At 46.6% G+C, this 209,973-nt stretch carries 201 protein-coding genes, 1 other RNA gene and 8 pseudogenes (1 of these 210 only partly in view); 79 read left to right on the forward strand and 131 right to left on the reverse strand.

What is annotated here, in order from left to right; translation table 11 throughout:
• From AR383_RS08430 to tkt, 5 genes are all read right to left on the reverse strand, one after another.
• Positions 1-5,066, reverse strand: the 5' portion of a protein-coding gene (locus tag AR383_RS08430) for a retention module-containing protein (RefSeq protein WP_055732728.1). It extends 1,189 nt beyond the left edge of the window; the window shows 5,066 of its 6,255 coding nt (coding positions 1-5,066); it begins with the start codon at positions 5,064-5,066; the stop codon falls past the left edge of the window.
• Between the two features lie 427 nt (positions 5,067-5,493).
• Positions 5,494-6,570 carry a class II fructose-bisphosphate aldolase gene (gene fbaA, locus AR383_RS08435; RefSeq protein WP_055732729.1) on the reverse strand — a complete coding sequence of 359 codons (1,077 nt, stop codon included), beginning with the start codon at positions 6,568-6,570 and terminating at the stop codon, positions 5,494-5,496.
• Positions 6,571-6,731: 161 nt separating this feature from the next.
• Entirely contained in the window at positions 6,732-7,895 is a 1,164-nt protein-coding gene (locus tag AR383_RS08440) for a phosphoglycerate kinase (RefSeq protein WP_055732730.1), read from the reverse strand.
• A 57-nt stretch (positions 7,896-7,952) separates the two neighbouring features.
• On the reverse strand, positions 7,953-8,978 hold the full coding sequence (gene epd / locus AR383_RS08445) for an erythrose-4-phosphate dehydrogenase (protein ID WP_055732731.1): 1,026 nt from the start codon (positions 8,976-8,978) through the stop codon (positions 7,953-7,955).
• Positions 8,979-9,064: 86 nt separating this feature from the next.
• Positions 9,065-11,059, reverse strand: a complete 1,995-nt coding sequence (gene tkt / locus AR383_RS08450) for a transketolase (RefSeq protein WP_055732732.1) — start codon at positions 11,057-11,059, stop codon at positions 9,065-9,067.
• A 616-nt stretch (positions 11,060-11,675) separates the two neighbouring features.
• Here tkt and clcA point away from each other — a divergent pair.
• The 7 genes and pseudogenes from clcA (at position 11,676) to ruvX (ending at position 17,773) form a co-directional block, all read left to right on the forward strand.
• Positions 11,676-13,097 (forward strand): H(+)/Cl(-) exchange transporter ClcA, encoded by a 1,422-nt coding sequence (clcA, locus tag AR383_RS08455; RefSeq protein WP_055732733.1) that lies wholly within the window; start codon positions 11,676-11,678, stop codon positions 13,095-13,097.
• A gap of 151 nt (positions 13,098-13,248) precedes the next feature.
• Positions 13,249-14,400 carry a methionine adenosyltransferase gene (gene metK / locus AR383_RS08460; protein ID WP_055732734.1) on the forward strand — a complete coding sequence of 384 codons (1,152 nt, stop codon included), beginning with the start codon at positions 13,249-13,251 and terminating at the stop codon, positions 14,398-14,400.
• 80 nt (positions 14,401-14,480) lie between these two features.
• A complete protein-coding gene (locus tag AR383_RS08465; RefSeq protein WP_055732735.1) occupies positions 14,481-14,957 on the forward strand; it encodes a SprT family zinc-dependent metalloprotease in 477 nt (158 codons plus the stop codon).
• 103 nt (positions 14,958-15,060) lie between these two features.
• On the forward strand, positions 15,061-15,792 hold the full coding sequence (gene rsmE / locus AR383_RS08470) for a 16S rRNA (uracil(1498)-N(3))-methyltransferase (RefSeq protein WP_055732736.1): 732 nt from the start codon (positions 15,061-15,063) through the stop codon (positions 15,790-15,792).
• Positions 15,793-16,751 (forward strand): annotated as a pseudogene (gene gshB / locus AR383_RS08475) (glutathione synthase). It begins immediately after the preceding gene.
• Between the two features lie 27 nt (positions 16,752-16,778).
• Positions 16,779-17,342, forward strand: a complete 564-nt coding sequence (locus tag AR383_RS08480) for a YqgE/AlgH family protein (protein WP_055734997.1) — start codon at positions 16,779-16,781, stop codon at positions 17,340-17,342.
• Positions 17,342-17,773: a Holliday junction resolvase RuvX gene (ruvX, locus tag AR383_RS08485; protein ID WP_055732737.1), complete on the forward strand. Its 432-nt coding sequence runs from the start codon at positions 17,342-17,344 to the stop codon at positions 17,771-17,773. Before AR383_RS08480 ends, ruvX begins: the two co-directional genes overlap by 1 nt.
• 64 nt (positions 17,774-17,837) lie before the next feature.
• On the opposite strand, the gene AR383_RS08490 is transcribed toward ruvX, so the two are convergent.
• The gene (locus AR383_RS08490) at positions 17,838-19,250 is read right to left on the reverse strand and encodes an alanine/glycine:cation symporter family protein (protein WP_055732738.1); all 1,413 of its coding nucleotides are present in this window, start codon (positions 19,248-19,250) and stop codon (positions 17,838-17,840) included.
• Positions 19,251-19,557: 307 nt separating this feature from the next.
• On the opposite strand from AR383_RS08490, the gene AR383_RS21250 reads away from it, so the two are divergent.
• Positions 19,558-19,725, forward strand: a complete 168-nt coding sequence (locus AR383_RS21250) for a DUF3545 family protein (RefSeq protein WP_083481553.1) — start codon at positions 19,558-19,560, stop codon at positions 19,723-19,725.
• 49 nt (positions 19,726-19,774) lie between these two features.
• On the opposite strand, the gene AR383_RS08495 is transcribed toward AR383_RS21250, so the two are convergent.
• On the reverse strand, positions 19,775-20,329 hold the full coding sequence (locus tag AR383_RS08495) for a hemerythrin domain-containing protein (protein WP_055732739.1): 555 nt from the start codon (positions 20,327-20,329) through the stop codon (positions 19,775-19,777).
• 427 nt (positions 20,330-20,756) lie between these two features.
• Between AR383_RS08495 and grcA the strand changes: the two genes are divergently transcribed.
• Positions 20,757-21,137: an autonomous glycyl radical cofactor GrcA gene (gene grcA, locus AR383_RS08500; protein WP_055732740.1), complete on the forward strand. Its 381-nt coding sequence runs from the start codon at positions 20,757-20,759 to the stop codon at positions 21,135-21,137.
• Between the two features lie 57 nt (positions 21,138-21,194).
• Here grcA and tesB read toward each other — a convergent pair whose 3' ends face one another.
• The 4 genes from tesB to thrA form a co-directional block, all read right to left on the reverse strand.
• Positions 21,195-22,061 carry an acyl-CoA thioesterase II gene (gene tesB, locus AR383_RS08505; protein ID WP_055732741.1) on the reverse strand — a complete coding sequence of 289 codons (867 nt, stop codon included), beginning with the start codon at positions 22,059-22,061 and terminating at the stop codon, positions 21,195-21,197.
• A 229-nt stretch (positions 22,062-22,290) separates the two neighbouring features.
• Positions 22,291-23,568: a threonine synthase gene (gene thrC / locus AR383_RS08510; RefSeq protein ID WP_055732742.1), complete on the reverse strand. Its 1,278-nt coding sequence runs from the start codon at positions 23,566-23,568 to the stop codon at positions 22,291-22,293.
• Complete coding sequence (gene thrB, locus AR383_RS08515) at positions 23,565-24,533, reverse strand: homoserine kinase (RefSeq protein WP_055732743.1); 969 nt, start codon at positions 24,531-24,533, stop codon at positions 23,565-23,567. The genes thrC and thrB overlap by 4 nt, the downstream gene beginning before the upstream one ends.
• A 1-nt stretch (position 24,534) precedes the next feature.
• A complete protein-coding gene (thrA, locus tag AR383_RS08520) occupies positions 24,535-27,006 on the reverse strand; it encodes a bifunctional aspartate kinase/homoserine dehydrogenase I (RefSeq protein ID WP_055732744.1) in 2,472 nt (823 codons plus the stop codon).
• 486 nt (positions 27,007-27,492) lie between these two features.
• On the opposite strand from thrA, the gene aceK reads away from it, so the two are divergent.
• The gene (gene aceK, locus AR383_RS08525) at positions 27,493-29,199 is read left to right on the forward strand and encodes a bifunctional isocitrate dehydrogenase kinase/phosphatase (RefSeq protein ID WP_055732745.1); all 1,707 of its coding nucleotides are present in this window, start codon (positions 27,493-27,495) and stop codon (positions 29,197-29,199) included.
• 133 nt (positions 29,200-29,332) lie between these two features.
• Positions 29,333-29,887 carry a DUF481 domain-containing protein gene (locus AR383_RS08530; RefSeq protein ID WP_055732746.1) on the forward strand — a complete coding sequence of 185 codons (555 nt, stop codon included), beginning with the start codon at positions 29,333-29,335 and terminating at the stop codon, positions 29,885-29,887.
• Here AR383_RS08530 and AR383_RS08535 read toward each other — a convergent pair.
• Both AR383_RS08535 and AR383_RS22645 read right to left on the reverse strand, forming a co-directional pair.
• Complete coding sequence (locus AR383_RS08535; RefSeq protein WP_055732747.1) at positions 29,884-30,381, reverse strand: putative 4-hydroxy-4-methyl-2-oxoglutarate aldolase; 498 nt, start codon at positions 30,379-30,381, stop codon at positions 29,884-29,886. The genes AR383_RS08530 and AR383_RS08535 overlap by 4 nt on opposite strands.
• Positions 30,353-30,733, reverse strand: coding sequence for a DUF3293 domain-containing protein (locus tag AR383_RS22645; protein WP_417858473.1), 381 nt, complete (start codon positions 30,731-30,733; stop codon positions 30,353-30,355). Before AR383_RS22645 ends, AR383_RS08535 begins: the two co-directional genes overlap by 29 nt.
• A gap of 410 nt (positions 30,734-31,143) precedes the next feature.
• On the opposite strand from AR383_RS22645, the gene arcA reads away from it, so the two are divergent.
• Both arcA and pykF read left to right on the forward strand, forming a co-directional pair.
• Complete coding sequence (gene arcA / locus AR383_RS08540; protein ID WP_055732748.1) at positions 31,144-31,854, forward strand: two-component system response regulator ArcA; 711 nt, start codon at positions 31,144-31,146, stop codon at positions 31,852-31,854.
• A 252-nt stretch (positions 31,855-32,106) separates the two neighbouring features.
• Positions 32,107-33,519 carry a pyruvate kinase PykF gene (gene pykF / locus AR383_RS08545; protein ID WP_055732749.1) on the forward strand — a complete coding sequence of 471 codons (1,413 nt, stop codon included), beginning with the start codon at positions 32,107-32,109 and terminating at the stop codon, positions 33,517-33,519.
• A gap of 49 nt (positions 33,520-33,568) precedes the next feature.
• On the opposite strand, the gene AR383_RS08550 is transcribed toward pykF, so the two are convergent.
• Positions 33,569-34,156: a gamma-glutamylcyclotransferase family protein gene (locus tag AR383_RS08550; protein WP_055732750.1), complete on the reverse strand. Its 588-nt coding sequence runs from the start codon at positions 34,154-34,156 to the stop codon at positions 33,569-33,571.
• 276 nt (positions 34,157-34,432) lie between these two features.
• On the opposite strand from AR383_RS08550, the gene AR383_RS08555 reads away from it, so the two are divergent.
• A complete protein-coding gene (locus tag AR383_RS08555; RefSeq protein ID WP_055732751.1) occupies positions 34,433-34,888 on the forward strand; it encodes a methylglyoxal synthase in 456 nt (151 codons plus the stop codon).
• A gap of 2 nt (positions 34,889-34,890) precedes the next feature.
• On the opposite strand, the gene AR383_RS08560 is transcribed toward AR383_RS08555, so the two are convergent.
• Positions 34,891-35,529, reverse strand: coding sequence for a super-infection exclusion protein B (locus AR383_RS08560; protein WP_055732752.1), 639 nt, complete (start codon positions 35,527-35,529; stop codon positions 34,891-34,893).
• Between the two features lie 103 nt (positions 35,530-35,632).
• A pseudogene (dusA, locus tag AR383_RS08565) lies at positions 35,633-36,608 on the reverse strand (tRNA dihydrouridine(20/20a) synthase DusA).
• 480 nt (positions 36,609-37,088) lie between these two features.
• On the opposite strand from dusA, the gene AR383_RS08570 reads away from it, so the two are divergent.
• Positions 37,089-37,556: a chemotaxis protein CheX gene (locus AR383_RS08570; protein ID WP_055732753.1), complete on the forward strand. Its 468-nt coding sequence runs from the start codon at positions 37,089-37,091 to the stop codon at positions 37,554-37,556.
• 69 nt (positions 37,557-37,625) lie between these two features.
• Here AR383_RS08570 and AR383_RS08575 read toward each other — a convergent pair whose 3' ends face one another.
• The 16 genes from AR383_RS08575 to AR383_RS08650 all read right to left on the reverse strand — a co-directional run bounded on the left by AR383_RS08575 (position 37,626) and on the right by AR383_RS08650 (position 52,755).
• Positions 37,626-38,231: a peroxiredoxin gene (locus tag AR383_RS08575; protein WP_055732754.1), complete on the reverse strand. Its 606-nt coding sequence runs from the start codon at positions 38,229-38,231 to the stop codon at positions 37,626-37,628.
• Positions 38,232-38,404: 173 nt separating this feature from the next.
• Positions 38,405-39,484, reverse strand: a complete 1,080-nt coding sequence (gene alr / locus AR383_RS08580; RefSeq protein ID WP_055732755.1) for an alanine racemase — start codon at positions 39,482-39,484, stop codon at positions 38,405-38,407.
• Between the two features lie 6 nt (positions 39,485-39,490).
• Positions 39,491-40,891 carry a replicative DNA helicase gene (gene dnaB, locus AR383_RS08585; protein ID WP_198150242.1) on the reverse strand — a complete coding sequence of 467 codons (1,401 nt, stop codon included), beginning with the start codon at positions 40,889-40,891 and terminating at the stop codon, positions 39,491-39,493.
• Positions 40,892-41,035: 144 nt separating this feature from the next.
• Positions 41,036-41,329 (reverse strand): c-type cytochrome, encoded by a 294-nt coding sequence (locus tag AR383_RS08590; protein ID WP_055732757.1) that lies wholly within the window; start codon positions 41,327-41,329, stop codon positions 41,036-41,038.
• Positions 41,330-41,469: 140 nt separating this feature from the next.
• A complete protein-coding gene (locus AR383_RS08595) occupies positions 41,470-42,087 on the reverse strand; it encodes an ATP-binding cassette domain-containing protein (RefSeq protein WP_055732758.1) in 618 nt (205 codons plus the stop codon).
• Positions 42,087-43,775 (reverse strand): ABC transporter permease, encoded by a 1,689-nt coding sequence (locus AR383_RS08600; RefSeq protein WP_055732759.1) that lies wholly within the window; start codon positions 43,773-43,775, stop codon positions 42,087-42,089. The genes AR383_RS08595 and AR383_RS08600 overlap by 1 nt, the downstream gene beginning before the upstream one ends.
• Positions 43,772-44,953 (reverse strand): ABC transporter substrate-binding protein, encoded by a 1,182-nt coding sequence (locus tag AR383_RS08605; RefSeq protein ID WP_055732760.1) that lies wholly within the window; start codon positions 44,951-44,953, stop codon positions 43,772-43,774. Before AR383_RS08605 ends, AR383_RS08600 begins: the two co-directional genes overlap by 4 nt.
• 158 nt (positions 44,954-45,111) lie before the next feature.
• On the reverse strand, positions 45,112-45,564 hold the full coding sequence (gene rplI, locus AR383_RS08610) for a 50S ribosomal protein L9 (RefSeq protein WP_055732761.1): 453 nt from the start codon (positions 45,562-45,564) through the stop codon (positions 45,112-45,114).
• A 49-nt stretch (positions 45,565-45,613) separates the two neighbouring features.
• On the reverse strand, positions 45,614-45,841 hold the full coding sequence (gene rpsR / locus AR383_RS08615) for a 30S ribosomal protein S18 (RefSeq protein ID WP_016400825.1): 228 nt from the start codon (positions 45,839-45,841) through the stop codon (positions 45,614-45,616).
• A gap of 10 nt (positions 45,842-45,851) precedes the next feature.
• Complete coding sequence (gene priB / locus AR383_RS08620; protein WP_055732762.1) at positions 45,852-46,160, reverse strand: primosomal replication protein N; 309 nt, start codon at positions 46,158-46,160, stop codon at positions 45,852-45,854.
• Between the two features lie 5 nt (positions 46,161-46,165).
• Positions 46,166-46,594, reverse strand: a complete 429-nt coding sequence (rpsF, locus tag AR383_RS08625; RefSeq protein WP_055732763.1) for a 30S ribosomal protein S6 — start codon at positions 46,592-46,594, stop codon at positions 46,166-46,168.
• Between the two features lie 198 nt (positions 46,595-46,792).
• On the reverse strand, positions 46,793-47,527 hold the full coding sequence (gene rlmB, locus AR383_RS08630; RefSeq protein ID WP_055732764.1) for a 23S rRNA (guanosine(2251)-2'-O)-methyltransferase RlmB: 735 nt from the start codon (positions 47,525-47,527) through the stop codon (positions 46,793-46,795).
• A 2-nt stretch (positions 47,528-47,529) separates the two neighbouring features.
• Positions 47,530-50,040, reverse strand: coding sequence for a ribonuclease R (gene rnr, locus AR383_RS08635; RefSeq protein ID WP_055732765.1), 2,511 nt, complete (start codon positions 50,038-50,040; stop codon positions 47,530-47,532).
• Positions 50,041-50,115: 75 nt separating this feature from the next.
• Positions 50,116-50,715 carry a tetratricopeptide repeat protein gene (locus AR383_RS08640; RefSeq protein WP_229711093.1) on the reverse strand — a complete coding sequence of 200 codons (600 nt, stop codon included), beginning with the start codon at positions 50,713-50,715 and terminating at the stop codon, positions 50,116-50,118.
• A 221-nt stretch (positions 50,716-50,936) separates the two neighbouring features.
• Positions 50,937-51,866 carry a malate dehydrogenase gene (mdh, locus tag AR383_RS08645; protein ID WP_055732767.1) on the reverse strand — a complete coding sequence of 310 codons (930 nt, stop codon included), beginning with the start codon at positions 51,864-51,866 and terminating at the stop codon, positions 50,937-50,939.
• 178 nt (positions 51,867-52,044) lie between these two features.
• Positions 52,045-52,755, reverse strand: coding sequence for a transporter substrate-binding domain-containing protein (locus tag AR383_RS08650; protein ID WP_055732768.1), 711 nt, complete (start codon positions 52,753-52,755; stop codon positions 52,045-52,047).
• A 189-nt stretch (positions 52,756-52,944) separates the two neighbouring features.
• Between AR383_RS08650 and argR the strand changes: the two genes are divergently transcribed.
• The gene (gene argR / locus AR383_RS08655; RefSeq protein WP_055732769.1) at positions 52,945-53,412 is read left to right on the forward strand and encodes a transcriptional regulator ArgR; all 468 of its coding nucleotides are present in this window, start codon (positions 52,945-52,947) and stop codon (positions 53,410-53,412) included.
• 147 nt (positions 53,413-53,559) lie between these two features.
• Here argR and AR383_RS08660 read toward each other — a convergent pair whose 3' ends face one another.
• The 15 genes and pseudogenes from AR383_RS08660 to ampD all read right to left on the reverse strand — a co-directional run bounded on the left by AR383_RS08660 (position 53,560) and on the right by ampD (position 74,744).
• Positions 53,560-54,612, reverse strand: coding sequence for an ABC transporter ATP-binding protein (locus AR383_RS08660; protein WP_055732770.1), 1,053 nt, complete (start codon positions 54,610-54,612; stop codon positions 53,560-53,562).
• A 15-nt stretch (positions 54,613-54,627) separates the two neighbouring features.
• The gene (locus AR383_RS08665; protein ID WP_055732771.1) at positions 54,628-56,304 is read right to left on the reverse strand and encodes an ABC transporter permease; all 1,677 of its coding nucleotides are present in this window, start codon (positions 56,302-56,304) and stop codon (positions 54,628-54,630) included.
• A 95-nt stretch (positions 56,305-56,399) separates the two neighbouring features.
• Positions 56,400-57,434 carry an extracellular solute-binding protein gene (locus AR383_RS08670; RefSeq protein WP_055732772.1) on the reverse strand — a complete coding sequence of 345 codons (1,035 nt, stop codon included), beginning with the start codon at positions 57,432-57,434 and terminating at the stop codon, positions 56,400-56,402.
• A 140-nt stretch (positions 57,435-57,574) separates the two neighbouring features.
• Positions 57,575-58,837 (reverse strand): ammonium transporter, encoded by a 1,263-nt coding sequence (locus tag AR383_RS08675; RefSeq protein ID WP_055732773.1) that lies wholly within the window; start codon positions 58,835-58,837, stop codon positions 57,575-57,577.
• A gap of 45 nt (positions 58,838-58,882) precedes the next feature.
• Positions 58,883-59,221: a P-II family nitrogen regulator gene (locus AR383_RS08680; RefSeq protein ID WP_055732774.1), complete on the reverse strand. Its 339-nt coding sequence runs from the start codon at positions 59,219-59,221 to the stop codon at positions 58,883-58,885.
• A 348-nt stretch (positions 59,222-59,569) separates the two neighbouring features.
• Positions 59,570-59,917, reverse strand: a complete 348-nt coding sequence (locus tag AR383_RS08685; protein ID WP_055732775.1) for a YacL family protein — start codon at positions 59,915-59,917, stop codon at positions 59,570-59,572.
• Between the two features lie 9 nt (positions 59,918-59,926).
• Positions 59,927-60,745: a winged helix-turn-helix domain-containing protein gene (locus tag AR383_RS08690; protein WP_055732776.1), complete on the reverse strand. Its 819-nt coding sequence runs from the start codon at positions 60,743-60,745 to the stop codon at positions 59,927-59,929.
• 238 nt (positions 60,746-60,983) lie between these two features.
• On the reverse strand, positions 60,984-63,581 hold the full coding sequence (gene acnB / locus AR383_RS08695; protein WP_055732777.1) for a bifunctional aconitate hydratase 2/2-methylisocitrate dehydratase: 2,598 nt from the start codon (positions 63,579-63,581) through the stop codon (positions 60,984-60,986).
• A 234-nt stretch (positions 63,582-63,815) separates the two neighbouring features.
• Complete coding sequence (locus tag AR383_RS08700) at positions 63,816-66,035, reverse strand: patatin-like phospholipase family protein (protein ID WP_055732778.1); 2,220 nt, start codon at positions 66,033-66,035, stop codon at positions 63,816-63,818.
• Between the two features lie 78 nt (positions 66,036-66,113).
• A pseudogene (lpdA, locus tag AR383_RS08705) lies at positions 66,114-67,543 on the reverse strand (dihydrolipoyl dehydrogenase).
• Positions 67,544-67,674: 131 nt separating this feature from the next.
• Entirely contained in the window at positions 67,675-69,543 is a 1,869-nt protein-coding gene (gene aceF / locus AR383_RS08710) for a pyruvate dehydrogenase complex dihydrolipoyllysine-residue acetyltransferase (RefSeq protein WP_055732779.1), read from the reverse strand.
• A gap of 12 nt (positions 69,544-69,555) precedes the next feature.
• A complete protein-coding gene (gene aceE / locus AR383_RS08715; RefSeq protein WP_055732780.1) occupies positions 69,556-72,213 on the reverse strand; it encodes a pyruvate dehydrogenase (acetyl-transferring), homodimeric type in 2,658 nt (885 codons plus the stop codon).
• Between the two features lie 52 nt (positions 72,214-72,265).
• Positions 72,266-73,030: a pyruvate dehydrogenase complex transcriptional repressor PdhR gene (gene pdhR, locus AR383_RS08720; protein ID WP_055732781.1), complete on the reverse strand. Its 765-nt coding sequence runs from the start codon at positions 73,028-73,030 to the stop codon at positions 72,266-72,268.
• A gap of 242 nt (positions 73,031-73,272) precedes the next feature.
• On the reverse strand, positions 73,273-74,127 hold the full coding sequence (gene ampE, locus AR383_RS08725) for a regulatory signaling modulator protein AmpE (RefSeq protein ID WP_055732782.1): 855 nt from the start codon (positions 74,125-74,127) through the stop codon (positions 73,273-73,275).
• A gap of 77 nt (positions 74,128-74,204) precedes the next feature.
• Positions 74,205-74,744, reverse strand: a complete 540-nt coding sequence (gene ampD / locus AR383_RS08730; RefSeq protein WP_083481554.1) for a 1,6-anhydro-N-acetylmuramyl-L-alanine amidase AmpD — start codon at positions 74,742-74,744, stop codon at positions 74,205-74,207.
• Positions 74,745-74,920: 176 nt separating this feature from the next.
• Here ampD and nadC point away from each other — a divergent pair, with 176 nt between their 5' ends.
• The 8 genes from nadC to yacG all read left to right on the forward strand — a co-directional run bounded on the left by nadC (position 74,921) and on the right by yacG (position 81,989).
• Positions 74,921-75,763, forward strand: coding sequence for a carboxylating nicotinate-nucleotide diphosphorylase (gene nadC, locus AR383_RS08735; RefSeq protein WP_055732783.1), 843 nt, complete (start codon positions 74,921-74,923; stop codon positions 75,761-75,763).
• Between the two features lie 240 nt (positions 75,764-76,003).
• A complete protein-coding gene (locus tag AR383_RS22010) occupies positions 76,004-76,456 on the forward strand; it encodes a pilin (RefSeq protein ID WP_055732784.1) in 453 nt (150 codons plus the stop codon).
• 7 nt (positions 76,457-76,463) lie between these two features.
• Positions 76,464-78,170, forward strand: coding sequence for a type IV-A pilus assembly ATPase PilB (gene pilB, locus AR383_RS08745; RefSeq protein WP_055732785.1), 1,707 nt, complete (start codon positions 76,464-76,466; stop codon positions 78,168-78,170).
• 86 nt (positions 78,171-78,256) lie between these two features.
• Entirely contained in the window at positions 78,257-79,507 is a 1,251-nt protein-coding gene (locus tag AR383_RS08750; RefSeq protein ID WP_055732786.1) for a type II secretion system F family protein, read from the forward strand.
• A gap of 2 nt (positions 79,508-79,509) precedes the next feature.
• The gene (locus AR383_RS08755; RefSeq protein ID WP_055732787.1) at positions 79,510-80,388 is read left to right on the forward strand and encodes a prepilin peptidase; all 879 of its coding nucleotides are present in this window, start codon (positions 79,510-79,512) and stop codon (positions 80,386-80,388) included.
• Complete coding sequence (gene coaE / locus AR383_RS08760; RefSeq protein WP_055732788.1) at positions 80,388-80,990, forward strand: dephospho-CoA kinase; 603 nt, start codon at positions 80,388-80,390, stop codon at positions 80,988-80,990. The genes AR383_RS08755 and coaE overlap by 1 nt, the downstream gene beginning before the upstream one ends.
• Before the next feature lie 58 nt (positions 80,991-81,048).
• The gene (gene zapD, locus AR383_RS08765; RefSeq protein WP_055732789.1) at positions 81,049-81,789 is read left to right on the forward strand and encodes a cell division protein ZapD; all 741 of its coding nucleotides are present in this window, start codon (positions 81,049-81,051) and stop codon (positions 81,787-81,789) included.
• The gene (gene yacG / locus AR383_RS08770; protein WP_055732790.1) at positions 81,789-81,989 is read left to right on the forward strand and encodes a DNA gyrase inhibitor YacG; all 201 of its coding nucleotides are present in this window, start codon (positions 81,789-81,791) and stop codon (positions 81,987-81,989) included. The genes zapD and yacG overlap by 1 nt, the downstream gene beginning before the upstream one ends.
• On the opposite strand, the gene mutT is transcribed toward yacG, so the two are convergent.
• The 3 genes from mutT to AR383_RS08785 form a co-directional block, all read right to left on the reverse strand.
• On the reverse strand, positions 81,986-82,396 hold the full coding sequence (gene mutT, locus AR383_RS08775; RefSeq protein WP_055732791.1) for an 8-oxo-dGTP diphosphatase MutT: 411 nt from the start codon (positions 82,394-82,396) through the stop codon (positions 81,986-81,988). The two genes, yacG and mutT, sit on opposite strands and share 4 nt — an antisense overlap.
• 64 nt (positions 82,397-82,460) lie before the next feature.
• Positions 82,461-85,178 (reverse strand): preprotein translocase subunit SecA, encoded by a 2,718-nt coding sequence (gene secA / locus AR383_RS08780; protein WP_055732792.1) that lies wholly within the window; start codon positions 85,176-85,178, stop codon positions 82,461-82,463.
• 35 nt (positions 85,179-85,213) lie between these two features.
• Positions 85,214-86,134: a peptidoglycan DD-metalloendopeptidase family protein gene (locus tag AR383_RS08785; RefSeq protein WP_083481555.1), complete on the reverse strand. Its 921-nt coding sequence runs from the start codon at positions 86,132-86,134 to the stop codon at positions 85,214-85,216.
• A gap of 17 nt (positions 86,135-86,151) precedes the next feature.
• Here AR383_RS08785 and AR383_RS08790 point away from each other — a divergent pair, with 17 nt between their 5' ends.
• Entirely contained in the window at positions 86,152-86,607 is a 456-nt protein-coding gene (locus AR383_RS08790; RefSeq protein ID WP_055732794.1) for a DUF721 domain-containing protein, read from the forward strand.
• 23 nt (positions 86,608-86,630) lie between these two features.
• Here AR383_RS08790 and lpxC read toward each other — a convergent pair whose 3' ends face one another.
• The 18 genes and pseudogenes from lpxC to rsmI form a co-directional block, all read right to left on the reverse strand.
• Positions 86,631-87,548, reverse strand: a complete 918-nt coding sequence (lpxC, locus tag AR383_RS08795; RefSeq protein ID WP_055732795.1) for a UDP-3-O-acyl-N-acetylglucosamine deacetylase — start codon at positions 87,546-87,548, stop codon at positions 86,631-86,633.
• Positions 87,549-87,656: 108 nt separating this feature from the next.
• On the reverse strand, positions 87,657-88,805 hold the full coding sequence (ftsZ, locus tag AR383_RS08800) for a cell division protein FtsZ (RefSeq protein WP_055732796.1): 1,149 nt from the start codon (positions 88,803-88,805) through the stop codon (positions 87,657-87,659).
• A 38-nt stretch (positions 88,806-88,843) separates the two neighbouring features.
• Positions 88,844-90,099, reverse strand: a pseudogene (gene ftsA, locus AR383_RS08805) (cell division protein FtsA).
• Entirely contained in the window at positions 90,080-90,844 is a 765-nt protein-coding gene (locus tag AR383_RS08810; RefSeq protein WP_083481556.1) for a cell division protein FtsQ/DivIB, read from the reverse strand. The pseudogene ftsA and the gene AR383_RS08810 overlap by 20 nt, the downstream one beginning before the upstream one ends.
• Complete coding sequence (locus tag AR383_RS08815) at positions 90,845-91,768, reverse strand: D-alanine--D-alanine ligase (protein WP_055732797.1); 924 nt, start codon at positions 91,766-91,768, stop codon at positions 90,845-90,847.
• Complete coding sequence (gene murC / locus AR383_RS08820) at positions 91,768-93,222, reverse strand: UDP-N-acetylmuramate--L-alanine ligase (protein WP_055732798.1); 1,455 nt, start codon at positions 93,220-93,222, stop codon at positions 91,768-91,770. The genes AR383_RS08815 and murC overlap by 1 nt, the downstream gene beginning before the upstream one ends.
• Before the next feature lie 4 nt (positions 93,223-93,226).
• The gene (gene murG / locus AR383_RS08825; protein WP_055732799.1) at positions 93,227-94,309 is read right to left on the reverse strand and encodes an undecaprenyldiphospho-muramoylpentapeptide beta-N-acetylglucosaminyltransferase; all 1,083 of its coding nucleotides are present in this window, start codon (positions 94,307-94,309) and stop codon (positions 93,227-93,229) included.
• A complete protein-coding gene (gene ftsW, locus AR383_RS08830) occupies positions 94,302-95,507 on the reverse strand; it encodes a cell division protein FtsW (protein WP_157051684.1) in 1,206 nt (401 codons plus the stop codon). The genes murG and ftsW overlap by 8 nt, the downstream gene beginning before the upstream one ends.
• Positions 95,504-96,808: a UDP-N-acetylmuramoyl-L-alanine--D-glutamate ligase gene (gene murD, locus AR383_RS08835; protein ID WP_055732800.1), complete on the reverse strand. Its 1,305-nt coding sequence runs from the start codon at positions 96,806-96,808 to the stop codon at positions 95,504-95,506. Before murD ends, ftsW begins: the two co-directional genes overlap by 4 nt.
• 29 nt (positions 96,809-96,837) lie before the next feature.
• Positions 96,838-97,920: a phospho-N-acetylmuramoyl-pentapeptide-transferase gene (gene mraY / locus AR383_RS08840; RefSeq protein ID WP_055732801.1), complete on the reverse strand. Its 1,083-nt coding sequence runs from the start codon at positions 97,918-97,920 to the stop codon at positions 96,838-96,840.
• A complete protein-coding gene (locus tag AR383_RS08845) occupies positions 97,914-99,293 on the reverse strand; it encodes a UDP-N-acetylmuramoyl-tripeptide--D-alanyl-D-alanine ligase (RefSeq protein WP_055732802.1) in 1,380 nt (459 codons plus the stop codon). Before AR383_RS08845 ends, mraY begins: the two co-directional genes overlap by 7 nt.
• Positions 99,290-100,765 carry a UDP-N-acetylmuramoyl-L-alanyl-D-glutamate--2,6-diaminopimelate ligase gene (gene murE, locus AR383_RS08850; protein ID WP_055732803.1) on the reverse strand — a complete coding sequence of 492 codons (1,476 nt, stop codon included), beginning with the start codon at positions 100,763-100,765 and terminating at the stop codon, positions 99,290-99,292. Before murE ends, AR383_RS08845 begins: the two co-directional genes overlap by 4 nt.
• Positions 100,752-102,482 carry a penicillin-binding transpeptidase domain-containing protein gene (locus tag AR383_RS08855; protein WP_055732804.1) on the reverse strand — a complete coding sequence of 577 codons (1,731 nt, stop codon included), beginning with the start codon at positions 102,480-102,482 and terminating at the stop codon, positions 100,752-100,754. The genes murE and AR383_RS08855 overlap by 14 nt, the downstream gene beginning before the upstream one ends.
• Positions 102,482-102,799, reverse strand: coding sequence for a cell division protein FtsL (ftsL, locus tag AR383_RS08860; RefSeq protein ID WP_055732805.1), 318 nt, complete (start codon positions 102,797-102,799; stop codon positions 102,482-102,484). The genes AR383_RS08855 and ftsL overlap by 1 nt, the downstream gene beginning before the upstream one ends.
• Positions 102,799-103,734 carry a 16S rRNA (cytosine(1402)-N(4))-methyltransferase RsmH gene (rsmH, locus tag AR383_RS08865; RefSeq protein WP_055732806.1) on the reverse strand — a complete coding sequence of 312 codons (936 nt, stop codon included), beginning with the start codon at positions 103,732-103,734 and terminating at the stop codon, positions 102,799-102,801. Before rsmH ends, ftsL begins: the two co-directional genes overlap by 1 nt.
• A 1-nt stretch (position 103,735) precedes the next feature.
• Complete coding sequence (gene mraZ / locus AR383_RS08870; protein WP_055732807.1) at positions 103,736-104,191, reverse strand: division/cell wall cluster transcriptional repressor MraZ; 456 nt, start codon at positions 104,189-104,191, stop codon at positions 103,736-103,738.
• Positions 104,192-104,535: 344 nt separating this feature from the next.
• An RNA gene (rnpB, locus tag AR383_RS21125) (RNase P RNA component class A) lies at positions 104,536-104,916 on the reverse strand.
• A gap of 41 nt (positions 104,917-104,957) precedes the next feature.
• Positions 104,958-105,797: a 16S rRNA (cytidine(1402)-2'-O)-methyltransferase gene (gene rsmI, locus AR383_RS08880; protein WP_055732809.1), complete on the reverse strand. Its 840-nt coding sequence runs from the start codon at positions 105,795-105,797 to the stop codon at positions 104,958-104,960.
• A 139-nt stretch (positions 105,798-105,936) separates the two neighbouring features.
• Here rsmI and AR383_RS08885 point away from each other — a divergent pair, with 139 nt between their 5' ends.
• From AR383_RS08885 to dolP, 4 genes and pseudogenes are all read left to right on the forward strand, one after another.
• Positions 105,937-107,793 (forward strand): penicillin-binding protein activator, encoded by a 1,857-nt coding sequence (locus AR383_RS08885; RefSeq protein ID WP_188407280.1) that lies wholly within the window; start codon positions 105,937-105,939, stop codon positions 107,791-107,793.
• Positions 107,783-108,133 carry a YraN family protein gene (locus tag AR383_RS08890; protein WP_055732811.1) on the forward strand — a complete coding sequence of 117 codons (351 nt, stop codon included), beginning with the start codon at positions 107,783-107,785 and terminating at the stop codon, positions 108,131-108,133. The genes AR383_RS08885 and AR383_RS08890 overlap by 11 nt, the downstream gene beginning before the upstream one ends.
• A gap of 1 nt (position 108,134) precedes the next feature.
• Positions 108,135-108,724 (forward strand): annotated as a pseudogene (locus AR383_RS08895) (SIS domain-containing protein).
• Positions 108,725-108,729: 5 nt separating this feature from the next.
• Positions 108,730-109,302: a division/outer membrane stress-associated lipid-binding lipoprotein gene (dolP, locus tag AR383_RS08900; protein ID WP_055732813.1), complete on the forward strand. Its 573-nt coding sequence runs from the start codon at positions 108,730-108,732 to the stop codon at positions 109,300-109,302.
• A gap of 56 nt (positions 109,303-109,358) precedes the next feature.
• Here dolP and AR383_RS08905 read toward each other — a convergent pair whose 3' ends face one another.
• The 8 genes and pseudogenes from AR383_RS08905 to zapE all read right to left on the reverse strand — a co-directional run bounded on the left by AR383_RS08905 (position 109,359) and on the right by zapE (position 115,442).
• Positions 109,359-109,781, reverse strand: coding sequence for a ClpXP protease specificity-enhancing factor (locus AR383_RS08905; protein ID WP_055735001.1), 423 nt, complete (start codon positions 109,779-109,781; stop codon positions 109,359-109,361).
• A gap of 14 nt (positions 109,782-109,795) precedes the next feature.
• Positions 109,796-110,431, reverse strand: coding sequence for a stringent starvation protein SspA (gene sspA / locus AR383_RS08910; protein ID WP_055732814.1), 636 nt, complete (start codon positions 110,429-110,431; stop codon positions 109,796-109,798).
• A gap of 87 nt (positions 110,432-110,518) precedes the next feature.
• Positions 110,519-111,253: a cytochrome c1 gene (locus AR383_RS08915; RefSeq protein WP_055735002.1), complete on the reverse strand. Its 735-nt coding sequence runs from the start codon at positions 111,251-111,253 to the stop codon at positions 110,519-110,521.
• Positions 111,253-112,466: pseudogene (locus AR383_RS08920) on the reverse strand (cytochrome b). The gene AR383_RS08915 and the pseudogene AR383_RS08920 overlap by 1 nt, the downstream one beginning before the upstream one ends.
• A complete protein-coding gene (gene petA, locus AR383_RS08925; RefSeq protein WP_055732815.1) occupies positions 112,466-113,056 on the reverse strand; it encodes a ubiquinol-cytochrome c reductase iron-sulfur subunit in 591 nt (196 codons plus the stop codon). The pseudogene AR383_RS08920 and the gene petA overlap by 1 nt, the downstream one beginning before the upstream one ends.
• A 239-nt stretch (positions 113,057-113,295) precedes the next feature.
• Entirely contained in the window at positions 113,296-113,688 is a 393-nt protein-coding gene (rpsI, locus tag AR383_RS08930) for a 30S ribosomal protein S9 (protein WP_055732816.1), read from the reverse strand.
• A 17-nt stretch (positions 113,689-113,705) separates the two neighbouring features.
• Positions 113,706-114,134, reverse strand: a complete 429-nt coding sequence (gene rplM / locus AR383_RS08935; protein WP_055735003.1) for a 50S ribosomal protein L13 — start codon at positions 114,132-114,134, stop codon at positions 113,706-113,708.
• A gap of 192 nt (positions 114,135-114,326) precedes the next feature.
• Entirely contained in the window at positions 114,327-115,442 is a 1,116-nt protein-coding gene (gene zapE, locus AR383_RS08940; RefSeq protein WP_055732817.1) for a cell division protein ZapE, read from the reverse strand.
• A gap of 108 nt (positions 115,443-115,550) precedes the next feature.
• On the opposite strand from zapE, the gene AR383_RS08945 reads away from it, so the two are divergent.
• From AR383_RS08945 to degS, 3 genes are all read left to right on the forward strand, one after another.
• Positions 115,551-115,955: a Z-ring associated ZapG family protein gene (locus AR383_RS08945; RefSeq protein WP_055732818.1), complete on the forward strand. Its 405-nt coding sequence runs from the start codon at positions 115,551-115,553 to the stop codon at positions 115,953-115,955.
• Positions 115,956-116,033: 78 nt separating this feature from the next.
• A complete protein-coding gene (locus AR383_RS08950; RefSeq protein WP_055732819.1) occupies positions 116,034-117,401 on the forward strand; it encodes a Do family serine endopeptidase in 1,368 nt (455 codons plus the stop codon).
• Between the two features lie 97 nt (positions 117,402-117,498).
• The gene (gene degS, locus AR383_RS08955) at positions 117,499-118,593 is read left to right on the forward strand and encodes an outer membrane-stress sensor serine endopeptidase DegS (RefSeq protein ID WP_083481750.1); all 1,095 of its coding nucleotides are present in this window, start codon (positions 117,499-117,501) and stop codon (positions 118,591-118,593) included.
• Here the strand turns inward: degS and murA are convergent.
• Genes murA through AR383_RS08990 form a run of 7 tightly spaced genes read right to left on the reverse strand, consistent with a single transcriptional unit; the run spans position 118,577 to position 123,125 of the window.
• Positions 118,577-119,842 (reverse strand): UDP-N-acetylglucosamine 1-carboxyvinyltransferase, encoded by a 1,266-nt coding sequence (gene murA / locus AR383_RS08960; protein WP_055732820.1) that lies wholly within the window; start codon positions 119,840-119,842, stop codon positions 118,577-118,579. The genes degS and murA overlap by 17 nt on opposite strands.
• 15 nt (positions 119,843-119,857) lie before the next feature.
• Positions 119,858-120,112, reverse strand: coding sequence for a BolA family protein (locus AR383_RS08965; protein ID WP_055732821.1), 255 nt, complete (start codon positions 120,110-120,112; stop codon positions 119,858-119,860).
• A gap of 22 nt (positions 120,113-120,134) precedes the next feature.
• A complete protein-coding gene (locus AR383_RS08970; protein WP_055732822.1) occupies positions 120,135-120,413 on the reverse strand; it encodes an STAS domain-containing protein in 279 nt (92 codons plus the stop codon).
• 3 nt (positions 120,414-120,416) lie between these two features.
• On the reverse strand, positions 120,417-121,049 hold the full coding sequence (locus AR383_RS08975; protein WP_055732823.1) for an MlaC/ttg2D family ABC transporter substrate-binding protein: 633 nt from the start codon (positions 121,047-121,049) through the stop codon (positions 120,417-120,419).
• Positions 121,050-121,051: 2 nt separating this feature from the next.
• The gene (gene mlaD, locus AR383_RS08980) at positions 121,052-121,519 is read right to left on the reverse strand and encodes an outer membrane lipid asymmetry maintenance protein MlaD (RefSeq protein ID WP_055732824.1); all 468 of its coding nucleotides are present in this window, start codon (positions 121,517-121,519) and stop codon (positions 121,052-121,054) included.
• A gap of 14 nt (positions 121,520-121,533) precedes the next feature.
• Entirely contained in the window at positions 121,534-122,310 is a 777-nt protein-coding gene (gene mlaE, locus AR383_RS08985; RefSeq protein WP_055732825.1) for a lipid asymmetry maintenance ABC transporter permease subunit MlaE, read from the reverse strand.
• Positions 122,304-123,125, reverse strand: a complete 822-nt coding sequence (locus tag AR383_RS08990; protein ID WP_157051685.1) for an ATP-binding cassette domain-containing protein — start codon at positions 123,123-123,125, stop codon at positions 122,304-122,306. The genes mlaE and AR383_RS08990 overlap by 7 nt, the downstream gene beginning before the upstream one ends.
• Positions 123,126-123,255: 130 nt before the next feature.
• Here AR383_RS08990 and AR383_RS08995 point away from each other — a divergent pair, with 130 nt between their 5' ends.
• The 12 genes from AR383_RS08995 (at position 123,256) to mgtE (ending at position 132,457) form a co-directional block, all read left to right on the forward strand.
• Positions 123,256-124,224 (forward strand): calcium/sodium antiporter, encoded by a 969-nt coding sequence (locus AR383_RS08995; RefSeq protein WP_055732826.1) that lies wholly within the window; start codon positions 123,256-123,258, stop codon positions 124,222-124,224.
• A 40-nt stretch (positions 124,225-124,264) separates the two neighbouring features.
• Positions 124,265-125,230 carry a KpsF/GutQ family sugar-phosphate isomerase gene (locus AR383_RS09000; protein WP_055732827.1) on the forward strand — a complete coding sequence of 322 codons (966 nt, stop codon included), beginning with the start codon at positions 124,265-124,267 and terminating at the stop codon, positions 125,228-125,230.
• On the forward strand, positions 125,230-125,781 hold the full coding sequence (gene kdsC, locus AR383_RS09005) for a 3-deoxy-manno-octulosonate-8-phosphatase KdsC (protein ID WP_055732828.1): 552 nt from the start codon (positions 125,230-125,232) through the stop codon (positions 125,779-125,781). The genes AR383_RS09000 and kdsC overlap by 1 nt, the downstream gene beginning before the upstream one ends.
• Positions 125,778-126,335 (forward strand): LPS export ABC transporter periplasmic protein LptC, encoded by a 558-nt coding sequence (lptC, locus tag AR383_RS09010; RefSeq protein WP_055732829.1) that lies wholly within the window; start codon positions 125,778-125,780, stop codon positions 126,333-126,335. Before kdsC ends, lptC begins: the two co-directional genes overlap by 4 nt.
• Entirely contained in the window at positions 126,298-126,837 is a 540-nt protein-coding gene (lptA, locus tag AR383_RS09015; RefSeq protein ID WP_055732830.1) for a lipopolysaccharide transport periplasmic protein LptA, read from the forward strand. Before lptC ends, lptA begins: the two co-directional genes overlap by 38 nt.
• Positions 126,838-126,839: 2 nt before the next feature.
• Positions 126,840-127,565 (forward strand): LPS export ABC transporter ATP-binding protein, encoded by a 726-nt coding sequence (lptB, locus tag AR383_RS09020; RefSeq protein ID WP_055732831.1) that lies wholly within the window; start codon positions 126,840-126,842, stop codon positions 127,563-127,565.
• Between the two features lie 55 nt (positions 127,566-127,620).
• A complete protein-coding gene (locus AR383_RS09025) occupies positions 127,621-129,123 on the forward strand; it encodes an RNA polymerase factor sigma-54 (protein WP_055732832.1) in 1,503 nt (500 codons plus the stop codon).
• A 24-nt stretch (positions 129,124-129,147) separates the two neighbouring features.
• Positions 129,148-129,435 carry a ribosome hibernation promoting factor gene (gene hpf / locus AR383_RS09030; protein WP_055732833.1) on the forward strand — a complete coding sequence of 96 codons (288 nt, stop codon included), beginning with the start codon at positions 129,148-129,150 and terminating at the stop codon, positions 129,433-129,435.
• Positions 129,436-129,443: 8 nt separating this feature from the next.
• Positions 129,444-129,887, forward strand: coding sequence for a PTS IIA-like nitrogen regulatory protein PtsN (ptsN, locus tag AR383_RS09035; RefSeq protein WP_055732834.1), 444 nt, complete (start codon positions 129,444-129,446; stop codon positions 129,885-129,887).
• 26 nt (positions 129,888-129,913) lie between these two features.
• Positions 129,914-130,771, forward strand: coding sequence for an RNase adapter RapZ (gene rapZ, locus AR383_RS09040; RefSeq protein ID WP_055732835.1), 858 nt, complete (start codon positions 129,914-129,916; stop codon positions 130,769-130,771).
• Positions 130,758-131,027 (forward strand): HPr family phosphocarrier protein, encoded by a 270-nt coding sequence (locus AR383_RS09045; RefSeq protein ID WP_157051686.1) that lies wholly within the window; start codon positions 130,758-130,760, stop codon positions 131,025-131,027. The genes rapZ and AR383_RS09045 overlap by 14 nt, the downstream gene beginning before the upstream one ends.
• A gap of 68 nt (positions 131,028-131,095) precedes the next feature.
• Complete coding sequence (mgtE, locus tag AR383_RS09050) at positions 131,096-132,457, forward strand: magnesium transporter (protein ID WP_055732836.1); 1,362 nt, start codon at positions 131,096-131,098, stop codon at positions 132,455-132,457.
• A 25-nt stretch (positions 132,458-132,482) separates the two neighbouring features.
• Here mgtE and pmbA read toward each other — a convergent pair whose 3' ends face one another.
• The gene (gene pmbA, locus AR383_RS09055; protein ID WP_055732837.1) at positions 132,483-133,823 is read right to left on the reverse strand and encodes a metalloprotease PmbA; all 1,341 of its coding nucleotides are present in this window, start codon (positions 133,821-133,823) and stop codon (positions 132,483-132,485) included.
• A 102-nt stretch (positions 133,824-133,925) separates the two neighbouring features.
• Here pmbA and yjgA point away from each other — a divergent pair, with 102 nt between their 5' ends.
• The gene (gene yjgA, locus AR383_RS09060) at positions 133,926-134,432 is read left to right on the forward strand and encodes a ribosome biogenesis factor YjgA (RefSeq protein ID WP_055732838.1); all 507 of its coding nucleotides are present in this window, start codon (positions 133,926-133,928) and stop codon (positions 134,430-134,432) included.
• Between the two features lie 27 nt (positions 134,433-134,459).
• Here the strand turns inward: yjgA and tldD are convergent.
• The 33 genes and pseudogenes from tldD to AR383_RS09215 all read right to left on the reverse strand — a co-directional run bounded on the left by tldD (position 134,460) and on the right by AR383_RS09215 (position 169,640).
• Positions 134,460-135,904 (reverse strand): annotated as a pseudogene (gene tldD / locus AR383_RS09065) (metalloprotease TldD).
• Between the two features lie 5 nt (positions 135,905-135,909).
• A complete protein-coding gene (locus AR383_RS09070) occupies positions 135,910-136,734 on the reverse strand; it encodes a carbon-nitrogen hydrolase family protein (RefSeq protein ID WP_055732839.1) in 825 nt (274 codons plus the stop codon).
• 10 nt (positions 136,735-136,744) lie between these two features.
• Positions 136,745-140,587, reverse strand: a complete 3,843-nt coding sequence (locus tag AR383_RS09075) for a YhdP family protein (RefSeq protein WP_055732840.1) — start codon at positions 140,585-140,587, stop codon at positions 136,745-136,747.
• 4 nt (positions 140,588-140,591) lie between these two features.
• Positions 140,592-142,061, reverse strand: a complete 1,470-nt coding sequence (gene rng / locus AR383_RS09080; RefSeq protein ID WP_055732841.1) for a ribonuclease G — start codon at positions 142,059-142,061, stop codon at positions 140,592-140,594.
• Positions 142,062-142,067: 6 nt separating this feature from the next.
• Positions 142,068-142,639: pseudogene (locus AR383_RS09085) on the reverse strand (Maf family protein).
• Entirely contained in the window at positions 142,639-143,124 is a 486-nt protein-coding gene (mreD, locus tag AR383_RS09090; RefSeq protein WP_055732842.1) for a rod shape-determining protein MreD, read from the reverse strand. Before mreD ends, AR383_RS09085 begins: the two are co-directional and overlap by 1 nt.
• Before the next feature lie 14 nt (positions 143,125-143,138).
• On the reverse strand, positions 143,139-143,963 hold the full coding sequence (mreC, locus tag AR383_RS09095) for a rod shape-determining protein MreC (RefSeq protein WP_055732843.1): 825 nt from the start codon (positions 143,961-143,963) through the stop codon (positions 143,139-143,141).
• Between the two features lie 76 nt (positions 143,964-144,039).
• Entirely contained in the window at positions 144,040-145,083 is a 1,044-nt protein-coding gene (locus AR383_RS09100; RefSeq protein WP_055732844.1) for a rod shape-determining protein, read from the reverse strand.
• Positions 145,084-145,262: 179 nt separating this feature from the next.
• Positions 145,263-145,490 (reverse strand): DUF6701 domain-containing protein, encoded by a 228-nt coding sequence (locus tag AR383_RS21515; RefSeq protein WP_335338401.1) that lies wholly within the window; start codon positions 145,488-145,490, stop codon positions 145,263-145,265.
• A 17-nt stretch (positions 145,491-145,507) separates the two neighbouring features.
• Entirely contained in the window at positions 145,508-149,176 is a 3,669-nt protein-coding gene (locus AR383_RS09105; protein WP_055732845.1) for a DUF6701 domain-containing protein, read from the reverse strand.
• Entirely contained in the window at positions 149,173-149,610 is a 438-nt protein-coding gene (locus AR383_RS09110; RefSeq protein ID WP_157051688.1) for an MSHA biogenesis protein MshP, read from the reverse strand. The genes AR383_RS09105 and AR383_RS09110 overlap by 4 nt, the downstream gene beginning before the upstream one ends.
• Positions 149,582-150,388 carry a PilW family protein gene (locus tag AR383_RS09115; RefSeq protein WP_055732847.1) on the reverse strand — a complete coding sequence of 269 codons (807 nt, stop codon included), beginning with the start codon at positions 150,386-150,388 and terminating at the stop codon, positions 149,582-149,584. Before AR383_RS09115 ends, AR383_RS09110 begins: the two co-directional genes overlap by 29 nt.
• A complete protein-coding gene (locus tag AR383_RS09120; protein ID WP_055732848.1) occupies positions 150,388-150,924 on the reverse strand; it encodes a prepilin-type N-terminal cleavage/methylation domain-containing protein in 537 nt (178 codons plus the stop codon). Before AR383_RS09120 ends, AR383_RS09115 begins: the two co-directional genes overlap by 1 nt.
• The gene (locus tag AR383_RS09125; RefSeq protein ID WP_055732849.1) at positions 150,914-151,384 is read right to left on the reverse strand and encodes a type II secretion system protein; all 471 of its coding nucleotides are present in this window, start codon (positions 151,382-151,384) and stop codon (positions 150,914-150,916) included. The genes AR383_RS09120 and AR383_RS09125 overlap by 11 nt, the downstream gene beginning before the upstream one ends.
• 48 nt (positions 151,385-151,432) lie before the next feature.
• Positions 151,433-151,900: a prepilin-type N-terminal cleavage/methylation domain-containing protein gene (locus tag AR383_RS22525; RefSeq protein ID WP_055732850.1), complete on the reverse strand. Its 468-nt coding sequence runs from the start codon at positions 151,898-151,900 to the stop codon at positions 151,433-151,435.
• Between the two features lie 32 nt (positions 151,901-151,932).
• Positions 151,933-152,583: a type II secretion system protein gene (locus AR383_RS09135; RefSeq protein WP_269465146.1), complete on the reverse strand. Its 651-nt coding sequence runs from the start codon at positions 152,581-152,583 to the stop codon at positions 151,933-151,935.
• A 24-nt stretch (positions 152,584-152,607) separates the two neighbouring features.
• Entirely contained in the window at positions 152,608-153,099 is a 492-nt protein-coding gene (locus AR383_RS09140; protein ID WP_055732852.1) for a hypothetical protein, read from the reverse strand.
• On the reverse strand, positions 153,100-154,329 hold the full coding sequence (locus tag AR383_RS09145) for a type II secretion system F family protein (protein WP_055732853.1): 1,230 nt from the start codon (positions 154,327-154,329) through the stop codon (positions 153,100-153,102). It abuts the gene before it with no gap.
• Positions 154,329-156,077, reverse strand: a complete 1,749-nt coding sequence (locus tag AR383_RS09150; protein WP_055732854.1) for a GspE/PulE family protein — start codon at positions 156,075-156,077, stop codon at positions 154,329-154,331. The genes AR383_RS09145 and AR383_RS09150 overlap by 1 nt, the downstream gene beginning before the upstream one ends.
• 1 nt (position 156,078) lies before the next feature.
• The gene (locus AR383_RS09155) at positions 156,079-157,290 is read right to left on the reverse strand and encodes a tetratricopeptide repeat protein (RefSeq protein ID WP_055732855.1); all 1,212 of its coding nucleotides are present in this window, start codon (positions 157,288-157,290) and stop codon (positions 156,079-156,081) included.
• Positions 157,287-158,192 (reverse strand): ExeA family protein, encoded by a 906-nt coding sequence (locus AR383_RS09160; RefSeq protein WP_055732856.1) that lies wholly within the window; start codon positions 158,190-158,192, stop codon positions 157,287-157,289. Before AR383_RS09160 ends, AR383_RS09155 begins: the two co-directional genes overlap by 4 nt.
• A gap of 11 nt (positions 158,193-158,203) precedes the next feature.
• Positions 158,204-159,904: a pilus (MSHA type) biogenesis protein MshL gene (gene mshL / locus AR383_RS09165; RefSeq protein WP_055732857.1), complete on the reverse strand. Its 1,701-nt coding sequence runs from the start codon at positions 159,902-159,904 to the stop codon at positions 158,204-158,206.
• Positions 159,905-159,907: 3 nt separating this feature from the next.
• Complete coding sequence (locus tag AR383_RS09170) at positions 159,908-160,237, reverse strand: hypothetical protein (protein WP_055732858.1); 330 nt, start codon at positions 160,235-160,237, stop codon at positions 159,908-159,910.
• Positions 160,230-160,883, reverse strand: coding sequence for a type II secretion system protein GspM (gspM, locus tag AR383_RS09175; RefSeq protein WP_055732859.1), 654 nt, complete (start codon positions 160,881-160,883; stop codon positions 160,230-160,232). The genes AR383_RS09170 and gspM overlap by 8 nt, the downstream gene beginning before the upstream one ends.
• Positions 160,876-161,481, reverse strand: a complete 606-nt coding sequence (locus tag AR383_RS09180; protein ID WP_055732860.1) for a hypothetical protein — start codon at positions 161,479-161,481, stop codon at positions 160,876-160,878. Before AR383_RS09180 ends, gspM begins: the two co-directional genes overlap by 8 nt.
• Positions 161,478-162,359 carry a hypothetical protein gene (locus AR383_RS09185; protein WP_055732861.1) on the reverse strand — a complete coding sequence of 294 codons (882 nt, stop codon included), beginning with the start codon at positions 162,357-162,359 and terminating at the stop codon, positions 161,478-161,480. The genes AR383_RS09180 and AR383_RS09185 overlap by 4 nt, the downstream gene beginning before the upstream one ends.
• A gap of 183 nt (positions 162,360-162,542) precedes the next feature.
• Positions 162,543-164,435, reverse strand: coding sequence for an EAL domain-containing protein (locus AR383_RS09190; protein WP_055732862.1), 1,893 nt, complete (start codon positions 164,433-164,435; stop codon positions 162,543-162,545).
• Between the two features lie 144 nt (positions 164,436-164,579).
• On the reverse strand, positions 164,580-165,074 hold the full coding sequence (gene ilvN / locus AR383_RS09195; RefSeq protein ID WP_055732863.1) for an acetolactate synthase small subunit: 495 nt from the start codon (positions 165,072-165,074) through the stop codon (positions 164,580-164,582).
• Positions 165,074-166,792 carry an acetolactate synthase 3 large subunit gene (locus AR383_RS09200; protein ID WP_055732864.1) on the reverse strand — a complete coding sequence of 573 codons (1,719 nt, stop codon included), beginning with the start codon at positions 166,790-166,792 and terminating at the stop codon, positions 165,074-165,076. The genes ilvN and AR383_RS09200 overlap by 1 nt, the downstream gene beginning before the upstream one ends.
• Positions 166,793-167,074: 282 nt before the next feature.
• Positions 167,075-167,230: a hypothetical protein gene (locus AR383_RS21740; protein ID WP_188407275.1), complete on the reverse strand. Its 156-nt coding sequence runs from the start codon at positions 167,228-167,230 to the stop codon at positions 167,075-167,077.
• Positions 167,231-167,246: 16 nt separating this feature from the next.
• A complete protein-coding gene (locus AR383_RS09205; protein WP_055732865.1) occupies positions 167,247-168,353 on the reverse strand; it encodes an MJ1255/VC2487 family glycosyltransferase in 1,107 nt (368 codons plus the stop codon).
• A gap of 11 nt (positions 168,354-168,364) precedes the next feature.
• Positions 168,365-168,853: a phosphatase PAP2 family protein gene (locus tag AR383_RS09210; protein ID WP_055732866.1), complete on the reverse strand. Its 489-nt coding sequence runs from the start codon at positions 168,851-168,853 to the stop codon at positions 168,365-168,367.
• Positions 168,854-168,974: 121 nt separating this feature from the next.
• A complete protein-coding gene (locus tag AR383_RS09215) occupies positions 168,975-169,640 on the reverse strand; it encodes an NAD(P)H-binding protein (RefSeq protein WP_055732867.1) in 666 nt (221 codons plus the stop codon).
• Between the two features lie 168 nt (positions 169,641-169,808).
• Between AR383_RS09215 and leuA the strand changes: the two genes are divergently transcribed.
• A complete protein-coding gene (leuA, locus tag AR383_RS09220; RefSeq protein WP_055732868.1) occupies positions 169,809-171,383 on the forward strand; it encodes a 2-isopropylmalate synthase in 1,575 nt (524 codons plus the stop codon).
• A 25-nt stretch (positions 171,384-171,408) separates the two neighbouring features.
• On the forward strand, positions 171,409-172,374 hold the full coding sequence (locus tag AR383_RS09225; protein WP_055732869.1) for a hypothetical protein: 966 nt from the start codon (positions 171,409-171,411) through the stop codon (positions 172,372-172,374).
• Here the strand turns inward: AR383_RS09225 and AR383_RS09230 are convergent.
• Both AR383_RS09230 and AR383_RS09235 read right to left on the reverse strand, forming a co-directional pair.
• Entirely contained in the window at positions 172,358-172,636 is a 279-nt protein-coding gene (locus AR383_RS09230) for a PilZ domain-containing protein (RefSeq protein WP_055732870.1), read from the reverse strand. The genes AR383_RS09225 and AR383_RS09230 overlap by 17 nt on opposite strands.
• A gap of 10 nt (positions 172,637-172,646) precedes the next feature.
• Positions 172,647-174,032 (reverse strand): PhoH family protein, encoded by a 1,386-nt coding sequence (locus AR383_RS09235; protein ID WP_055732871.1) that lies wholly within the window; start codon positions 174,030-174,032, stop codon positions 172,647-172,649.
• A 492-nt stretch (positions 174,033-174,524) separates the two neighbouring features.
• On the opposite strand from AR383_RS09235, the gene AR383_RS09240 reads away from it, so the two are divergent.
• The gene (locus AR383_RS09240; RefSeq protein WP_055732872.1) at positions 174,525-174,923 is read left to right on the forward strand and encodes a hypothetical protein; all 399 of its coding nucleotides are present in this window, start codon (positions 174,525-174,527) and stop codon (positions 174,921-174,923) included.
• Between the two features lie 262 nt (positions 174,924-175,185).
• Here the strand turns inward: AR383_RS09240 and AR383_RS09250 are convergent, their stop codons facing one another.
• The 12 genes from AR383_RS09250 to AR383_RS09305 all read right to left on the reverse strand — a co-directional run bounded on the left by AR383_RS09250 (position 175,186) and on the right by AR383_RS09305 (position 182,274).
• Positions 175,186-175,557: a Mor transcription activator family protein gene (locus AR383_RS09250; RefSeq protein WP_055732874.1), complete on the reverse strand. Its 372-nt coding sequence runs from the start codon at positions 175,555-175,557 to the stop codon at positions 175,186-175,188.
• Positions 175,557-176,183, reverse strand: a complete 627-nt coding sequence (locus tag AR383_RS09255) for a gp16 family protein (RefSeq protein WP_055732875.1) — start codon at positions 176,181-176,183, stop codon at positions 175,557-175,559. Before AR383_RS09255 ends, AR383_RS09250 begins: the two co-directional genes overlap by 1 nt.
• A gap of 8 nt (positions 176,184-176,191) precedes the next feature.
• Positions 176,192-176,809, reverse strand: a complete 618-nt coding sequence (locus tag AR383_RS09260) for a DUF3164 family protein (protein WP_055732876.1) — start codon at positions 176,807-176,809, stop codon at positions 176,192-176,194.
• Positions 176,799-177,071, reverse strand: a complete 273-nt coding sequence (locus AR383_RS09265; RefSeq protein ID WP_055732877.1) for a hypothetical protein — start codon at positions 177,069-177,071, stop codon at positions 176,799-176,801. Before AR383_RS09265 ends, AR383_RS09260 begins: the two co-directional genes overlap by 11 nt.
• A 52-nt stretch (positions 177,072-177,123) precedes the next feature.
• Entirely contained in the window at positions 177,124-177,312 is a 189-nt protein-coding gene (locus AR383_RS09270) for a hypothetical protein (RefSeq protein WP_055732878.1), read from the reverse strand.
• Position 177,313: 1 nt separating this feature from the next.
• Positions 177,314-178,450, reverse strand: a complete 1,137-nt coding sequence (locus AR383_RS09275) for an ExeA family protein (RefSeq protein WP_055732879.1) — start codon at positions 178,448-178,450, stop codon at positions 177,314-177,316.
• Between the two features lie 12 nt (positions 178,451-178,462).
• Complete coding sequence (locus tag AR383_RS09280) at positions 178,463-179,170, reverse strand: hypothetical protein (RefSeq protein WP_055732880.1); 708 nt, start codon at positions 179,168-179,170, stop codon at positions 178,463-178,465.
• Positions 179,113-180,210: a hypothetical protein gene (locus tag AR383_RS09285; RefSeq protein ID WP_055732881.1), complete on the reverse strand. Its 1,098-nt coding sequence runs from the start codon at positions 180,208-180,210 to the stop codon at positions 179,113-179,115. Before AR383_RS09285 ends, AR383_RS09280 begins: the two co-directional genes overlap by 58 nt.
• Positions 180,203-181,120 carry a hypothetical protein gene (locus AR383_RS09290; RefSeq protein ID WP_055732882.1) on the reverse strand — a complete coding sequence of 306 codons (918 nt, stop codon included), beginning with the start codon at positions 181,118-181,120 and terminating at the stop codon, positions 180,203-180,205. Before AR383_RS09290 ends, AR383_RS09285 begins: the two co-directional genes overlap by 8 nt.
• A gap of 7 nt (positions 181,121-181,127) precedes the next feature.
• Positions 181,128-181,433, reverse strand: a complete 306-nt coding sequence (locus AR383_RS09295) for a helix-turn-helix domain-containing protein (RefSeq protein ID WP_055732883.1) — start codon at positions 181,431-181,433, stop codon at positions 181,128-181,130.
• Positions 181,430-181,924 (reverse strand): hypothetical protein, encoded by a 495-nt coding sequence (locus tag AR383_RS09300; RefSeq protein ID WP_055732884.1) that lies wholly within the window; start codon positions 181,922-181,924, stop codon positions 181,430-181,432. Before AR383_RS09300 ends, AR383_RS09295 begins: the two co-directional genes overlap by 4 nt.
• A 68-nt stretch (positions 181,925-181,992) precedes the next feature.
• On the reverse strand, positions 181,993-182,274 hold the full coding sequence (locus AR383_RS09305) for a helix-turn-helix domain-containing protein (protein WP_055732885.1): 282 nt from the start codon (positions 182,272-182,274) through the stop codon (positions 181,993-181,995).
• A gap of 114 nt (positions 182,275-182,388) precedes the next feature.
• On the opposite strand from AR383_RS09305, the gene AR383_RS09310 reads away from it, so the two are divergent.
• From AR383_RS09310 to AR383_RS09465, 31 genes are all read left to right on the forward strand, one after another.
• A complete protein-coding gene (locus AR383_RS09310) occupies positions 182,389-182,802 on the forward strand; it encodes a helix-turn-helix domain-containing protein (RefSeq protein WP_157051690.1) in 414 nt (137 codons plus the stop codon).
• Between the two features lie 133 nt (positions 182,803-182,935).
• Positions 182,936-183,376: a hypothetical protein gene (locus tag AR383_RS09315; protein WP_055732887.1), complete on the forward strand. Its 441-nt coding sequence runs from the start codon at positions 182,936-182,938 to the stop codon at positions 183,374-183,376.
• The gene (locus AR383_RS09320; RefSeq protein WP_055732888.1) at positions 183,373-183,777 is read left to right on the forward strand and encodes a hypothetical protein; all 405 of its coding nucleotides are present in this window, start codon (positions 183,373-183,375) and stop codon (positions 183,775-183,777) included. The genes AR383_RS09315 and AR383_RS09320 overlap by 4 nt, the downstream gene beginning before the upstream one ends.
• A 142-nt stretch (positions 183,778-183,919) precedes the next feature.
• Entirely contained in the window at positions 183,920-186,151 is a 2,232-nt protein-coding gene (locus tag AR383_RS09325) for a tetratricopeptide repeat protein (protein WP_055732889.1), read from the forward strand.
• Between the two features lie 293 nt (positions 186,152-186,444).
• Positions 186,445-186,738, forward strand: coding sequence for a DUF5675 family protein (locus AR383_RS21520; RefSeq protein ID WP_257720941.1), 294 nt, complete (start codon positions 186,445-186,447; stop codon positions 186,736-186,738).
• Positions 186,735-187,043: a hypothetical protein gene (locus AR383_RS09335; protein ID WP_055732890.1), complete on the forward strand. Its 309-nt coding sequence runs from the start codon at positions 186,735-186,737 to the stop codon at positions 187,041-187,043. Before AR383_RS21520 ends, AR383_RS09335 begins: the two co-directional genes overlap by 4 nt.
• Positions 187,044-187,116: 73 nt before the next feature.
• Positions 187,117-187,284, forward strand: a complete 168-nt coding sequence (locus tag AR383_RS09340; protein ID WP_157051692.1) for a hypothetical protein — start codon at positions 187,117-187,119, stop codon at positions 187,282-187,284.
• A gap of 2 nt (positions 187,285-187,286) precedes the next feature.
• Positions 187,287-187,508 carry a TraR/DksA C4-type zinc finger protein gene (locus AR383_RS09345; RefSeq protein WP_229711087.1) on the forward strand — a complete coding sequence of 74 codons (222 nt, stop codon included), beginning with the start codon at positions 187,287-187,289 and terminating at the stop codon, positions 187,506-187,508.
• A complete protein-coding gene (locus AR383_RS09350) occupies positions 187,495-187,830 on the forward strand; it encodes a DUF2730 family protein (protein WP_055732892.1) in 336 nt (111 codons plus the stop codon). Before AR383_RS09345 ends, AR383_RS09350 begins: the two co-directional genes overlap by 14 nt.
• Complete coding sequence (locus AR383_RS09355; RefSeq protein ID WP_055732893.1) at positions 187,827-188,114, forward strand: VpaChn25_0724 family phage protein; 288 nt, start codon at positions 187,827-187,829, stop codon at positions 188,112-188,114. The genes AR383_RS09350 and AR383_RS09355 overlap by 4 nt, the downstream gene beginning before the upstream one ends.
• 186 nt (positions 188,115-188,300) lie before the next feature.
• The gene (locus AR383_RS09365) at positions 188,301-188,873 is read left to right on the forward strand and encodes a DUF3486 family protein (RefSeq protein ID WP_055732895.1); all 573 of its coding nucleotides are present in this window, start codon (positions 188,301-188,303) and stop codon (positions 188,871-188,873) included.
• The gene (locus tag AR383_RS09370; RefSeq protein WP_055732896.1) at positions 188,873-190,402 is read left to right on the forward strand and encodes a terminase large subunit domain-containing protein; all 1,530 of its coding nucleotides are present in this window, start codon (positions 188,873-188,875) and stop codon (positions 190,400-190,402) included. Before AR383_RS09365 ends, AR383_RS09370 begins: the two co-directional genes overlap by 1 nt.
• Before the next feature lie 109 nt (positions 190,403-190,511).
• Positions 190,512-192,065 (forward strand): DUF935 domain-containing protein, encoded by a 1,554-nt coding sequence (locus AR383_RS09375; RefSeq protein WP_055732897.1) that lies wholly within the window; start codon positions 190,512-190,514, stop codon positions 192,063-192,065.
• Complete coding sequence (locus tag AR383_RS09380) at positions 192,065-193,537, forward strand: phage minor head protein (RefSeq protein WP_055732898.1); 1,473 nt, start codon at positions 192,065-192,067, stop codon at positions 193,535-193,537. The genes AR383_RS09375 and AR383_RS09380 overlap by 1 nt, the downstream gene beginning before the upstream one ends.
• A gap of 2 nt (positions 193,538-193,539) precedes the next feature.
• A complete protein-coding gene (locus AR383_RS09385) occupies positions 193,540-193,737 on the forward strand; it encodes a hypothetical protein (RefSeq protein ID WP_055732899.1) in 198 nt (65 codons plus the stop codon).
• On the forward strand, positions 193,737-194,207 hold the full coding sequence (locus AR383_RS09390) for a phage virion morphogenesis protein (RefSeq protein ID WP_055732900.1): 471 nt from the start codon (positions 193,737-193,739) through the stop codon (positions 194,205-194,207). The genes AR383_RS09385 and AR383_RS09390 overlap by 1 nt, the downstream gene beginning before the upstream one ends.
• 96 nt (positions 194,208-194,303) lie before the next feature.
• Positions 194,304-195,464, forward strand: coding sequence for a DUF2971 domain-containing protein (locus AR383_RS09395; protein WP_055732901.1), 1,161 nt, complete (start codon positions 194,304-194,306; stop codon positions 195,462-195,464).
• 42 nt (positions 195,465-195,506) lie between these two features.
• On the forward strand, positions 195,507-196,289 hold the full coding sequence (locus AR383_RS09400) for a hypothetical protein (RefSeq protein WP_055732902.1): 783 nt from the start codon (positions 195,507-195,509) through the stop codon (positions 196,287-196,289).
• A 57-nt stretch (positions 196,290-196,346) separates the two neighbouring features.
• On the forward strand, positions 196,347-197,492 hold the full coding sequence (locus AR383_RS09405) for a phage protease (RefSeq protein WP_055732903.1): 1,146 nt from the start codon (positions 196,347-196,349) through the stop codon (positions 197,490-197,492).
• Positions 197,493-197,540: 48 nt separating this feature from the next.
• Positions 197,541-198,461, forward strand: coding sequence for a Mu-like prophage major head subunit gpT family protein (locus AR383_RS09410; protein ID WP_055732904.1), 921 nt, complete (start codon positions 197,541-197,543; stop codon positions 198,459-198,461).
• 77 nt (positions 198,462-198,538) lie between these two features.
• Positions 198,539-198,979, forward strand: coding sequence for an HI1506-related protein (locus AR383_RS09415; protein WP_055732905.1), 441 nt, complete (start codon positions 198,539-198,541; stop codon positions 198,977-198,979).
• A complete protein-coding gene (locus tag AR383_RS09420; protein ID WP_083481561.1) occupies positions 198,979-199,398 on the forward strand; it encodes a gp436 family protein in 420 nt (139 codons plus the stop codon). Before AR383_RS09415 ends, AR383_RS09420 begins: the two co-directional genes overlap by 1 nt.
• Positions 199,398-199,811 (forward strand): phage tail terminator protein, encoded by a 414-nt coding sequence (locus AR383_RS09425; protein WP_055732906.1) that lies wholly within the window; start codon positions 199,398-199,400, stop codon positions 199,809-199,811. Before AR383_RS09420 ends, AR383_RS09425 begins: the two co-directional genes overlap by 1 nt.
• Complete coding sequence (locus AR383_RS09430; protein ID WP_055732907.1) at positions 199,808-200,563, forward strand: phage tail tube protein; 756 nt, start codon at positions 199,808-199,810, stop codon at positions 200,561-200,563. The genes AR383_RS09425 and AR383_RS09430 overlap by 4 nt, the downstream gene beginning before the upstream one ends.
• A 64-nt stretch (positions 200,564-200,627) precedes the next feature.
• On the forward strand, positions 200,628-203,540 hold the full coding sequence (locus AR383_RS09435) for a tape measure protein (protein WP_055732908.1): 2,913 nt from the start codon (positions 200,628-200,630) through the stop codon (positions 203,538-203,540).
• Positions 203,537-203,902: a hypothetical protein gene (locus AR383_RS09440; RefSeq protein WP_055732909.1), complete on the forward strand. Its 366-nt coding sequence runs from the start codon at positions 203,537-203,539 to the stop codon at positions 203,900-203,902. Before AR383_RS09435 ends, AR383_RS09440 begins: the two co-directional genes overlap by 4 nt.
• Positions 203,903-203,911: 9 nt before the next feature.
• Entirely contained in the window at positions 203,912-206,350 is a 2,439-nt protein-coding gene (locus AR383_RS09445) for a hypothetical protein (RefSeq protein ID WP_055732910.1), read from the forward strand.
• A 13-nt stretch (positions 206,351-206,363) separates the two neighbouring features.
• Complete coding sequence (locus AR383_RS09450; protein ID WP_055732911.1) at positions 206,364-207,326, forward strand: hypothetical protein; 963 nt, start codon at positions 206,364-206,366, stop codon at positions 207,324-207,326.
• Positions 207,319-207,612 (forward strand): hypothetical protein, encoded by a 294-nt coding sequence (locus tag AR383_RS09455; protein ID WP_055732912.1) that lies wholly within the window; start codon positions 207,319-207,321, stop codon positions 207,610-207,612. The genes AR383_RS09450 and AR383_RS09455 overlap by 8 nt, the downstream gene beginning before the upstream one ends.
• Positions 207,613-207,615: 3 nt before the next feature.
• Complete coding sequence (locus tag AR383_RS09460; protein WP_229711085.1) at positions 207,616-209,544, forward strand: hypothetical protein; 1,929 nt, start codon at positions 207,616-207,618, stop codon at positions 209,542-209,544.
• Positions 209,541-209,762: a hypothetical protein gene (locus tag AR383_RS09465; RefSeq protein ID WP_055732913.1), complete on the forward strand. Its 222-nt coding sequence runs from the start codon at positions 209,541-209,543 to the stop codon at positions 209,760-209,762. Before AR383_RS09460 ends, AR383_RS09465 begins: the two co-directional genes overlap by 4 nt.
• Positions 209,763-209,973: the final 211 nt, after the last annotated feature.

A 209,973-nucleotide genomic window follows, 5' to 3' on the forward strand; every position in this document is an offset into this window, starting at 1 on the left:
ACGCTACCGCCCACGGGGTTATCTACCCCATCAAAACTGATGTTATGACCAGTATCGTTCCACAATAAGGCTAAACTTGGCACAGTGATGGTGGAATGACCATCTTGGTTGGTTAGTATCATGTCACGGTTGGCATCAAGCACAGCTTCAAATTGAGTATTAATAACTAAATCGATAGAGTTCGCATCACCATCGAAGTCGGTGACCGTAACGGCGAAGCTTTCTTGCTGCCCCCACCCATCGGCGGCTAAATCAAGCTCATAAGAGTAAGCTCCGGTGACGAAGTTCAGCATCAACAAGCCACCCAAGGCCGTAGTCAAGTTCAGAGTTTTAGCCTGCTCAGGATCGGCATAGGGATCGTAACTATAGCGAACGCCATCAACCACGATTTCACTGACAAAACCATCATCGGCGCCCACCATAAAGCCATCGGTAGAAGCGGTGCGGAGTAAGCCTAAGGAGGCTTCAACTTGCCCATCCAAATAGGTTTCTAGAACCGTAATGGCTAAGTCATTAGGATCGTCCACAATGAAGGCGTATTCATCAGTGGCAGACTCCGAGGCCACATCCTTAAGCACCTCTAAATCAGCCTTACCAATGCCTATCCCATAACTGGTATCAATGTTATCGCGAACAAAGTTATCCCAGGCGGTTAAACCACTTCCCCCTTGATATTGAACAGTATCGTCAATGCCATAACCTAGGTTAGGCTCACCGTCGGAAATAAAGTAAAGCAGGGAATTGTCGGCACTTGGTTGCTGGTCTGAGCCGCTACTGGCAATGACTTCATTTAACGCCGCGTCATAGTGAGTGCCGCCACCTGAGCTGAGATCGTTTAAGAATTCAATCGCATCGGCAACGTTGTCGCTAATCCAGCCGCTGCTTTTTACATTGTCTGAAAAACCGATAATCTGAATATTTACATTACCTCGTTCATCGGCTTGTTCAATCAAGGCCGTTAGCGCTTCCACCGCAATATTCAAGTAATTTAATCCATCGCCGTGCTCGCCATTGGTCATACTGGCAGAAGTATCCAAAACCAAGACTAAATTGGTGGTGGCAGGCTCAGGGCTAGAGGTAAAGCTGTGAACAATATCGCTACCAATCGGTTGGTCATCTAAAATGCTCACCTTGAGCTGACTCTCACTTACAAAGCCGCTACTTGGTTGACTGACGATGTAAGTAAAGTTCTCACTCACATCATCACCAGCTAGATTCGCTTGAGTAAGTTGGTATTGATAATCACCAGCAGAGTGGCCGTTATAATCGGCGGTATAAACACTCAATTCACCATAAGCACTGGAAATACTGATCACCCCATTTGCATCTGGCGTATAGGGCTGGCCTTGATAAGTCACACTAGTAAGAACCAATCCATCCTGCAGGCCCTGATCATTACTAAGCAGGTTCCCCTCGGCTAAGGTGTCGGATTCGTTAGGCTGAGAACCGATAGCTAAACCTGATTCAGCGACTTGTGCCACATCGCTAGTCAAATTCAGCACATTACCGGTAACTTGGGCTGAGCTCTGATTGCCATAACTGTCTTGCACAACATAGGAGAATGCCACACCACCGCTAGCATCAGTATTGGCGGTGAAAGATAACTCTCCCGCTTCATTCACATGCACTACACCTTGAGCCAATACAATATCTTGAGCAAAGCCTGGTCTGAGAGCATGCCCGTCGATGGATTGAATGCTTAGGCCATCCCCTTCGGGATCCGAATCGTTAGCCAATAAATCTAAGTCTACCGTTTGTCCGGCTTCTAGATGAGAGAAGTCATCATTCTGGGCATCTGGCGCTTCATTTACTCTTATCACATTGGCAATGTCGCTATCGCTGGCGCTCTTGCCATTGGCGGTGACTTCCACGCTGATGTTCAGCTCGCTTAAGTTTAAGCTGTCATCATTCACCGCAGTCACACCCGCAGCGGTTAGCTTCACTTGTTGGCCATCGAGGACGAAGTAACCATTGTCGTTGTTAAGCAATTGGTAAGTCTGGGCGTCGCCTTCTGGATCGCTGGATGTGAAGTTGGCCACCACCGTATCGGTACCCACCGCTTCTTCGGTGACATCCTGAGCGACCACTTCAATCGATGGACCTTCATCCACCCGCAGAATATTCGCCACATCACTGTCGCTGGCACTCTTGCCATTGGCGGTGACTTCTACGCTGATGTTCAGTTCACTCAAGTTTAAGCTATCATCATTGACTGCCGCCACACCGGCTGCGGTTAACTTCACTTGCTGGCCATCGAGAACAAAGTAACCATCATCGTTATTTAATAACTGGTAAGTCTGGGCGTCGCCTTCTGGATCACTAGATGTGAAGTTCGCCACCACCGTATCGGTGCTAACAGACTCTTCGGTAACATCCTGGGCTACTACGTCAATCGATGGGCCTTCATCCACACGGATGACGTTAGCAGTGTCACTGTCGCTGGCACTCTTGCCGTTGGCGGTGACTTCCACGCTGATGTTCAGCTCGCTCAAATTCAAGCTGTCGTCATTCACTGCCGCCACACCGGCTGCGGTTAACTTCACTTGCTGGCCATCGAGAACAAAGTAACCGTTGTCGTTGTTAAGCAATTGGTAAGTCTGAACATCGCCTTCCGGATCACTGGATGTGAAATTCGCTACCACCGTATCGGTATCCACCGCTTCTTCGGTAACATCCTGCGCCACCACCTCAATGCTTGGGCCTTCGTCCACTCGAAGCACATTCGCCACATCGCTATCACTGGCAGTCTTGCCGTTGGCGGTGACTTCTACGCTGATGTTCAGCTCGCTAAGATTCAGGCTGTCGTCATTCACTGCCGTCACACCGGCTGCGGTGAGTTTGACTTGCTGGCCATCGAGGACAAAGTAACCGTTGTCGTTATTTAATAAGCTGTAAGTCTGGGCATCGCCTTCCGGATCACTAGAGCTGAAGTTGGCCACCACCGTATCGGTGCTTACCGCTTCTTCGGTGACATCCTGGGCTACTACGTCAATCGATGGGCCTTCATCCACACGGATGACGTTAGCAGTGTCACTGTCGCTGGCACTCTTGCCGTTGGCAGTCACCTCTACACTGATGTTCAGTTCACTCAAGTTTAAGCTATCATCATTGACTGCCGCCACACCGGCTGCGGTTAACTTCACTTGCTGGCCATCGAGAACAAAGTAACCATCATCGTTATTTAATAACTGGTAAGTCTGAACATCGCCTTCAGGGTCACTAGATGTGAAGTTGGCCACCACCGTATCGGTGCTAACAGACTCTTCGGTAACATCCTGGGCTACTACGTCAATTGAAGGGCCTTCATCCACTCGAAGCACATTGGCGATGTCACTATCGCTGGCGCTCTTGCCGTTGGCGGTGACTTCCACGCTGATGTTCAGCTCACTCAAGTTTAAGCTGTCGTCATTGACCGCCGCGACGCCGGCTGCGGTGAGTTTCACTTGCTGGCCGTCGAGAACAAAGTAACCGTTGTCGTTATTTAATAATTGGTAGGTCTGAACATCGCCTTCCGGATCACTGGAGCTGAAGTTGGCCACCACCGTATCGGTATCCACCGCTTCTTCGGTAACATCCTGCGCCACCACCTCAATCGATGGGCCTTCATCCACTCGAAGCACATTAGCAATGTCGCTGTCGCTGGCACTCTTGCCGTTGGCGTTGACCTCTACGCTGATATTCAGCTCGCTGAGGTTGAGGCTGTCATCATTCACCGCCGCCACGCCGGCTGCGGTGAGTTTGACTTGCTGGCCATCGAGAACAAAGTAACCATCATCATTATTTAATAACTGGTAAGTCTGAACATCGCCTTCAGGGTCACTAGATGTGAAGTTGGCCACCACCGTGTCGGTGCTTACCGCTTCTTCGGTGACATCCTGCGCCACCACCTCAATCGATGGGCCTTCATCCACTCGAAGCACATTAGCAATGTCGCTATCACTGGCAGTCTTGCCATTGGCGGTGACTTCCACGCTGATGTTCAGCTCACTGAGATTGAGGCTGTCATCATTCACCGCCGCCACACCGGCTGCGGTGAGTTTCACTTGCTGGCCATCGAGGACAAAGTAACCGTTGTCGTTATTTAATAAGCTGTAAGTCTGGGCATCGCCTTCGGGATCGCTAGATGTGAAGTTCGCCACCACTGTGTCGGTATCCACCGCTTCTTCGGTAATATCCTGAGCAACGACCTCAATGCTAGGGGCTTCATCAACTGGTGGAGGGCTGCCATCATCAATACGCGAAATGTTCAGCTCACCGCTATCTACTGCGGTCAAACCATTGGCTTCCGCTTGAATAGTAATATTTATTGAGCTGAGGTTTAATTGCTGGTCATTGACTGCAGCCACGCCGGCTTCTGTTAGTTTGATCTCATTGCCATCAATAACAAACCACCCTTGGCTATCATTAAGTAAGCTGTGGGTGATAGCGTCACCATCTGGATCACTGGAAGTAAAACTGGCCACCACTGTACTGGTGTCCACCTCGCCTTCAGTTACCGACTCAACCAACAAACTAATAGTCGGTGGCTGGTCAGGGCTAGGTGCAGGAGGCTCAGCGGCATTGGGAGAAACTGCGGCAAACAGCTCAGAATCAACCTCTCTTGGAGGAAGCTGATCTGGTACAAGAGGATTAAGGCTATCAAACCCTGTTTCAGCTATAGTTTCATCCCCGGTACGCTGAATTGCGATAAAACCACCGTTGCCAGAACTTGCTCCAGTCGTAGCTCCACCAGCAGCCGTCGCTTCAAACAATTCAGTTGGATCAGCGCCTTGCAAAATAGCTTGTTGTAAGGCATCAACATCAAGCTCATTGCTGGCAGTAAGCTGTGGAATAGCGGCTTGCTCATCCACAAGGGGAAGTTGAGTAGCGCTATTATCGCCCAGCAAATACTGTTGTTCACCATAATAAAAGCCCAGCTCAGCGCCTTCTGAGGTAATAATCAATTCTCCAGGCAAGACCATAGCTCCGGGTTGCAGCGTCCGAATACTACCTTGCGCATCAACCGCAAATGCCTGACCCTGAAGTGAAACTATGGTTGCACTGACTTTAGCAATGCTCTGTTCCATTTGATTATTCCTTTCAATCTGTAATAACGTTGGCTAGCGATAGCAATAAAATCACTATCGAACAAGCTTGGAGTATAAATTTTAGCCAAGCCTGTCGATTTGAACGAATGACATTTTCTAATCTCACATAAGCATGAGTCTTAAGAGTTTGAATCAACTATAAAAAAATAAATGACAAAAATATAAATAAATAAAATTCATAAACTCATGAAGATAAACTAAAGTAATCATGAACTAAAATCCCAAAAAAGGAAATAGTTCCTATAGTGAACAAATCGTCGCTAGAGCCTAGCTAAATCTGTAAATTCTGGTTTACAAACGGCTAGAAAATAGAGGAAGGGAAAGGATCTAGGGGCTTTACTCATAGAGTAAAAACAATTAAGGCCCGCTAGAGCGAGCCTTAATAAATACAGTCTAAGTGACTAAATTACAGTACGTCTACTGCATTTAGGTCAGCAAAAGCTTTCTCAAGGCGAGCAACCATAGAAGCTTGACCAGCACGTAACCATACACGTGGGTCGTAGTATTTCTTGTTAGGAGCAGACTCACCAGTTGGGTTACCGATTTGACCTTGTAGGTAATCGTGGTTTTCAGCTTCGTATTGACGAATACCATCCCAAGTTGCCCACTGAGTATCAGTATCGATGTTCATTTTGATAACACCGTAAGAGATAGACTCTTTGATTTCTGCTTCAGAAGAACCAGAACCACCGTGGAATACGAAGTTTAGAGAGTTAGCAGGTAGACCAAACTTCTCTGAAACGTACGCTTGTGAATCACGTAGGATGGTTGGAGTTAGTACCACGTTACCCGCTTGGTATACGCCATGTACGTTACCGAAAGAAGCAGCAATAGTGAAACGGTGGCTAACAGCACTTAGTTTCTCGTAAGCGTAGGCAACATCTTCAGGTGAAGTGTAAAGCTCAGAAGCGTCCATATCTGAGTTATCAACGCCATCTTCTTCACCACCAGTACAACCCAATTCGATCTCGATGGTCATGTTCATTTTAGCCATGCGCTCTAGGTATTTAGCACAGGTTTCAACGTTCTCTTCTAGAGACTCTTCACTTAGGTCAAGCATGTGAGAAGAGAATAGAGGCTTACCAGTTTGAGCGAAGAATTCTTCACCAGCGTCTAGTAGACCGTCGATCCAAGGTAGTAATTTCTTAGCAGCGTGGTCAGTGTGAAGAATTACAGGAACACCGTAAGTTTCAGCTACAGCGTGTACGTATTTCGCACCAGCAACCGCACCAAGGATTTGTGCACCTTGACCTTCCAATTTAACGCCTTTACCACAGAAGAAAGCAGCGCCGCCATTAGAAAACTGAATAATAACAGGAGCTTTAACTTTAGCTGCAGCTTCTAGTACGCCGTTTACAGAGTCAGTGTTTACACAGTTAACTGCTGGAAGAGCGAAGTTGTTTTCTTTGGCAACGGCAAATACTTTTTGTACGTCATCACCAGAGATAACACCAGGTTTTACGAAATCGAAGATCTTAGACATGGATTTAATCCTATTTTCTGTCGTTTTAAAAAATAAAAACGGTAAGTTTAAATTCTTGTAGACGTTTACTCACAACCCCTGCAGTTTAACAGAAGCAAGTTAGCTGCGCAGCAAACAATAAAGCGGAAAAACCTTTCCGCTTTATTTATCAGTGTAACTAATTAGCCTTTAGCACGCTCTTCAAGCATGGCTACAGCAGGCAATACTTTACCTTCTACAAACTCTAGGAAGGCACCGCCACCAGTAGAGATGTAAGAAACGTCAGCTTTGATACCGAACTTGTCGATAGCGGCTAGCGTGTCACCACCGCCCGCTACAGAGAAACCTGCAGATTTAGCGATAGCTTCTGAAATACCTTTTGTACCCGCTTCGAAGTTTTTGAATTCGAATACGCCAACAGGGCCATTCCAAAGAATTGTTTTAGCGTTACCAATAATTTCAGCAAGAGCGGCAGTTGAATCAGGACCTAAGTCAAAGATCATGTCGTCATCTTGTACATCAGCAACATTCTTGATTTCAGCTTCAGCGTTTTCATCAAAAGCTTTAGCACAAGCCACATCAGTAGCCACTGGAATTGAACACTCTTTCATCAATTTTTGTGCAGTTTCAACTAGGTCTGCTTCGTAAAGAGATTTACCTACGTTGTTGCCAGCAGCTGCGATGAAGGTATTAGCAATACCGCCGCCCACTACAAGTTGGTCAGCAACTTTAGATAGAGACTCTAGAACAGTAAGTTTAGTTGATACTTTAGAACCACCAACGATAGCTACAAGTGGACGCTCTGGGTTGTCCATTGCTTTACCTAGAGCTTCTAGCTCAGCAGCAAGAAGAGGACCAGCACACGCAACAGGAGCGTAAGTACCTACACCGTGAGTTGACGCTTGAGCACGGTGAGCCGTACCAAATGCATCCATAACGAAGATGTCACAAAGAGCAGCGTATTGCTTAGAAAGCGCTTCTTCGTTTTTCTTCTCACCCTTGTTGAAACGAACGTTTTCAAGAACAACCAACTCACCAGCGTTAAGCTCTAAACCGTCTAGGTAATCTTTGGCTAGTTTAACTTCGCAATCTAAAGCGTCGTTTAAGTAATTAACTACAGGAGCTAGAGAGAACTCTTCTGCGTATTCGCCTTCAGTTGGACGACCTAGGTGAGATGTCACCATAACCTTCGCGCCAGCTTCTAAGCAAAGCTTGATAGTTGGAAGAGATGCTAGAATACGTGCATCAGAAGTAACTTTACCGTTTTTTACTGGAACGTTTAGATCAGCACGAATAAAAATACGTTTGCCTGCAAGATCTAAGTCGGTCATTTTGATAATTGACATTATCTGTCCTCTACATAGTTTCAAATTAAACTTACAGTTTAGCCCGCTTGGCTAAACCTACAATTCCGTTTTACCCATTAATTCCGCGGTGTCTAACATACGATTGGCAAAGCCCCATTCGTTGTCACACCATGCCAGTACCTTCACTAGGTGCTGACCACTTACCCGCGTTTGCGAACCATCAATAATGCTTGAACGACTATCGTGATTAAAATCGATAGACACCAAGGGTTCTTCGGTATAGCCCAAGATACCGCTTAATTTACCGCAAACTGCTTGTTGAATGGCTTGATTTATATCAGAAACTGTAACTTTTTTACACAATGTTACACTCAAATCCATCGCCGTAACATTTTGCGTCGGCACCCTTACTGCAATCGCCTCAAACTTACCGGCAAATTTAGGTAAAATTCGTTCTACCCCTTTTGCCAGCTTGGTATCAACGGGAATAATTGATTGCCCCGCGGCACGCGTTCTACGCAGATCACTATGGTAAGCATCGATGACTTGTTGATCGTTCATAGCCGAGTGAATTGTAGTAATAGTACCACATTCTACCCCAAAGGCTTCATCTAAGACCTTAATCACTGGCACGATACAATTGGTAGTACAAGAGCCATTCGATACCACTTTGTCATGCGAACTTAAATATTCATCATTCACACCATAGACAATGGTTTGGTCTACGCAAGGATCGGCAGGATGGGAAAACAAAACTTTTTTCGCACCGGCGTCAAGATGCATTTGCGCATCGGCTACTGAGCTGAAACGCCCGGTACACTCCAGCACAATATCAACATCTAGTTGTTGCCAAGGAAGTGCCAAGGGTGAGCTTTGATGACAGAGTTGAATACGCTGCCCTTCAACCAACAGGTGATCCTCTTGCAGCAGCACATCTCCGGCAAAAGTACCATGGGTAGAATCGTATTTGAGTAAGTGGGCGATTGCATCAGGGTTGGCCAATTCATTGATGGCTACCACCTTAATCTTGTGCTGACGTTCAGACTCAAATAAGGCGCGCAATACACTGCGACCAATTCGACCAAAGCCGTTAATTGCCACACGAAGCACTTGCTTAGACATAAAAATCCATCTTTTATCACTAGCTAAAACAAAGAACCCTCTTGGCAGAGGGCTCTGTTTTTTTACTTAACTAACTTCAACTTGGCTTAGAGTAACTCGTTAGCCATGTTCACTAAGTTTTCTTTAGTGAAGCCAAATAGTTTGAATAGCTCATCGGCAGGAGCCGATTCGCCGAAGCTAGTCATACCTAGCACTTTGCCATCAAAGCCAACGTACTTGTACCAGAAGTCGGCAATACCCGCCTCTACGGCAATACGCTTACGTACTGCATTAGGCAATACTGACTCACGGTATTCAGCAGACTGAGCATCAAACACGTCGGTAGCAGGCATAGACACTACTCGCACCGCCTTACCGGCTGCGCTCAACTCTTCATAAGCAGCAACGGCAAGTTCAACTTCTGAGCCAGTCGCGATTAGAATCAGTTCCGGTGTACCAGCACAATCTTTCAGCACATAACCACCACGCGCTACATCAGCTAACTGCTGAGCATCACGCGCTTGAGGAGCCAAACCTTGGCGCGAGAAAATCAATGACGTAGGGCCGTCCGTACGTTCTACTGCATGGCGCCAGGCAACCGCAGATTCCACAGAGTCACAAGGGCGCCAAGTGCTCATGTTCGGCGTCATGCGCAAGCTAGCAGTTTGCTCTACAGCTTGGTGAGTTGGGCCGTCTTCACCCAAACCGATAGAGTCGTGAGTGTAAACAAAAATAGCCGGCTGCTTCATTAAAGCGGCCATACGTAGCGCATTACGGGCGTACTCCATGAACATTAAGAAAGTCGCGCCGTAAGGTTTAAAGCCACCATGCAGGGTGATACCGTTCATAATGGCAGACATACCAAACTCACGAACACCGTAGTGTAGGTAGTTACCTGATGCATCTTCAGGGCTTACTGCAGTAGAGCCAGACCACATGGTTAGGTTAGATGGCGCTAAGTCGGCACTGCCACCCAATAGTTCTGGTAGTTTAGGACCGAAGGCTTCTAAGGTTTTTTGTGAAGACTGACGAGTCGCAATCTTAGTTTGGCTAGCTTGTAATTCACTGATGTAGTTATCGGCGAATTCTTGCCAATCGCTAGGTAATTGACCTTCAACGCGACGCTTGAACTCAGCCGCTAATGCTGGGTGAGCAGCTTCGTAACCAGCAAACAGTTGATTCCACTCAGACTGAGATTTCTCGCCACTTGGCTTAGCATCCCAAGCTTGGTATACCTCTTGAGGGATCTCAAAGGCAGCATGTGGCCAGTTTAAAAACTCGCGTGCCGCAGCAATTTCGTCAGCACCTAGTGGAGCGCCGTGACAGTCATGAGAACCTGACTTATTTGGTGAACCAAAACCGATAATGGTTTTACAGCAAATTAAGCTAGGCTTGCTGGTTTCAGCTTTGGCCGCTTTAATCGCTGCCGCAATCGCTTCGCTATCATGACCATCAACACCGGCAACCACATGCCAGCCGTAAGCTTCAAAACGCTTCACTGTATCGTCGGTAAACCAACCTTCAACTTCACCGTCAATGGAGATGCCGTTGTCATCCCAGAAAGCCACTAATTTGCCAAGGCCTTGAGTACCGGCAAAAGAACAGGCTTCGTGAGAAATCCCTTCCATCAAACAACCGTCACCCATGAACGCGTAAGTGTAATGGTCTACCACAGGGAAACCTTCACGGTTAAACTGAGCAGCTAACACTTTCTCTGCTAATGCCATACCTACCGCATTGGTAATACCTTGACCCAAAGGACCAGTGGTAGTTTCCACGCCTGGAGCGTAACCATACTCTGGGTGACCTGGCGTTTTAGAATGTAATTGGCGGAAGTTTTTCAGCTCTTCAATAGGTAGCTGATATCCAGAAAGGTGCAACAAAGAATAAAGCAACATTGAGCCATGGCCATTAGATAAAATGAAACGGTCACGGTCAGCCCAATTTGGGTCGTTGGGGTTATGCTTTAAAAAGTCACGCCATAACACTTCAGCAATATCCGCCATTCCCATAGGTGCTCCTGGGTGGCCAGAATTAGCCTGTTGAACGGCGTCCATGCTTAATGCGCGAATCGCATTAGCCAGCTCTTGACGAGAAGACATGTGTTGCTCCTGAATAATCGTTGTTGAAGGGGGTCTAAAAATAATCGGCACATTGTCACAAAGAGAGGACTAAAACTGCAACCCATTCTTGAGGCTTTTTCACGGAAAAGCTAAAAAAACAATGAAAATGACCAAATAAGTCAGCTTTATTCTGAGCAAAACCGCCAAAACCCAAAAGCTCACCACAAATTCTGTGTATAAGCGAGAGCTGCCGAACAGGCGCAGAATTTTTACCCAAGGACAACGCCAGTTACAAAACAATTAACTGTAAAAATATTAATCAAATGAATTGATTGACAGCGATCACATTTCTTTGATTACAATCATGTGTGTAGAATGAAAAATTCCGTACCCTACTGGCGCCTCTCGAGCTAGGTGTAAAGTAAGCAATAACAGCGCTCACGATTAAAGGATTAGCTTAATTCTCGGTAAGCCACAGGCAAGCAACTTACCTCCCCATTACCACTGCTATTCTTTTTCTTGCTAGTTAACGCTCCACCCGGCTCAGCGCATATGCAATGTGTAGCCAGAGGACACAAAGGCGATGAGTAGGACTTCAGCTCATCGACAATCGAACATCGAATCGCGCTAAACATATTAAGGTTTTAAAGAATAAATGCCTAAATCACCCAATTTTCGGTTTTTTCAAGGTGGATTACTGAAACACCGCGCCACACCTCTGTTTTACACCACACGCTATGACTACATGATTCTAATTGGGCTATCGGGAATTATTGGTGGTGTGGTTGGCTTGGTGATTTCCTTATTTGAGCAAGCGATTCAATTAATAGGTGCATTTCGATTAGATTTATTCGCAGGCAGCGAGCTAAACCCCGTCTTAGTCATTGCAGGAGCGGCTTTAGTAGGCGCAGCGATGACCGCCTTTGGCTTTTGGCTCACCGCCCGTTTTGCTCCAGAGGCTGCTGGAAGCGGTATTCCCCACCTAGAAGGCGCGCTAGATGGCCTGCACCATATTCGCTGGAGACGAGTGCTCCCGATTAAATTTATTGCCGGCGCATTTACCATTAGCTCAGGCATGATCTTAGGTCGCGAAGGCCCTTCTATTCAAATTGGCGGCTCAGTGGGAAATATGTTTGCCGGCAGTGCTAAACGTTACCAGCATGCCACTCATATTCTTACCGCCTCAGGCGCGGCCGCAGGTTTAGCCGCAGCCTTTAACGCTCCCTTAGCTGGAATACTGTTTGTTATTGAGGAAATGCGCCCGCAGTTTCGTTACAACATTACCTCTTTTAAATGCGTCACCGTGGCCAGTGCTGTGGCCACTATCGTAATGCGAGCCTTACATGGCCAAGACGCCGTCATGGATGTCCCCCACTTTGACGTTCCCTCTTTAGTATCTTTGAGTTTTTTCCTGTTTCTCGGGATTATCTTTGGCATCGTGGGGGTGTATTTCAATAAATGGATTTTATATACCACCGATAAAGTCAGCCAAATGCAGGCGAGCAAGGTAAGCCGAGTGGTCATCACCGGCGCGCTGTTTGGTGCAGTGTTCGCTATGCTGCAACAGTTTAGCCCTTCACTGACTGGCGGCGGCATTGAGTTAATTACCGAGCTATTTTTACACCCTACTACTTGGGGCATCTTGCTGCTTATTTTTGCCCTGCGTTTATTTGCTACCATCGCCTGTTTCGCTTCAGCAGCTCCTGGTGGCGTATTTGCGCCCATGTTAGCCTTGGGCACCTTATTGGGATTAGCCTACGGCAACTTCATGGCAATATATTTCCCAGATTTAATTCCCCAACCAGGAATTTTCGCCATAGCGGGCATGGGGGCCTTATTTGCCGCAACGGTAAGAGCACCGGTAACGGGGATTATTTTGGTGGTAGAAATGACCGACAACTACCAGCTTATTTTGCCGCTGTTAGTCACCTGTATGGGCGCCACCTTGATTGCTCAGATCCTCAAAGGTAAACCACTGTATTCTGAGCTACTTAAACAATCCCTTAGAAATAATCCCGAAATTAAACGCCAAGCCAACGAAGCAAAAGAAGCCAAAGAAGCCAAAGAAGAGAGCTGAGCCTAGCTCCCCGCCCCGTTCCATTTTCGCACTACCAGATTAAACACCCTGGTAGTGCAAATAAATTTGATAAATTTAATTTGCGAACTAAAATAGACGTCCAGATGGTAATACATCCATACGTTTAAAATTTAATTGACGAGATCGAAACATGGCTACTCATTTATTTACTTCAGAATCTGTTTCTGAAGGACATCCCGACAAAATTGCTGACCAAATTTCAGATGCAGTGCTGGACGCAATTTTAACGCAGGATCCCAAGGCCCGTGTAGCCTGTGAGACCTACGTCAAAACCGGCATGGTAATGGTGGGCGGAGAAATCACCACCTCTGCTTGGGTTGATATTGAAGAATTAGCTCGCAGCACCGTGCGCGAAATTGGTTATACCCATTCAGATATGGGCTTCGACGCCGACTCTTGTGCAGTCCTTAACGTAGTAGGTAAGCAAAGCCCCGATATTAATCAAGGTGTTGACCGCTCCCGCCCAGAAGACCAAGGTGCTGGCGACCAAGGTTTAATGTTTGGTTACGCCACCAACGAAACCGAAGTATTAATGCCTGCGCCAATTACTTACTCACACCTATTGGTAAAACGCCAAGCTGAAGTACGTAAGAATGGCACCCTTGACTGGTTACGCCCCGATGCTAAATCACAGGTCACCTTTGCCTATGAGAATGGCATTATTACCGGTGTAGACGCTGTGGTTCTATCTACCCAACACTGTGACAGCATTTCAACTGCCGATTTACGTGAAGCAGTAATGGAAGAAATCATCAAACCAGTATTACCAGAGCAATGGCTTACCAAAGACACTCAATTCCACATTAACCCAACTGGTCGCTTCGTAATTGGCGGGCCAATGGGCGACTGTGGTCTAACCGGTCGTAAAATCATTGTAGACACCTACGGTGGTATGGCGCGTCATGGCGGCGGTGCCTTCTCCGGTAAAGATCCATCAAAAGTAGACCGCAGCGCCGCTTATGCTGGTCGTTATGTAGCGAAAAACATTGTTGCTGCTGGGCTTGCCGACCGCTGTGAAATCCAAGTGTCTTACGCGATTGGTGTAGCAGAACCCACTTCCATTAGCATCGAAACCTTTGGCACTGGCAAACTGTCAGAAGACAAATTGATTGCCCTAGTACGCAAGCACTTCGATCTTCGCCCTTACGGCATTCTAAAAATGCTTGATTTAGAACGTCCAATTTATCAAGCCACCGCGGCCTACGGTCACTTTGGCCGTGAAGAATTCCCTTGGGAAAAAACCGATAAAGCAGAGCAGCTAAAGAGTGAAGCCGGCCTTTAAGCCCGCTGTTCACTAGCTAAAATAAGCCGAAAGGGTATAGTTCCTTTCGGCTTTTTATTTTCCAAACCGTAGGCCGGCTAATGCAGCAACTTCAGCACCGCGTCGAGCAATGTTTCTTACTCTCAGAGCAGTATTTTAAGCAGCCTTTTGCCCGACCGGAAATAGTCCTTTCACAACGCCTGAGTAAAGTGGCAGGCAGTGCCAACCTCAGCCAATGGCGCTTGCGCTTTAATGCTCACTTTTATGCGCAAGATTGTGAAGATTTTTTACGCCATACCGTGCCCCATGAAGTGGCGCATTTAATCTGTCATGCACTCTACGGCCGAGTTAAGCCTCACGGCAAAGAATGGCAAAGCATAATGCTTAAGGTCTTCAATTGCCCTCCACACACCACCCATCGCTATTCCCTTTCTGAGATGCCGATGAAAAGCTTTACTTATCAATGTGCCTGTCAGCAGCATCAACTTGGCATACGCCGCCATAACAAGGTGTTACAAGGAGCCCAATATTGTTGTAAGCAATGCCGTCAGCGGCTGATTTTTCAACACAATAGTTAAGGGCTTAATAGGCTACGCTCTAGGAATCTGCAGACAATAGGTTTATTCTTTGCCAGTCAAGTAGCTAGCTCTCGCAGTCTCAAAATGGAGTCGACTTTCCACCATGCGAATTCCCCGTATTTATCATTCTCAAGCTCTGTCACTGGAGCAATTAGTTGAACTTGAAGCCGATGCAGCCAACCATGTCGGTCGAGTGCTTCGAATGGAAGCAGGCCAAATGCTTGAACTGTTTAATAACGATGGTAACAACTACGCAGCCAGCATTGAGCAAGCCAATAAAAAACAAGTCACGGTAAAAATTACCGCGGTGACTAGCAACCCCAGCGAATCACCGCTGCGCATCCATCTTGGTCAAGTCATCTCACGCGGTGACCGTATGGAATTTACCATTCAAAAGTCAGTAGAACTGGGGGTGAATAAAATCACCCCGCTCACCAGTGAACGTTGTGGCGTGAAATTAAACCAAGAGCGTTTCGAGAAGAAGCGCCAACAGTGGCAAAAAATTGCGATAGCCGCCTGTGAACAATCTGGTCGCAGCGTAGTACCAGAAATCGCTCCGCTGCAGAGCTTAGAGCAATGGGCCAGTGAAAACAGCAAAGCCTTAAAGTTGAATTTACATCCAAAGGCCCCATATAGCATTAAGACCCTGCCAACACCGCAGCATGGTGTTCGGCTATTAATTGGACCCGAAGGTGGTTTGAGCGAACAAGAAATTGATTTATGTAATCAGCATCAGTTTCAAGAAACGCTGTTAGGCCCCCGCGTATTACGCACCGAAACCGCCGCATTAACGGCCATCGCCGCGTTGCAATGTCAATTTGGAGACTTAGCATAAATGAGTATAAAACTTGGTATCGTGATGGACCCCATCGCCAATATTAACATCAAAAAAGACTCGAGCTTCGCGATGTTGCTGGAAGCTCAACGACGCGGCTATGAGCTCTACTACATGGAAATGCAGGATCTGTACTTAGATGGTGGTAGAGCGGCAGCCAATATGCGCCCCTTTAGCGTACAAAACGATGCGCAAAACTGGTATCAACTCGGTGACACCGTCGACCAAAGCCTGAGTGAACTCGACGTGATACTGATGCGTAAAGATCCTCCATTTGATACCGAATTTATCTACGCCACCTATATGTTAGAGCGAGCGGAAGCAGAAGGCTGTTTAATCATCAATAAACCGCAAAGTCTGCGTGATGCTAACGAAAAATTGTTCACCGCGTGGTTCTCTGAGTTTACTCCTACCACACTGGTGAGCCGTGATATGAAGCGTTTAAAAGCTTTCCACCAGCAACATCAAGACGTGATCATGAAGCCTCTAGATGGTATGGGGGAGCCTCAATTTTCCGCTTAAAACAAGACGACCCTAACGTTGGCGTAGTCTTAGAAACCCTAAGCAAACACGGCCAAGAATACTGCATGGCGCAAAAGTTCATTCCCGAGATCGTTGCTGGCGATAAGCGCATTCTGATCGTCGACGGTGAGCCCATGCCCTACTGCTTAGCCCGTATTCCCTCACAAGGGGAAACTCGAGGTAATCTCGCCGCAGGTGGCCGCGGCGTAGCGCAGCCTCTATCCGATAGCGACTGGAAAATAGCCCGAGCTATAGGGCCAGTACTAAAAGAAAAAGGCTTAGTATTTGTAGGCTTAGACGTAATTGGTGACAAAGTTACTGAAATCAATGTGACTAGCCCCACCTGTATCAAAGAAATTGAAGCCGCTTTCGATATTTCCATTACCGGCAAATTAATGGACGCAATTGAAGCTAGACTAAAAGAAACGGCAGTTTAACGAGTAAGAAGGGTTATTTTGGACGCAATCAATACTTTGCAAAATCAGTTTTTAATCGCCATGCCAAGCTTGAACGACCCTTTCTTCAAGCGCTCGGTGGTTTATCTTTGCGAGCATAATGAAGACGGCGCCATGGGCTTGGTAATCAATGTGCCGGTCGACTTGTCTGTAGAATCCTTATTGCAACAAGTTGAGTTACACGAAAACAGCGAAATGATCCGTGAAGATCTGAACCGCCCAGTTTATCAAGGTGGTCCGGTGGCGCAGGAACGCGGTTTTGTGCTGCATTCACCGATGAAAGGTTTTAATAGTAGCCTAAAAGTGAGTGACGAATTAATGGTGACTACGTCTAAGGATGTATTAGATACCTTAGGCACCGACGCCCAACCTCACGATTACATTGTCACCTTGGGCTATGCAAGTTGGGAAGCAGGCCAGTTGGAGCAAGAAATTGCCGATAACTCTTGGCTGACCCTACCGGCTAGCACCGAGATTATCTTTGATACGCCCAGCCATAAACGCTGGGAAGCGGCAGCTAAAAGCTTAGGCATTGATATATGGCAACTATCTAGCGAAGTAGGTCACGCCTGATGGCGCGGCCTAGAGAGCGTTCTGCGCTGGCTTTCGATTTTGGCACTAAAAGCATTGGGGTAGCGATTGGCCAAGAGTTAACGGGCTGCGCCAAACCCTTAGCTGCAATTAAAGCTCAAGATGGCATACCACAATGGTCACTAATAGAAACTCTGCTACAACAATGGCAGCCCGATCTCTTAATCATCGGTTTACCACTAAACATGGACGGCAGTGAGCAAGAGCTGACCCAACGCGCAAAGAAGTTTGCCAATCGGCTACATGGCCGCTTTGGTTACCCCATAGAGATGCAAGATGAACGGCTAACTACGGTTGACGCTAAAGAGAAACTATTCGAGCTAGGCGGCTATAAGGCCCTAGAAAAAGGCGCGGTAGATAGCCTGGCAGCCGCACTGATTTTTGAAAGCTGGTGCGCAGAACAGCAGCAGTAAATAAAATACAGAAAATAAAAGGCCTCGATAAATTCGAGGCCTTTTTATATTTAGGCTGAAATCACTATTTCTGCTTAGCGCCAGACCAAATCTCGGTATCAATCTGTGATTTTAATTCAGGGTAATCATCGCTGTTAAAGGTGGGCACTTTACCCGCTTCCAGCTGACGATTGTAATCAAGCGCTAACTTAACCACCACACCAGACAGCATTAAAATAGCCGCCAGATTTACCAAGGCCATTAAACCCATCGATACATCGGCCAAATTCCAGATGATGTCGATTTTCACTACCGCTCCAAACATCACCATCGCCAGCACTAGAATACGGAAAATCCACAAACCCGCCTTATGATTATGCTCAAGGAAAATCAAGTTGGTCTCGGCATAAGAATAGTTACCCACGATGGAAGTGAAGGCAAAAAAGATAATCGCCACACCAACAAAATAACTACCCCACGCCCCTACTTGGCCGCTAAGCGCCTGTTGAGTTAGAGCAATGCCATCACCCGTTAGGTTTTCATTGTGACTAAGCAAAATAATCGCAGCGGTAGCGGTACAGATAACTACAGTATCGATGAATACCCCGAGCATCTGCACATAACCCTGTGAGGCCGGATGAGGTGGATAAGGGCTAGCCGTAGCCGCAGCATTAGGGGCACTGCCCATACCCGCTTCATTAGAAAATAGGCCCCGCTTGATACCGTTCATCATGGCGGCACCTAATGCCCCCGCACCTGCTTCTTCAAAGCCAAAAGCGGAACGGAAAATCAAGCCGAATACCTCTGGCATTTGCTGAATATTCATCAGAACTACCACAATGGCCACCAATACATAAGCCAAGGCCATAACTGGAACCACCAGCTCGGCAAAACGGGCAATACTACGGATCCCACCAAAGATAATCAGTGCAGCAGCGGCTACTAATAAAGTCCCAACGACTATCTTGTTAAAGCCAAATGCTTCATGCATCGCTGAAGCGATAGAATTCGCTTGTACCGCGTTGAATACCAAACCAAAGGCAATTATCAAACAAATGGCGAAAACAACTCCCATCCAGCGCTTACCCAAGCCCTTTTCCATATAGTAGGAAGGACCACCGCGGAAGTTACCGTCATCATCTTTTACCTTGTATAACTGTGCCAAGCTGCTTTCAGCAAAACTGGTCGCCATCCCCAACAAGGCAATCAACCACATCCAGAAGACCGCACCTGGGCCACCTAAAGTGACGGCCACCGCAACCCCGGCAAGGTTCCCCGTGCCCACTCGAGCGGCTAAGCTAGTGCATAAAGCTTGAAAAGAAGAAATACCACTCGCATCGCCTTTACGGCTCGACCTCATGACTAAAAACATGTGCCCGAAATGACGCACCTGAATAAAGCGAGTACGCAAAGTAAATACAATGCCAGTCCCTAATAATAAGTAGATCAGCAGGTTGCCCCAAAGCACGCCATTTAACCAGTTTACAATTTCGTTCATAGTGTAGTGTTGCCCTATATCTATGGTTATTCGGAAACCTAGTCTCGGTTATAATTTGGCGAGAGTTTAGGCGGCGACCAATTAGCATGCTTTGATACATAACAAATACGACATAAAAAGTTACCTATAAATAAAAAACAAGAATAAATATCCAAATCAAAATCAAAGCTAATCCATTTCTAGTGACAAAATATCGCAAAAAAATGCTCAAAACCGGGTTGTTGGTAACTTTTTTGCAACAATAGTATTTTACTTTTTGTAAACGTGTGGTACTTATTAAATTGCAACAACATACAAGGAGATAACCATGGATAGGCTGGACTTGGATACTGTTGAAACCAACAAATCTTCTCGCGGTTCTAATAAGAAACGCAAATGGCGTGAAATAGAAGCAATTAAGGACAGAATGCGCTTACAAAAGGAGCTACAGTCAATCGACCATAGCTTTGACTTGCAACCAGAATTTGAATACTAAATAAAAAAACCCGGCGCTAAGCCGGGTTTTTTAATATCTGCTAAAACAACTAGTCTTCATGTGGCTCAGAAAGCTTAATCCGCTCAGATAGCGCTTTATATTGTTCTTGTACTCGATGGCCAAACAAGGGGTCTTCATAGTTGCCGTGCTGCCAACTTTGCTCTATCGCTCGCCAATCATCCTCGGTTAAATGACGTTTTAAAGCCGGGAATACCACATCCTCTTCATAGTTGAGGTGATCCCACTGAGCCTTAATAAAGGTTTCTAACTTGTCACTAAACTGATCCAAAGGTACCACCGCATCTAACAAAATGATGTCGAGAATATCGCTAAGCTCGTCGGTCATTTCTAGCAAACGTTGATGCTGCTTCTTAAGTTGGTCGGATAAATCGTCCTCAACTACCCGATACTTAACATAGTAATCATAAATTAAATCTTCTTTCGGGTGGTGAAAGCGATCGGCATACTCTTGCATGTAGCTAATAATGTGGGCGATTAACTTATACTTCACCGCTTTCTCATTGCGAATATGAGCCAACTTCTGCTCTAAAACCTTAAGCAATTTAGCGATATTTTTATGATCTTCTTGAAGACTTTGTAACATTGCTTCTCCTTGGCTATTCAGCACTTTTTAATCAGTATAAAGGACTCAAGCTCTTACTATTATTGCGCTAGATCGTTTATTAGACATATTTACTCCAGTCCCAGTTCACACTTTTTAGCTAAGCCAACATTCTTCAGTGCAAGTCTGATCACTAAAGTATTTGCATATAAAAAACAGATGTTTGAGTGATATTTAGTAGATTTTAGTTTATTTATTATTCAAGCACAGCCCCGCGGACTAACACAAGGCCTATTATGTCACCTTGCGATTAAACAACAAAATAAACAATAAAATTCAAAAAAAACCCTTTTTTGACTAAGGTCAATTGTAGTATAGTTACACTTAGTGGCGACGATGATTCAATAAGTGGCTCAAAGCTCGCTATATTGTGTAATAAAATTACAATTTTTAGCTAATGAGGTATGTTATGACCACAGGTATACAAATTACTAAAGCAGACAACGACGCACTATTGGGTTCTTTTTGGCTTCTAGATAATGAGCAAAACCAAGCTCGCTGTCTTTGTGTTAAAGATGAGCTATATGCCGAAGATGAAGTTGTTTCTATCGATACATTAGGCCAAATTGAGTACCGTGAAGTACCACTTAAAGCTCAGCCTATCGAAGAAGGCGGCCAGCACTTAAACGTAAACGTTCTACGTCGCGAAACTTTGGAAGATGCCGTTAAGCATCCTGAAAAATACCCTCAGTTAACTATTCGTGTTTCTGGTTATGCAGTGCGCTTTAACTCGCTAACAACTGAGCAGCAACAAGACGTAATTACTCGTACTTTCACTGAATCTCTATAATCTTCAGTGCAATAAAAAAGCATGCCTTGGCATGCTTTTTTAATTTCTAAAGGCGGCTTAACGCAGCTCTCGCTCACGAATTAAACCTTCTTGAATAGTCGATGCCACCAACTTGCCTTCACGGGTAAAGAACTGACCTCGAACCAAGCCCCGCCCCTGCGATGCCGAAGGGCTATCAATCACGTACAGCAACCAATCATCGATACGAAAATCATGATGAAACCACATACTATGATCAATGGTGGCGGTTTGAATAGTGGGCTCAATGAACGAGCGCCCATGCGGCAATAAAGCAGTAGGTAAAAAATTAAAGTCTGAAGCATAGGCAAGCAAATAGCGATGCACTCGCGCATCATCTGGCATTTGCCCATTAGCCTTAAACCAAACACAACGCTTAGGCGCGGCAACTTCTGGCTGCAATGGATTAATAAACTCAACCGGGCGCATCTCTAAGGGTTTATCGCTAATAAACTTATCACGTACTGCATCTGGCAATAATTCCCGTAATTGGAAGGCATATTCTTGCTCAGACTGTAACTCTTCAGGTGGCGGAACATCAGGCATTTCATCTTGATGCTCAAAACCAGGAGCTGGTTCTTGGAACGACGCCGTCATATAAAAGATAGGCTTACCAAATTGAATAGCTTTTACTCGGCGAGTTGAAACACTTTTACCATCACGAATACTTTCTATATCGTAAACAATGCGATGATTAGTATCGCCAGGGCGAAGAAAGTAGGAGTGAAAGGAGTGCACCTGACGGTTTTCACTTACCGTTTCTTTGGCCGCGGATAAAGCCTGCCCCATCACTTGGCCACCAAATACAGCACCAAAACCTAAGTCTTGGCTGTGACCACGAAACAAGCCTTCTTCAATACGCTCTAAGCTCAGTAGCTCGAGCAGATCTTTTAATACTTTACTCATAATAACTATTTGTTTGTATGCCAATCATTCCAATATGCGTGACTTAAGCTCAAAGATCAACTTACGCTCCGCCGCCGCAGTAACAACTTAGGCGAGTGTAAAACAGCCTAAAACACGCCACGGCCAAGCTCTAAAAGCTCACCAGAAATTGCATAAAAATGATGGTATTAGAGTTAAAAATAAAACAGCGCCCAAGTGGGCGCTGTTATGAAGAAACAATCAGTGAGCATTATAAGCCCATTAATAACTCACGTAATTGAGCAAAATCAGCTGGCATCTCTTTGGATAACAAAGCCAAGTCTGCGCGGTCGGCAAGAGCTTTAGGCAGATCAATTTCGCGCCCTAAGATCTCTTCAACACTTTCTTTAAACTTAGCCGGGTGAGCAGTACATAAGAATAAACCTTGTTCGTCTTCAGCTAATTGCTCGGCTAGTTGTTGGTAGGCAATCGCACCATGAGGCTCACATAGGTAACCCTGTTTATCCAAGGCTTTTACTGCATCAGCCGTTTGCTGGTCATCCATCACCCCTTTACCTAAATCACTTAAAGGCCAGCCTTGAGTTTTGAACAACTCTTCTACGCGCGGCCAGTTATTTGGCTGACTCACATCCATCGCATTAGATAGAGTGGCCTGAGTTGGCTTAGGCTGCCACTCGCCGCTGGCAAGGTAACGAGGCACCGTATCATTAACATTAGTGGCAGCGATGAAACGTTTAATTGGCAAGCCCATCGCTTTAGCGATTAAGCCAGCAGTAAGATTACCAAAATTGCCAGAAGGCACGGCAACCACCAACTGTTGACGTTGAGCCTTAGACATTTGTGCAGCGGCTTCAAAGTAATAACACACTTGTGCCACTAAACGGCTAATGTTGATAGAGTTAGCCGAATTAAGACCAATCGCTTGTTTCAGCTCTTGATCATCAAAGGCTTGCTTAACCATGGCTTGGCAAGCATCAAAGTCAGACTCCACAGCAACGGTAGTAATATTGCCACCTAGAGTACAAAACAGTTTTTCCTGCAGTGGGCTAATTTTACCTTTAGGGTACAGCACCACTACGTTGATATTGTCCATGCCATAAAACGCATGTGCCACCGCTGCACCGGTATCGCCCGATGTAGCAGTAAGAATGGTGGTTTTATTGCCATTGGAAAATTTAGCTAAGCACTGCGCCATAAAACGCCCGCCAAAATCTTTAAAAGCTAAGGTAGGGCCATGAAATAGTTCTAAAGCACTAATCTGTTCAGTGACTTTTTCAACTGGTGCGCCAAAGGTAAAGGCTTGGCTCACCATGTCCAACAGCTCGGCTTCGGAAAGTTCATTATCCAGTAGCGCCGCCAGTAACTTGGCACTACGCGGGTGAAAATCTAGATCCAATAGCGCGTCAATGTCTTCAAACTGCGGAATGTTATCGGGAAAAAATAAGCCCTGTTGTTTACCTAAACCCTGTTTAACAGCCTGAGTAAAACTCACCTGCTCTTCGTTGTGTTTTAAATTATATAAGTTCATAGTGACTTTCCTGTTACTCTGGTGCCCTGCTCGTCAATTTTACAAACATGGCAAAATCCGTCTTCATTTTGAATAAAGTGCTGCTCTAACCAAGCTTTAGTTCGCTCGGCTTGTTCTAATACTGGGGTCACAATATAGACCGTTGGCCCAGAACCTGAAATGCCACTGGCTAAGGCGCCGCTCTGTGCCGCGTAGCTGCGCACCTGCTCAAAACCGGGAATAAGCTTAGCGCGGTATGGTTCAGCGATAACATTGTCTTTTAATAGCGCGGCAGCAAGCTCTGGCTGCTTACTATAACTAGCGTGAACAAAACCTGCCAAATTCCGTCCAAATTCTAGGGTATCTTGACGACGGTACTGAGCCGGTAATATAGAGCGAGCTTCAGCGGTAGAAATATTGATACCAGGATAAGCGACCACCCAATACCAGTCTTCGAAATGTGGAATGGCTTGGCTAGTCACATTGGCTTCTTGCAACATCAATTGCATGCCACCAAGATAACATGGCGCAACATTGTCGTAATGCACGCTACCGCTAATTTGTCCTTCTAATTCCCCCATCATCAACAGCATTTGCTGCTTGTCGAAGGGAAAATCCACAAAGGCATTCAAGCCTTCCAGCGCCGCCACCACTGAACAAGCACTGGAGCCCATACCACTGCCAATTGGCAAATTCTTCTCCAAGGTCATTAACACCTTTGGAAATACTTTAGCCTGTTGCTCAAAATACTGTTTAGCAAAATAGTGGTAGCAATCGTAGAGAATATTTTTCTTAGGATCTGCTGGCAACTTATGGGCATAGGGTCCTACCGTTTCTATGCGCAGTGCTGCGCCCTCGGCCGCGGCTTCAACCATTACTCGGTCGCCAAGTAGCTCACCACTAATGGGCGATAAGGCCGCACCTAAACAATCAAAGCCCACGCTAATATTCGCAGTAGAAGCTGGGGCATAAACAACAACGCTCATATTAAACCTCTTGAGTCCAATTCAGGGTTCGAAGTACATCGGCAAATACCCCTGCAGCGGTTACTGCTGTACCAGCACCATAGCCACGTAATACTAAAGGAATCGGCTGATAATAGCGGCTATAAAATGCCAAGGCATTTTCGCCATCTTTTACTCGGTGTAAAGGATCGTCCGCCGCCACTGCGCATAAAGACACTTTACATACACCTTGGTCAATGCTGCCCAAATAGCGCAATACCTTGCCTTCACTGGCCGCTTGTTGTTGTAGCTTAGCGAAATACTCATCTGCTTCAACGAGGCGTTGCATAAAGGCTTCGGTATCACCACTGGCATCAAAGTTAGGTGGTAGAGCCTGTTCAATTTCGATGTCATCGATACTCAACGGCAGCCCCGCTTCTCGAGCTAGAATTAGCAATTTACGCGCAACGTCCATGCCAGATAAGTCATCCCGGGGATCTGGCTCGGTAAAGCCATTTTCACGGGCGATAGTAGTGGCTTGTGAGAAGCTCATGCCTTCATCTAACTTGCCAAAAATAAACGACAGTGAACCCGACAATATGCCGTTGAAACGCTCTAACTTATCACCCGCTTTCAGCAAGTTTTGTAGGTTTTCGATTACCGGCAAGCCTGCACCAACGTTAGTGTCGTAAAGGAATTTTCGACGCATCGCCAAGGCGGTTTTACGTAACTGTTGGTAGTATTCCATGCTAGAGGTATTGGCTTTTTTATTGGCAGTCACCACATGGAAGCCTTTGGCTAAAAACTCTGCATACTTGGCAGCAATATCATCGTTACTGGTACAGTCAACAATCACCGGGTTAATAAGATGGTTTTGATCCACCAAATCCCCTACGTTGCTCAAACTAAATCCGCCATTCTCAGCGCTATCTTGTAGTCGCTGCTGCCAACCGTCTAAGTCTAAACCTTTTGGATCCAGCAATAACTTACGGCTGTTTGCTACACCACATACCCGAATACCAATTTGTTGCTCTTTAAGGTGTTTTTGTTGGGCATGTATTTGCTCTAATAAGGCGCCACCGACACCGCCAATACCAATCAGGAACAAATCAATGTAGTGCATGCTGTCGAAGAAGTTTTGATGGCAAGCCCGGATCGCTTCATTCACTTTCTCTTGTGATACCACCGCTGAAATTGAACGCTCTGAAGAGCCCTGAGCGATGGCCACAATATTGATGGCCACTTCAGCTAGCGAGGTAAAGAAACGTGCCGCAACGCCCTTACTACGACGCATGCCATCACCCACCAGCGAGATAATCGCCAATTGGTTAATCGCCTCGATTGGCTCCAATAATTGGTTAGCCAGCTCTAGCTCAAACTCTTCATTTAAAGCCTCTAACGCGCGTACGGCATCAATACTATGAATACAAAAACTGATGCTGTATTCACAGCTAGATTGAGTAATCAGTGCCACAGAGATCTGGCGACGAGAAATACTCTCAAAGATACGCCCCGCCATTCCCACCATGCCCTTCATACCAGGCCCTGACACAGTAAGCATGGTCAATTCTGATAAGCTAGATAAGGCTTTAACGGGTAAATCATCTTGCGCCACACTTTGCTCACCAATTAAGGTACCTTCCCCTTGAGGATTGAAGGTATTTTTGATCAAGCAAGGAATATGATATTGGGCAATTGGCGCGATAGTTTTTGGGTGTAGTACCTTGGCACCAAAATAACTCAGTTCCATGGCTTCAGAATAACTCAAGCTGCGCAGCAATCTGGCGTCTTCTACAATTCGAGGGTCACAGTTGTATACACCATCAACGTCTGTCCATATCTCACAACATTCAGCATCTAAACAAGCCGCTAATACCGCAGCGCTGTAATCTGAACCATTGCGTCCTAAGACGACAGTTTCACCCTGCTCATTACCAGCCGTAAAGCCAGGCATTAAATAGATCACACCTTGCTGAATAGTGGCTCGATTTAAGCGCTGTTTACTGGCCTGAATATCGACCACCGCTTCTAAATAACCACCGGAACTGGCCACTAGCTTTTGTTGCGGCACAATAATTTCAGAATTTTGTCCGCGAGCCGCTAGCAACAAACTCATACTGTGAATACTGAGCTTTTCACCTGTGGAAAGGACTCGAGCACGAATATTGTCGGGGCATTGTCGCAGCAACGCCACCCCTTTAAGTAGCTGACGCAACTCGCCTAGCTCTTGATGCACCATCAACTGCATTTGCTCGATGGCAAAGTCTGAATATTGATTTTTCAGCTGGCTAAGCAACTGCTGGAAGGTTGTATCAATACGCTGAAGTTCTTCTTCGCCATCGTTTCCGTGGCTCACCTTGTCAACCACCGCAACTAAGTCGTTGGTAACACCAGCAGGCGCTGAAAGCACGACCGCCATTTGCGACTGATGCTGATTGCTCAACACGATATCAGCCGCGCGATTAAAACGCTCAGCATCCGCTAGCGATGATCCACCAAATTTTAAAACTCGCATTGTTCCTCCCAAAAAAAAACCCGTATCGAGTGTGATACGGGCTTTCTTCGATGTAGCGTACAACTACAACCAGCCCGACCCGCATGTGGTGGTGCGGGTAATCGTTCCGGTAATGGTGTAAGCAATACGTACTAACATCGTTATAAAATAAATTCCTGTTTATGCTCATACCATAACCAGCTGACATTGATAGTCAAGCTTTATTTGTATACAGCAACTGAGGAAAACCAAGGATAAAAGCAAATAAGCGGCTAAAAGCCCATTTTTAAACAACTATCCTAAGCATATTCGGCCATATATGAAGACTATGTTTGAGTAATGGGTGATCTTTTGAACACTATCAATTCACTAACAGCACGACTCACAACAGCAAACCATTGCCAGAAACGAATCCTTCACAATAAGCAAAATTTTGTAACAATTAGATTTGAACAGGTGTTTAAATCCTGCCATAGTGAATAAAAAAACAACAACAAGATAAGCCCTATGACGCAACCAATGGAACAGCAAGCAGCCAGCGTGATGCTGCAACGCTTCAACAGTTTCTACCAGTGTTTCTTAAAAGTGACTCGTGGTGCCCAAAAACGCTTTGAAGACGCAGATTGGATCTCTGTGCAATTAGCTTCACGCGAACGCATAAGACTCTATGACCACCATGTCACCGAAGCCCGAGCAGCGATTAAAGAGCTGACTGGCCATATGCAACGCAGCGACGAATTTAGCGCCGCGGTAAAACAACATTACTCAGAGTTATTAAAACAACATGAAAACTTTGAGGTTGCCGAATCATTTTTTAACTCGGTTTATCAGCGCCTATTTCACCATCGCTATATAGAAGAAAGCCAACTTTTCATTAAACCAAGTCGTTGTAGCAAGTTATTTGACTACCAATTACTGACTCACCGCTATCAAGACACCGAGCTAAACCGCTTATTTACTCAGCTATTTGAAGATTATCGTTTCAACATCGACTATGAAGACTTAAATCGCGACATAGGTTTTATCACTCAACGCTTGCAGCAAGTGCCGCAGCTAAACCAACAACCGCTGCATAAAATTACCATCCTAAAACCGGTGTTTTATCGCAATAAAGGGGCTTATTTGATTGGCCAATATAGTAGTGAGCAATTGAACTTTCCCTTGGTGCTGCCATTACTCAACCAGCAAGGCAAGGTCGCGGTAGATAGTGTGCTGATCGACAGCAATGAAGTGAGCATCATTTTTGGTTTTGCTCGCTCCTACTTTATGGTTGATGCACCAGCACCGCGGCGAATTGTTAACTTTCTTAAGCAATTGCTTCCCAACAAAACCGATTACGAGTTATTTACCGCCATTGGCTGTCAAAAACACGGAAAAACCGAGCTTTACCGTCACTACCTCAACCACCTGCAACACTCCAACGACTTATTTGAATTAGCACCGGGAATCAAAGGCATGGTGATGACGGTATTTACTCTACCTTCTTATGATGTGGTATTTAAGATCATTAAAGATCGTTTCACTCCACCTAAAGACGTTAGCCACGCACTGGTAAAAGAAAAATACCGCTTGGTAAAGCAGCATGATCGCGTCGGTCGCATGGCCGATACTCAAGAGTTTTCCAATGTAGAGTTTCCCTTGCACCGATTCAGCCAAAGCTTAATCGACGAGTTAAAGGCAGTCGCCCCCTCCATGCTGCAAATTGAAGGCGACTGCCTCACCATTAAACATTTATATATCGAGCGAAAAATGGTGCCGCTAAATATGTACTTAGAGCAAGCAAATGAAGCGCAAACTCGACAAGTTATCGATGAATATGGCAATGCTATTAAGCAGTTGGCTGCAGCCAATATCTTTCCTGGTGATATGCTATTTAAAAACTTCGGCGTAACCCGGCATGGTCGTGTGGTGTTTTATGACTATGACGAGATATCCTACATGACCGAATGTAACTTTAGAGAGTTCCCCAAATCTCCCTATCCAGAGGATCAATGGGCTGCCCATCCGAGCTACTCGGTTGGCCCCAATGATATTTTCCCTGAAGAATTTGCCACATTCTTATTAGGAAAACCCATTGTAAAACAGATTTTTAAAGAGCTGCATGCCGAACTTTTCCAAGCCAGTTTCTGGCAGCAGCTACAACAAAACATCAAAAATGGTCAATTTGAAGATGTCTATCCCTATCGCCGACGACATCGCTTCATTAATCGCTAGAAGATTATCCTAAAAATTGTCATTTACCGCTGATATCATCGGCTTTATATAATTATTTGAAGATCCCCGGTGATCTTATTAGCCTGATCAACCATACTAATGCTGAAATTAAAAATAATAATAAGGAGGAGCAGTGGCAAAGTTTCATTATCAGCACTATGTTGCTGCACTGCTTATTGGATGCTCAAGCTCGCTGCTTGCAGCCCCGGTAGAAAACGAAGTGAGTTTAAGCTACGGCGATGGTGAACACTTACAGTTATCTTCGCGTAGCCAACTTAGTCGCAACTGGTACATTACTGGTTACAACAATAGCCAATTCGTTAATGATGGTAGTGAAGAAACCACCGACAGCTGGTTTTTTAATGGTGGTTATCAACATCAATTACGTAATGAGTTGTCTTTGTTTGTGGAAGCAGGGGTAAACAATCAGTATGACGACATCGCTACCCGCAAGGGCTTCAATCTGTCGACCGGGGTAAACTACCAACCCATAAAAAGCCTTTCTATTCAAAGCAAGTTGGTACAAATCCACCAACCCAAATACGACAATACCGAACATAGCTTGGAAGTATCTAGCACCTACCATATTCTCGATAATATCGATGTAAAAGCGGTATACCAACTCGACGCCCAAGCAGACAAACAAACTCAACAACAAGTTCAATTTGGCTTAGGCTATCGCTTTTAGACAAAGCCTTCTGGCAAGGTTAATGCGTTATCGCTAAGCAAAATACCGTTATCATCCGCATACAAATACATACCGGGCTTAATAATCTGACCAGCAAATTGAATCACTGCGTCGACTTCACCCAAACCTTTGCGTTCAGTTTTCATGGGGCAAGGCGCTAAAGCACGTACCCCTATATCCATGGTATTAATGGTGGCCACATCGCGAATTGCGCCATTGATCACCACCCCCGCCCAGCCGTTTACATAGGCCGAATCAGCAATCAGGTCACCCATTAAGGCACGTTCAATACTTCCGCCACCATCAACTACGAGAACCTTGGCTTCGCCCGGCTTAGCCAACAGCTCTTTGACCCGACTGTTATCCTGAAAGCACTTTACCGTGACGACTTCACCAAAAAAAACCGCTTTAGCACCATAAGATTGAAAAATAGGGCTCAATAGCTTTACCTGTTCGGGGTAAAGATCACAGAGTTCGGGAAGTAAATCTTGCATAGTGGTAATCCTTTATCATGTAGTCATAAGCTGCAGTATTGTTATACCAACGCTGCTCAATATTACCTAAACAGGAGTAAGGCAAAGCCAAGTTATTGGTGTCGTATAAGTCGCATTGCCGACTATGCCAATAGAAGGCACGTTGCCTGAAAAGCCTTGCAATATGTTGAGCCTCATTTAACGAGCAGTCAACAATTGCACTAAATTCGTAATGATTTAGATCAATTGACCCAGCAAACACCCAGTGATGGGCAAATCCATGTAAATGCAGATATGAAATAAAATGACAGTCTAACCAATGGTTAAATGCTGCAGTTCTTTTCATTCCATTAGGATTATTGGCGGTGATAATCGCAAACTATTGATATTTAAGGTCAGTATTTGCTACAAACAAGGTACTTTTATACAAATCCATCATGTAGTTTATTTTCATTATTGTTTACCGAAATTCGTATAAATGGCCAAATTCGATTGATTTGAATCAAAAGCACCGCAGAAAACGTAAGCTTTTTTCATACTCAAGTTGTTATATCACTGTTAAGCCAATAGAATATGTTTACTGCTTGTAACGAACAATGCATATGGAAGGTCTGGTTCGCTGATTTATCACGCGTTTTTGACAAACTATTAGTCTATTTTTTTGCCATTCAACGAGTTTTAACACAAACTCAACATGGAGGAATAAGTAGCCACTTTTCACCCTTTCCATATACCGCTACCTGTTCGCAAGCCAACTTATTTTAAACAGCATTGGGGAAGACCATGACACCAAATATTTTAATTGTCGAGGACGAACTGGTCACTCGTAATACGCTAAAAAGCACTTTCGAAGCTGAAGGCTATAATGTGTTTGAAGCGACAGACGGCAATGAAATGAACAGCGTGTTAGAAGCACACTCTGTCCACCTTATTATCATGGATATTAATCTACCTGGTAAAAATGGCCTATTACTAGCTCGCGAGCTTCGAGATCGTGAACAAATTGCCTTGATGTTCTTAACCGGCAGAGATAACGAAGTTGATAAAATTTTAGGCCTAGAAATTGGTGCCGATGATTACATTACCAAGCCGTTTAATCCTAGAGAATTGACTATTCGTGCTCGCAACTTGCTTAACCGCACCGTCAACGGACAAACCACCAGCGAAGAAAAAGGTTCGGTGGAAGAATACCGCTTTAACGGCTGGACTTTAGACATTAATAGCCGCTCTTTAGTTAGCCCTAACCAAGAGACCTACAAATTACCGCGCAGTGAGTTCCGCGCCATGCTGCACTTTGTAGAGAATCCAGGGCAAATTCAGACCCGTGCCGATCTGTTAAAGAAAATGACTGGCCGCGAGTTGAAGCCACATGACCGTACAGTTGATGTCACCATTCGTCGTATCAGAAAACATTTTGAATCGATACCCGAAACTCCGGAAATCATCGCGACCATCCACGGTGAAGGTTACCGCTTTTGTGGTGAAATCGAATAATTATTAGCTGACTTAAAAAACCTCGCTGTTTAGCGAGGTTTTTTTATACTTACTTAGAGCTCAGATACAGAACATTGCAAAGACTTTCATAAATTTGATTAAATATACAGCCATTTTTTTCAAGGTATAAATCACTTTTGTTTTTGATCAACATTCGGATTTGTAGTTATTTTTCTACATATCCTTTTGAGTTCTATCTTGTATAATGTGCGCAGATTTTTTTACTAGCATCCTCAACGGAGAATTATCTCAATGAAGAAAACCAAAATCGTTTGTACCATTGGTCCAAAAACTGAATCGGTAGAAATGCTCACTAAATTAGTTGAGTCAGGCATGAACGTAATGCGTCTTAACTTTTCTCACGGTGACTTTGCCGAGCACGGTGCTCGCATCGCTAACCTACGTGAAGTGATTAAAAACACTGGCAAGTCTGCTGCCGTTCTTTTGGATACCAAAGGTCCAGAAATCCGTACCATTAAACTTGCTGGCGGTGAAGATGTTAGCTTAGTTGCTGGTCAAGAATTCACTTTCACTACCGACCAAACAGTTATCGGTGATGCTACTCGCGTTGCAGTAACTTACCCAGGTTTTGCTGCTGACTTGAAAGTGGGCAACATGATCCTTGTTGATGACGGCCTAATCGAAATGGAAGTTATCGCTGTTTCTGACGACGAAGTGAAATGTACCGTACTTAACAACGGTGACCTAGGTGAAAACAAAGGTGTTAACCTTCCTGGTGTAATCGTTCAGCTTCCAGCACTATCTGCAAAAGATAAAGGCGATTTAGTTTTTGGTTGTGAGCAAGGTGTAGACTTCATTGCCGCTTCATTCATTCGTAAGAAAGAAGACGTACTAGAAATTCGCCAACTGCTAAAAGAAAATGGCGGCGAGAAGATCCAAATCATCTCTAAAATCGAAAACCAAGAAGGTGTAGATAACTTTGATGAGATCTTAGAAGTATCTGACGGGATCATGGTTGCTCGTGGTGACTTAGGTGTGGAAATTCCTGTTGAAGAAGTAATCTTCGCTCAGAAAATGATGATTGAGAAGTGTAACCGTGCTCGTAAATTGGTTATCACTGCAACTCAAATGCTTGATTCTATGATCAAAAACCCACGTCCTACTCGCGCAGAAGCGGGTGACGTAGCGAACGCTATCTTAGATGGTACTGACGCAGTAATGCTTTCTGGTGAATCAGCTAAAGGTAAATACCCAATTGAAGCGGTATCTATCATGGCAACTATCTGTGAGCGTACTGACGCAGTAATGCCTTCTAACTTAGATCCAGCTCGTGACAGCGGTAAGCTACGCATCACTGAAGCAGTATGTAAAGGTGCTGTAGAAACTTCAGAAAAATTGAGCGCACCACTTATTGTTGTTGCTACTGAAGGCGGTAAATCAGCGAAGTCTGTTCGTAAATACTTCCCACAAGCTAACATTCTAGCTATCACCACCAATACAAAAACTGCGGCTCAACTTTGCTTAAGCAAAGGTGTTGTTCCTCACGTTGTTGACGCTATCGAAAGCACAGATTCTTTCTATGCTCTAGGTAAAGAACTAGCCATCGAATCTGGTTTGGCTAACAAAGGTGATATCGTAGTAATGGTATCTGGTGCCTTAGTTCCATCTGGCACCACAAACACTTCTTCTGTACACGTACTATAAGTTACCGCTACAGAAAGACAAAAGGCGCCTTAGGCGCCTTTTTTATTGGCTAAGAATTTGGCTTTAGCTCGGCCAAATGCGCCATATCATTCAAGATCGAATCAATTTGCTCTAAAGCTAAGGCGTCAATATTTTCCGCTCGAGGATAAAGCGGCTGCTGGCGGTCATCTAACCAATGGCTGACCCAATAGTTGGTTGATAACAAAAATTCTCGCGCATATTGCTCGCTAATGGCTAAACAACCGCGTAAACAGACATCTAAATAGGACTGTAAAATAGGGCTATCGCTTTGTGGATGCCAATACTCTTGCGCCACATACACATAAATTTTTGCCGCAGGCTTGGGTAACTCGCTCAGCAACTCCACTTGCTCGGCTTGCAGTAATACTCGGTCATAGCCGGCTTCTCGTTGATCAAGTTGGGCTAAAAAAGTCTCGTCGAAAGGGATTAATACACCATTTACACTAGCTTTAGCTTCAGGACTAATTACCACTGCTGAGCGATCATGGCTGCCTTTTAATCCACTCCAATAACGTTGGTAACCATGCAAACGCGCAGCATAAGCTTTTTCACCGGGAAAAGTACGTTGCCGACAATCGGCATCAATTAAGCTGCCATAACCAAATATATAAACCACTTATCTCTCCTTTGAATTGTTTTAGCAGCTGCTATAAGTAAGGCTGAAATGAGCTGGAGCGGGAAATGACGTGGTGCCTTGCCACACCCGCCTCGATGAACGAGTATCAACATAATTCAAGCTTTGATGAAACAGCTGGGTACTCAGCTAAATTAGCAGCACTCATTTTTATCATTCGGCACGCAGAATTATCTCGCCGCAACTAGCTAATGACATGGACAAACATTAACATACTTGGCAGCACAGCATTCAATCTAATCATATTTAAGAGGTAACATGGATACAACGACACGCACAATGGATGTGGTAAAACGCATTGCTTTGGTCGCTCACGATCATAAAAAAACCGCATTAATTAACTGGGCTAAACAACATAGCGAGGCCTTAATGCAGCATCAACTTTATGGCACAGGTACTACAGGAACCTTATTGGCCCAACAAGGCTTTGAAGTTGAAGCACTATTAAGCGGCCCTATGGGTGGCGACCAGCAGTTAGGCGCCATGATAGCCGAAGGGAAAATCGATTTGATGATCTTCTTTTGGGATCCACTAGACGCGGTTCCTCATGATCCAGATGTAAAAGCCCTATTGCGTTTGGCGGCAGTGTGGAACATTCCAATGGCAACCAATCAAGCAACGGCTGACTTTATTCTAGCCAGCCGTCATTTTAATCAGCAGTTTTCAGTCGATGTGCCTGATTACGCAGGCTATTTGAAGAAACGAACCCAGTGATACTAAGCCGCGCTCTGACTCTCGGAGCCGCCCGCTCGGATCCTAAATAGCTTTCCAGAATGAGTGCGGTTAGCTTTATAGTCGGGTTGTAAGAAGCGAGGGCGAATTGATTTTAAATGCTCAATTTGCTCTTCGTTTAACTTACCCACTGGCAAGCCCAAAGCCTTGTAACTTAACAGCGGTCGAGCGGCTAAATTAATCATCATATCAACGTTGCTGCGTTGCTCCTGAACATGTTGCTCATTCATCGGCTTTAGCACCCCGTTATTCAACAGGTTCAGCACTGCTGGCTCATTCAGTGGCAGACTTAACACACTACGACGGGTAATAATAAATTCGCGAAGGATCGCGCGTTCTGAATGATCCAAACAAGCTATCATTGCCGAAAGGCGCTGTAATTCACGGCGCTGCTGAACGCCTGCACTTACATTCGCCACTAGCACTAACAGGCAACGGCTAAGAAAAAATGCTAAACCCGAGATACAGCTAAATACTAGGGCTATATTAAGCTCGGCACTTAAGCCTCCCTCTGGTAACCACTGCTGAGGAAGCATCAGCACCATCGCACTGGCTATCAATAGCCACGCCATAAAAATGTCTAAGATGCCCCAGCGGGCAAATAAACGACTTAAAAACTCCATTGTTCTACACTCCTGACAAAAAGCTGACTCTTCCTTACGGAGATAGCAAAGCTTATGCCAAGTAATGGTAGTCGTTTATTCTAATTTTCTGATAGCTACGCCACTAGGCAGTCTGGGCTAAAGGAACTTTTGCTAGAGCCTCTTGCATTAATTCAATACCCGCCCCGGCTTATGAGCGTTTTCGCTAAGGTGACGTCGCCACGCTCGCGCGCCCACGCAACCTTGGAACAGCCCCAACATGTGTCGGCTAATATGTTGCAGCCGCCCACCGTTAGCTAAGTGCTGTTCAATATACGGCAGCATCAACTCAACTACTTGATGGCGACTAAGCGGCTCATTCGCCGCGTCAAAGATCCGTTGATCTACTTGCGCCAAAATATACGGATTTTGATAGGCTTCTCTACCAACCATCACGCCATCCACATGCCGCAGATGCGTTTCTGCTTGCTCTAGGTCAGTAATACCGCCGTTAATACTAATATTAAGCTGCGGATAATCCTGCTTTACTTGGTAAGCGCGTTGATAGTTTAAAGGGGGATATCGCGGTTTTGCTTAGGGCTAAGACCAGACAACCATGCTTTACGCGCATGAATAATGAAGGTTTCACAGCCGGCCTCGGCCACCGTCTCAATGAAATCTTGTAAAAACGGGTAACTGTCTTGCTCATCTATGCCAATGCGTGTTTTTACTGTGACTGGAATGCTCACTTGCTGCTGCATCTTAGCCACGCACTCCGCCACTAACTTGGGTTCAGCCATCAAACAAGCCCCGAAGCGACCATTTTGCACTCGATCAGAAGGACATCCCACATTAAGGTTAACTTCGTCATAAGCCAAATCTTCTGCCCGCTTAGCGCATTCAGCTAAAGCCTGAGGGTCTGAACCGCCCAGCTGCAAAGCAATTGGATGCTCCTGCTCGGAATAACCAAGGTAATCGCCCTTGCCATGTAAGATAGCGCCCGTGGTCACCATCTCTGTATACAACAGGGTGTTTTTACTCATCAAACGATGAAAATAACGGCAGTGACGATCAGTCCAATCGAGCATGGGCGCGATCGAAAAGCGCAAAGGTGGATGCATAGTTAAAGCCTCTGTTGATTGATAATTTTAGCCATACATTCCATGACGGCACAACGCGATAAACTGACAGCACCCCTTCTACAAACAGGCAGCGCTTACAGTGCTAGCACAATGCTAGAGCTTTGGGCTGGCGATTATACAGACTGCAACTAAGCGCTTCAATTAAGCACTGCATAATTCATTACCGACCGCTCTAATGCTGGCTAACAATATACCGATGCCCGTCAGTATTCACGCAACTCCACGAGCCTGGGCTAAAACACAGACCACAATAGGCTAGATATTTACTCGAGTATTAATAATTGTTCTCTTTTTCAGTGAAATAGTTCGTAAAAAAAAGACTTAGAGTTGCAGCTCATCGGATCTCGTGCGATTCTTAATAGCACTATCAAAAAAATTTGTGAGCACAGCTAAGCGCTACCAACAATAACTCTCAAAGCGTAAGCTTCATTCACCCTAAGCTGGAAGTAATCTGTCACTATGGATGTAAATTTTGTAAACCCCTTTTTAAAGTCGTTATTAAACGTACTCAGCACAATGGCCCAACTTGAGCTCAAACCAGGTAAGCCAGGCCTTAAAAAAGACGAAATCGCCCGTGGTGATGTTTCAGGCTTAATCGGTATGGTTGGCCCGCAAACCAAAGGCTCACTCTCGATTAGCTTCGACAAAGGGCTTGCCATCGAAATTATGCGCCGTATGTTGGGGGAAGCTCCCGACTCAATTAATGAAGAAGTCACCGACATGGTGGGCGAGATTACCAACATGGTCACAGGGGGTGCTAAGCGTTTATTGGCCGATGATGGCTACGATTTTGATATGGCCACGCCTGTGGTCGTTTCGGGCCCTTCTCACACCATCACGCATAAAACAGAAGGCCCTAAGGTATTAATTCCGTTTAGTTCTTTGCATGGCAATGCCACCATAGAAATTTGCTTTGAAAATACCTAATAAAACGCTCATAAAGAAAAAGCCCGCATTAGCGGGCTTTTTTGCTTTGTTAAGGAGGCTTTAAAGCAATTATAGGCCTTCAGCGTTAGCTGATAGGTACTTAGCTACGCCTTCTGGGCTCGCGTCCATACCTTCTTTACCTTCTTCCCATTGAGCAGGACAAACTTCACCGTTTTTCTCATGGAAGTTTAGTGCGTCAACCATACGTAGCATTTCATCGATGTTACGGCCTAGAGGTAGGTCGTTAACTACTTGGTGACGAACTACACCTTCTTTGTCGATAAGGAAAGAACCACGGAAAGCCACGCCAGCTTCTGGATGCTCAACATCGTAAGCTTTACAGATTTCGTGTTTAACATCAGCTACTAATGGGTATTGAACTTGACCAATACCGCCGTCTTCAGTAGAAGTGTTACGCCATGCGTTGTGAGTGAATTGAGAATCAATAGATACGCCAACAACTTCAACGCCTTTGGCTTGGAAATCTTTGAAGCGGTGGTCAAAGGCAATCAACTCAGAAGGACAAACAAAAGTAAAATCTAGTGGGTAAAAGAACACAACCGCTGTTTTACCTTTGATGTGCTCACTTAGAGTAAAGCTATCAACAATCTCACCGTTACCTAGAACAGCTGCAGCAGTAAAATCTGGAGCGGGACGACCAACTAATACACTCATTTCGAATTCCTTTAGTTAATTAAGTAGGTTATTAATCTCGCTAATAATGATGCGCGAATCGGCACCATTATACGAATTGTTCTAATCAATTAATTTGATAGCTTTAACCTATCAAATATAAGATTAATAATTCAAGTTCCAATTAATAGCTCATAATCAGCAAATTGTAAATACTACTTTGTATAAGTTAATCTAACTCGAGACGTAAGCTTAGTTACCAATTCGTAAGCGATGGTGCCCACGGCTTTAGCCACCTGTTCTACTGGCAACTCAGGCCCCCACAATACCACTCTGTCGCCAACCTTATCTTGGCTATTGGGACCCAAATCAACACACAGCATATCCATTGAAACTCGACCGACAATAGGCACCATACGGCCATTAAGCCATACTGGCGTACCATTAGGCGCACTGCGCGGGTAACCGTCACCGTAGCCCATTGCGACTACACCTAAACGGGTATCTTGAGTGGCTTGCCACGTTGCACCGTAGCCTACGCTTTCACCCTTGGAGTGCTGGCGTACCGCAATCAAGTTTGATTGCAGAGTCATCGCTGGGACAAGGCCAAAATCGGCTCCGCAATTATCTACTTGAGGCGAAATTCCATATAGGGAAATCCCAGGGCGGTTCCAATCAAAATGGGATTGAGGCCACAACAATACTCCGGCCGAATTGGCTAAGGAACACTCGCCGCCCAAGCCACTACTCAACGAAGTAAACAAATCAATTTGTTGTAATGTTAATGGGTGGTCTAGCTCATCGGCACAAGCAAAGTGGCTAATTAACTTAAGCGGCTGCTGAATATTTGGATGGTGCTTAATGCCGGGGAATAAAGCATGAAACTGCTCGGCTAAAAAACCCAAGCGGTGCATGCCGGTATCAAGTTTCAGCCACGTATCCAGCGGCTGAGCAAAAGACAAACTTTCGAGCAGTGCCAATTGCTGCTCACTGTGCACCACTGCAGCCACTTGATGCTGCACTAAAGCTTGAGCTTCGCCGGCGTCAAAGAAGCCTTCCAAAGCCAGTATATAAGATTGGATCCCCGCTTGGCGCAGCGCCAGCGCTTCAGGGGTACGAGCCACTGCAAAGCCATCGGCAAGGTCAGCTAAAGCTTCTGCCACCTCTAACATGCCGTGACCATAAGCGTTGGCTTTAATCACCACCAAGGTTTTACTGTTCGGCGCAGCTTGCTTTAATAAGCGTAGATTATGTCTTAAGGCAGCCAGTGAAACCTGTGCATTTGCTATGTCCATTCGAGCCTATTCGTCGTCGTAGAACTCTCCGGCCCAATTATCGAACCGTGAAAAGTGGCCTTGGAAAGTCAAGGGGACTCGACCAATGGGACCATTACGCTGCTTACCAATAATAATTTCCGCCAAACCTTTGTTATCCGTCCCTTCGTTATAAACTTCATCACGATAAATGAACATGATTAAGTCGGCATCCTGCTCAATCGAGCCCGATTCACGTAAGTCCGAGTTAACCGGACGTTTATCGGCGCGCTGCTCCAAACTACGGTTTAACTGTGATAAGGCCACCACGGGTACGTTCAACTCTTTGGCTAATGATTTGAGCGAGCGAGAAATTTCGGCAATTTCCAAAGTTCGGTTTTCGCTTAAGCCTGGCACCTGCATCAACTGTAGGTAATCGATCATAATCATGCTTAAGCCCCCCTCCTCACGTGCCACTCGGCGTGCTCGAGAGCGCACTTCTGTGGGTGTTAAGCCGGAAGAATCATCCACATACATTTTCGATTTTTCAGCCATTAGGCCCATAGTTGAAGATAAACGCGCCCAGTCATCATCATCCAAACTACCGGTACGAATTTTGGTTTGGTCAATTCGTCCTAATGAGGCCAGCATACGCATCATAATTTGCTCAGAAGGCATCTCTAAACTAAAAATAAGCACCGGCTTATCTTGAGTCATCGCTGCATATTCACAAAGGTTCATGGCAAAGGTGGTTTTACCCATCGACGGACGCGCCGCCACAATAATCAAGTCTGAGCCCTGTAAGCCACTGGTCTTCTTATCTAAGTCAGCAAAACCGGTTGATACCCCAGTTACCCCGTCGTTCGGGGCCTTATATAACTCTTCAATTTTATCGATGGTTTGCGCCAATAAACCTTTTACTTCTTTAGGGCCTTCGTTGGCATTAGCGCGCGATTCGGCGATTTTAAATACTTTACTTTCGGCGAAATCAAGTAGGTCACTACTCTTACGTCCCGCTGGTTCATAGCAGCTATCGGCGATTTCATTGGCCACTGAAATCAGCTCACGTGTTACCGCCCGCTCTCGCACAATTTCTGCGTAGGCGCGAATGTTCGCCGCACTGGGCGTATTCTTAGCAATCTCACCGAGATAAGCAAAACCACCAATATCGTCCAGCTGTTCTTGGCGCTCTAGCTCTTCAGATACCGTCACCAAGTCAATCGGTTGGCCACCTTCGGCTAGGCGATGCATTGCGGCAAAAGCATATTGGTGAGCGCGCTGATAGAAATCTTGCTCAACCACCAGCTCTGAGACATTGTCCCAAGCGTTGTTATCTAACATCAAGCCACCCAACACGGCTTGCTCTGCTTCGAGCGAATGCGGAGGCACTTTCAGTTGATCGATTTGAGAATCTTTAGGCTTTTTATCTTTAAAATCACGAGAGGGCATGCGGGCTGCCATAATCTGTCATTGCGGTTGTTCAATACTGCTGTCTATTATGCGGGAATATTATAACGACACCAAGTACCATTTAACCAAAGCGAGCAAACAAAAAAGCCAGCTCATGGCTGGCTTCAACTTAAAACACAGCCATTACATAGCGGCAAAATAAGCCGCTAGTTCTGCAATCTCTTCGTTAGTTAAGCTGGCAGCTTGGGCCTGCATAACCATGGCTAGACCGCCGCTACGTTGCTTGGCACGATAAGCCTCTAATGCTTTCACCAAGTATGCTTCTTTTTGCCCTGCTAAATTAGGGTAATCAGCGGTAGTACCTATGCCGTCAGCTCCATGACACGCGGCACATATTGGGGCCTTAGCTGGTGCCGCGTTGGCCGTTGCTGTGACAAATGGAAGCGATAATGCTAGCGCAAGGATTATTTTATTCATCTTCATTCTCTTGATTTATATTAGGATGACAAAGTAATTGCCCTGAGGCCGTTACTCCACACAAGCTAGCTTCAGGTTAATTTGAGCATAGCAAAGAAAACATAAGAGCAACAGCATCAACAGCTTAGAACATGAGCCCTTTAAAATATTGAGATGGCAGGGGCTTGTAGGCAGTCCTCAGCGTCATGTGTGACCAAAATAGCCGGAATAGCTAAGGTTTCGATTTTAGCCTTAACAAAGGCCCTAAACTGCTTACGCAGCGGTTTATCAAGTTTACTAAAGGGTTCATCCAGTAGTAATAATTTAGGTTCAGCCAATAAACTGCGTAATACACTCACTCTGGCTCGCTGCCCTCCCGATAGGCTGGCGATATCACGCAGCTGATAACCGGCCATACCCGCTTCTTGCAAGGCCTGCGCGATGATTACATCGGCTTGCGGGTGTTGATTTGCCGCTAAGCCATAACGTAAGTTTTGTGCAACATTAAAGTGTGGGAATAGCAGATCATCTTGAAATAACATCCCCACCTCACGCTCTGCTTGAGGCAAACTTAATAAGGATTTACCAGCCAATTCAACCAAGCCAGAACAGCTGAACTGGCTATCTAAAGTACCTGCTAAGGCCGCTAAAAAAGTGGATTTACCACAGCCGCTAGGTCCCATAATGGTGACAATCTCACCACCAGCCACCTGCAAATTAAAATCTTTCAATAAGCTCTGATGATTCAAACTTAAACAGAATTTTTCGATAGTTAACATTAGTTTTGCATTTCCCGGCGCTGACGATAACGCCATTTCGGCCAAATAATCACCATGCTATATACCAACAATGGCAGTAAAGTTTGCCAAATTACCATTACTGCAGTAATCCGCCTGTCTCCTCCCGAGGCCAAGGCTACCGCCTCGGTGGTAAGGGTGCTTAAACGGCCTGCTCCAGCAAACAGTGTGGGCAAGTATTGCGCAATGCTCACCGCAAAGCCGATGGCAAAAGCAAAGCCCAAAGGCCGCGTCAGCATTGGTAGTTTCACTTTAAATAAACTTCGCCAATAACTATGAGACAAGCTAATCGCCGCCTGCATGTAACGCTGGTCAAAGCCGCGATAACTATCAACTAAAGATAGGTAAACATAGGGCAAAACAAAGATAAGGTGAGCCCAAATCACGCTAATCAGCAAACCATCCAAGCGATAACGAAACAGTTCCACCTGCATCCCAAATAAAAATGCGACTTGCGGCAATAACAGCGGCAGATAAATCACTAAGGACCACCAGCCGCCGCTTATTTGGCGTTTTACTTGATACTCTAAACAAGCAATCACCAACACCAAGCTCAACGCAGCAGACGCCACGGCAATGATTAAACTGTTTAACAAGGGTTCGATTAAATAACTGCCAGCTTGTTGCCAATAACGTAAACTCCATTCGCTGGGTAGGGCCTCGGGGAAACGCCATCGCCAAGCAAATGACCATATCAGCATTAGCGCCAGGCTTAAAATTAGGCAAAGCATAACCACCGCCACTAAGCACATGGCCCATCTAGATTGCCCTTCCACTTTGCGCAGCCCCCGCATAGCGCAGACTAAGTTCGCTGCTAAATAAATTTTTTCTAACCACAACGCCAAGGCTAGGCTCAAGCCAACCGACAAGAGTAGCAATATCGCCCCGGCAGCACCTAACAAACGATGCTCAAGGTAGCTATCACTAAACCACTGCCAAACCAACAAGCCCAAGGTCACAGGTCGACTAGGACCAATAATTTGAGCCACGTCTACCACCGTTAAAGAAAACGCCAAAACACAAAAAAATGCCAAGCGAATTCGACGCAACAATTGCGGGAATAGGATTTGTTTCCACACTTGAGCCCGTGAATACCCCAAGCTTTGTCCCACCATCAAGCTACGCTTAATCGGCAACTGAGAACAAGCGGCCAATAATACGAAGAGTAAAAAAGGCAGTTCTTTCAGCCATAAGGCCAAAATAAGACTCAAGCCCCAAGGGTCTTGGGTGGTTTGCCACAAAGGAGGGTAGTTAAAACCACTTAACCAAGGCGACACCCAGCGCATTAACCAGCCACTGGGTGCCAGTAAAAACAATAAGGCAATTGCCATAGCCACATGGGGAATAGCTAGAAACGGTGCGAGAGACTTTTCCAGCCAAGACCAATAGCGCGAGTGATAACAATGCATCAATAACCACAGCGCGCATACCAGAGAAAGCAATGCCGCGCTCCAACCGGTCAATAAGCTTAAACCTAAAGAGCGCCACAAAGAGGGATAAGTAAGCAATTGCTGCCAAGCCGCTAGGCTAAGCTCGGTTTTTCCAGCAAGCGGAAAATAGCCAAAGGCTGGCAATAAGGTAGCCAGCAAACCCAAAACCACGGGAAGCAGCAATAACAATAAGCTAATCGCCGGGAAAACAATCCCTGCCCTATCGTATAAGCGCCTCATCGGCTATAACGGCGCAACCATTCTGCTTCCAATAAAGTCACCCAGCTAGCATGCGGCTCGGCAAGCACATTGGCTCGGTCTTGCGCACTTAAACTGGCTGGGCTTAACTGTTGCTGAAATAGCTGTCGTTGTTCGGCATTAAGCTTATCCATACTCAAAACACTAGGATCCCCCCAATAACTAAGATCCGATTTACGCGCCTGGGCTTCGGGCGATAACAAGAAATTGGCCACGACCATCGCCGCGGCCGTCGCATCACTATTAAAAGGAATAGCCAAGAAATGGGTATTGGCAATGCTGCCAGCTTGATGTACATAACTGCGCACAGACTCAGGTAACAAGCCTTGAATAATGCCCGCTGCAGGCTCATTAGGATTAAAAGTAAAGGCAATGCTTAATTCGCCATCATTGAGTAGCTGTTGCATCTGCCCACTGCCACTAGGGAAACTTAAGCCACGGCGCCACATTAAGGGATGCAGTTTATCTAAAAAACGCCATAACTCGGCAGTAAGCTGCTCAAACTGTTGTTTGTCTACCGCTTGATAGAGCACGCTTTGGTCGTCAATAAACTCCAGCAATGCTTGCTTAATAAAGGTTGTGCCATAGAAACTAGGCGGAGCAGGATAAGTAAATAAGCCCGGATGTTGCTCAAGGTAACGCAATAAATCTAGCATTGACTTGGGAGGTTGAGCTAAGCGAGCACTATCATAATAGAAAGTCAGCTGTGCGCCGCCCCACGGTGACTCATAGCCCTCAACAGGAAGAGTAAAATCATAAAGCAAAGCGGGACTTTGTTGATCGGTTAGCGCTAAGTTAGGTAAACGCTGACTAAATGGACCAAACAGTAAATCAGCCTCCTTCAGCGCGCGAAAGTTTTCACCATTCACCCACACTAAATCAACGCTGCCACCTTCGCTTCGACCACTCACCTTCTCAGCCAGAATACGACTCACCACATTGGCGGTTTCGCTTACCTTTACATGTTCTAAATTAACGTGGTAACGCTGTTTGACTTGTTCAGCAGCCCAATCAATATAAGCGTTAATATTATCGTCACCGGCCCAGGCATTGAAGTAAACAGTTTGCCCTTTCGCTTGTTGCTCAAGCGCTTGCCAGTTCTGCTCAGCTTGCACCGCAAGGCTAATGAAAGTACTCAGCACTATAAAAAATAAACGCACACTCGCTCTCCTTGTATAAGTGACATGAACAGCCACATTACGCTTCCTTTAATTAAACCGGCTTCAAACCCAGTCTCTTTCAATAATGCCTAAAATCATACCCCATATACAAAAAAACCGCGCCAAGGCGCGGTTTTTTTCAAGCGATGAAACTGAAATTATTCAGCAGCAACAACTTGTAGCGTAACAGTAGCACTTACGTCAGAATGAACTTGGATAACAACATCCACTTCACCAGTAGTACGTAATACACCGTTTGGTAGGCGAACTTCAGATTTAACTACGTTAACACCGGCAGCAGTTACCACATCAGCGATGTCGCGAGTACCGATAGAACCGAATAGTTTACCTTCTTCACCAGCTTTAGCTTCAATAACAATCGCTTCTAGAGCGTTTAGTTTTTCAGCGCGAGCTTCAGCGTCTTTCAAAGTATCTGCAAGTTTAGCTTCTAATTCTGCACGACGAGCTTCGAAAACCTCAACGTTAGCTTTAGTTGCTGGTACTGCTTTACCTTGTGGGATCAAGAAGTTACGTGCGTAACCTGCTTTAACATTAACTTGATCACCTAAACCGCCTAAGTTAGCGATTTTGTCTAATAGAATAATTTCCATTACCTTTCCTCGAAAATGTAAGTTGAGTTAGGCCAGTTGCAACGCCGACTTACTTATGTAAATCAGTGTATGGCAATAGAGCCAGGTAACGAGCACGTTTAATAGCGCGTGCAAGTTGACGTTGGTATTTAGCGCTTGTACCAGTAATACGGCTAGGTACAATTTTACCACTTTCAGTGATGTAGTTTTTCAATGTTGCAGTATCTTTGTAATCGATCTCTACAACACCTTCCGCTGAGAAGCGGCAGAATTTACGACGACGGAAAAAACGTGCCATAACATTATCCTCATGATAACAATTCAATTTCCGAAGCATGAAGTACCAAGCGATAATTACCGTTGGCGGCCTTGTGGCTATGGATAAAACCACTGACCCTAACTTCACACCCCATACTTATATGCGATGAATCTTGCTTTAAAATATCGCCACTTGCGACTACCGCCATTTGGCAATAGGCTTGGCGAGAAAATCCAGCTTCTTGCTGCTGCGAACGATGCTCTAACCAAAACTGGCAGTGAGCAACTCCCGCCGGACTGATTGTGCGTTTTGGCGCGCGTAATACCCGCCCTTGCAAAATCAATCTATTTTCAGACATCAGTCTTATTCTTCGCTAGTTGACTCTTCTTCAGCTTCTACTTTAGGAGCTTCTTCTGTTGCCGCTTCTTCACGACGAGCTGGACGCTCTTCGTCACGACGAGCTGGACGCTCATCTTTAGCTTTAGCAATAGCTGATGCTTCAGTGATAGCAGACTTAGTGCGCATGATCATGTTACGGATAACAGCATCGTTGAAACGGAAAGCAGTTTCCAATTCATCAACAACTTCTGCGCTAGCTTCGATGTTCATAAGAACATAGTGGGCTTTGTGCAATTTTTCGATTGGGTAAGCCAATTGACGGCGGCCCCAGTCTTCCAAGCGATGGATGCTACCGCCGTTATCGTTGATAACTGCTGAGTAACGCTCGATCATACCTGGAACTTGTTCGCTCTGGTCTGGGTGGACCATGAATACGATTTCGTAATGACGCATGATTGCTCCCTACGGGTTATAGCCTCGTTCATGGTACAGTCAAACCGAAGAGGCAAGGAACTAAAAATAAAATGACTGTTTTAGGGGCGCAAATTCTATGTGAAGGTGAGATTTTAATCAAGTTAAATTAACGCCCCTGTACAAATAAAAAAGGAGGCGTAAATACGGCCTCCTTTTAGACATAAACAGAGCTCACATTTAACGGCGTTGACGCACCGCCTCAAACAAACAAATCCCTGCTGCTACCGACACATTTAAGCTGGAAACAGCGCCTAACATCGGTAATTTGACTAACTCGTCACAGGTCTCGCGCGTTAAGCGCCGCATCCCGGTTCCCTCTGCGCCCATCACGATGGCCATCGGCCCCTGTAATTTACTGTCGTAAATGAACTGTTCGGCCTCACCAGCCGTGCCGACAACCCACACCCCTAACTGTTGTAAATCACGTAAGGTTCTCGCAAGGTTTGTCACCACCACTAAAGGCACTGTTTCGGCGGCACCACAGGCCACCTTTCGTACCGTAGCATTCAATTGCACCGATTTATCTTTAGGCACAATCACTCCCGCCACTCCAGCGGCGTCGGCATTGCGTAAACACGCACCTAAATTATGCGGATCGGTCACGCCGTCCAAGACTAAAAACAGCGGTGCAGTAGTAGCTTCAACTAACTGCTTTAAATCGTGTTCATTATAGCCACGCCCCGCCTTAACCCGAGCAACGATCCCCTGATGTTGGGTACTCTCTGCTTTATCGTCTAGCGCCTTACGCGGCATAAACTGAACCGATGCGCCTAAACGACGTAACTCATTCAACAAAGGTAATAAGCGCTCATCTTGACGGCCTTTAAGGGCGAAGACTTCTATAATTCGCTCGGGGCTACGTTCGAGTAAAGCCTGCACCGCATGCAGACCATAAATAACTTGTTGGCTCATATTTAATTCTTCTGTTGTTTAGCGACGCTGCGCTCTTTTTTACCCGGCCGTTGCTTGCGTTTTTTACTGGGTTTCTTACGCTGCTTCGGCTGGCTATCACTGTTGGATTTGGCTTTTTTAGCTGCAGGATCACGTTGCTGCCACGGGCTAAAGCCACCTTTATTTTCTCCCGCCGAGCTACTCTCTGACTTAGCTGCGCGACGCTTACCCTTATTTTTACTATCACGGTGGCGCTGTTTATTGCGCCCTTTGTTACGTCCTTCTTCGGTTGGCTCAGGTTTAATAAACCGTTGCCCCCGCCCACCGTCTTTACCGCTGCGCGCTGGACGCTCAAACTCATCGGCTTGACCGTCTTTATTGACCACCACAAATTCCATCTTACGGTCGGCCATGTTCACCGCAGCAACCTTAACCCGTAAGGCATCGCCAATCCTAAAGCGCTTACCGGTATTTTCCCCCACCAGCAGCTGACGAGCGGCATCATAATGATAATAATCACCACGTAAAGAGTTGATGTGCACTAAACCATCGATATGAAACTCATCCAAGCGAGCAAAAAAACCAAAACCGGTGACCGCAGCAATGGTGGCGGGTAAGACTTCACCTACATGATCCTGCATATACTCACACTTAAGACTGTCCGCCACTTCACGCGTGGCATCATCGGCACGACGTTCAGTCATCGAGCACTGCTCGCCAAACTTATCCATCTCTTCATCTTGGTAGGCAAAGCCACCGGTGCTCGTCCACTTATTGCTTAAGTTTTTACCGGCCGTTTCGGCCTCAAGCTTGGCCACCAAGTATTTAATCACGCGATGCAATAATAAGTCGGGATAACGGCGAATTGGCGAAGTAAAGTGAGCATAAGACTTAAGCGCTAAACCAAAGTGACCAATGTTGTCGGGCTGATAGACGGCCTGCATCATGGAGCGCAATAACATGGTTTGAATCAGCTCAATATCGGGGCGCTGTTGGATAGACTCAACTAGGTGAAAATAGTCACTGGGCTGTGGCTCTTCGCCTCCACCCAAGGGTAAGCCCAGCTCATTGAGAAAGCTTCTAAAATTAGTGAGCCGCTCCTTGCCAGGGCGATCGTGTACTCGGAACAAAATCGGCTGGCGATGTTTCTCTACAAATTTGGCCGCCGCCACATTCGCTTGAATCATGCACTCTTCAATCATCTTGTGCGCGTCATTGCGGGTAAGCGGAATAATCTGCTCAATTTTTCGCTGAGCATTAAAAATGAAACGCGTTTCTTGAGTTTCTAGCTCAATACCACCGCGTTCAGAACGGGCTTGTTTTAAAGCTAAGTACAGACGATGTAACTCTTGCAGGTGCGGAACTTGCTCTGCATAACGCTGGCTTAAGGCTTCATCTCCCTCCAAAATTGCCGCTACTTTATTGTAGGTAAAGCGAGCATGAGAATGCATCACGGCTTCGTAGAATTTATACCCCGATAAGCGTCCCGCGGCCGAAATCGTCATTTCGGCCACCATACACAAACGGTCAACATTAGGGTTTAACGAACACAAACCATTAGACAGTTGTTCCGGTAACATGGGAACAACTTGGTCGGGAAAATATACCGAATTACCGCGATTTAAGGCTTCTTTATCTAAGGCCGAATCGGGACGCACATAGTAGGACACATCGGCAATCGCCACCCATAAACGCCAGCCGCCAGACTTTTTAGCTTCGCAGTAAACCGCATCATCAAAGTCGCGGGCATCTTCACCATCAATAGTAACTAGAGGTAAATCGCGTAAATCAACGCGATTGACTTTAGCCTCGTCATCCACCTCTTCGGCGAGTTTCTCTACCGCTTTGCTTACCGCCTTAGGCCATTCGTGAGGGATATCGTGATTGCGTAAGGCCACTTGCACTTCCATGCCAGGCGCCATTTTTTCGCCCAGAATATCAATTACCTTACCTACGGCCAATTTGGGCGCAGAAGGACGGCTCAGTACTTCCACCACCACCACTTGCCCTTGGCGGGCACCAGCGGTATCGTTTTTGCCAATGATAATATCTTGGTTAATACGGGTATCATCAGGCACCACATAACGGTGATTACCTTCCACAAAAAAGCGCCCCACCAATTCTATAGTGCGTTCTTTAAGTACACGTATCACTTGGCCTTCACGACGTCCCCGCTTATCCATACTTGAAGGAGCGGCCAATACAAAGTCATTATGAAAAACCTTGCGCATTTCCTTTGCGGGAAGGAATAGATCACTACCTTCTTGAGTGGTTTTGAGAAAACCAAAGCCATCACGGTGACCAATAATAGTCCCCGTCACTAAGCCTAAACGCTCTGGTAAGGTATAAGCGCCAATACGTGTAGTCACTAACAAACCTTCTTCGAGCATTTCAGCCAAAGTCGCGGAAAACTGGGCCTGTTGCTCGGCATTACACAGCGCTTGCAGCCAATCCTTAGAAACTGGCGCCATTTCCTCGCTAACAGCAGCAAGAATGTGGGATTTGAGAGTGGCTGATACAGCCTGATTTTGCATTAACTCACCTATAAGCTAGAACCATTAAGGGGCTCCTTAATAGAATAGCTCTATGTTAATGCTTTGCGCCTAGCTTTAGTAGGGTTGGTTGCTCGCTTTAGCCTTAACTACCACATATTCAGGCATTTTTTGGGCTAATTTAGCCAATAGTTGGCTTGCCTGCCTATGGGTTTGCTTGTCAGCAATAATCGAATGATGCAACCAGCGGTAGGCATCTTCATAATCATAAGGGCTACCGTTACCGTCAACATACAGCTGCACCAAACGCAGCTGTGCGGCCAAAAAGCCACGCCCCGCAGCTTCTCTTAATAATGGAATCGCCTTTGCGTAGTCTTGCTGCACCAAGGTTCCGGTAGCGTAATAACGGCCTAATTGTTCCATTGCAGCGGCTAAACCTTGGTTAGCGGCTCGCCACATGTACATCAAGCCCAACTCTGGATCGGCATCAACGCACACTCCCCAGGCCAACATATCTCCCCACAGAAATTGATAGCTAGGAATAGCAACGATTTCTGCACGAGCTTCAATATCTTCGACCAACTGGCAGTCATCGGCCTTCACCCGAGCAAGATGCTGGTTATTATTGATCCATGCAATCAATTCATCTTGTTGGTACAATTGCACCGCTTCAATAGCAGGAGGGCTAGTATATTCTGTAGGATCAGTATTCACCATTTCGGAACTAGCCGGCTCCGCTTCATCGTCGACCGACAAAGCATCAATCGATTCAGCATGGGCAAGGCCTAACACGGCCCACAAAAGTAATGAAATAACGTGCTTATTCATATCCAATCCTCTTAACAATTAAGCTATCGGCAGGCATAGAAAAAGCTGTAGTCGCTTTAGCATAAAAAAAAGGAGTGCTGAGCACTCCTTTCATTTAGCTTCGCGAGCTCTTACACAAATTCAATACCTTTTTCGATATCGCCATGTAAGGTATCTAACATGCCATCAATGGCCTGTTTTTCAAACTCACTCACTTCACCGTAAGGTAAGATTTCAACTACACCTTGCGCACCAAGACGCACTGGCTGAGCAAAAAACTGTGCGTGCTCACTACCGCCATCGACGTAGGCGCATTCAACAACCTCTTCGCCCTGAGCCGCTTTAACCAAAGACAAACAAAAACGCGCTGCTGCTTGGCCCATAGAAAGCGTGGCACTGCCGCCACCGGCTTTAGCTTCAACCACTTCAGTACCCGCATTTTGAATACGTGTGGTCATCGCAGCGATTTCTTCATCGGTAAAAGAAATGCCTTCTAGCTGAGACAATAAAGGCAGAATGGTCACGCCACTGTGGCCGCCAATCACGTTCAGTTTAATGTCGGCTGGGTTTAAGCCTTTCGCTTCAGCAATAAAGGTCTCAGAGCGAATCACATCAAGCGTGGTCACACCAAATAATTTAGCGGGATCATAAACGCCAGCTTTTTTCAGTACCTCTGCGGCGATTGGCACAGTGGTATTCACTGGGTTGGTAATAATACCTATGCAAGCTTTAGGGCAGGTTGCAGCCACTTTTTCAATTAGGTTTTTAACAATACCAGCATTGATGTTGAACAGATCCGAACGATCCATTCCTGGCTTACGCGCCACACCAGCTGAGATTAATACGATGTCTGCTCCTTCTAAGGCTGGGCTAGGGTCTTCACCAGCAAATCCTTTAATCGCCACTTGTGTAGGAATGTGGCTCAAGTCAACAGCAACACCTGGGGTTACTGGAGCAATATCATATAGCGAAAGTTCAGAACCAGCGGGTAACTGGGTTTTTAATAGTAATGAAAGGGCTTGGCCAATTCCGCCTGCAGCTCCTAATACGGCAACTTTCATCCAACTTCTCCATGCTTTTTTTGTAGTGGTAGAGGGGACGTCTATAAAGACTCTGACAAGATAACGGAATACACCTAAAAATACAATTTGGTAACATTTTTAAAGCAAGTTAAAAACAGTAAAACCTTGCCTCTATCACACTTTAACAACACTGTATAAGACCTTGGTCTAACAGACTTTACTGTTTAAAATAGTGCTTGTATAGGCTTAGGTAGCGACCATTGTTTTTTAACACAGTAAGGGCGTGATTGATTTGTTGTAACAAACTTGGATTTTGTTTAGATACGGCAATGCCCAAGCCCCCTACCGGATATTTTGGCTCAACTTGAGTAACAAAACCTGTATGACTAGCAAGCCAATACTGCGCAGCAGCCGCATCTAAAAAAACCGCATCAATTTTACCTTGGCTTAAATTAGCCAGTGCTAGCTGATAACTCGGATAGGAAATTGACAATAATTCGGGGCGTTGACTGCGCAGAAAATGCTGAAAACTAGAGCCACTTTGTACCGCAATAACCGAAAAGTCAGCCAACTCAAACCCAGCATGACTAATGTATACCGCGGTATTTTCGAAATAAGGCTGGCTAAAGCTCACTTGCTCTAAGCGAGCATTGGTAATATCTAAGGCCGATATGGCTAAGTCATAATTACCCTCGGCCACGCTGTCCAATAAACTATCAAAAGGCTGATGGTAAAACTCACAGCGTCGCTTAATTTGCTGGCATAGCGCCTTGGTCAGGGCTATATCAAAACCCACAATCTGTTTATGTTCATTAAAGCTCTCGAAAGGGGGGTAAGAGGCTTCGGTTACCACTCGCAATGGCACCTCTTCGGCGACTAGCCAATTGCTAAATAGGAGGGTAATAAAAAACAAAAACTTAAGCCACATCGTTCGCTACTCGTTTAGGATGAACTGCTTATATTAATCTAGCTTAGCAAAGCCTCCCAACTAATTAAAAGTTCGCCATTGTTCAAATTTGTGCCCAAGCATGCATTTATATGCACAAATGTCGAATAAAGTTGATATAAGCCATAAACTTGGCGACAATAAGCACGGATTTATAAGCTCGGATCACCGATGAAATATAGCGATAAACAAGAACAATTAATTAAAGCCTTCAAGTCACTGTTGAAAGAAGAACGGTTTGGCTCACAAGCTGAAATTGTTACCGCCTTGCAAGAGCAGGGCTTCGAAAACATTAACCAATCCAAAGTATCCCGCATGCTGAGTAAATTTGGCGCGGTGCGTACCCGCAATGCGAAAATGGAAATGGTTTATTGCCTACCAGCAGAACTGGGGGTGCCCACCGTTTCCAGCCAATTAAAAATATTGGTATTAGAAATGGACTATAACGATGCATTGATCGTTATTCATACCAGTCCAGGGGCGGCGCAATTAATCGCCAGGCTACTTGACTCACTGGGTAAAGCCGAAGGCATTTTAGGTACCATCGCCGGCGATGACACCATCTTTATCACGCCAACCCGTGATGTTGCTATTGCCGACGTTTACCAGTCAGTAAAAGAACTATTTGAAGCTGGATAACTCACCTCAACGCTGTTCTAAGGCTCTTATTCAAGGCAAGTTGCGCAGTAATAGTGGGCTATTGTACGCAAACTTAACGCCGAGGATGGCTTTAAGGGCGGTACTAACCTAATCCAAGTTATGATTAACTCCCTATCTTCGCTAAAGCTAGGCTTTAGCGAAGATATATGCCGCCTCTGTCGCTACCGACAACCACACCTTGGTTCCGGTACTCGCCTGCCAATGATCACGCATACGCGCATGTATTACTCGCTCAGGCATACTAGGTAACTGTAATCTAAAGTGCGTTTCATCACCCATGGCATGAACCGAAATCACCCTCGCTTCAACGTACTGACTGTTTTCTAGTTGGTGCACCACGATATCTTTTGCCCGTACAATTACGTCTACAGCCTGAGCTTCGGCTATCTGCTCGGTCAAAAAACACCCCAAAGGCGTATCAACTCTGCCTTGCTTCACATAACTTTCAAAACGGTTGCTCGGCCCAAACAAAGCAGCCACAAAAGCATTTGTTGGTCGTTGGTAAATCTCTTGAGGGCTATCATTTTGCACAATTCTCCCCTGCTCCATCACCACAATTCTATCAGCAATAAACATCGCCTCTAAGGGATCGTGGGTAACCATCACCGCAGGAGTATTGCTTTTTTTCAAGACATCGAGGGTTTCTTCACGTACTTGTTGACGTAAGTGTTCATCTAAGGCAGAAAAGGGCTCGTCGAGTAACAAAGTGCTCGGTTCTGGCGCTAGCGCGCGAATTAAGGCCACCCGTTGCTGCTGGCCACCAGACAAGGTGTGAGGGAAACGTTCCAACAAACCCTGCATGCCCATGGAGGTCAAACTGTCTTCAATCCACTGCTTTCGCTGTGGAATATTTTGCTGTTTACGTAAGCCGTACTCTATATTCTTACGCACGCTCATGTGTGGAAACAAGGCATAGTCTTGAAACATCATGCCAATACTGCGCTGCTCTGGTGCCATATGGATCGCTTGCTCTGGCGCGGCAACTAGCTGTTGCTGCAAATATAACTCACCACTTTGTAGGCGCTCTAAACCCGCAATTAAACGTAACAGCGTGGTTTTACCGCAACCAGAAGGCCCCAATAAGGCTACGATTTGATTGCTTTCCACCTCAAAATTAATATCCCTTAAGGCCTGTTGCTTTCCGTAAAAGTGATTAACTTGTCGTAAAACAATACTCATTATGTTGTTACATCCTTAAGTGCGGCTCTGCGAAGAACTAATATTTCGGCTCATAATAATGACCGGAATAATCCCCGCTAACAATATGGTTAGTGCCGCTAGCGAACTCTGTTCCAATTGCTCCAATGAAGCCAATTCCCAGACTTGAGTAGACAGCGTATTAAAATTAAATGGGCGCAATATTAAAGTAATCGGCAACTCTTTCATGGTATCGACGAAGACCAGCAATATTGCCGTCAATAAACTAGGCCGAATTAACGGCAGATGGATCCGCCAAAGTGTTTTACCTGAACGGCTACCTAGTATTCTTGATGCATCGTCCATCTCTGGGGTAATTTTGCTAAGGCTGGCGTCGAGAGTACGGTAGCTTAAGGCAATAAAACGCAAGGAATAAGCCAGCACTAAGGCGCCTCCGGTACCGGTTAATAGCAAGCCGGTAGGGTAAGCAAACCAAGCCTGCATGAGTTGGTCAACCCAGTTATCAAATAAGCCTAAGGGATACAAAATACCCACGGCTAATACCGCCCCCGGTAAGGCATAACCTAAGGTAGCCGCTTCCGCAATGCTACGCATTTGACTACTTTTAGACAAACGTACGCCGTACGCCAAGAGCAGCCCTAAAGCACAGGTTAACAGCGCCGCCATCACCGCTAAAGAAAAACTATTCCAAGCACTAGCTAGGTATTGTTCTAGGCCCGCATCGAGACTGCGAAAGGCATAATGGCTTAATACCCCGACAGGCAATAAAAACCCAAGACAAATCGGCAATAGGCACAATAAACAAGCAACATAAGCTTTCACGCCAGTGAGCGGTTCGGCAAACATGGCAGGGGATTGGCCAGTTAACTTGTAAAATTTACCAGCGTGGCGACTATAACGCTCTAAGCCTAACAACAAAATGGAAAAGCTGACTAGCATCAATGCTATCTGCGCTGCCGCCGATAAGCTGCTCATGTTTAGCCATACATCAAAGATCCCTGCGGTTAAAGTGGGTACCGCAAAAAACTCCACCGTGCCATATTCGTTAATGGTCTCCATTAACGCCAAGGTGACCCCTACCACTATCGCAGGCCTCGCCAATGGCAAGGCTACTTTAAAAAAACTTTGAGTTTGGCTTTTTCCCAAACAGCGGCTCATTTCAAACAGCTGAGCGGCTTGCTCAACAAAGGCAGCTCTAGCCAGCAAATAAACATAGGGATAGAGCACTAAACTAAGAACAGCGATGGCCCCCTGAATGGAGCGAATTTCGGGAAACCAGTAATCTCTTGCCGTTTGCCAGCCAAAGATAGCCCGCAAGCTTTTTTGCACAAAACCGGCATATTCCAGTTGGTCGGTAATCACAAAAGCTAGAATATAACTGGGTACCGCCAAGGGCAGCAGTAAGGCCCACACTAACAAGGACTTTAGCGGGAAGTTAAAGCGTGTCACCAGCCAAGCAGCGCCGGTACCTATCAAGGTAGTGAATAACGCAACGCCAATACAAAGCGCTAAGGTATTCTTTACATATACCCAGAATACGGTGCTGAGAAGATGTTGCCAAATCTCCGCATTATTCGACCAAGAAAGCTTGAACACCGTAAACACCGGGATAAACGCGAATATTGCAATGGCTAAGGCAAGCCATACCCAGATATCTAATCCTCGCGGCACAAGAGAAAAACGATTGGCAGTTTGTTTGGCAGTGATGCTCATAGTTTCCAAATAAAGGGTCTTTACTAACGAAAAGAGCTGACCCCTAGGCCAGCCCTTGTAGTTCAGCTTGCAGTGAAAATTGAGTTTAACAACCTTTATAAATCAAAGCCAACTCGGTCGACTAAGCGTGCTGCGGCGGCACGTTGCTCAGCCACTTCTTGCAAGGAAATACGGTCAGCTTTAAAACTTCCTAAACTTTCGATGAATTCGTCAGTTTCGATGCCTTCTCGAACCGGTTCTTCAAAGTTCGCGGTAGCATACAAGCCTTGGGCAGTTTCACCGACTAAAAATTCTAATAGTTTGATGGCGTTATCTTTATTCTTGGCAGTATTTAATAAACCCGCACCAGAAATGTTGATGTGCTGACCGCGGCCACCCACTTGCTGGTCTAAATAGACCACGCGGATCTGTTCCGCCCACTGCTGCTGCTCTGGGCTCTTAGTATTGTAAAACATCTTGCCCATGTAGTAACGGTTGGCAATGGCAATATCACACTGCCCTTCAAAAATAGCTTTAGCTTGAGCGCGGTCATTACCTTGAGGTTTACGCGCTAGGTTAGCCTTAACCCCACGTAGCCAAGTCTCTGCCACAGCTTCACCGTCTTCAGCGATTACCGAGGCGATCAGACCAATGTTATACACATGTTTACCTGAACGAGTACAAATGCGCCCTTTCCATTTAGGGTCGGCCAAATCGTTTAGCGACTTAAGTTCGCCTTCTTTAACTCGATCTTTATCTGCATAAATAACCCGTGCGCGAGTGGTTAAAGCAAACCAAAGGTTATCCGGATGACGCAGGTGAGAAGGAACAACCTCATTCAGTACTGGTGAATTAACCGGTGCAAGTAAACCTGCAGCGCGCACTTCTTCCAAGCGACCAATGTCTACGGTTAACACCAAATCAGCTGGGTTATTGGCGCCAGCGGCTTTAATCTTTTCAGCTAAACCTTTTTCCGCATGAACCACATTCACCTTAATGCCCGTTTCAGCAGTAAATGCATCCGTTAAAGGCTGTAACAAGCTTTGTTGACGGTAGGAGTAAAGGTTAACCTCTTCACCCGCATAACTTGGCCCAGCAACTAACAAGCTAGCTAACAATGGTAAGGTAGAAAAAAAACCAAATTTTTTCACAGACAGATCCCCAAAAAAGTTAAACACTAATCGTTATCATTTGGCTTAAGGTTAACATGGCTAACTAAAATTGACTACCAGTAAAACATGAAAAAGGCCTGCAAAGCAGGCCTTTAAATCAAGGTTTTGTTAACTAAATATTAGCTAGAAGATTTTACTGTTACGAACTCAGGGTAGGCATCGATGCCACAATCTGAAAGGTCCATACCGTTCATTTCTTCTTCTTCTGAAACTCGGATACCCATTACGGCTTTCAAGATGCTCCACACGATGAAGCTTGAAACAAATACCCAACCAAAGATAGTTAGAGCACCAACAATTTGGCCACCGAAGCTAGCGTCACCGTTAGTAATTGGCACAATCAATAGACCGAACAAGCCAACCACACCGTGCACAGAGATAGCACCTACTGGATCGTCAATCTTAATTTTGTCGAAGAATACGATAGAAGCAACTACCAATACGCCAGCTACAGCACCAAATAAGGTGGCTTGAAGCGCAGTTGGAGTAGAAGGTTCAGCAGTAATGGCCACTAGACCGGCTAACGCGCCATTCAATAGCATGGTTAGGTCAGCTTTACCCCAAGTTAACTTACATACGATAAGTGCAGTAAGTGAACCGGCAGCCGCAGCAGCGTTAGTGTTTAGGAATACCATTGCAACAGAGTGAGCGTTAGCAGCATCGGCTAGTTTCAATACAGAGCCACCGTTGAAGCCGAACCAACCCATCCATAAGATGAAGGTACCTACGGTCGCTAGCGGCATGTTAGAACCAGGGATTGGGTTAATAGAACCGTTTTTACCGTATTTACCTTTACGAGCACCTAGTAGTAATACACCGGCTAGTGCAGCTGAAGCACCGGCTAAGTGAACAATACCTGAACCCGCGAAGTCAAAGAAGTTAAGTTCGTACAGACCAAACACAGATTGACCACCCCAAGTCCAGCTACCTTCTAGAGGGTAGATGAAACCAGTAAGCACTACGGCGAAAATCAAGAAGGCCCAAAGCTTCATACGCTCAGCTACGGCACCAGATACAATTGACATAGCGGTAGCAACGAATACTACTTGGAAGAAGAAGTCTGAAGCACCAGAGTAAACACTTCCGCCCTCAAAGCCTTCTTCGGCTTTAGACGCTAAGATGCCGCCTAGGTCAAAGGCTTCAATGCCAGATAAGAATGCTGTTCCGTCGTACATGATGGCGTAACCGCAAATCAAGTACATCACACAAGCAATAGAATAAAGAGCGATGTTTTTAGTTAAAATTTCTGTGGTGTTTTTAGCGCGAACTAAACCAGCTTCCAACATTGAGAAACCAGCAGCCATCCACATAACTAAGGCGCCACACACCAAAAAGTAAAAGGTGTCGATGGCGTATTGCAGTTGATAAATTTCGTTTTCCATAATTACTTCCCCGTAATCCCTATTATTAGCTAGCTAAGCTCAAGCTTAGATAGCCTCTCCATCCATTTCGCCAGTACGAATACGAACAACATTGCTTAAGTCATAAACAAAAATTTTGCCGTCACCAATTTTGCCGGTGTAAGCTGCACTTGAAATCGCTTCAATAATGCGGTCTACATTTTCTGAGCTAGTGGCAATTTCTAGCTTCACTTTTGGCAAAAAATCGACTTGGTATTCAGCACCACGATAAAGTTCTGTGTGACCTTTTTGACGGCCAAACCCCTTTACCTCTGACACAGTCAAACCATCTACGCCTACTTCAGCAATGGCTTCACGCACGTCATCCAATTTGAATGGCTTAATTATCGCGCTAATTAGTTTCATTTGAGCTCCTCCAAAGAGTCATCGTTAACTTTTCCCTCTTAAGCAAATACAAAGCTTATGCCAAAAGGAATAAAAACTTTTATTTCAATAACTTAACTCAGCGATAAAAAATTAAAGCATCAAGGTAAGCACCAACTTGGTGCGCTTTTTTTGTGAACTGCGCCATATAGGTTCAAACAACTAACAAGCATAAAAAAGCAGCACTAATAGTGTGCAAAGTCAGTTATAAAGGGAGTGAGCGTTTGAAGAAAAGGAAGGGCTAAAAATTTAACTAAATGATAACAAGAGGTTTTTTTAAATGAATCTACATTAAAGGCCAAACGCGAGCCAAGCTAAGTTTGCACCAGCTTAATAAGAAGCAATTGCATTTAACAGCTCAATGAAATCATCAAAGCCACAGCTGCTCTCGCTGGCATCCAAGCTCATTGGCTGGTCGATGAGAAAGCTAGGCTGCTCTAGGGAGTCTTCCGATACAGAAATCAGGATTTCATCTCGATTAGCGATGAAACGAAACTCATCGCTATCCAATCGTAATTCAGCGAGCTCATGTAATGCCATTAACCGGGCCACGAGCTGCTGTGGAAATTGACGATTTTTATTGATTTCTCGTTCTAACCACATCGCTAAACAACGATGTTCATCACCACAATCAATCAGTAAGTCACCGTCTAAAGAACGGCGTATCATCAATTCCATAATTACACTTTAGTTACTCGCACAGGCTGCTGCTAAGTTTACGCTAACCTTAGTCTCAAGCCTAGTGGGAACCAAATCATAAGCCGCATTCGGTTTAAGCTTAAAGCGAGCCGCTACCGCAGCCTTGAGTTTAGTATCTAAAGTTTCAAGGTTAAGTGGTTTTATCACCAAGCCCTGCACATCTAACAATACGTTAAAACCAAGCAAGGGTTTACTGGCTTCAGAGCTTAGCGACACTATCGCAACGTCTGAACTGGCCAATGTATTACCGGTACGAATTTCTTTAATCAACTCAAGACCTTGGTAATCTTCTAGCTCGGCATCAACAACCACAGCCTGAAACTCGTGACTCATGAGTCGCTGATGTAGCTCGTCTACATCAGAAAATACCTCAAGGTATTTCAGTTCACCTTCAGCTTTAGCAGATTGGATCTGCTCACAAGTATCTGGGTCACTAAATAAAACAGCCTTGGGGTGCTCGAGCTTAGCTTCAGGCTTGAGCAGGTTTAACTCGGTCACCGATTCACATCTCGCGATATAACCCTTTTTAGGAATAGTAGCAATAGTGAGCTCAGTATTGTTAACGGTGGTGAGAACTTTGCGCAACTGGGAGATGTGCTGATTGATGGTATGATCGGAGACACTGCGTCCCCAAACAGCCTCAGACAAGTCGTCTCTTCCTACAACTTGATTAACATGTTTGCACAAATACCCCAGCAAATGGGTTCTTAACGGACCTAAATAGGCAGTTCTATCCTTAAACGTAATACTATTTTGGCTCATATCAACGGCCAAGGGGCCAACTACAACAACATCATTAAAGGACATATCGTCTTCCAACAGCAAGCGAATAAACTAGTAATTCTAGCGCTCCCCTTTATACAGTAAAAACTGAAATCTTCCAAGTTGGACAGTATATAATAGGGAGTTTTATGTTTATTTTGTAATATTGAGCGAAAAAATTGATATTTTTTAGTCTTAAATATAATAACAGCTCAGCTTGGGGTTTGGCTAGCAGATATAAAAAAACGCGGCATAGGCCGCGTTTTGTTTTTCAAACTAGCAATTAAACTGCTTTTTGAATGATTACATCATCAGCTTTATCAGTGTAATCACTAATTTGATCGAAGTTCAGATAACGATAAGTATCGGCTGCAGTCGCATTGATCTGCGCTGCATATTCTAAGTACTCTTCCGGCGTAGGAAGCTTACCTAAAATCGCCGCTACCGCAGCTAACTCTGCTGAAGCTAAGAACACATTGGCTCCAGTACCTAAACGGTTAGGGAAGTTACGTGTTGAGGTAGATACAACGGTAGAATTATCGGCGACTCGCGCTTGGTTACCCATACACAAAGAACAACCAGGGATCTCGGTACGAGCGCCCACACGACCATAAATGCCGTAATAGCCCTCTTTAGTTAACTGTTTCTGATCCATACGTGTTGGAGGGGCTACCCACATCCGCGTTGGCAAGGCGCCTTTATGTTGATCAAGCAACTTACCGGCCGCGCGGAAGTGACCAATATTGGTCATACAGGATCCCAAGAACACTTCATCGATTGGCTGACCAGCCACTTCTGACAGCAAACGAGCATCGTCTGGGTCATTCGGTGCACACAGCACCGGTTCGCGGATCTCCGCCAAGTCGATTTCAATCACTTCAGCGTATTCTGCGTCGGCATCGGCTTCCATCAACTCTGGATTAGCAATCCACTCTTCCATTGCAGTGATTCGACGCTCAATAGTACGTCTGTCACCATAGCCTTCAGCAATCATCCACTTCAACATCACAATGTTTGAATTGAGGTATTCAATGATCGGCTCTTTACCTAATTTAATAGTACAACCAGCAGCGCTGCGCTCAGCTGAGGCATCCGACAACTCAAAAGCCTGCTCCACTTTTAGAGATTCAAGACCTTCAATTTCTAAGATTCGACCAGAGAAAATGTTTTTCTTACCTTTCTTCTCTACGGTTAATAAACCGCGTTGAATAGCCGCATAAGGAATGGCATGTACTAAGTCACGCAGGGTCACACCGGGTTGCATTTCCCCTTTAAAGCGAACCAAAACTGACTCAGGCATATCCAAAGGCATAACACCAGTGGCAGCAGCAAAAGCCACTAAGCCAGAACCCGCAGGGAAAGAAATACCAATTGGGAAACGGGTATGTGAGTCACCACCGGTTCCTACGGTATCGGGCAACAACATACGGTTTAACCAAGAGTGAATAATGCCGTCACCAGGGCGCAGCGACACACCACCACGGTTCATGATGAAGTCAGGCAGTGTATGGTGAGTATTAACATCTACCGGCTTAGGATAAGCGGCGGTATGACAGAAAGACTGCATGGTTAAGTCGGCTGAGAAGCCCAAACAAGCTAAGTCTTTTAACTCATCGCGCGTCATTGGGCCGGTGGTATCTTGTGAACCCACGGTGGTCATTTTCGGCTCACAATATTGGCCAGCGCGAATACCCGCTACGCCACATGCTTTACCTACCATTTTCTGCGCTAGGGTGAAGCCTTTAGTTGAAGCTGCCACATCTTGTGGGCGCTTAAATACCGTTGAAGGCTCTAAGCCTAAAGAAGCGCGAGCTCGGTCAGTCAAGCCACGGCCAATAATTAATGGAATACGACCACCCGCACGAACTTCATCAAGTAAGACTTCTGTTTTCAACTTAAACGTAGAGATAACTTCGTCAGTACCGGCCTTTTTCACTTCACCAGCAAATGGGTAGATATCAATAACATCTCCCATAGCAAGCGCTTCTACGTCTAGCTCAATTGGCAAAGCTCCGGCATCTTCCATGGTATTGAAGAAGATTGGAGCAATTTTACCGCCCAAGCAGAAACCACCAGCGCGTTTGTTAGGTACGTAAGGAATATCATCGCCCATAAGCCAAAGAACAGAGTTGGTCGCCGATTTACGTGAAGAACCGGTTCCCACTACATCACCCACATACACCAATGGGTGACCTTTTTCTTTTAGCGCTTCAATTTGTTGCATCGGACCAACCACACCGGGCTGATCAGGTTCGATACCTTCGCGCGCGTTTTTCAGCATGGCTAACGCGTGTAAAGGAATGTCTGGACGAGACCAAGCATCTGGCGCTGGCGATAAATCGTCGGTATTGGTTTCGCCAGTCACTTTAAATACCGTGAGTGTCGACTTCTCTGCCACTTCAGGACGGCTTAAAAACCACTCTGCATCGGCCCAGCTTTGCATGATTTGTTGTGCAAACTGATTACCCGCTTTGGCTTTCTCTTCTACATCGTGAAAAGCATCAAACATTAGCAGGGTATGCGATAAGGCTTTAGCAGCAATTGGAGCCAGCTGCTCATTCTCTAGCAAGGAAATTAGCGGCTCAATGTTATAACCACCCTGCATGGTACCAAGTAACTCTGTGGCATAAGCAGGAGACACTAAGGGAGAATTCACTTCACCTGCAGCTACTGCGGCCAAAAAACCAGCCTTTACATAGGCCGCTTCATCAACACCGGGGGGAATTCGATTCGCGAGTAAGTCGAGTAGAAAGTCTTCTTCACCGGCTGGGGGCGCTTTAAGTAACTCAACTAATCCTGCAGTTTGTTCAGCATCAAGGGGTTTAGGTACAATACCTTCAACAGCACGCTCTTCGACGTGTTTGCGGTAGCTCTCTAGCACGGCTCGCTCCTTATTGTAATAATGCCCGTAGGGGGATATCCATATGTTGGGCCTGCACTATAACTGGCCTCATGGGGTGGTGATTATAGCTGTTTTAACTATAAATTAAAATATAGATGTTTTAGCAAAAACTCAAAAACAAACACAAAAACATTATATAACAACAAGTTAAACACTTAGTTATACTTTAGCCACAGAGCCTTAAGTTACATTTAATTCACATTTCAGCAATATTTAGAAGTCGTTACCAATAAACAGATATAAAGTTTGTTCTTCTTGATTGTGGCCATAAGCTAATACAATCGGCCCTAAAAGGCTGCTATCTAAGGCAGTAAACAGGCTAGCAGCCCATATTGATGAACTAAGTGAAATATCAGAAGCACTATTCCAAACCCCGCCGTTTTCAATTGAGCCACCGATAAACACCGGGGCTTGAAATAGCGGGCTGTTATAGTGATGTAGTTGATAAAAGTACATTAATCCACTTAAGGCTTTATAGCGCCCCGATAGCTGCTCATAACTAAAGCCAGACAGGCGCAAGAATCCGCCTAAATCTTGCGCGTCAGTGGGAACAATAAAATCACTTCCCGTACTGCCATATTCACCAAACCAATTTAAATGGTGTTTGTCCCAAGAAAAGGGATATTTCCAGCGGCCTTCAAAAGTCGGTGAATAAGCGCTCGACTCATCGCTAACATTCTCGTGATAGAGGCTTAAGGTCAACTCCAGTAGCTTTCCTTCAGTAGGAAAAGCCCAACTATTTAGCGTGTCATAATCAAAAGTTAAATAAGGTCCATAAAGCCAATAATTAGCCTCACCATCTAAGCCAGATACATCCAAAGCACCGTGTTTAGCCGCTAGCCCTAGCCCCCACTCCTGCCAAGGACGATAATTCCAAGCAAGATGAGTACGCAGGCCTATATCTTCAAAATCAACCGCGAGGTACTCAACTCCGTCTCCAACATCATAAACTCGCCGCTGGCGTTTATCGTACTCAGCAGCGACAGACCAAGCGTAGCGAAGGTGGTCGGTAAACGGCGTATAAAACTCGGTATATAAACGCTTCACCGTGCCCACTTCCACCTCATTACGCCATTCAGCACCATAGCTGTTGAGGTTAGATAAGGTAAAACCTAAACCAAAGTTCACTTCAGTTTGATCTTGGAAGTTTTCCTGAAGGCCAAACTTCATATCAAAATAACCCGGCCCCCAGCTTTTTTCATAAATATCAAGATGAATAACATTTTCGCCTTGTTCAGTGGCAATACGGTAATCCACTCGCTCAAATGTGCCTAAGGCATAAAGCTGGCGGATCCGCTGTTCTAGCTCTTCCTTAGATAACAATTCACCTTGGTTCAATTGCAAGCGAGACAACACCACCTCATCGCCTAGCCTTGAGTTATTGTTAAGTTCAATTTGCCCCACCACGAATTGCTCATGCAAGGCCAAGTCGGCACGTCGCTGATTAACTTGCTGGCGGTAAGCTAAATACTGCTGAGGGTCATCGCCCAAGGCTAAACGCTGAGCCAGTGCGGCAAGCGGCGCACGCCCCGCCTCTAATCCTCGAGTTACCGCAAGAGGCATCTGCGCAAAGTCGCTAGTTTCAATGCCATCCATATTGGGGCTAATTAATAAATCGTCCTCATCGAGTAAGGCGATTTGCCGCTCTGTTCCTGAGCGGGTTAAAAAAATCGATAACTGGTCAAGCGTATCAACGGCACTATTTAATTGCTCCTGAGGTTTAAGTCGCGCGCCAATATCCACCGCAATAATCAGCTCAGCCCCCATCTCTTTAAGCACATCAACAGGCAAGTTATTCACCACCCCACCATCGGCCAGTTGGCGGCCGTCAATTTGCACTGGGCGTAAGGCTCCCGGAACCGACATGCTGGCCTGCATGGCGGTAGCCAAATCACCATGGTCAAGAATGACCGGCTTCATCAAGGCCATGTCGGTGGCTACCGCTCTATATGGAATGGCTAACTGATCAAAGCTGCTTAGCGCTTCTAGGTTACTGGTGGCATAACGTAATATTTTAGCCATGGTTTGGCCTTGTACCGCCCCTTTAGGCAGTACCAAGTTTTGGCCATTCCAGCCCATCGGTAAATCAATTTGATATTGATCGCGTAACTTCTTGCGGCGTAATGACATTTCTCCGCGAGTCACGTCATCTTCATATCCGCCTTCCCAAAAAATGGAAAAAGTAACGTCTTCGATCTCTTGTGCGTCATAGCCCATTGCCAACATGGCGCCAAAATAAGCGCCCATGCTAGTACCTGCGACGTAATCAACTGGGATTTGATATTCTTCGAGTAATTGGATAATCGCCAGATGAGCGGCGCCTTTCGCGCCTCCGCCACTAAGCGCTAAGCCAATTTTGGGTCGAGCAAAAGAGTTGAAGGTAAACAGACAGCAAGCCACTAGCAGCAAGCCTTTGGCCAATAAACGAGACAAGTTTCATTCCTTTGAAAGCAATACTATAAAGGCAGCCGAGGCTGCCTTTATCACTTTAGTTTTTTAGACGCTTAGAGTCTATTTTTTCTTTTTCTTGGCCTTTGCATTAGGCAAGTCGGTAATGCTACCTTCAAAAATTTCTGAAGCTAAACCTACTGATTCATGCAAGGTTGGGTGAGCGTGAATAGTTAGCGCGATGTCTTCAGCATCACAGCCCATTTCAATGGCCAAACCAATCTCACCTAATAGCTCACCGCCATTAGTGCCCACAACCGCACCACCAATAACACGACCAGATTCTTTATCAAAAATCATCTTAGTCATACCATCAGGACAGTCTGAGGCAATAGCGCGACCCGAAGCAGCCCACGGGAATACCGATGCTTCGTAGTTAATACCTTGAGCCTTGGCTTCTTTCTCGGTTAAGCCCACCCATGCCATCTCTGGCTCGGTATAAGCAATAGAAGGAATCACTTTAGGATCGAAGAAATGTTTCTTACCGGCAATCACTTCTGCAGCAACGTGGCCTTCATGCACGCCTTTGTGCGCCAACATGGGCTGACCCACGATGTCACCAATCGCATGAATGTGTGGCACATTGGTACGAAGCTGTTTATCAACTTCAATGAAACCACGTTCGGTCACTTCAATACCGGCTTTTTCTGCGTCTAAGCCTAAACCATTAGGTACACGACCCACCGCCACCAATACCGCGTCGTAACGTACTGGCTCATGCGGCGCTTGCTTACCTTCGTAAGTCACATATAAGCCATCAGTTTTTGACTCAACCGCTACCACTTTGGTTTCTAGCATAATGTTGAACTTGTCTTTCACCTTCTTGGTGTAAGCGCGTACTACATCTTTATCTGCCGCTGGTACTAGTTGGTCAGCAAACTCAACCACATCAATTTGGCTACCTAGGGCACCATAAACAGTACCCATTTCCAAACCAATAATACCCCCCCCACAACCAGTAATTTACCGGGAACTTCTTTTAGCTCAAGGGCGTCAGTTGAATCCCAAACACGCGGGTCATTATGCGGAATGAAAGGTAATTTAACCGGGCGAGAGCCCGCTGCGATAATGGCGTTGTCGAAATTGATGGTAGTCACACCGTCTTCGCCTTCTACTTGCAAAGAGTTCGCACCGGTGAATTTACCAAGGCCTTGAACAACCTTAACCTTACGCATTTTAGCCATACCGTCGAGGCCACCGGTCAATTGACCAATCACTTTCTCTTTCCAGGTACGGATCTTATTAATGTCAGTTTGTGGTTCACCAAAAACAATGCCGTGCTCTGCTAGTGATTTAGCTTCTTCAATCACTTTGGCTACGTGCAATAACGCTTTTGATGGAATACAACCCACGTTCAAACAAACGCCGCCAAGGGTTGCGTAACGTTCGACAATCACTGTTTCCAAACCTAAATCGGCAGCACGAAAAGCAGCTGAATAGCCTGCAGGGCCTGCGCCCAGTACTACCACCTGGGTCTTGATTTCCTTACTCATTGATGACCTCTTGGTTTTGTTATCTTATTGAGCTGCCGTAGGGTATCGGTATCAAACATGCAGCTCAATTGAGTTTACGGTTAATCGTGATAAAAAAGAAGAGCCGGATGCCAAACATCCAGCCCTTATGACTAAAGTACTAAGCGGCGAATGTCGCCCAACAAGCCACTTAAGGTGGAGATGAAACGAGCACCATCGGCGCCGTCAATCACCCGGTGGTCGTAAGACAGAGCCAAAGGTAACATCAACTTAGGCTCAAATTCTTTACCATTCCATTTAGGCTTAATTTCGCTACGCGACACACCCAAAATGGCCACCTCTGGGGCATTCACAATCGGCGTAAACTGGGTGCCGCCAATGCCGCCTAGGCTTGAAATAGTGAAACAACCACCCTGCATGTCTGAAGCAGTGAGTTTGCCTGCACGCGCTTTCTTAGAAATTTCTACCAGCTCTTCAGACAACTGATAAATACCTTTCTTATTTACGTCGCGAACCACCGGCACAACCAAACCGTTTGGTGTATCTACCGCCACACCAATATGGATGTACTTCTTCATGATCAGGCTATTGCCGTCATCTGACAGAGCAGAATTAAACTTCGGCATGCTTTCCAAAGTTTTCGCTGCAGCTTTTAGCATGAATACCAATGGAGTGATCTTAAAGCCAAGCTGCTGCTTTTCTGCAATCACATTTTGTTCTTTACGGAAAGCTTCCATTTCTGAAATATCCGCTTCGTCAAATTGAGTAACATGAGGGATTTTCACCCAGTTACGGTGCAGAGCCGGACCAGAGATTTTCTGAATACGTGATAGTGGAACTTCTTCCACTTCACCAAATTTAGAGTAATCAATGCTTGGCCACGGTGCGACCGCCATGCCTGAACCACCAGCAGCAGCGCCAGACTCCAACGCTTTAACCGCTTGTTTCACGTAGGCTTGTACGTCTTCTTTAACGATACGTCCCTTACGACCAGAGCCTTTAACTTTGGCAAGGTCAACACCAAACTCACGCGCTAAGCGGCGAATCACTGGAGAGGCATGCACATAAGCACTGTTCTCAACAAAACCGCTTGGTTTGTCTGTATTACTTGCTGGCGCAGCTTTAGCCGCTGGAGCTTCACTAGCAGCAGGCTTAGCCGGTTCCGCTTTGGCAGGTGCAGGCGCCGATGCCCCCGCTTCTGCTTCCACTTCAAATAGCATAATCAGTGAACCAGTTTTCACCTTATCACCCACCGCCACTTTAAGGGCTTTAACCACACCGGCAAACGGTGCGGGTACTTCCATGGCGGCTTTATCTCCTTCAACAGAGATCAAGGTTTGCTCAAGCTCTACCTTGTCACCTACCGCCACTGCCACTTCGGTCACTTCTACTTCATCGTCGCCAATGTCAGGAATATTCACTTCTTTTTCCTGAGAGGCAGCTGGCGCAGCTGAACTAGCAGCAGGCTCTGACGCTTCTTCCGGCGCACTGGCTTGAATTTCAAACTCCATAATAGGGGTACCGGTAGATACCTTATCACCAACCGCAATGGTGATATATTTTACCGTACCAGCGAAAGGTGCGGGAACTTCCATCGCCGCCTTATCACCCTCTACAGAGATTAAGGTTTGCTCGGCTTCAACCACATCGCCAACACTAACGGCCACTTCGGTTACTTCAACTTCATCATCACCGATGTCAGGCACTTTAACGGTTTCAACCGCACTTGCCGTTGCGGCTGGCGCAGCAGGCTCGCTCGATGCTGGCTCAGCGGCACTTGATTCCGCGCCCTGTTCTTCAAAAATCATAATTAAGCTGTTGGTAGCGACACTGTCGCCCACCGAAACTTTAATTTCTTTCACTACACCCGCTTGTGAAGCAGGTACTTCCATCGCCGCTTTATCTCCTTCAACAGAGATCAACGATTGCTCTAGCTCTACGCTATCACCCACTTCAACCAGGATTTCGGTCACTTCAACTTCATCTGCGCCGATATCAGGTACAAAAATTTCAATACTCATAGCCATTCGCCCTTACGCGTAGAGAGGGTTAGTTTTGTTGGTGTCGATGCCATATTTTTCAATCGCTTCGCTCACAACTTTCTTGTCTACTGTGCCAGCTTTAGCTAGCTCAGCCAGAGCCGCTACCACGATGTAGTCGGCATTAACTTCAAAGTGACGACGTAGATTTTCACGGCTGTCACTGCGACCGAAACCATCGGTACCTAGTACCTTGTAGCTACCTGGAACATAAGCACGTACTTGTTCAGCGTACTGCTTCATGTAGTCAGTTGCAGCAATGGTTGGCGCATCGCTCAATACTTGAGAAATGTAAGCTTGTTGCGCTTCAGCTTCTGGGTTTAGCATGTTTAAGCGCTCTACCGCTTGGCCTTCACGAGTTAGCTCGTTGAAAGAAGTCACACTAAATACATCAGAAGCAATGTTGTATTCTTCGCTAAGCACTTTAGCCGCTTTCAATACTTGTTGCATGATGGTACCAGAGCCCAATAACTGAACTTTAGCTTTACTACCTTGGTTAGCTTGGAACTGATAAATACCCTTACGAATACCTTCTTCAGCACCTTCAGGCATCGCTGGTTGGTGGTAGTTCTCGTTCATTAGCGTTAAGTAGTAGTAAACATTTTCTTGTTCACCATACATACGGCGTAAACCGTCTTGCAAAATAACCGCTACTTCAAAGGCAAAGCTTGGATCGTAAGAAATACAGTTAGGAATGGTGTTCGCCAAGATTAAGCTGTGACCATCTTCGTGCTGTAAGCCTTCACCGTTTAGCGTAGTTCTACCGGCAGTTGCGCCTAATAGGAAACCGCGAGCTTGTTGGTCGCCAGCCATCCAGCACATATCACCAACACGTTGGAAACCAAACATCGAGTAATAGATGTAGAATGGAATCATTGGCACGTCGTTGGTGCTGTAAGAAGTTGCAGCGGCTACCCACGAACTCATGGCGCCTAGCTCGTTAATCCCTTCTTGCAGAACCTGGCCACTCGTATCTTCTTTGTAGTAAGACACTTGCTCACGGTCTTGTGGAGTGTAAGTTTGGCCACTTGGGTTGTAGATACCAATTTGGCGGAACAAACCTTCCATACCGAAGGTACGTGCTTCATCGGCAATAATAGGCACTACGTTTTTGCCAATGCCTTTGTGTTTCAACATTACATTTAAGGCACGCACGTAAGCCATAGTGGTAGAAATATCACGCTTCTGTTCACCCAATAGTGCATCAAATTCGCTCAACTCAGGGATCTCTAAGGCTTGAGTAAATTTAGCCAAGCGAGAAGGAGTATAACCCGCCAACTCTTTACGACGCGCATGTAGGTAGTCGTACTCTGGGCTGCCTTCTTTTAATTCAATGTAAGGGAGATTCGGTAGCTCTTCGTCACTTACCTCTACACCCAAGCGATCACGGAATTGTTGAACATGAGTCATGTCCATTTTCTTCACTTGGTGGGCAATGTTTTTACCTTGAGCCGCTTCACCCATGCCGTAACCTTTTACGGTTTTAGCTAAAATCACAGTCGGTGCGCCAGTGGTTTTACGCGCTTTATCAAAGGCGGCATAAAGTTTCACAGGGTCATGACCACCACGACGTAGTGCGAAGATCTCATCGTCGCTCATGTCCTTCACTAGCTCAGCCGTTTCGCTGTACTTGCCAAAGAAATGTTCACGCACATAAGCGCCGTATTTAGATTTAAAGGTTTGGTAGTCGCCATCAACTGTTTCGTTCATTAGCTGTAGTAACTTACCAGAGCTATCTTTGCTTAGTAGGCTATCCCACTCGCTGCCCCACACCACTTTAATCACATTCCAGCCAGCGCCTTTAAATAGGCCTTCTAGCTCTTGAATGATTTTACCGTTACCCATTACCGGGCCATCTAAGCGCTGTAAGTTACAGTTAATTAGGAAGCAAAGGTTGTCTAGCTTCTCACGAGCGGCAAAAGAAATAGCGCCGCGTGATTCTGGCTCATCCATTTCGCCATCACCGAGGAAGGCATAAACACGCTGACCAGAACAATCTTTTAAGCCACGACCGGTTAAGTACTTAAGGAAACGCGCTTGGTAAATTGCCGAGATAGGACCTAGGCCCATAGATACGGTAGGGAATTGCCAGAATTCAGGCATCAATTTGGGATGCGGGTAAGAGCTTAAGCCCTTGCCGTCTACTTCCTGACGGAAGCTATCTAGTTGCTCGGCAGTTAAACGACCTTCAACAAAGGCACGCGCATAGATACCAGGAGAAATATGCCCTTGGTAGTACACCAAGTCGCCACCGTCTTTTTCGTTACGCGCTTTAAAGAAATGGTTGAAACAAACTTCGTAGAACGCAGCTGAAGACTGGTAAGAAGCCATGTGACCGCCTAGGTCTAGGTCCTTTTTAGAAGCGCGCAACACGATCATGATAGCGTTCCAACGAATGATTGAACGAATTCGACGTTCAATCGCGCTATCTCCTGGGTATTCAGGTTGCTCTGCCACTGAAATAGTATTGATGTAGTCGCTGGTGATGGCTCCGCCGGAGCCTGCTAAACCGTCGATTTTAGCACTAGCGATGACCTGCTCTAACAAGAACTGGGCACGCTCAACGCCTTCTTCACGGATCACAGATTCAATGGCGTCTATCCACTCACTCGTCTCTAGTGAGTCAACATCATGCTTCAGTACCTCTGACATGGCTGTTTCCTTATCAGTTATTAATAATGTCCAAAAACCCAAGGTTCTCGGCTTATACTTTCAATTGTTTTAAACGACGGTTAGAACGCTCAACACGACTAACTTCTCGTTCGATTTGTAATAGCGTTTCTTCAATAAACGCCAAATGCTTGTGCGAGGCTTCTCTAGCATCATCAGGCTTACCATCCAAAATGGCTTGCAGCATTAACACCCGATGATGACGAATTTTTTCGGCAACGCTGGGGCGCGAATACAAGACCTGAAAATTGTCCATAATGTTTTTTTCCAACAATGGACTCAAACCTCTAATCAGATGAAACAACACCAAGTTGTGTGACGCTTCGGTAATCGCCTCGTAAAAGCGTAATACCGCTTTGGCCTCTGCTTGGGTATCTCCATCTTGTTGCGCTTGCTCAATCACTTGATAACAAGCTTGGATCTTGTCTAAATCGGCTTCGGTTCCCCGAAGCGCAGCATAATAAGCAGAAATCCCTTCCACCGCGTGACGAAACTCCAACAAGTCTAGTTGGCTTTCATCATGGTTGGACAACAAATTGAACAGCGGATCGGTTAAGGCTTCGCGTAATTTTTGCTGAACGTAAGTACCGCCACCTTGTTTTCTTACCACCAAACCTTTGGCCTCAAGCTTTTGTATTGCTTCACGTAACGAAGGACGTGAAACGTCAAATTGCTTGGCCAACTCGCGCTCCGCAGGCAAACGCTCACCCGGCGGTAAACTCCCTTCTAGAATCATTCGCTCCAATTGTTTGGCAATTACGTCGGCGAGTTTGGGTGGTTTTATTTGCTGATAGCTCATCAATGTCCGGTCTTAATATTGGTAATACCAATTTACACGCAGCAAATTAACAAATCAGAAACACGCTGTCCAGAAAAATTGACCCATATCAATTTAGATAAGGAGATTAAGTTAGAAGAAAGCAATAAATCACCCGCCCCGCAAAGTGGTCAGACCAATTTAGCGAGAATTCGACTAAAAATGTAAACAAGCGAGGGAGAATAGCTAATAGATGTTAATAACTAGTGAGGGGGGAATAAACACTAAATTAGCCAACCGGCAATGGTCAGCAGCGCTATGATGGTAATGGCAAACATGATGGAACGTTTGGCCAAGCTGACAAAGCGACTGGTGGTACTAATACACAGCGCTTGATGCTCTAAATCAGCCTCTGACAACTCAGAAGCTACTGCCACTTTAGCTAACCAATAACCGTTGCTGTGCGCTCGGTCGCGCAATGACTGTAGCCAAATCGGCAAGGCCGCTGCGGTATGCCCCACCGCTAGATAACAAAGACTAGCGATACGCGAAGGCAGCCAATCTAAGTAATGCATAAACTGATTAATGGTCGGTGATAAGGCTTGAACTTCAGTACTCTTATGAAGATAGAGACTGCGGCTACAAGCATAAAACAGCGCCCCTGCTGGGCCTGCCAATACATAAAACAAAATCACCGCAAAATAGTAGCGGTAATTTAACCACATTAGCTGAGTACCGGTAGATAAAGCGATGGATTGTTCAGGATCTGACTGATGCAAAGGGTGCATTTGTTTTAGCAACTGTTGATTAAAAAGCTGACAAGCTTGCTCATCGCCACTGGCCGCTGCGCGCAGGTAATCACGATAACTTTGCTGGATGGGCGGGCAACCCAAAGTAAACAAGGGCACTAAAATCCACAGCAGCAGGTTAGCTAAACCAAACAGCCAGCCACTCAGGCTCATTTGCAGCCATAACATTAATGCACTGGGTAAAAAAACCGTCATCAGTAACTGCCAAGCCGCCGAACGTAAGTCAAAGCGCTGCAGCCACCAATGAAAGACCTGCTGCCACCACCAACGAGCGCCAATCCGGCGAGCCCGCTCCAAACTAAGTGCTAACAACAGAGAAATAAGAGACATCTAACTGAATTTACTCCATAAAAAGCCACGTCATCATGAATAGTAGGTGAATTAGCTCAGCAAACCAAGTGACTTATTTATAAGGCCGCTAAATAGCGAGGCCAATCAAAAAAAGGTCCCGGATCGGTTTTACGCGAAGGGGCTATATCACTGTGAGCCACAATACGTTGTTTATTCAGCAAGGGATAGCGTTTTAACAGGACTTGGCTTACCTCTACTAGGGCTTGATATTGCGCCTCACTATAGCCCTGACTGTCGCAGCCTTCCAACTCTATGCCGATGGAAAAATCATTACAGCCCTCACGACCGGCAAAACTAGAGACCCCTGCATGCCAAGCCCGCAGATTAAAAGGCACATATTGAGTGACTTCGCCCAAGCGATTAATCAACAGATGTGCCGATACTTGCAAGCCCTGCAACTCGGCAAAACTAGCATCAGCCTGACAATCTAAGCAGCCAGTAAACAAGTCATCGATATAAGACAGGCCAAACTGCCCTTCTGGTAAACTAATGCAGTGAATCACCAACAAGCTAATTTCTTCACTGGGCCGCTGATTATAAAAGGGGCTATTCAAGGCTCTCACAGGCTCTAGCCAATGCTGTTGATTAATTTGCAAAACCACTCCCTAAGCTAAAAATGCAACATGCTTATCTCAGATACAAGCCAGACTCATAATATAGTCTGCATTTGACCATGCAAGCGATTCGCATCTAGGTTAAAATGTGCCAGCAAAAATCAGCAGATACATGATAAGTTGCCATTAGTAACCCCAACCCTCAGAGAAACAATGCAATGAATGCAGAGCAATTGCGCGCTAATGTCAGCGCCGCCCTAAGCGAAGACTTAGGCGAATTAAATCCCGCACTGGATATTTCCGCCGCCCTTATTCCGGAACAACAAGTAAGCAAGGCTAAAATCATTAGCCGCGAACCGGCTATTTTTGCTGGCAAAGCCTACGCCGATGAAGTGTTTAAGCAATTAGGCGGCGAAGTCAGCATAGAGTGGTTGGTGGAAGACGGCGACAAAGTAGTCAGCGATCAAGTGCTCTGTTATTTAACAGGACCTGCCAGAATATTGCTTACTGGCGAGCGCTCTGCTTTAAATTTCATTCAAACCCTATCGGGCATAGCCAGCCAAGTGGCCGAATACACGCAGCTATTAGCAGGTACCCACTGCCAGTTATTGGATACGCGTAAAACCTTACCGGGCTTACGTTATGCTTCTAAATACGCGGTAAGCTGTGGCGGCGGTACTAATCATCGCTTTGGTCTTTACGACGCCTTTTTAATTAAAGAAAACCACATTATGGCCTGCGGCAGTATTCAAGCGGCAGTGGAAAAAGCCCGTAAAATCGCCCCCGGCAAAAAAGTAGAAGTAGAAGTAGAAAACCTCGATGAACTAGAACAAGCCCTTGTTGCGGGCTGCGATGTAGTAATGTTAGACAACTTCACGGTAGAGTTGATGAAACAAGCGGTAGCGCAGAACCAAGGCCGCGCTAAATTAGAAGCCTCGGGTAACATGACCTTAGCGACCATTCGTCAGTATGCCGAGACCGGTGTCGACTTTATTTCGGTAGGCGCTTTAACTAAACATGTCAAGGCGCTAGACCTAAGTATGAGATTTGTCGCGGAATAATTTTCAATCATCTAGGACTGCTGTACACAAGGATATACAGCAGCTCTTTTGATAAAACGCTTAAGATCACGATTTGATTGCCTTTTTACAATAATAACTATACTTATATGACGCGTATGCTTTAATAAATTCACGTTTAAGGCATCGCAATGTCAAATATGTGACTGAAATACAAAAAATTTCGCAGCATTTTTGATAAAAAAAACGGTAAATAAATAACTTGTGTAAAGGAAAGACGCAATGAAAACCATCCAGAACCTTCAAACCAAGGCTGCGAATAAGCAAGCAGGTTTCACCCTAATCGAATTGATGATCGTAGTAGCAATTGTGGCCATTCTGGCGGCAGTAGCGCTACCGGCTTATAATGAGTATGTGAAAAAATCCAAATTTGCATCAGTAGCCACTGCGGTGCAAGGTTACAAGGTCAAAGTTGAATTATGTCACGCGATGGAAGGGGGCTTTGACGAGTGTGATGCCAACTCTCATGACATCCCTGCAAATATAGCCACAGGCACTGACACCAATGGTCTAGTAGATACTGTTGAGGTTGAAAATGGTGTTATTACCGGTACAGCGACAGCGGCGGCTGACAGCCATACTATAATATTGACACCTTCGGTTGAAAACAACAGAGTTATATGGGAGGTGACCGGCTCTTGTATTGGTGCGAATCTATGTAAAGGTAACGAATAGTAGCTTAATGCAACAATCAGCCTCACTAAACGGCCTAGCTTCTAGCTTGGCCGTTTCTTTTCCAGAAAAAGAGCAACAGCTGCTGGAGCTGTACAAGCGCAGCCAGCAAGAGCAGAGTGCCTTTACTACGGTATTGGTAGAAAACGAGTTGTTTACCAGTAAGGCGCTCGCTGATTATTGCGAGGCCCAGTTCGGCATTCCGCTGCTGGATCTCGATGCCATCGAGATCAACGAAATTCCCCAGAGTTTTCTCAACGAAAAGCTGATTTTTAAACACCACGTGCTGCCGGTGTATAGTCAAAACCAAACCCTATATGTGGCCATGGCTGACCCAAGTAATGTAAGCGCGCTAGAAGACTTTGGTTTTAGCTTTGGCCTACACGTAGAAGCACTGTTGGTTGAGGAAAATAAACTCAGCAAAGCGATTCAGTCACTGGTGGATGATAGCGCCAACCTCGACTTGGGTGATATTTCCGATGAGGACATCAACGACCTAGAAGTTAGCGAAGAAAACTCTCGGCTCGACGAAAAACAAAATAATAAAGAAGACGATGCGCCCATCGTTGTTTATATTAATAAAATTTTAATGGACTCGATCCGCCGTGGCGCATCGGATTTGCATTTCGAGCCCTACGAGCATAAATACCGAATTCGTTTTCGCATCGACGGCATATTGCACGAAATCGCCAGCCCGCCAATCAATTTGGCCAACCGCTTCTCGGCTCGCCTCAAAGTAATGGCGCGTATGGACATCGCCGAGCGACGCTTACCGCAAGATGGCCGTATTAAGCTTAAAACCGGCCGCAACAAAGCCATCGACATGCGGGTTAACTCCTTGCCCACCATGTGGGGCGAGAAAATTGTGATTCGTATTTTGGACTCCTCGGCCGCCAACCTGAATATCGATATATTGGGTTACGACGATAAACAAAAGCAGCTTTACCTAAACGCGCTGTCTCGCCCGCAGGGGATGATACTAGTCACCGGCCCCACCGGCTCAGGTAAAACCGTATCGCTGTATACTGGCCTAAATATTTTGAATACCGTGGAAACCAATATTTCTACCGCAGAAGATCCGGTGGAAATTAACTTACCTGGGGTTAACCAAGTTCAAATTAATAACAAGGCCGGATTAACTTTTGCCGCCGCGCTGCGCGCCTTTCTTCGTCAAGATCCCGACATTGTAATGGTGGGAGAAATCCGTGACTTAGAAACCGCCGAAATTTCGATTAAGGCGGCGCAAACTGGTCACTTAGTCTTATCCACCCTGCATACCAATTCAGCCGCCGAAACCTTGACCCGTTTACTGAATATGGGAGTGCCGGCCTTTAACATTGCTTCTTCGGTGAGTTTGATTATTGCTCAGCGCTTGGCACGCCGCCTCTGCGAGCATTGTAAAAAACCAAAAATGCTAGAAGCTGAATTGCTGCCTAAGATTGGCTTTAGCGCAGAGCAAATAGCCCAAGGCATTAAACTCTACGAACCCGTGGGCTGTGATAAATGCACCGGTGGCTTTAAGGGCCGCGTGGGTATTTACGAAGTGATGCCCATGAGTAGTGAAATCGCTAAACTGATTATGGCCGAAGGCAACTCTATACAAATTGCCGAACAAGCCATTAACGAAGGCATGTATTCACTGCGTATGTCAGCCTTAGAGAAGGCGCGTATAGGAGTCACCTCTTTATCGGAAGTGGAGCGGGTCACAAATGTTTAAGTGCTTTTCCACTCTGGGCTAAATCTCTGATAGATTTAATTTATTCATTAATCTCACTTTTAGCGTGAACGCTTAGCAAGGATGTTATGGCTACCGCAAGCAACAGCAGCAAACGCAAGGTCGTAGTAAAAAAAATTAACGCCTACACTTGGAGCGGAGTAAACCGCAAAGGCGGCAAGGTGAGCGGCGAATACCAAGCCGAAAACCCCAATCAGGTGAAAGGCGAGCTACGCCGCCAGGGCATTACCGTTACCAAGATTAAAAAGAAAAGCGAAAGCTTTCTTAGCAAGATGGGTAACAAGATTAAACCCATGGACATCGCGGTGGCCTCGCGACAAATTGCCACCATGCTACAAGCCGGCGTGCCCTTAGTACAAAGCTTCAACATCATCTCTAAAAGTGTAGAAAAACCAGCGATGCGTGAGCTGATAGGTGAAGTAGCCGCCGAAGTAGAATCAGGTACTGCGCTTTCTGAGAGCCTACGCAAGCATCCACGCTATTTCGATGCTCTATATTGCGACTTAATTGAAGCCGGTGAGCAAAGTGGTGCTCTTGAAACCATCTATGATCGCGTCGCCATCTATAAAGAAAAGGCCGAAGCACTAAAATCGAAAATTAAGAAAGCCATGTTTTACCCAGTTTCGGTGATTATTGTAGCGATCATTGTCACCACCATTCTGTTACTATTTGTCATTCCCCAATTTGAAGAAATCTTTGCCAGCTTTGGCGCCGAACTGCCTGCCTTTACTCAGTTTGTTATCGGCATTTCCCGCTTCTTGCAAGACTACTGGCCGTTTATTTTTGGCGGTATATTTGCCTTGGGTTTTGGTTATGTGCAAGCCTTTAGGCGCTCGCAGGGGGTGAAAGATGCCACCGACCGCTTCATTCTTAGGATTCCGGTGATTAACCCAATTCTGCACAAGGCGGCAATGGCCCGTTTTGCGCGCACCCTCTCCACCACCTTTGCCGCCGGTATTCCACTGATTGATGCGCTAAAATCGGCCTCTGGCGCATCTGGCAACGTAGTCTACCGCAACGCCATCGATGCGATTCGCATTGAGGTAACCGGTGGTATGCAAATGAACGTAGCCATGCGCACAGTAAATTTGTTTCCCGACATGGTCACCCAAATGGTCATGATTGGTGAAGAATCCGGCTCTTTAGACAGTATGTTGGATAAAGTGGCCAATATTTACGAACAACAAGTCGACGATGCGGTTGACGGTTTAACCAGCCTAATTGAACCGCTGATTATGGCCGTGCTTGGCGTGCTGGTTGGTGGTATGGTGGTGGCCATGTACTTACCTATCTTTAAACTCGGCTCTGTTGTGGGTTAATCATGCACAGTTTTATCGAACTCTACCCAGCCACTGCGCTGGGTTTCTGCTTATTAGTGGCGCTCTGTATCGGCTCTTTTCTTAATGTAGTGATTCACCGCTTACCCATAATGTTACAGCGCCAGTGGCGTGATGAATGCCGAGTGTTTTTGGCCGATGAGTTAAAAGCCAGCGAAAGCACCGAGCCAGGCGTTTATAACTTAATGCTGCCTCGCTCGGCCTGCCCCCACTGCGGCAGCTTGATCAAAGCTTGGCAAAACATTCCGGTAATCAGCTGGTTAGCGCTGCGCGGTAAGTGCGCCAATTGCAAAAGCCCCATCAGCATTCGTTATCCTTTAGTGGAGATGGCAACCGCCTTATTGACCTTGGCGTGTTGGTGGCAGTTTGGCTTTACCCTTAGCTTTATATTTAGCAACCTATTTTGCATCATTTTACTGTGCTTAAGTTTAATCGACTTAGACAGTATGTTATTGCCCGACCAACTCACCCTACCCACGCTGTGGCTCGGTTTACTGCTCAATATTAATGCCAGCTTTGTTCCGCTCAGCGATGCGGTCATCGGTGCGGCGCTGGGTTATAGCCTATTATGGGCTCTCTATTGGCTGTTTAAGCTACTAACCGGCAAAGAAGGCATGGGTTATGGCGACTTCAAGTTGCTGGCCATGATCGGCGCATGGTTTGGCTGGCAAGCCTTACCGCTTACTATTTTGCTCTCTTCTTTCGCTGGCGCCTTAATCGGCATTAGTCTTATCGCTCTGGGTAAGCGCCAACAAAGTCAAGCCATACCCTTTGGCCCCTATTTAGCTCTAGGCGGTGTAGTCTATCTATTTTTTGGTGCGCAGCTACATAGCTGGTATTTCTCCTACCTAGGGCTTAGTTAATGCTAGTGGGTTTAACCGGCGGAATTGCCAGCGGTAAAAGCCAAGCCTGCCACTATTTTGCAGAGCTCGGCATTCCCATTGTGGATGCCGATATTGTGGCGCGTCAGGTGGTCGAACCCGGTCAGCCTGCACTAGCCAAAATCACTGACTATTTTGGCCCAGAGATACTGTTAGACGATGGCAGCTTAAACCGCCGGCTACTGCGCCAGCTAATCTTTAATGATCAGCAAAAAAAGCATTGGCTTAACCAATTACTTCACCCACTTATCCGCGAACAGATGCTGTTGCAACTTAAGCAAGCCAGAGGGCCTTATAAAATTTTGGTCGCCCCGCTGCTGTTTGAAAATCACTTAGATAAGCTTACCGATCGCAGTCTATTAATCGACGTGCCCGTTGCGCTGCAAGTACAGCGCACCACGGCGCGTGACGGTGTTGATGCCCAGCAGGCACAGCAAATTATCGATGCGCAAATGAGTCGAGACGATAAACGCGCCGCCGCCGATGACATCATCGACAACAACCAAGGGCTAGACGAGCTCAAGCAAAAAGTCTTAGCCCAACACCGAATCTACCTAGAACTGGCCAAAAGCCATGACAGTTGAACGCTCAGTAGTTACACTAGGCTAGATAAACCAATCATACCTTGTTTTCTGAGTCCCTATGGCCGCATTGATATTTGAGCATCCTTTAAACGAAAAAGTAAGAAACTACTTACGCTTAGAGCAGTTGTTTGAGCAATTGATGTTATCTAAAGCCTTACAACATCCGCTGCAACAGCAGCAGTTTTTTCGCGCTCTATTCGAGGTAGCAGAGGTACTAGAACGCTGTGAATGGCGTTCCGACTTACTTAAAGACTTAGCCAAACAGGCCGATAAATTAGAACAATGGGCCGCTATGCCCAAAGTGGATATCAGTAAAATTGAGCAGCTGTTATTGCAAGTAAAAACGCTGATTGCGGCGATTAGTAAGCATGCTCGCGTTTCTGACCATCTTAAAAATGACCGATTACTATCCAGTATTCGTCAACGCTTAAGCCTGCCCGGTGGCAACTGCAGCTTTGATTTACCTCAGTTGCACTATTGGTTACATCAACAGCCTGAACTAATTCAAGGCCAAGTTGAACAGTGGCTACAACCTTTCCTATTAGTAGCCGATGCGATCAACCACCTACTAAAGTTACTCAGAGAACAGCATAGCGATAGTGAAGTCATCGCCAGTAAGGGCTTCTATCAAGGGGTGGCAGCGGAATGTGGTTTATTGCGTATTGAGGTAGATTCTCAGCTGCAGTGTTACCCCACCGTTAGCGGCCACAAGCACCGCTTCGCCATTAAATTTATTAGTGCAGTGAATCAAGAACTTGAAGATATTCCCTGCCGTTTATATTGTTGTAAAATTGCCTGATGAACAAATCCAATCCAACCAAAGTAAAATGCCCCACTTGTGATGCCGAAGTCGTTTGGCAGGCCAGTAGTGAATTTCGTCCTTTTTGTTCTGAGCGTTGTAAATTAATTGACCTAGGTGAGTGGGCCAATGAAGAAAAGTACATTGCCGGACAGCACCTTCAAGAAGACGAAGATAAGCCCGACAGTTGGGAGTTCTAACTAAATTCAGCCCAAGGCTTGGCTAACAGGGTTTCAAGAATCGCATGATTCGCTTCAGGGAAACGGTAGTTAACTAACTCTTGCTTGGCGACCCAACGAATATCTTGCTGTTCAGCCCCCTCAGGCTCCCCAGCGAAGCGACTAACGGTATAGACATGCAAACATACCTGCTTATCGCCATAGTCGTGCTCAATGCGGATCAGAGGCTTACAGCTAGCCAGCTCAATCACTATCGATAGTTCTTCCTGTAATTCGCGCGCCAAGGCTTCGATGACGGACTCATCGGCTTCAATTTTGCCGCCGGGAAACTCCCATTTCCCCCCTTGATGCTGTTGCTGATGGCGAAAGCTCAACAGCACCTTATCACCTTGAAGTATCACTCCAACAGCAACATTAACCTGCTTCATCTAAGCTCCTTAAATTTATAAAAAAGGAGAGCCGAAGCTCTCCTCTGTATAGGCTAAGCCAAACTTAAGACAGTTTGCCATGGCATTGTTTATATTTCTTACCTGAACCACAAGGGCAAGGATCGTTTCGGCCAACTTTTTGCCCTTCACGAACCACCGGCTGGCCAGCTTCTTGTTGGGCCTCCTGAGCCTGCTCTTGAGCTTGCTGCTGACGCATTAAGGCTGCTCTTTGTTCGGCTTCACGACGCTTTGCTTCCATGGCTTCGACTTCTTCAGGATCTTGAACGCGAACTCGGCTTAAGATGCTAATCACGTCCAATTTCAGGGCTTCTAACATTTGGGTAAACAACTCAAAAGATTCCCGCTTGTATTCTTGCTTTGGATTCTTCTGAGCATAACCACGTAGGTGAATACCCTGACGTAGGTGATCCATGGCAGCTAGATGCTCTTTCCAAAGTTGGTCGAGAGTTTGCAGCATTACCGATTTTTCAAACTGCTTAATTGGATCGGCACCAACTTTATCAATCTTAGATTGGTAGTCAGCAACGGCCTCAGCAAGAATTTTCTCACGCAATTTATCTTCGTGTAACTTATCGTCTTCATCCAACCATTTTTGTACGGGCAGATCTAAACCAAAATCACTTTTCAGGCGCTGCTCTAACTCGCTCACTTGCCACATTTCTTCCAAAGACTGCGGCGGAATGTATTCATCAATAACCGAGTTGAACACATCTTCACGAATCACTTCGATGGTGTCGGAAATGCTTTCGCTATCCATCAGGTCATTACGTTGCTCGTAAACCACTTTCCGTTGGTCGTTAGCCACGTCATCAAATTCTAACAAAGACTTACGTACATCGAAGTTACGGCCTTCCACTTTACGTTGGGCATTTTCAATGGCTCGTGTCACCCATGGATGCTCGATTGCTTCGCCTTCTTCCATGCCAAGCTTTTTCATCATGCCGGTAACGCGGTCGGAAGCGAAGATGCGCATTAAGCTATCTTCCATAGACAGATAAAAACGGGTTGAGCCAGGGTCGCCTTGACGACCAGCACGGCCACGCAACTGGTTATCGATACGACGAGATTCGTGACGTTCGGTACCAATAATGTGCAAACCACCAGAAGCCAATACGGCATCGTGACGCTCTTGCCAGCGCTGCTTCACTTCAGCAATTTGCTGTTCGCTAGCATCTTCGCCTAGGGCACTAAGTTCAACTTGCAGGTTGCCACCCAATACGATATCGGTACCACGGCCGGCCATGTTGGTGGCAATGGTTACCGCACCAGCAACACCCGCTTCCGCCACAATGTCGGCTTCTTTCTCGTGGAATTTGGCGTTCAATACATTGTGCTTAATTTTCTCTTTCTTCAGGATGTTGGATAACAACTCTGAATTTTCGATAGAAACCGTACCCACCAACACAGGGCGCTGAGCCTTCACACATTCGCGAATATCATCCACAATCGCCTTGTATTTCTCTTCGGCTGTGAGGTAAACCAAATCACCTTGGTCATCACGAATCATTGGTTTATTGGTTGGAACCACTACCGTGTCTAGGCCATAAATAGACTGGAATTCAAAGGCTTCGGTATCGGCAGTACCGGTCATACCGGCGAGTTTTTCGTAAAGACGGAAGTAGTTTTGGAAGGTAATTGAGGCCAAAGTTTGGTTTTCATTCTGAATAGGTACACCTTCTTTGGCTTCTACCGCCTGATGCAAACCTTCTGACCAACGACGCCCCGGCATAGTACGACCAGTGTGTTCATCTACGATAACAATTTCGTTGTTGTCGCTTACGATGTAGTCAACATTACGCTCAAACAGGGTGTGTGCTCGTAGCCCGGCATTCACGTGGTGCAATAGGCTAATATTGGCCGCATTGTACAGAGAATCACCCTGCTCTAACAAACCTCGTTGCTGCAGGGTCTCTTCTACGAAAATTTGCCCAGTCTCGGTCAAGTGAACTTGTTTGTTTTTCTCATCAAGGGTGTAGTGACCGTCACCAATCACTTCCTCGGTGTCCTCTTCCTCTTGGCGCACCAATAGCGGAATGATGTCGTTAATTTTCTTATATAGCTCAGAGCTATCTTCTGCAGGCCCAGAAATAATCAGTGGGGTACGCGCTTCATCGATTAAGATCGAATCCACTTCATCGACAATCGCATAATTCAGTGGGCGCTGAACCCGCTGCTCAGGGGCGAAGGCCATGTTATCGCGCAGATAGTCGAAACCAAACTCGTTGTTCGTACCGTAGGTAATATCTGCAGCATAAGCGGCCTTCTTAGCTTCATGGTCCATGCCTGCGATATTAACCGCTACGCTTAGGCCCAAATATTCAAATAAGGGACGATTCCAATCTGCGTCACGCTGGGCCAAATAATCATTCACGGTAATAACGTGTACACCCTTACCGGTCACACCGTTAAGGTAAGCGGGCAAAGTGGCGGTAAGGGTTTTACCTTCACCGGTGCGCATTTCGGCAATTTTGTTGTCGTTAAGCACCATGCCGCCAATCATCTGCACGTCGAAGTGACGCATTTCAAAGACGCGCTTAGAGGCTTCACGAACCACGGCAAAAGCTTCCGGAAGAATTTGCTCTAAGCTTTCGCCCTGCTCTAGACGCTGTCTGAACTCACCGGCCTTCGCCTTTATTTGCTCGGCAGATAACTTTTCGTATTCTGGCTCTAAAGCGTTAATAGCATTAACTATTTTACGCATCTTTTTGATGGTACGGTCATTTCGGGTACCAACGATTTTTGTTACTAATTTACTAATCATGAAACACTACTTTTGCTAAGACGAAATCCAATTTTCTAGGCATTGGTTTTGCGGTAAATAAACTGGCTGGGGTTCAACTGACGACCATGCTTAAGCACTTCAAAGTGCACATGAGAACCTGTAGAGCGGCCAGTGCTGCCCATTAAGGCTATTTCATCCCCTTTATTTACCACATCACCTTCTTTTACTAATACTGCTTTAGCATGCGCGTAACGCGTTACCATTCCGTTACCATGTTCAACTTCAACTAAGTTGCCGTAACCCAAACGCTCGCCAGCCCACACAACCACTCCAGCCCCTACTGAACGGATCGGGGTGCCTTCTTTACCGGCAATATCTACCCCTTTGTGACGCGCCTTACGTTTAGTAAAGGGATCAACCCGAGTACCAAACGGCGACGAAATCCAAACTCCTGGACCTCGAGCTGGCCAACCAGAAATATAACTGCTAGTAGCTAGATGGTGACTTTGTTGCCAAGATTCAAGCAAGGAGAGGGATTTTTTATGTAAACCGAGCTGTTGCTCTAATTCATTTAAATCAAAAAATAAATTTTCGGGCTGCGAACTACCAGCAAACTCAAGCATAGGTCCGCCCATTGGAGGGCTGTTGGAGAAATCAAACTCTGCGGCCAACTCGTTATCTTCCACTAAACGAGCGCCTAAAGCATTTAAGCGAGTCATTTCCGCCTGCATCTGGCCAACTTTACTCGCCAACTGGGAGTAACGCTGACGCAATTGCGTCTCAAACTGCTGCAACTTAGGCTCTGCTCGTAGCTGGTCGAGCTGAGCCAGCAACTGAACCTGCTTGGTCGCTAAATTTTGGTATTGCTGAACACCCCATAAAGCGACACTGCATAAAAACGCCACCAACAAGAAAGCAAACCATGCCAGCCTAAGCGGATTTAATCGAATAGTTCTTGTCTCGCCTTTATGCGCGTATACTAAACTTAATCTCATACCTAACTAATAAACTTATGTCCAAACGACAACATCAACCGCTTCCCATTGAGCGCATCTTTCACCAAAAGCAATTTGCCCAAATTGAGCAACCGCTGCAACAACGAGCTCGCCTACAGCAATTATCGAGTGAGGTGCTGACACGCTATAAACTACAGCAATGCCGTATCGTTAATATGCGTCAGGGAGTCGCCATTATCGAAGCACCTAGTTCTGCATGGTTAACTCGGCTAAAACAGTTTCGTTTTGAATTGCTTAGCGAGCTACGTAAAGCCTTACCAGGTGTTGTCAGTTTGGAACTAAAAATAAATCCCGAATTGAAGAACATTAAACCAGAAGCTGAACAAAAAAGCACTGGAAAACGCCAGCTAAGCCCTCAAGCAGCTAAACATATCACAGAATTGGCACAACACGTACCGGATGAACTAAGAGAGAAGCTAGAGAAATTAGCGGCGCTGAGCGGAGAGAGTTAGCCAGCGCCGACCAATTTGAGGTATTAGAAACTAAAAACAGTTTGCTGATAGGCAGCAGGTGCTTCGGACTTGTCTTCAAAGGTGACAATTTCCCAAGCATGTTGTTGTTCTAATAAAGCTCGAACTAAATTGTTATTTAATGCATGTCCCGATTTATGGGCACGTAAATGACCTAGTATAGGCAAACCTGCCATATATAAATCACCCACTGCATCTAACAGCTTGTGCTTAACAAATTCATCTTCATAACGAAGGCCATCTTCGTTAAGAATGCGATATTCATCTAACACTACGGCATTTTCTAAACTACCGCCAAGGGCTAAGTTCTTCGATTGAAGATACTCAATGTCACGCATAAAACCAAAGGTTCTAGCACGACTAATATCTTTTACAAAACTATCCGCAGAGAAGTTCATTGAAATCTGCTGATTACGCCCTTCCATCGCTGGGTGATCAAAATCAATAGAAAAATCAATGGTGAAGCCGTCATTGCTTGGCAATAATTCGGCCCACTTATCTTCGTGTTCAACACGGATAGCTTGCTTAATACGAATAAACTTCTTCGCCGCAGCTTGTTCTTCAATGCCTGCCGACTGTAATAAAAATACAAACGGGCTTGAGCTGCCATCCATCACCGGCAGTTCTGGGGCATCAACATCAATAATTAAGTTATCCAAGCCTAACGCAGCAATCGCAGCCATCAAATGCTCAACCGTAGAAATACGGTTACCAGCATCATCAATTAAACAGGTACATAACATAGTGTCACGTACCAATTCTGCTTTTGCAGGGATCGTTACAACCGGATCGAGATCGGTACGATTGAACAGGATACCTGTATTTGCAGGCGCTGGACGCAAGACCATAGTGACCTTATGTCCTGAGTGCAAACCGATCCCTGTCGCTTGTACTGACTTTTCAAGAGTCCGTTGTTTAAGCATAAATTTTCCTCTGCTTCTACGACCAATAAACTAGATGGTCCGACATCTTAACACAAGTTTGAATCTGATCACAAACATATGTCTAAAACTTGACCATTTAATAACAGATTAATCTGCTTGGCGACGCAAGAATGCTGGAATGTCTAAATAGTCACCATCACTTGAGCTAGTGCGCGGCTCAGCGTTTACCACCGCAGCTTTTTCTTCGGCAACAGGAGCTGAATCCATAGTCATTGAGTGTGAAACAGGCTCAGCATTTACTGCTTGTTGCGTCTTAACTATTGAAATATCTGGGCGACGTTCGGCACCAATACCTGTGGCAACCACAGTGACTCGCAATTCATCGCTCATTTCTGGGTCGATAACCGCACCCACCACAACCGTGGCATTCTCAGAAGCAAAGCCTTTAACCGCATTACCCACGGTTTCAAACTCTTCAATGCTCATATCAAAGCCAGCAGTAATGTTTACCAAAATACCACGTGCACCAGCTAGGTCGACATCTTCTAATAAGGGGCTAGAAATCGCCAACTCGGCGGCTTCTTCAGCACGGTCTTCACCAGAGGCAATACCGGTACCCATCATGGCGGTACCCATTTCACGCATTACCGTACGAACGTCGGCGAAATCCACGTTGATTAAACCAGGACGAGTAATTAACTCGGCAATCCCCTGTACTGCACCTAGCAATACGTTGTTAGCCGCTTTAAAGGCATCCAACAAAGAGACACCGCGACCTAATACTTTTAACAACTTGTCGTTAGGAATGGTGATTAATGAATCGACATTTTTACTCAGTTGCTCAATCCCTTGTTGGGCATAGCTACTGCGCTTTTTACCTTCGAAACCAAAAGGTTTGGTCACCACTGCTACGGTAAGAATACCCAGCTCTTTAGCTACTTCGGCTACCACTGGCGCTGCACCAGTACCGGTACCACCACCCATGCCGGCAGCAATAAATACCATATCGGCGCCCTGCAATTGGCTCATGATGGCATCACGATCTTCCATCGCCGCTTCGCGACCCACCTCTGGGTTAGCACCAGCACCTAAACCCTTGGTGATGGCCCCACCAATTTGTAAGGTATTGTCTGCACCAGAGTTACGTAAGGCTTGGGCATCGGTATTGATGGTGATGAATTCAACACCCTCAATTGACTGAGCCACCATGTGTTCAACAGCATTACCGCCGCCGCCACCAACGCCAACAACTTTAATTACCGCTTCATCGGTATGACTATCCATAATCTCAAACATAGTTCTCTCTCCGCTTGATTTTCGCTACTTAGCAAAAACTAAAATTCACCTTTAAACCAGCTATGCAAACGCTTAGCAATGTTGCTCACCCCACTGATGTTTTTCACTTCAATCGGTTTTTCGCTCTGGTTTTCCATGCCGTAATGCAACAACCCCACTGCTGTTGAGTAAGTTGGTGCCTGTACGTATTCAGTCAGGCCGGCAACTTTGTTGGCTGAGCCAACCCGTACCTGACACTGCAAAATGTTTTCGGCGCATTCCACTACACCTTCTATCTGTGCTGCTCCACCGGTAAGCACCACACCTGCTCCTAGTTGCAACTTACAACCTTGAGTCTGTAAATCATCTGCCAACTCATCTAGCTTGGCTTTAATCATGCCAAATAACTCGCTGTAGCGAGGCTCAATCACCTCTGCCAAAGTTTGGCGTTGTAAGCTACGCGAAGGCCTGCCACCCACACTGGGTACTTCAATGGTATCATCACGCCCCACCATGCTGCCCAAGGCGCAACCGTAACGCACCTTTACCGCTTCTGCATCGTTGAGCGGAGTCCCAAATACCGTAGCAATATCGCGAGTCACCGAATTACCAGCAAAAGGGATCACCGAGGTATGACGCAAAGCGCCACTGGTATACACCGCAATATCCATGGTGCCTGAACCAATGTCGACCACGCAAACACCCAGCTCTTTTTCATCTTCAGTTAATACCGCGTAGCTAGAAGCCAAAGCAGAAAAAATTAACTGATCCACTTTTAAATCGCAGCGCTCAACACACTTAACGATGTTCTTCACCATGTCATTGTGACAGGCAATTAAGTGGACTTTGGCTTCCATTCTCACCCCGACAAACCAATCGGGTTTTTAATCCCCTCTTGGAAATCGATGGCAAATTCCTGCGGCAATACGTGCAAGATACGGTGCTCGTCGGGCAGTTTAATTGACTTAGCAGTATGAATAGCATTATCTACATCATCCTGAGTCACTTCCTCATCACTAATTGGCACCATGCCTTTTTCGTTTAAGCAACGAATATGGCGACCCGACACCCCAAGGTAAACAGAGCTAATCTTACAATCGGCCATCAACTCAGCTTCTTGCAGGGCGCGCTGCACGGTCTTCACTACCGAGTCGAGATCGTTTACGCCGCCTTTATCCATACCCTTGGCCGGATGACTACCCACACCGATGATACTCATCTCATTACCCGGCAATACTTCACCGATTAACGCGGTAATTTTGGCGCTGCCGATGTCTAGGCCAACGATTAGCTTTCTATCCGTTACTTTGGTCATTACTTACCAAACCTTCCCGTTTCTTCCATCCCACTGCAAAACCAGTGTCATAGCGTAAATCTACATATTCCACGTTATCCGCTTGAAGCTGCGGATAAACCGATACAAAACGCTCAATTCGATTGAGCTTATCTTCCTTACCCAACTTGAGTAAGATGCCGCCGGTTAATTCCACTTGCCAAGCATGCCGCTCATTCAAGGCCAAGCTACTAATGCTTAACTGGCGACCTTGTAATACTCGCTGCAGCTGACGAAAAGTAGTGAGCACTCGCTCCGCTTGTTCGTCTGGTCCAGCTAACGAAGCCAACTCAACACTGATGCGTTGCTGCGGCGCTTCAAATATTTCACCTTGCTGATTAAGCAAGGCTGCATTGTTCCAGCGTGCCACTACTTGTTGCTCTTGCAAGGCAATCGATAGCTTATCAGGCCATTGCTTACGCACCGTGACCTGTTTCACCCAAGGCAAGCGCTCTAATTGCTGCTTTACCTCAGACACTTCCAAACTAAAAAAATTACCCGCCTCGGGCAGTGCCGCCAAACTTTGTTGTAACTCTTCATCTAGCACATAGTCGCGCTTACCCGATACCAACAAACGCTGCATCGGGCTCAAGTGCTTATCACTAACACTGCGATAAACCGAGTTAACCGCATAGGCCAAACTAAACAACACAACAACAAAAAAAACCACTCCGGCCCAGTAGCCAAGGCGTTGTTTTTGTTGTTCATTTAGCTGCCATTGCATCATTTAGTGCGCCAAATCCAATATGCTCACAACCAATTGGTCGAAGCTTAATCCATGCTGTTTGGCTGCCATTGGCACCAAACTCTTTTCAGTCATCCCCGGCGAAGTGTTCACTTCCAAGAGATACCAGTTGCCCTGCGCATCGGCCATAAAATCAACCCGTCCCCAGCCTTCACAGTCCACCGCTTTAAAGGCTTGCATGGCAATTTCGGCCAACTCTTGCTCTTGTTGTTCGCTCAGTCCACTAGGGCAAAAATACTCGGTAGAATTACTCTGATACTTAGCGTCGTAATCATAAAAAGCATGTGGTGTTTGCATTCTAATTGAAGGCAAGACTTGATCACCCAGTATCGATACCGTGTACTCCGCACCGCTAATCCACTGCTCTACCAATACTCGCGAGTCATAAGCAAAAGCATCGTTAATCGCTTGCTCAAGCTGCTTCGCTGTACTTGCCTTAGCCATTCCAATACTGGAGCCTTCTAGCGCCGGTTTTACAATCACGTCCCCGCCCAGTTGCTGCAACATAGCCTCAGCCTGCTCGGCTTGGTAAGTTTGTTTTTCAACAATCGCGTAAGCCGCAGTGGGCAAGCCCAGGTTTTGCCAAATCTGTTTACAGCGGATCTTATCCATCGCCAAAGCAGAACCCAAGACCCGACTGCCGGTATAAGGCAAATTCAAATACTCTAAAGCCCCTTGTAAAGTGCCGTCTTCTCCACCACGCCCATGTAAGGCAATAAACACATGGCTGTATTTTTTTTGTTTCAGCAAGCTCAAATCGACATCACGTGTATCTATACCCTCGGCATTGATGCCCGCGCGCAACAAACCAGCCAGCACCGCTTTGCCTGATCTTAAAGACACTTCACGCTCGGCTGAATCACCGCCATACAACACGGCTACTCGCTTCATTCGTACACTCGCCATTAACTATTACTACCTTTCAACTTACTAATATTGAGCTGCAACTCGCCCAATTGACGGGCCAATACGCCAATATTTCCCGCGCCCTGGGTCAGCAGCACGTCGCCATCTTGCAATACATCAGCAAGCAAAGCATTCAACTCATCGGGTTGTTTTACATAAATCGGCTCTAAACCGCGCTGCCGTAAGCTACGACACAAGGCGCGACTATCGGCACCAGCAATCACGTCTTCACCGGCCGAGTACACCTCTAGCAGCAACAAACTGTCTACCTGCGCCAATACATCCACAAAATCTTCGTAGAGATCGCGGGTACGTGAATAACGGTGAGGCTGAAATGCCATTACTAGGCGGCGTTCAGGCCAAGCCGCTCTAGCTGCTTTAAGCGTGGCCTGTACTTCAGTAGGGTGATGACCGTAATCATCCACCAGCAATACCGAGCCCTTACCAGTGTCAAATTCACCGTATTGCTGAAAACGACGACCGATACCGGCAAAGCGATTCAGCGCTTCTACAATAGCGCTATCAGCAATACCGTCTTCACTGGCTACCGCTATCGCCGCGGCAGCGTTTAAAGCGTTGTGCTCGCCCGGCATATTCAAACAAATATCTAATTGCTCACAGCCATGACGGTGCACACTAAAGCAGCAGCGATCCCCCTGCTGTACAAAATCTTTAATTTGAACATCGGCGCCCTCAGAAAAACCGTAGGTGATGATCTGACGTCCAATCTTCGGTAATAAGTCTCTAACCCCGGCATCGTCAATACACATTACCGCAACACCATAAAACGGCAAATTATGCAGAAAATCGATGAAAGTAGCATGCAGCTGAGCTTCATCGCCACCATAGGTTTCCATGTGATCTGGTTCCACATTAGTGACCACCGCTACCATCGGTTGCAAATGCAAAAACGAGGCATCGCTTTCGTCGGCCTCAGCAATCAAATAACGACTACTGCCTAGGCGGGCATTGGTGCCAGCGCTGTTAAGTAGACCGCCGATAACAAAGGTCGGGTCTAACTCAGCTTGACCATAGATGCTGGCAATTAGGCTAGTAGTCGTGGTTTTACCATGAGTCCCTGCTACCGCTACGCCATGGCGATAACGCATTAATTCGGCCAACATTTCAGCGCGGCGAACCACTGGAATACGCGCAGCGCGCGCCGCTTCAACCTCTGGGTTATCTTCTTTAATAGCCGTTGATACCACTACCACATGAGCGCCCGCTATGTTGCTTGGCTGATGCCCCAAAAACACTTCTGCCCCTACCGCTTGTAAACGCTCTGTCATCGGACTATAGGCCTGATCCGAGCCAGAAATCTGATAGCCTTCATTAGCTAATACTTCAGCAATGCCGCCCATGCCTGCCCCGCCAATGCCAACAAAGTGAATACGTTTCACCTTGCGCATTTCAGGGATCATGGTACGTAATTTAGCTAACTCAACTTTACTCATCTATTTACTCTTTTATTAAGCTTTGGCATACCGCCGCTACCTGTTCAGTAGCGTCATAGCTTGCCTGCTTCCTAGCATTATTCGCGCAAGTTAAGCGCAAGCTAGGATCTGCAAATTCATTTAACACTGCCGCGATTTGTTGCGGCGAAAAATCAGCTTGTTTAATTAAGCGTGCCGCCTTGGCTTCTACTAAAAACGCCGCATTTTTTGTTTGGTGATCATCCACGGCATAGGGCAGAGGCACAAATATTGCCGGAACCCCTGCCGCAGCGACTTCTGATACCGTTAAAGCGCCAGCGCGACAGAGTATCACATCAGCCCACTGATATGCTGCTGCCATATCATCAATAAACTCAACAATTTTAGGGGCTTCACTTAAATTCTCATCAAGTTGCTGCTGTTGGTAGGCAGCCTCAGCACTGGCTTGCTTATCGGCCCCCGCCTGATGCCAAACTTTAAGATCTAGGCCACTTTGTTTGATGCCTGCCGCCAAGTGCTGATTAAACACCTGGGCACCGAGGCTGCCACCAATTACCAATAGCTTATAACCACCAGCCTCACCGGCTGTTTTAGGCGGTAAACTCAACACCGATTGACGCAAAGGATTTCCCACCACTTGAGCATTTGCTAGGGCTCCAGGAAAGGCGCTCAAACATTTTCTAGCAATTTTACTCAGTACTTTATTAGTTAAGCCGGCGGCTGCATTTTGCTCATGCAAAACTAAAGGCTTGCCTAATAACCAGGCAGCAATACCACCGGGGCCACTGGCAAAGCCGCCCATGCCCAATACCACGTCGGGCTGATAGGCTTTGATTACTGCCCTAGCTTGACGAATGGCATTAAGCAATTTGAAAGGCGCGGCCAGCTTACGCATAACACCATTACCTCTCACCCCTTTAATGCTAATAAAGTTAATCGGGTAACCATATTGGGGAACCAAGCGAGCTTCCATACGCTCGGCGGTGCCTAACCAAGATACATCCCAGCCTTGTTGGCGCAGAAGATCGGCCACTGCGAGACCGGGGAACACATGCCCACCAGTGCCGCCCGCCATCACTAGTAATTTGTGTTGTTTAACTTCAACCATGAGCACCTCGCTTATAGGCCTGACACTTGGCCAAGCGCAGCTCATGGTCAATGCGCAGCAACACTGCCACCGCAACAGACATAGCTAATAAACTAGAACCACCGTAACTGATCAAAGGAAGCGTCAAACCTTTAGTTGGCACTAAGCCCGATGCCGCGCCCACATTCACCATGGTTTGAAAACTAAACCAAATACCAATGCCACAAGCTAAATAGCCGGCAAAAGCCTGTTCCGCTAACAAGGCTTGTTTGCCAATACGCAAGGCCCTACTCACCAGCAATACCTGTAATAGCAATACCGTGCATACCCCGATAAAGCCCAGTTCCTCGGCCAAAACCGCCACCACGAAATCGGTATGAGCTTCAGGCAAGTACTCCAATTTTTGAATCGAGTTACCTAAACCTTCACCAAACCAATCGCCTCGGCCAAAGGCCATTAGTGACTGAGTTAGCTGATAACCACTACCAAAAGGATCTTGCCAGGGGTCGAGGAAGGAAGACACTCGGCGCATTCGATAAGGTTCAGCAATCACCAAGGTCACCACTGCTACCACCCCGGTAAAGATTAATCCAAAGAACTGAATCAGTTTTGCGCCGGCCAGAAACAACATGCCAACGGTGGTTACAAACATCACCACCACACTGCCTAAATCGGGTTGCGCAAGCAGCAATACCGCTAAAAAGAAGAACACGATAAGTGGCTTCAAAAAGCCTTTTAAGTTCTCTCGAACTTGTTCATGCCGGCGCACTAAATACCCAGCCAAATAAGTGAACAAGGCTAACTTGGCAAATTCGGCGGGCTGAATATTAAGCGGACCAAGACCAATCCAACGACTACTGCCGTTAATATTGCGCCCCACCACCAATACAAGCACTAAGGCCACCACCGCCGCCAATAACAATTTAGCATTATGACTCTGCCACCAAGCCACTGGAATTTGCACCACAAAGGCAATGGCGCATAAGCACAACAGCAAATACACGCCGTGGCGCTTAGCAAAACGGAAGGGGTCATTATTCATCGCGATCCCTTCGGGGATAGATGAAGAAGCGACCATGACTAAGCCCAGCAACATCAAACACAGAGCCAACCACAACAAGTGACGGTCAAACAATAAGGGCTCTTGAACAGCGCCTTGTGGCCCGCTCAAACGTGCAGCAATATTTTCAAACCACTGTGGTTTCGCCATTATTCTCATAAGGCCTCCACCAGCTGGCAGAAGTGCTGACCACGCGCTTCAAAGTTTTTGTACATATCAAGGCTGGCGCAAGCTGGCGATAACAATACGGTATCGCCCGACTCAGCTTGCTCCGCGCACCACGCAAAAGCAGACTCTAAATCGTCACGCAAATAAACGTTATTTGCTAGTTCAACAAAACGTTGCTTATCTTTGCCAAACGCCACCACACCGGCCAATTTGGCAAAGGCCGCTTTAAGCTCGCTTAAATCCCCTTCTTTACTGTCACCACCAGCAATTAACCACAAGCGGCCCGAGTTACCAGACAAGCCTTGCAAGGCCGCTAAGGTAGCGCCCACATTGGTGGCTTTAGAGTCATTAATCCAAGCAATGCCGTTTTTACGCGCTACCAGCTGACAACGGTGCGCTAAGCCTGCAAATTTTTTGGCGGCGCAAAGGCTGGCGTCTAAGTCGATACCGACTGCTTCAGCTAAGGCTAAGGAAGCCAGAATATTGGCGTAATTGTGAGTGCCCACTAAGGCCAGAGCGCTGGTTTCCAATAAGGTTTTTTCGCCACGCAGTAAATAAGCCTGATCGTGACTTAACGAGAAATCAGCCGTTTGCTGTATAGAGAAGGTGATTCGGCTAGCAGGGCTATCATCAACCCACGATTGCGGATCGTCCAAGTTCACTATTAACTGCTCGGCCTGATGAGCAATTTTATGCTTAGCCGCAATGTATTCGTTCAGACCGGCGTAACGGTCCATATGGTCTTCGCTAATATTTAATACCGTTGCCGCCTTGGCGCGTAAGCTATGGGTCGTTTCTAATTGAAAACTGGATAATTCCAAAACATACAGCTGAACCTGAGGGTCGAGTAAGTCGAGCGCCGGCACACCAATGTTGCCGCCCACCGCCACATTTAAACCGGCCTGTTTGGCCATTTCACCCACCAAACTGGTAACAGTACTCTTACCATTGGAACCGGTAATCGCCACTATTGGCGCCTTGGCGTAGTGACAAAACAGCTCGACGTCGCCAATCAGCTGCACGCCAGCTTTGGCCAAAGCTTGTAACTCGGGCGTAGCCAAAGCCACGCCGGGGCTCACCAACACCACATCACAATCCAACAAGGCCTGCTGCGGTAAGCCGCCGGTAACAACTTCAAGCTCGGCTGGCAGAGCATCAAGACCCGCAGGATGCTCACGAGTATCACAGACTAAAGGCTTAATATTGTGCTGCAGTAAAAAGCGCACACAACTCAAGCCGCTGGCTCCAAGGCCAACGACTGCATAACGTTGTTGTGGCTGCAATTTACTCACTTTTCCCTCTCATTCTTTGCTAGTTCGCTCTAGCGCACCTTCAAGGTGGCTAAACCGATTAATACTAAAATCAACGATATAATCCAAAACCGCACAATCACTCGCGGCTCTGGCCAACCTTTTAATTCATAGTGATGATGGATTGGCGCCATGCGAAAAATGCGTTGGCCGCGCAACTTGTAAGAGCCCACTTGTAAGATCACCGAAACGGTTTCCATCACAAATACGCCGCCCATGATCACCAAGAGCAATTCTTGACGCACCAACACCGCTACCACACCTAAGGCGGCCCCCAAGGCTAAAGAACCCACATCGCCCATGAAAACTTGCGCTGGATAAGTGTTAAACCATAAAAAGGCTAAACCAGCGCCTACCATGGCGGTACATACCACCACTAACTCGCTAGCAGCGGGTATATAAGGAATGAATAAATAGCTGGAGAAGTTAACGTGCCCTGTCAGATAAGCGATTAGCGCAAACGCAGAAGCCACCATCACACTGGGCATAATGGCTAAGCCATCTAAACCGTCAGTTAAGTTAACGGCATTACTGCTGCCCACTATCACCAAATACGTCAGCGGAATAAACAACCAGCCCAGTTGTGGCATGATGTCTTTAATGAACGGTAATACCAATTGGGTTTGAGCGGCAGAGTCGGCACTCCAATACAAATATAGCGCTACCACTAGCGCTACTACCGATTGCCAAAAGTACTTCCAACGGGCAATTAAACCGGCCGAATCTTTGCGGATCACCTTGCGATAATCGTCAACAAAACCAATCGCACCATAGCTGCCGAAGACGAATAGCATCACCCAAACATAGGGATTATCTAAACGCGCCCATAACAAGGTGGATAAAAATACCGAAGCGATGATCAGCACCCCACCCATGGTCGGAGTACCAGACTTACTGAGATGAGACTCGGGACCGTCATTGCGAACGGTTTGACCGATCTGTAACAACTGTAGGCGACGGATTAGCTTTGGTCCCATCCATAAACCAAACACTAAAGCCGTTAAAATGCTGACAATTGCTCGAAAAGTTAAATAAGCAAATAGCGAAAATCCACTAAAATACTGCTGCAGATACTCCGCCAACCAAACTAACATGGCAAACCCTTTTTAAAATGTTGCTGTAACTGTTGAACGACTTTTTCCATGTGGGTCGAACGAGACCCTTTCACCAAGACTAAGCAGGCTTGTTCGCCTTGCTGCTCTAAAGCGGCAATCAACTGCTTGGTGAGTGTGTCATGGTTGTCGTACGCTAACGAAGTAAGGCTCATTTCAGCCAACACCTCATCAAAAGACGCGCCATAAGAATACAAGCTGATGTCACTGTCAAGTGCCAGATGAATTAAGTCTTGATGCGCCTGTTTCGTTTGTTTGCCCATCTCTCCCATGGCCCCGGCGATTAGGAAGCGCTTACCTTCAAAACCCGCCAAAATACTAATCGCGGCTTTAAAAGATGCCGGGTTGGCGTTGTAACTATCATCAATTAAATCAATGCTAGAAGTTAAAGGCTGAAGGTTTAAACGACCGGGAACCGCAGCCATAGAAGCTAAACCCTGCTGTACCTGGGTTAGGCTGGCGCCCATGTTCAATGCTAAAGCACTTGCCGCTACCGCATTCTTCACATTATGCAAACCGGCTAAGTTAATCTGCAGCTCAATTTGCCCCATGGGAGTATGTAAGTTGAAGCGACTGCCTTGCAGCCCCAAAGCTTGAATAGCACTAGCGTAATAATCCGCTGCCGCATCATCTAAAGAGAAGTGCTGAACTTGAGCGGGCTTCGCCGCCTGATCGAGATAATCTTGATAGTCACTGGCATATTCGCATAAGGCCAGTTGCTCTTTGCCTAAACCAGCAAACAGTTCCGACTTAGCTTTAAGCACCCCTTGCTGCGAGCCAAAACCTTCAATGTGCGCCGCCGAGACATTGTTAATCAGTGCCACTTTAGGCTGTACTAACTTAACGGTATAGGCGATTTCACCGATATGATTGGCACCAAGCTCTAATACGCCTAATTGATGCTGTTCGGTGGCTCTTAATAGGGATAAAGGTACTCCAATATCGTTATTAAAATTGCCTTGGGTAGCCAAGACATTAAACGCTTGCCCCAAAATGGCCGAACTCATCTCTTTAACCGTGGTCTTGCCATTACTGCCTGTTATCGCACAGCAAGCTAAGTTCAATTTTTCACGCACATAACTGGCGAGCTGGCCTAAAGCGATCCGTGTATCTTCTACCACCAGTTGCGGCACAGCCTGGGTTAGCGGACGTTCAACCAGTAAGGCCGCAGCGCCCTGCTCTACAGCTTTATCGGCAAAATCGTGGGCATCGAAACGCTCTCCCGAGAGGGCGATAAATAAAGCCCCAGACATCGCCTTGCGAGTATCGGTACTAATGGCGTCGATGACACAATCATCACCATGTAAACGGGCATTTAGCACTTGAGTCAACTCTGCAAGGTGCAGCGATATCATGACGACACCTCCACAAAAGATTGAACCAAAGCTCGCTCATCGTAGTGACGCACCTCTGCACCAATAATCTGGTAGGTTTCATGGCCTTTGCCAGCCACCAAAATAATATCTTGGGGCTGAGAATGCTCAATAGCGTAAGCAATCGCTTCGCGACGCTGGTGAATCACCGACACATTGTGCTCTTGTTCAAAGCCCAACAGAATATCGTCCACTATCGCTTTAGGGTCTTCGAAACGCGGATTGTCATCAGTCACAATAACGCGATCGGCCTTCTGTTCCGCGACCTTCGCCATCAGTGGGCGCTTGCCTTTATCGCGGTCACCACCACAGCCAAAGATACAAATCAACTCACCGCGACAATGCAGACGCAGCGCAGTTAAGGCCTTATCCAAGGCATCCGGCGTGTGTGCGTAATCCACCACTACCGAACGCTTGCCGGTAAATAATTCCATTCGTCCAGGGACAGCGTTTAACTTAGCCAACTGTCCAACCATGTTATGCAAGTCGAGGCCAAGATGATTCAAACAGGCGATGGCGGCGAGCAAGTTGTCGGCATTAAAACGCCCTAGTAAGGGGCTATGAAAGGCCAGTTTTTCATGCTGAGCCTGAGGGCTAACCAAGTAGCCGCTAGCGCCTAGCTCACTAAACTGTAAATCGATGATTTGCCAATCGGCGGCGCTATCTTCTAAAGACAGTGAACGCGCCGACGGATAATGCTGTAATAATTGCTTACCAAAGCCATCATCGGCGTTAATCAGGCGGCAATCCAAGCTAGGCCAATTAAACAAAGCCTGCTTAGCCCGACCATATTCAGCCATACTGCCGTGGTAATCGAGGTGGTCACGACTCAAATTAGTAAAAATGGCCACGGTAAAGGGTACCGCTGCGACTCGCTGCTGCACCAAGCCATGGGAGGAAATTTCCATAGCCACTAAATCAAAGCCTTGCTGATGCATGGCGCGCAATTGCCGCTGAATAGTGATGGCATCGGCGGTGGTATTAACCGAAGCTTGCAACTCTCCAGGTTTACCATTTCCCAACGTGCCCATGACTGCTGCAGAGCGACCACTAAGGTTGGCTAAATTGGCAATTAGATGGGTGACAGTACTTTTTCCATTGGTGCCAGTAACGCCGATTAGCGTCAGCGGATTGCCATCAGGAAAATAAGCCGCCGCAGCTAACTGTGATAACTGTTGGCTCAAGCGCCAAAATGCAATGCATGGCACCTCACCTTTATAATCGACTCTTCCGTGGCTCTTTTCATCATCGGCTTCGGCAATCACCGCCACCGCACCCGCAGTCAAAGCTGAATCGATATAAGCTCGCCCATCAACCTGGTGACCATTAATCGCAACGAACACATCTCCAGCATTGATCTCACGGCTATTCAAAGACAAATCCTTGAACTCAATGTCTGGTGCGCCACTAATGGCAAACTTAGCCAACAAGGCTGATAGCTTAGGTATTGCCATGCTCAGCTCCTTGCAACTGTACCACCTGACTGCCTTGTTCATCGGGGGCGACGTTCAAATATTGTAAGCCCCCTTGCATCACCTTAGAAAACACCGGTGCGGCTACGTCGCCACCGTAGTAATGATCGGTTTTGGGTTCATTCACAAATACCACTATCGCTAGCTTGGGTTTGCTCACCGGTGCCACACCAGCAAAGATCGCAACATAGTCATCCCCATATCCGCCACGCACTGCTTTACGACTGGTACCGGTTTTACCTGCCACACGGTAACCAGGCACGGCGGCCTTTTTGCCAGTACCACCGTCTTGAATCACTGACTCCATCATTTCTAGTACGGCTCTAGCCTTAGCTTCTTCAAATACCCGTTCACCAGCAGCAGGCTTTTCTAACTTAATCACCGACACTGGGCGATAAATGCCACCAGAGCCCATGGTGGCGTAGGCCTGGGCCAATTGTAATGGCGTCACCATTAAGCCATAACCAAAGGATAAGGTGGCCAGCTCGAAGTCAGACCAACGGCGTCGTTGTGGCATTTGCCCACCAGACTCACCCACCAAACCTAAACCAGCATCGTTACCGAAGCCCACGTTATAGAAGGTATCTAACATGCCTTCTACTCCTACCTTTAAAGCCAATTGACTGGTGGCCACATTACTGGATTTCTGAATTACTTTAGTGAGGCTGATTTCGCCATAATTACGCGAATCGCGCACTCGGCGCCCACCGATTTGCATCCAGCCGGGGTTGGTATCAATAGTACTATTTACCGCTATTTGATCTCGCTCCAAAGCAGCAATCACCGACAAAGGTTTCACTGTAGAACCGGGCTCGTAACTATCGGTAATAGCGCGATTACGATAACGGTAACTTTGGAACTGCTTACGATCGTTGGGATTAAATGAAGGGCTATTGGCCATGGCCAAGACTTCGCCAGTGTCGATATCTAATACCACCACACTGCCTGAGGTAGCTTTAGTTTCGGCCACCGCTTTTTTTAATTCACGATAGGCGATAGCTTGGATCCGCTGGTCGATACTCAAGGCAATATTTTGCGCTTGCTTAGCCTGATGAATCACCGCTAAATCTTCTACCACTCGGCCTAGACGATCTTTACGCACCTGGCGTTTACCCGGTTCGCCAGTTAACCAATCATCATAACTACGCTCTATGCCTTCCAAACCATGATCATCAATATTGGTAAAGCCAACAAGGTGAGCACTCACCTCCCCTGTCGGATAGAATCGACGAGACTCAGGCTTAAGATAAACCCCTTTGATTTTGAGTTTTTCAACATAATCGGCTACCGCCGCACTCACCTGACGCTGCAGATAAACAAACCGGCGCTTAGGATTATTCACCCGAGCCTGCAAACTCTCAAGGTCACTGTCTAGTACTTTGGCTAAGGCCGCCCACGCTTCTTTATTTTCAAAGCTATGTTGCTCAACCACGTGTTTAGGGTCGGCCCAAATCGCCCTAACGGGCACACTTACGGCTAACTCATGGCCCAAGCGATCAGTAATGATACCGCGCTCGGTGTAAGCGATTTTAGTGCGAATGGAGCGTAAATCGCCTTGTTCAATAAGCTTATCCGGCGCGATGACTTGAATAAAAGCCGCACGGCTAACCAAGGCAGTAAACACCAGACAAACCACCGCCATCACTAGCACAAAGCGCCAATGAATAAACAGTGTTTGTTTGCTTCCTTTACTGCTCATTAGTTTGTTATTACCACTTGTTCTTCAATTTTGGGTCGATGCATGCCTAAACGCTTCTTGGCGATGCTCTCTACTCGGCTATGTTCCGCCAAAGCATTTTGTTCAATTAACAGATGCCGCCACTCTACATTTAAATCATCGCGGCTCATCATTAAGCTTTCGCGCTGCTCCACAAACATGCGCGTATGATGGGTTGTCCACACCACGCAAAAAGCCGAAATCACGGCAAATAACATCAACAGCACATGTTGTTTATTACGCCATAGGTCTTTCGCTATTGCCCGCAATAGATTGGGCTGGCGGCTTAACTCTTCCATTACAAACGCTTGGCCACTCGCAATACTGAACTACGCGCACGCGGGTTGCGGCTGATCTCTTCTGCACTCGGTTTAATCGCTCGGCCAAGACTTTTTAAATAACGACCACTAGCGAGCTGAGCTTCGGTTAAGGGTAAGCCTCGCGGAAATTGCTGCCCTTGCTCCTGTTTGCGAATAAAGCGTTTCACCATGCGGTCTTCTAAAGAATGAAAACTAATCACCGCTAAACGTCCGTCGGTGGCCAGACAGTTCATCGCACCTAATAAAGCCTTGTCGATTTCATCCAGCTCGCTATTAATATAAATACGAATCGCCTGAAAACTGCGGGTTGCTGGGTGCTTATGCTTGTCTTTCACTGGGCAAGCTTGGTCAATAATTTTGGCTAACTGTAAGGTACTGGTAAGCGCTTGTTCCTGTCTTGCATTGACAATGCCGTGGGCAATTCGCTTGCCGAACTTTTCTTCACCAAAGGTTTTAATCACCCACGCAATATCTTCCTCGGCCGCCTCACTAAGCCACTGCGCCGCAGTTTGCCCCTGTGAAGTGTCCATCCGCATATCCAGAGGACCATCACGTAAAAAACTGAAACCGCGCTCGGCATCATCTAACTGCGGAGAAGACACGCCTAAATCTAACAACACTCCGTCAATTTTTTTCGCTAGGCCAAGCTCGGTGATGTATTGTTCTATGCCCGAGAATGGACCATGAACAATTTGAAAACGCGGGTCGTCGGCAAACTGCTTGGCGGCCTCGATGGCTCGAGGATCTCTATCGATAGCAATTAAGCGCCCCTGCGGGCCAAGCTCTTGTAATATCGCACGGCTATGTCCCCCTCTACCGAAGGTTCCGTCTACATAAATACCATCTTCTTTAATGGCCAAGCCGTCGATACACTCTTGCAACAGTACCGAGGTGTGTACAAATTCAGTACTCATACTAAAGTGAAAAACCTTTTAGGTTGTCAGTTAACATATCAACGTCCTCTTCTAGGGCTATATCGGCGGCAATTTGTCGCTGCCACTGTGCTTCTGACCACAGCTCAAACTTATTAAGTTGGCCAACCAGCATTATTTTTTTCTCCAAACTCGCATGTTGGCGTAATGGAGGTGGAATTAATAAACGTCCGTTCTTGTCCATTTCACAATCATCGGCATAACCCAATAGCAAACGCTGCAGACGACGCTCCGCTGGATTCATACTGGATAAGCGCTTCAATTTACGTTCTATTTCTTCCCACTCAGCTAAGGGGTAGAGCAATAAGCAGCGATGATTAATATCAATGGTGCACACCATATGTCCGTTGCACTCGTCCATCAGCCACTCGCGATAGCGGGTCGGCATAGTTAGCCGCCCTTTCGCATCGAGGTTGATTGAACTGGCACCGCGTAACATCAGTGTTAATTCCCCATTTATCCCTAAATATTCAGTTGCTAGTTAAGTAGATCCACTATGATCCACTTTATCCCACAATTCACTAAGTTTAAGGACGAGTCCAAGCCTTTGCAAGCGACCTTGAGCAAGAAAATGAACAAAAATCCAACAGCACTTATATAGAGGGGGCTAAAGACTTGATATTCCAAGCTACAAGCGGTGTTAAGCTAAAAAAATAATTCCCAAAAATTATTAATTTTGAGGCCCACTCAGCCTGAAAAAGAGAAAAATAGAGGAAGGTTTTTCCTGAATTACTGATGTAAAGAACAAAAAAGCCCTGTTGCAAAGCAGCAGGGCTTAAAAATTGAGGGAGTTGGCCGATAAGCCGGGTTTTGTCGTGAACAATCATTCGTCTAGGCCATTAATCGCTCAATGGCTCAAGCAGCCTACCCGCCCCCAACGCGGGTCGCGCCTTAAGGGGCCTATTTGGCCTTGCTCCGGGTGGAGTTTACCTCGCCGTAAACTGTTACCAGTTACGCGGTGCGCTCTTACCGCACCCTTTCAGCCTTACCTGTTCCCACAAGGGGTCATCGGCGGTCTTCTCTCTGCTGCACTTGTCGTAGGCTCGCGCCCCCAGGCGTTACCTGGCACCCTACCCTATGGAGCCCGGACTTTCCTCCCCTTCGCCCGTTTGCCACCCTCGAAAGAGCACACAACGACGAAGCAGCGATTGTCTGGCCAACTCCGGTGGCGGACTATAGCAAACTATGAGACGCAAGAGTAGCGCTTATTCGCCCTGTTTTAAGCCGTAATCATAAAGCGCATTTTTCTTCAGACCGTAAATCTTTGCGGTTAATGCGGCAGCCTTTTTTAAAGGTAATTCAACTTGTAACAACTTTAAGGTATCTAAGGCCTCCACAGGCAGCTGTTGCTGAGCTTTTTGATAACCCGCTACCATTAATACCATCTCCCCTTTTTGCTGATTAGGGTCGGCCTTAACCCAGTCGAGCAGCTGCTGTGCCGGCAATGACTGAATGGTTTCAAAGGTTTTGGTTAGCTCTCTAGCCAGCACCAGTTCTCGCTCTGCCCCAAGGCAAGTTACGATATCCACCAAACTGTCTAAGATACGATGAGGAGATTCATAGAAGACCACTGTACGCGGCTCTTGACGCAGTTCGTTTAAACGCTCTTGGCGGGCCTTGGTTTTAGCCGGTAGAAAACCTTCATAGAGAAATCTATCGGTGGCTAAACCCGCTACCGATAAGGCCGTAATAGCGGCACAGGCACCGGGGATAGGAACTACCGAATACCCTTTAGCGCGAAAGGCGCTAACTAGGTGATAGCCAGGATCATTAATCAACGGGGTTCCCGCATCCGATACCAAGGCGATATTTTTACCATCCAACAGCTGCTGTTCCAACCATGCAATTTTTTGCTGCTCATTATGATCGTGTACAGCCACGCAACGCGTGCCAATTTCATAATGGCTTAACAGTCGACCAGTATTGCGGGTATCTTCAGCTGCGATCAGATCAACGCTTTTTAATACCTCAAGCGCACGCAGAGTGATATCAGCCAAATTACCGATTGGAGTAGCGACAATATACAGGGAGCCAGTAGCTGACATAAACAGACCTCAAATGAAAACGGCCTCTACTTTAATCAAAAGCGTCATGTGCCTCAATCTTTCACCGCCTTGATTGTGGATTATTTAGCGTTTGGCTCTTAATATAGGCACTAACTAAACAATACTAGTGGTGTTAACCTTGAAACATAACCTGAACTCAGCGCTACGTTATCTCTGTTTGAGCTTGGTGCTTATTCTAGCCGCCTGTTCCAGCGGTCCAACTAAGCCTCCAATTGTGGCAATAGATTTACCTTCAATTGCCATCGCGCCGGAGCACAACGCTGAGTTTTTCCTTGATCAAGCCAGTATCGCGCCACCAGAACAACAGTTTGATTGGGAGCTTCTCGCCGCTAAAGCCTATTACCAACAAGGCATGACCCAAGCAGCAGAAGCGGTGCTTGATAACTTAAGCGCTCAAGCATCTAATTCACAACAAGCAGGCATTAGTTTGGTTCGCGCTTACGGTCTGCAATTAAACGGACACGTTAACGCGGCTTTACAGCTGCTCGATTTTGACCCTATTTGGAACCTGCCTAATGATTATTGGTTGAGTTATTACCAGACCCGCGCCGCTTTATATCAACAACAAAATAATCCCTTAGCCGCCGCTGGCGCTTTAATCGAACTAAATAATTACCTTGATGAAGCCCAGTTGGCCGACAATCATCAACAAATTTGGCAACAACTAAAACCACTCAGCTCTTTTACTCTGCGTAGCTTTCAACAGCCGGGAAACGCATTGCGAAACGGTTGGTTAGAAATCGTTGCAATTAGTAATGAACCTAAATCTTCGCCGGAAAAATTAATTGCCAAATTACAGCTTTGGAAACAAGACTACCCCAGGCACCCGGCTCTAGACTACGTGGGTGGGAATTTAGCTAAGGCGCTGAGCATTAGCCCCTATCAACCGAACAAAATTGCGGTATTGTTGCCATTAAGCGGAAAATATAAAAGTAATGGTTTAGCCATTAAAGATGGACTTATTTCTGCCTACTTAGATCAACAAAAAACAGCCGCCACAAGCGGCGAGTTACTGTTTTATGATACTGAAGCGCAAGGCATCGAGAGCCTATACCCTCAGTTTGAACAAGACGGTATCGACTTTATTGTAGGGCCACTGTTGAAGTCGGAGCTAAAAAAACTGCTCGATTTAGCCCCTAGCATTCCCTTACTGGCCCTTAATGACGTAGCAACAACAGCTCAAAATGAGCAATTCTTCTTCCCTTTGTCGCCTGAAGATGAAGCCAAACAAGCCGCGCAATTTATGGCCCAACGAGAAGAGCAAAGCCCGTTATTGCTGGTTCCTCAAAACAATTTGGGCAAACGCATGGCTGACGCATTTATTGAAGAATGGCAATTGAACTCAGAGGTTCCGGTGGATGTAGTGAACTATGCCAACCGCAACGACCTACAAGCAGCTATTCGCCAGCTACTGCATACCGATTTGAGCCAACAAAGGCTTAACCAATTTAAACAAATTATCGGCCACGATGTTGAATCAGAATTACGTTCAAGACGCGATGCAAACGCCTTATATTTGGTAGGTGATAATACCGAAACCAAGCTAATTAAGGCCTTCATTGACGTCACCATTAGCCCTTTTGCTAACACCCCAAGACTTTATGCCAGCTCACGCAGCTACGATAAAAATGACGAAACCAGCGAAAATGAATTGGAAGGGCTCTACGTTAGTGAAATGCCGTGGATATTAGATCAGCAATCGGTTAATGCGATACGCCATCAGCAACTTTGGCCTAGTTCTTCAGATACTCAGAAACGCCTGTATGGTCTAGGTTATGATGCTTTCCTGCTGATCCCTCAACTGGCACAAATGCGTGGCTACAGTGACTACCAGCTAAGTGGCTTAACTGGCAGACTAAGCGTTGACCAACAAGGTGTAATCAGCAGAAAATTAACTTGGACACAATTTCATAATGGCCAATTGCTTCCCTTGGAAATTCAAGCTGAAACTGTTCAACAAAGCGATGCTGAATAAAGGTCAAGCCGCCGAACAACAGGCGGCTGATTATTTAAAAGACCAAGGCTTAAGGTTCATTGAAAAGAATTATCACTGTCGTCGCGGTGAGATAGACTTGATTTTCAAACAAGACAATATTTGGGTATTTGTCGAAGTAAAATATCGTACTAATCAACGCTACGGCGGAGCGCTAGCTGCTGTGGATCAACACAAAATACGCCGTATTTTGCTGAGCGCCCAACATTACTTACAAAAACACAATATTAACCAATATGATACAGCCATACGTTTTGATGTGATTGCCATTCAAGAGCAAGCGCCTTACATAGAATGGTTTCAAAACGCCTTTGGGGAATGAGATGCAAGAACGAATTAAAGAGATATTTAGAGAAAGCATACAAACTAAAATTGCCGCTGCAGAGGCCCTCCAGAGGCTATAGAAAAGGCCACGCTAATCATTGCTCAGGCGCTACTCAACGGTAACAAATTGCTAATTAGCGGAAATAATTCTGCGGCAGCCTTAGCTCAGCAATTTTCGGCAAACTTGGTCAACCGTTTCGATACCGAGCGCCCTAGCCTTCCGGCTTTAGCGCTGAGCACCGATAGTTCGGTGCTCTCTGCGATTGCCAATGACTACAGCTTTGATGAAGTATTCGCTAAACAGATTAGAGCGTTAGGCCAGCAAGGCGATATTTTAGTGGCGATTTCTGATTCTGGAAATTGCCGCAATGTGATTAAAGCCATGGAAGCCGCGGTAAACCGAGATATGAGCATCATTGCCCTCACTGGTAAAGACGGCGGCGAAATGGCCGGCTTATTAAGTGAGCAAGATGTAGAAATTCGAGTACCCGGAGAGCACAGCGTTCGAATCAACGAAGTGCATCTACTGGCTCTAAATGGTTTATGTGACCTCATTGACCGTACTTTATTCCCCCAACAAGAGGATTAATCAGGATGTTACGTATTATCTCCATCATCATTTTAGCTGGGCTACTGCAAGCTTGTGCCGGCGCTATTGTGGTTGGTGCTGGGGTAGCAGCAGGAGCCGCTACCGACCGCCGTTCTGTTGGCACCCAAATAGATGACCAAACCATCGAATTACAGGTGCTAAATGCCTTGGGTAAATCCGAGGAAATCTGGCGCAGTAGTAAGCTATCGGTGGTTGTTCTAAACGGACGGGTATTGGTTTTAGGGCAAACGCCAAACGAGCAATCGCTCAACCAAATTACCCAAATCGCTCGAAACGTAAAAGGCGTAGAGCAAGTTCTGAACGAAGTTAGACTAAAGCAACCGGTACCTTTAAGTGTGCGCAGCAGTGACTCTTGGATCACCACCAAGATTAAGTTCAAAATTTACGAAGACAGCGAATTGCCACCAGGGAAAATCAAAGTTATCACTGAGGATAGCGAAGTATTCTTAATTGGAGTGGTTACCGCCGCCGAAGAACGCAAAGCCGTTGACATCGCCAGACATGAAAATGGTGTTAGCAAGGTGATTAAAGTATTTGAGCTGGTTGAGGCAGGCTAATAAGTCACCTTAATACTCGACTTAAGAGCATAAAAAAGCGCCCTCAGGCGCTTTTTTTACTTAACAATGGTTAGGGTTGGCTTCTTCGCCTTCTCAGTGCTGGCAGGCTCTGTGCCATCACCATCACTATCCTGTTGCTCTAACGCTTCACTTTCCGCTAACTCGTATGCAGGCTCCGGTTCGAAGGCCGTTCCTGCGCCGTTTTCTCTAGCATAAATGGCTAATACAGCGGACATCGGAACGTAAACCTGAAAAGGCTTACCGCCAAATCGAGCACTAAAACTAATATGCTCAAGGTCCATATTAAAAGCAGCGATAGCCGTCGGCGAAATGTTTAAAACAATTTGCCCATCATTAACAAACTGGCTAGGCACCGATACATTTGCTCGAGTGGCATCCACCACCAAGTGAGGAGTCAGTTCGTTATCTAACAACCAATCAAAGAAAGCCCTTACTAGGTAAGGTCGATTAGGCGTCATTTGCTTATCAGCCATTAACCTAAAAACCCGTCACGAATTTCGCGTTCGGCATCGGTTAATGACGCTTGGAAAGACTCGCGGTCAAACACGCGGATCATGTAAGACTTAATTTCTTTCGCACCAGTGCCCTGCAAATCAATGCCTAGAGCAGGTAAACGCCACAATAAAGGCGCTAAGTAACAATCTACAAGACTAAACTCTTCGCTCATAAAGTAAGGCATTTCGGCAAATACTGGGGCAATGCCTAACAAGCTTTCTGTTAATTGCTTACGCGCGGCATCGGCATTGTCGCCTTTCTCGATTTGAGCCACTAAGGAGTACCAGTCATTCTTGATGCGATGCATCATCAAACGGCTAGAGCCACGGGATACCGGATAAACAGGCATTAATGGCGGATGAGGAAAGCGCTCGTCCAAGTACTCCATAATGATCTGAGATTGATATAATACCAATTCACGATCTACCAGAGTTGGCACAGAGCTGTACGGATTCAAATCAATTAAGTCTTCCGGCAGATTATCTGGGTCCACTTGATTAATTTCTACGCTGACGCCCTTCTCGGCTAAAACGATACGCACCTGATGACTGTATAAGTCATTAGCTCCAGAGTACAGCGTCATGACCGAACGTTTGTTGGCAGCTACAGCCATTGAATCCTCCAAAAACCATCTAAATAAAATACACAAAACGGCAACAGCATAACTGCTATTGCCGATAAACCAATACTAATTCACGACTTAGTGTACGTCGCGCCAGTATTCTCTCTTCAATAAGTAACTAATAATGAAGAAGATAAACAAGAAACCCAATACCCAGTAACCTAGACGCTTGCGCTCTAGCTGAACCGGTTCTGCGGAATAAACCAAGAAATTAACAAGGTCTAATACTGCATTATCAAATTCATCGTCACTCATCTCACCGCTGCCATCTGATTCGATACCGCGATAAACATGATGCTCTTCACCATCAATCATTTCTGTTTCATAAACCGCATTAGGTACGCCCTGCAATTCTTGCAATACATGCGGCATACCCACACTTGGGAACACTTTATTGTTCACACCAAATGGGCGAGTTTCATCAACATAAAATGAACGCAGATAAGTATAGATCCAATCGGCGCCTCGAACTCGTGCCACCAAGGTTAAATCTGGTGCTGGCGCACCAAACCATTTAGCAGCATCTTTTTCTTGAATGGCATTTTCCATCAATTCACCAGACTTTACACCGGTAAAAATCAAGTTTTCTTCCATTAACTTGACTGGAATAGCTAAATCTTCAGCAACACGATTATAACGCTGATACTGGGTGCTGTGACAGCCAAAACAGTAATTCATAAATAACTTAGCACCATTTTGCAATGAGGCCTTGTCAGTCAAATCATAATTGGCTTTATCTAAATGTACATTGCCGCCTGCAGCGAATGCAAAACTGGGGACAAGTAAGGCCAAAGCTAAAAAAACACTTTTCATCATTTGGTCACCCTTTCTGGTACTGGCTTCGTTTTTTCGTTTTTACTGTAAATCCAAAGTAATACGAAGTAGGCAAAGTAACCAAATGAGGTAACTTGGGCCAAGATGGTCAAAGCAGGTGTAGAAGGCAAGGCGCCTAGAATACCCAAAATGATGAAGCAGATGACAAACTGAGCAATATTCAATTTATGAATCGTGCTGCGGTAGCGAATTGACTTCACTTTACAACGGTCTAACCAAGGCAGAACAAACAACACTGCAATGGATAAACCCATCATCACTACCCTAACAGCTTGTCGGGAACAGCCCGCAAAATGGCGTAGAAAGGAGTGAAATACCAAACTGGAGCGATATGCTCAGGCGTCTTTAAGGGGTTTGCCGCCTCGAAGTTTGGCGCTTCTAAGAAATAACCGCCACCATCGGGGAAGAAAAACATTACCCAGCAGAAGAAGAACAAGAAGCCAACAATCGCCGCTAAATCTTTTACCGTGAAATAAGGGTGGAAAGGAATACCATCTTTAGGCCAACCATTTTCATCTTTATTGGCTTTAATTTCGATACCGTCGGGGTTGTTTGAGCCCACCTCATGCAAGGCAACGATATGTAAAAATACCAATAACACCAAAACTAGAGGTAAAGCTATCACGTGCAAGGCGAAGAAACGGTTTAAGGTAGCGCCAGAAATAACGTAATCACCGCGGATCCATAAGGTTAAATCATCACCTATCACCGGAATCGCACCAAACAGCGAGATAATTACCTGAGCGCCCCAATAGGACATTTGCCCCCAAGGTAACAAATAGCCCATGAAGGCTTCAGCCATAAGTACCAAGAAAATTAACATGCCAAATAGCCAAATTAACTCACGAGGTTTCTGGTAAGAGCCGTAGATAAGGCCACGATACATGTGCAAATAAATTACCACAAAAAAGGCAGAAGCCCCGGTGGAGTGCATGTAACGTAATAACCAGCCATATTCAACATCACGCATGATGTATTCAATAGACGCAAATGCACCATCCCCTGAAGGATTGTAATTCATTGTTAGCCAAATACCGGTCAGAATTTGGTTGACCAATACCACCATGGCGATAAAACCGAAGATATACCAAAAGTTAAAATTCTTCGGTGTAGGATATTGCCCGACGTGCTTATTGTAGGTTTTGGTTAAGGGGATCCGTTCATCGATCCAACCAATCAATGCTTTCATTATTAAGCCTCTCCCTCATCCAAGCCCACTAAGATCGTGGTATCGTCAACAAAATGGTATGGAGGAACTACCAAGTTAAGTGGTGCTGGAACGCCTTGAAAAACTCGTCCGGCCATATCGAACTTAGAACCATGACAAGGACAGAAAAATCCGTATTCAACACCCTGAACCTGCTCAGAAAAACTACCTGGCAAGTAGGTAGGCGAACAACCCAAGTGAGTACAAATACCCACCGCAACAAATAGCTCAGGCTTAATCGAGCGATATTGATTGGTAGAGTAATCAGGTTGTTGAGGCTCCTCTGAGTTTGGATCTCGTAATTTGTCACCAATGGCGTCTAAATTATCAAGAACCGACTGAGGGCGGCTTACTACCCAAACAGGTTTACCACGCCACTCAACGCGTAGTAGTTGTCCGGGTTCAATTTTGCTGATATCCACTTCCACGGGTGCCCCGGCGGCTTTAGCCTTGGCACTCGGATTCCATGAACTGATAAAAGGTACTGCTGCGAACGCTGCTCCTACACCACCGACAACAGCCGTTGTCCAGGTGAGAAAGCGGCGTCGGCCAGCATCGACAGGAGCGTTGCTCATCCAATGTCTCTCCGGTAAGGATCCGCGCAATTATTGTAATTTTCCTTGCGGCATGCTGCACAAGGTAGCGTTTTTCTGCTACTGGTAGCGTTTACTTGCTACTACATTATTGCAGGTAAATGCGAACAAAATAGTAATAAAAAACACACAAATTGACAAGGGTAATCAAGGTTTTTAACCTTTTAGAAAAACAAAAGCTCGGCATAGCCGAGCTTTTGTAACACGATAGCGTGTAGCAATTAACGTTTAGAGAATTGCGGACGACGACGTGCTTTACGTAAACCAACTTTCTTACGTTCAACTTTACGAGCATCACGAGTAACAAAGCCAGCTTTGCGTAGTTCAGGGCGTAGACTTTCGTCATATTCCATCAACGCACGAGTGATACCGTGACGGATAGCACCAGCTTGACCAGTAGTACCACCACCTTTAACAGTGATGTGTAGGTCTACTTTTTCTAACAATTCAGTTAGCTCAAGAGGTTGACGAACTACCATACGAGCAGTTTCACGACCAAAGTAAACTTCCAAAGAGCGGTTGTTTACAGCGATGTTACCACTACCAGCTTTTAGAAATACGCGAGCAGTAGAGCTTTTGCGACGGCCTGTGCCGTAGTATTGATTCTCAGCCATTATTCAAATTCCGTAACTTAAATGTCTAATACTTGTGGTTGCTGAGCCGCATGAGTGTGCTCAGGTCCAGCGAATACTTTCAGTTTACGGAACATTGCACGGCCTAGAGGACCTTTTGGCAACATACCTTTCACTGCAGACTGGATAACGCGCTCAGGAGCTTTATCGATTAACTTTTCAAAGCTAATTGATTTTAGGCCACCTGGGTAACCAGTGTGCGAATGGTAAATTTTATCTTTCGCTTTGTTGCCTGTTACGGCTACTTTCTCAGCGTTAATTACGATGATGTAATCACCAGTATCAACGTGAGGAGTATATTCAGCTTTGTGCTTACCGCGTAGGCGAGAAGCAATTTCAGTTGCGATACGACCCAGTGTTTTACCGTCTGCGTCAACAACGTACCAGTCGCGTTTTACGCTTTCTGGTTTGGCTACAAAAGTTTTCATTTGTATATATAACCCAAAATAACTGTTACACACGTGTTTGTGAAAATCACAAACGTGAAAATAGCCACTCATGGTATCCCTTCGAATACGGAGTAAGCTTGAATGTTAGTATCACCAAATCGGTGACATGTAACGTGGGGTGGCAAGATTATAGGGCAAGTACAAAAAAAAACCACCCTTAATCTAAATTATTTATGGGAGATGGGCTTTTTCTAAGTACTCATGTGACTGCATCTCTTGTAAACGCGAGCGGCAGCGCTCAAATTCAAAGCTTAAACGCCCCCCTATATATAATTTTTCAAGCGGGACTTCGGCGGCAATAATCAAAGTAACATGGCGCTCATAAAATTCATCCACCAAGGCAATGAAGCGTCGTGCAGCATCGTCGTTATGGCTCCCCATCTGCACCAGTCCCGATAACAACACCGTATGGTATAACTTAGCTAGTTCAATATAATCTAACTGACTGCGCGCTCCTTCACACAACTCAGAAAACTCAATATGTAATACACTATCGGCCTCCTCGACAAAATTGATCATGCGTTGATTAATTTCAATTTGCCCATGCTGTTGCCGTGGCTCACTGGACAATTGCAAAAAATACTGCGCAAGATTTTGCTGGGCTTTTTGGTCTAAGGGATAATGATAAATTTCAGCGGCATTTAGGGTGCGCATCCGATAATCATTGCCACCATCGACGTTGATGATTTGGCAATGCTGTTGAATCAACTTGATAGTGGGCAAAAAGCGTTGCCGTTGTAAACCATTGCGATAAAGCTCTTCCGGCGGAATATTAGAAGTCGCTACCAAGGTTACCCCTCGAGCAAATAGCGCTTCAAACAGGGTCCCTAAGATCATCGCATCGGTAATATCCGAGACAAAAAACTCATCAAAACAAATCACTTCAGCTTCGGCAAATAAGTTATCGGCAACCCGCTCAAGAGGGTTGCGTTGTTTATCTAAACTTTTTAGCTCAGCGTGAACTCGTTGCATGAAACGGTGAAAATGCACCCGCATTTTACGCTCATCGGGCAGGCAACTAAAAAAGGTATCCATTAAATAGGTTTTACCTCTGCCTACCCCACCCCACATGTATAAGCCTTGCACAGGCGTGACTTGAGTTTGCTCAGCACCACCAAAACGTGCCTTAAATTTGCCAAGCAAGCTTGGCTTACTGAACTTAAGCTTTGGCTTTTCAATTAGTTGCTCGTAAACCCTTTGTAATTGGCTTACCGCATAGGCTTGCGCGGGGTCTTGAACGAAGTTATTGGTTTGAAGATCTTGTTGATATTGCAGCTGGGGAGTCATTCCTTGCCTAATCCTAAAGCTCGCTTAAACTTAGTCGAAAATTGATAGTACCATGTGAAAGCATTCTCAAGTATATTGAAAGTTCATCAAGACCAACAAAGGATTAATATGAGCGCAATTAGCAGTATGATTTTTCTTCTTATTGGTGTCGCTATTGGCTTCTTCCTTAGTCGTATGACTGCAAAACCTGCAATCAACGATGCCAGCATGAAGCAAGAACTAGAACAAAATAAAGCAGAGCTAGAAAGTTATAAAGAGCAAGTACAGGCGCATTTTGCTAAAAGTGCTCAGTTACTTGAAGACATGGCTAAGCAATATCAAGGCATCTATGAACACATGGCCAGTCAGTCTAAATCGCTGATTAGCGATGAAGTTGCCCAGCCTCAATTGTTTGCCGATTACCAGCAAAAACTAGAGCAAGAAGAGCAAGCTGACTCTTCAGACGCCCAACCTAAAGATTATTCCAACGAACCGTCGGGTTTGTTTACTGAAGCTCAACGTAAAGCGAGCTAAATCCACTGAACTTTTTAAACTAAGCAGGGTCTTTAAGATCCTGCTTTTCTATCAGCGTTGTTTATTAAGGATATTGGAATGAGTATTTCCACAAACAAATTTATCATGCTGTTGCTATCAATCACCTTAGGCCTCAGCACTTTTCAAGCACAGGCGGTACTGCCTGTAGCCGTAGGTGGAAATCAACTACCTAGTCTCGCGCCAATCCTCGAACAAGCCACTCCTGCGGTGGTCAATATTTCTGTTGCAGGAACCAAGGTTTCTCAACAGCAACTTCCCGAGTTATTTAAATATTTCTTTGGCCAAGAAGGTCAGCCCAACAAAGATACTCAAGAGCGCCCATTTCAAGGTCTCGGCTCGGGAGTCGTGGTTGATGCAGAGAAAGGGTATGTGATTACCAATTTCCATGTGATTAACGACGCAGATGAAATTGTAGTAACCCTAAAAGATGGCAGAACCTATGATGCCGAGGTACTTGGCAGCGATCGTCAGACAGATATTGCCTTGCTAAAAATTGAGGCCGATAAGCTGGTCGACATTACGCTCGCCGATTCCGATGAATTACGCGTAGGTGATTTTACCATTGCCATTGGCAATCCCTTCGGCTTAGGCCAAACCGTCACTTCCGGCATTGTCAGCGCCCTCGGCCGCAGTGGTTTAAATATTGAAAATTTAGAAAACTTCATTCAAACCGACGCCGCCATCAACAGTGGTAACTCTGGTGGTGCGTTAATTAATCTAAATGGTGAACTAATCGGTATCAATACCGCGATTATCGCCCCCACAGGTGGCAATATCGGTATTGGCTTTGCCATTCCTAGCAACATGGTAAGAAACCTAGCTGAGCAAATTATTGAATACGGTGAAGTACGCCGTGGCATTTTGGGTGTGACCGGCGGCGAGTTAAATAGCGAACTAGCCAAAGCCTTTGGCGCAGACTCACAACACGGCGCCTTCGTTAATCAAGTGATGCCTGACTCAGCAGCGGATAAAGCGGGAATTAAACCCGGTGACATCATCATTGCGGTGAACGGTAAACCAGTGAAGAGTTTTGCCGAACTAAGGGCCAAAATCGGCACTATGGGCGCGGGTAAAACCATCAATATTGGAGCCATCCGTGATGGTAAATCCATTACCTTTAAAGTCACCCTACAACAAGCCGATGCGCAAATGGTGAATGCCAAAGTGATGCATCCCGCCTTAGAAGGTGCCAGTTTAAGCTCTACCGAGAAAGACGCGGAAATATCAGGAGTGAGAGTGAATAAGGTTCAACGCAACTCACCGGCCTTTGCTAACGGCCTAGAGGAAGGTGACATTATCATCGGCATCAACAAAACTCGCATTAACAACATCGCCGACTTGCGAGAAATTTTAGAGAATAACCCACGAGTACTGGCACTAAATATTCAGCGTGGTGAACAAAACCTCTACCGCATCATTCAATAGATTAAGATGATTAACAATAAAGGCGACCAATTAGTCGCCTTTTCTTTTGTCCTTAGAAGCAGCGTGCTATCCTGAAGCTCTAGCTGGAGAGGAAAAATTGTTAGCTATAATCAAGTATTTACTCAAGCCTGCCATCTTTGGTTTGGCGATGGCAATTGGTATTCTATTTGCGTTTCCCGAATTTCGGGAGAATAGTAAGCAGCTCTTAGACGACTATACCAATACGCCCTTAGTCAGTTATTCTCAAGCCGCACGCCGCGCCGCACCTGCCGTGGTAAACATTTATACGCGAAGCTTTTTACAGTCCTACGTCAATGTTGATACTCAGATAGAGTCACAGGGCTTAGGTTCTGGGGTAATAATGTCAAAGCAAGGGTTTGTATTAACTAACCTGCATGTTATTGCCAATTCCGACCAAATCGTGATCGCCCTGCAAGATGGCAGGATCTTCAACGCCGAGTTAGTGGGCGGTGATATCATCACCGATTTGGCAGTACTGAAAATTGATGGCTCTCCTGACTTGCCCATTATTCCGCAAAATGACCAGCTGAGTACTCAAGTAGGTGATGTAGTGCTCGCCATCGGCAACCCCTACAATGTAGGCCAAACCATTACTCAAGGCATTATCAGCGCAGCGGGTCGCAATGGCATGAGCTCTACTGGCCGCCAAGACTTCCTGCAAACCGATGCTGCCATTAACCGGGGGAATTCCGGAGGGGCTTTAATCAATACCCGCGGCGAACTGGTGGGCATCAATACCTCGGCTTACCATTTAAATGATATTACCGATACCTACGGTATTAGCTTTGCTATTCCCTATGTATTAGCCAAGAAGATCATGTTGGGCTTAATTAAAGATGGCACCATCATTCGTGGTTATTTAGGCTTAGATGGGCAAAAAATTACTCCGCTACTGGCAGCGCGTTTAAAACTAAACGAAACCCAAGGGGTGATAGTAAGTGGCTTAGACCCCGAAGGCCCTGCCGAAAAGGCGGGTATTAAAACCAACGATATTCTAGTCAATATCGCAGGCACCGATATAAGCTCAATCAAACAAGCAATGGATATTGTTGCCGAAACCCGCCCCGGTAGCGAAATTCTAGTTCGTTTATACAGAAACGGGGAACTGCTTGAGCTCCCCGTTACTATTACTGAATTGAAACTACCTCGCCGAATTACGAACGATCGTTAAAGCGAGTAATTTTTGCCCCTAGTTGAGCAAATTTAGTTTCGATATTCTGATAACCACGGTCGATATGGTAGATCCGGTCGACCACGGTTTCGCCCTCTGCCACTAACGCAGCTAGTACCAAACTCGCCGAAGCACGCAAGTCAGTTGCCATAACCTGTGCTCCACTTAGATGCTCAGCATGCTTACAAATGGCGGTATTTCCCTCGAGTTCGATTTCTGCGCCCATCCGAATAAGTTCAGGTACGTGCATAAAGCGATTCTCAAAAATCGTCTCGGTAACATGGCCAGTGCCGCAGGCTACGATGTTTAACACCGTAAACTGGGCTTGCATGTCGGTAGGAAAGGCTGGGTGAGGCGCGGTCTTCACGTTCACCGCTTTAAGCTCACAGCCCTGCATATCTAGCTCTATCCAATCTTCACCCGTAGTAATATTGGCACCAGCTTCTTCAAGCTTGGCCAATACCGACTCCATCAATTTGGCATCGGTGTGAGTGCAGCGTACACGACCGCCGGTAACCGCCGCGCCCACTAAGTAAGTGCCGGTTTCAATTCGGTCTGGAAGCACGCTGTATTCTCCGCTATGCAGGCGCTCTACACCTTTAATTACAATGGTATCACTGCCAGCGCCTTGAATGTCAGCCCCTAAGCAGTTGAGGAAGTTAGCTAAATCAACCACTTCAGGCTCACGAGCGGCGTTTTCAATAATGGTTTCGCCTTCGGCAAGCGCCGCCGCCATCATCAAGTTTTCGGTGCCGGTGACACTGACCATGTCCATGAAGATCCGCGCGCCTTTCAAACGGCCATCCACACGTGCTTTTACATAACCATCTTCCACACTCATCTTGGCTTGCATTAATTCCAAACCATGAATGTGTAGATTTACAGGACGGGCGCCAATCGCACACCCACCTGGCAAAGATACGTCAGCCTCGCCATAACGCGCCACCAAAGGCCCTAAAGCCATGATAGAAGCACGCATGGTTTTAACCAGCTCATAAGGTGCTACGAAGTCGTTTGCCTTACCCGCTTTAATGATCACCGTTTCGCCTTGCACTTCAAGCTCACGCCCGAGGTGCTCCAGCATCTTACAGGTAGTACCAATATCTTTTAATTGAGGGACATTATGTAAAGTAACTTGCTCTTCACATAACAAGGTGGCAAACAGGATCGGCAAAGCCGCATTTTTGGCGCCAGAAATGACAACTTCGCCTTCAAGGCGACAGCCACCTTTAATTCTAAACTTATCCACTAAAACTCCTAAGGATTATAATTGGCCAAACTTTTGTTGCTTTTGCCATTCATCAGGAGTGAACGCCTTAATTCCCAAGGCGTGGATTTCGTTACTCGCAATGTATTCTTTCAGTGGTGCATAAACCGCTTGTTGTTTTTTAACGCGCGATAAATCCGTAAACATTGCACCAACAGCAACAACTTGAAAATGATTACCTTCCCCTGTTACTTGCACATGATCTAATTCAAGCGCCTGCGATAAAATTTGTTCAATTTGTTCTGGTTGCATTACTCTGCTCCGCAAAAATGCTTTAATCGTGATATTGCAACAGCGTTTCTAACTCGTAGAGTTTAAACAGCTGCTTCGCTTGTTCTGGGCAATGCTTAACGAGCAAGCGATTGCTGGGTTCCGGTTTTAAGGCGGTGATAATAGCGGCTATTCCAGCAGAGTCAATGCGCTTAAGTTGAGAGAGCTCAAGTTGTTTGAGTTTACAAGTACTTAATGCTGGCCAGTGACGAACCACTTGTTCACTGGCCCACTCACCGCTCAAATACAAGCAATCTTGGGTAATATTTAGTTCATTATTCATGCTTTACTCTTGCGTAGCGAGGTTCTTGTCACGCAGTATTTGGATTACCCCATCGATACCATTAGCGCGAATAAGGCTATCCATCTCTGACTGCTTGGTTGACAACAAGCTCACCCCTTCGGCGATCAAGTCATAGGCTAACCAATGTTCGGCACTATTGGCGTCTTTATTCTTTAACTTGCGAAACTTAAATTCCAAATTAATCGGCGGACGTTCACCGTCGATAAACTGGGCGCGAACACCTAACTTAGTTTGCTCACCCACCGCTCTTTCCGGCTCAATCACTACCTGCTGTTGTTTATACTGACCAAGTGCTTGGGTATAGGTACTCACCAAGTATTCTTGAAAAGCTTCGGCAAAGTCCTCGCGTTGTTGCTTGGAGGTTTTTTTAATATGTTTACCCAGCACCACAAAGGCCGCATAACGATAATCAATATGTGGCATGAGTTGCTGGCGCACGATCGCTTCCAACTGCTGTTGAGCATCGTCGGCTTCTCGGTCAATTTTGGCCAAGCGGCTAAAAGTTTGCTCAGCCACATAACTCATCAAACGATAGGGATTGCCATCCACCTCTTCAGCCTGAGCAGAAAAACCCAATAACAGAGTCAGTGACAATATCAAACTACGTACCCACATAATTATTTCTCCGTCATTGAAAACAAGAATTGGCCAATCAGCTCTTCTAAAACTAAAGCTGATTTGGTGTCTTCGATAATGTCGCCATCGTTTAGGTTTTCAATATCATCTAATACAAAACCGGGGCTTAAACCGATGTATTGCTCACCCAGCAAACCAGCAGTAAGAATAGATAGAGAACTGGTTTCAGGATAATAACCATATTGGCGATACATGCTTAAAGTCACCTTTGGCATGTAGTCGTCCATATCTAAGTTAATCGCTTCGACTCGGCCAACAACTACACCGCCCACTTTCACTGGCGAGCGCACCTTTAGGCCACCAATGTTATCAAACTTGGCATACAGGGTGTAAGTATCGGTATTGCTCCCCAATTGGCTATCAGCTATTTTCAGCGCCAATACCAGTAAGGCCGCTAATCCTAGCAAAACAAAGGCACCAACCGACAACTCTAGTTTATTTACTTTCATGTTAATCCCTATTACTAACTGCCAAACATCAGCGCAGTTAAAACAAAATCCAATGCCAATACTAATAACGAAGCATGAACCACACTACGCGTGGTAGCCTGGCTGATACCTTGCGCACTAGGTAGTGCATCATAACCGTTAAACAAGGCAACCCAAACCACAGCAATGGCAAACACCGCGCTTTTAATTAAGCCGTTACCAATATCTTGGCCAAATTCAATTGAGGCAGCAGTAATTGACCAAAAGCTGCCATCGTCAACGCCCAACCATTGCACGCCAACTAAATAGCCACCCCAAATGCCCACTAGGTTGAACATTAAAGACAACAGAGGCATAGCGATAAAACCGGCCCAAAAACGAGGAGCAATCACCCGTTTTAGCGGGTCTACAGCCATCATCTCCATACTCGAAAGCTGTTCAGTGGTTTTCATTAAACCTATCTCAGCAGTGAGTGCCGAACCGGCTCGTCCAGCAAATAACAAGGCCGTCACAACCGGACCTAATTCGCGTAATAAAGATAAGGCCACCATTGGCCCAAGGCTAGTCTCGGCGCCAAAGTCCACCAAAATGTTATAGCCTTGTAAGGCCAACACCATACCAATAAACAAGCCGGAGACTAGAATAATTGGTAGCGATTGCACCCCTACCACATAAATTTGTTTAACGCTGTCTTTGATTAGTTGAGCTCTGGGCATCGCGACTAAAGCATGCCAAAGCATCAAGCTGGCTCGCCCTAAAGCACTAATTTTAAACAAGGTTTGGCGACCTAATGTCGCTATAGCTGCTAACATAAACTGGCCTTCAAAGCTTGTGCGTAATCTTCCGCGGGGTAATGAAACGCCACCGGACCATCGGCTTGTCCTTGTAAAAACTGAGTTAAACGCGGGTTAGGGTTAGCTGCAATTTCTGCCACGCTACCTTCCGCTAACACTGAGTGGCCATCAATCACAAACACGTAGTCGGCGATGCTGAGCACCTCATTCACATCATGCGAAACAATCACCGAAGTGAGTTGCAGGCTTTGACTTAAGCTTTGAATCAATTTGATCAAGACTCCCATGGATATGGGATCTTGGCCAACAAAAGGCTCGTCGTAGAGAATAATCTCTGGCTCTAAAGCTATCGCCCTAGCGAGCGCAACCCGGCGGGCCATACCACCAGATAAATCACTGGGCATTAACTGGGCCGCTCCGCGCAAGCCCACAGTTTGCAGCTTCATCAATACCAAGTTGTGTAATACCGCTTCAGGTAGCTTGGTATGCTCGCGCAAAGGAAAAGCGACATTCTCAAAAACAGTTAAGTCGCTAAATAGCGCTCCACTTTGAAACAGCATGCCAATCCGCTTACGTAGTTGAAACAAGTCTCCACGGCTCAGTTGATGAACATTTTGCCCTTCAATCAACACTTCTCCAGCACTCGGCTGAAGTTGTCCGCCAATTAACTTAAGTAGGGTGGTTTTACCAATACCGCTGGGGCCCATGATGGCAGTAATTTTACCCCGTTGAATACTTAAGTTTAAGTTTTCAAAGATAACTTTATCGCCGCGCTGGAACGCCAATTGTTTTACTTCAATCAAATTATTTGCCACTCCATGAGCAATCTTCATTGGCCAAGCAAAACATATTATTGAGATAATTGGTGACACTCAAGGCTAAACTCTTCCCTTTTGTTGGGAAAATGCCGACAATGCACCGTTTTTCAGCAATGTTATTTAAAATTTAAAGTAAAGGACGCTCATGTTAGTTGAATGTTTGTTATTGGTATTAGGCTTAGCGCTATTGGTTTGGAGTGCCGATCGCTTTGTTTTTGGCGCAGCCGCCATTGCCAATAATTTTGGGCTGCCACCGATGATTATCGGTCTCACCATTGTCGCCCTCGGCTCTTCCGCACCAGAAATCATGGTTTCGGCCACCGCCAGCTTAGAAGGCAAAATGAATACCGCGGTGGGCAATGTTATCGGCTCGAATATCACCAACATTACTTTAGTACTGGGCTTAACCGCATTACTTAAACCTTTAATGGTTTCTTCTACCACCTTATTTCGCGAGTTACCGATGGTAGTAGGTGCCACAGCCTTCGCCGGTTGGATATTACACGACCAACAACTGGGTTATACCGAAGGGCTTCTGTTATTAGCCTTATTCTTTGGCTTAATGGCTTATCTTATTTTTAACTCCATAAAACATCGCTCAGACAGCAATAAAGACCCTATGATTGATGAGGCCGAAGCGGAAATTCCTCATGACGTTACCACCCCTAAAGCGCTATTTTGGCTATTGGTCGGTATGATACTGCTTCCGCTCAGCGCAGACATTTTGGTAGGCTCAGCTTCTGAGATTGCCCGCTACTTTGGAATGAGTGACCTTGTTATCGGTTTAACCATCATTGCCATCGGTACTAGCTTGCCTGAATTGGCCGCCTGCATCGCCGGGGTAGTCAAAAAAGAAGACGATTTGGTACTAGGTAACATCATCGGTTCCAACTTGTTCAACATCCTTGCTGTATTAGCAGTGCCGGCTTTATTAGCACCGGGTGAAATTGATGCCTTTGCTGCCGGGCGCGACTTTTATGTCATGATGGGTGTAACAGTAGCCTTATTTATCATGGCCATGGGTTTTGGCAAAACACGTAAAATAAGTCGTTGGGAAGGCGGGCTGTTATTCAGCGCCTTCATCGGCTATCAAATACTATTAATGGTATCGTAACGATACTCTTTGAGAGAAATTAACCACTAAGGGGAAGTGTGTGTCACACGATCACATCAGTGTAGCCAAACAAGTCCTTGAAATAGAAAGACTGGCAATAGACAACCTAGATCAATACATTGATCAGCAATTTGCTGATGCTTGCGAAATGATCTTAGCCTGTAAGGGCAAGGTGATTCTTACTGGCATGGGTAAATCAGGTCACATCGCCAATAAAATCGCAGCGACTCTGGCCTCTACCGGCACGCCCGCCTTTTTTGTTCATCCAGGTGAAGCTTGCCACGGTGATTTAGGCATGATTGCCGCAGAAGATATTGTGTTAGCTCTGTCTAACTCTGGCGAATCAGAAGAAATCTTATCGCTATATCCGGTATTTAACCGCATTGGCGTACGTTCTATCGCCATGACCAGCAACCCCAAATCGTCAATGGCGCGATTAGCCAACTATCACCTGTGTATAGCCGTTCCTCGTGAAGCTTGTCCGCTAGGCTTAGCGCCAACCGCCAGTTCCACCGCGACACTGGTGATGGGTGACGCCTTAGCGGTCGCCTTATTGGAAGCCCGTGGCTTTACCGCCGATGACTTTGCCCTGTCTCATCCCGGAGGCACGTTGGGTAAAAAACTGTTGCTTAGTGTCACTGACCTAATGCTAAGTGGGGAACAAATTCCTTTAGTCACAGTCGAACAAACTATTCGAGAAGCACTTTTCGAGATCACCGCCAAAGGTTTAGGCATGGTGGGCATCGTCGATGAGCAACAACACATGGTGGGGATTTTTACCGATGGCGATTTACGCCGCATCCTTGACCAACGCGTCGACATCCATGAAACGCCAATCGCTCAGGTGATGACTAAAAATCCGAAAACTATTGAGGCTTCTTGGCTGGCCTTCGATGCCTTAAAGCTGATGAAGTCCAAATCCATTAACGGCCTGTTTGTGCTTGAAGACAAACGTGTCGTGGGAGCATTCAACATGCATACTTTGCTGCAAGCCGGAGTGTACTAGTGACTATTAGCACGCCCTATGGGGCGGTTAGCCAACAAAATTTTAATGCCGCCGCCGCCATTAAGCTGCTGATTTGCGATGTAGATGGGGTGTTTTCCGATGGCCGAATTTACATGGGTAACGACGGAGAAGAACTCAAAGCCTTTCATACCCTAGACGGTTTTGGCATTAAAGCGCTCATCAATAGTGGTGTTGAAGTGGCGGTCATCACTGGACGCAAATCTAAGATTGTTGAGCAACGCATGCAAGCCTTGGGCATTAGTCTGCTTTACCAAGGCCAACAAGACAAATTAGCGGCCTATAACGAGTTACTGCAACAACTAAAACTTGAAGCTAAACAAGTTGCCTACATCGGTGATGACTTAGTCGACACCCCCGTAATGCAGACTTGCGGCTTGGGGGTGGCGGTACAAACAGCCCATCCCCTATGCAAGCAGGCGGCCGACCTTGTGACAAAAACCGCTGGCGGTTATGGTGCAGTACGCGAACTGTGTGACCTTATTTTGCAAGCTCAAGGTAAGCTCGAGCAAGCTCAAGGGATGAGCATATGAACCGCCCTACTTGGTTTTTTGCCGGTTTATTTGTTATTGCTTTAATCCTGTGGCAACTCAGCCCTGGCGATCAACAACAACAACTAGGTACTAGAGAAGCCAGTAAACCCAACTTCATTGCCGAGCAGCTTTACAGCGTGAGTTTTGCCGAAGACGGCCAACCACGCTATCGGATCTATGCCGAACAAATGGCGTATTTTGAGCAACTAAAAAACACCGAATTTACTAAACCTAAGATTCTGGTGTATCCCGCTCCTCACCAACCTGTATGGCAAATTGATGCCGATCAGGCTACAGTACAGCAGCAGCAATTAGTCACCCTAAATGACAATGTAGTAATTAAAAACTTAAGTCGCGGCGAATACATACGCGATTTAATTACCGAAAAATTGGATATCGACCTGCAATCAGAAACCATGAGCAGCGATCAACCGGTCACCGTATATGGTCCGTCTTACGAACTGTATGGGGTAGGTATGAACGGCGATTTAGCCAACGAAATAGTGACGTTATTAAATGATATTGAAGCGGTTTACCATAACCCACAGCAGTAAGTTAGCGCTCAGTGCCAGCTTACTTATATTCTCTTGGGCAACATCGGCATTAGAAGACGATTTTAATCAGCAAATTATCGTTGATGCAGACCGCCAAGAAGTCAACATTAAAGAAAACCGGGTTACCTTTTATACCAACGTAGTTGTCACCCAAGGTTCAATCAAAATGCGCGCCGACGAGCTGAGCGTAATCGGTAGTGAAGAGAAAGGCAGCGAAGTGATGATCGCCAAAGGGCAGCCCGCTACCTTCTACCAAATGCTCGACAGCGGTAAGCCGATTGAAGCCGAAGCCAACGAGGTTCGTTACGACCTTAAAACGCAAACCTTAACACTGAGCAACAACGCTCAACTCAAACAAGAAGAGAGCTTAGTTAAAGGCAGCATGATCAAATACAGCATCGATAAACAAGAAATGGTGGCACAGGGTGATGAAAACAGTCGCGTCACCACCATTTTCTTACCGCAACAACTCAACGAAATTGCGCCACAGGAACAACAGTAACGATGAGTACATTGATTGCTGAAAACCTAGCCAAAAGCTACAAGGGTCGCAAGGTAGTAAAAGACGTAAGTCTCAACGTTGAAACCGGTAAAATTGTTGGTTTGCTCGGCCCCAATGGTGCAGGTAAGACCACTACCTTTTACATGGTCGTGGGCTTGGTTCCCCGAGATCATGGCCGGATTTTAATCGATGATGATGACTTATCCAGCACCGCCATGCACAGCCGTGCCCGAAAAGGGATTGGCTACCTGCCTCAAGAAGCCTCCATATTTAGACGTTTGTCTGTGGAAAAAAATATACTCGCGGTCTTAGAAACTCGTAAAGATCTCGATAAACAACAACAGCAAGTGGCCTTGGACGACCTGTTAGAGGAATTCCATATTGGTCACATTCGAAAAAATCTTGGCATGAGCCTGTCTGGTGGGGAACGCCGCCGGGTTGAAATTGCTCGTGCTCTAGCCGCCGCTCCAAAGTTTATTTTGCTTGACGAACCCTTTGCTGGCGTGGATCCTATTTCTGTTATCGATATAAAAAAGATTATTGAACACCTGCGTGATCGTGGTCTTGGAGTATTGATCACCGATCACAATGTGAGAGAAACTCTCGATGTTTGTGAACATGCCTATATCGTTAGCCAAGGCGAATTGATAGCCTCGGGGAAACCTGAAGAAATACTTGAAAATGAACACGTGAAACGAGTTTATCTCGGTGAACAATTCAAGCTATAGTTAAAGTGCAAGTAAAAAAACACAATACAATAAGAAGAAGGAACAGCGGCAGTTAATGAAAGCATCTTTGCAGTTGCGTCTTGGTCAGCAATTGACCATGACCCCTCAGTTACAACAGGCGATTCGCTTACTCCAGCTTTCAACACTGGATTTGCAGCAAGAAATTCAGGAGGCGCTGGAAAGCAACCCCCTGCTCGAAGCGGATGAGTCACACGCCAGTGACAACGATGCTAATGAAGCTCAATCCCTTAATGACAAAACTAATGATAACAGTGTAAACAACGAAGTGGATAATAGCCAGTTAGAAGCAGGCGATGCGATTAACCAAGACACTGTTTCTGATGACTTACCCGTTGATTCCACATGGGACGATATTTACAGTGCCAGTTCAGGGCCATCCAGCTCAGGCAGTAGCGGTGTGAGTGAAGACAGCGATATGCTGTTTCAAGGTGAAACCGTAGAATCCTTGCAAGACCACTTAATATGGCAGATGCAACTCACCCCATTTAGTGAGGTTGACCAAGCGATTGCGCTAGCCATTATTGATGCGATTGATGAATCCGGCTACCTAACCCAAGATTGTGAACAATTGTTGGAAGGCTTACGTGCCAGTGAAACTAACGATTTAGACGTCGAGCTTGATGAAATTGAAGCGGTATTAAAACGTGTTCAACACTTCGACCCTGTAGGCATTGGCGCTCGCTCTCTTCAAGAGTGCTTAATGATTCAATTAGGCCGCTTTGCCGAAGATACCCCTTGGCTAAAAGAAGCCAAAGACATCGTAACCAATCATATTGATGTCTTGGCTAATCGCGACTTTCGTTTATTGTCGCGTAAAACCAAATTGAAAGAAGATCAATTACGCGAAGTAATGCGTTTGATTCATACTCTAGAACCACGCCCAGGTAATGCGGTTGAACCCAACCAAGCACAATATGTGATTCCGGATGTATCAGTGATTAAGCGCCAAGGGCGATGGGTAGTTGAACTAAATCCTGATGCGATGCCTAAATTACGCGTCAATTCTCACTACGCCTCGCTCAGTAAAACCTCAACCAACGCCAACGATACTCAATTTATTCGCAGCCATTTGCAAGAAGCCAAATGGTTTATCAAAAGCATTGAGAGCCGTAACGAAACCTTATTAAAAGTATCCAACTGCATTGTTCATCACCAACAAGCCTTTTTTGAGTACGGCGAAGAAGCAATGAAACCAATGGTATTGAACGATGTCGCAGAAGCTGTAGAAATGCATGAATCTACGATTTCTCGGGTTACCACTCAGAAATTTATGCATACGCCTCGTGGTATTTTTGAATTGAAATACTTCTTTTCTAGCCACGTCACCACTGATGGCGGCGGCGAATGCTCTTCTACCGCAATTAGGGCACTAATTAAAAAACTGGTAGCTGCCGAAAACAGCAACAAACCGCTTAGCGACAGCAAAATTGCTGATATTTTGGCAGATCAGGGGATCAAGGTGGCAAGACGTACCATTGCTAAATACCGAGAGTCGTTAGCAATTCCACCTTCTAACCAACGAAAAAGCCTTATCTAAGGCCAATAACAGGGGACGAAATCTATGCAAATTAATCTTACCGGACACCACGTAGAAATAACTGAGTCTTTAAAAGAGTATGTCCACACTAAATTTGCCAAACTAACCCGACGATTCGAACAAATAAACAATGTTCATGTCATCTTAAATGTGGAGAAACTGAATCAGATTGCTGAAGCCACCCTGCATTTAAATGGTGGAGAAGTGTTTGCCACTTCAGAACACACCGACATGTACGCCGCCATTGATAGCCTGATCGACAAACTTGATCGCCAGGTTATCAAACACAAAGAAAAACTCACTAAACACTAGTCACCCTAATGCAACTAAATAAAGTACTAAATTTGAACTGCACGCAACGTGCAGTTCAATGTTCCTCAAAAAAACGCGCCCTTGAAATCATTAGCGAACTGGCAGCCAGTCAATTAGACATGACTGCTCAGAGTATTTTTGAGAGCTTGTTAAACAGAGAAAAAATGGGCAGCACCGGTATTGGCCAAGGTATTGCGATTCCCCATGGGCGAATTGCTAGTGAACACCAAGCCACTGCGGTTTTCTTACGCTGCGATCCTGCAATCAGCTTTGACTCCATCGATAATCAACCCGTCGATTTAATCTTCGCCTTATTGGTTCCCGAAGACCAGTGTCAGCAACACCTCAACACCCTGTCTCAAGTTGCTGAAAAACTTAACGATAAACAAATATGTAAACAACTTCGCTGCGCACAAAGTGATGACGAGCTATACAACATCATGGTAGCCTAATACTCTAAGCTTAATTAGGGGCCCTCATGGAACTGATCATCGTTAGTGGACGCTCCGGTTCAGGAAAAACTGTTGCCTTAAGAGTGTTAGAAGATCTCGGATATTATTGCGTCGACAACCTTCCAGTATTGTTGTGGCAGTCGTTGATCGACAATTTAAAACAAAAATATTCGAAGGTTGCTATTAGCATCGATATTCGCAACCTGCCTGACGAGCCCTCACCTATCGCTCAGGCGATCAAAAATGCTGGTCCCGACATTAACTTACTGAGTATCTTTTTAGATGCCAAAGATGAGGCTCTGATTCGTCGTTACAGCGAGACCCGACGAGTGCATCCTTTAAGCCAGAACGGCGTATCATTGGCAGAAGCCATTGAATCTGAAACCGCACTGCTTGAGCCCATCTCAAGCAATGCCGATTTACGAGTCGACACTTCGCGGCTATCAGTTCACGAGCTGAGTAGCCTTATCCGCTCGCGAGTTACCGGCGATAAACAGCAGCAGCTAATTATGGTATTTGAATCCTTTGGTTTCAAAAATGGAGTGCCTAGCGATGCTGATTACATGTTTGACGCGCGTTTTTTGCCTAACCCACATTGGCAAGAACAACTCCGTCCGCTCACCGGTTTAGATCAGGCGGTTAAAGACTATCTGGCGGCACAACCTTTGGTCAGTGAATATATTGAACAAATTAGTCAGTTGCTCGATGCTTGGTTGCCTCATTTAGAAGCTAATAATCGCGCCTATCTAACCGTTGCCATTGGTTGTACTGGCGGACAACATCGCAGTGTTTATGTGGCAGAAAAACTCGCCGAACACTTTAGCTCCAAAAGAAAAGTACAACGTCGTCATCGCACTTTGGAACATCGCCTTGAAGCTCACTAGACAAGTTACCGTAAAGAACAAATTGGGTTTACATGCGCGCCCTGCCACCAAATTGGTGGAGTTAGCCCAGCAGTTTAGCGCAGAATTAAGTATCATGGATGGGGATAAAGTCGCCTCGGCTGCCAGCGTATTGGGCTTGATGGTATTAGCCAGTGCTCAGGGTAGTACACTCACGCTGATTGCCGAAGGAGACGATGCTGAAGCCGCCTTAGATGCGGTGCAAGCCTTAGTTGAAGCCAACTTCGACGAAGAATAAACCAATTGCAATAAACCCAAGCTACACTTAGCAAGCAAAGCTTGCTACCGCATATATAGGGATTCGCTATGCTAGAAGAGATGGAGTTAAACCCTAACCAACATAAACGCCTACAGGAGCTTCAGCAAGCCCTAGACAGCGGTATGTTCGTGTATGTTAGGCGAATACTTCATCAAATGCCGGCCTGTGATGTTGCCCTCTTATTAGAATCTAGTCCCCCAGCGGGGCGTAAAGTACTCTGGCAACTCACCGATCCTGAACAACACGGTGAAATCCTCGAAGAGCTTAACGAAGACGTGATGGAAGGGGTATTGCAGCTAATGGCCCCAGAAAGCCTAGCCGCCGCCACCGAAAACATGGACACCGATGACATTGCCTACGTATTACGTAGCCTGCCAGACAGTGTTTATCGTGAAGTATTAGAAGCGATGGATAGCCAAGACCGCCATCGTGTAGAAGCCGCCTTAGCCTACCCCGAAGATACTGCCGGCAGTATCATGAATACCGACACCATCACCCTAAGGGCCGATGTAAGCATCGACGTGGTATTGCGTTATTTACGTTTACGAGGTGAACTACCTGAAGCCACCGATGCCTTATATGTGGTAGACGAAGACGACTTATTGCTAGGTGACATTCCGCTTTCCACTTTGCTTACTGTTAACCCCAACGTAACCGTTCGCGAAGTGATGGACAGTAGTGCTGAAAGCATTGACGTGGCCATGGCCGAAGATGATGTGGCTTCACTCTTTGAGCGCCACGACTGGATTTCTGCCCCAGTAGTTGACCAACAAGGTCGCTTATTAGGCCGAATCACCATTGATGACGTGGTTGATATTATTCGTGAACACGCAGAGCACAGCATGATGGGTATGGCTGGTATGGATGATGACGAAGATACCTTTGCGCCAGTCATTAAAAGTACTCAGCGGCGCACCTTCTGGCTAGGCATCAACCTCTGTGCAGCCCTCATCGCGGCCTCAATTAGCAATATGTTCGAATCCACCCTAGAGCAGTTAGCGACCTTAGCGATTTTAATGACCATTGTACCCAGCATGGGAGGCATAGCCGGCAACCAAACTCTTGCTTTGGTGATCCGCGGTTTAGCGGTGGGTCATATTGGCGAAGGCAACTCACGCTGGCTAATTGGTAAAGAAGCGGCCATTGGTATGTTAAACGGCATGATTTGGGCCAGCGTCATTGCTTTAGTGGTGACTTTTTGGAAAGGCGATTGGACACTCGGAGTGATAATTGCTGGAGCCATGTTTATCAACATGTCGCTGGCAGGTTTGGCCGGTGCCAGCATTCCCCTGCTAATGAAAAAGTTTAACATCGACCCGGCACTCGCTGGCGGGATGGCTCTCACCACCGTTACAGATGTAATGGGACTATTTTCGTTCTTGGGTATGGCAACACTGGTGCTCGCATAAACAAGCACCATTTTACTGCAGCAGCTTAACTGCCAGCAATTTTCATGGATGAAATCAGTACCGAGCCAGACTGAATCGTGCTTTCTTTGTCGTAATCATCGGCAATGGCCACAATATTGGCATAGATGTCTTGCAGAGTGCTGGCTACGGTAATCTCATGTACAGGGAAGGCTATTTCGCCGTTTTCCACCCAGTAGCCAGCGGCTCCCCGAGAATAATCACCAGTTACGGTATTCACCCCTTGACCCATCAGTTCAGTTACCAACAGCCCAGTGCCCATTTGTTTTAACAATTCTGCGCGGCTGATACCACTATGCTGTATTTGCCAATTATGAATGCCGCCGGCGTGACCGGTGCTTTGCATGCCTAACTTACGCGCCGAATAACTGGTTAGTAAATAAGTTTCTAATATTCCGTCAGCAATAATATGCTTGGCTTTAGGTGCCACGCCTTCGCTATCAAAGGGAGTACTCGACAAGCCTTTTTTAACGAATGGGTCTTCGTAAATCGATAACCAACTTGGAAAGACTTTCTTACCTAAGCCATCGAGTAAAAATGAAGAGCGTCGGTACAAGTTGCCACCGCTAATTGCGCCGACCAAATGGCCAAACAAGCCGCTGGCCACGTCTTGATCAAAAATCACTGGTACTTCACAGGTCGAGATTTTTCGGCTATTTAAACGCCCTAAAGTCTTGCTCGCTGCCTTAGATGCGATCTGCTCAATACTGTCTAAATCGGCAAAGTCTCGTGCCACGCTATAGGCGTAGTCACGCTGCATCTCTTTATCACCAGCGATCAGCATGCAACTAATACTATGGCGGCTAGTGGGATAACCCGCTAAAAAGCCATGACTATTGCCATACACTTTAACCCCATAATGGCTATTGATATTGGCCCCATCACTGGCTTTAATTAAGGGATTGCTTAAAGCCAAGTGCTCACAACGATTCGCCACATCAATAAAATAATCGGGCTCTAAAGGATGAGGATGAAACAACTCTAAGTCAGGAATATTTGTCGCCAACAAGTCTTGGTCTGCTATCCCTGCTGCCATGTCAGTAGAGGTATAGCGGCTAATATCATAAGCCGCCTTCACCGCATTTTTTATTGCCTCGGGACTTAAGTCAGAAGTTGAAGCACTGCCCTTACAGTTAGCCTTATACAAAGCGATACCCAAGGCCCCATCGTGATTAAACTCTAAGGTCTCAACTTGTTGCTCACGGGTCGCAACGCAAATACCGGTTTGTTTAGAAATAGACACTTCTGACTGATCGGCACCAAGCAATTTGGCTTGTTCCAATGCAAATTCTACCGCCTGTTTTAATTGGCTTAATTCCTGGCTAACTTGTTTTTCCGGGCTCATCATTGATCTTCATTTTGCTTCGTAGCCATAGCATAACAAAACTCATCGAGCGACTATATGCAAGAACTGGTAAGATAGTAAAAAAATTCTCTAGAGAGTAAAAAAATGAAGAACCCGCAGCCTTATGATGAGGACGATGATTGGATCAGTAAGTCGGAGATCAAGCGTGAAGCCGATCGTTTAAAAAAAATCGGTGCCGAGCTTGTTGCGCTAACCAACCCTCAGCTTGAAACCATTGAAATGAGTCCAACGCTACGCGAGGCGATAGCCCTAGCCAAACGCTTAAAAGATAAACGCGAAGCGGCACGACGCCACATGAATTACATTGGCAAAGTGATGCGAACTGAAAATGAAGAAGTCATCAATGCTGGCTTGGATAAGATCCGCAATAAACATATTTACCAAGCTCAAGCGCAGCTAGCGCTAGAGAAGCAACGCGAGCAATTAATTAACCAAGGTGATGAGGCCATCAATGCCTTAATAGAAGCCCATCCTCAGCTGGAACGACAAAAACTTAGACAACTGGTACGCCAAGCGAAAAAAGAGCAAGCTCAAGAGCAGATCGGCAAAGCGCATAAAGAGTTAATCAACTACCTAAAACAAGCGCAGTAAAAAAGGGGCCAAGGCCCCTTTTTTCATTTAGGCGGTACCGCCTACGGTTAATTGTTCCAATTTCAAGCTCGGTTGCCCCACCCCAACAGGAACACTTTGACCTTCCTTGCCACACACCCCAACACCTTGGTCTAGGGCAAGATCGTTGCCCACCATAGACACCTGTTGCATCGCCTCTGGGCCACTACCAATGAGAGTGGCGCCCTTGATCGGCGCTGTAATTTTACCGTCCTCAATCAAATAGGCCTCTGAGGCAGAAAAAACAAATTTGCCTGAAGTAATATCCACTTGACCACCACCAAAGTTAGGAGCATAAATGCCTTTTTTCACCGAGGCAATTAGCTCTTCAGGTTCGCTTTCACCGGCTAACATGTAGGTATTGGTCATGCGAGGTAATGGTAAATGCGCGTAAGACTCACGACGTCCATTACCGGTAGAATGGGTATTCATCAATTGGGCATTATGCTTATCTTGCATATACGCTTTCAGCACGCCATTTTCGATTAATACGTTGTATTGCCCGGGAGTGCCTTCATCATCGATATTCACCGACCCTCGGCGTTGCCCTAGAGTGCCATCGTCAACTACAGTACAAAGTTGAGAGGCTACTTGTTGGCCAATGCAGCCGCTAAAGGCAGAAGAGCCCTTACGGTTAAAGTCGCCTTCCAAGCCATGCCCAACCGCTTCATGTAATAATACCCCGGCCAGCCAGCCCCTAAGACTACAGGCATTAAGCCCGCCGGAGCATCAATGGCTTCAAGATTAACTAAAGCCTGGCGCACCGCTTCATCAACAAAGCCCATGGCGCGCTCTCGACCACTCACCTCTTCTAAGAAATAACTGTAGTTACGCCGTCCGCCACCGCCGGCAGAGCCGCGCTCTCGTCGCTGATTACGCTCAACCAATACGCTACAGTTAAAACGGATTAAGGGGCGAATATCAGCAGCCAAGGTGCCATCACTGGCAGCGACCAATACTTCTTCATACACCCCACTCAAACTCACGATCACTTGAGTTACAGCGGGGTCCAAACTACGAGCATACTTATCGGCACGCTCTAGTAAGGCTATTTTTTGCTGGTTAGATAGACTAACCAAGGGGTTGTCAGACTGATAAAACTGCTCGGCCGTGACTTTTTTGAAAGGCTTCACTAGGGCTCGCCCTGGATTAGGGCTAATTCCTCTGGCCGCTTGACAAGTGCGTAATAAAGCTTGGTTATCAATCACATCAGAGTATGCAAAACCGGTTTGTTCACCGCTAATGGCGCGAACCCCCAAACCCTGCTCGATGTTATAACTGCCTTCTTTAACTATGCCGTCTTCTAATACCCATGATTCATGGCGACTATGTTGAAAATACAGGTCCGCATAATCAATTTGCTGTTTCGCGACTTCGGTCAGCGCCATCTGCAATTCTGATTCACCAATGCCTCCTGGCAACAGCAATGACTGACTGACTTGTTCAAACGGCATAGTAATTATTCTCTCCACCCTAGTTGTAATTGTTGATGCAACGGCAGCGGCATGCTATCCCTAACTTGCTGTATTAACTGCGAATTAAACTCAGCTTTGGCCGCGCCTAAATTAGCGCCTTGTTCGTCTAAACAACGCCCCCATGGATCCACTATCATTGAATGGCCCCAGGTTTTACGTTGATTATCATGCGTTCCCGCCTGGTTAGCCGCCACAATGTAATATTGGTTCTCAATTGCTCTGGCTTGCAATAATGCCTGCCAATGGGCTTCACCAGTTAGTGCAGTAAACGCTGCAGGAAGCAATACAATATCACAGCCCTGTTGTCTCAGCAGCCCAAATAGGTAGGGGAAGCGTAAATCAAAACAAATGCTCATGCCGATACGCACATCCCCAGCATCAAAATACGCCAGCTTTTGCCCGGCGACAAAATAGTCTGACTCGCGGTAACTGCCCACATTGTCAGCCACATCAACATCAAACAGATGCAGCTTATGATAATGCTGAAGTAGCTCACCTTGCGGAGAAAATGCCAAGCTAGTGGTATAACAGCGAGTAACTTGCTCAGCCTGAATAGGCACGCTTCCTGCCACCAGATAAATGCCATAACGTTGCGCTTGCTCGGCTAACCAGGCCTGAATAGGCCCCTCACCCAAGGGTTCGGCAATGCTTAAGTAGGCCTGCTCGCCACCGCCGTATTGTGCAAAATTTTCCGGCAAAAGCACTAAATCACCGGCGCGAGGACAAGCCTCTTGCAAGAGTTGTTCGGCTTGCTCTAGGTTATCGGTTAGGGATGAACCGGAGCACATCTGCAAAGCGATTAGATTCATTGTTTGCTCCTTACTGTCTAAATTCTTCTGGTACGGCGATTTCTTTCTTAACCCGCTCCAACTCAATCAGCTCAGGTTCAGCAATATTCCCCTTCAAGGCAAAATCAATTTGCGTTACCACTTCTACCACCGGCTCTAATAACTTAGACAAAGCCAACACGGCAACGCCGGTGGCAGGTGTCACCAAGAAGGCCGCTAGAACGGGGAGGCTGGAAGTCACTTTAGGGGAATAACTAACACGGTAATCGATGATACCACTGGCTAGGTCGACCTGGCCCTTGCCACGCATAACACCAGCGACGCCATCAAGATAAAAATCCTGATTGTCTGCCAGCCCACGATCAAAATTAACGCTAGCACTCATAGAATCGAAATGGAGTCCTTTTTCAAAGACATCACTAAAATCCAACTGTAAGCGACGACGGATCGTATCCAAACTAGCAAGCGTTAAAACTCGAGTTCCCTTATCGCTAATCTCGGTCACCACCCCCTTATCCGCTTTCAATTCCAAGGATCCTGTTAAGGTTTCTTTTTGCGGTGCGAATAAACCGTCCTGCCAATTCAAATCAAAATTATAGCGCGCAGGCGTATTCTTTAAGGGGCTGTCGTAACCCATATCATCAATCAATTTTTCTAAGCTATTACTGGTAAAACTACCTTTTAACCCGGCGGTTTCCTGCCCATCCTGTAGCGTCCAAGATAAATCGGAACTCAGTTGAGTATGCCCCCAATCCACTCTTAAACTCCCCTTGGGCATATTTTGCTCAGCTATCGGTAGATTAAGATTCAATTTACCTAAACGATACGGGCCGAGCTGGCAGTCTTGGCAATCCACAATTAGCGGAGGCAACTTAGTGAGCAAAGAGTCTTGCTTAGCTGCACCCAAGGTCTGAGGAATTTTTGCTGATGGCGGCTCTTTCAACAAAGAGAAGTCAAGGTCGCCTAACTGCGCCTTTTCTATGTTTAAGCGCACTGGCATATACACACTGGGCTGTTGAGGAGCAGCTAAACTGGCAACCAGTTGCTGCGATTCAATTTGTAACTGAGTATTACTGCGGGGTAAATAAGCAATGTCGAGACCATCAATGCTTTGCCCGATTAACTTCGCCTTCGCCACCGTGCCGCGCACAAATAGAAGTTCAGGCACCACTAAGCTTACATTGCTATATTCACTTTCAGGAGTCTCAATTGTTTCGCTGGTCTGCGCCTTGGCCCATTTTAACCACGGCATAATATCCAATTCAGCGAAATCAAAGGACATCGCTAGGCCCTGCCCCTGCCAGCGTAACGGGTTATTTTCGCCAAGGTTTAACAAAGCGTATTTCAATCGCTTCTGCCCCTGAGAAAAGTCCACTAAACCATTTAGCGAGATGATCTTATTAGATTCTAAATTAATACTGGCGCTTAACTGATCGCCACTCACACTTAACAAACTAGGCCAACTTTGCTGAGCACTTTTATCCATAGGCGCTGGCATTTTCAGGCCCAAACCTAGCAACTCCGAGCGAATATCTCCCTGATAGTCAAATAAACCATCAGGCTTAAGCTGAATGGCCAAGTCCCCCTGCCAATCCAAGCTTCCTTCGGCATATTCGCCAAAAGGTAGCGCCAAGGCTCGTTCCATATCGGCAACAGGCCAGCGTCCGGCTAGGTCCAAATTAATTTGGTAGCTCTGAGGCTCTGCAGATGTCGCCAATTTAACCGTCAGCGGCAAATTTCGCCAACGTGCTTTTAAGCCATTGCTGCGTAGTTTTTCATTTTGAAAAACTAAACGTCCGCTCACTTGCTGTAAGTTCATAGCTGTTGGTAGAACGTCTAAATTATTCCCCAGAAAGTCGACATGTCCATTCACATCAACTTTGCCTCCCGAGAGAGGAATATTGAGATACACTTCGCCCTTAACGTCACCGCCACTCAGTGGCAGCTGCTGTAAACTTGAGCTTAAAGCTTCAACAGGCGATTGCAGTAAATACGCTTGGACCTCACTCGCTTCACCGGCTAGTTCACCGGTAATAAACAGTTCCGAGTGGCGGTAGAAACGAGGAATACTGGCACTAATTCGCTGAGCGGGCACCTTACCCAACTTAGCTTGCTGGCTTTCCATGAACAAGCCATCGTTTTGAAACAATAGATCTAGCTGCAATTCTTGCAAGGCTGGCCAGTGGGGATCAAACTGAAAACTGGCATTCTCTAAAGGCACATAAGCCTGAAAAATGCCGTCCATATTGTTATAAGGATAGTGGTTCAGTGTGCCATACCACAACACTTGACTGTGCTTTGCCTGCCCTGCCAATAAGGCTTTTTCTAAATAGGCATAAACTTTATCGGGCATTACCTCTGGGTAATACCAATAAGCCTTAGACGCGTCTTTAATTTCAGCGTTAGCCATCAAACTCAAAAACGGCCATTTCTCTCCTTCGGCCCAAGCTAAACGCCACTGCCCGGCAAAATCCAATTCAGGAGTGAGCAAGTGAGTCGAAGCGCTGCTGATGCTTAAACCAGGATTATCAAAACGCACATCCACTTGAGCATCTAAACGCTCAATGTTTAAACCTTGCTTAAACTGCTCTAGTAGATGAAACTCACCTTGCTGCTGCAAACGAATATGCGCTTGCTGCAAATCACCTTGCAGCTCGACATTAAGCCCACTCAACTTCGGAACAAAGCTCTGGCCATTGGTGGCTAGGCCTTGCAGTTGAGCCTTATAAGTTAAGGACTGAGGCTGGCGCTGATAACTAAGCTCCGCGTCAATCAGTTCACCAGCTTGAATTAACTTAGGCCAATCAAGCGTAGCTGAGGCCTCTGGGAAAAGCGCCCCTAAGCCGGACCATCCGGCCAAAGATAAGCCGCTGAGTCGCCATGCTTGCTGCCTTTGATTAACCACACCTTGTAGTGCAAAATCGCTAGTAATACCATTAATAGCCATGTCCCATGGCAGTTTATCAACTCGCCAGTACTCGCCTTGTTGAGTCACTTGACTCAGGCCGCTATGGACCTCCAGTTGCTGAGATAAACCTGCTCCCCACTGCACCTGGCTATCTTGCCATTGGGCCACCCAACGAGGGGCCTGATTAGCAGAGAAATCTCCCCACAAAGAGAAATTTAAATTGCTTTTTAGTTGCGCCGCTAAACGGCTACCAGGCTCAGTAAAAGCGGCTAAATTGACCTGCTCGGCTTGCAGATAAAGCTGCGCTGTTAAATCAGCAATATTGCTGGCATCCCCTTGTAAATCAACTCGAAGCTTAAGCCGGCCTTGATTAAAATCATTGCCAATTCTAAGCTCACCTTCACCTTGGTATGATTGCTCGATATTGAGCCAATCTAAGCTGGCAATATCCACATGGTAGCGCTGCCCAGCATGAACAATTTCGATGTCACTATTAATGATACTGAACTGAGTGAATTGCTTAAGAAACACATTAGCAATGGCTTGATAGGGATGCTCTACTACGCTGTTTTGTTGCTGCGGCATAGCATCTAGATCGATTTTGAAGTGTAAGCTGTCCAGCAGTAAGTCTTTAAATACCACCTGCCTTTGTTCAATGCTTTGCCAGAGGTCAAGCTCAAGCATTAAAGCCTTAACATTAAAACCAATATTGCGCTGTACACCAATGCTCACTTCACTGTCTTCTAAAACCAGCATCGGCCTAAAATTATGTATTCGCGCATTTAAGCTGCCAATAGAAAGCTCCGCTTCTTGGCCTTCTACTAACCAAGCAGCTATTTCATCTTTATAGTGGCTGGCAAATGATAAAATGCCGCGGGTAATACTTAAACCCACGGCAATAACCACTAATATTATTGCGAGACCGTACCAGCATTTAGTGGCTCCACGGTGTAAAGGCTTGGCCATAAAACTACATTAACACCACATCAAATTGTTCTTGGCTATACATTGGCTCGGTTTGTACTTTTACCTGTTTGCCAATGAACACCTCTAACTCAGCCAGACTATGCGATTCTTCCCCCATTAACATATCCGCCACTTTAGTTGACGCGTAAACAATAAAGTTATCGGCATCATAGGCTCGGTTAACCCGAATAATCTCTCGTAGCACTTCATAACAAACGGTTTCCACCGTTTTAACGGTGCCACGGCCTCGACAAGTCGGGCACTCACCACACAAAATATGTTCAATACTTTCGCGGGTGCGTTTGCGGGTCATTTCAACTAAGCCCAGTTGAGAAAAGCCGCTAATATTGGTTTTAGCACGGTCTTTTTGTAGTGCTTGTTCTAAGCTTTGCAACACTCGGCGTTGATGCTCGGGGTCGGCCATATCGATGAAATCAATGATCACGATGCCGCCTAAGTTACGCAAGCGTAGCTGCCTAGCAATGGATTGAGTGGCCTCAATATTAGTATTGAAGATGGTTTCTTCTAGATTACGATGGCCAACAAAGGCGCCGGTATTGATATCCACCGTGGTCATTGCTTCGGTTTGGTCGATGATTAAATAGCCGCCAGACTTTAAATCGACTCGGCGTTTCAAGGCGCGCTGAATTTCATTTTCAACATCAAACAAATCGAAAATCGGTTGCTCACCCGAGTAGTATTCGAGGATTTCAGTAAATTCGGGCACGAACTCAGCACTGAAGGCCACCAGCTGTTCATAAGTTTCACGAGAATCAACCCGGATCCGGTCCAGATGGGTCCCCACAAAATCACGAATAATCCGTAAGGCTAAGTTTAATTCGGTGTAAAGCACGGTCTTAGTGGCTGCCGTTTCTTTACGTTGCAATACTTTACGCCATACCCGCTTTAAGAACGCTGCGTCTTGCTCCAGCTCATCAGCGCCAACACCTTCGGCGGCGGTACGAATGATGAAACCGCCCATGTCATCGACAAATTCACTACAGATTTCTTTGAGTCGCTCACGCTCTTGCTCGCTGTCGATCCGCTGGGAAACTCCCACGTGACTGCTACCAGGCATAAAGACTAAATAACGAGAAGGCAAAGTGATGTCGGTGGTTAAACGGGCACCTTTGGTACCAAGCGGGTCTTTCACCACTTGCACCATGATATCTTGCCCTTGGCGCACCATCTCTGCGATGTTGCCTGCCTGAAACTTTTCTTGCTCGGTGACATCAACACACTCGGTATGCGGTACGATGTCAGAGGCATGTAAAAATGCGGCTTTTTCTAAGCCTATATCTACAAACGCGGCTTGCATTCCCGGCAGCACTCGGCTCACTCGGCCTTTATACATATTGCCAACCAGACCACGCCGCGCATCTCGCTCAACATGGGTTTCCTGCAGAATACCGCTGTCTACTAAAGCAACACGGGTTTCAGTGGGTGTAACATTAATCAATAGTTCAGCAGACATAGTCACCTAGCGCGTTATATGTGAATGAAGTAAACGATCGGTTTCAACTAAGGGCAGACCCACAACCGAGCTATAGCTACCTTCAATTCGTTCGACAAATTTACCGCCAAGTCCTTGAATAGCGTAACTACCCGCCTTATCGCAAGGCTCACCACTGTCCCAATACGCGGTAATCTGCGCTTCGCTGACTGGGCTAAAAAACACCTCTGTGCAAACTAATTGGGTATGTGCCTGATAATTATAATACAGACTAATAGCTGTCATAACTTGATGCTGCTTAGCACTTAACAACTTCAGCATTCGTAAACTATCAGCATAATCAGCCGGTTTGCCTAAAATTTGTTGCTCAACCACTACGATGGTATCGGCGCCCAATACCGCAACAGCGGGATCTTGCTGTTGCTGATATACCGCATGGGCTTTTTGTTCAGCCAAACGACAGACTAGCTCTTGGGGCGCTTCGTTGGCGAGGGGGCTTCATCGATATCCGCGGCTTGAGTCATAAAACTCCAGCCCAATTGTTGTAGCAACTCCACTCGTCGCGGTGATGCTGAAGCCAAAATAAGCGTCGTACTCATTAGCTAATCTTCCACTGGCGACGTAATTTTCGCAGTAACAAGAAGATCCATGGCCAAGTTAAAGTCGTGGTCACCAAAGGATAAAAGTATCCCGCAGGCAGTTGAATATCTTGCACCAAGTATTCTGCCCAAAACACCACCACCTTGGCCAATCCGGTCAAAGCGCCCACCACTAGTGCTTGCTGCCATACCGAAAAGTTACGCAAACGAGTAAAGTTGCTTGCCGCGATATAAGACACAATCGACAAGGCCAGCGCGCGAACCCCAAGGGTAGAACCGAGAAGGATATCGAGAATCAGGCCAACCGCAAAGGCCACGCCTACATTGCTACGATGGGGTAAGGCAATGGTCCAATAAAACACACACACAAGTACCCAATCAGGCCTCAGTAAATCGGCCAAAGGAGGCAGAGGGATGATGGCCAATATTAAGGCAATAAATAAACTACCAATAATGGCCCCACGGCCATTAATTTTTTCTAACATAACAGCCTTTAGTTCTATCCATCAGAGGGCCAAATTAATAACAGGTAGCGTAAGCGGTCCAATTCCACTACTGGGGTCGCCATCACGTCAGCATAAGGCTTACCCTCTTGATAATCAAAACGGCTAATCACAGCTACCGGATAACCTTCAGGAAACACGCCCCCCAAACCCGAAGTAATTAACACGTCGCCTTCACCAATGTCGGTGCTACGGGGGATGTGTGGTACTTGTAAACGATTGAGCTCTCCAGTGCCGGTGGCTACCGCGCGAATATCGTTGCGGGCTATACGCACCGGAATACCATGGCTAGCGTCAGTGATTAACAATACTCGGCTACTGGTAGTGCCGACATGCAGCACCTGGCCAATGACACCTACATCATTTATCACCGGTTGGCCTTCGTAAACACCATCCAACTGGCCTTTATCAATTACCACTTGATGGGAAAATGGGTCTGAATCTACCGCCATAATTTCCGCTACTAACTTACGACTGTCGTGACGAACCGGCGAGCCTAATAAAGCGCGTAAACGGGTATTCTCCTTGGCCAAGCTTTCCATCAATAATTGATCGGCGCGGTTAAGCAAAAGTTGTTGTTTAAGAACTTCATTTTCACGCTTAAGTTGCTGGCGAGTTGCCAAAGAGCCAGACATAGAATCCAGCAAGGTGCCGGGCATATTGGCAATATATTGCAGAGGGCTCACAGCCGAGTATAAGTAGACCCTAACCTGATTAAAGGCAATCAGTTTAGTATCGATGAAAATCAAAGAGATAGACAACAAAACGGCGAGTGCGAGGCGTAGCTCTAAAGATGGACCTGGGCCGAAGATTGGTTTCATCGGACATTACCTAAATGAGTTGTCAGCGTGTTACTAGTAGAGCGAAGGGCAACACTGCACCCTTCGCTGTTAAGGCTTATTCGTATTGGAAAAGATCGCCACCATGCATATCGATCATCTCAATGGCTTTACCACCACCTCGAGCCACACAAGTTAGCGGATCATCAGCCACAACCACCGGAATGCCGGTTTCTTCCATTAGCAAGCGATCAAGATCTCTCACCAAGGCGCCACCACCAGTTAACACCATGCCTCGCTCTGAAATATCAGAGGCTAGTTCAGGAGGACTTTGCTCTAAAGCCACCATTACCGCACTAACAATGCCAGATAAGGGCTCTTGCAAGGCTTCAAGAATCTCATTGCTGTTTAGAGTAAAGCTTCTTGGCACACCTTCGGCTAGATTGCGACCACGAACTTCAATTTCGCGCACTTCATCACCTGGATAGGCAGAGCCAATCACATGCTTAATACGCTCTGCGGTCGCTTCACCAATTAAGCTACCGTAGTTACGACGCACATAGTTGATAATGGCATCGTCAAACTTATCACCACCAATGCGTACCGATGATGAGTAAACCACTCCATTTAACGAGATAATCGCGACTTCGGTAGTACCACCACCAATATCAACCACCATTGAGCCAGTGGCTTCAGATACAGGTAAACCCGCACCGATAGCCGCCGCCATGGGTTCATCAATCAAATACACTTCACGCGCGCCCGCGCCCATTGCCGATTCGCGAATAGCGCGTCGCTCCACTTGGGTAGAACCACAGGGCACACACACCAATACGCGAGGGCTAGGTCGCAAGAAGTTGTTATCATGCACTTGCTTAATAAAGTGCTGAAGCATTTTCTCGGTCACGTAAAAATCAGCAATCACCCCATCTTTCATCGGGCGAATGGCCAGTATATTACCAGGCGTTCTACCCAGCATTTGCTTCGCTGCATGGCCTACGGCAGCCACACTCTTAGGACTACCAGCCCGCTCTTGGCGAATCGCAACTACTGAAGGTTCGTTCAGCACGATCCCCTGATCTTTAACATAAATAAGTGTATTAGCCGTTCCTAAGTCAATAGATAGATCATTAGAAAACAAGCCTCGAAGCTTTTTAAACATGGCTGGGTAAATCCTGAGAAATAGTATCGATGATAAGCGATTAAAACTTGGCTAACTTTACCAACGCCAGCCCAGATGAGCAAGCATACTCTCTAGAGAAGCGAAGGATAGTGAGGGCTATCACTCGCATGAGGCTAAAAGCACAACCCAAACTGTCGTTTTTTTGAGCTAAACATCACTTAATAGCGGCGTTGCCGATAAATAATCTTATCACTTTGGCGGAAAACCCCAAATGTGACTTCACCCGCGCCAGCTTGATCGTCGGTATTATCATAGCTGCCGTTACCGTTCCAATCATCCCGTAACCAACTTAACTGCGAGCTTAAATCAAACCAATAATTCACACGCCCCCTGTTGCCCTCTCCCGGAGCAGAAAAGTCAATCCAAACTCGTCCTTGCTCGGCAATACCCGGCGCGCGTAAGCTTACTTGTGATACCCCGCCCCCACCGGCGCTTCGGTAGCACTATTTTTCGGTGAGAAATCTAAAGCAGGCAGATTAAGATTGCTGCAACTGTCCGCTAAACGCAGCATGGACTGGGTTTGATAACGACTCCCATCATAAAACTGCAACAAGCCCTGAATCGCAATGGGCTGTAATTCTGAGCCATAACCATTGCTTAAACTTAAACGCCCATGACGTAATTCCGGCACTGTGCCTAATTCACAATAGGCGCCGTCAATCGGGTCACTACCACAAATAAAGCCACCGCTAACACTGTCTGAGCTGATCACGGCGTCATCATACTGACTAAAAAACAGCGCCAGCTTGCCATCATCTACTGGCACCTGCGGCTGAAGCGGCTTAGCCAAACCAAAGGCTAAGTCTGCTTGCTGATATACGCCATTCAACCACTGCCCAGTGGCAACGTCCATTTGTAAACCTTGATCAAAACCCGCCACTGGCGAGCTACTGCTGAAGCGCCAATGAGAAAAATCGTTGTTTACTGCAAATTTATCGTGAGAATAGTTAGTGGTAATCTGATTACTTAGGCTATGAGCCTGCAAGGTCCAAGCGACTTGCTGTTCAAACTGACCGATATAGCTAAAATTGGCTGCGACGCAGGTCGGTGTAATGCTGGCCGAGCTCAGTTCAAAATGGTGAGGATAAAACATACCTACCTGCTGATTAGCCGCAGCCACCGCATAATCGGCCAAGTTATAAGCCAAATAGCGAGTCACCATCCCCTGATAGAAAATGCTACCTACTTGGTGCCAAGCATTATCTTTCACCGCCAGCACGCCATCTGCTTGGGCGACATCGGCATCGAGCACACCGCCAACAAAGTCGCCTAGTTCACCGCCAACCAAAGAACTGGGAGTCGCCAAACTAGCGCCAATATCTAGCTGTTCAGCTTGAGTCTTAAAGTTAAGGGCATTACAGCTGGTGCCAGCTTGATTGCAGTTGGCAATCTTAGCCACCAGCTCGGCACTAAACAGGGTACCGGCTCGGACAAAAGGCGTATTTTCTGGGTCACTTGGGATGGAGTGTCCATCTTCATTAAGAATATTTTGCCAGGCAAAACGGTCGGGAATAAAGTCGCCGGTTTCGCTTCCTCTTAGGGTAATCGTTTGGCCATCTTGCTGCGAGCCTGCTTCGTCCCAGAAGTTAATGTTTAAACGCCCCACATCGGGATAACGCATATCAATTAGAGCTTCACCGGCAGTAAATTGGCTGTTTAGTGTTGTACGGCTATCATAGGAGCCAGCTACATCGACAAAGTTATCATCACTATTTTGAGCCTGTAATTGGCGTGAGCCAGTCGTTGGCTCTAGATAATCGGTCCATAAGCTGAGCGCTTTTAGCCCCTGATAATTTTCAATTTTAGCGCAACCTGGCCCACCATTTGGGTCTTTACCCACGGCGGTGAGCAGCAATTGAAACTCACTATTGGCCTTATGCGGATTAGCTCTTGCTTCACCAGTACTGGTTCCTAGGAGCTGGGATTGAAAACCGTAAGCGGCAAAGTTCACTACAGCAGTAGCTGTAATGGCACCATCACTTACCGTTAAAGTCACATCTCCGGTTAATGGATGCAGCAAACCCAGTCTCACCTCGCCCTGATCGGCGGTGACAAACTGGTAACTCGCCTGCCCGTTATCCACTCCCGCCTGCAAATCACCTTGCCCATCACCTGTGGACCAGCTACCGCGGTTAGTCGAGGTGCTAAGAGAGACCGTACCTTGAAAACTTTGATCTAAGTCGTCATTAAGTGTAGCCCGAATCACCACCTCATGCACATCGCAAGTTAAGCCAAAAGGCGCAGCGCTAATAACTAAGCCAGGGGAAGGCTGCGCCGTATTACTAGCAAAAGCCATAAAACTATAGTCTTCTGCTACATGAGCTCGCTCGCCATCGCCGTACTGATCTTCTTCGGTAATCATCGAAAAATTGGCCGCATGGTGCTGACAGCGCCGTAGCCAACCACCATTATCGCCGCGACGCTCATTTTTACTGGCTACCATGATGGGAGGGCTAGCAAATAAATCGTTTTGATAGTGGGTGAGATAGTTACAAGTCTGCGCGGGAGATAAAGTACGATCGCCTTGTGAGTGAGTTGTTGAACGACCAAATTGATAATTCACTTGCTGGTTATTTACGCTAATACTGCCCACCGCGGGCTCTGTCGCCAAATAAGCAATGGTCTCGTCGGCTAATTCATAATAAGGAATCGCGTTATTATCTCCCAGGCACTGATCGCGCATCCACGGCCACTCCCAGTACCAATACCAAGTATGTACCTCACTATTCTCTAGCGCTAAACCGATGCCCGAATCACCACCATTAAATACCGACGTGGTGGTTAACCAACATTGATTATTGCGACTCTGTTGCTGATGCAGCACCACCGACAAATTACTGGGAATGCCAAGATTAACGTAACTTGAATTATTAAAAGGCAAAGCGGTATTAGAGCTCACCGTACCGGCTTGCAATGGAGTGCCATCTTGTAGGGTAAATTCCCCTTCATTTACCGCAATCCAGTCAATCGCTAAATTGTTTTCGGACGAGAGAATATTCTCTGGTGGCTCTTCTCTGGACCAGCTAAAGCCAGTCCACTGACCACTAGCATTCTGCAATACCGTGTTAACAAAGACATAATTTGGTCCTTCATTATTGGGATGTACAGGGTCAATTGGCGTCATCAAAAAGACTAAAGGCTTAGTGGTGTAGGGCTGCTCGAAACTAACAATGCCACCGTTCTGCTGCGCCCCAGTGGAGCCAAACTGCAAGTTTAAAGGCTCACGAACCTCCCCATCACATAGAGGAGCAAAGTCCACATCCTCTACATCAGCGCCAATCACCTTGCTTTCATTCTGTATTTCAATATCTCCCAAGGCATGCAGCGCACCGGTCACTTGAGAGCGATATAAAGTAAGGATGTTACTTAAACTGTAACCAACAAATTGGCTGACCGATTCATTATCTAACTGGATATCGCCTTCGGCATAAATGGCCAGTTGACTTGGCTCTCCCGAGACATTGAGACTCGACTGATATTTAGCGTTAAAGCGACCACCAACAAATATTTTAACGGTTCCGTCACCAACAACGCGCAATTCACTTTGGGTGTCTAAATTTACATCACCGGCCACCCAATAGGTCCCCGCCGGCAAGACCAGCGTAGCACGATAACCAAGACTCAGTTGGTCTATAAAGTACTCATCTCGACTATTTGAAAAGGTCAGGGTGGCTTCGCTGCTAGCACTCACCGAGCCAAAATTGTCAGTATTATAATCGCCTTCTCCAAGGGTCGCGCTCTGCCTCCAGTTGAGCGCGACATTTAGACCATTCGCTTTGCTCTCTATATTCAGCAAATTCCCTGCCTCCGCTAAGCGATGGCTAGAGCTACAATACTGATCATAATCTGGGCAGGTGTAGCGATCCGAATTATTATTCACATGCCTAATATTTAGCAGCCCCTCAGCAGAACCATAGATCTGAGCCCACCAGCCAATGGCCAGCTGACTAGAAGCATTTGAAGAAGAAATCACCGTAGGGAAAACCGCGCTGCACTCAACAGCACCTACAGCTTGAGGCCCGATGACAAACAGCAACAACATCAAGCGCAGCAACAATGAGCAACGATTCATAATACCGTCCTCGCCTGAACCACTTGCTGGCGCTGCACTCTGACTTCCCCTTCCCCACATTCGGCCACGGCGTCTAAGTCATAAAAACGCGCTGCTAATTGTAAAACATCACGCTGCTGACAACTTAACTTAACCTTACAAGTGGCAAAACCGGGACCAGCTAAAGCAGGCGCTTCAACCACATCATCACAACTCATAGCTAAGGGGCTAGCCGGGTTGAGTGGAAACAGAGAAAACAAGGCTTGTTCTAGAGCCGAACTGGCGGCTAATTCGGCTCGCGCGCCCAAGACCTCCCAAGCCGCATTGCGAGAGCTATCTCTTAAGATAGTGGTTAAGCCCGCAGTGAGCAGAGCCATCACCACAATAACAAAAATGGCCACCAGCAAAGCGCTGCCGCTTTGCCGTCTAGGGTTGATTAGGAACGACGATATCATGCTGAAATTCCACCACTTCGTTATTTTCAGTAAAGCTAAAGGCCAACTTTACCAAACCATTACGGCTTAAACTGGCATCTAGCACCTGAAAGGGAGGTAAAACCGCACGCGGATCTAAACGGTTTGCCATTAATACACCTTGCAAACTATTTGCCGGTTGGTAGCGCCTTAACTCTGAGCCTGCCACGCAATAGCGTACCGCTTCACTGATCAAGTAGAGCCGCTGAGCAGGCGAGGCACTGCGAAAACTCACCGCAGAATCAAAACTTAAGGTAGATAAACCGCTGCTGGAATCGGCGCTTAAACTATTCACCGCGGCGACCTTGTTCGCCCCTTCGTTGATTAGGCCGTTGGCAGACACCACCTCATCACTGTTTAATACGTAAACCGCCGCCCAAACATTAGCGCTTCCGGGAACCTCCGGCTGACCGCTCCAGCTGACGATCGCGGCACTGGCAGCGGAACGTGGTGTTAGCGGCAAATCAACATAGCTATGGCTAGATAAAGTCGGCACAAAAGTTAAGCACTCGCCAAGGCGTGCTATACCATCGACCCGCGCGCTATTCGGCAGGCTATTCTGCAATTCTCGGCTCAGCCGTTGAATAGCAAAACGCGCCTCACCCAGCAAGACCTGACGTTCGGCTCCGTCGCGATAGATTAAGCTGCCGGTACGAATGAAGTCGGTAGTAGCAAGCGCCAATATACCCAGCAACACCATGGTGATAACCAACTCGATTAAGGTGAAACCGCCCCGCTTACCCATTAGCTCCAGCTTCATTAGTAATTCCACCGATAAGCGCTAAAGGCATATTCGACACCATCGGGCGCTTGTATCCATAAGTCGATGCGTTTGGCTTGATTAATCCCATATTCCGAACTATCAATGGCCACCCTATAACGATAGTTACGGTAATCTTGGCTTAAATCCACTCCCATACTGTCACTAATCGCCAGAAACGAGCCGGCGGTGTCGTAATCATCCACATCGTTGTAGTTTTGCCTTAGCTCCGTCGCCGCATCAGGACCGTAGTCGCTAGCGGGGGTACAGGAAGTAGCTTGGCCATTGGGCTTAAGCTCGCTGCAACGCCATAAGCCCCCGCCCGTATGATCGGACTGCTCATCAAAGGACTTAGACAAGATTTCATTCATCAAACTCGAACCGAGCTCGGCCGCGCGAAATTGATAAACTGGCTCTATGCTTCGCCGCGCTTGCGGCACTAAAAAGGAGCTAATCACCACCAAGGCAATCGCCACCACCACAATGCCAACAATCAGTTCGATTAAAGTAAAACCAGCAGCGAGTTTAGGGCGCATGAATATAGCCCTCGCTCTCGATGATTATCTGTCTGCTTTCCTGCCCTGCTAAATTAATCACACAGGGAAAGGCACTGCATAAACTGGATTCAGCCAAACGCACTCGGCCAAGACCATCAAAATAAACCCGACCTTGGCTCACTTGAATATCACTAAAAACAACTGGCTCTAGAAGATCTGCCGCACTGATACAGGTATTAGCGGAATCTATCCGCCCAGAATAATAACGGTTTGTTTCAATCGCCAAGAAAAAGCAGTCTTGATAATGATTCATCGCCTGAGTTTGCACCAATTGTAAACGGCTTAACAGCTGGGCTTGTAGGCTAGCTTCAGCAAAGCCGCCACGAAAAAACTTAGGAGCCACCGTCACTGCCAGAATGGCGATAAGGATGAGGGTAATCACCAGCTCGATGAGAGTGAAGCCGGAGTGTTGAGGGTAAGGTTTGCTTAAAGAAGCCAAGTGGGGAAACTGGAGATAAAGGCTAGCCGTAGCTAGCCTTAAACTGAATTAACAGCCGGTTACAACTGATACAATTTGCGCAGAAGCCGAGCTGGTCGCAATTGTATATTGCACTTCACAAGCGCCTGAAGCGGGTGTGAAATTAGCTGGTGCTAGAGTAATCGGTGAACCAGAGGCAGAAACTGTCCATTCTTCTGTACTAATGTCCAACCAACCAGCGAGCTGAGTTGCTCCAAAAGCATCCGTATTGGGGTAACCAAAGGTAGTTGATACACTAGTACCATTAGCACCGGAGACATCACCCGATGAAGCTTCAATACCGGCAATAGCTGCCTTACTATAAATAAGATTCGCTCCGCCCTTCACTGCCGCTTCTAAACCTTTCACTGTTGATTCACGAGCATCACCTTGTAAGTTCAAAAATTTAGGCGCAGCAGTTACCGCCAAAATGCCTAAAATGATGATCACAATCACCAGCTCAATCAGAGTAAAACCTTGCTGTTTTGTTACTTTCATTACTATTTCCTTAGAAATTGTTGTTTATATCGTTAATTGGGAATATTGGTAAACACCCGGCCGGAGGCCGGTTGATAAGTAAAATTGTTATAAGTATTTTCGCCGCTGCCAGGATTAAGGTAAGAACCATCACTATTCTTAGCCAAGGCATTTACCTGATAAAATACGCAACGCGTCGCTTCCGCTGCGCCGCTAACCGTAGCATAATACTTGTAGTAGTCTCCTTGCGAACTCACCGCAGAAAAATCGTCGCTGGCACGCGCCGGATTTTGTAAAATAGCGTCCCACACCTTAAGGCACTTAGCCCCAGTTAAGCTGCCTGGATCAACATCTTCATCATCACTGCTCATGGGATAGCCCGGAGCCACGCTGCCATTGGCCAATTGGGCGGCACTAGGCGTAGTTAAATAGACTTTCTGCGCGTCATAAATAACGGAGTTTTTACCATTTTCACTAGGACGCCCTTCCGCTTCCCATTGCGCTCGCGCTAGCGAAACGCCAGTAGCGAAACCACCGGCCACACCTTCTAGGCTAGCCACTTTAGCTTCATCGGTCACGTCAAGAAAACGCGGTAAAGCGGTAACAGCTAAAATTCCCAACACCACGATCACGATAACCAATTCAATTAGCGAGAATCCTGAATGTGGATGCATTCTTGGTACGCTTGAAGAAATCTCTCTCACCTTTTGCATACTCCTTTTTAAGCCTTACTGCACTTGCAATAATACTTGCCCTTGCTGAGCTCGATAAACCAGCGCCAGCGAATGTTTGAAGGTAAATTGGCACTCTTGCTGCGTATACTCTACCAAAGCGGCGGAGGGCTGCTGCAGCCAATCTAAGCCCATCATATCACGCCACAATAACAAGCAATCTTGACTTGAGTTCACTTTAGGCCAGCCTGCTTGATTCATTTGTAAGGTAATACTGTGAATGGAGCCAGTCCCTTCACTACGTTCACTTTCTTGCCAAAAGTTAACAGTCAGCTGCGTTGGTCGAAAACGCGCCAACCACAAACCATGAACTTGGGCTAAGCGGCTTACCCAAATTTGCTGGTACTCTTCTACAAGCTGTTGTTCTGCTTGATCAATTGTCCTAATAAAGCTTCTCAAAAGCAATAAGGTCAACAGCAAAACTATGCTAAAGCTCACAAGCTGAACAAAGCGCTTACGGTTATCATCCAACAATTTTTGTTGGTTCAACTAAGACCCCCTCACCGCGCGCATCATATCCCACATTGGAGTGAAGATACCTAAGGCGAGGATCAATACCATGATGGCCACTACCGCGATCAAAACAGGTTCAATACGCGCCGTTAAACTTTTCAGATCGTAATCCACTTCACGCTCATAAAACTCGGCAGCTTCATTCAATAACTCGTCGACTTGACCGGTTTCTTCACCCACTGCGATCATCTGTAATACTAAGGGAGTAAATAACTCACTGGCCACAGCGTTGCGCAGCAGACTCTCACCACGTTCAATACCACGACGCATCTCAACAATACGCTGTGCCATATAAGCATTATCAACCGCTCCGGCTACTAACGATAGCGCTTGGTTTAATGGCACACCTGCGGCCACCATCATGGAAAAACTTCTCGAGAAACGAGCCAACAATGAACGCTCAATGACCGAGCCAACGATGGGCAAACGCAAGCGGGTTTTATCCCATGACAGGCGCCCCTTAGGAGTTGCCAAATACCAACGAACAGCCACTATAGCGACAATGACTATAAGTAATAACAGCGGCCAATAATGAACAAAAAAGTAGGAGGTACCAATTAAAATACGGGTTGCCAAAGGCAATTCGACATTGAAGCGGCCAAAGATCTCAGCAAATTGAGGGATCACTAAAATGTTCAGAATCACCATCGCGATCACGATCGCAACCATCACAAAGGTAGGATAACGCATCGCGGTTTTAATTCGCTTACGGGTATCCATTTCTAGTTCAAGATATTGAGATAGCTGTAAAAATGCTTGCTCAAGACGACCAGTGTTTTCACCCACATGCACAATACTCACAAATAGCTGAGAGAATACCTTGGGATAATCTGACATGGCCGTAGAGAGGGTTCGCCCACTGCCTAAGGCCTCGGATACGCCAGTTAAGGCGCGTTGTAACAATTTGCTATGCGCCGATTCGGCTAAACCGTTAATAGCTCGCATGATGGGGATCCCCGCTTTGGTCAGCGAGTACATTTGACGAGTAAACACCACCAACTCATCGAGCTTAATATTACCTTGCCATAATTGGCTAAGCTCTATCGAACCCAGTCCTGCATTACCCGACTTGGCTTCGCTGATTTTAATCGGGGTTAAACCGCGCCGTAACAAGTTCTCTGCCGCAGCGTTAACCGTAGCGGCCTCAATGTCACCGCTGACTAAACGGCCATTAGCATCGCGGACTTGATAGCGAAACACAGCCATTAGGCAGACGCTTCCGAGTTGCTCGCACTCGCGCCGTAAAGGTCAACTTCTTCAACTAAACGCAAGACTTCTTCAATTGCTGTCACCCCTTGTTTAGCATAATCCAGCGCCGCCAAAGCTAGCGGCCGATAATGCTTAGAAGCCTTAGCCACTTTTGAAAACTCATCGGGGTCGTTACGTCTTAAGCTTTCCATCATTGCTTCATTGAGCTCCAACATTTCAAATACCCCAATACGTCCCTTGTATCCAGTATAGTTGCAGCTTTGACAGCCCTTGCCTTTATAAAAAACATGCTGGCTCAGATCCTCGTGGCTCACATGCTCTAACCATACTTGTTCCTCTAGCGAAAACTCATGTGGCTGCTTACAGTTTTCACATAAGCGTCTTACCAAACGCTGGGCGATAATCGCGCGCAGCGAACTCGCCACCAAGTAACCCGCCGCCCCCATATCGATCAAGCGTAAGGCGCTAGTGATGGCATCATTGGTATGCAGGGTCGTTAATACCAAGTGGCCAGTTAAGGCTCCCCTTAGACCAATTTCTACGGTCTCTTGGTCGCGCATCTCCCCCACCAGCAGAATATCGGGGTCTTGACGTAAGGTAGTACGTAATACACTGGAGAAAGTCAGGCCAATTTTACTATTCACCTGTACCTGATTAATCCTAGGCAAGCGATATTCTACCGGATCTTCCACGGTAATGATTTTCGACTCAGGCTGGTTAAGTTCGCTTAATGAACCGTATAAGGTGGTGGTTTTACCGCTACCGGTAGGGCCGGTGACCACTATCATGCCGTGTGGCCTATGCAGCTGGCGGCGATAACGCGCCATAATATCGGCCGGCATACCGGTTTGTTCTAAGGATAGGATGCCAGCAGATTGGTCCAATAGACGCATCACCACCGACTCCCCAGCCTGAATCGGCATGGTAGATAGACGCACATCAATAGAGTGACCACGCACTTTAATGTTAAAACGTCCGTCCTGAGGTAAACGTTTCTCTGAAATATCTAAACCCGCCATCAGCTTTAACCGCAGCACCAAGGCAGAGGCAATTTGAACCTCGTTTAGTACACTTTCTTGTAATACACCGTCCACCCGCTGGCGGATCCGCAATACCTTCTCATCGGGCTCGATATGAATATCCGAAGCGCCCACCTGCACCGCGTCTTCAAATAAAGACTGCAGTAACTTCACCACCGTGGTTTCGTTACTTTCATCGGCAGAAGTGGCCAAACCAATATCAAACTCTTCGCTACCGGCGTACTCTTCTTTCAGCTCTTGAGCGAAACCTTCAATTTCGCGAGTACGGCGATAAAAACGGTCAAAGGCTTCTAGTACCTGTGACTCACGCGCCACCACATATTTAAGTTGATGTGGTGCTAATAGCCCAGCTAGGGTATCGATGGCAGATAAATCGGCGGGATCGGAAAGGGCAACGGTTAATACCTCGCCATCCTTATGAATAACCAAGGCTCTAAGCCTGCGCGCATGCACCTCACCCAGCATGACCACGGCATTGGCATCAATGGCTACTTTGGCCAAATCAACAAAAGGAATGCCTAATTGGCGGGCCAAAAATTCGAGAAGTTGAACCTCGGCAATCACTCCTAATTCAATTAAGGTAGCGCCCAGTTTACGGCCAGTTTGTTTTTGTTGCGCTAGAGCACTCATTAGCTCGGCTTCGCTTATCACTTGCTCGTTAACCAGCAAGTCTCCCAAACGCATCCGTAATTTAGGTTGTGCCATGTTATTGCTCCAACTGTTTAATTCGTGAGGCGACAAACTCACTGGAGTTGGCCGATAACTGCCCCACCAGCTGAGCTTGGCGATAAGCACTCAAAGCCTCAGCATAATTTGCTAATTTGTCGTTGGCGATGGCGTAACCCAACCACCAGCGCGTTCGACTGGGCTCGTAACGCAGCAAGCGCTGATAACTAGTTAAGGCCAGTTGCTGTCTATCGAGACGTTGTGCCAAGCCCGCTTGCATCGCGTAGTAGTCGACATGCCCGGCAATTTCTGGACTTGCACCTTCTAGATAAGCTAGCGCCTGAGTCAGTTGTTGTTGCTGTACAAAAATTCTAGCTAGCATCAAACGAAATGAGCTGCGCTGGGGCTGCAACTGCAAGCCTTCTTCTAACAAATTGACCGCTCTGGGAAGATCGCCACTGGCATACACTAGCGCCGCCAATTGCTCCCTCACTTCGTGCGCGCTATGTTCTAACTGCAGCGCTTTGCTAAATTCCACTCTTGCCTGGCTCGGCTGATTTTGTTCTAGCGCCTGAAAGCCGCGCCGCTTATACATAGCGACCCGCTGCTCTACGCTCAACTCTAAAGGCTTTATTTGTAACTCGCCTTCAGCGATTGGCGGGTTGGCCACAGCCTGTTCGGTTTCAGGAGCGGCCACAGGTGGTTTCTCTTCAACCGTGGAGGCCTTAGTGTCGCTTTGAGCAACAACCTTAGCAGGTGTTTGCGCCGCCGCGGGCTGCTCAACTGATTCAGCGACAGCCTCAGCAGGGGCCGTTTTAACATTTTGACTGCTAGCCTGAGCAGAGGAGTTTAGCGTATTTGCCTTCGGCTCACTTGCTGCTTTACTAGGCTGTAGTGATTGCGTTGGAGGCGTCTCACTGGGCTGATTATTTTGCGGTGGACTCACCTCTACATCTATCGCCTGTGCTACCGCTTGCAGGGCTTGGGTTTGCTCTAAGCTAGTGGCTTGGCTACTGGAACCGCTACTAGTCTTGGCAGCTTCACTGATCACTTCAACCTGATGATCCGACTGGAAATCATCAAAATAACGCAGTGCGAGCCAAGCTGAGAACACTAATACCAGCAATGCAAAAGCAATTAACAAATAGACTCTAAAGCTACGCCCGTTATCTTCTACCAAAGGAGACATAGCTTGGGCATTATGCTGCTGACGCTTGTCTAAGTCTTTCAGCATTTGATTAATCACGCTCATTGCTGCTGACTCCAGTAAACCCCAATGGCCAGCACTAACAAGCCAAGCAACAAGCCAAACAAGTAAGCCGACTTCGACTTAGGCATCACCGCATCTTCAGTATCGATGATCGCTTGCTTCACCATTTTCACCGTAATTTGGCTGGCTCCTTGTCCATAACACAGCATCAACACCTTATGGCTTAAAATGTTTATCAAACGAGGTATGCCACGGCTAGCTTTAGTTAGTAGCTTAAGCGATGCTGCATTAAATAACGGCCCGCCACGGTAACCGCTTAAATGGAGGCGGTGTTGAATATAGCTGGCCACTTCCTGTTTTTCTAAAGCGCGCAGTTGATAAGAAAAGGTGATGCGTTGGCGTAATTGGCGCAATTGTTGGCTAGCCAGACGCTGATCTAACTCTGGCTGAGCAAACAATACCACATGCAATAATTTACGTTGCTCGGTTTCTAAATTACCCAACAAACGCACTACCTCTAGCGCTTCGTCACTCAAGGCCTGAGCCTCGTCAATTAATAGCACTACCGGGCGCTGCTGACTGGCAAACTCAATTAAGCGACGATTAATTTGTTCCAATAAGGTATGTGCAGAGCTGCCTTCTTCAACCCTCAGCCCAAGTTCAGAGGCCAGCGCCGCATGGATCTGCTGGGCCGATAAACAAGGGTTAGGCAGGTAGGCAAACTGATACTGCTCGGCCATTTCATTAAGCAGCTTACGGCACAGTAGGGTTTTTCCAGTGCCGACTTCACCGCAGACCTTGATGAAGCCCTCTCCCGATTGCAAAGCGGTTTGCAATACCTGTATGGCCTCATCGTGTGGTAGCAAAGCCTGATATAAGCCGGTATTAGGAGTTAGGCTGAAAGGCGCTTGTGAAAGCCCAAAGTGTTGCAAATAAACTGCCACCGAACGACCACCTATTGTTCTGGATACCAAGTATTAAGCAGCTCTTGGGATTTTTTCAGTTCATTCTCCCAAGTATTATGCGCCACTACCGTAGGCTGAATTAAAATTACTAACTCGGTTTTTTGAGTCGAGGTCACGCGGTTAGTAAAGAGCTCTCCTAAGCCGGGAATAGCGCCAACAAAAGGCACTTTAGATACCACTTCTTGCTGCTTAGAGCTCATCAAGCCACCAATCACTACCACGTCTCCAGAGTTGGCCCTAATCACCGTATCGGTTTCGCGAATGTCACTTTGGGCTAAAGGCAAATCCAAGGTATCACTTGCGCTACCAAAAGATATCACCTTACGCTGCTCTGTCACATCGGTTACTGATGGGTGCACGTGTAACAAGACTTGCCCAGCATCATCAATTTGTGGTGTCACGTCCAAGGCCACCCCTGAAAAGAATGGCGTTAGTTCAACACTAGGGTTAGTCACCGGATTGGTTCCGGTAATGGTGGTGCTGGAAACATCGGTAACAAAGTACTCGTCGGTACCCACTTTAATGACCGCTTTTTGATTGTTCGACGCGGTAATACGGGGACTAGACAGTACATTCACATCCCCTTGAGTTTGCAGTAATTTGACCACCGATTGGAAATTACCCTCAGTAATCGTTAAGGCACCACCGCCACCAATCAAATTACTGATGGCATTACCCGGTAATTGAGAAACGCTATTAAACAACACTTCTGTTGAACCAAACAAATCACCTGCGTTGGTCCAATCGATGCCCTGCTGATAACCATCACTCAAGGTCACTTCAATGATCTTCGCTTCTAAAATAACTTGGCGTTGCAAGTGTTGTTCTGACTGGCTAAGAAAAGATTTAATCATGCGAATTTCATCAGGATAAGCGCGAATGGTAACAAGGCCCGCTTGAGGGCTCACCACCACCATTCGCCCATCCTGAGCGTAAGAGCTATCATTACCATCGTCACGACGCATATTAATGCCAATCATGCCACGCAGAGTTTCCTCTAATTCATACCAAAAACGCGTCTCGGTAGAAGACTCAATTTTTGTGCCGTTAAAGCTATCACTGCGATTTGAGCTATTGCTGTTACTCGAAGAGGAATTAGTAGAGCGATTCGAATTATTGTTTGAATAAGAGCTATCGGAGTTACTGTTATTGTCGTTTTCGTTCGAGGTAATACCACCGGAGTTAATTCGAGTACGGGTATAACCATACCTTTCTAACATTAGGTAATTTAAAGGAATCGTCTCTATTCGCATACCTGCGGGATAAATATGTAGTACCTTGCCGTTGCGCTTAATGTCATAACCATACATATCGGCAACCACATCCAGCACTTCCTTTAAACTCACTTCTTTCAACTGAAGCGAGATTTTACCTTCCACCCCCGGATGTAAGGCCACACTTAGCGGTGAGCCTTTGACTAAGGCAGGAAAAAACGCGCGCGCATCCACATCACGGGCGTTCACATCAAAACGGTGTTCCACTGGCAACAAATTATGTTCGGCTAACGCTAACTCTGGCATTAACTCCGCACTCACCTCTGGCGGAAGCTGAGCCAAGGTTAACGGTTTGACACTGCTTTGCTGAGCCTGATTAATTGCCTGTTTAGCTTCAGTTGGCTCGGGTCTTGAGGTGGTTTGACAGGCTCCCAGCAATATCACACCAGCGCCAATTAACATCCCTTTGATATACATGAATTACTGCCCCTGCCCGGTGAACTGCTTCACCGAAACCTTGTCCAATTGAATCTTATAATGTTTCCCTGCGCGTGCTAACACGACATGATCATGCCCTACTCGAGTTAGGGTATAACCGGAAACGCTCTCTTTTAAAGCGACAAACTGTTGGTTCAGTATCGCCCCGCTTTGCTGTCCATCTTGAATTACCGCCTGCAAACTGGGTAAAACCGCTGTCGACTTTTTATTTACACTACGTTGCGCCACTGGCGGTGCTGTAGGGTCAGTTTGTGCCAATACTGGCATCCCAAAAATCACAACAAAACAGAATATGATTAGCTGCTTAACCACTGATAAAATCCTTGTTAGAACTCAGGGTGTAAATCTCGATGGTGATCTCGGTAGCCGGGTATTCAAGCACTTGATAATCCATTAACTTCCATAAAAACCGCTGGGGCAAAGCCTCAACCTTTTGCAAGTAATCAAGCAAAGAAAAATAACCGCCGCTGAGGCTTAAACGAATACCATGACGATAAAAATTTAAACTTTCTGTCCCTTGCTCTTCAACACTTAATACCGCTTGCGGTGCTAAAGACTCCATAGCAAGTAATTGCAGACCATCAGATTTTTCTAGTAAGCGCTCTAATACGCCAGCCATCTGTTCTACCGAGATTAAGCCCGCATTTTGTGCGGCCAACTCACTGTCGAGCTGCGACAAATTAGACTGCAACTGGCTCAATTTTATAGCTATCGTCTGATTTGGATCTTGGCGAAGCTTGAGCTTGCTTAGTTCAATTAACTGCTCGGTTTCAGCTAAGCTGATTTTAGCTTGGGCTAATTCTCGCTCCGCCTGTTGCTGCTGTTGCATGCTAGGTTCAAGCATAAAGTAATAACTAGGCAAAACGATCAATACCACGCCAGTGAGCAGTATCAATACTCGTTCACGTAGGCTAAGCTCAGCATAAATAGCCTGCCAGCGGTGCCAATGCTCAGTCATTTAAACCTCCTACATTGGCATCTGTAGAGCTACTTAAACTAAAATGCAGCCCCTGCTGTTCATCACGAAATAATTTCAAGCCTGAAAATTTTTGCCTCGCCAAAGGTGGATAATGTTTAAATTGATTCACCCACTTAGGCACAGCATCACTACCACTGGCACGCCCAGCCAACGCCATGGCTCCATTATTGATATAAATATGTTGTAGCCACACTTGTTGGTCTTCTATTGCAGCCAATGCAGATAAAAAAGTAGAAAAGCCGTTATTAACTTCGGCCTGTCCTTGCAAACGTTGTAACAACAAGCGCTTCATGCTTAGCAAGTGCTCAGCTTGTTCTGCTTGCCGCTGCAAACTCACATCAACCGCTCGCTGCTCAATCGCCTTGGTCAATTGCTCAAGCTGTTGCTGTTGCAGCGCGACTCGCTGTTTTTGTTCTGCCACTTGCTGTTGCGCAGTGGCGCTGCGACCTTGTTGCCAAAAAATAACTATCGCCACGAGTAAGCTTAACAACAACCACGCCAACACCGCCTGACCTAACGAAACCCGATCTCGCTTAGGACGAAACTCTTCGGTATAGAGGTTAATGCGAATTTTCACGGCAGTACTCCCGGCTGTAAACCAGCCAAAGCTGGCAACTGGTAATACTGCTCACTAGAATCCAACAGCGGAACCTCTAACAAAGCCACCTTAGGGCTTAGGTTCTGTTGTAATTGTTGAGCAATGGTATCGCAAAATCGACTAGGGATGGCCAGCTGAATGGCACTCACTTCGGGGAGTTTCAGGGTTGCACTAATGTAGTCAATGGAGCGTTGTAATTCTAAGCTCAAACTATCAAAAAAGTTCTGAGTAAACTCAATCTCTTGCATTTTTCCTAAGGCAGAAAAAGCACGTAATTGTCGACTAAAACAGACTTGGCCTTGGCGAACCACAATTAATTCGAGATCACCGCCCTTGGGCTGCCAGAGCAACATCTGACAACGTTCACTCTGCTCTAAAAAATTAACCACGGCGAGGCTTTCTATGGTGATGCCTTCAATACTGATGTCGTATTGCTGAGCCAAGCTAACTAAGTGCTGAATTATACTCTTGCGCACGCACACTACATTCAATTTTTCTCCCGCCATGGGATTACTTGGAGCCGCATAATAATCTATAGCTAAATCGCTTAGTGGCTCACTAAGCATATCTTTAATGGTCCACGGCACCGCCCCCAGAAGCTCTTCATTAGCTACTTGCGGTTTATCCACTTGAAACTGCTGGTAGTGTTGTTTGCCCAAGATAAAAACGATTTGCTGATCGCAGCCCAGCTTGGCCTGTTGACTCAAAGAAGCAAAGGCAGAGCTCCACTGCTCGGCTGAATTTAACTCAAGCTCATAAATGTTCTGTTGGGAATCAGCAACAACCAACACTTCGGGCTGTAGGTAAGCACAACAACGGTTTTTTGCGGCTTTCTTACGCCAAAACGCTAAGCTCATCCTGATCCTTTAGTAATATTTAAGTCATCGCGAACTAGTAGTCTAAACTTTTCGTTTAGTTTTTAAAGCATTAAGCAAGAATTCTGTGCTTACACTCAAGAGAAAAAGCCAGCCCACACTAATGGCTAATAAACCGCACCATTATTTACCGCTTAAATCTAAAATTCCTATGATTTTACTCAACTAAAAGGGCTCAGGCTTACTAAATAAAAAGCCTTGGGCATAATGAACCCCTAAACGCTGTAATACTCGCCACTCTTCATTACGCTCTACACCTAGCGCAACCACCTTCACCCTACCAGCACAACTGGCAAGCATTGAGCTTACCGCTAGCTGATTCACTTGGCGCAGCTGAATGTCGCGCACTAAACTGGGATGTAACTTTAAGTATTCGAGTTTCAACTCACTAATGTACTGAGTACTCACCACCCTTTGTCCGGCCCGTTCTACTGCCAACTTAATGCCCTTTTTATTCAAGGCTTTCAAGCGCATCATTTCGGTGTCATTTAATTGCGAGAGTTGAGTCTCATGAAACTCTAATACCAGTTTTTGGCATTCTTTATAGGGAACAGAGAACACCCATTGCAATAACTCGCGCATTACCGACTGCTTAAGTACGGTTGAAATATTCAAATTAACGCTAATAGACTGGCGCGAGTATTTCACCTGTTTCATGGCAAATGCCAAGGCATGGCGATCAAAATCCATTAACAAACCGCTTTTTTCCGCCCAAGGAAGAAACACCCCAGCGTTAATAACTTCGCCCTGATAGTCGGTGATACGAGCTAGCATTTCTTTGTAACAAACCCGCCCATCTTCATCAAACACATCCTGTTGATAATAGTGCAGCGAATCATTCACCAACACATGTTGCAACAAGGTACGCCAGCGCACCGAACCTTTACCCGTTTGGCTTGAATTTAACTCTCGAGGAATAACATACCAACCATTATGACGCTGGATTTGAGCAATACGTAGCGCGTCCTCGGCTTGCTCAAGCACCAACTGAGCGTCGTCACCATATTGGTAGCCGGCTATACCAATGTAGAAAAAGTCGTCTGCGTCGGCCACTTCCGGCAAGCTAATTCTTTCCAACAATTTCAATACACCCGCGGCGGTATCTTCAGCTTCATCAAGAGTCGAAAGCGGCATCAACAAAGCAAAAGAATCACCACTGTAACGTGCCAAATTCACATCGATGTTGCGTCGCGTATATTGCTTCAATACATCCGCACTTTGCTGCAAGATGGCATCGCCTTCACTGCGAGCATATTGATAATTCACGTCATCCATTCCGCGTAAATAAATCAACAGCACGGCACCAATATGCGCGTCAGCATCACTAATTTCCGCCTCTAATTGATTAAGAAAATGAGTTCGGTTGGATAACTGAGTTAATTCATCAACAAAGGCATTATTGCGAATGATACAATCGAAGCGACTACGCTCTTGACGGGCTTCAATAAGCTCATCGATAAGCAACTCTAAGGCTTTACTGGCCGCGTTAGGCCATTCCTTTGGGCTACCTTCTCGCATGTCACGCAGTCGTCCTGCGATAATTTGATTACCACGAGTTTGTAATAGCTCTGCGCCATACATGATCTGCTTAAGCCAACGGAATACAACAATGAGGCCCAAGGCAACAATCAGCAAACCACCACCGATGCCCAGCATCGCTTCAGGCTCGTAAGTCAGCCGCTTAAACGGACGTTCCACCCAAATTTGCACATAGAACTCTGGATGAGCCAGCAAGGGATAACGATAGGCGATTAAATTTTTACTGCTTCCGGTGTAGTTAAGCTCGCGAAAGGTATAAATCACCCCTCCTCGGTTAGCCACTTCAAGCACTTGAATATTATGAGCGCGTAGCCAATTGGGTAGCCATTGAGCAAATTCGGGGGTGTCAGGCTGAACGCTGAGCTGATTATCGAGAACCTCTACCACCGAACGGAGTTGGTGTTGCTGCTGATTAAAGGCCAACTGGCGAAAGGTAAATGCGCCTCCAAGTAGCACTAGCAGCACGGCTATCACCACGCAGCTAATGGTAAATATAATAATCCTACTGGAGAACTTCATTCAGGGTGATCCTCACCATCTAACCAAGTTAGCTTGCCATCCCTTGGCAAAGCCTAGGCTAGAGTATATCAGTTATTCAAAAATTGAGAGACAAAACCCAAAAGACCAGCCGTAGCTGGTCTTTTGCTAGCCAATAATGATGCCTTAAGGACGCAACATTCGCTCGCCGCGACTCATACCACAAACACCACTACGTACCACTTCTAAGATCTCTGTTGATTGAGATAAGGTTTTAACGCAAGCATCTAATTTAGCGCTATCTCCGCTCATCTGCATGACATACAGATTAGGCGTTACATCTACAATCTGACCGCGGAAAATATCGCTAATCCGCATCACTTCTTCTCGAGCAGCACCAGCGGCGCGCACCTTAACTAGCATGATTTCACGTTCAACATGCTCGGCTTCGGTAAGTTCTGACACCTTCAAAACATCAACCAATTTATTCAATTGCTTGGTGATTTGCTCAATGGTGTTGTCGTTACCAAAAGTACAAATAGTCATTCGAGACAAGGTGGGATCTTCTGTAGCAGACACCGTTAGTGAATCGATGTTAAACCCACGCTGTGAAAACAAACCGGTTACGCGAGACAAAGCGCCGGCTTCGTTTTCTAGTAAAACTGAAATAATTCGGCGCATTATGTTCTCTCCGTTTTGCTTAACCACATATCTTTCATCGACTCGGTCTTAATTTGCATCGGATAAACATGCTCTTCAGGGTCAACCATGATATCCATAAACACTACCCGATCTTTCATCGAAAAGGCTTTTTCCATCGCCCCTTCCAGCTCATCGGGGTGATCAACTTTGATGCCAACGTGACCGTAGGCTTCGGCTAACTTAACAAAGTCTGGTACCGAATCCATATACGAATGCGACTGGCGTCCACCGTAGAACATTTTTTGCCATTGTTTAACCATGCCCAATGAACGGTTATTCAAAGACACAATTACCACCGGAATATTGTACTGTAAACAGGTAGATAACTCTTGAATGTTCATTTGAATCGAACCATCGCCGGTGACACAAGCTACCGTAGCATCGGGGAAGGCTAACTTCACCCCCATGGCCGCAGGGAAACCAAAGCCCATAGTGCCCAAACCACCGGAGTTGATCCAACGACGCGGCTTATCAAAGGGGTAATATAGAGCTGCAAACATTTGATGCTGGCCCACATCCGAAGCCACATAGGCTTCCCCTTTGGTCACTTTATACATCGCTTCAATAACTTGCTGAGGCTTAATTAAGTCTTCACTTTTGGCGTAGTCTAAGCACTTACGGCTACGCCATTGCTCAACCTGCTGCCACCATTGTTTAATACTATCAGCATCATTTTTAGCGCCAGTCTCGGTAATACAAGCCAACATTTGGTCGATAACCGCATCTACCGAACCCACAATAGGAATGTCGGCATGTACCGTTTTAGAGATAGAAGTAGGATCAATATCAATGTGTAAAATCGTTGCGTTAGGGCAGAACTTAGCCACATTGTTAGTCACCCGATCGTCAAAACGAGCACCCACTGCAAAAATCACATCGGCATTATGCATCGACATATTGGCTTCATAGGTACCATGCATACCTAACATACCAATGAAACGTGAGTCGGTAGAAGGGAAGGCGCCTAAGCCCATTAGTGTTGAGGTCACCGGCATGTTGAATAAATCAACTAGCTTAGCAATTTGCTCACCAGCCGCAGCGGTAATGGCACCACCGCCCAAATAAAGAACCGGACGCTCTGCCTCGGCCAACACTTTAACTGCTTTTTTGATTTGACCTTTGTGACCAGTAAGCGTTGGATTGTAAGAGCGCATGCTGACCGACTTGGGATATTCGTAATCAAACTTCAGCAGTGGATTTTGTACATCCTTAGGCAAGTCAATCACCACCGGACCGGGACGACCACTGGCAGCAATGTAATAAGCCTTTTTGATAGCTTGAGGAATATCTTCTGCTTTTTTAACTAAAAAGCTATGTTTTACCACTGGGCGAGAAACCCCGATCATATCGGTTTCTTGGAAAGCATCTTGACCAATCAAGCTGGTTGCAACTTGGCCAGACAAAATCACCAGTGGAATCGAATCCATATAGGCAGTAGCAATACCGGTAATGGTGTTAGTCGCACCAGGGCCAGAGGTGACCAATACCGTACCGACTTCTCCCGTTGCCCGCGCATAACCATCTGCCATATGCACAGCAGCTTGCTCATGACGAACTAAAATATGCTCAATATCGCTGTTGTCGAACAACGCGTCATATACATCTAAAACTGAGCCGCCAGGATAACCAAAAATGTGTTTAATACCCTGATCTTGCAAACAGCGGACGACCATTTCGGCGCCGGATAACTTCTCCATGTTCAAGCCTCCAGGCTTTAATTATTGTAATTTTGGGGATAACTAGTTTGTGTTGCAGGAAATGGACTAAAAATTGCCTCTTCCAAGCTTAGCACTTTAACGTTTCTTGCCCCCCAGCGTCTATGCTTTTGTCCGCTCTTTCTAAGCTTTTAAGCAGCGCATCATATAAACAGGGAACATCCAGCTAGCTTGATGTTACTATTTATAACCACGATAAAAACAAAAAGCCGAATAATAAACAAGTTATCACTCGGCCTCTTAGCATTAGCATAAAGCTATTAGCTATTTAATAGTATCATGTTCTTCAGTTAACCAGATTTGCTGCTCAGGGTCTGAGTCTTCACTTAAAGAAATACTCACCCCCATATCATACAACTCTTGCAGAGTAATGTTGTTGGCTAACTCCATCACTTCTCCATCTTCATTTGTAAAACGCATAACACCTCCCGCGCCGTTATCCCAACACTTTTATTTTAGCCCAAGATCCCACATTTTCACCGTAGTCACTGAGCATATTGTCCAATAACATTTGACTTACAGCTGGGTAACTCACTTGCTGCCACATCTGTTTTGAGAGGGACTTTAAATCTTGCCATTGCTGGTTATGGATCCTCTGCGCTAAAATTTTCGCTACGTCAGGATAATGAACCGGTTCGCTTCTATCCTGTTGTAACCAAGCATCCAAAATATACGGCTCTAAACTTTCCGTAACTTGCCCCAAGCCAAGACTTTGTAAAGTATAAGCATTACTGAGTTGTTCAAATTGGCCAAACAGAGGCTTAACTAACAGTTTCTTTCCTGCAGCCATGGCCTCTGAAGGCAACTCAAAACCGGCATTACAAAACACCCCCGCACAGGCGCTTAAATGCTCAATAAACCCTTCCCGGGCAATCGGCTGCAATTGAATATTGTCGCGCTTATGCGCTTGTTTGATATCAGGGTGGTAACAAATAAATTGGTAACCAGTGAAGCGCCCTAACAACTGACAAACTTCAGACAATGATTCGAAAGGCAGATACACCAAGATTTTGCCATTGTTTGACAAGTGCTCTAGGTTTGCTACCAAAGGCGGAATAATGGCTTGATTGAAGCTACACCAGTGCACCCCTAAATTATACTCACAAGGCGCAAAATACCGGGTGAGCAAACGATTCCATAAGCCCATTTCTTTACTGGGAATATCGTAAAGAAAAGCCGCTTGATGAGAAATGGACAAGCTAGTTAAGCCTTGGCGCTTGGCCGCCCAAGCACTCACTGGCTCGAAATCGTTAATCAACAAGTCATAAGCAGATAAGTCTAATTGCGCTACATCTTTGGTGAAACGAGCCAGCGACAGTTGTTTAAGCGTAGCCCAGCGGTCAATTCGTCCCCGCCGATGATGAAAACTTATCCCTTTCACACTGCGGTAGTCACCAAACTCTTCCACCTTAGGTGCAGGGCCAGCCCGGCCTGACATAAACACATCAACATCGATGCCTTGCTGACGTAATGCGCTACACAACAAACGCGCTCGAGTAATATGCCCGTTGCCAGTACCTTGTACCCCATACAGAATTCGCATTATTTGCCTACCTAGTTAATGCCAAAAACAATCAACAAGCCCAAACAGGCACCCGCCAATACGTCACTAATAAAATGCACCCCAAGTAATACTCTGGAGCAAGCCACCAAACTCGCCCAAACAAAAGCTACGAGCGCCCATGCAGGAAAGGTTTGCGCGATGCATGCGGCCATCACAAATGCTCCAGCGCTATGTCCAGAAGGAAAGCTAAAACGGTCAGAAGGTCGAATAAACACCGGTAAGGATTGCGGACGGTCGCGCCGAAATAGTTGCTTCAAGATTAAGTAACTAGCTAATTCAAGTGCAAAAGCAGGCAGGGCTAATTGAACAAACACTGTGGCATAAGGGGTAAAAGCCAACACCACAGCAAACACCGCATAATAATAACCATCTGCCGAGTGTGAAATCACTCTGGCGCAGGCTGCAACCTGGCTGTTAAAGCGGTGCCCTAAGCAAAGTGAAGATACGGCATAATCCCATTGGCTGATTCTTTGTAACATAGCAAGCTCCTTCTTCGGCCTGCTATCAGACTGACTAAGCAGCTTTACCGAGAAATGAAGCTAAATTGACAAAATCGTGACAAGAATTAACAAGGTCGATTTCAGTGACAACAGCGGCAGTCTAGATTTTTTGCTCCCACCTAAATAGCTCATCCCCCTGCAACACCAGCTGCGCCTCTGCTAGCTCAGCGCAGCCCAAGCAACACATGATCTTAGCTAAACGTGTTGCCTCTATTCCACGCCAACGACGCAGCGGTGAATAAGTCCACTGAAACAAGGGCTGTAAAAGCGTAACTATTTGCTCGGATAATCGTGGCACTTCTCGCTTTCCTAGCAAAGGACCAGGGCGAACAAGTACTAAGAAAGGAAAAGCCAAATCACCTAAGACCTGCTCCAAGGCACCTTTAGTGCGTAAATAATGAGACGCCGAATGAAGGTTAGCCATCAGCGAAGAGACCACGACACACTTGTCCACGTGGTTGGCGCGAGCCAACGCGGCAAATCGACAGGGCAGGCTTAAGTCAACTTCAGCTAAGGCCTGCCGGCTACCCGCTTGGCGTCGAGTAGTGCCGATGCAAATAAACAAGCACTGTCCTTTTATTTCTCCTTTCCAAGCGTCAATCGCCTTAAAATCAACTTCATATTGTTGCAATTTGGGGTGTTCAAAGGGCAAACAGCGGCGCCCAAAGGTTCGTACTAACTGCCACTCAGGTGCCTCTAATAGTTGCTCTACCAAGGCCCTACCGACTAGCCCTGTGGCACCTATCACAATCGCAACTTTACTCATCGCCTTCTCCCCAATAACCAACGGAAACAGTAGCTCTATTTGAGGTTAGCCAGTAAACTTCTGGCTTGCTAAAATAAGCAATTAACACTGCTATATGCAGTGCCAATAAAATAACAATGCCTTACAGCAACACGGCAAACACTACTAACGATAGACAAGGATGAATAAATGTCTGACCTAGTCAAAATTTTTGATACTACCTTACGCGATGGCGAGCAGGCACTTGCAGCCAGCTTAACAGTAAAAGAAAAACTACAAATTGCTTTTGCTTTAGAACGCCTAGGTGTAGACATTATGGAGGTGGGATTTCCCATTTCATCACCCGGTGATTTTGAATCGGTGCAAACCATTGCCCGCGAAATTAAAAATTCAACGGTTTGTGCCCTATCACGAGCGCTCCCCAAAGATATCGACGTGGCAGCAGAGGCCCTCAAAGTAGCCGAGGCCTTTCGTATTCACACCTTTATTTCTACCTCAACCGTACATGTTGAAAGTAAACTCAAACGTAGCTTTGACGACGTATTAGACATGGCAGTTAAAGCAGTTAAACATGCGCGTAACTATACCAACGATGTAGAGTTTTCTTGCGAGGATGCGGGTCGCACTCCCATCGACAACCTCTGCCGCATGGTAGAAGCCGCGATTAAAGCCGGAGCCACCACAGTGAACATCCCGGACACCGTGGGTTATACCGTACCTAGTGAGTTCGGCGGCATTATTAACACCTTATTTAACCGTGTACCGAACATCGACCAAGCCGTGATCTCAGTACATTGCCATGATGACTTAGGCCTATCGGTAGCCAACTCGATCACAGCCGTACAACAGGGCGCACGACAAATTGAATGTACTTTAAATGGCATTGGTGAACGCGCGGGTAACTGTTCACTAGAAGAAGTGGCGATGATCATCAATACCCGTAAAGATCAATTAGGCGGCTTAAGCACCAATATTAAATCTCAAGAGATCTATCGCGCCAGTCAATTGGTTAGCCATCTTTGTAACATGCCAGTTCAAGCCAATAAAGCGATTGTGGGCAGTAACGCCTTCTCTCACTCATCAGGCATTCACCAAGATGGCATGCTCAAAAATCAAAATACCTATGAGATTATGACCCCTGAGAGCATTGGCCTAAATAAAAACAGCCTCAATCTCACCTCCCGCTCTGGTCGCCATGTGATTAAACATCGCATGCACGAGCTAGGTTATACCGAAGAAGACTTCAACCTAGATGAGCTCTATGACAGCTTCTTAGCCTTAGCGGACCGCAAAGGCCAAGTTTTTGATTATGATTTAGAAGCCTTGGTATTCTTCAATAACTTACAAGATGAGCCAGAATTCTATCGCTTAGAATACTTAAGTGCACAAAGTGGCTCCGATGTAGTCTCCACAGCAACGGTTAAATTAGTCGCAGGAGAGCAAACCATTCTTGATGCTTGCACTGGTAACGGCCCAATTGATGCTGCTTATCGCTGTTTACGTAAGATTACTGGCTACGACATTAAGATCGATGACTACACCATTGAAGCGGCTGGCGGCGGAAGTAGCGCAGCTCAAAAGACAGATATCAAAGATGCCTTGGGTAAGGCAGATATTGTGGCCAACTACCAAGGCCGAAAATATCACGGCATGGGCTTAGCTACCGACATTGTAGAAGCCTCGGCCAAAGCTTTTGTGCATGTACTCAATCATATCCACCGCGCTGAACAGATTGCCGAGCAAAAACAGTCTAAACTCAGTTAAACAATATGAGATACCGGAGCAGAATGTGAATAAATACATAATTGCTTTATTAGTTCTCTCCGGTTTTTTATCCTTCACTACCACAGCTGAACAACTCAGCTTTAAACGTCATGCTGGGCATTACAGCTATCTATGGCAAGATCAGCAAGGTAACCAGCAAGCTCTTGAGTTTAGTCTGCTCAATTATCCTCACAAGCTCACCAAATTTATTCAATTTCGCCCCGAGCAAGCACAGCAATATGTACAGAATCAATTAAAACCCCAGTTGAATCAAATCGATCCTCGCCAGGCTCGAGTCCAGCTAAATCAAAATGGCGGAGAGTTAAGTGTGCAGTTACAAGGGGACGATCCAGCATTAATCAAACAGCTCGCAGCTAGCCTAAACCAGCAAATTGACCAACATTATCAAGATTACCTTAGCCAACATTACTTTATTGAGCATCGTGGTGTTGATGGGGTTTTAGGCATTATGCCTGATCATAATCGCTTCGCGAAAGAAAGTGCCGAATATCTGTTTAGCTGGCTCGATGCCAGCCTGCAAGCCTTGGCAGATAAACGATCAGACCCACGAGCGGTGGCCAACTACCTACTAGGCTTTGTTCAATCCATCCCTTACCACGCATTGCGCTCTAAAGATAGATTACGCGGAGCAGGCTACCTTACTCCCATCCAAGTAATAAGAAATAACCTAGGAGATTGCGATAGTAAAACCACGCTCATCGCCAGCGCCTTAAAAACCTTGTTTCCACGGCTAGGCATTGCCATAGTATACGTGCCTAACCATGCCTTGCTGGCCTTGCGCCTCCCCGCACAAGGCAACGATGAAAGCATCACTATTATGGGGGCAAATTGGCTGCTAGCCGAACCGACTGGCCCGGCACTTTACCCATTAGGTAAAGCAGCCCCCTCAAGTCTCCGATTCATTCGCTCCGGTATGTTTACCTATCAGCAAATGGATTGGACACCTCCGGTGTTTAAGAAAGCGAGCTAAATTCTATCGCGTAGTCGATGTCGCCGGCGTCAGCACAGCGAACTACCTTCCCTTTAGCGCTAAACGGCGCCACGCCTTCACCACTCAAAGCAACTTCTATCTCATCACCAATAGCCAACTTAACATCTTTTAAGCTAATGCCCATTCCCGTTGCACTTAAATCCTTGCAAAGGCCCGAATAACTTTGCTGACCAACCCACACTTTTAGCTCAGCATTAATCAGCATTCGATGAAAGGCCCGTTTATTAGCTTCTCCAATCATATTTTTCTCACTATAGTTTTTCTTCTGCAAATGAGGCTAAACGGCTTCTTACTACACCATTTAAGTACACGTTTGCACTACCATCAAAATCTTTGAATCGTTCAACGATATAGGTTAACCCCGAAGTCACCGCTGATAAATAGTTACTATCAATTTGAGCTAAGTTACCACAACATACTAATTTAGTACCCTCACCACAGCGAGTGATAATGGTTTTTAGCTGAGAAGCGGTTAAATTTTGGCACTCATCCAAAAATACAAAGGCGTTTTGAATACTGCGCCCACGCATAAAGTTAACCGATTTAAACTGAATATTAGCCTTTTCCATAATATAGTTTAATGAGCCAGACATGGACTCATCATGCTTATGCAGAACCTCTAAGGTGTCGGTAATAGCAGCCAACCAAGGCGCCATTTTCTCTTCTTCGGTACCGGGTAAAAAACCTATAGATTCAGCAATTTCAGGGGTATTACGAGTGACAATGATTTTGTCATAAATACCTTTTTCTACGACCATTTCTAAAGCGGCTGCCATCGCTAGCAACGTTTTACCACAGCCGGCGGGGCCGGTGAGAATCACCAAGTCAATATTGGGGTCAAGCAGCGCATCAAAGGCCATGCCCTGATAAATATTTTTGGGATGTACGCCCCAAGCATGTTTAGCCATCAAGCGCTCATAACCTAAATCTAATAACTCAACGCTTTCTTCAGTTTTATTCATCACTCGAGCAGCAAAACTCTGAGTATCATCAATCAGGTACTGATTCACATAACATGGCCCAATAACCTCAGCATCTATAACATGGTGAGTATCACGCCCTTCTGCGCTACTCTCACAGTCCTTAACTCTTCCCCAAAAACTCCCTTCAAATTCTACAAAGCCTTTGGCCAACAAACGAATATCATCAATCAGCTGGTCGGTACGGTAATCTTCAACTCGCTCCATACCAGCACCTTTCGCTTTCAGGCGCATATTAATATCTTTGGTCACCAACACCACTTGTCTGGGGTGATGTTTTTTTTGCAGGTAAATCGCTGCATTTATAATTCGGTTATCAGGTTCATCCGCGGTGAAATTTTGTTGGTTTTTTTCCAAAGCATGATCGGCAAAGATCGCAACCTTACCGTGGGCTTGATTATCAGCCTCATTTTGTAGCTCTACCCCATTAACAATTTGTTCTGGGCTGGCAGAGGCAAACACATCTTCCAATGAGCGAATCGCAACTCGGGCATCGCGACTAACGTCTTTCTGCCTATCTTTAATACGATCTAACTCTTCGAGTACCGTCATCGGAATGACAACATCATGCTCTTGAAAGGAATATATAGCGAGGGGTTCGTGCAATAGCACATTAGTGTCAAGAATGAACAGTTTACTTGGAGCGTTATTTTCCATATTTGCCCTCCATAGGCCATCAGGCGATGTGAGATTACTGCAAACGTTCAATCTCAGGCTAATCTATCCCGATCACCTTTACAAACCTTTCCTATTGGCAAACTGCTCAAGTGAGCAAATATTAAGCAAAGAAACAACTCGCCGAGTGAAGTATACAAACTGAAACCAACTGAGATACAAGCCTAATAAAGTTTTAAAGAAAGAAACGGGGGTTGGCAAAATTTAGTCATATTTCAAGATGAACCTATTTAAGAAAAGTAACCATTGAAACTGCGATAAATGCGGGAGGATCTGAAAACGTGCGGGAAAATTAGGTTCCAAATGTTAAAGCTCGTTTCACTATGTGAAAATAACATGTATTTTCATGACGCCTATCCTTTCATTCGATTTAGCTTCCATGTTAATGTCTAATGCATCAACTAAGTTACAGAGTAACCAACCTGTATACCCATCGTATGGCATACATTCCAAATCAAGCATGAGTAATTATTGATGATCATAAAAATTGAAAAAAATGCTGATATTGTTACCTATCAGTATGATGATAGTGTCCAAGGAAATATCCCAGATATAACAAGTGATACAACGACAGCCGCCAGTGTTGCAAATAGTTTATTTGCGGGACTGCCTACTACTGGTATTTGCACCGATACAGCTCCTCTAGATTACACTCTATACATCAATTTAAATGCAATATCAGAAATAAGAGTCTTAGATAATTTCGATAATATGTATGCACTCTCAAACGCCTTAACTGAAGGCTGTACCAAAGTTATCGTATTTGGCCGCGGATTGCAGAGTACAATAATAGCTTTTAATAAAAACTCCGAGCATGAATATTTAAGGTTAAAGCAGGAAATAGATAAGGCCTATTCAACAGCCAAAGAATAATCGGCATGGTGAAACTAAGTGACAAACTCTGTTTGAAAGAACAGGAAATAATTAATGATGTGCAAAGGAACGGTTCTCAACATACCGAATACGAGATCAAAATGCTGCAAGCCACCGGACGAAGTAAAGTTCTGTCCGTGAGATTGAATCGCCAATTTCGTATATTATTTATACGCGGCGCTACAAACTGGATTCACTTTAAGACTGTCAACAGAAAAGATTTAAAGCATGAAGCACGCAACATCTGAGAACGTGCTTTTTACTACTCCCCAAACAACCCTAACTGCATTTTGTCTTTGATGCGCTTCTGCATTTGTTTGGTTACCGAATAAACCCATTGCTCCGATACGCCATATTTTTTGGCTAGAGCTTTATGGTTGCGGCCATTAAATTCACGGAATATTGAGTGGTGTAGTAAGGCAGTTTCCAGTTCTTTGCCTTTGGGGATGTAAAGCGTTTCGCCTCCGTAAGCTTTACGAATGTGGTCAACCACGCTGTTGGCCAGTTCCGAAGCCTGCTCTTCACTGAGCGTGGTCATGTTCGTTAAGCCCTCGCAAAGGTGCGCCTGTATATCCAATAAAAAAGTAGCAGTACGCTCTTTTAAGTCCTCAGCGATTAGCTTATCGATGTTCATTAATATGCTCCTTCCTTATATAAGGAAAGGATTTTGCTCAAGCTCTGGTAAGCGCGTTCTAAATCCGCTTGGCTCACCTTGCTCAAATTCTCCAATACCTCATGTTGAATCCAATCAATTTCGCCAATGTCTTCCTTTATATAGGCAGCGCTAGGTAAACGCTGTGCCATTTCGGGCACAACCTTAAGTAACTCACGGCGATGCCATTGCTTTATTTGCTCAATCAATTGATGCACCACGCCACGCGGTAACCATTGCAGGCTATCAACGGGTTGTGGCAGCAAACGTTTAGCTGCCGTTAGCGCCCAAGCTTCAAAAGCAGCGTCACTTTTATCACGTAGGCAGTTTAGGTGGGCCAGGCTTACCCACACCTGCTTAAGTTTTTGAAGCTGAGGCGTTGCCATTGGCTTGGCTTTCTTATTTGTCGCTTGAAGCTTAAAACCATGGCGCTGCATGAATGAAAGCACCGTCACCAACTCGGGGATCGCCATCTCCTTTAAAGAGGCTTTACCTGTCAGCTGCATTAAGTTGCTGCGGTAGCTGTCTTCATCCATGGTCAACTGGGTTTTGGCTACATTAATTACCTTGATGTACCAGCCCTTCGGGCGATAACCAATCTTGCTCATGCCGCCCCCTAAAGCTTGCTAATATCAAGCGGGAACTGCTGATACTTGCCGTTATTATCACGCTTATACAGGCGCAAATAACTGCTGGTACCGGTCACTTGAATCGAGTCAGCCAGCGCATCCATTGCCGCCTTCCACTCTTCATCATCAATGCTTAACTGGCGTAGGCCTAGCACCTCATTCACATCAATATGGCCTTGTTTATTCACTCGAAAGGCGTGCTCTACCAAGGCGCGAATATTGTCGTTGGCACCGTCGGCACACCAACGCTCAATGCACTGGTCTAGTAGCGCCTTGGCCGCCAGAATGCGCTCATCAAACACCCGATGTTCTCCAATAGCGCGTTGGACCTTAAACTTACCGTCATAGCTCAACAACGACACATTACCCTTGGCACCGCCAAACTTCACATTATGCTCAGCCGCGCTCACGTCTACAAAATCGGTAATCTCAGCCATATACTTAGCTTTAAACGCCGCCAAGCCTTGCTGTAGCAACATGGCTTCTTCCACCATGTTGCAAACCAGTTCGTCCCGAACTAGGTCTACCGCTTTAATTTGGCTCTCTGGTACCAAATGGCCAGCTGCGTTGGTCCGGTAACCCGCGGGTGTTTGTTCATTGTTCATTGCATTCCTCACTTATCTTAATTAATTCAGCCACACAGCGGGGACATGCCACGGTGTTATCCTCATTACGGCTTAACACTCTGCGCCAGCCGCGTAGGTGAAGCACTCGCATAGCCCCATCTTGAGAAAACGCATCCTCAGCTTGCACCCGTTCTTCGCGGCCACAGCACACGCACTCAGCGCTTAGGCCGAAAAGTAAATTTCCACCCGCGTGTTCAAAATCCAACTCCTGTACTTGCAGCGGCATTGCTAGGCTCTCCATTCCACTAAACATCCTTTGTATATCGCCGCCAAAATGCGTTGCGGGTCGCCGCCTAGGCAGCGGGTAGTAATCGCTTCGGCTCCTTTGGGGCCAAGTGCTTTGGTGGCCGTTCTATTTGAATGCGCGGACGCGCATTCCCCAGTTGCATGCCATTTATTTTTAAGCCCAGCGCATCTAAACCCTTCACCGCATTTAGCGCCCTGCTCAAACGTTCGGTTATTGCATCGTTACTCGCTGTCATGTCACACCTCCTGGAGCATGAGTTTTTCAGTAATCACCGGCTCACCAATTTGCGCGGCAATGTTTAATGCTCGAATCACCACGTTATTCACCGTTAAGGGATAAGAGCGATCTTCAATTTCCTCAGCGTTTGCCGAATTAAGGCCTAAGCGCCGCGTTAACAGGCACTTACCACGAATAGTTTTAAGTGCGTCTTCCTCAAACATGCGGCTTACATCCATGCCCAGGCGGGCAAACTTATGGGTAACATAGGCAGGAATATCAAAGCCCAAGGGCGCAACCTGGTATTGAGCACAACGCAGGGTAAATTCACGCACGTAATCACCCGCCAACTTATGGCGAAGCTCGGGTTGGCCAATCAACACCACGCCCATCACCCGTTGAAAACCGCTGGTGAGTTCCCACACCCGCTTAATCAGTTTGATCACATCACGGGTTAAGTCGTGGGCCTCATCAATAATCAGCACATGGCGGTGGCCGTTCTCGGTGCTTTCAATCAGCGCATCTTCAATTTTGGCGTCGCGTTCTTCGCCATTCATGCCAGCGCAGTTAATCTGCAGCTTGCGGCAAATGGCCGCACTAATGCCCTCGGCGGTGATCTTCTTACGGTCAATGCGGCGCGGCTCAATAATCACCAAATCGCGGTTATTTTGCGCCATACGATGCAGAAACAAATGTTTAAGAATGGTTTTGCCACTGCCACATTCACCAATCACCGCCAACATGCTGCCAGCGCTAGCCGCTGTGGTAATTTCCTCTAATAGATTGCGGTTCTGGCGGTTCAAAAACACATCTTGTTCACCACCAATTTCATTTTGAAACGGGTCACGGCTTAACTTAAAAAACTGTTTTGCTTGCTCGGTTAGCATTTCTGGCTCCCAACATTCTTCATCATCTTCAACAACAGGCTCCGCAATCGGTGCCCAAATTCCTTTTAGCTGTGCGGGCTTAGCGCCTGCTTCTTTCAATGCTTGCTCGGCTAAGGCCTTTAGGCGCTTGGCATTGGCTCGCACTGGCCACTCGTTTTTGTTAATAATTTTGCTCAGGCCTGCTGGGCTAATACCCATGGTTTTTGCTACACACGCCTGGCTAATCGGTAACTCACTTAACAGTTGGCCCAAGGCCAAAACATCACTCACACTTAACTCCCTCTAATTCACTGCTCGTAATGGGCTCTCAGAAGCCTTAATGCCCTGGGCAACTTGCTCAATAATCCCGGTTAACTCACTTTCATCTACCTCGCCCAGCTCACGCAAGAAGGCCGCTTCGGGGGCGTCTAAGGGGCGATGTAGCGCCTCGCTAACGCGCTTGCGCAGGCTCAAGTTGTCCAGCATCACGGGGGCAAGCTTAGGCTGAGTAAACTCGGGCACTTCAACTTGTTCACCTTGGGGTTTCATCGCAGCGGGTTGGTTAATGTCTTTAAGGTGAGAATGGGCATTTAAGCTGCCATTAAAGGGCACGGCTTTTTTCTGCTTAGCCTTTTTGATCTCTTCATCGCTCATGCCAGGGTAAGCGGCGCGTTCTGCCTCTTTGCGGGCAGTATCTACAGCGGTGTCGGCTTTAGCTTTATGCGCTTCACCAATCACCGGTGCATCAATGCGGAAGCCCGCTTCATCCACCGCCAATGGAGTCACCTCATGCCACATCAAACCCTCAGGCATGCTTATACCAACCAGTACCGCCGCATTAGTGCCCACCAATAAGGGCGACACTTTTACCTTTAGGCCAACATAAATGCCCTTTAAATCGGCCACGTCATAAGGTAGCGAGCGGCCAGCAACGGGGTGATCAATGGTAATGGTCAGGTTCGGCTTAACCGTGCGCAGTTGCGGTTCTTTACGCAGTAAATAACTGCACACCTCTGCAGGGGGAGTAAGCGATAATGCTGCTGGTTTTCGGGTCGCAAAATTTGCTGCCACACACTTAAGCGCGGCTTCTTGTGGCGGGTATGTAACGAGCAGTAACCAGGCACGAGGTTGGCGTTATAGGCATCTTGCCAAGCCTCCACGCTGGCATTTAACTCAGCCACACTGTTTACTGGCTCTAGCAAAATGCGGCTCTCGAAGGCTTTTTCAACAATATTGTTGGCCACTTCCACCGCCCCTTTAGCGCGGGCGTTTTTAGCCTCGTGGGTAATTAATTCCACCTTCAGGCTTTGGGTAAAATTAATGATGCCCTGGCCTTGGTTAGCGCTACCTTTATCGGTGTAGAGCAACTGGCATAGGCCAATCTGCTGCCATGCCCAAAGCAAAAACTGGTAGTTAAGCGCTTGGCTTTCACCGGCTGCCTCAAAATAACGAATTTTGATTAAGCCGCTGTAGTGATCCACCAATACATAACGCCACACCCGCAAGTGCTTAATCTTCTCGATGTTCTCTGGTTTATTTTTGTAAAACTCATCCAAATCGGCATATTTTTGGCGTTTGCCTTTGCCGCCTGGCGGGTAATACAGCACACAGAGTGAAGGGTCGAGTAAATGCACATGATTAGGTCGCAGGCTGCGCAATTGAGTATGTGCGGTCACGGTTCGCAGGCTGGCCACATTAAGGTGATTCGCCTTAAGCACTCGGCGTAATGAGCTAGCACTTAAACAGCTATGGCCATTGGCCACCAACACGCTGCGAGCCGTGGTGGTATCCATAATTTGTTTACCGTTGGCTCTGGCTCCCGTGGCCAACATCGCGCCAGCCATAGCAATGGTTTCATCACTCATGGTGGTGCTGCCCGCATCTTTGCGCTGCTTACGACCGCTACACCAGCCCACCTTATGTAGCTCGCGGTATAGGGTGTCACGGCTTACCCCAAATTCATTCAGAGCCGCTTTAATAATGCTGCCTTTTTGGCCATGCCCGGCTTGGTTTAAACGCTGCGCATAGTTATGTAACAGTTGCTTATTCATCGGCAACCTCCAACATGGCGATGTCTTGGCCTTGTTCTAGGGCTTTGCGTAGCACCGACTCGCGGGCAATGGCAAAGTCTTGCTCTAGCTGTTGATTCTGGTTTACCGCCAAACTGCCTAACTCAAGCACTACTTCGGCTAAGCGCTCACTGGCCATTTCTCTGGCGCGTTCATCTACACCGCCCATGGCCAACAGGGTATTACCTAATTCGTTTAGCTGCGCCACGCCTTGAGCCAACAAGGTGCGCGCACCCGTAATCGCCATGGTGAGATCTTCCAGCTCTTGCTCCCACGCAGCCTGCTTAAACTTACGCTGCTTAAGCGCGTCAATCTCTTGCTGCTTATCGGCGGCCAGCTCGCGTGATGCTTCTAAATCGGCTTGGCTGTCGGCTAGTTGCTGCTGCAGCGCTTGTTTCTCGCTCTCGGCTTGCTCGGTTAAATCAACAATTAGCGCCTTAATTTCGTCCTTGTTCGCCCCTTCAAGGGTTTTATCCACCAAGGCTTGGCGCTGTTCATCGGGTAGCTTGCGTAGTTGGCGCAAGTCCTTTTGGCCAATGCCTACTTTTTTAGAGGCTTGATAAAAATCTTCGCCAAACTGTTCTAGATTTTGTAGCTTCTCATTAATAGCCTTAGGGGCTATGCCTAAAAGAAACTTACTGCAGTCTTCCCAGCTTTGGGTTAACTGGGTTTCGCCCTGTTCATCGGTATAGGGCAAACCTAAATAGTGCTTACCTTCCTTTAACTGCTGAGCAATGCGTAACACTGCCAGCTCACCCATTTTGGACTGAAAGTTAAACGCTTCTAACTGGCCTAGCAGCTTTAGCACTTCGGCTTTTTCTTGTACTAGCGCTTCTGCCTTATATACCTCTTGCTGCTGCGCCTTGCTTATAGTGAGTTGTTTATCTGCCACAGCGGGATTACCTCATAATGGAATAGTTGTGAATGGTCTGCGCCAGCTTCTGTTGCTCGCGGCCTAGGTTATCTCTTACGGTGTTAGCGATTTGCACGGGTTTAGCCGCCAAGCGCCAGCGCGTTTCATCGTTGGGGCAACGCTCTGCCCATCCGGCATGCTCAAGATTGGCTAAAGTACGGGTGATGTGGCTGGGGCTGAGTGTTAAGCCTCGGCTGAGTTCTTTAGGGCTAGCACCGCTAAGCTCTTTACCCGCCAAAGCCTCTACCACTGCAAAGGTTCGCTGCACTTGCTCGCTTAGGTAGGCACTCATCGAATCACCTCCTCACCGTTGCGCATGGCTAAATCGCCTAAGTCTGGTTGGCGTTGGTGGTTCACTTCTTCGCGCTGATAGGCCAGCTCTTCAATCAACTTCATTAAGCGATCGCGGGTTTGCTCCACCTCTGCGCTGCCCTCGTAACAACGGGCTAAGGCAATCAGAGCTTCATTAGCAAAAATGTTCAGTTCGCTCAGCTCTAAATGTTCGGCCTTGCGCCCCGTAGGCATGGGCACCAATAAGTAGCCCTGGCTGTGGGCAAGGTACTGGGTAACGATGGGCGCACCGCATACACTCTCAAAGGCAATCAGCTGGTTCACTGGCATGCTGGCGTCGCTTAAATATTTGTAGAGCGAATCACTGCTCTTACCCAGTTGATCGGCAATCCGCTCCACGCTTAAGCGGCGCTGTTTGCCGTATTCTTTAGTCAGTTGCAAAGCATGGCGTAAGCTATGCGGATAATGTTTTTTCCAATTGATTCGTGGCATTTGAAATTCCGTCTCCTGTTAGTTTTCTAAAAGTGTCACTGGCTTAGAAGCCGCACCAAGGCCTAGGCTTAACTGGCAAGCCGTTGCTGTAAGGCGGCTATTTTTTCCGCGCGTTTTAGCGAATTACGAGGGGGCTTAATATGGCTAAGGCTGTATTCAGGAATGTCAGGGAAAACATCTTCAACGGCACAATCCAGTGCCTTGCTAATAATGTTGGCGATGCGTTGGCTGTGGCTTTTTCGGTGAATAACCGCAGAGAAAGACGAAGCGGTAGTGTCGGTGGCTTCGGCTAACATGCCTAAAGTAAAGCCTTTTTGATATAGGCTGGTTTTAATCTCTTGAGCGTTCATGCTAAATTACCCTTTTGTTAGTTACGTTTAGTTAATGTGTGGCGCACGGAAACTAAACACTAAGTTGATACAGGTTTAGACTATGCGCAGAATTCTGCGCAGTCAAGTTAAAATATGCAGAATAATTCACATGGATCACGTATTCGTGAGGAACGCACGCGTTTAGGTTTGTCGCAAACAGAATTTGCAAACCTTGGCGAAGCCTCTTTGCGCTCCCAACAAAGTTGGGAAAAAGGCTCCGCTAGCCCCAATTTGAAGGTGCTTGAAGCCTGGGGAGAGCAAGGTGCCGATGTGCAATACATCGTATTGGGGATCCGTTCCACAACGGCTAACAGTGAATTAGTGTTTGAGGCCTACGATTGGGTATTTAAGTTTGCCGATAAGCTCAACGCACGAGAGCAATTAACCGCAGACATAGCCAAGGAACTGGCCAAAGAGATTTACGAGTTCTTACAAGAAGAAGAACTATCAGCAAATAACATACTGGACTTTGTTAGCAAATTTGAACAGAAGCTCAATGTAGCTTAATGGCCGTCAAACGGCCGTATTAAAAACAAAAACAATATAAAACAATGAGTTGAAAAAACAGATGGCCGTCAGACGGCCACAATAGGTAACTAAACGCAGACTTAGCACTACTGGTAATATCCAAGGATGAGGTATGGATCAGAAAACCAAACAACTCGAAGAGGTCTTCAATCGGGTGGGAGAAAAGCTAGCGCCTACTAAAAGCAGCTTGCCGCAAAAACTGGCCACCTTGGTTTCTAAGAAGCGTAACAGCATAATCGAAAACAACAGCGGTTCGATTTCCATTGGTAGTATCGACCAATCCAAGCATGTACATGTATTACACAGCGACCCGCGCCTGCACGCCCCCAAGATTTCCAATAGCCAAGGCCAAGAGCTTAAAAGCTTAGTGAGCCAACTTTGCACCCTGGCTAAACTGCCAAGTTACGAAGTATGGGACCAACTCAACGACCATTGCTGCGCCATTAATATTCCAGACACCGCCCGTTACAAAAACATCCTCGAAACAGATTTCTACAAAGCCAAAGCTTTTTTGCTTGAACAACTACTCACAGCAGGTGAAGAAAAATCATGAAGCAAAGTTTAATCGCACTGTTCATTGGTTTGGGGTTAACCGCACAGGCAAGCGCCACTATTTACCAATGCGGTGATAATACTTTTCAGCAAACACCGTGTAAGAATACGTCTAGTAAAGTGGTTAACGTTGAGCAAGCTAAAAATTCTCTTGCGAGTCACGACGCCCGCGAAAATCGTGGTGATTTAGTCCGTCAATCTAAATACCGAACCGCAATTGAAAAAAACCAGATCATGATCGGAATGAGCCCAAAGCAGGTTGAGTACTCATGGGGGAAACCAACCAAGAAAAAGACCAGTGTTGCCGATGGAGTAAGCTCCACCCATTGGGTGTACGACCGTGGGCGAAATGGCGCTCAAATTATTACCTTTAAAAATGGTCGCGTTAGTGGTTGGAATTAAGCACCAAGAAAAACGAATAAATATACTAGCTCACCACAAGTTAATAATTTATTAGTCCTCAGCGCTAAGTAAATCTTATTTTTTTCATTAGTTATTATCAAGAAAGCACCTTTCATCACCATCTTTCTAAATAAGGTTTTTTATGGATGAACTACAATTAAAGCAACACCTAAGAAACAAAAAATATTCTAAGCTGGAATTTCTACATGATGAGAGTGAACAACACTCCAACGAAAAGTATTTAGGCTATCTGTACTTTTTGCAGGATTCGAGGCGAGACGACACCTCTAGTACCTTAAACAAGATTATTGAAAAACAAAGTTCTCTAAGTCAAGCTTACACTTACCTTGGTGAAATCGCGGCTTCTATCTACAACACTATTCTAGACATTAATATTGCCAGAATTTACTTTCAAGAAGCGATTTCTCAAGATGAATCAAACCTTCGGGCAAGATGGGGATTATTTACGCAAACGAAACAGAATGACCATTTCTTCGCTGCACTTTCCAGAAGCTACAGCGTCGATAATTTTGAGTTGATTAATCGGTACTTCATAGGTTGGGAATTAAACTTTAACAAGCTAAGTCCAGATAACGACTGGAGTCTGCTCTTCTCTGTGATTGATGATGAACGTTATAAATATAAAGAACATTGCAAAGACCTGCTTGCGTTAGCTTGCTATTATGAAAAACAATATGAACAAGGTATATCCTTAATAAAAAATACTGAAATTGCAGATCCTATTGTATTAAAGCTATACCTTAACCATGGTCTTATTTCTCGTGAGCTAGCTGCCTCCAAACTCTTTTCTTTTCAAGCCATCAGTTTTTTATTTGATGATCATAAGGCAATATATGAACTATATATCAAGTTAAAAGCGAACAGTGAAGACACCTACAGTAAGAGTACTCTGATGGAAATTGCATTTAAAGCACAAGAGTATGCTGAAGTCATTAAAATATTTGAAGGAGAAAACGTTAGCTTAGTACAAAAGGGCGTTAAAACGCATCTAATTCACCAGCTAGCAAAAATGGAACTGGGCCATAAACCGAGTGAATCAACTAAATTTCTCGCAAAACACAACCTAATAATCAATAGGGATATTGATACAGAGTGCTTACATAAAGCCTTAACAATTAATTACTACATTTGGATTATGAGGACCCAAACGCCTAATGACAACATTGAATCTAAATGGGAATACGAGATAGTTCAACGCCTACTCAATGACTACGATCTATCAGAGCATTATCTATATAATAGATTGAACAACTTATTGTCATCTCTAGAGAACGACTGGGAAGTCAACTATCGAAACACTCAAATAAACTCATTGCTAAAAAGTATTGAAAGCCATAAAGCCACCTATAACGACATTACTAGTTATTGTGCAATGGAAATCCAAAAAAAGAACTATAACGAAGCTATAAAAGCTCTTGAAAATTACCATGACCATAACTCACCAACGATAGCAACTACCAATTTAATGGGTAATGCCTTGCGGTGCAAAGGCACGCTCGAAGAGGCATTAAGTTATTACCAGAATTCACTTGAACTGATGGAATTACATAAGGAGTTTTATGAACATGTAATTTATAACTATCTTGATACCGCGCAACGGTTAGGAATTAATATAGAAGAAAATCGATATAAAAGTTTAAGAAATAAATTCAACGAAAAACTTGTCGAGTCATTTAGTCTAAAAGTCCATACCACCGAAAAGCCCTCGCACCTGTACAAATATTACCCATTAAATATCAACACATTAGATGCATTGGTTAATCAGTATTTTTACCTACCATCAAAACACCAACTAAACGACCCCATTGAGATGCCTGAACTTGAAGGCATTGGAGAAACCAGCCTAATGGATAAAAACTTTCGAGTTTGTTCTTTTTCTAACAACAGTAACTCTATGTTAATGTGGTCTCATTACACGCTTAATCATGAAGGGATGATGGTTGAATATCGATTTAAAGGGGATTTACCAAAAGCTACTGGTATAGAAAAGGTCAGCTACAACCCTCCTCAAAAAAGAAACATGAATCGGAATAAGTATATCTTCAACCAGTTTCTACTCACAAAAAATCATGAATGGGAATACGAAAAAGAAGTCAGGCTTTTATCGTACAAAAAAGATAAGCTTTACTTCGAAGACCGTAATACCGTTGATTTTGATGATAGTAAAGTTAACGCATCAATAGTCGCGGTTACACTGGGATATAAGTTCCCTCAAAGTAAGTTTGATCTTATTAAAGAAATCATTCACACACTAAATTCAAAGAGGAGTCCGCATCAAGAAAAAATCAAGCTCAAAAGGGCCGTTCTCTCAGAAAAAAACTCCTTCCAGTTAAAATATGTGCCAATGTGCTAAAAACTTTAGCACATGAAATACTTTATTTAGGTGCACTTTACAGATAACAATATTGCCGCTACCTAAATAATATTAAATATCAATCTCTAAACCCCTTTAAAATCAACTCTCCCACCATCGTCGCACAATGCCTTACATCTTTTTTAAACAAAGCATTGCGACATGGAACAACCCTACAAGTTAGTCCGCCATTATTTTAGCCACGGCACCTTTGGCCAACTGTTTAGCCCTTGCGGTACGCCGCTAGCGGTAAGCGTAGAGCGCCCCTGGCTCAACAATCAGCCTTCTATAAGTTGTATCCCGAGGGCACCTATAAAATCGTGCCGGTTAACTCGCCTAAGTTTGGCGAATGCCTGGGCTTAAGTGCGCCCACCTTAGGTATAAGCCACGACCACAGCGGCATACTACGCACCCATATTTTGATTCACCCCGCCAACCTTGCCAGCCAACTAGAGGGCTGTATTGCCCTGGGCGAAAAATGGGGCGTGTTAAATGGTGAATGGGCGGTGCTTAATAGCCGCCATGCCTGCGAACTGTTCAAAAGCTACATCCACGGCCAGCAAGCGTGGTTGGAGATTGGCTCATGAGCATCACCAACGGCTTAATTCACCCAGCGCCAGCAGGCTTTGTGGGCTCTAAGCGCCATTATCAGCGTGGCGTGATTGACCGCCTAGAGGCCGAGCTAAAGCAACTACGCGGCCTAGGCCAGGTACAGCGGCCTAAGCAATGCCCACTGCACGATATAAGCCACCGCCAAGGCTGGCACAGCGTTACCCCACTAGACATTGAGGTACTTAAAGCCCGAGAACTAGGGCTTACCGCCGCCCAATGCCGCCAACGTATTCGCCAATCACTTAACCAACCAGGAGGCACAACATGCCCGCAATCTTAGCGCCCTTACTCGGGGCCTTAAATTCGTCGTCGTTAAATTGCTACTCAACAGCGTGTTAGAAGTGGGCAAAGCCATGCTACTAAAAATTCGCTGGAAGGTCGTGCTAGAGCGCTTCCTGACTCGCGCTGCAGTAGGCGCACTTAAGTGGCTTAAAAACCTCGACAGCAACGGCCTTACCCACGAAGGGCTAGAGGTCATTCTAGAAGATCTGCGCAGCAAGCGTTTACCCGAGGCCAAGTAATAGTGGACATCTGCGATAAGGCCGAAGCGCTAGAGCAACAACAGCGCCAGCAAGCGCTAAATAACGCACTTAACCGCCCCCTAGAACATGGGCGAATCATTGACGGTACCAAAGTATGTATTTGCTGTGACGAGCCCATACCGGCCACTCGCTTGCAAGCTGCACCTAACGCCGTCCGTTGTATTGATTGCCAAGCACTAGAGGAGGCTTATGGAAACGGGTAATTGGGCTGCTTGGCGGTTCTACTTAGATGTCGCGCAAATCCTTGCCACAGTGGCCTTGTTCATTTGGATACGTGTTACCAGCGGCCAACGCGCTAATCGTGACGACTTACAGGCGCTAAGGCAGGAAGTGCAAACCCAGGACAAACGTTTGTCGCTGCTAGAAACCCACGTAAGCGGCTTTCCTAAAGAAGAGGTAATACAGCTTTCGGTTCAAGTGGCAGGCATCACAAGCACATTAACGGCAATGAGCGAGCAAATGAAACGCTTAGAGCACAAACAAAACATGCTGATTGAAAACGAACTCAGGGGAGAAAAGCAATGAGCCTGAACGAGATTAAAAACGAACACGAGCGCTTGGCCATTCTGATTGCTTTAGATGCCTTGGGCTACAAAGAGAATGATTCCACCATTCAGGATGTTTGCGCCAAATACGGCAACGACATGAGCCGAGATCGAATTAAAACCCAACTGGCTTGGCTACAAGAACAAGGTGCAGTGAATACCGAAACAGTCGGCAATTACACCATTGCCACACTCACCAGCCGAGGCCAAGACATTGCCAAAGGCCGCGCCTTTGTGCCGGGCATAAAACGCCCCAGCGCCTAGGAGGCGAAATGTTCCTACTTAAGCTTTTATTGTTGGCAGCACTGGGCATAGCCGCATGGTTTTACACCTTGCTCTTTTGCCACCAACACAGTGCGTTAAGTTTGCTGTTTAGCCTTAGCTACTGCCTGTACTTAGCCACGTTCTTAAGTTGGTACTTGTGCACGAAATTTAAAGCAGGAAAACACCATGGCTGAACGCAAAACACGAGGCAAACCAAGCAAAGTCGATAGCTTGCCCGATCACATTAAAGACTACCTGCACGAACTACTGCGCAGCGGCTCGACCCAAGCCGAGATTTTAACGCTGGTGAATACCGCAATAGACCAAGCAGGCTTGCCCGATGACGACAAGCTCAGCCGTAGCGGCCTTAATCGCTATGCCAGCCGCATGGAAACCATTGGTGGCGAAATCCGAGAAATGCGCGAAATGACCGAAGTATGGGTAGCTAAATTGGGCTCTAAGCCTACTGGCGAAGCCACCCAATTACTGCTGGAAATTCTAAAAAGCGCTCACTTTAAGCTGTTAATGAAAACCGCCGAAGACCCAGACGAAGTGCTAGATCCCAAAACCCTCAGCAACCTAGCGCTTAGCATTGGCCGTTTGGAGAAAGCCGCCATGCTGAGCACCCAGCGAGAGAAAGAACTGCGCAAAGCTTTTGCCGAAGAGGCCGCAAGCGCTGCCGAAAATGCCGCCACCGAAGCAGGCCTCACCAAAGCTGGTGTGGCGCAAATTAAGCAGCAAATCTTGGGGATTGTTTAATGAAGCTCAGCCCCGCTGCAGAACAAGTCATCAATACCTTTCAGCCAAACGAGGTATTACTGCAATACCAAAAAGACTGGATAGCCGATGAAGCCACGGTAAAGCTGGCCGAAAAAAGCCGCCGTACTGGCTTAACCTGGGCCGAAGCGGCCGACGCGGTATTATGCGCCGGTGCCCAAAAAAGTGCTGGCGGTTGCAACCACTTCTATGTGGGCTCTAACAAAGAAATGGCCCGCGAATTTATCGATGCCTGCGCCATGTGGGCCAAGGCCTTTGATAAAGCCGCCTCTACCATTCAAGAAGAAGTACTGCGCGACGAAGACCGCGACATTCTTACCTTTGCCATTTACTTTGAGTCGGGTTTTAAAATTCAGGCGCTTAGCTCTAACCCTAGCAACCTGCGCGGTATGCAAGGTAACGTCACCATCGACGAAGCCGCCTTCCACGACCGCTTAGCCGAAGTACTTAAGGCCGCGTTGGCACTTACCATGTGGGGCAGCAAGGTGCGCCTAATCAGCACCCACAACGGCATTGACCACCTATTCAACCAACTGATTGAAGACGCCCGCGCAGGCCGCAAAAACTACAGTATTCACCGCATTACCCTAGACGATGCCTGCAGCCAAGGCTTATATCAGCGTATCTGCCAAATCAAAGGCACAGCATGGAGCCAAGCAGCAGAAGACCAGTGGAAGCAAGAACTACTACAAGGCACGGCGACCGAAGAAGACGCCCTAGAAGAATACTACTGCGTGCCTAAAAGTGGCGGCGGTGCTTACCTTAGCCGTAGTTTAATTGAAAGCCGCCAACAACCTTGCCCAGTAATACAGCTGCAGCAAAAAGCCAGTTTTAACGAATGGCCCGAGCACTTACGCCGCGCCGAAATTAACGACTGGTGCCAAGAGGTGCTGTTGCCCTTATTGGAACAGCTCAACCCAGCTAAGCGCCACGTATTCGGCGAAGACTTCGCTCGCAGCGGCGACTTCACCGTGATTAGCGTTGGCCAACTTAATGACGACATGAGCACCGACACCGTACTGCAAATAGAGCTGCGCAACATGCCCTTTAAACAGCAAGAGCAGATCTTGTTTTACATCGTTGACCGGCTACCGCGGCTTAGCGGTGGTGCTTTAGATGCCCGAGGCAATGGCCAATACCTAGCCGAAGCCGCCGCCGACCGTTATGGCTCTGGTGTGATTGAACAGGTGATGCTCTCGGGCAAATTCTACCTAGAGAACATGCCGCGCTTTAAAGCGGCGCTAGAAGATGGTCTGTTAAACGTTCCGCAGCACCGCGACACTTTAGACGACCTACGCGCCTTGCAAATTAATCGCCAAGGCATTCCCTGTTTGCCCCAGGGTAAAACCGGAGAAAACAAAGAGCGCCACGGTGACGCCGCCATAGCCCTGTTCTTAATGCACTACGCCAGCACCATTGATGGGGCCATGATTGAGTTCACCCCTCTACCCAGTAAAGCCGAAAGAGCCAAAGACGATGACTTCGCCCACTACGAGCGAGGCTGCTGGTAATGGTCTTTGTTTACTTACCACATCACGCGCCCTTTGGCCGAATGAGCCGACACAGCGCCCAAGCCTTCTGCGCCCGCTGGCATGGCGCTTATTTTATTGAGGATTAACCATGGCCATTGTAGACATTCACGGCAAGCCCATTCGCCAACAACAACTTAAGCAAAACCAAACCGACCAAGCTGAGCTAAGCCATTTACGCACTCACTTTGCCGAACACCCTAGCTCAGGCTTGACTCCCAGTCGCCTAGCCGAAATCATGCAGGCGGCTGAACAAGGCGACTTAATCGCGCAGTGTGAACTAGCCGAAGACATCGAAGAGAAAGACGCCCATATTTTTGCCGAGCTACAAAAGCGCCGCCGTGCGCTATTGGGGCCAGATTGGCAAATAACCCCGCCGCGCAAGGCCAGCGAGCAAGAGAAACAAGACTGCGCCTTGCTGCAGGAATGGCTAGAAGATGTGCTCGACCTAGAGCAAGTGATCACCGATATGAGCGACGCCATTTTAAAAGGCTTTGCCAATAGTGAAATTATTTGGACTAGAAGCGATGGCCTTTGGCTGCCCCAATTTATCGAGTACAGAGACCCAAGCTGGTTTCAAACCCACCCCGAGCAGCGTAATCAGCTGCGCCTGCGTGACAACAGTTACCACGGGGCAGCGCTGCAAGCCTTTGGATGGCTAAGCCACACCCACCAAGCTAAAAGCGGCTATGTGGGGCGCGGTGGTTTGGTGCGCCAATTAGCCTGGCCGTTCATCTTTAAAAACTACAGCGTGCGAGACTTAGCCGAGTTTCTAGAAATTTACGGCCTGCCACTGCGCCTAGGTAAATACCCCAGCGGAGCCAGTGAGCCTGAAAAACGCACCCTGCTAAATGCGGTAATGAGCATTGGCCATAACGCCGGTGGCATTATTCCTCAGGGCATGCAAATTGACTTTCAAGAAGCCGCCAAAGGCCAAAGCGATCCCTTTGAGGTAATGACCAACTGGGCCGAGCGTAGCGCCAGCAAAGCCATTCTTGGTGGCACCCTCACCAGCCAAGCCGATGGTAAAAGCAGTACCAACGCCTTAGGCAATGTGCATAACGAAGTGCGCCAAGAACTACGCGATGCCGACTGTAAGCAAATTGCTCGCACCCTTACTCAGCAGCTGGTATTCCCGATTTATCAGCTCAACTGCAAGAGCTATCGCCACCCACGCCGTATTCCCCAGTTTGAGTTCGACCTAACCGAACCCGAAGATCTAAAACTGTATAGCGAAGCCATACCCGCGCTGGTGCAAACCGGCATGAAAATCCCCAGCCAATGGGTACACGACAAGCTGCAAATTCCCCAGGCAAAAGACGGCGAAGAAGTATTAGGCATGGTGAAAGCGCAGCCACCAGCAGGCCAAGCCGAGTTAGCGGCCCTAAGTGCCAGCACGCCCACCCAAGGTGATGAACTAGACAACATGCAGGCGCAGCTTAGCGCCAACAGTGCGCCCTTACTTAACAATTTAATTGCTCCGGTTCGCCAATTGGTCAGCGAAGCCACCAGCCTAGAGCAAATACGCGATGGCATTTTAGAACTCGCAGGAGAGCTAGACGTAGAAGAACTAGGCACGCAAATGGCACAAGCCTTTGCCGCTGCAGAGTTACTAGGCCAGCTAGAAATAGAAGAAGGTCGCTAATGGCAGTACGCTACGGCTCGCTACCCTTTAATGAGGCAATTAGCTTCTTTCGGCAAAAGCTGTCGGTAACCACCGAACACTGGCATGAAATGTGGGCGGCCAGCCACAACCATGCCTTTACCGTAGCTGGTGCCATGAAAGTCGATCTCTTAGCCGATTTACGCCAAGCGGTAGACGACGCCATTGCCAACGGCACTTCACTTAATCAATTTCAAAAGCGCTTTAACCACATAGTGGCCAAACACGGCTGGCAGCATACCGGCGATGCCAACTGGCGCAGCCAATTAATCTACGAAACCAACTTACGCCAAAGCTATAACGCGGGGCGGGAACAACAAATACAACAAGTAAAAGCGCAACGCCCTTACGGCTTGTATAAACATGGTAATAGTGAAACCCCAAGGGCAGAACACCTAAAGTGGAACAACTTAGTACTCCCCTTAGATGACCCTTGGTGGAATGCGCACAGCCCGTCCAATGGCTGGGGCTGCAAGTGCAAAAAGTTCGCGCTAAGTGAGCGCGACTTAAAACGCCTAGGCCTTAAAGTGGGCGTAGCCCCCAAAGCGGCCAGCTATGAATGGGTTAACCCCGGCACCGGTGAAGTGCATGACATTCCCAAAGGTATTGATCCCGGTTTTGATTACCGCCCCTTAGCCCCCAAACAGCGAGCAGCTAGAGCCGCCAAGCAAGCCGCGGCCAAGCCGCCATTGGCCGAGCGCTTGCGCCCTCGCATGGTGCCAAGTGCCTTAAGCACAGCTAAGGGCGTTAGTGCCAAAGGCTTAGATGATTTACTCAAACAATTACCCGAGCAAGCACAACATCAACTGCAAGACTTTTTACAAGCTCACCCCGTTAAAACCCTGTTTATTAAGCAAGGTGAAATGAGCCGTGGTAAAGCCTCGCTAGCCATTAGCCAACAAGTAGCCGAATACTTAGACGTATCACCCGCCATGGCCAGAGCCTACTACACCATCAAAGGAGCCAACCGCACCGGTGGTTTTACCTCCGTATCGTTTAACCATGTAGTGGTGAAGGTAAAAGCCAGCCACCGTTTCAGTAAAGTGGATGTAACCGCAACCCTTAACAGCGCCCAACAAGTGATAGAAGACGCCAAACACAACCAAGGCCCGCTAAGCTATCGCTTGGCCTCTCACCCAGAAAACTTAAAACGCCACCATGCCTTCACCACCTTAATAGAACAGCAACACAGTGGCGATGCCGGTTTGCTTAGTACCTGGTTGCATGAGCTTGGCCATCAAGTTCACTACTATGCCGGTGCGCCCGATATTCCCGTCAAAGCCGAACAAATGCTCACCGCCTATGGCAGTACCAGCAAGCACGAATTTTTTGCCGAAGGCTTTGCCGCTATGATGCTTAACCGAGCTACACTAGAACAATGGCAGCCAGACTTGGTGAGTTGGTTTGATAAACAAATAAATGCTGCAGTGCGCAGTAGCAACAAACGGAGATAAACATGGAATTATTTCAGCAAGCCCAAGCCCTGTTCGCCGACACCGACAACATCAGTGTAGATACGGCTCGCCAATTACAGCGCTTACAAGACCAAGCCGAGGGCGAAGAGCAAGACTTAATAGCCTCACTATGGGAAGCCTTTATCGCCGCCGCCGACGAGCAAACCTATCTGCAAGCCTGGGAAGAGGAACTGATTTAATGGCGGGCATTCATATTGAGCTCGACGGCCAATCGGCTATAAGCCATGCGCTTAACCAGCTGATGGCGCAGATTAACGATCTAGAACCAGCCTTTGCCGATATTGGCGAATATCTATTGCTTAGCCACCGCCAGCGCTTTGATGAACAACAAAGCCCAGACGGCGAACCGTGGGAGCCATTAAGCGCCACTAGCCAAGCACTCAAGCCTAAAAACAAACAGCAAATACTAAGACTTAACGACATACTACGAGATCACTTTAGCTACCAAGCCACCAATAAAGAGCTACTGTTTGGATCTAACCAAGTGTATGCCGCCATCCACCAATTTGGTGGCACCACCTCGCCCAATAGCATGATTCCCAATAAAACTATTCCCGCCAGGCCATTTTTAGGCCTAAGCAATGACGATGAAATAGAAGTCTTAGCCATTTTAAGCGAACACCTACAAAACGCCCTCAGCGGCGTTTAGAGGCCTTACGCAGTGCAATGGTATTCCTTTACTGAGTAAAAACGCGTTAAACTGCCTTATGAACGTTTATAAACGGTTTATATTGAGGAAGTTATAGTGCTGCTCTACCGATACCGCTCTCCATCTGAATTGTCATTTAAAGAACTGCTTTACAACGAACTGTATTTTGCTTCCCAAAATGAGCTTAATGACCCCTTCGATGGCCAGAGTTATTATCAACTAAGCCAATCTCCTGATTTTTGGGAAAGGCTATTACGGGAAGTAAATGAAAAAAGAGCACTATTAATTAGACCCCTACCTTATGCCGACATAGCAAAAGAACTTTCGGCCATCCCCTCCATTGATTACAACATGGCGATTAGTGGCACCATATCAAAGCTAATGGAGCTCATCGCTGCAAAACTAAATCTACAACAGATTGGGTTAGTAAGCCTTGGTATTGCTATAGAGGAATATCTAGCCTACTACCAACCGACAAAAGGGTATTTCGTTTCCTTTTCTAGCGCAGAGAAAGATCCGTTATTATGGGCCCATTATGCCAATCAGCATTGTGGTTACAGTTTAATTTTTCGCGCTATTGATGGTGCCTTACATCAACACCCAACGCGAATCAAAACCAACGTTCATCCCAGAGGTTATGCCGGCCAAAGTATTCCTGCTCAATTTAAGTTCCACAAAGTAGACTATAAGACTGAATCCGATCACCAAGATGCTTCGATGCTGTTACCAGGTCATTTCTCCCCCTGGTTAAATGACCTAACAGAGCAGGAAAGGATTGCTCATCATCATCGACATTTAAAATTCCTGCTAACCAAGCACTCCTCATGGAAATATGAAAAAGAATATCGACTAGTTATTCATGAATCACCAAGATGGTTAACCGGACTAGATACTGAGTTAAAGCCCTTAGATCGCTTATTCTACTACGATCCTATGCAACTCGTAGGCATCATCTTTGGCGCACGCATGTCCCAAGAACACATTCAACGCATTAAAGACATTGTTGAGTATATTAAACGAGAAGTGCTCGCTCGACCCGGTGACACACCGAAATATATGTTTCCGTTTGCTTATTTCCGATCAGAGCTGGGTGCAGGAAAACGTGAGACTAACATTCGACTAACAGACATCTACAACACGGCTTTTGATTTAGTTGAAGGCAGTAGTAGTCAAAAACAAACCACTATTGACCGGTGGTATAGTGGCCATGCCTTACTGCAAGAAGGCTCATCTTGTAAACCGGTAACCATAAAATGACCCTTGCGAGTAATCAATAAGCTCCCCAAAAACGGATATTCCATGACAGAAGACCCTCAAGTTCCAGTATTGCCTAAGTGGTTAATCTATTCTCTAGCCATTTTAGGAATGGTAACGCTCATTGGCTTAGCCTTTTACACTGTCCAGTTTTTCGGCATGTGGCCAAAAAATCCTGAACACTACGCTTGGTTTGGTGACTACTTTGGGGGCTTTGCAGGAACACTGTTCAGTGCTGCAACAGTATTTTTACTAGTTTGGTCTCTGATTTTACAACGTAAAGAGCTGACCGATACGCGACAAGTGCTTGCTGAAACCCAAGCAGAAAACGCAAGAGCCAGTGATGCACACGAGGCTCATATTAAATATTTACATAATCAAATACAACGAGAAGACATATATCGTTTGATTACCGAATCAAGAACAAATTTACTTAAGCTTCTTGAACGACCAATACCCGATAACAAATCTATATTTAGCAACCTTGCTGAAGAGTCGCTAATTTACTTGGTCAACAACCCTACTAGAGACCGAGCTCTAACCAAGAATTCTATTCAAAGAGCCCTTAACTATAAGGACGCTGATTTAACTTGGTACCTATTGGATGTAATGACGTCTTGTCATACCTACTTATCTTTTCTCAACGCCTATACACAAATAGTTAAAGAATCACCAATTGCGAAATATCACTCACACTTACCGATTAAGACAATCAGCGTACTTTGCAGCTTAGGTATACAGATCCCAGATGACATCATTCAAACTTTAAAAACATTTAATTTTGAACCCAAAATTCTAGATAACGCTGTTGATATAACAATAGCGTAAGCTAATCTCTAAACCCCTTTAAAATCCTTCCCCTCTGCAGCCAGTTAATCTGGCTGCATGAAAACACCAAACTACATCAAAGCGCACTTTATTGAACAGCAAGCCATTGGCTTGGCTGCCTTAAGCGCTTCTCACCCCACCAGTATCGCCATACTTAGCGCCGAGCTAAAGCCTGGTAACGACGGTTGGGTGCAATTACTGCCTCACGGTAAGTTTAAAGCCTGCGACGGTCGCAGCATTGACACTGTAGATGGCCATTGGCATATCGATGCCGATACCGCTCAAGCCATGCTTATGGCAACACCTCACCAAAATGCCGATTTGGTAATTGATTACGAACACCAAACCCTACGAAGTGCCGAAAGCGGCCAACCCAACCCTGCCGCTGGCTTTTTCTCGGTCAGTGAGACCGAATACCGCGACGGCCAAGGTTTGTTTATTAAACCCCGCTGGACAGACAAAGCCAAAGCACTGCTCAGTGCTGGTGAATATCGCTATTTAAGTGCCGTATTTGGCTACAACAAACAAGGCACGCCCATCTACCTGCATTCTGCGGCGCTCACCAATCGCCCTGGTGTTGATGGCTTAGAACCCCTTGTGGCCTTAGCCGCTAAAAACTTTACTGCCCAACCCAACAAAGGAGATACCGCCATGCTGCCTGAATGGTTAGTTGCCCTGTGCGCCAAACTTGGCATCACCGTTGATGCTAACGTTGCCACACTCACCGCCGAACAAGGCCAACAAGCGCTTGCTGCATTAACGGCATTAAGTGATAAAGCCGACAGCTTAAGCAGCGAACTGGCCGCGCTTAGTGCTCAGCCACCCGCATCTATCGACCTAACTAAGTACGTGCCGGTGGGTACTTACAACGCCTTAATGCAACAAGTGGCGGTATTGTCTGCCGATAACACCATCCTCACCATTGACCAGGCGATAGAAAACGCCCAAGCCGAAGGCAAGGTGCTGGCCGCCGAAGTGGACTACCTAAAACAAGTGGGCCAGCAACAAGGCATTGCCGCCTTAAGCACCATGCTAAAAGACCGCCCACAACTGGCCGCGCTCACTAGCCAGCAAACATCACACACCAACATCCCGGAAGACGACACCCGGCTAGTGGCTTTGTCTGCAGAAGAAAAGCAGCTAGCGGCGCAAATGAGCCTAAGTCACGAAGAGTTGCTGAACAGCAAAAAGGCCAGTGTTTAGGCACTAAACCTTACCCTTTTAAATTAACGGACCTAAAGAGAGAACATTATGATTATTAGCTCCGCCACGCTTAACGCACTGCGAACTACCTTTAATGCGCAGTTTAATCAGGCGCTCAAGAACGTCGCACCCAGCTTTCAAAAAATTGCCACTATTGTGCCGTCTTCATCCAAGTCCAATACCTATGGCTGGTTAGGTGCCAGTAGCGAGTTTCGCGAATGGGTGGGTGAACGGGTGTTTAACGATTTAAGCGAACACGCTTATACCATCACTAACAAAACCTTTGAGAACTCGGTGCAAGTAAAGCGGGATGACATCGAAGATGACAACCTAGGCGTTTACACACCGATGGTGCAAAACCTTGCCCAAAAGGGTGGCATGTTCCCAGACAAACTGGTTTATCAGTTACTCGCAGCGGGCTTCACCACCGCTTGTTATGACGGCCAAAACTTCTTTGATGCCGAGCATCCAGTCAACGACAAGCACGATGGCACCGGCACAGATGAGCTGGTAAGCAACGTCATTATTGACGGCACCTACACCGGAGAACCCTGGTTTCTTCTAGATACTTCACAAGTGCTTAAACCGCTTATTTTTCAAGAGCGCCGTAAATTGGCCTTAACCACCAAGTTCAACCCCAACGATGAAAGCGTGTTTAACGCCAACACCTTTAAGTTTGGTGCCGACCTTCGCTGTAACGCTGGTTTTGGTTTCTGGCAAATGGCCATTGGTGTGAAGAAAGCCCTCAGCCTAGACACCCTTTGGGATGCTTGGGAGCAAATGGAAGCCATGAAGCACGATGGCGGTGAGCCCATGGAATTGTCCCCAACGCTATTGGTGGTAGGTCCATCTAACCGCAAGCTCGCCATGCAGTTGATGAACCGCGAAACCATTGACGATGGTGGCACAGCGGTGAGCAACGAGCTGAAAGGCATGTTTGAAGTGCTAGTAGCGCCGCGCTTGAAGTAAGCCTCGCTGCTTAACGCTCACATTACTTGGGCAGCCCTAGCTGCCCTCAGCATCCCTTAAACGGAGATTGAAATGTCATGGCAAAGCAAACGCTTAATATCAAAAACCACCGCCATTCGGGTTATTACCGCGCTGGCATCCGCTTCAAGCGGGGCGAGAATCTGCTGCAACTGGCTGAGCTTAGCCAGGCTCAACTGGCCACCATTAAAGCCGACCCTGTGTTGGAGCTACTTAAAAGCACTGAAGACACCGCTGAAACCGATCCAGATTCACATTCCGCTACGCAAGGGGCCGTGGACGCGCTCAGCTTGGATAGCCCTTTAGCCACAACTAGCCAAGAGCCAATAAGCTGCTTAGCCGAGGCCTTCGCCTTACTCGACCCAGCTAACCTCGACCACTTCACCAAAGGTGGCAAGCCGCAAATTGATGCCCTAGAAAAATTATTGGGCCGTAAGGTGGCCGCCGATGAGCGTGATGCCGCTTGGGATACCTACCAAGCTGAGCAGGAGCTAGCCTAGTGTACGCCTCGGTAGGCGACATGCTAAGCCGCTTCGGTGAGCAAGACTTGGTCTTGCTTACCGACCGTGAAGGCCGCGCAGACAGCATTGATAACGGCGTGCTAGAGCAGGCGCTGAAGGATGCCAGTGCCGAGATAGACGGTTACTTAGCTGGGCGTTACCCGCTGCCACTGGCCCATGTGCCCACCATACTAAACCGCCTGTGTTGCGACATTGCCCGCTACTCATTAAGTACCGAGCATGCGCCAGAGCCTGTTGAAAAACGCTATCAAGCGGCGCTCAAGTTTTTAACCTCTGTAGGTAAAGGCGAACTGCAGCTGGGCTTAAGTGACGATGGCCAAACAGCCCCCAGCAGCAACTTTGCAGAGATGCAAAGTGATGGGCGGGTATTTAGCCGCAGTGATAAGGGCTTTATCTAATGGACTACCTCGCCACCGAGCGCACCATTGTTGAGGCCTTAGAGCAGCTTAGCCAGCTGCGCCAAGTGTATGTCACCAGCAACATGGAGGACTTAATTGAACGCACCCAAACCAGCCCCTGCGCCCATGTACTTTATGGTGGCGATAGCATCCCCGAAGGCGCTCAAGGCGGCAAGGTAACCAAAGTAAAACAAACTTGGTTAGTGGTGCTGTGTATGCGCCTAGGCAAAGACAGCAGCCAAACTGGCGAGCTACTAGACGCCATTTTAAAAAAACTCATGGGGAAAAAAGCCAATGGCTGCAGCCCCTTGCTACGCATTAATCCGCCGCTACGGCCCAGCTTTAGCAAAAGCTTTGGCTATTACCCCGTGGCCTTTACGACTACCTTCACCCACAAAGGAGATACCCAATGAGCCAAGGCTTATTACTTGCTGGCGATGTGTTTATTGATCGCTTTAATTCCACTGGCGAAGCTACCGGCCTAGTGGGCCCAATTAACGTCACTCAGCTGTCGGTTAACACCCCAACCGAAGAAAAAACCCGCACTAGCCGCAAAAAGGCCACCCGTGGCCAAGCGCTAGATAACGTGACCACCGCACAACCCACCGAAGTGCAAATCACCATCGACGACGCACCAGCTGAAGTGCTCGCTATGGCCTTGTTAGGTGAAGTGGAAGGCATTAACAACGGCAGCGGTAGTGCCACTGATGAAGCCATAACCTTGCCGGGCAATGGCCGCTGGGTTCAGCTGAGTAAAAGTAACCTTGCCGAGACTGGCCTTAGTGCCAAGCTGGCCATTGATGACAGCGCTATTGCCAATGACGCGATTGAAGTGAACTACGCCGCAGGCTTAGTTCGTGCCGTGATTGGCAGCGTAGTAGATGCGCCAGCAGGCACCGCCATTAAGCTGAGTTATGACTATAACGCTCTCAGTGGCATGCGCGTTAAAGGCGGCTTAAAACCTCAAATCACCGCCAAAATCTTGCTGGAAGGCACCAACCTCACCACCGGAAAAGCAGTGAAACTCACCATTCCTAAAGCCACGCTGGCACCAACGGCTGCGGTGGACTTTATGGCCGATGAGTTTGTGAGTACGCAACTAGCCGGTAAAGCGGTATTAGCTGCAGGTGAAACCAGCCCCTTCCAGTACGACGAACTGGCGTAAGCCAAACCCAAGCTTGCAGTGGCGGAACTCACCCGCCACTGCCTATTCGATTTAGCAGAGCCCAATGAACAAGTTACTAGAGTTAGCACTTAAAATTAAAGCCAGCGTAAGCGGCCAAAGCAGCGTTAAAGACTTTAGCCAAGACGTAGACCGCTTAGCTAAAGAAGTGGCGGCTGCCGATGTGCCCACCGAAGCCCTAACTAAAGAGCTAGATAAACTCAGTAAAGCGGCCAATGATGCTAAAAACCCCAATAACGATTTGGCTAAAGCCCTAGATGATACCCGCCGCAAAGCCAAGAACAATAAAACTGCCGTTGAACAAAACGCCAAAGGCCTAGATAAGCTTAAACAATCGGCCAGTGGCGCCACCAATAGATTCATTGCGTTAGCCGGTGCCTATCTGGGCATTAATACCCTAAAAAATTCGCTGGTTTCACTGTTTACCACCGGCGATAAATTCGAGCGCTTAGATACCCAGCTCACCGCGATTATGGGCAGCATTGAGGGCGGTGAAAAAGCCAGTGCCTGGATTAAAGATTTTGCGAAAAACACGCCACTGCAGCTAGAAGAAGTTACCCAAGTTTTTGTGAAGCTCAAAGCCATGGGACTCGACCCCATGGACGGCAGCATGCAAGGCATTATTGACCAAGCCTTTAAGCTGGGCGGGAGCTTTCAAGAAGCCGAAGGCATTAGCCTAGCGCTTGGCCAAGCCTGGGCAAAACAAAAACTGCAGGGCGAAGAAATTCTACAACTCATTGAGCGTGGCGTGCCGGTGTGGGAGCTGCTCGAAAAAGTTACCGGTAAAAACACCAAAGAACTGCAAGACCTTAGCACTGCTGGCGAGTTGGGCCGAGATACCATTAAAGCGTTAATGGATGAAATGGCCGCCCAAAGCCAAGGGGCGGCGGCAGCCAATATGAGCCTGTTATCTGGCTTAATTTCTAATGCCAGAGACAATTTAAGCCAGTTTTACAACATGGTGAGCCAAAGCGGCGCACTGGATTGGCTAAAGGCTCAGCTACAGTACATTAATGACGAATTTAGCCGCATGGCCAACAGCGGCGAGTTGCAGCTATGGGCGAAGCGAGTATCAGACGGCATTATTCAGATTGGAGAAGCACTTAAAAGCGGTATAACTAATCTTATTGCCTGGAAAGATGAGGTCTTTCTGCTCGGTAAAGCCTGGGCAGGCTTAAAGTTACTCACTTGGGTAGGCCAATTAAAAACCCTAGTGGTAGAGCTAAGGGCGACTGCTGTGAGCACAGCCTCGGCGGCCACTAAGGTTAAGGTGTTTGGTGTAAGCATGAGCTCGGCCTCGGTAGCGGTGCGTACCTTAGGCGCGGCGCTTAAAGGGGTATTGGTAGTCGCGGCCATAGAGTCCATCGCCAAAATCATTGAGCTGGGCAAAGTGACTTACGACTTGGTAAAAGCCAAACAAGCCTTGGCCGAAAGTGAGCAAGTCGCGGCGAGAGAAAGCGCTCAATTAACGCTAGCCTACCAACTACTTTCTGAGCAGCTGGGCATCAATATTAAAGATACCGAGCATTTCAATCAGCTGCTTAATGACGGCACGATCAAATTTAATGAGGCCAAACAAGCTTGGGAACTCGCCAGCCAAGCCATGCAAGACTTAGGCGAAAGCCATAAGACCAGTGCAGACTATTTGAATGCCGTAAATGCGGCCACCGAGCGCAGCCAAAGCCAACATCAAGGCCTGCTCAACCAGCTAATAAAAACCACACAAGCTAATCAGGCCCTTGGAGAAACCTTTAAAGAACTAGGCTTAGATCTTAATCAATTGGAAGGCCGCGCCGGTGAATCTTTTGCAGGCATTGAAAAAGGTTTGCAAGTATTGCAAAACGCCACGGGAGTCAGCAGCAAGGCCATTGCTAGTTACCTCAGTAAAGCCTTTAGCCAGGCTCAAAATAAAGCCGAGCTGGATAAAGTAAAGCAAGCACTTGAGGCCTTACAACAAAGCGGCCGATTAAGCGGCGAAGCCCTTAGCAGCGCCATGAATAGTGCCAAACAAGCCACCGAGCGCCTTAGCGGAGCCATTGCCAAAGCCAATAATAATGCGCAAGCCAGTAACCAAGACACCGCCCAAAGCCACCAAGAAGTAGGCGAAGCCGCCGAACAGGCCAGCGAGCACGTTAGCCGTGGTAGCGAAAATGCTACCCAAAGTGTTAGAGCCCAAAAAGACGCCGTGGATTTTTTAAGCCTGAGCTGGGAAGAAATGGGCGAAAAAGTCGATGAGCTGCAAAACCGCATTCGCCACAACTCCATGCGCCAGGGCCGTATTAACGAGAACCTACTCGATGCCATGGCCAAGCAGCAAGTGGAGTACGACAAGCAAACCTTAGCCTTAGCGGGGCAAGCCAAAGCCTACCGCCACATTGAAGACGCCATAAACAGCACCGAGCAGCCAAGCCTTCAGTTTTTAGACCGCGCTAAAAAATCGGTAGCGGCGATGGACTTGCTCGATAAAAGCAAACTTAGTGCCCTGAACAACCAAATCGACAGCGCTAGCCGTAAGCTGCAAAACCTGCGCGATAGCGCCAAATCTGCCTTGGCCTCGGTACAAGACGAACTCGACCAACTCAACGGCAATGATGAAGCCATTGCCCAGCGCCGCCAGGAACAAGCACTGAAGCAGTTAAAAGAACAACTGGAGCAAGCCGAACTGGCAAAAGACACACAAGCGATAAGTGATTTAAAAGACGCTATCAAGCTGCAGCAGCAACTATACAAACAGCAGCAATCGGCCAGTAAAAATGAGCAACAAACCACGACTCAATCCAATGATGTTGCGCCAACGCAAACCACAAACACCACGTCCAGCGTGGCGAGCAATTCGACTGTGAAAGCCTTGCGTTTAGAGCTAGCGTTGCCTTCTGGGGGCGTCATTCAATCAGAAGTATACGATGCAGTCTCTCAGCGCCTTCTTGATGAATTAGAACAGATTAAGGCGACCTCATGATTGTTTTAGACAGCATTACACTGCAGGAATTTGTGTGGGCCAACCGCTTTGGTTATAGCCCATGGGTAAGCAGCCATGAGTTTGCCTTAGATGGTGCGCTGCATATAGAAACCGCCAAGAAACAGGCAGGTCGCAGCATTATTTTAACTAGCGATAGTGAACCCCTTAGCGTTTTTACCGCGCTTGAGGCCCATGCCGAAGCAGCGGGCGTTACGCCGTTTCAGCTAACCATCAATAGCGAAACCTTCACTGTAATATGGGACCACAGCGCCACGCCCATTTCGGGGACGCCCCTTATCGATTACAGCGATGCCGATCCTGATTACATCGCCGACATCACCTTAAAATTAATCACCGTTTAAAGAGCATTTATGACGATTACTCGCAATGATTTAAAAATATGTAAGCCGGAGCAACTTGGCTCAAGCGATGATGCCGGTGGCCAACGTACTAAAAACTATGTAGTGAGCGGCGCGTTAAATGAATTGCTGCCCGCTATTTCAGATATTGACCATGCCCAAAGTGCGGTGGATATTGTTAAATGCTATCCCGCACTCATCACTAATGACACAGCATTGCTGCTGGATGCTCATGTATTTATTAGCCAAAAGCCCAGCGATGATTTAGTCAGTATGCTGATTGCTGAATCAGCCGATTTAGACGACGAAGACCGCATGGCCGATATGGTAGACACCTTAGAGTCATCGGTAAGAGCGGGCCAGTTAATTCGCGACGGATTAATGGGCATGTTAGCTGGCCAAGACAGCTTCCCGCGTTCTTACCTACAGTCTCGCTATGAGTTTAACCAAAAGGAATATTGGAACCCGGTCACCTTGCAGCAAGGCCAGGTGGTGGTAATTAGTGTTGAGTACGCTGGCAACGAAGATGCTAACTGGCCGCGCTTCGAGCACTTCTGTGAGATTCAAAAAACCGTGACAGGTAGTGCCACCATAGGCAATGTGGAGTTTAAGCCACCCATTCCCTTTGCAACCCCAGACGCCGCAATATCTATAAACGGTGAATCGGGCTGTACTAAATTACGCTATGTAAGCCAAAACGACGCCGTTAAATATCATGGTGTGGCCGAGCTAACGGCTGAATCACAGATTGATAGCAACGAATTATCACTCAGCGCGACCCAAGTTGATTTATTACCCAAAATCAAAAGCGTAGAAACCAGTTCAGGTAATACTATTACCCCTAACGAAGGTGCGCCCAGTGGTCTTATTCGCAAAGAAATCACCGTGGGCTCAGTGAAGGATAAAACCACCTACCTCTATACCGTTAACGACTTATTAGACGATCCATATTTTGAAAACCACGGCGTACAAAACATTATTGTCACGGGCAAGAATGACTACCTAGGGGCATTGTCTATCACCGGTAGCACGGTAACAGTTATCTACCCAAGCATGTACTACGATGCCACTGATATTGGTATTGCCTGGTATTCATCGCTGCGCTATGCCGTTTATAACAGCCAAAGCGCATTGGATGGAGAGCGAAAAATTACCAAAGGCAGTGTGTATGCCACCGCCACGTTTACCGATAGCAACTATGGTACGTCTACGCTGTTTGAAGTGGATGGTAATTTACAAGAAGCCAATGGTTATGTGCTTGCCACCATTAACTATGTAACAGGAGCCATCACCAAGTTAGCCGATGGGCGCGGCGATTTTACGCTGCAATACGATGCCTTAACCGAAGTGGCCACAGCTGCCGATAACTCGGTGAGCTTTTTACTGTCGCAAACCGCGCCCATTCCAGATTCATTTTATATCACCGTAGCCAGCGCAGACGGACAAACCTTGTTGTCAGGCTCTTGTGATAGCAATGGCGATATAACCGGCACCAGCGTAACAGGCACCCTTGTTGGCAACCTAGTTAGCCTCAATTTTGCGATAAATGTAGATCTCACCACATTGCGCTACGACATTAGCGAAACCGTGACCCTATCACCACCGCCAGAGCTGTTTGGTTTAAATCCGCTGCGCATCAAAAACGGCGGCATAGTAGAGCAGTTTACCGCCTGGAACAGCATTACAGTGCAACACACCCAAGTGCAGGTGGTGGCCAATACTATTGGGCAAAGCTACAGCGTGCGCCCCAATGCGCGTTTTGTTGATATTACTGATAGCACTGGGGCGTCGTTATGGACGCTAAACGATGAGCACTACAGCATAGATAAAGAGACTGGTGACGTGACGAACAATAGCGACTTTGCCGGTTTTACTGCTCCCTTTGTATTAACCGACAGTATCGGCGAAACCGCACTGGTCACCGATGTACAAGAGCAAAAACTTATCTTGGCCGCACCCTTATCAATGGTGTATCCGCTAGGCAGTGTTGTGGCATCAAACCAAGTATTAGGTGACCTACAGGCTCGCGTTGGCACGGTGCGCGATATGAGCAGCTGGAATGATAATTGGGATTTAGACGGCGCTCCCGCCACCGCTTCAATGAACGTGGTCGATTACCCCATTGAAGTGATAAACAGCGAAGCAATTAATGAAGACTGGGTGTTAATTTTTACATCCAGCACCGCCTTTAGATGCGTTGGCCGTCGCATTGGCCAAGTAGCCACAGGCGATACTTTAAACGATTTTGCGCCTATTAACCCGCTCACCCAAACCCCGTATTTCATCATTCGCCAAGCAGCATTTGGTGGCGGCTGGAATGCCGGTGAAGCGGTTAGATTTGAAACGGTCGCAGCCAGCAAACCCATCATGCTACTTCGCACCGTGCAAAGTGGTCATAGTCAAATCACCTCGGACAGAGCGGTATTAGCGTTCCGTGGTAATGAATCATAGGAGATAACAACAAATGGGATTACCAGTAACATTATTTACCTCAGAAGATAGCGGCGCACCGCAGTTACCTACGGGTGGCAATCCAACTCAAGCAGAGATTATCGCCATTATTAAAGCTTGTTTGGTGGATGGCTATGGTACTAAAGCAGCACTTGGATGGTCAGTTGAGCTGGAAGATTCTGCTAATGCCAAAATCGCGTTTAAAAACAACATTGCAGATGGAGGTAGTGGCGGCATATTAGTACTACAACCGGATGGCGCTGTCGCGGCGAATGGCAAAATACGCTTTTTCGGCTGCCGATCTTTTACTGATTTTGATACATACGCTCAGCGAGACTACTACTCATCGATTCAAACCAACAGTTACCAAAAGCAATGGTATTTAATCGGCACGTCGGTGTCTTTCTACTTTGTATTAGTCAACAGCAACGTCACCACAATGTATTTGTCTTATAGCAATGAACCCGGGTTCTTTGCTGGAGATATTGATGCACTATTACCCAATGATGCCGGGCGATTTATGGTACTGAATAGCTTTAGTGTCTCGGATTCGACGTCTACGAGTTGGAGTACCTCTTTAAGCAATCTTGGTTATGATGATAATCAAGCGCTTAATCTCATGTTTGATGCAGACGGCCATCCCACTAATACAGAAGATTATTACACTCGCTTACCGACAGTCTCCAATATTGTTTCCTTAGCCGATACCCCTGATATTACTACTACGCTTGCTAATATCATGGTTGTGCTTGGCAGTGTTACATCTCAGGATAGGAATGGTGTATATGGAAAGAACAGCAATCTATCACCCTATCTACGCGGCTTTTTACCAGGGCTAGTGCAAACGGGTTATTTGGGGTTTAAAGATGAGCTATGGCCGATGGCTGAGCGTGATTTTAATGGTGTAATGTACCGTGCTTTTCGCACCCGTGTGGCCACACAATTTTGGTTTAATTTAGAGGCATGGTATGACTAGAATTATTCAGGCTAAACGTGTATTGCGCACTCGCAACGTGTCTCTATTAGAGTTAGACGCTGATAGTGTAGCGGAGCGTTACTTCGTAATGGACCGCAAAACACTATCGATATTAAAGGCTGATAAATTACCATCAGGCATGGTTAAACTGATATTACCTGCAGAATATTCATTAACTCAATCGGTGTTAGTGGGCATTGTTGACGATAACCAACAGTATAACGCCGCCGTTGCCGATGGGGTTGTGTTACAGAGTGTGGATGCCACCGAACTAAACATGAGCTAATGTATGATTGCATTACGCTTTGACACTGAAAAAGCTGATCATGTTTCACCGATACTGCTCAGTTTTCCGTTTGATGGGATCCAATTACGCTTAAACCAGCTTTGGCCAGATGCGACATCACCCTTGGCGCTATCCTTTGATAAGCCTCCATTCATTGGCACTACTTTAAGATTTGAAAACACTTGGGGTAGTTACAGCTCGCCACTTCAGCTGTATTTTGATGGTAATGGCCCAGTTGAACCGCCAACACCGATTGACAACACCATTGGCATTGAGTGTGGTGTGATATGGATGCTGCCAAGCGAGCCAGAAATAAATGTCACGTTGAGTGAAGCTTGCCAAGCTCTAGAAGTGGCAGCCTCTAGCGTCTGGCACTGTGAGTTTAGTAGTGGTGTAGAGACAACCACTAACTGGGCATGCAAACCAGCCCTAAGCATTGAGCGAGTACTGCCATGGCAGTGGTATAGCGAGCAGCGCGTAAACAGCTCATTCAATTGGGCATTTACCGAGTCTTTTGCCACCAATACAACGATTGATTGGCTGGTTCCATTAAACCAACAGACCAACAACGCCGCCACTTGGCTTAACACTCTAAGCACAAGTATTCATACTGATGTGATTTGGCAAGATGGCCTAGCGCTGCATATAAATCAGCATGTGCGCTATCGAGGCCAAAAGATTGCTGAGCAAGCCACTTTAAAATGGGGCTTTCCAGCACCGCAGTGGAAATGTTCAAGCCAGTACCAAGCACCTACATCGCCAATGGCCCTGCAATTTAATCAGCAATTCAGTAATCAAAGGGGTTCGGTAATACTTCGCTTAACCGCTTCGCCAGAAGTGTGTAAGTGGTATCCAGGCGGTGGCTTGATTGATGCAAACCCGGTATTACCACCACTGGATTTTAAAGTACCCATCACTCCCCAAGTAAGGAGATCGTATATTATGCAGCCGCAACTCAGTTGTATTAGGGTAAGTGACGGCTTGGCCATTGTGCTGAAGTCGGTCTCTATTTCTCAGTCACGTTCACAGTGGGCCAGCAGTGGCAGCGTTACTTTTTCATCACGCATCGATGCCCAGAGGGCAGCTAACGAATTACTAAAGATTTCCATCAACGGTTACGACTTCTTTATGTGGTGTGAAATGCCCAGCGAATCAAAATCATTTGGGGTATCGCGTTACAGCGCTACTGGTCGCGGACGCTTAGCTGAGCTATCTGCTCCCTACATCAAAGCGGCTAACTATATGAACAGCACCGCTAGAAGCTTCATGGGCTTGATGGGTGAAATTATGGCCAATACCGGCTGGACCTTAGCCAGTGAAATAACCGATTTTAATGTGCCTGCCACCGCCTTTAGCTATGCAGGAAAAACACCAGCGGAAGCGATTAATATGATGGCCAACGCCATAGGTGCCATGCTCGATATAGATAGCGATACCAAGACTATTACCGTGATCCCTCAATGGCCAACAGTGCCATGGGATATGACGGATGCGGTGCCTGATTTAATTGCGCATGATGGGGTAATTTTAGAGTTTACCGAGAAACGTGAAATACGCCCCGATGCCAACGCTGTATTTGTACGCGGTGAGCAGCAAGGCGTGGCAGTAAAAGTAAAACGCTCAGGCTCAGCGGGTGACAACTTTGCCGAGGATGTGGTGGATAAAATCATCACCGATGTACAGGCCGCTAGAATGCGCGGTACCGCAGAGCTAGCCAATGCCGGTAACAAAGTGAGCACCAGTATTAGAACCAAGCTGATGGCTGACTTACCACCGATGCGCCCTGGCATGTTAGTAGGCGTGCAAAAGGGCACCGAAGTATTTAAGTCTGTATGCGATAGCTCTAGCATCACCGCCAGCGTGAACGGCTCTAATGGGGCAGTTAGCGTAAACCAAAGCGCCACCTTATTACGCAACGAGGTAGCCGCATGAGCAATATCTACCAAAGATTAACCAATCTAAACCCAAAGCAGCAACGAAGCGTAGCAACCGTTGTAGCGGTAAGTAATGGCACCACTACCGTGCTACATGCCGATGGCACACAACAAGTGGTGCTAGGTGATTCAGTGGCTAGCGGTAAGGTCTATATAGTGGATGGTCAAGTACAAGGCCAAGCCGCAGACTTACCGTTTTATGAAATAGAGGTATAAAAAACTGAGTCTATCCAAATCAAGCTTCAACGCTACGAAACTAGACTAACCTTGGGAATATGCATTATTTACAAAAAATTTATTTTGGAGTAGCGTGAAATACCTAGCTGTTTGGAAAGGAGTTTACCTTGGCCAAATTTTTGAATAGCTTCATCCTGTGGCAATGCTATTTGCATTAGAGAACTGTTATGTTGCATAACTTGAGGGTTTA

The sequence above is a fragment of the Agarivorans gilvus genome, from assembly GCF_001420915.1.
Lineage (GTDB): Bacteria > Pseudomonadota > Gammaproteobacteria > Enterobacterales > Celerinatantimonadaceae > Agarivorans > Agarivorans gilvus.

What these genes read in the sequence shown, in the direction of transcription:
- fbaA (WP_055732729.1), bottom strand. Translation starts at nt 6,570, where the DNA reads ATGTCTAAGATCTTCGATTTCGTAAAACCTGGTGTTATCTCTGGTGAT.
- AR383_RS08440 (WP_055732730.1), bottom strand. Translation starts at nt 7,895, where the DNA reads ATGTCAATTATCAAAATGACCGACTTAGATCTTGCAGGCAAACGTATT.
- epd (WP_055732731.1), bottom strand. Translation starts at nt 8,978, where the DNA reads ATGTCTAAGCAAGTGCTTCGTGTGGCAATTAACGGCTTTGGTCGAATT.
- tkt (WP_055732732.1), bottom strand. Translation starts at nt 11,059, where the DNA reads ATGTCTTCTCGTCAAGAGCTGGCTAATGCGATTCGCGCATTAAGCATG.
- clcA (WP_055732733.1), top strand. Translation starts at nt 11,676, where the DNA reads ATGCCTAAATCACCCAATTTTCGGTTTTTTCAAGGTGGATTACTGAAA.
- metK (WP_055732734.1), top strand. Translation starts at nt 13,249, where the DNA reads ATGGCTACTCATTTATTTACTTCAGAATCTGTTTCTGAAGGACATCCC.
- AR383_RS08465 (WP_055732735.1), top strand. Translation starts at nt 14,481, where the DNA reads ATGCAGCAACTTCAGCACCGCGTCGAGCAATGTTTCTTACTCTCAGAG.
- rsmE (WP_055732736.1), top strand. Translation starts at nt 15,061, where the DNA reads ATGCGAATTCCCCGTATTTATCATTCTCAAGCTCTGTCACTGGAGCAA.
- ruvX (WP_055732737.1), top strand. Translation starts at nt 17,342, where the DNA reads ATGGCGCGGCCTAGAGAGCGTTCTGCGCTGGCTTTCGATTTTGGCACT.
- AR383_RS08490 (WP_055732738.1), bottom strand. Translation starts at nt 19,250, where the DNA reads ATGAACGAAATTGTAAACTGGTTAAATGGCGTGCTTTGGGGCAACCTG.
- AR383_RS21250 (WP_083481553.1), top strand. Translation starts at nt 19,558, where the DNA reads ATGGATAGGCTGGACTTGGATACTGTTGAAACCAACAAATCTTCTCGC.
- AR383_RS08495 (WP_055732739.1), bottom strand. Translation starts at nt 20,329, where the DNA reads ATGTTACAAAGTCTTCAAGAAGATCATAAAAATATCGCTAAATTGCTT.
- grcA (WP_055732740.1), top strand. Translation starts at nt 20,757, where the DNA reads ATGACCACAGGTATACAAATTACTAAAGCAGACAACGACGCACTATTG.
- tesB (WP_055732741.1), bottom strand. Translation starts at nt 22,061, where the DNA reads ATGAGTAAAGTATTAAAAGATCTGCTCGAGCTACTGAGCTTAGAGCGT.
- thrC (WP_055732742.1), bottom strand. Translation starts at nt 23,568, where the DNA reads ATGAACTTATATAATTTAAAACACAACGAAGAGCAGGTGAGTTTTACT.
- thrB (WP_055732743.1), bottom strand. Translation starts at nt 24,533, where the DNA reads ATGAGCGTTGTTGTTTATGCCCCAGCTTCTACTGCGAATATTAGCGTG.
- thrA (WP_055732744.1), bottom strand. Translation starts at nt 27,006, where the DNA reads ATGCGAGTTTTAAAATTTGGTGGATCATCGCTAGCGGATGCTGAGCGT.
- aceK (WP_055732745.1), top strand. Translation starts at nt 27,493, where the DNA reads ATGACGCAACCAATGGAACAGCAAGCAGCCAGCGTGATGCTGCAACGC.
- AR383_RS08535 (WP_055732747.1), bottom strand. Translation starts at nt 30,381, where the DNA reads ATGCAAGATTTACTTCCCGAACTCTGTGATCTTTACCCCGAACAGGTA.
- arcA (WP_055732748.1), top strand. Translation starts at nt 31,144, where the DNA reads ATGACACCAAATATTTTAATTGTCGAGGACGAACTGGTCACTCGTAAT.
- pykF (WP_055732749.1), top strand. Translation starts at nt 32,107, where the DNA reads ATGAAGAAAACCAAAATCGTTTGTACCATTGGTCCAAAAACTGAATCG.
- AR383_RS08555 (WP_055732751.1), top strand. Translation starts at nt 34,433, where the DNA reads ATGGATACAACGACACGCACAATGGATGTGGTAAAACGCATTGCTTTG.
- AR383_RS08560 (WP_055732752.1), bottom strand. Translation starts at nt 35,529, where the DNA reads ATGGAGTTTTTAAGTCGTTTATTTGCCCGCTGGGGCATCTTAGACATT.
- AR383_RS08570 (WP_055732753.1), top strand. Translation starts at nt 37,089, where the DNA reads ATGGATGTAAATTTTGTAAACCCCTTTTTAAAGTCGTTATTAAACGTA.
- AR383_RS08575 (WP_055732754.1), bottom strand. Translation starts at nt 38,231, where the DNA reads ATGAGTGTATTAGTTGGTCGTCCCGCTCCAGATTTTACTGCTGCAGCT.
- alr (WP_055732755.1), bottom strand. Translation starts at nt 39,484, where the DNA reads ATGGACATAGCAAATGCACAGGTTTCACTGGCTGCCTTAAGACATAAT.
- dnaB (WP_198150242.1), bottom strand. Translation starts at nt 40,891, where the DNA reads ATGCCCTCTCGTGATTTTAAAGATAAAAAGCCTAAAGATTCTCAAATC.
- AR383_RS08590 (WP_055732757.1), bottom strand. Translation starts at nt 41,329, where the DNA reads ATGAATAAAATAATCCTTGCGCTAGCATTATCGCTTCCATTTGTCACA.
- AR383_RS08595 (WP_055732758.1), bottom strand. Translation starts at nt 42,087, where the DNA reads ATGTTAACTATCGAAAAATTCTGTTTAAGTTTGAATCATCAGAGCTTA.
- AR383_RS08600 (WP_055732759.1), bottom strand. Translation starts at nt 43,775, where the DNA reads ATGAGGCGCTTATACGATAGGGCAGGGATTGTTTTCCCGGCGATTAGC.
- rplI (WP_055732761.1), bottom strand. Translation starts at nt 45,564, where the DNA reads ATGGAAATTATTCTATTAGACAAAATCGCTAACTTAGGCGGTTTAGGT.
- rpsR (WP_016400825.1), bottom strand. Translation starts at nt 45,841, where the DNA reads ATGGCACGTTTTTTCCGTCGTCGTAAATTCTGCCGCTTCTCAGCGGAA.
- priB (WP_055732762.1), bottom strand. Translation starts at nt 46,160, where the DNA reads ATGTCTGAAAATAGATTGATTTTGCAAGGGCGGGTATTACGCGCGCCA.
- rpsF (WP_055732763.1), bottom strand. Translation starts at nt 46,594, where the DNA reads ATGCGTCATTACGAAATCGTATTCATGGTCCACCCAGACCAGAGCGAA.
- rlmB (WP_055732764.1), bottom strand. Translation starts at nt 47,527, where the DNA reads ATGAGCCAACAAGTTATTTATGGTCTGCATGCGGTGCAGGCTTTACTC.
- rnr (WP_055732765.1), bottom strand. Translation starts at nt 50,040, where the DNA reads ATGCAAAATCAGGCTGTATCAGCCACTCTCAAATCCCACATTCTTGCT.
- AR383_RS08640 (WP_229711093.1), bottom strand. Translation starts at nt 50,715, where the DNA reads ATGGTGAATACTGATCCTACAGAATATACTAGCCCTCCTGCTATTGAA.
- mdh (WP_055732767.1), bottom strand. Translation starts at nt 51,866, where the DNA reads ATGAAAGTTGCCGTATTAGGAGCTGCAGGCGGAATTGGCCAAGCCCTT.
- AR383_RS08650 (WP_055732768.1), bottom strand. Translation starts at nt 52,755, where the DNA reads ATGTGGCTTAAGTTTTTGTTTTTTATTACCCTCCTATTTAGCAATTGG.
- argR (WP_055732769.1), top strand. Translation starts at nt 52,945, where the DNA reads ATGAAATATAGCGATAAACAAGAACAATTAATTAAAGCCTTCAAGTCA.
- AR383_RS08660 (WP_055732770.1), bottom strand. Translation starts at nt 54,612, where the DNA reads ATGAGTATTGTTTTACGACAAGTTAATCACTTTTACGGAAAGCAACAG.
- AR383_RS08665 (WP_055732771.1), bottom strand. Translation starts at nt 56,304, where the DNA reads ATGAGCATCACTGCCAAACAAACTGCCAATCGTTTTTCTCTTGTGCCG.
- AR383_RS08675 (WP_055732773.1), bottom strand. Translation starts at nt 58,837, where the DNA reads ATGGAAAACGAAATTTATCAACTGCAATACGCCATCGACACCTTTTAC.
- AR383_RS08680 (WP_055732774.1), bottom strand. Translation starts at nt 59,221, where the DNA reads ATGAAACTAATTAGCGCGATAATTAAGCCATTCAAATTGGATGACGTG.
- AR383_RS08685 (WP_055732775.1), bottom strand. Translation starts at nt 59,917, where the DNA reads ATGGAATTGATGATACGCCGTTCTTTAGACGGTGACTTACTGATTGAT.
- AR383_RS08690 (WP_055732776.1), bottom strand. Translation starts at nt 60,745, where the DNA reads ATGTCCTTTAATGATGTTGTTGTAGTTGGCCCCTTGGCCGTTGATATG.
- aceF (WP_055732779.1), bottom strand. Translation starts at nt 69,543, where the DNA reads ATGAGTATTGAAATTTTTGTACCTGATATCGGCGCAGATGAAGTTGAA.
- aceE (WP_055732780.1), bottom strand. Translation starts at nt 72,213, where the DNA reads ATGTCAGAGGTACTGAAGCATGATGTTGACTCACTAGAGACGAGTGAG.
- pdhR (WP_055732781.1), bottom strand. Translation starts at nt 73,030, where the DNA reads ATGAGCTATCAGCAAATAAAACCACCCAAACTCGCCGACGTAATTGCC.
- ampE (WP_055732782.1), bottom strand. Translation starts at nt 74,127, where the DNA reads ATGTCTCTTATTTCTCTGTTGTTAGCACTTAGTTTGGAGCGGGCTCGC.
- nadC (WP_055732783.1), top strand. Translation starts at nt 74,921, where the DNA reads ATGAATGCAGAGCAATTGCGCGCTAATGTCAGCGCCGCCCTAAGCGAA.
- AR383_RS22010 (WP_055732784.1), top strand. Translation starts at nt 76,004, where the DNA reads ATGAAAACCATCCAGAACCTTCAAACCAAGGCTGCGAATAAGCAAGCA.
- pilB (WP_055732785.1), top strand. Translation starts at nt 76,464, where the DNA reads ATGCAACAATCAGCCTCACTAAACGGCCTAGCTTCTAGCTTGGCCGTT.
- AR383_RS08750 (WP_055732786.1), top strand. Translation starts at nt 78,257, where the DNA reads ATGGCTACCGCAAGCAACAGCAGCAAACGCAAGGTCGTAGTAAAAAAA.
- AR383_RS08755 (WP_055732787.1), top strand. Translation starts at nt 79,510, where the DNA reads ATGCACAGTTTTATCGAACTCTACCCAGCCACTGCGCTGGGTTTCTGC.
- coaE (WP_055732788.1), top strand. Translation starts at nt 80,388, where the DNA reads ATGCTAGTGGGTTTAACCGGCGGAATTGCCAGCGGTAAAAGCCAAGCC.
- zapD (WP_055732789.1), top strand. Translation starts at nt 81,049, where the DNA reads ATGGCCGCATTGATATTTGAGCATCCTTTAAACGAAAAAGTAAGAAAC.
- yacG (WP_055732790.1), top strand. Translation starts at nt 81,789, where the DNA reads ATGAACAAATCCAATCCAACCAAAGTAAAATGCCCCACTTGTGATGCC.
- mutT (WP_055732791.1), bottom strand. Translation starts at nt 82,396, where the DNA reads ATGAAGCAGGTTAATGTTGCTGTTGGAGTGATACTTCAAGGTGATAAG.
- secA (WP_055732792.1), bottom strand. Translation starts at nt 85,178, where the DNA reads ATGATTAGTAAATTAGTAACAAAAATCGTTGGTACCCGAAATGACCGT.
- AR383_RS08785 (WP_083481555.1), bottom strand. Translation starts at nt 86,134, where the DNA reads ATGAGATTAAGTTTAGTATACGCGCATAAAGGCGAGACAAGAACTATT.
- AR383_RS08790 (WP_055732794.1), top strand. Translation starts at nt 86,152, where the DNA reads ATGTCCAAACGACAACATCAACCGCTTCCCATTGAGCGCATCTTTCAC.
- lpxC (WP_055732795.1), bottom strand. Translation starts at nt 87,548, where the DNA reads ATGCTTAAACAACGGACTCTTGAAAAGTCAGTACAAGCGACAGGGATC.
- ftsZ (WP_055732796.1), bottom strand. Translation starts at nt 88,805, where the DNA reads ATGTTTGAGATTATGGATAGTCATACCGATGAAGCGGTAATTAAAGTT.
- AR383_RS08810 (WP_083481556.1), bottom strand. Translation starts at nt 90,844, where the DNA reads ATGATGCAATGGCAGCTAAATGAACAACAAAAACAACGCCTTGGCTAC.
- AR383_RS08815 (WP_055732797.1), bottom strand. Translation starts at nt 91,768, where the DNA reads ATGGCGAGTGTACGAATGAAGCGAGTAGCCGTGTTGTATGGCGGTGAT.
- murC (WP_055732798.1), bottom strand. Translation starts at nt 93,222, where the DNA reads ATGAGTAAAGTTGAGTTAGCTAAATTACGTACCATGATCCCTGAAATG.
- murG (WP_055732799.1), bottom strand. Translation starts at nt 94,309, where the DNA reads ATGGTTGAAGTTAAACAACACAAATTACTAGTGATGGCGGGCGGCACT.
- ftsW (WP_157051684.1), bottom strand. Translation starts at nt 95,507, where the DNA reads ATGAGAATAATGGCGAAACCACAGTGGTTTGAAAATATTGCTGCACGT.
- mraY (WP_055732801.1), bottom strand. Translation starts at nt 97,920, where the DNA reads ATGTTAGTTTGGTTGGCGGAGTATCTGCAGCAGTATTTTAGTGGATTT.
- AR383_RS08845 (WP_055732802.1), bottom strand. Translation starts at nt 99,293, where the DNA reads ATGATATCGCTGCACCTTGCAGAGTTGACTCAAGTGCTAAATGCCCGT.
- murE (WP_055732803.1), bottom strand. Translation starts at nt 100,765, where the DNA reads ATGGCAATACCTAAGCTATCAGCCTTGTTGGCTAAGTTTGCCATTAGT.
- AR383_RS08855 (WP_055732804.1), bottom strand. Translation starts at nt 102,482, where the DNA reads ATGAGCAGTAAAGGAAGCAAACAAACACTGTTTATTCATTGGCGCTTT.
- ftsL (WP_055732805.1), bottom strand. Translation starts at nt 102,799, where the DNA reads ATGGAAGAGTTAAGCCGCCAGCCCAATCTATTGCGGGCAATAGCGAAA.
- rsmH (WP_055732806.1), bottom strand. Translation starts at nt 103,734, where the DNA reads ATGAGTACTGAATTTGTACACACCTCGGTACTGTTGCAAGAGTGTATC.
- mraZ (WP_055732807.1), bottom strand. Translation starts at nt 104,191, where the DNA reads ATGTTACGCGGTGCCAGTTCAATCAACCTCGATGCGAAAGGGCGGCTA.
- rsmI (WP_055732809.1), bottom strand. Translation starts at nt 105,797, where the DNA reads ATGTCAGCTACTGGCTCCCTGTATATTGTCGCTACTCCAATCGGTAAT.
- AR383_RS08890 (WP_055732811.1), top strand. Translation starts at nt 107,783, where the DNA reads ATGCTGAATAAAGGTCAAGCCGCCGAACAACAGGCGGCTGATTATTTA.
- dolP (WP_055732813.1), top strand. Translation starts at nt 108,730, where the DNA reads ATGTTACGTATTATCTCCATCATCATTTTAGCTGGGCTACTGCAAGCT.
- AR383_RS08905 (WP_055735001.1), bottom strand. Translation starts at nt 109,781, where the DNA reads ATGACGCCTAATCGACCTTACCTAGTAAGGGCTTTCTTTGATTGGTTG.
- sspA (WP_055732814.1), bottom strand. Translation starts at nt 110,431, where the DNA reads ATGGCTGTAGCTGCCAACAAACGTTCGGTCATGACGCTGTACTCTGGA.
- AR383_RS08915 (WP_055735002.1), bottom strand. Translation starts at nt 111,253, where the DNA reads ATGAAAAGTGTTTTTTTAGCTTTGGCCTTACTTGTCCCCAGTTTTGCA.
- petA (WP_055732815.1), bottom strand. Translation starts at nt 113,056, where the DNA reads ATGAGCAACGCTCCTGTCGATGCTGGCCGACGCCGCTTTCTCACCTGG.
- rpsI (WP_055732816.1), bottom strand. Translation starts at nt 113,688, where the DNA reads ATGGCTGAGAATCAATACTACGGCACAGGCCGTCGCAAAAGCTCTACT.
- rplM (WP_055735003.1), bottom strand. Translation starts at nt 114,134, where the DNA reads ATGAAAACTTTTGTAGCCAAACCAGAAAGCGTAAAACGCGACTGGTAC.
- zapE (WP_055732817.1), bottom strand. Translation starts at nt 115,442, where the DNA reads ATGACTCCCCAGCTGCAATATCAACAAGATCTTCAAACCAATAACTTC.
- AR383_RS08945 (WP_055732818.1), top strand. Translation starts at nt 115,551, where the DNA reads ATGAGCGCAATTAGCAGTATGATTTTTCTTCTTATTGGTGTCGCTATT.
- AR383_RS08950 (WP_055732819.1), top strand. Translation starts at nt 116,034, where the DNA reads ATGAGTATTTCCACAAACAAATTTATCATGCTGTTGCTATCAATCACC.
- AR383_RS08965 (WP_055732821.1), bottom strand. Translation starts at nt 120,112, where the DNA reads ATGCAACCAGAACAAATTGAACAAATTTTATCGCAGGCGCTTGAATTA.
- AR383_RS08970 (WP_055732822.1), bottom strand. Translation starts at nt 120,413, where the DNA reads ATGAATAATGAACTAAATATTACCCAAGATTGCTTGTATTTGAGCGGT.
- AR383_RS08975 (WP_055732823.1), bottom strand. Translation starts at nt 121,049, where the DNA reads ATGTGGGTACGTAGTTTGATATTGTCACTGACTCTGTTATTGGGTTTT.
- mlaD (WP_055732824.1), bottom strand. Translation starts at nt 121,519, where the DNA reads ATGAAAGTAAATAAACTAGAGTTGTCGGTTGGTGCCTTTGTTTTGCTA.
- mlaE (WP_055732825.1), bottom strand. Translation starts at nt 122,310, where the DNA reads ATGTTAGCAGCTATAGCGACATTAGGTCGCCAAACCTTGTTTAAAATT.
- AR383_RS08990 (WP_157051685.1), bottom strand. Translation starts at nt 123,125, where the DNA reads ATGAAGATTGCTCATGGAGTGGCAAATAATTTGATTGAAGTAAAACAA.
- AR383_RS08995 (WP_055732826.1), top strand. Translation starts at nt 123,256, where the DNA reads ATGTTAGTTGAATGTTTGTTATTGGTATTAGGCTTAGCGCTATTGGTT.
- lptC (WP_055732829.1), top strand. Translation starts at nt 125,778, where the DNA reads ATGAACCGCCCTACTTGGTTTTTTGCCGGTTTATTTGTTATTGCTTTA.
- lptA (WP_055732830.1), top strand. Translation starts at nt 126,298, where the DNA reads ATGATATTGAAGCGGTTTACCATAACCCACAGCAGTAAGTTAGCGCTC.
- lptB (WP_055732831.1), top strand. Translation starts at nt 126,840, where the DNA reads ATGAGTACATTGATTGCTGAAAACCTAGCCAAAAGCTACAAGGGTCGC.
- AR383_RS09025 (WP_055732832.1), top strand. Translation starts at nt 127,621, where the DNA reads ATGAAAGCATCTTTGCAGTTGCGTCTTGGTCAGCAATTGACCATGACC.
- hpf (WP_055732833.1), top strand. Translation starts at nt 129,148, where the DNA reads ATGCAAATTAATCTTACCGGACACCACGTAGAAATAACTGAGTCTTTA.
- ptsN (WP_055732834.1), top strand. Translation starts at nt 129,444, where the DNA reads ATGCAACTAAATAAAGTACTAAATTTGAACTGCACGCAACGTGCAGTT.
- rapZ (WP_055732835.1), top strand. Translation starts at nt 129,914, where the DNA reads ATGGAACTGATCATCGTTAGTGGACGCTCCGGTTCAGGAAAAACTGTT.
- mgtE (WP_055732836.1), top strand. Translation starts at nt 131,096, where the DNA reads ATGCTAGAAGAGATGGAGTTAAACCCTAACCAACATAAACGCCTACAG.
- pmbA (WP_055732837.1), bottom strand. Translation starts at nt 133,823, where the DNA reads ATGATGAGCCCGGAAAAACAAGTTAGCCAGGAATTAAGCCAATTAAAA.
- yjgA (WP_055732838.1), top strand. Translation starts at nt 133,926, where the DNA reads ATGAAGAACCCGCAGCCTTATGATGAGGACGATGATTGGATCAGTAAG.
- AR383_RS09070 (WP_055732839.1), bottom strand. Translation starts at nt 136,734, where the DNA reads ATGAATCTAATCGCTTTGCAGATGTGCTCCGGTTCATCCCTAACCGAT.
- AR383_RS09075 (WP_055732840.1), bottom strand. Translation starts at nt 140,587, where the DNA reads ATGGCCAAGCCTTTACACCGTGGAGCCACTAAATGCTGGTACGGTCTC.
- rng (WP_055732841.1), bottom strand. Translation starts at nt 142,061, where the DNA reads ATGTCTGCTGAACTATTGATTAATGTTACACCCACTGAAACCCGTGTT.
- mreD (WP_055732842.1), bottom strand. Translation starts at nt 143,124, where the DNA reads ATGTTAGAAAAAATTAATGGCCGTGGGGCCATTATTGGTAGTTTATTT.
- mreC (WP_055732843.1), bottom strand. Translation starts at nt 143,963, where the DNA reads ATGAAACCAATCTTCGGCCCAGGTCCATCTTTAGAGCTACGCCTCGCA.
- AR383_RS09100 (WP_055732844.1), bottom strand. Translation starts at nt 145,083, where the DNA reads ATGTTTAAAAAGCTTCGAGGCTTGTTTTCTAATGATCTATCTATTGAC.
- AR383_RS09105 (WP_055732845.1), bottom strand. Translation starts at nt 149,176, where the DNA reads ATGAATCGTTGCTCATTGTTGCTGCGCTTGATGTTGTTGCTGTTTGTC.
- AR383_RS09110 (WP_157051688.1), bottom strand. Translation starts at nt 149,610, where the DNA reads ATGATATCGTCGTTCCTAATCAACCCTAGACGGCAAAGCGGCAGCGCT.
- AR383_RS09115 (WP_055732847.1), bottom strand. Translation starts at nt 150,388, where the DNA reads ATGAAGCTGGAGCTAATGGGTAAGCGGGGCGGTTTCACCTTAATCGAG.
- AR383_RS09120 (WP_055732848.1), bottom strand. Translation starts at nt 150,924, where the DNA reads ATGCGCCCTAAACTCGCTGCTGGTTTTACTTTAATCGAACTGATTGTT.
- AR383_RS22525 (WP_055732850.1), bottom strand. Translation starts at nt 151,900, where the DNA reads ATGAAAGTAACAAAACAGCAAGGTTTTACTCTGATTGAGCTGGTGATT.
- AR383_RS09145 (WP_055732853.1), bottom strand. Translation starts at nt 154,329, where the DNA reads ATGGCTGTGTTTCGCTATCAAGTCCGCGATGCTAATGGCCGTTTAGTC.
- AR383_RS09150 (WP_055732854.1), bottom strand. Translation starts at nt 156,077, where the DNA reads ATGGCACAACCTAAATTACGGATGCGTTTGGGAGACTTGCTGGTTAAC.
- AR383_RS09155 (WP_055732855.1), bottom strand. Translation starts at nt 157,290, where the DNA reads ATGAGCGTGATTAATCAAATGCTGAAAGACTTAGACAAGCGTCAGCAG.
- mshL (WP_055732857.1), bottom strand. Translation starts at nt 159,904, where the DNA reads ATGTATATCAAAGGGATGTTAATTGGCGCTGGTGTGATATTGCTGGGA.
- gspM (WP_055732859.1), bottom strand. Translation starts at nt 160,883, where the DNA reads ATGACTGAGCATTGGCACCGCTGGCAGGCTATTTATGCTGAGCTTAGC.
- AR383_RS09185 (WP_055732861.1), bottom strand. Translation starts at nt 162,359, where the DNA reads ATGAGCTTAGCGTTTTGGCGTAAGAAAGCCGCAAAAAACCGTTGTTGT.
- AR383_RS09190 (WP_055732862.1), bottom strand. Translation starts at nt 164,435, where the DNA reads ATGAAGTTCTCCAGTAGGATTATTATATTTACCATTAGCTGCGTGGTG.
- ilvN (WP_055732863.1), bottom strand. Translation starts at nt 165,074, where the DNA reads ATGCGCCGAATTATTTCAGTTTTACTAGAAAACGAAGCCGGCGCTTTG.
- AR383_RS09200 (WP_055732864.1), bottom strand. Translation starts at nt 166,792, where the DNA reads ATGGAGAAGTTATCCGGCGCCGAAATGGTCGTCCGCTGTTTGCAAGAT.
- AR383_RS21740 (WP_188407275.1), bottom strand. Translation starts at nt 167,230, where the DNA reads ATGCGTTTTACAAATGAAGATGGAGAAGTGATGGAGTTAGCCAACAAC.
- AR383_RS09205 (WP_055732865.1), bottom strand. Translation starts at nt 168,353, where the DNA reads ATGCGAATTCTGTATGGGGTACAAGGTACTGGCAACGGGCATATTACT.
- AR383_RS09210 (WP_055732866.1), bottom strand. Translation starts at nt 168,853, where the DNA reads ATGTTACAAAGAATCAGCCAATGGGATTATGCCGTATCTTCACTTTGC.
- AR383_RS09215 (WP_055732867.1), bottom strand. Translation starts at nt 169,640, where the DNA reads ATGAGTAAAGTTGCGATTGTGATAGGTGCCACAGGGCTAGTCGGTAGG.
- leuA (WP_055732868.1), top strand. Translation starts at nt 169,809, where the DNA reads ATGTCTGACCTAGTCAAAATTTTTGATACTACCTTACGCGATGGCGAG.
- AR383_RS09230 (WP_055732870.1), bottom strand. Translation starts at nt 172,636, where the DNA reads ATGATTGGAGAAGCTAATAAACGGGCCTTTCATCGAATGCTGATTAAT.
- AR383_RS09235 (WP_055732871.1), bottom strand. Translation starts at nt 174,032, where the DNA reads ATGGAAAATAACGCTCCAAGTAAACTGTTCATTCTTGACACTAATGTG.
- AR383_RS09240 (WP_055732872.1), top strand. Translation starts at nt 174,525, where the DNA reads ATGATCATAAAAATTGAAAAAAATGCTGATATTGTTACCTATCAGTAT.
- AR383_RS09250 (WP_055732874.1), bottom strand. Translation starts at nt 175,557, where the DNA reads ATGAACATCGATAAGCTAATCGCTGAGGACTTAAAAGAGCGTACTGCT.
- AR383_RS09255 (WP_055732875.1), bottom strand. Translation starts at nt 176,183, where the DNA reads ATGAGCAAGATTGGTTATCGCCCGAAGGGCTGGTACATCAAGGTAATT.
- AR383_RS09260 (WP_055732876.1), bottom strand. Translation starts at nt 176,809, where the DNA reads ATGAACAATGAACAAACACCCGCGGGTTACCGGACCAACGCAGCTGGC.
- AR383_RS09265 (WP_055732877.1), bottom strand. Translation starts at nt 177,071, where the DNA reads ATGGAGAGCCTAGCAATGCCGCTGCAAGTACAGGAGTTGGATTTTGAA.
- AR383_RS09270 (WP_055732878.1), bottom strand. Translation starts at nt 177,312, where the DNA reads ATGACAGCGAGTAACGATGCAATAACCGAACGTTTGAGCAGGGCGCTA.
- AR383_RS09285 (WP_055732881.1), bottom strand. Translation starts at nt 180,210, where the DNA reads ATGAATAAGCAACTGTTACATAACTATGCGCAGCGTTTAAACCAAGCC.
- AR383_RS09295 (WP_055732883.1), bottom strand. Translation starts at nt 181,433, where the DNA reads ATGAGTGCCTACCTAAGCGAGCAAGTGCAGCGAACCTTTGCAGTGGTA.
- AR383_RS09300 (WP_055732884.1), bottom strand. Translation starts at nt 181,924, where the DNA reads ATGCCACGAATCAATTGGAAAAAACATTATCCGCATAGCTTACGCCAT.
- AR383_RS09305 (WP_055732885.1), bottom strand. Translation starts at nt 182,274, where the DNA reads ATGAACGCTCAAGAGATTAAAACCAGCCTATATCAAAAAGGCTTTACT.
- AR383_RS09310 (WP_157051690.1), top strand. Translation starts at nt 182,389, where the DNA reads ATGCAGAATAATTCACATGGATCACGTATTCGTGAGGAACGCACGCGT.
- AR383_RS09315 (WP_055732887.1), top strand. Translation starts at nt 182,936, where the DNA reads ATGGATCAGAAAACCAAACAACTCGAAGAGGTCTTCAATCGGGTGGGA.
- AR383_RS09320 (WP_055732888.1), top strand. Translation starts at nt 183,373, where the DNA reads ATGAAGCAAAGTTTAATCGCACTGTTCATTGGTTTGGGGTTAACCGCA.
- AR383_RS09325 (WP_055732889.1), top strand. Translation starts at nt 183,920, where the DNA reads ATGGATGAACTACAATTAAAGCAACACCTAAGAAACAAAAAATATTCT.
- AR383_RS09335 (WP_055732890.1), top strand. Translation starts at nt 186,735, where the DNA reads ATGAGCATCACCAACGGCTTAATTCACCCAGCGCCAGCAGGCTTTGTG.
- AR383_RS09340 (WP_157051692.1), top strand. Translation starts at nt 187,117, where the DNA reads ATGCTACTAAAAATTCGCTGGAAGGTCGTGCTAGAGCGCTTCCTGACT.
- AR383_RS09350 (WP_055732892.1), top strand. Translation starts at nt 187,495, where the DNA reads ATGGAAACGGGTAATTGGGCTGCTTGGCGGTTCTACTTAGATGTCGCG.
- AR383_RS09355 (WP_055732893.1), top strand. Translation starts at nt 187,827, where the DNA reads ATGAGCCTGAACGAGATTAAAAACGAACACGAGCGCTTGGCCATTCTG.
- AR383_RS09365 (WP_055732895.1), top strand. Translation starts at nt 188,301, where the DNA reads ATGGCTGAACGCAAAACACGAGGCAAACCAAGCAAAGTCGATAGCTTG.
- AR383_RS09370 (WP_055732896.1), top strand. Translation starts at nt 188,873, where the DNA reads ATGAAGCTCAGCCCCGCTGCAGAACAAGTCATCAATACCTTTCAGCCA.
- AR383_RS09375 (WP_055732897.1), top strand. Translation starts at nt 190,512, where the DNA reads ATGGCCATTGTAGACATTCACGGCAAGCCCATTCGCCAACAACAACTT.
- AR383_RS09380 (WP_055732898.1), top strand. Translation starts at nt 192,065, where the DNA reads ATGGCAGTACGCTACGGCTCGCTACCCTTTAATGAGGCAATTAGCTTC.
- AR383_RS09385 (WP_055732899.1), top strand. Translation starts at nt 193,540, where the DNA reads ATGGAATTATTTCAGCAAGCCCAAGCCCTGTTCGCCGACACCGACAAC.
- AR383_RS09390 (WP_055732900.1), top strand. Translation starts at nt 193,737, where the DNA reads ATGGCGGGCATTCATATTGAGCTCGACGGCCAATCGGCTATAAGCCAT.
- AR383_RS09400 (WP_055732902.1), top strand. Translation starts at nt 195,507, where the DNA reads ATGACAGAAGACCCTCAAGTTCCAGTATTGCCTAAGTGGTTAATCTAT.
- AR383_RS09405 (WP_055732903.1), top strand. Translation starts at nt 196,347, where the DNA reads ATGAAAACACCAAACTACATCAAAGCGCACTTTATTGAACAGCAAGCC.
- AR383_RS09410 (WP_055732904.1), top strand. Translation starts at nt 197,541, where the DNA reads ATGATTATTAGCTCCGCCACGCTTAACGCACTGCGAACTACCTTTAAT.
- AR383_RS09415 (WP_055732905.1), top strand. Translation starts at nt 198,539, where the DNA reads ATGGCAAAGCAAACGCTTAATATCAAAAACCACCGCCATTCGGGTTAT.
- AR383_RS09425 (WP_055732906.1), top strand. Translation starts at nt 199,398, where the DNA reads ATGGACTACCTCGCCACCGAGCGCACCATTGTTGAGGCCTTAGAGCAG.
- AR383_RS09430 (WP_055732907.1), top strand. Translation starts at nt 199,808, where the DNA reads ATGAGCCAAGGCTTATTACTTGCTGGCGATGTGTTTATTGATCGCTTT.
- AR383_RS09435 (WP_055732908.1), top strand. Translation starts at nt 200,628, where the DNA reads ATGAACAAGTTACTAGAGTTAGCACTTAAAATTAAAGCCAGCGTAAGC.
- AR383_RS09440 (WP_055732909.1), top strand. Translation starts at nt 203,537, where the DNA reads ATGATTGTTTTAGACAGCATTACACTGCAGGAATTTGTGTGGGCCAAC.
- AR383_RS09445 (WP_055732910.1), top strand. Translation starts at nt 203,912, where the DNA reads ATGACGATTACTCGCAATGATTTAAAAATATGTAAGCCGGAGCAACTT.
- AR383_RS09450 (WP_055732911.1), top strand. Translation starts at nt 206,364, where the DNA reads ATGGGATTACCAGTAACATTATTTACCTCAGAAGATAGCGGCGCACCG.
- AR383_RS09455 (WP_055732912.1), top strand. Translation starts at nt 207,319, where the DNA reads ATGACTAGAATTATTCAGGCTAAACGTGTATTGCGCACTCGCAACGTG.
- AR383_RS09460 (WP_229711085.1), top strand. Translation starts at nt 207,616, where the DNA reads ATGATTGCATTACGCTTTGACACTGAAAAAGCTGATCATGTTTCACCG.
- AR383_RS09465 (WP_055732913.1), top strand. Translation starts at nt 209,541, where the DNA reads ATGAGCAATATCTACCAAAGATTAACCAATCTAAACCCAAAGCAGCAA.